This is a genomic window from Microbulbifer sp. MLAF003 (assembly GCF_030012965.1).
Taxonomy (GTDB): domain Bacteria; phylum Pseudomonadota; class Gammaproteobacteria; order Pseudomonadales; family Cellvibrionaceae; genus Microbulbifer; species Microbulbifer variabilis.
In genome coordinates this window covers 4023769-4200000 of the sequence record NZ_CP120232.1, presented here as the reverse complement: position 1 = coordinate 4200000, position 176232 = coordinate 4023769, and the positions used below count along the sequence as shown (strand labels likewise).

The following is a 176232-nucleotide window of genomic DNA, read 5'->3' as shown; positions in this document are numbered from 1 at the left end:
GGGGAAACCCACTCCTTTTAGGAGTATCCATAACTGAATTCATAGGTTATGGAGGCGAACCCGGGGAACTGAAACATCTAAGTACCCGGAGGAAAAGAAATCAACCGAGATTCCCTTAGTAGCGGCGAGCGAACGGGGATTAGCCCTTAAGCTCTTTATGTTTTAGTGGAAGGTTCTGGAAAGTACCGCGATACAGGGTGATAGCCCCGTACACGAAAAGGCATTTAGAGTGAAATCGAGTAGGTCGGGACACGTGTTATCTTGACTGAATATGGGGGGACCATCCTCCAAGGCTAAATACTCCCAGCTGACCGATAGTGAACCAGTACCGTGAGGGAAAGGCGAAAAGAACCCCGGAGAGGGGAGTGAAATAGAACCTGAAACCGTATACGTACAAGCAGTAGGAGCCCTTCGGGGTGACTGCGTACCTTTTGTATAATGGGTCAGCGACTTATTGTCTGTAGCAAGGTTAACCGCTTAGGGGAGCCGTAGAGAAATCGAGTCTTAATAGGGCGTTTAGTTGCAGGCAATAGACCCGAAACCCGGCGATCTATCCATGGGCAGGTTGAAGGTTGAGTAACATCAACTGGAGGACCGAACCCACTAATGTTGAAAAATTAGGGGATGACCTGTGGATCGGAGTGAAAGGCTAATCAAGCCGGGAGATAGCTGGTTCTCCTCGAAAGCTATTTAGGTAGCGCCTCGCGTCTCACCCTCGGGGGTAGAGCACTGTTTGGGCTAGGGGGTCATCCCGACTTACCAACCCCATGCAAACTCCGAATACCGAGGAGTGCAATCGCGGGAGACACACGGCGGGTGCTAACGTCCGTCGTGGAAAGGGAAACAACCCAGACCGCCAGCTAAGGTCCCAAATACCAATTAAGTGGGAAACGATGTGGGAAGGCCCAGACAGCTAGGAGGTTGGCTTAGAAGCAGCCATCCTTTAAAGAAAGCGTAATAGCTCACTAGTCGAGTCGGCCTGCGCGGAAGATATACCGGGGCTAAATTGGTAACCGAAGCTGCGGATGCCTTCGGGCATGGTAGAGGAGCGTTGTGTAAGCCGTTGAAGGTGGATCGGGAGGTCTGCTGGAGGTATCACAAGTGCGAATGCTGACATGAGTAACGATAAGGGAGGTGAAAAACCTCCCCGCCGGAAGACCAAGGGTTCCTGTCCAACGCTAATCGGGACAGGGTTAGTCGGCCCCTAAGGCGAGGGCGAAAGCCGTAGTCGATGGAAAACAGGTTAATATTCCTGTACTCGCTATTGCTGCGATGGAGTGACGGAGAAGGCTAGGCCAGCATGGCGATTGGTTGTCCATGTTTAAGGTTGTAGGCTGGGGACTTAGGCAAATCCGGGTCCCTAAGGCTGAGAACTGATGACGAGTCTCTTTTAGAGACGAAGTGGTTGATGCCCTGCTTCCAGGAAAAACTTCTAAGCTTCAGGCAATAGTGAACCGTACTCTAAACCGACACAGGTGGTCAGGTAGAGAATACCAAGGCGCTTGAGAGAACTCTGGTGAAGGAACTAGGCAAAATGGTACCGTAACTTCGGGAGAAGGTACGCCGGTTTTGGTGATGGGACTTGCTCCCTAAGCTGAGGCCGGTCGAAGTGACCAGGTGGCTGCGACTGTTTATTAAAAACATAGCACTCTGCAAACACGTAAGTGGACGTATAGGGTGTGACGCCTGCCCGGTGCCGGAAGGTTAATTGATGGGGTTAGCTTCGGCGAAGCTCTTGATCGAAGCCCCGGTAAACGGCGGCCGTAACTATAACGGTCCTAAGGTAGCGAAATTCCTTGTCGGGTAAGTTCCGACCTGCACGAATGGCGTAACGATGGCCACGCTGTCTCCACCAGAGACTCAGTGAAATTGAAATCGCTGTTAAGATGCAGTGTACCCGCGGCTAGACGGAAAGACCCCGTGAACCTTTACTACAGCTTTGCACTGAACTTTGAGCCTATTTGTGTAGGATAGGTGGGAGGCTTTGAAGCAGCGACGCTAGTTGTTGTGGAGCCGTCCTTGAAATACCACCCTGGTATGTTTGAGGTTCTAACTCTGGTCCGTTATCCGGATCGAGGACAGTGTATGGTGGGTAGTTTGACTGGGGCGGTCTCCTCCCAAAGAGTAACGGAGGAGTACGAAGGTGCACTCAGCATGGTCGGAAATCATGCAATGAGCATAATGGTATAAGTGCGCTTGACTGCGAGACAGACATGTCGAGCAGGTACGAAAGTAGGTCATAGTGATCCGGCGATTCTGTATGGAAGGGTCGTCGCTCAACGGATAAAAGGTACTCCGGGGATAACAGGCTGATACCGCCCAAGAGTTCACATCGACGGCGGTGTTTGGCACCTCGATGTCGGCTCATCACATCCTGGGGCTGAAGCCGGTCCCAAGGGTATGGCTGTTCGCCATTTAAAGTGGTACGCGAGCTGGGTTTAGAACGTCGTGAGACAGTTCGGTCCCTATCTGCCGTGGGCGTTGGAGATTTGAGAAGAGTTGCTCCTAGTACGAGAGGACCGGAGTGAACGAACCTCTGGTGTTCCGGTTGTCACGCCAGTGGCATTGCCGGGTAGCTATGTTCGGACGGGATAACCGCTGAAAGCATCTAAGCGGGAAGCCTCCTTCAAGATAAGATCTCCCTGGGAACTTGATTCCCCTAAAGGGCCGTGGAAGACTACCACGTTGATAGGCTGGGTGTGGAAGCGTTGTGAGGCGTTGAGCTAACCAGTACTAATTGCCCGTGCGGCTTGACCATACAACAGAGATGGTTACTAACGACTAGCTAAGCTAGCGGATTGTGAGTTAGAGACATACGATCGCTTGCGGTGTATTACTACAGATTGTTTTACCGACTTATTTGGGGTTATCGCCGGTCAACAACATGACCGAGGCAAACAGCGATAACGCGGCAGGCCAAGCACATTGCTTATAAGACCAGCGCCAACCCAAGCCAGTTTGCCTGACGACAATAGAGTTGTGGAACCACCTGATCCCTTGCCGAACTCAGAAGTGAAACGCAACATCGCCGATGGTAGTGTGGGGCTTCCCCATGTGAGAGTAGGTCATCGTCAGGCTTCTAATCCGAAAGGGCCACCCAATGGGTGGCCCTTTTTTTATGTGTGAAAAAAATATCCGTGAAGAGCCGTAAAGAAGAAAAGCAAAAACTTGGAAGTTAAAAATAAAAAAAGGCAAAGATGAAACGAAGAAAAATTAAAAAAGAAAAGCTAAAAATAAAAACTAAGAAAATAATGTGACAAAGAAACCCTGAAAAGTAATGAATAACCCAGTCAGGTTTTTGCCCTCAAAATCCAGTTGAAAAATTTAATCAGGAAAAACCCCGGTAAAAAGTCGAACACGTTTACGCGACTGTAAATAAAGAGTTCTCCTCGCGACTTTCTCTCCTGGAAAAAATTGAGCGCCCAGCTATTTTTTACTGCAATCTTCCCTGGAAGGGCATTCCCAAATAATTTACCGCAGTACTACTAGTAGTCTTCCCGGAAAAAATCTTCCCAATAAAGAAATTATCTCCGCTGTAAAAAAGGGCCTGACAGGGATAAAAGTGACACAAAAATACCAATGAAAAAGCCGGTGATTTTTTGTGCGCTCGCGCAATGTCACACAACTGTAAGGCTGGCAGCGGATATACCACAGTTATACACAAGTCTATCCAGCCATTCTGTTAATAACGGCCGACCTGTGGAAATCACCCTAGAATCAGTGGTGTTTTTTTACCCATTAAAAGGCCCCCTATGGAAACAGAGGCCTGAAAGTGGATATCCCGGAGTTATGCACAGGTCTATCCATGGATTCTGTTAGTAACCGTCTCTTCATCCGCTTGTCATCAGTTATAAACAACTACCTGTTTAGACAGAGATGTCAGTTTTATTAAAGGTGGCACGGAAGTCTTTGTGATCGAAAGTTTGGGTTGGGTGGAATAAGAGGGAAATAAAAAAACCCCTCTGAGTGGGGGCTTTTAAAAATAACTGGAGTATTTATAGATTACTCAGATTTAGTGGGAATACGCCCGAGGTCACCTTCCATTTCGGTGGCAAGGAAAGACATCACCACCCAGGCAGCGACATTTTGGCGCAGGTTCTCAGGGTCGATCTTGTCCAGGGTATCGTTGGGAGTGTGGTGGTAGTCGAAGTAATCAGTACCATCCTGGTAAAGGCCAAAGGCTGGCACACCCTGGGCGACGAAAACACTGCTATCGGGGCCGCCATAGGATTCGTTATTACCACGCTCAATACCTAGCGGCGCCAATAATTGCATCATCTGGTCGGCGATATCGAATTTACTCTCCGGTAGCCTAGTATCAAAGCGCCAGATTTTTCCTGCGCCAAAGTCAGATTCTGAAATGGCGATAATGTTGTCGAGTTCATGGCGGTGGGCATCGACATATTGCTTAGCACCGACCAAGCCAATTTCTTCTGCACCGAACAGGACTACACGCAGGGTGCGACGTGGACGCTCGGGTAACTCACCAATCAGGCGTGCAGTCTCCAAAACAATGGCGACACCAGCACCATCGTCAAGGGCACCTGTGGCTTCGTCCCAGGAGTCCAGATGGGCCCCAATGATCATGACTTCTTCCGGCTTTTCGCGACCAGTAATTTCCCCAATCACATTAAAAGAGGGGCCATCGGCAAGGCGCTCATTATTCACATTGAGCTTAACTTCTACAGGTGCACCGCGTTTGAGCATGGCTTCAAGCAGGTTGGCATCGGGTGCTGAGAGCGCCAGGGCGGGGACCGGATTTTTAATACCGTCGATAGACATCATACCGGTGTGAGCGAAACGGTCTGAGTCTGTGCCGACGGAGCGCAGGAGCAGGGCAGCTGCACCTTTCTCTGAAGCTGCGCGCATACCGCGACTGCGCCCCTGAACTGCAGGGCCATAGCCTTCACCGGTGCGGGCTTTTTCCATGCGTTTGTTGATAAACGCTATTTTACCCTTAACCTGTTTTGGCGATGCTTTAATTAAAGCCTCTACATCGGCGAACTCGACAATCTCGGCGGTGAGACCGCCATCGGGTGTTGCAACACTGTAGCCCAGGGAGCTGACAACCAGGGGTTGCGGATAAGGAGAAACAACTTCTGCGTGGGCATGGCCACGAGCCCAGCGCGGTACGTCTATCTGTTCCGTATAGACCCGGTCAAAACCCAGGTCTTGCATCTTTTTCTGAGCCCAGGCCACTGCACGCCGGTCTCCCTCGGTACCTGCGCGGCGAGGCCCAACCTCCACTGTCAATGATTCCACGATGCTGTATGCATCTGAGGACTCCAGGGCGCGGTCGCGTAGTACCTCGGCAACTGAGAGGTCCTCCTGAGGCAGCGGTTTTGCCTGGGCGATACCAATCGCCATGGTTGCTATAAGACCCCCGGTAAGGGATAACAGTGGTTTAAACATATGTTTATCCTTGATTAACACTCGTTGGCTCAAGATTTTGACTGTTTGTCTGATGTATTAATAAGTAGTTTGCTGCGAATTTGGCGCAGCTGTTCCAGTCCCCTTTCGGTAAATAAATAGGGTGGGCTATCACTGGACTCGTACTCTTCTATTTCCAGGCACTTGAGACGCATTTTCTCCAGCTCTGGGTCATGGCGCATCGGAATCGCCACCAAAGCACGCCACTCACTCTCGCTGGCCTGACCGGTAATGGCGTCTTCCAGGCCTTTAATAAAACTGGCTCTATCCATGCGAAAACGCGGGGTACGCAAGTGCATAAAAGTCCAGATTACAATGACGAATGCACAGAAGGACAGCAGCAAGGTGAGAAACAGGGTCACTTTTCTACGGCTCCAATAGTAATTTTATCGCGATAGCCAGGGTGGCAAGAATAATCACAGGCTTAATTAGCCTGGCTCCATGTGTGATAACCAGGTTGGACCCAAGTCTTGCACCAATTATCTGGGCGGCAGCCATAGTAATACCCAGCATTAGAGAGAGGTGGCCACCTAGTATAAATATAACTAGTGAAGTGATATTTGTGGCCAAAACCAATGGTTTGGTCGACGCAGTAGCTTTACGCATGTTGTAGCCGAGTAGCGCCGCAAATGCTAAGGCATAAAAGGCTCCCATGCCGGGGCCAAAAAAACCTCCGTAAAAACCTATCCCGCCACCGACAAAAAGATGAAAGAGCCTCGAGTCCATTCTGGGTTTGGAGTCGATGTCTGAAATTCTCGGTGAAAAACTGAAGTAGAGAGCAATGGCGATAATCAGTAAAGGCAGTAATGTATCCAGTGTTTCAACGCCGAGCTTTGTGACAGCCCAGGTCCCCATGGATGAACCGATCATTGCTGTGACAAGGCCGGGCCACAGGGGTCTCAGTTGCAAGTGCCCCTTTTGAAAATAGTTAAAACTGGATGAGAGAGTGCCGAAAACCGCTTGGAATTTATTGGTGCCGAGGGCATCGAGCGGGGGAAGGCCAGCCCATAAAAGTGTGGGCAGGGTGATCAGGCCTCCACCACCGGAGATGGCGTTGATAAAGCCCGCGGTGAAGGCCACCGCGGTGAGTATCAGGAGTGTGGTTAAGGTTAAATCGCTACTAAGTTCTATCACGGGAGGATTCGTTACCCTCCAAGGTGCCAGTCTGCATTTTGCGGTGGAACCCCTGGTATTTACTGAAGCGGTGCTGGATCTCTCTCATATCCTCGTCCAGGTTTCCGGTGGGATGGTAGAGGGAGTCAAGGCAGAAGCGTTTACGTGAAAAATCCCAGGCAACCAATAAGATTGGTACATTGGCTGCGTAAGCAATTCGCAGGAAACCACTTTTCCACTTGGTAACTTTCTTACGAGTTCCTTCGGGAGTAATACCGACCCACATTTTCTCGTTATTGCGGTACTGCGTGGCTACCTGTTTTGCGATACCCCCTGCGGAGCCGCGATTGGTAGGGACACCGCCGAGCCACATAAAGAGATTTTTAAAGGGAAAGAAAAAAGCTTCCCGTTTCATCAGCCAGGAAATTTTTACCCTGTAGGCCATGATAAAAGGCATGGCTACGACAAAATCCCAGTTGGATGTGTGTGGGGCCAGGGCCACCATCACTTTCTTCTCAGGGGGAAGGTGCCCTCCAGGCGCCAGCCCATCAGCCTGATCAGCAGCCTGCCAATAGCAGCGGTGACGCTGTTGCCAAGGCGGGGTATCTCTGCCGGTAATTCTTTCTGCTGACTCATTATGGATCTCTCAGTCTACTGCTTAAACGCCCTGGAACTGGCAAATGGTCTCAGGAAAAGCCCGCATAAATTAATGCTCACGGGTAGCGTAGAAGCGAATATCCGGATAACGCTCCTCTGCCAACTGCAAATTCACTCGGGTTGGTGCCAGATAGGTTAGGTGGCCGCTACCGTCAATGGCGAGATTGGTACTTGCTTTGCGTTTGAAGTTCTCCAGTTCTTTGACGATTTCACTTTCCACCCAACGGGCTGTATTCACATTTACATTTTCGTAAATGGCTTCTACTTTGTATTCGTCCTTAAGGCGATAGGCAACCACTTCAAACTGCAATACACCAACGGCACCGACAATAATGTCGTTGTTATCCAGCGGGAAAAATACCTGGGTAGAGCCTTCTTCAGAAAGCTGTTGTAAACCTTTTTGTAACTGTTTCAGTTTCAACGGATCTTTGAGGCGAATCCGGCGGAACAACTCTGGAGCAAAATTGGGGATACCAGTAAATTTAAGAGCCTCACCTTCGGTAAATGTATCGCCAATCTGGATAGTACCGTGGTTGTGTAAGCCGATAATGTCACCGGCAATGGCCTCTTCTACATGGGTGCGGTCGCCGGCCATAAACGTCACGGCGTCGGCAATTTTTACATCCTTGCCAATGCGCACATGCTTCATTTTCATTCCGCGGGAGTAGGTACCGGAACAAACGCGCATAAAGGCGATACGATCCCGGTGTTTGGGGTCCATGTTGGCCTGGATCTTAAACACAAAACCGGAAAACTTTTCTTCGCTCGGTTCAACCTGGCGCTCTTGGGTAGCGCGGGACTGGGGACCCGGAGCCCACTCCACAAACCCATCGAGCATTTCACGAACGCCAAAGTTACCAAGGGCAGTACCAAAAAATACTGGGGTAAGTTCGCCCGCTAGGTAAGCTTCCAGATTGAACTCATGGGTGGCACCGCGCACCAGCTCGATCTCCTCGCGGATATCCTCTGCGTACTCCCCGAGCAATTCGTCAGCCTCTGCTGAATCAAGTCCCTTAATCTGGATATCATCCGGGATGGTGTGGCCTTGGCCTTGGGTAAATACGTGAATCGTATCGGTGTAGAGGTTGTAAACCCCTTTAAAGCTTTTGCCGGAACTGAGCGGCCAATTGATAGGAGCGGCCTGGATGTTGAGGACCTCCTCAATTTCATCCATCACTTCGATGGGGTCTCGAATGTCCCGATCGAGTTTGTTGATAAAAGATAGAATGGGAGTGGTACGCAGGCGGCACACATTCATTAGTTTTATTGTACGGTCTTCGACCCCCTTGGCCCCATCGATCACCATCAGTGCCGAGTCCACTGCGGTGAGTACCCGGTAAGTATCCTCGGAGAAGTCCTCGTGTCCAGGAGTATCGAGCAGGTTAACCGTGCGCTCTTTGTAGGGAAACTGCATGACCGATGAGGTGACAGAGATGCCCCTTTCTTGTTCCATGGTCATCCAGTCAGAGCGCGCATGGGGCCCCTTCTTACCTTTGACAGAGCCTGCCATCTGGATTGCGTTTCCGAACAAAAGTAACTTTTCGGTCACGGTTGTTTTACCGGCATCCGGGTGGGAAATGATGGCGAAAGTTCTACGTCTTTGAAATCGTTGAGAAAAATCTTGGTTCACTTAGATTTAACCTTATCTGTGTACGCCCTGTGTACACATATAGAAATATACTCCAAGGCCGAATCCGAAAGGACGCATTATATCAAATTGGCCTTTGGTTTTGCTCTTGGCTGGTGACCAATGAATACTATCCGGTCAGGCTGGTCGATGCTAATAGGGTGGCAGGGTAGGCTCTTGGCTGTATACATTTACTGTTGCTGGAGTTGACTCTTTCCAACGTTCCTGGGTTAGCTTCACTGATTAGTTTTCGCGGTCCATGTTTTGTATTGATGTGACAATATTGACATTTGATGACAGGCTGGGTTGAAATGACTATGGACTTGCTGAAAGTCTTCACACGTCATTTTCAAGGAGCACTGAAATGGAAGTTAAACGAAAATTTTTTCTAACAGCAGCATTACTTGTATCAGTAGCGCACTCTGTACCGGCACTGGCATCTACATTATCAACAAGCATAGAACTCAAAAATAACACTTCTTCTGATAATGTGCTCATTAATGGAACAAATTCAACCGGGATTATTTCTCCATTATTTCCAAGCCCAGCAGTTGCAAACAATTCGACTTTCCACACCTCTATCACTAATAGTGTGGCGGATGCTGGGGTATTAACCTATCAATCATGTAGGTTCAATTGGTCAGTTATCCAGATGAATGGCTACTATCAATTTTCAATAGGAGCAACCCCTTCATCTAAGTGCAGTTCAGATGTATTGGTTCAAAATGTGTTTACTGGGGAATACAAAATAAGATTCAACATCGACGCCTAAATAAGTAAGTAATCCTTAGCGAAGGCGATGAGGTGCCTGCCATCGCTAAGGATGGACTGGAAAACAACTGTGTATTTTTTAGGCGTAAAATTTGAACCTCCCACTGCTCATCACCTTTGATCGACTAATATCCATTTAAAATCTTTTTGCCTTCGATATCGAAAATCCTTTAGAGATACACAAAATGTAATACCCGCTCAATTTTAACGCAGAAGAAATAATTATTTTCTATTAATTGATTATGGGCAATGGAGATAGATTTATTGAGAAATGCAATAAAAGACGCCGTGTAATTGTGTGTGATAAATAATGAAGTTCGAAGCGTAACAACTTACCCCTTAGTGCCGACAAATAATCCCAAGTCAGATTTTTTACTTGAACTTAGTAGATAAATTTATTTGCGACGGTTATGTAAGGAGAATGATGATGTGTAATAGTTGTTATAGTTCTGGGGCAACTTATACTTTAATAAATAAAATTGAACTGTGGGCCAATAATGGTCTTACCTATACCGATTTGGAGTGTTTGGTTCGTTCATCTGCTGTGACTTATCCAAATACTTATGTTTTTGTTTTTAAAAATGCAATTATATTTAATGGTACCGCTCGAAAGGTATACGTGGACGTACATTATGTTGGCAACAAAATAATTCCGGGTTCGCCACGACAAGCATTTGGAGGGCTTTGGGTGAGCGGAGTTGGAAATCAAGCGATGAAACCAGAACAGCACGGTGGTGTGCTACTAAGACAATTAAAATTGGAGCTTCCCAGTCATGCGCCAAAAGGTGGAGTTAAAGCTGTATTTGGTGACCGACATGGCAATCAGCCATTACCAAATGGGATAATTCAATCGAATAAGTTAATATAAGGTGCTCTTTTCGGGTTGATATCCTTCCCGCCCGATAAAATACAAGCTTTTCTCTTCGGGTGGGGAAGTATTGGTCTTAAGCTGCTTCTGGATGTGAAACTTGAGACTCCCACTTTTCAATATCATCGATAGCCCAATGTTTGTGACTGTCAGATGCTTTGATGTGTGGCTATGGAAAAGGGTTTGTGTCTCGTTTTATCCATCTAAAAAATGTACGGCTTGAGCAGCGGTAGTGCTGGTATAAATCCTTGGTTGACCAATATCCTTTAATCATATTTTTTCTGTTTCTTAATATCTAGACATTTTGCTCTACACAAAGGCAAATCCCTGGCTGTTGTGTGTGAGTTCACCTGCTTGCTACACGGAGTCGTAAACGGGATTAACCGTTGCGTGTCCGAAGAAAATATCGTTGATAATATTGCGTATCATTAGGTGATGTGATCGCCGAAGTTACCATTATCGCCCATACATCACCGGTGATTCGTAGGTAGATTTTCGGCAGGTCAGAAAGTCCATTATTGGGTCGTAATTGCCAGGTGAGGGGAAACTATACAAAAGATCGAAAGACTCAATTTAAAGTCTGGCTAGGGAACCCTTTATCTGGGGGCTATAGGCCCTCAAAAGAAATGGAAGATACAGGAGGCTTATATATCTCCTGCCTATACCATTAGGTGGGGACTTGCCAAGGGTGATGACTTGAGTAGTTAGTGGAAGCTGTACCTTAGGAGTGGGATTTGCTGAGGGTGGCAACTTGAGTGGCTTGCAGAAATTTTACCCTTAGAAAATTAATATTTAAATCAGGTAGTGTTCCACTTCATATTCTTTGTGCCATCTCAGCCACTGTATTCTGCCAAGTGTCCGACAGTGCTCAGTATGTATACATTTTCACGGTTAACAACAAGTCGATTTGTGAACATGCCTATATACAGATTTTCTTGTGGCTGAGGTTGGTTTTGTATGCGCCGGTACTGTTTAGAGGGTGGGGTATACTGCGAATTAGGCAATATGTGAGCTTGATCAGCGAAGACCAAGCTCCAATGGGCTGAGTTGCTGTCAGGGCTGGCGCTTCTGGACATCTTTCGAATAAAGTTGGCCTTTCAGCCAAATCAATGTTGGGCGGATTGCACAGTGGGACCAGTCAAGGCTGGTGAACGGGTTTGCAGTTCTCTTAAGTTAAGGGGGATCTATGAGTCAGGACAGGTTGCAGGCGTTGCGTGGTGAGCTCAAGCGGCAGGGGGTGGAGGCCTTCCTGGTTCCCCGCGCTGATGAATATCAGAATGAGTATGTACCCGCCGCCGATGAACGACTGTCCTGGATAACTGGGTTTACCGGGTCCGCCGGCATGGCAGTAATCAGTCAGAGGGAAGCAGCGCTGTTTGTCGATGGGCGTTATACATTGCAGGGAGAGCAGCAGATAGGGGATCAACCCATTGAGTTGGAAAACCTTGATGGTCAGGCTATTGCTGCTTGGGTTTGCGATCAATTACGTGAAGGACAGTCGCTTGGCTTTGACCCACGTTTACATACCGAACCTGGACTGGCACTGCTGAAAAAGCGTCTCGCCGAGAGGGATATCTCCCTCCGGCCACTGGAACAAAATCCAATAGATGCGGTTTGGCGGGATCGGCCCCACCCTCCCTGTGGAGCCGCGCGTCCACATCCATTGGTATTTACCGGGGAGCACTCTAGAGAAAAGCGCCAGCGTATTGCTGGATTACTGGCGGAAAAACGTGTAGATGCCCTTTGGCTGCCCAACCCCGAAAGCTGCGCTTGGCTTTTTAATATCCGCGGTGATGATATTCCCCACCTCCCCGTTGCCCTGGCTAATGCGGTGTTGTACCAGGATGGCAGTGCCACACTGTACCTGGCCGAGCAGGCTATTGGTGAAGGGGTGCTGGAGCATCTGGATCACGAAGTGATACTGGTGTCAGAAAAAGGGCAGTTATTCGAAGACTTGCGCCGTCGCCATGCCAATAAGATCTGGGTAGATGCCTCAATAAGCAATTGCTGGACCCTGCAGCAGCTGCGCGAACTGGATTTACAGTTGCTACTTGAGCGCGATCCCGTGATTGAGGCGAAGGCTTGTAAAAATTCTGTGGAGCTGGCCGGCTCCAGGGCCGCCCATGAGCGCGATGGCGCGGCACTGTGTGAGTTTCTGTGCGAGTTACCCAGTGCGGTTCAAAATGGCCTTGACGAACTGTCGGCGGTGCAACTGCTGTATAGCAAGCGCGAGGAGCGCGAGGGTTTCCGCGGAAATAGTTTTGAAACTATCTCGGGCTACGGACCCAACGGTGCCATTGTGCACTACCGGGTGAGTGATCAATCCAGCTTGGCGATGAAAGCGGAAAGCATTTACCTGTGTGATTCCGGGGCTCAATACCCGGATGGCACTACCGATGTCACTCGCACAGTGGCCCTGGGGAAATTTCCGGCACCTGCAAAGGAGCACTTTACCAGAGTACTGAAGGGCCACATTGCAATAGCCACCCTGCGCTTCCCACTAGGCACCTGCGGAGAGCAGATAGATGCTATCGCAAGGCGCTCACTGTGGGAGGCGGGTCTGGATTATGCTCATGGTACAGGCCATGGGGTTGGCAGTTTCTTAAGTGTGCATGAAGGACCACAGAGAATTGGCAAGGTAGCCACTGGTGTGGCATTGCAGCTAGGCATGATTCTTTCCAATGAGCCCGGCTTTTACCTTACCGGCCAATATGGAATTCGAATAGAAAATCTGGTTTTCGTTAAAGAGAGTGCGGATTACATCGGTTTTCTGGAGTTTGAGGAGCTGACATTGGCGCCGATCGATCACCGTTTAATTGATGTGGAGCTGCTGACAAAAAAGGAGTTGGACTGGCTCAATCGCTATCACCAGCGCGTACGCGATACTATTACGCCGCTGGTCAATGAGAAGACTGCCGAGTGGCTGCAAAAGGCGACCGAAGCCCTGTAATTTTTTAGCTGGGGCTTGCCCCCAGCAGTTGTTATAAGCACCAAAATTTGCCTGTGAATAACAAGGCTATTATTGCATCTCGAATTTATATCCCGCCCCATACACCGATTGAATAAGCTCTGTGTCTGGTAGTACAGCGGTTATTTTCTTGCGTACTTTTTTGATATGGCTGTCGATAGTGCGGTCGCTGATTACCCGGTAATCTGAATAGATGCGATCCATGATTTGCTCTCGGGAAAAAATGCGGCCGGGTTCACTGTAGAGCAGCTCAAACAAGTGAAACTCCAGGGAGGTCAAACCAACATCGCGGCCGCCAATACGCAGCTGCCTGGTTTTGGGTTCCAGTTGTATCGTGCCCAGGTCTGGTTGCCCGGTGGCAGTGGTACGACGTAATACCGCCTTTACCCTTGCTACCAGCTCCCTGGGACTGTACGGCTTGCACACATAATCGTCCGCACCAATTTCCAGCCCTCGCAGGCGGTCTGCTTCCTCTATTCTGGCGGTCATCATAATAATCGGTACATTACTGGTGCGACGGATTTCCTCGCAGATTTCCAGTCCGCCTTTTCCGGGGAGCATCAGGTCCAGCAAAATTAAATCTGGCGATTGGGACTTCACATAGGGCACAACCTGATTGCCATCAGAAAGGATATCGGCTTGATATTCAGCTGCGCGTAAATAGTCCAGCAGCAGGTTGGCCAGCTCGGTTTCATCTTCAACTATAAGGATTTTTGCGGTCATTATTCCTACCATTTGATCCGCTGAATAAGGGGGAGAAAAATACTGATTTCCAGGCCTCCTAAGCGCGAAGAGGTGGCTGAGATACTGCCCTCATGGGCTTTGACAATATTTTGACAGATTGACAAACCCAGGCCAGCCCCACCGGTCTCGCGGCTACGTGAACTTTCAGTACGGTATAGGCGGTCGAAAAGGTGGGGTATATCCCCATTGGTGACTCCAGGGGCTGAATCCTCGAAAGTGAGGATAACGGTTTGTGCTTTGGCACGGGCTGAAACTCGTAATTGGCCGCCACTATCGGTATAGCGCAAACTGTTAGTGAGCAGGTTGCCGAATAGCTGCTGTAGGCGCGCCGCATCGGCATAGATGAGCCTGTCTGCACTTAGTTTATTGGTCAATTTCAAGGCTATATTTTTCTGCGCAAAGGCACTGCGAAAATCATCGACGATATCATTTAGTAATGGAGCTAGGGGAATATCGGTTTTGCAATAACTAAGAGCTCCCACGTCAGATAGGGAGAGTTCGTAGAGGTCGTTGATCAGGCGATTTAACTGGTGAATTTTATCATGGAGTATATCGAGGTTTTTTGGGGAAGCGGTGCGTACACCATCCTGTAACGCCTCAATTTGTCCCTTCAACACTGCCAGTGGAGTGCGCAATTCATGGGATATATCTGCCATCCAGCGATTGCGTGCGTGCTCATTGGCCTCAAGGGTTGCAGCCAGCCGGTTGAAATCCGCACTTAGCTGGCCCAGCTCATCGCTGCGTTCAATATCGATACGGGTTTTGTAATTGCCGGAGGTAAGGCGATGGGTAGCTTCAGCTAGGCGGCGGATGGGGCGAACCAGCTGCCAGGCCAGGGGCAGGGCGATACCAAGGGCCAGGATGAAGGTGACAATAGAGATCAGTGCAAAAGTACGTGACTGTTCCCGTATAAAGCCCTGCTCATAATTATTGGACAGGGATGCCGGTGGGTTGATAGTGAGAAACCCCACTGTCTTGCCTTCAACGGTCAAGGGTTGGTAGAGCAATTTCTCTGCTGGTGCGGGGCGTCCAATCACCAGGCGCTTTTCGCTATCGAGCAGGCTTAGGCGTGGGCCGAGACGGTCACCAGCGGGTGGAGGCATTCCTGGTCTGCCACCTTCTGGACCCATGCCCCTTGGAGGCCTGCCGGGGCCGCCAGGGGGCGGTGGTGGTAATTGTCCCAGTTGGCGAAAGATGGTTTGATGGTGTAGGTCCAGCCATTCATGGCCGTTGCCTTCCAGGGACTGCCAGCTCCCTTTATGTGCATAAAAGTCTTCCAGCGCTTGAACAAGGTCTTCAACATCGCGTAGTTCCTGTGCACGCATGTAGGCGAGAAAACCGTGGCTAAAACTCCACTGGAAAAATACAAACATACCACCGACGGTAATTGCGGTGGTCAGTAAAAATGCCAAGCTGAGTTTGTAGCGAATATTTAACGACATATCGTATCCGGTTCGTCCTTCAGGCTGTAAACGCGGCGAATCCTCCCGTTCCGTTGATCCTGGGTCATGCCTGTGCTGGTCGGTTGTAACACAAGCGTACACGTACAGTAATTATGCAGTAAATACGCAGATGATTTTCTTTCCCATGGCGGGTGAGTAGCTTTTGCTGTGCAGAACAAAAGCTCAATTATTTGCAAGGGTGGCTCCCAGTGTTGGAGCCTGATTTTTAACGGAAGCTCCGAGAGAAATTGGCGAAGTGGAAAACCGGTGTAAGACAAAGTTTTCCCGGTCGCACTGTATAAAGAGGGTTGCCAGTATCCGTTTACCTCCACGGCTCCAGGTGCTGTGATCGTGTGCATTTAGGGTTACAGTGATTTGGTTAAATCCGGGCCGTAATAGCTTTTCTGGCAGGTGCACATCGGCGGCATAGAGGCGCTGTACTTTTTTGCCATTAATATAAAGATGTGCGTGGCCCTCAAGAAATCTTTGTGGGGTATCACTGGCATCGCGAGGTGATTCGAGTTCGAAGCGGTCAAAGTCGATGTGTAAATTGAATCCGGACATCGTATCCCGGCTGATGTTCAGCTCAATTCTCGGTGTGGCAATATGCATTGGTATTTCCACAATGGGGTGCTGATCACCACCGTGTCCTGTATGCGGATTGGCTTGGGCTATCACTGTGAGGGTGCCGATCACTGCATATACCAGGAACCCGGCAATTAAATACTTGTGTAATTTCATAAGCTGCTCGCTTCCAAGTATGATTAAACTTTAACGACCGAAAGTAGTGGAGCATCGATTCACGATAGTTTGGTCGTCCAGTTTTCCGTAAAAGCGCGGCCCAAAAGTAAATGGGAATGCCGGTATCAGCTGGGCATCATCACTGAGCGTAACCGTTAGGTGGTAGTGATAGCCGCGCTCGCTATCGCTGTGCCCGTTGTACTGATCAAGGTAGGCTCCGCCCAGAGCGGTTAATTCGGAATCCCAGTAGTAATCTTCGTAAAAGAAACCAGAGGTTGTATCGAATTCATTACCCGATAGAGAGGTATAGCTGCCGCTGGTAGTGGGACCGGTATTATTGGTGGTTTGGGTCCCCTGGTTGATGTTGTATTCATCTACCAAGAGACAGCTCCGCTCTCCGGCATCGCCACAGCCGGTTTTCGAGTTGGGATCGTTATAGTTGCGCACCGCCCAACTACTCAGTGCCAGTTGGCCGTCGTCTTCCCAGGGGCCGTGAATGGCATAGCCATCGGCAGTGTAGCCGTAGATTGGTGAGTGGCTATTACCCACATCACCCACCAGGTCAGCGAGGCAGTTGCTGTAGAAGTGATGGTGGTAGTCGCCATTGGCGGAATGGCCTCCACAGACATCCACATCGTAGACCTCTGCGAAAGGTGCGAGAGTGTGCCAGGTGTTGTTAACCGACTGGCCATCACTCCATTGGTAAATTGACGTGCCGTTCACCCAGTAGCCCTGGACGCCGAGGCCGGTCTCGCAATCCTCGGTAGCAGCTTCTGGCGTTTTGGGAATATAGCCTTCATGGGAAACGTTTTCTGGGCAAACGGGCCCCGGTGGCCAAAAACCATATCCAGCTTCAGCGCCGCAAGAGGAATTACTGCGGTAACCAATATCCTGACCAAAACTGATAATATCCCCTGGCTGCACTGTAGGGCTGCCACTGAGGAAGTCTGTGCTGACTTTGGGGCGGCTGAGAAGCGCGTTGAGGATATTGTCAGTGATAAGAATTTCGTAGTCGGGGATGCCTGTAGCAGTTACCCGTGTATAGTCTCTGCCACTCACCGTTACTGACTCGACACTTTGTACGTTTACCAGAACCTGTTCATTACTGTTATTCTCATAGATGTAAGGAGCGCGCTCATCGGTGGTGTTGATGATCCAAACACCGGCATCCCCCGAGCTGCCATCATCGCTGCTGTTATCCCCAGAGTCACTATCGCCATCACTGCCATTGCTGCTCACATCACTGCTTGTTTCTGTTTCAGAGGAGGAGTTTCCACCACCTCCACAGCCATGCAGTACACCAGCGAGTAATGTGAGGGAGAGGGCATAGGACAGTAGCGAGTACCCGTCGTGATTTAAGAGTGCTTTTATTTTCATAATCCACCGAGGCATCAAAGGATAAGTACTTTGAAACTACCCGAGAAAAGTGGACAAAATATGGATGCTTGCTGTGCATTTTGATACTGGATGCAGTACAAGAATTATACTGAGAAGCGGTTTCTAAACTGGAAATTCCCCCGACAACCTAAACTGAAAAGCTGTCCTATGTCTTTGCCGCTAAGTAATTCAGTCATTTTTTAGAGAGAGCAAATTCCTCCTGTACCTATGATTATTTATCGCCGGGCATTGTGTACAGTGCGCCTGGGGTAATGGTGTTAATTTTTGCAAAGCCCAATATTTTTATGGACAGAGTTCCGGCACACAGCCTGTGCGCTGGAGTCCCGTCGAGTCACGGAGGGAATCAGGGGCGTGGAGGTGGTCTGGGTGGCAGCCCGCCGCCGACTTCATCGGAGCAGACATTTACCAGGGCTTGATCGTCCAGCTTGCCGAAGAAGCGTGGGCCAAGGGTATAGGGGAAGGCTGGAATTAACTGCGTGTTGTCACTCAGGGTCACGGTCAGGTGGTAATGGTAGCCACGCTCTCTATTACTGTGCCCATTCTATTGGTCCAGATAAGCGCCGCTTTGTGCGGTTAGATGCGGGTCCCAGTAGTAATCCCTATAAAAGAAGCCGGCAGAAGTTTTGAAGATATTGCCGGACAGAGCGGTAAAAGTATCGCTGGTACTGGGACCAGGCTTATTCAGCACTTCATAACCCCGTGCCAGGTCGTATTCGTCGACCAGCCGGCAGTTCCTCTATCCGGGAGAACCACACCCGCTGATTGAGTTGGATCGTCGTAATTTTCGGATAGCTCAGCTACTTTTGGTCAGCACACCATCTTCTTCCGAGGGCTCATAAACTGCATAGCCGTCGGCAGTAGAGCCGTAAATGGGTGGGTGGATGTTACCTATGTCGGCTACAAGCTCTGCAAGGCAGTCGCTATAGGAATGGTGGTGGTAATCGCCACGTGCGGCGTGCCCGCCGCAAATATCCACATCCTACATTTCTGCCACTGGCGCCAGAGTGTGCAAGGTTCCATCCAAAACCTGGCCGTCGCTCCACTGATCGATAGAGGCACCGTTAACCCAGTACCCTTGGACACCCAGGCCAGTTTCACTCGCCTCCCCAGACTCTTCCGGCACCAGCGGAAAATACCCTTCGTGGGAGATATTTTCCGGGCAGACCGGGTCTGATGGCCAGTAATCATAGCCAGCATTCACGCCACAGGAAGAGTTACTGCGATAGCCGATGTCCTGGCCAAATCTGATGAGATCGCCAACCTGTAGGAGTGGATTGCCGCTGACGAAACCGGTATCCACCCTGGGTCGACTTAGGAGCCATTCGTACAGGTCTTCAGTAATTTCGGTTTCATAGTCGGGGATACCGGGGGCCGTTACACTCGAATAATCTTTTCCACTCACCGTAACCGAATCGACACTCTGTACATTCACCAGAACCTGTTCATGACTGTTGGCTTCGTAAATATAGGGCGCGCGTTTATTGTCGATATTTATTATCCAGGGGGAATTATCCAAGTTTTCAGTGAAGTTACTTAAATTCTCACTCGAGTCAGAGCTTTCTGGGGTTGGGTTATCCCGATCGCATCCGCCTAACAAGCCAATGAATATGATTAACAGGATTTTCTCAGGCAGCAGGCGCTGCTTTGAGCGGGGGTATTCCATTGCTTCCATAGGTCACCGACCATGTTGGGAATTGGTCGATTTCTAAGTGATCCTTCACCGGAAATGCCGGATTTGAGGTGAGGCTTGCCGGTGGTGTCTGAAGCGATCGAGGAAAAGTGGAAGTAATGTGCATGAAGAGAAAAGTGGCGGTCGCTTCCTTGACTGGTACTGACGTTTGAGTGAGTGGAGTGCCTGAGGTGGGGAGTAAGCCCCGGTGTGCCCGGGGCTGCTGTTTAGCTGGCTGGCAGCTGCTCCGGGGTGGCTACTTCGGCCGTACGCTGTCGGGTATCGTGGCGTAGCCACCACCATGAAAGGATACCCAGGAGGATATTGGATGTGGCTGTCGCAACAAACAAACCGGTCATTCCCCATAGCTGATTTCCCAGCCAAGCCAGGGGCAGGTAGATACCGAGCACCCTCAAGAAGGAAATCATGGTAGCGGGCAGGGGGCGTCCAAGGCCGTTAAAGGCGGCATTGGCTGACATTACAAAGCCGTAACCGGCATAACTGATGGGCACCAGGGTGAGGTAGGCGACTGCCACGGCGATAACTTCTGGGGACTCACTAAACAGGCGCGCGATAGGTTCGCCAATAAAATACAAAAGTACTGCCAGGCTACTGCCCAGTATGAGGCAGAAACGTGCCAGTACGCTGACAGTTTCCCGCAGCCGATCGATTTTTCCAGCTCCAGCATTCTGTCCCATAAAAGGACCAACTACCGCTGAAAGCGCATAGAAGATAATCAGAGCCATCGGCTCAATACGCATCGCTACCCCCAGACCGGCAACGGCATCATCACCATGCACAGCAACCAGTGCTACAACGACACCGCCAGACATGGGGATGATCACATTGGTCAGTATCGCCGGCAGTCCTACGGCCAGTATCTTGCGCCAGGATTCAATTAGGGTGCCCAGGTGCCATTGGGGTGGGGCCATCAAGTGTTCGCGGCGAATCAGGAAATAAAGAGCTGCAAAGAAACTCAGTGCGCGCACGATGACCGTCGCGATTGCCGCACCCTGTAATTCCAGGCGGGGGAAGCCAAACAGCCCAAAGATCAGGATGGGATCGAGAATAAGGTTAAACAGGGCCACACCCACCATAATACGCCCGGTCAAGGCGCTGTTGCCGATGGCGCGTAGGGCGGACATGGCGATCGTGGGGACAATCACGAAGATAGTGCCGAGGTACCAGGGCACCATATAGTCGGCAATGAGTGGCAGTAGCTCAGGGCTCGCACCAAGCAGTGAGAATAGTGGTCGGATCGTGAGCAGGCCGGCAACTGAGATTACCAGGGAGATCAGTAACGCCAAAATCGAAGTATCGGTAACCAGTCTGCGTACATCCTGTACTTCTCCGGCACCAAAGGCACGGGCGACTGCCGATGAGGTGCCGGCGCCCAGGCCGATAGCAAAGCTGTTGATTACCATCACTACGGGAAAGGTAAAACTCATGGCCGCCAGTGGCGCACTGCCCAATTGGGAGACAAAGAAAGTGTCCACAATATTGAAGGACATTACGGCGAGAATGCCCCATACCATAGGAAGGGCCAGCCTCTGCAGGTGAGCGGGTACCGAGCCTTCGAGGAGTGATGGGCTGCTGTTCGATAGCGTCATTCAATAACTCTTTTTACGCGGTCGGATCAGTGGGAACCTCGGTGATGCTGCCGCAAAAACTGATGGGTGGTGACGCTGTTTGGCAGGGCGCCCCCTTGAAAGTCGCCCTCTAGGCGCAGTGAGAAAACGGTCCTTTCTGTTGTCAGTGGGTATTTTACGACCCGCTATCGTCCAGGGCGAGGCTCATGAGTACAGCATTCTCTCTGCTACCGTTTTCTGCGGGATAGTAATTCTTACGCAAGCCGTCTTCAGAAAAACCTAGTTTGCGGTAGAGCGAGAGTGCGGCGAGATTTGAACTGCGCACCTCAAGCAGTAGCCGCCGGATGTCATCGGGTAGCTCTGTGATTAACCCCTTGAGCAATCTCTCGGCGATGCCGTGCCGGCGCCAATTAGGAGCGACGGCTACATCGAGGATTTCCACCTCGTCGAATAGATGGCTGATGACACAGCAGGCGATCATTTCCCCTTCATTCTCAAGTAGCCAGCCTTGGTGTCCAGACTCAAGACTTTGTCGGTATTGGGTTTCATTCCACGGGTGGCTGTGAGCACTGCGTGCAAGCGCAGCGAGAGCTGCACAATCAGTTACTCCTGCCAGGCGTTTTCGTAACCCAACAGCTGCCGGCAAACTCATTTTGCCTCTGTCTCTGCCGGGTAAGTTACACGCAGTAATTGCCAGAGGTCGCGTTTGCGCTCGGGTTCCTGTAACAATAGGGACAGGCTTGGCATGCCGATGACACGGACCCCTTGCCAATTATTGACAGTTTCATCGAGTGGAATGGGAGTACAAAACTTCTGTGCTTCATCGCCCATCAGCCAAATAGACTTTACCGGGTGGCGGGCACAGGAAGCTTCTAGCCAGCTGGAAAAAGTATCTCGAGCTTCAGAGGCATCGGCTATCGGGCCAAAGCGGTTTTGTGCCAGAGGCCAGTGCAAGCGCTCCTGCTGACGCGATAACTGATGCCAGTTCATCGCTTGTACAATATTGCCAAACAGGGCATCCAGCGGTAGGGCGGCTCCGGGTTCATGGCTGTCCACAGCGAGAAGCTCTTCCCCGAGTCGCCAGCAATTGAGGACAAATGGCCGAACCTCCTGTCGGGGCGGCGCAACCTGCGTAATGACCGCAGGTTGCACTTGGGGTACGCCACCGGTAAGCGTTGCAATATCCGGCGGGCTAACAGCTGTGTCAGCCTGCTCTGGGGTAGAGACAATGTGCGCTACCGATTGAGGCAGAGGGTTGGCAGCGGGCTCTGCCTGTCGCAGTGGGGGTGGGGCAGCCTCTACAGCCGGTGGCAGCAGGGCTTGGCGAGGCTCCGGTGCGAGCGGCAATACGAAGCGCGGCGCATAGCTGGCGACACCAAGTACTGACAAATATTCCGCTCGCTGCAGTTCGTTCACTTACACGCCCTGTTTTTTACTCTCACTACTGGCGAGCAAGTTTAACGCATCCATATAGGCTTGTGCGGAGGCAATTAGAATATCGGTATCTGCCCCTACCCCGTTAACCAAACGGCCATCTTTTTCCAGGCGTACAGTCACTGATCCCTGGGAATCGGTTCCCTGGGTAACAGCATTCACGGAATAGAGTTTCAGGTCTGCACCGCTATCGACGATATGCTCAATGGCTTTAAACGTGGCATCTACGGGGCCGTCACCCTTAGCTTCTGTCTCGTGAGCTTTGCCATCAATTGACAGGCTGATAAAAGCCTGGGGGGCGCTGCCAATTTTGCTGCGTACATCCAGGTCGTTGAGCTGAAAGCGCTCCACAGGAGCTTCACTTTCAGCAACCAGGGAGTGTAGGTCTTCGTCGAAAATTTCGTGTTTCTTGTCAGCCAGTTCTTTAAAGCGCAGGAATACCTGATGGAATTCTTCGCTGTCTGAGAAATTGATGCCCAGTTCTTCGTAGCGGGCGCGCACGGCAGCACGACCGGAGTGTTTGCCTAAAACTAGGCGGTTCTGGCCCCAGCCCACATCCTCAGCACGCATGATTTCATAGGTTTCACGATGCTTGAGTACACCGTCCTGGTGAATGCCGGATTCGTGCGCGAAGGCATTGGCGCCGACGATAGCTTTGTTTGGCTGCACCGGGAAGCCGGTTACTGAGGAAACCATGCGTGAAGTGGGTACAATATGGCTGGTATCGATACCGGTTTCTACTGGGTAGAGATCCTGGCGGGTCTGCACAGCCATAACAATTTCTTCCAGGGAAGCATTGCCTGCGCGCTCTCCCAGACCGTTGATAGTGCACTCTACTTGACGTACCCCATTCATCACGGCGGATAGGGAGTTGGCTACTGCCAGGCCCAAGTCGTTGTGGCAATGGGTGGAGAAGATGGCTTTATCGGAATTGGGGACACTCTCGATAACCCGGCGGAACATGGCACCGTATTCTTCTGGTTCGCCGTAGCCGACAGTATCGGGAATATTGATGGTGCCAGCCCCGGCAGTGATTACCGCTTCAATAATGCGGTACATAAAATCGGGCTCGGAACGGCTACCGTCCTCCAGGGAGAATTCCACATCATCGGTAAACTGGCGTGCGGTTTTAACTGCGTTTACCGCTTGCTGCAACACGTCTTCCGGATCCATCTGTAGCTTGTACTTCATATGGATCGGAGAGGTGGCGATAAATGTGTGGATGCGGGAGGCGTTGGCTTTCTTTAAGGCTTCACCGGCACGCAGAATATCGGCGTTAACCGCGCGGGCCAAGCTACAAATCCGGGATTTGGTCACTGCTTCAGCGACTGCCTGCACGGCTTCGAAGTCCCCGGGGCTAGCGATTGCAAAACCGGCTTCTATAACGTCCACCCGCATGCGCTCCAGCATACGGGCAATACGTACCTTTTCCTCTTTGGTCATAGAGGCGCCGGGGCTCTGCTCACCATCGCGCAGAGTCGTATCAAAAATGACTAACTTATCTTTCTTTGTGCTCATTTTCGCTTGTTCTCCTTATTTGTTCCGAGGCTAAACAAGCGGCTCTGCTGCTGTCTATGCGCCGTCCAAATAAAGTTGGGAATTCTGTTGGGGGTGGGGGAGAGAAATTATATGCCGCGTAGCGGCAGTCGTAGCGAGGAAGCTAGGGCGAGATGATGCTGGCTAAATGTACAGATGTCAGTCTTCATGTCTGGTGATATCCGCGTCGGACTGGATTTCACACATTATGTATATTTTTCAACCTTGCAGTCAATGTTTATCCTAAATTTGCACTTTATTCTTTTTTTTGTAGTTTTTTCATCCTATTTTATATCGGTTTTCAATGAATTTTATTTAATAAATACATGTCCCCTCAAACTGTGAGGCCAATGAGGGGGCATAAATGGAGCAGTAGAGTCTATTTAGTAGGTGAACTGGCAGTCTCACTTCCCAGCTTATTCAGGAATTGCCAAAGGTCTCCGTGCAATTGCTCCACTTCAGACCTAGTGATTGAAGACTGGTCAATGCGTTGTTGTACCCAGGCGCGGGCCCGGGGCTTAAGATCCAGAGCTACTTCGGTAGCCGACAGTAGGGTGACACGTTCATCCCAGGAGGCGCGGTATCTTTGGACCAGACCGCGCTGCTCCATGCGCTTTAATAGGGGGTGAGTGTGCCCGAATCGAGCATGAGGCGCTGGCCAAGAGCTCCAAGGCTCCGATCTTTGTGGCTTTGATCCCCCTCCGCGGCCCACTCCCACAGAACCATCAATACCAGGTACTGGGGGTAGGTGATATCCAGGTCCTTCAGCATGGGCTGATATGCCCGGGTCATAGCTCGGGAGGCGGCGTAAAGGGCAAAGCAGAGCTGGCGATTGAGAGCCAGCTCTATGGAATCATCATCACAGACCACAGTCACAGCATCCGCTCAATTTCCGCCTGGAGGGATTCGGGAGTGTCCTTGGGAGCGTAGCGCTTTACCTGTTCGCCGTCCTTACTAATCAGAAACTTGGTGAAATTCCACTTGATTCCTTCGGTGCCAAGCAGCCCCGGTGCACGCTTCTTCAATTCTACAAACAGTGGATGTGCAGAGGGGCCATTTACGTCCAGCTTGGCGTAAACAGGGAAACTGACTCCAAAATTCAGCTCACAAAACTCCTGAATCTCTTCATCACTGCCTGGTTCCTGCTTGCCGAATTGGTTGCAAGGAAAACCGAGAACAGTCAGGCCGCGATCCTTGTACTCTTTGTAGAGGTTTTCCAGCCCACTGTACTGTTTGGTAAAGCCGCATTTACTAGCGGTATTGACTATCAGGATCACCTTGCCCTTAAAGTCTTCGAGAGTTGCAGTCTCACCAGCGGCAGTCTTGACGGGAATCGAGTAGAGGTCAGTCATGATCATCTCCTGTAATTTATATTGTACGCAATGTAATTGTGTGCAATATAAATTACAAGCTTATCTCTGAAGCAGTTAGTGTTCATGCGGACTTTGTTGTGAGAATGGTTATCAATTATATTATGCGCCATATTCTCAACATTGTTTGCAGCAACAGAAAAGGACTCTCCATGCGCCTTTCCCAATACCTGGCCCGCCTGTTTGTGGCGTTGTTGGCGATTACGATAATCCCCACCCAGGCCCAGCAGGCAGGCCTTTCCGAGCAGCAGCTGCGCCAGCTTATGCAGATGGCGGAATATATAGGTGTGGATTACCCGGAGGCGGTGGCCGACGGTGAGATCATTAACACGGATGAATATGCTGAGATGGAGGAGTTTGCCCAGTTGTTGATCGACCGTGGGCAACAGCTCGCGGATTCCGCAGAGGCTGTGACAATCCGCGCCGAAGCCAGGGCTTTACAGGAGGCGATTCAGCGCAAAGCAGCTATTGCCGAGGTCCAGGTGCACACGGCTAAATTGCGACAGGGATTACTGTCTATTGCGCCAGCGCTTTCTCTGCCTACCACGCTGCTCGATCTTAATGAAAGTCGTGCCCTCTATCAGGCTCAGTGTATCGCTTGCCACGGTGTGGAAGGTAAAGGGGATGGCCCTCTGGCGGCCCAGCTGGAACCTGCACCGACCGATTTCCACGAGCGCGAGCGGGCTGAGAATCGCTCGCTGCTTGGGCTCTATGATGCCATTAGCAATGGTATCGACGGTACTGCCATGACAGCATTCAAGAACCTCAACGAACAGCAGCGCTGGTCACTGGCTTTTTTCGTGGGGAGCCTGGCTTTTACAGGAGAAAGCGCTGACGCTGCAGAACCGAAGCTGAGCTTGCAGGATCTAGTGATGTACAGCCCACAGGTACTGCGAAGCGACCGTCCGGATTTTTCCCCCAGTCAGTAGCGGCTCTGCGTGGAAATCCCAGCGCGCTGTTTAGCACTGCAATGGAAGAGGGGGACACCCCAATTGATGTCGCGCGTGTACAGTTGCAAAAATCCCTGCAAGCCTACCAGCAGGGCGACTTTGTCAGTGCCCGTACTCTGGCTATCAGCGCTTACTTGGATGGCTTTGAGATGGCTGAGAACTCGCTGGATTCACTGGATGTGCATCTGCGCCAGGCCACTGAGCGTGAACTGCTGGGTTTGCGTGCACAACTGAACGCAGACAGCGACCCACAACAGGTTGAAGATCAGGTTGAGGCGATTCTGCAGCAACTGGCTCAGGCGGAAGCACTGATGGAGGATAGCAATCTGTCCGGCGCCGCCTTGTTTATTGCCAGCTTGGTAATCCTACTGCGTGAAGGGCTGGAGGCCCTGCTGGTGGTAATTGCGCTGACAACAATTCTGGTGAAGACTGGACGCCGCGATGCCCTCAAATTTGTGCACTTGGGTTGGATTGGTGCATTTGCAGCTGGCTTTGCCACCTGGGTTGCGGCCCAAAGCGTTATCACCATCAGCGGTGCCAGCCGTGAGGTCATGGAAGGTGTCGCTGCGCTGTTGGCCGCAATGGTGCTCTTCTATGTAGGTTTCTGGATGCATAGTAAGACACAGGCGTCAGAGTGGCAGAAATATATTCAAGATAGTATCAATCGCAGCTTGAGTACTGGCGCCCTGTGGGGGATTGCCGGCCTAGCCTTCATTGCGGTTTATCGTGAAATTTTTGAAACTATTCTGTTCTATCAGTCGCTGTTGGCGCAGACTTCAGAAAGTCAGTACAACACACTCTGGGGAGGTATTGTCGCTGGTGTGGCCCTGCTCGCAGTAGTTGGCTTTGCCCTGATGCGTTACTCAGTGAGCCTGCCGATTGGCAAGTTCTTCTCTGCGACCACTTATGTACTGCTGGCCCTGTCATTCGTGCTCGCAGGAAAAGCGGTGGCGGCGCTACAGGAAGCGGCCTGGATTGCTATTTCACCCCTTCCAGTACAATTCAGTATTGACTGGTTGGGAATTTACTCCACTTGGCAGGGGCTAGGTCTGCAGGCCACTATTCTTGTGGCCGCGTTATGGCTGATGAGAAAAGGCGGTGCTACTGCTGAAGCTGCGGGCAAAGCGGCTTAGATGTCAACGAGATACCCGTTCTTGTGGACGGGTATCACCTCCCCTACTCCTCCTTCAAGTTTGCATTTGCTCTTGCAGAGTTTCCGCGTCAATTTTAAAAGCGGTCAAAGTCTTACCTGTCACGGCCAGAGTTCTGGGAAAGCTGGTTTTTTTCTTGTCTCTGGTTGTCGGGCCAGTGAGTTTGCAATATGGCTTTTGGGGAGCTAGGGGCATTACTGGCGCCGACGAACAATTGCTCAAGTACCCTTTGGAGATCATTGGTGAAAGGTTTTCGTATCTTCAGGAGTAATTGCTGCTCCAGCGGTGATATGAACTTTGGACAGAAGTTTCTGCCGCTTTTTACTCTTATTATTTCTGTGTGTATTGAGCCCCTGTAAAAAGATAGGAAAAAGGGGAGTAGTTATGCCGGACAGAACTCTGTTGATAGAGACCCGGTTATCTTGGGTATGATCTTTATTCGTTCCAGTACTGGGGAATAAGCAAACCAGATCACCATTACCTAGCGCATTTTGGATGTCTCCAGATACTTTCTCTTCACCTTCGGTTATGTCATGGATGATGGGATTGGTGCCGTAATTCTTGAATATAAAGTGCAATACCGGTGCTTCATAGATAGACCTGGGCAACACAAAACGAATAGGGCGTGAAAACGTGTCCATTAATAGTAGAGGGGCAAGTTTCCCGTCAGGAGAGCAAGCCAATAGAGCCGCGCCCTTTTTGGGTATTTGATTGAGGTTTCCGTGTGTTGTGCGGACCAAAAGGCGAGATGAAAACCAGATTATCAGGTGCACAATAAATTCGGGTAATTTGCAAAAGAGGAAGGTTATGACTGCAATATTTAAAAGAGCGATGAGAATAAACAGCTGTGGAATGGTGATTTTCAACACGTCCAAAAATACGATATTCAGCAGTGAGATAGCTACAATAAAGAAAGCGTTAAGTACGTTATTGAGAGATAAAACCTGAGCGCGAACCGTTTTTTCTGTTCGGTCCTGAATAATGGTATAGAGTGGAACGATAAAAATACCTCCAAAAATGCCCAGTAAAGCGGTGTATATCAGGATTGCATAGGCGCCATCGCTGCGGAGGTACTCTGCTACCGATGCCCCGGATAGTGTTTCAAACTGGGCGGCACTCCAACCCAACCCAAGACCGGCCAGTGTTATACCTAACGCACCGACAGGCACGATACCGAAGGTAATTCGTCCCCTGGAGAGACTCTCACACATCAGTGAGCCTACCGCGACCCCAATAGATAAACAGCATAAGATGAGGGTGATAACAGGTTCACGGGCGCCCAGTATATTTCTAGTGAAGCTGGGAATCTGGGCCAAATAGGCTGAGCTCACCAGCCAAAACCAGGAACAGGCAATAATTGCATAAAAAACAGATGGTGTTTTTATGGTTAGCCGTAAGATGCGCCAAGCCTGTGACAGGGGGTTCCAGCCGATATGTAGCTTGGGAGCCGATGATGGTGCTGTCGGGATCCAGCGACTAGTTAAGTAGCCAAATATTGCGACGATGACCATGATCCAGCCTATATCGAATAGGCCAGGCTGTCCCGGTTTGGTATAGCCAGCCAGTAGAGAGCCGGCAATGGTACCGATAAGTACCCCGGCAAAGGAGCCCATTTGTGCAAGCCCGTTACCGCCCATTAACTCCTGGCGCTGCAAGTGCTGGGGTAAAATGGCATATTGCACTGGGCTGAAGATCGCTGTGTGTGCTGCCAGCAGGAAGAGCACAAGAAAGTCCAGGGTACGGCTGTTGTAAATCAGGGCATAGGCCCCGAGTATCACAATAAAAATCTCAGCCAGCTTCAATATTCTGATGATTACGCTTTTGTCATACTTGTCGGCCAACTGCCCGGCGGTAATGGAAAATAAGAAGTAGGGCAATATATAGAAGCCGGTAGCCAGGTTGATCAGTGCGTTGGCCTGACCTTCTGATAGGCGGAATGCCAACATTACCAGGAGCGCATTTTTGAATATATTGTCATTGAATGCCGCGGTAGTCAGCGACAGAAATAATGGCAGGAATCGGCGTCTACATAGCAGTTTGAATTGATTGTGCTGAGCCATTGATGCTCGCTTCATAGAATTATTAGCGCTGGATATTGCCGAGAGGCTCTAAGTATCTAGGGCATCAGTAAACGCAGCCTCGCCGCCCAATAGTGTGGAAATATCAAGATGCTAGTTATAAGAATGCTAGCAGGTTGTGGCAGTCATATTTGCCTGGCTTGTTTCAAGCTAGAAATACTTTTTCCATAGATAAGAAAACTGTCGCTCAATACTCGCTTTATTTACACTGGCGCCATTAATAGGCTTATCAGCGAGGAGATAAAGCCGTCTAAATAGATGATGATGTTCATTATTGCCCTGTGTATCTTGAATTGAACCCGATTGCGTCTTTCCTGTTAAAAGTAGCGGAATGACTGGAAGTTCACTGTGCGCAAGGATTTTCCCTATCCGTCTATCCCAAGTACGTTCACCAACTTCTAGCTCAGGAAAAATACACAGTAGCTCGCCCTGACCGATGGCCCGCTCCAGTTCGGCACGAGTGGTCTTTGTGAAGTCCCCTGTGGGTAAGTCATACCAAATAGGAGAGGGGCCGCCATGTTTCAGTGTGAATCGCAGAAGTACCGATACTTCTTGGCAGTATAAAGCGGACTTGTCGAGGCACCGTGTCATAAATAATCAGTGGAGCCAGTTAATCAAATGGGCTGCAGAATTTTACTGCCAATAAAGAGGGCGGCCGCACCCAGTAGAACTATAGGAATCTCTATCAGTTTGATGATTCGCAGCATACGGCTTTTATCTACCCTATCTGCCAATTGTCCTGCGGTAACTAAAAATAGGAAGAACGGGAGTAAGTAAAAACCGGTGGCGAAGTTGATCAGGGCATTGGCTTCTGACTTTGCCAGCTGGAATGCCAGTATGACCAGTAGAGCATTCCGGAATAAATCATCGTTGAAAAAGGTGGTGACGAGAGATAAAAAGAGTGGCAGAAAGCGACGTTTGCCCAGCAGTTTAAATTGATTTTCTCTGGCCATCGCCGCTTATTCTGGGAATAGGATTGTGCAGAGTCGTATAAATAACTGACAGCCATACTCTAGGCACATTCTGTACAATAAGTGGAGCGTCAGAGCGGAGCTAGGTGGGGAAAGGTTAGCGTTTGGGAGACTGTGGCTCAGTATCGTAACAATGAACTGGGGCTGAGCATGCAGGTCAGCCCCGGGAATAAGGGCTTTTAGCGCTGTTCGCCGCGCAATTCTAAAACTTCATCGTGGAGTATTTCTGCCTTGGCCTCGGGGGGCTCAATTGGACTACCGGCAACTACGCTCACTTTGGACCAGAAGCGCCGAGGCCAGGTAGAAAAAGCGTGCCCATCCTTGTGGCTGAAAAAACTGCCCCACAAGCCCCTTAGCGCCATAGGAATTACCGGCACCGGGGTTCGCGCCAATATTTTTTCAATACCGGCTTTAAACGGTTGTATTTCTCCATCCTTTGTCAGTTGTCCCTCGGGGAAAATACATAGTAGATCGCCATTCTTCAGCCCCTGTTCAATTTCCTGGAAAGCTTTTTCGTAACCCTCTGGGTCCTTCGCCTTGGAGCAGATGGGAATGGCGCGCCCGGTTCGGAAAATAAAATGCAAGACCGGAATTTGGTAAATGGGCTTGTACATGATGAAGCGAATCGGGCGTCGCACGGCGCCGGCCAATAGTAAAGCATCGACATAACTGACATGGTTGCACACAATTAGTGCCGGACCATTTGCGGGTATCTGTTCCAGCCCTTCGTGCTTTACCCGGTACATCGTATGGGAAAGCATCCAGATCAGTAAGCGCATGGCAAACTCGGGCACCTTGGTAAATACGAAGGTGGCCACAGCCGCATTCATCAAGGCAATTACCAGAAAGAACTGTGGAATGGTGACTTCCAGGATATTCAGGAAGAACAGGCCGAGCAAGGCGGAGACCACCATAAACAGCGCGTTGAGGATATTGTTGACGGAGATAATTTGTGCGCGAATTTTTGCGGCTGAACGGTCTTGCATCATCGCGTAAAGAGGTACTATGTAGAGTCCCCCGCAGATACCGATCAGAACCAGACAGGTGAGGATTGGGTAAGCTCCGTCACTGCTGAGGAAAGCGCCCAGGCTTGCCTGCTGTAATTCGACAAAATTGCTGCCGAAAACAGATAGGGCAATACCGGTAACAGTAAGGCCGGCGGCCCCAAGGGGAACCAGGCCCAGTTCAATATTTCCATCCGACAAGCGCTCACATAGCAGTGAACCCAGGGCTATGCCAATGGTAAAGGTACATAACAGCAGGGTGACGAGGGATTCGTCACCGCCGAGAACATTTTTGGTAAAGCTGGGAATCTGTGTCAAGTAGGCTGCACCCATTAACCAGAACCAGGAAATACCAATAATTGCGTAGAAAATGGATGGGGTTTTGGAAGTCTGAACCAGGATGTTTTCTGTTTGGGTAAAAGGGTTTGGGTTGACGCGTAGGTTTGGCGCTGGTGCTGGAGCCAGTGGAATACTGCGACTAGTCAGGTATCCCAGGACTGCCGCCCCCATAATCACCAGGCTTAGGTAGAAGAGGCCGTTTTCTCCCTGGCCGGTTATCCCTGCCAGCAGGCCGCCGACGATGGTCCCGGTAAGGATGCCGACAAAGGTTCCCATCTCTACCAATGCATTGCCGCCAACCAGCTCAGAGCGCTTCAGGTGTTGCGGCAGGATGGCATATTTAACTGGACCGAAGAAAGCGGACTGTATACCAAGCAAGAAGAGTACGGCGAGACAGAATACATTATTTCCACTGTAAAGTGCGGTGACGCCAAGTGCCCCAATACAGATTTCCCCGAGCTTGATAAGCCTGATCAGACGGCTTTTATCGTACTTGTCGGCCAGTTGCCCGGCGGAGGCGGAAAAGAGAAAGAAAGGCAGGATGAACAGGCCCGCAGCCACATTAATCAGGGCATTGGCCTCGCTCTCTACCAAGCGGAAAGCAATCATCACGATCAGTGCATTTTTATAAACATTATCGTTAAAGGCACCGAGAAACTGGGTGAGGAAGAAAGGCAGAAAACGGCGGCTGCTTAGCAGCTGGAATTGGGTGCGATGGGCCATAAATAATCTCTTTCCAGTAAGCACCTTACCTATGTTACGCCATAGCGGCTACAAGTTGTCTAGGCTGTAGTGGCAATGAACTATGCGAAATTGGCGCGGGGCAGTGAATAGTGCAGAGAGGGGCGGGAGGAGAGATATCGCAGGGATAAGGATGACCGGCCGCTGGCGGCGGCCGGTCTTGAGAGGAAAGTCCGTTACCAGATTTTCACCCGCTCTTCCTCAGGCAGATACATGCCGTCACCCTCTTTTACATCGAACGCCTCGTAGAAAGCTTCAATGTTGGGCAATACGCCTTGGACCCGGTATTCGGCGGGAGAATGGGTATCTGTTTTCATACGACCGCTAAGCGCTTTATCGCGCATCTTACTGCGCCAAACCTGGGCCCAGCCCATAAATACACGCTGATCGCCAGTGAAGCCATCAATCACCGCAGCCTCTTTGCCATTGAGGGACATTTTGTAGGCTTTGTAAGCGATGCCCAGACCGGAAAGATCACCGATATTCTCACCCAGGGTCAGCTCGCCATTGATATGTTCGCCTTCCAGCGGTTCGAAAGCGTTGTATTGGGAGACCAGCTTGCTGGTGAGGCTTTCAAAGTTGCTTCGGTCTGAGTCTGTCCACCAGTTGTTCAGATAGCCCTTGCCGTCGAACTTGCTGCCTTTGTCGTCGAAGCCGTGACCAATTTCATGGCCGATCACTCCACCAATACCACCATAATTCACCGCGTCGTCCGCATTTACATTGAAGAAAGGTGGTTGCAGGATAGCGGCCGGGAAAACAATCTCGTTCATCGCCGGGTTGTAGTAGGCATTAACGGTCTGTGGGCTCATGCCCCATTCGCTGCGATCGATAGGTTTACCCAGCTTGTCACGCTCGAAGCTGGCTTCAAACAAGTTGGCGGCCAGCACGTTACCTACCAGGTTATTGGCATCCACCTGAAGGGCGGAGTAGTCGCGCCACTTATCGGGATAGCCGATTTTTGTGGTGAAGTTATCCAGCTTAAACAGCGCCTGCTTGCGGGTATCCTCCCCCATCCACTCCAGAGACTGGATGGATTCACGGTAGGCCGCTTTCAGGTTATCCACCAGAACGACCATGCGCTCCTTGGCCTCTGGCGGGAAGTGCTTTTCTACGTAGCGCTTGCCGACAAGCTCACCCACCGCGCCGTTGACGAACTGTACTCCGCGCTTCCAGCGGGGTTCCATTTGCTCTACACCGTGAATAGTGGTGCTATAAAAGTCAAAATGGGCCTGTGCCAGTTCACTGTGCATATAGGGCGCCATAGCGGATAGGACTTTGACCTTTAGATAGCGCTTCCAGGTGGCCATATCGGTATCGGTGATAATCTGGTTGGCCGCTTCCAGGTATTCGGGCTGGCCGACGATGAAGCTGTCAGCCTTACCCAGCTTGGCCTTGGCCAGATAGCTGTCCCAGTCTACCGCCGGCATCAGCTTCTTTAGCTCCGCAACAGATTTTTTGTTGTAGTACTTCTCGGGGTCTCGGTTATCCAGACGGCTGCGCTGGTGCTTAGCTAAGCTCTCTTCCAGTTTGAAGATCTTGTCAGAGAAAGCTTTGGCATTGTCGAGCCCAGCCAACTCCTGGATTTGTGCCAAGTACTCTTTATATGCTTTGCGCAGTTTCTTGCTCTTCTCGGTATCCTCGAAATAGTAATCTCGATCCGGCAGTCCCAGACCCGCCTGCCAGAGGAAAGTTATGTAATTTTCAACCTGCTTCAGGTCCTGATAGATAGTACCGCCGAAAGGAACGTTGTAGCCGGCGATATCTGCATAAGCGAAGAAGTCAGTTAGGTCTTTACGGGACTTGATAGCGTCTACCTTGGTGAGTTCACCGGAAACGGCAGACAAGCCCTTTTTCTCAATCAGCTTTTCATTCATAAAGCTGTTGTAGAGGTCACCAATTTGTTTAGCGCCATCGCTTTTGGCGCCCTTGCCCGCTTCCATAATGAGGGCTTTTACCTGCTCGGTGCTCTGGTCCCGCAGGATTGAGAAGCCACCCCAGCGGGATTTGTCAGCGGGGATTTCGGTGTTTTCCAGCCAGGTACCGTTTACATAGGCAAAGAAGTCATCTTGTGGACGTACGTTAGTGTCCATGGCGCTGAGATCAATGCCTGAGGAGAGCTGCTCCTGCTGGCTAGCGGCTTTATGATGGCCAGAATTGCCGTGATCGTGTGCCTGGGCTGTTATTGATAGTTGGGTGCCGGTAAGGATGCCCGCGATAGCGACTGGTAATAATAATTTTTTCATTTTTGCTCTATTGGCTAAATTTTCATCGGTCAAAACAGCCGCATATGGTAAGAGGTGACCTCAGGCCAGGACAAGGGGAACTGCGTTCAGAGGGAGATTGGTCGCGATAGACTGCGGAGGGAGCAAGTAAAAAGAATGGGATGAGGGCGGTAAAAGTATCAGTTTGAGCCAGTAATAAGGCCCCATAAGCTGGGACCTTATTGGGATGGGACTTAGTCTGGTAAGTTAAAGGTAATTGGCAGTGAGAAGCTAAAGCCATCGCTCCCGAGCTGTGCGGGCACAGAGGGGTAGGGGGCTGCCCGCTCAACAGCAGCACGGGCTTCGCGATTGAGAATACTGTAGCGAGAGTCCTGTACAGTCTGAATTTCCTGGATATCACCAGCAGAATCAATTACCACATGCAAGCGTACACTGCCTTCCTGGCCGCGTTCCTGGGCGCGTTTGGGGTAACGAATATGGCTGAAAGTATGGCGCAATAGGGTGGAATGGAATATCTGACGGGCGAGAATCATATCTGCGGTGAGAGGGGCTTCTTCTTCCTCCTCAAGCATTTCCGCAGTGTCGGCGGAGGACTCCATGGCGTCAGTGGCAGCCAGTTGGTTGGCCTCTGCGCTGTCTACACCTGCGAGTTGGCGCGGTTCACCTGCTGACTGCAGGAGTTGGTCTGTTGTCTCAGCTCCGGCCGCGCTCTCTACCAAGTCTATGACCTCAATAGTCTCGGCAGCCGCGGGTGTTAGGGTCATTGTTGGGGGGCGAGTTCGACTGCGGCCAGAGTCGGTTTGGGTAATACCTCCTCTTTTTCCGGCTCCTGGACAGCCGCTAGGGCTTCTTCCTGGCTGATTTGCTTCAGCTGCAATTCGGCGATGCGTTCACTGCTGGGCTCGAGTGCTTCAAAGGAAGTGAGTAGGCCACTGGGAATATTTCCCGCAGCGAGCAGACCATCGCGGAAATCTGTGGATGGCGGTACAGGACCAACCCAGGCACGCATCAGGGTATCAAAGAAATCGGGATCATTGATCTCGCCCAGAGTAATGCCGTTTAAGGCTACGGTGGTGATGCCGGTATCTGCGGCAAAATCAATGGTCAACTGGTCCCCGCGTAAAAAGCGCCCCTTAAACAGATTGGCAAATGTCACCATGGTTTCAGCCTGGCTGCTCAAGGTATCGCCGCGGTTGTTAATGGCGATGCCTTCCATCCACTGGTTGCGGAATCGGCGTGCGGGCAGGCTACTGGCTAGTACACGCACCTCGAGCCGTCGTGGCAATTCACTATTAAGTAGCCCGGCGGAGTCACCGCTGAGGTTTTCAGAATAGATGGCGGCGATGTAGAGCTCTTTGTTGAATTGCTTTTCGAGCGCGAGGCCGTTTAGGAGTGGTGCAGCTTTTGCAGATACAGCAAGTGTAAACACCAAAAGTGAGAAGACAATTTTTATCGATTTCATTGTTCTACGGTGTCTGATTACCCGGATTAAGAGGTTCCGGTAATTAAGAAGTTGGGGCCCCTCCCCAGTGCACACAAGTCAGATGAAAAAGTGCGCATTCAAAGTGTGAGCGAGCACACTGTACTCACCACTTCGTCTAACTCTACTGCAACTGCAATGGAGTTCAAGCCTAGAGCGGTTAGAATGTCCTCCTACAGGTGATTGGGCGATCACAGCGGGAAACGATTGTCACAAGTCAGGATGGGTGTTGCAGACTGTTATCGTTTAGAATCGCGCTTTATAAAGTCGCTTTGGCCACAGTTTCCAAAAAATGGAATAGTTTTCACTAATTTGTCGTACGCATGGAAATTAAACCTCTTATCGATTACCCGCGGGATGCCGTGGATCGGCTGCTCAATGTCATTCATCTCTTTCGTGATATTCGCGCAGCCAGTGAATGGCAGTACGATGTACTGTTGAAGCGATCCAGGCTGGTAAGCCTGGAGCCGGGAGAGCAACTGTTGCGCGCCGGTGATGTGGATCAATGGGTCTATTTCCTGTTGCGTGGTGAGTTGCAGGTACAGATGGAAAATACCGGTAATGGTTTGGGGGTGTCCCCGGAGCGTACCTTGGCAGTTATTCGGCCGGGAGAATTATTTGGCGATTTGTCGATGTTGCTGGCGGAGCCGCGCAGTGCCAATGTATTTGCCGCGCGTCATAGCCGTGAGACTCAGGTACTAGGCCTCGATTGTACTTTGTTTGGTGATCTGGAAGACCTCTCCCTATTGCAGTTACCGGCTAAGCTGATTTTTTATCGCAACATGGTGCATTCACTGCGTTGGAAACTAGAGGTTTACCGCTCCAAGTATCCGGGCCACCAGTTGGCGGATAGCCACCGCAGGCTGAAACTTTATACTGGTCCCAAGAATAGTCGCGAGGAACTCCTTGCCCTTGCGGAGCAGGCTCGTGCATTGGCGCAAATACTGCTCGATTGGAATGCGGAGTTTGGTTCTGGCGAGTTGGTCGATGATGAATCTGATATGCTCGGCTTCCTCGAATCCATGCTCTCATGAGTATCAAACCAATTTAATCTTTAAGAGGGTTGAGCTGCTGTCGTGGCCCTAGGTAGTTAGTCAGAATTTGGCAGTGGCCAGCCTTCCCTCCTCTTTAGGTTAAATTCCCGGTTAAAACCAACGCTGTGATTAGGCTCCCCATATACTCAGAGTCTCTCAGACCTCTGTGGATGTAATCGGCCCTGTCGTCACGTCAGTTGGTCTATTTCCAGCAAAATTCAATTTTGGAATATGGCCGTGCTGTGTAAAATTTGGCCTGCTTAAGCCCCTGCTCCATTGAAGCGGGGCCTGTTTACCTTTGTTCAACAGGTTTTTATAGCTATGAGTTTATTGGCATCCATCTGGTCTAACCGCAATTACCGCATGGCAATGTTCATCAGCCTGTTGGCATTTGCCTGGCTGTTCAGCGGCGAATTGCGTTCGGGTGATCCTGTTGAGGAAGAGGAGAAAGCGGCGGCAGGTATAAAGCCCGAGGCGACTATGCGCGTCCAGGCCCAGCGTATCGAGGCACAGTCCTATGCAACCCAGGCACTGGTAAATGGGCACACAGAAGCTAACCGCAGTGTACGCCTGCGTGCGGAACTGGATGGGATCATTACCAATCTGCCTGTGCCCGAGGGCAGTTCTGTGCAACGCGGAGAGGTGATCTGCGAAATTGAAGCGGAGGATCGTCTGGATAAATTGGTGCTAGCGGAGGCAGCCCAGCGCAAGGCTGAGTTGGATTATGCCGGTGCCTTGCGCTTGAAAAAGAAGGGGTTGCAATCGGATACCGCCATGGCTGCTCAGCAGGTGGCATTGGCCCAGGCGCAAGCGGACTACATCCAAGCCAAGGTTATGGTTGATAACTTAAAAATCCGTGCCCCTTTTGACGGGGTTGTTAACAGCCGGGCTGTAGAGTTGGGAGACTTTATTCGCCGCGGTGAAGAGTGTGCCACTCTGTTGGATCTGGACCCGCTCCTGATAGTCGGAGAAGTATCGGAAAACCAAGTAGGCCACCTAATTCCAGGGGGACCAGCCAGCGCGCAATTACAGCGTGGAATACCGGTGCAAGGTAAGGTCCGTTATATCAGCCAACAGGCCCAGGAGATTACCCGTGCCTACCGGGTCGAGGTTGCAGTTAATAATCCTGATAATGCTCTACGGGGTGGCTTGAGTGGTCGCCTGGCCCTGCCTACCGGTGAAATCCTGGCACATCATATCAATTCCTCGCTATTGACCCTGGATGATCGGGGTGAACTGGGGGTGCGTATCCTCGATGAAAATAATCAGGTTAACTTTATTAATGTCACCCTGGTGGGCGATGGGGATGGTGGTGTCTGGGTTAGTGGTCTACCGGACAAGGTCACATTAATTACTGTAGGCCAGGAATATGTCAGTACTGGGGATATTGTCCGTGTGGAAATGATTGCACCCGAGCGGACTTTTGAAAGTCTTTCCCAGCCTGCAAATACTAACTCCGAGCCTATTTTAATACCTGCCTCGGACCAGCGCCCAATAGTAGAAGGTGACCAGCAATGAAGTTGTTGGAAGGCGCGATTGAGAGAAATCGCAGTACGCTTTGCTTGATGCTGCTGATTGTCCTGGTGGGGCTGGTGGCACGCGGAGCAATGACGATCGAATCCAGCCCCGAAGTAAATCCACCCTTTGTTATGGTGCAGGTAACCCATGAGGGAATCTCGCCGGAGGATGGAGTTCGACTGTTAGTGCGCCCAATGGAGCAGGAAATCCGTGCAGTCGAGGGCGTTGTCGAAGTGATTGCCGTCGCGCGGGAATCGCTCGCCTATATAGTGGTGGAATTTGATTCCGCAATCGACGTCGATGATGCCGTGGACGATATCCGCAATGCTGTTGAGAGAGCAAGGGCCGAATTACCCAGGGATGCGGAGGAGCCGACAGTTGAAGAGGCTTCAGCACAGCCATTCCCCACAATAGTAGTTACTCTTTCTGGAGAAAAGGTCAGTGAGCGGGTTTTACTCGACAGTGCACAACGGCTAAAACGCAAAATTGAAAATCTCAGTGATGTGCTGAGTGCAGACCTGCATGGAAACCGTGAAGAAGTTGTTGAAGCAATTATCGACCCGGTGCGCCTGGAGCATTACCAGGTAACCAGTAACCAGCTGATTAATGCGGTACTGGGTAATAATCTGCTGATTCCCGCCGGCGAACTGGATACCAAGCGCGGTCGTTTTTCAGTAAAAGTTCCAGGTTTGATAGAAACTGCCCAGGATGTTTATGAGATCCCCTTAAAAAACTCCCCCGATGGGGTCATTACCCTGGGAGACGTTACCGATATCCGCCGTACCTTCAAAGATGCCGTTAGTTATACAAGCATTAATGGCCGCCCCGGTCTCGCAATTAATGTCGAGAAACGTAACGATGCCAGCTCCGTAAATGTGGCTGACAGTGTCAGGCAGGTTGTACAGGAAGAGCTGGATATGCTGCCCAGGGGGTGGAAGTGGAATTTGTCTTCGACCAGTCCAACTTTGCGCGGGATATGGTCAGTGAAATGCAGGGCAATATTCTCACAGCCATGCTGCTGGTGATGATTATTGTGGTCGCCGCACTTGGTTTCCGCTCGGGTATCCTCGTGGGTCTGGGCGTACCTTTTTCATTGCTATTTGGTTCCATTGTTACCTGGTATTTGGGTTACTCCTTCAACTTTATGGTGATGTTCGGCATGTTGCTGGCGCTCGGGATGTTGATTGATGGTTCCATTGTGATCACCGAGTTTGCCGATCGCAAAATGGCTGAGGGGTTGAGCGCACGCAATGCCTATATCGCCTCAGTCAGCCGCATGTTTTGGCCGGTGGTCGCCTCTACCGCGACAACGCTCGCCGCTTTTTTGCCGATTATGCTTTGGCCTGGAGTTGTCGGGGAGTTTATGCGTTATTTGCCGGTGACTGTATTTGCAGTTCTGGCGGGTTCGCTGTTGTACGCGCTCTTTTTTGCCCCGGTGCTGGGCTCCCTGTTTGGCAAGAGTAATCTGACTGCATCCACTCGAAATCACCTCAAGCAACTGGAAGAGGGAGAGCCGACCCTGCTGCCGGGCATTACCGGATATTACACACGCCTGCTGGCGTTTGTACTGCGTCGCCCCGCCGCAGCATTTGCAACCACGATAGTGATACTTGTGGCGATCTTTATGGCCTTTGGCCGTTACGGTGCTGGGGTGGAGTTTTTTACGGAAACTGAAGAGCAATATGGCAATGTAGAAATTCGGGCTCAGGGCAACTTGTCTATGGCGGAAAAGAAAGTACTTGTAGCCCAGGTAGAAAAGGCTGTGTTAGGCGTACCGGAAGTTCGCGTTGCTCACAGTACTATTGGCTCTGGAGGAATATCCGGTAATTCCGATAGGGCACCGGATCAAATAGCCAATATGCTGGTAGAGCTGTTACCGGCAGAAGAGCGGGCAAGGCGCAGCCGGGAAGTATTTGAAGATATTCGTGCACGCACTGCCAACTTTGCCGGAATTAAGGTGACGGCCAATGTTATGGAGGGAGGGCCGCCGGTTGGTAAGGATATTGTCTTGGAGTTACGAGGGCAGGATTATGAAAAACTCCTGGCGGAGACTTGGCGATTGCACCGGGCGATGGAGGATGAATTCACAGGCCTGCGGGATGTTGTGAATACAGCCCCACTTCCCGGTATTCAGTGGGAGGTGCAAGTGGACCGAGCCAAAGCTGCCCTGTATGGAGCGGATCTCACTGAAGTAGGGCGCGCAGTACAATTGGTGACAAATGGTGTGCGCGTGGCCGAATACCGTCCCGATGACACTGATGAAGAGGTGGATATTCGTATTCGCTACCCAAGGAGCGCCCGTGGAATTACCGCATTGGAGCAGCTGAAGGTAAATACGGCCCGAGGTACAGTGCCGATCAGTAGCTTTGTACACACAGAGGCCATGCCCAAGGTTGATAAAATAGAGAGGATTGATGGAATAACCCGTATGCAGATTAAGGCGGACGCCCAGGAGGGAGTATTACCGGATGATAAGGTAAAAGAAATCCGGGCCTGGCTGGAAAAAAATCCGGTGGATCCGAGTATTGAATTACTGTTTCGTGGTGCAGATGAAGAGCAGAGTGAGTCTTTCCAGTTTTTAGGCGTTGCTTTCCTACTTTCACTATTCCTCATGTTTATCTTATTGGTGACCCAGTTCAACAGCTTTTATCAGTCATTGCTGATTCTATCCTCGGTAATTATGTCTACCATTGGCGTCATGCTCGGCCTGCTGGTAACCCAAAGTACTTTTAGCGTCATTATGACTGGAGTTGGCATCGTTGCTCTGGCGGGAATTGTGGTCAACAACAATATCGTACTTATTGATACTTACAATTTTGTGCGTAAGAGTGAACCGGGACTCACACCAGCCCAGGCTGCGCTAAAGGCCTCTACCCAGAGGCTGCGCCCGGTGTTTCTTACTACGGCCACAACTATTCTTGGGTTATTACCACTGGCTTTGGGGGTGAGTGTGGATATGGTTGGCAGGAATGTGGTGGTTGATGGAGTGATAGCCTCCTTCTGGGTCAAACTTGCCAGTGCTATTGTGTATGGTCTTTCTTTTTCCACATTACTAACGCTTCTGGTCACTCCGGTGATGCTGGTGCTACCGGGACATCTACGTGGAAAGCGATTTGGGACCGGGTTGGGCAAAATTCGCTGGAGTTAGCTTTATATCGTCTTATGATCACTAATTGCGGGGGCCATGGCCCCCGTTTTCTTTGTAGGAAATAAAAATGCTAAAAACCTGGCCCGAAAGTATTGTGGAGCGCAGCCGCTATCTTGTCGGGACAAACTTGCGCTCCAGTATCGTGGACTTTATTTCGCAGCATCAGTTGCCAGCGGAGTTTCACTCAGAGGTACTTCAATATTATTTGCCGCTGGCATTGTGGTTGCAGGAGTGTCATGCACCAGGAAAAACGCTGGTAGTGGGTATTAGCGGTGGCCAGGGCACTGGTAAGTCCACACTGACAGACTTTATTCGTTGCGTTTTGTCAGAGTTTGGACTCGATTGTTGTGCACTCTCCCTGGATGATATTTACCTGACCCGCGCAGAGCGACGACAACTTGCACAGGATGTTCACCCCCTTTTGCAAACTAGGGGAGTACCGGGCACTCATGACGTTCAAATGGGGATTGATATCCTTGAGGCTCTGTGTCATGCCAGCAGTCAAACGACTATAGCTCTCCCCCGTTTTGACAAAACTGTTGATGAGAGGGCGCCTCATGATCGGTGGCCGATACACAATGGGAAGGTGGATATAGTTCTGTTTGAGGGCTGGTGCCTTGGAGCTCGGCCAATGGTTAGAGCAAATTACCCATTAAACCTTCTGGAAAAGACAGAGGATCAAGCTGGTATCTGGAGGAATTACGTCAACCAACAGCTCAAAGATCATTACCAACAGCTTTTCGATAAAGTAGAAGTTATGGTATTGCTAAAGGCGCCAGATATGAGTTCTATTCTTGAGTGGCGAAAACTGCAGGAGCAAAAGCTACGTGAGCGGACTGGTATGGGGATGCGAGAAGAAGAGTTGGAGCGATTTGTTCAGCATTATGAAAGAGTAACTCGAAACATCCTGATGGATATGCCTAACTGGGCGAACTGTGTTTTGCAATTAGGTAGGGACCATCGAATTAAGAAAGTCAGACTCAGGCCAGAATGAGAGAATTACGCGGCTTGGAATAGGAGGAGTGGCAAACGAAAAGCTGAACCCCGGGCCAGCCGGGGTTCGTACAGCGGGAGTTCAAGTTCCCGTTGCTAGGGCACTTACTTGGCCTTGGGCGGGCGGCCACGACCGCGCTTTACAGGAGCAGTTTTAGTTGCAGCTGGGGCTGCGGCGTCTGCTTTTTTGGGGCGCCCTGGCTTTTTCTTTGCTTCTTCGCTTTTAGCTGGGCGTCCAGGCTTCTTTTGTGCAGTTTCTGCCTTCGGTGGACGGCCGCGGCCGCGCTTCACTGGAGCAGCTTCAGTTGCAGCTGGGGCTGCAGTGTCTGCTTTTTGGGGCGCCCTGGCTTTTTCTTTGCCGCTTCACTTTTGGCGGGACGACCGGGCTTTTTCTTGGTTTCTTCAGTTTTCTTGGGGCGACCGGGCTTCTTCTTAGTCTCTTCAGCGGCTGCTGCTTTTGGCGGACGGCCAGGCTTTTTCTTGGCTTCTTCAGTTTTAGCCGGGCGTCCAGGCTTTTTCTTTACAGCAGTTGCCTTCTTTTTCTCTGCAGCGGCGGCCTTTTTGGCAGCAGCAGCAGCTTTTTTGGCTTCAGCAGCGGCTTTCTTCTTGTCAGCAGTAGCCAGCTTTTTGGCAATAGCAGTTTCTTCTTTAGCGACAACTTTAGCTACCTTAGCGGCAAGTTTGTTGGCAGCTTTGATCGCAGCCAGTTCTTCTTTGGCTTCAGCCGCGGCATTCTTGAGTTCAGTTGCTGCGGTTTTGGCAGCTGCTGCGGCATCGCGGGCTTTCTGCAGTTGCTTTTGCTGTGCAGGAGTCTTCTTCTTGGCGCGAACAGTGGCCAGTTTTTCCTGGGTGGTTTTAGCTTTTTCTGCAGCTTTCTTGGCGTTGATGGCCAATTTTTCTGCTTTAGTGGAAAGGTCTTTCTCTTGTTTGACTCGAGCGCTTTCCAGTTTTGCGGTCAAAGAGCGAAGCTCTGCTTCTAGTTGAGCGATATCGCTAGTAGCGACCTTAGGGGCTTTCTTTGTAGCCATTAAATTATCCCTGCAAAAGATTTGTTTTAGTAAATTGGAGGCATTCCTATCAATTATTCTCAGCCATCTTTGCGTTGCATTGCGTCACTAAAGACGTTTGTTTTCGGCAGAAAACAATTGATAGTGAGTCCCTCCAAGTAAGCGGCGCTAATTGCAGCTTATTTGTATACCTAAATGCAAGTGTTTTATAGGGTTTTTTGCAATTTAAGTTAAAAAAAATGGTTTTTTTTAACTTATTTCCATTTTGTGGACCTGTCAAAGAGGATTTCGAAGGGCGTTTTGTGTTTCTTGATAAGTTATGGACACGCTTTGTTTATCGTAGCGCACATTTATCAAATGTGTTTAAAACGTGAATAGTTGAGTAATTTCGTATGGATTAATGGTCCTACATTTTTTGTGGTCAACTCTCTTTGTTGGCAAGCTTCTCACTACGGTTAAGATGAGTTAAGTAAGCAATTTAACTTTCTTGTCTACTCAACATGCTAACAAAACCTAACTGATGGCTGTCCATGCCACTTTGTATCTCCGGAAATTTCGCTGTGCAAAGGCATCTATTATCGGGGTGTATAAGTGTGGAGAAGCAAATCATGTAGTTTGAGTGGTTCTTGAGTGTAACTAGTGCGGCGTAAATTAAGTATTTGTAGTGGAAGTGAGTGGCAGACGATATAGCCTTCTTATTTATACGGTTTTATGAGAGCAGTTCTTTGGGAGCAGATTATTAGATGATGCTTTTTGTAACCCATGGTTCTACGGCAACATGGCCGATCTCCGACACCAATGTATAGATTAGTTTTGATGCTCCAGGTTAAGGGGTGCCAACTGATTGAGGGGTTTACACAATGTTTGTGACAGGATTACCAAATAAAAAGCAGGTCAGTTCTTTCAGCCAAAGGTGGGGAAGTTCTAGAGGGGTAGATTAACTAGTTGTTTGTTGATTCATACACTCTGTATTGTCCCTACTTCAGACCGAATCAATTCATTTTGTTATATAGTGACACAAGAACGTATTTCTCTCATTTGTGAATTCCAGTTGATGTTTCGAAGCTTGAAGTAGTCTCACTAGGCAGCATTCGGCCCACGAATTATCACTTTTGTTCATTTTCTATTGAAAGTTGTAAGGGCTTAGTTTGTTAATAGTGTTCATGGGCAGATGTCAGGCTGGGTTGGCGGCAACACAGTTGTTGCGATTGATATTTGCAATTGGGTGGGAGGAGGTTGGACTTTAGTGGATTCTTTTATGGGGCTCCGGTGAAAGGAAAAGACCAGGCTGTTTCTTTCACCGAACAACTAGCTATCTTCATTAGTAATGATTAGATCATAGTGGCCCGTATGGCAGATAGCGGTTATCAGAGTGTTGGCGAATCCACAGCAGCTGTTCTCGTGATAGCGCGGCTTTACGTTGTCGAAGAACCTTTGCTAAAGGTATTACGGCTGACTCCGCTCCCGCATCCCAGCCGGCCAATTGCATTTCTGCGAGTGTGAAAAAACGTATCAGTTGCCATAGCTGATCGTTATTCCAATGCTGGCTTTGCTCCAGCCACTGTTGAGCTGGAAGTCGGATAAGTTGTGAGGCTTGTTGGTCCTCCTCATTTATGGTTTCTGCTAGAGGGCTATCTATCACTGTGGCCGCAATAAATCTCTGCAGTTGATCCCGGTTGAATTCCCAATGGCTTTCTTCTTGCTGGCCATTCACCTGTGGCTCCCAGGCACCGACACTCATACTCACTCCTTTATATAGATAGGATTTTTTTCCTATTATAACGGGCTGGAAATATTCCTGCGGGAGAGAATTTTCTTAATTGGATTGGCAAAGGGTTTTCAAGGGGAGGATGCCAGAGCTAAAAGCCAGAATTAAGATAATATAGAAGAAAATCACCCTGCCGAGGTTCCAATGGAATTTATCTCTAAAGCCCTGCCTGCTACTAAACGCGTCGCTCTAGTGGCACATGATAACCGCAAGGGAACAATGATCGACTGGTGTTTGCGCCACCGCGCGCTTCTGGAAAAGCACAACCTCCTGGCTACTGGAACTACCGGTGGCAAGATTGAGGAGGCCACGGGCCTGAGGGTGGAAAGGTTGCTAAGTGGCCCCCTTGGTGGGGATCAGCAATTGGGGGCCAGAATCAGTGAGGGAGAGGTCGACCTATTGGTTTTCTTTTGGGACCCTTTTGAGCCGATGCCACATGACCCGGATGTTAAAGCGCTATTGCGTATCGCGGCAGCCTGGAATATCCCTGTGGCTTGTAATTCGAGCAGTGCTGATATGATTGTGCAGTCGGCCTTGATGGATCAGGCTTTCAATCGTGAAGTACCGGATTATCAGAACTATTTAGAACAGCGCTAGTCGGATTTTTTCGCTCAAAAAATGATCTGCGGGGCTGGGATTATTTTGTAAGCTATTGATTTTTATGGACTATTTGTCTGAGTTATAGGTTGTGCTTGCAATGCTTGCCGATTCGCGGCAATCTTGCCCACCAGATTAGACCGGTTAATCCGGCACCTTTGGTATTTGATAATTGCACGGTGTTTTATGAGTAGACGACGCGGAAAGGCCGTAGAAGAAGAAAAGGCGGATATCGACCTGACGCCCATGCTGGACGTTGTGTTTATCATGCTGATCTTCTTTATTGTGACGGCGTCCTTTGTGAAAGAGAAAGCGTTGGACGTAAATGTGCCTGATCCGAATCAGACCAACCAGAACCCACCTGATGAAAGTAATCAGAATATTCTACTGGTTGTGAATGCCAATGATGAGATCACTCTGGCGGGTAGCAGAATTGATAGCCGTGCGGTTCGTGCCCGTATCGCCCAGCTGTACGCTGAGAATCCCCAGGCAATCGTGATTGTACGTGCGCACAACAAGTCCAGTGCCGATACTTATGTACAGATTGCTGATGCGGCTAAGGAAGTAAGCCCGGTTATCCAGGTGTCATTGGTACCCTTCGAGAAGTAAGCTCACTCAACTATTTAGTTGAGGGTTAGAGTTAAAAAGCCAGCATTGTGCTGGCTTTTTTTATGCCTGCGCAGTTTTACGGGCAGGAAGAGCTACTTGACTATTCACCGACTTATAGTCATAGCTACTTTCTTAGGTCCCGAGTTGTATCTAGAATTCTGAGCGGATAGCCCACAGATCAGGAAAAACGGCCTTGAACAGGGTAGTTTGCAAGTAGCCCACACCACTAGAGCCGCCGGTGCCAATCTTACTGCCAATGGTACGCTCCACCATCTTCACGTGCCGATACCGCCATTGTTGTAGTGAGGTATCAATATCCACCAAAGCCTCGCAAATCTCGCTAACCAGGGGATCATTGCGATAGATATCAATTAGAATTTGCTGTACCGCAGGGGATGGTTCGGCAACCAGGTTAAAATCACGCTCCAATAGACTATTGGGTATATGGTGGCCCTCCTTAGCCAGGAAATTTAGAAAAGCGTCCCACAGTGTTGGGGATTTCAGTCGCTTTTGCAGGCGAGCATAGTGTTCAGAACCCGGTAAATAGTTATCGAGCTTTCTTGGATCCTTGGCTCCATATAAGAATTCCAGCTCGCGGAATTGAAAAGATTGAAAACCACTGGCGGTTGAAAGACGATCACGGAAAGAGAGGAACTCCAGAGGGGTGAGGGTTTCGAGGATATCTACCTGCTGGATTAGGGTACGATAAATGGCATCCACTCTTTTCAGCGTATGCAGAGCGCGGTTGCGTTCGCCAGCATTGAAAAGGCTCACGAGGAAGTCCAGCTCGTGCAGCATTTGCTTAAACCACAATTCATAACTCTGATGAATCACAATAAATAAAAGCTCATCGTGCTCTGGGCCATCAGAAAGGGGCTTCTGGCATTGCAGAAGCTCGTCTACTTTAAGGTATGAGCTGTAGGTGAGTGGCATAGTGGGCAGCTTCCTGGTCGAGTTTTGATCAGCTACAGAATATTGCTCTCTTTAGCCAGTCAGGATCAAAACAAAAATTTCAGCAAAGTGATTAGTATGTTGCTCAATATTAGGCCCGGAGTTCTTTGAATGGAAAACCCCGTACAACAACTGCGTGTCGACGGTGCACGCCTATGGCGTAGCTTGATAGAGATGGCTGAAGTTGGGGCCACTCCTGCTGGTGGCTGCAATCGACAGGCGCTGACGGATGAAGATCGCAATGGGCGCGATTTGTTTGTGCGTTGGTGCCGTGAAGTTGGCTGCGAGATTCGTGTGGACCGAATGGGAAATATCTTTGCCAGGCGAGCGGGTTTAGATAATAGCTTGCCTGCGGTTATCACCGGGTCCCATCTGGATACCCAGCCTACTGGCGGAAAATTCGATGGTGTGTATGGAGTACTGGCGGGATTGGAGGTACTGCGTACTCTGGAGGAGAAGGGGATAAGGACCAAAGCGCCACTGGAAGTAGTCGTGTGGACTAATGAAGAGGGCGCACGTTTTTCCCCAGCGATGGTGGGTTCTGGTGTTTGGGCTGGGGAGTTCAGTCTCGAGTACGGCCATAGCCGTGTTGATAAGGCGGGATTCAGTATTGGTCAGGAGTTGGAGCGCATTGGATACCTGGGAACTGAGCCAGCCAAGCCCTTCCCGGTAAAAGCGGCTTTCGAAGCTCATATTGAGCAGGGGCCGATTCTTGAAAAGCAGGATCAGGTGATTGGTGTGGTTACCGGGGTACAGGGTATCCGCTGGTACGATGTCACTTTTTTCGGTACTCCCTGTCATGCCGGTCCTACGCCTATGGAGGACCGCCGTGATCCGGTGCAGGCTTTGGCATGGCTTTGTGAAAGGCTTTACGGCGAAGTAAAGGCTTACTCTGAAGATGCCAGAATGACCTGTGGCGATCTGCGCGCAGCTCCGGGCAGCCGCAATACAGTGCCGGAAAAGGTTGTACTGGCCCTGGACTTGCGTCACCCCAAGCCAGAGGGGTTAGAGCACCTGCATCGCAGCCTTTACCGAGTGGCAGAGCAGGTGCAGGAAGCCAGTGGTGTTGCCATTGATGTGCGGGAGGAATGGTATTCGCCGCCGGTAGCTTTCGATGAAGCGTGTATCGAGGCTGTTGACAGCGCTGTGCAAAGCCTGGGTTACAGCCATCGCAAGATGGTCTCCGGTGCTGGGCATGACTCTGTTTATGTCTCCAGGGTTGCCCCGGTCTCAATGATTTTTGTCCCCTGTGCAGGTGGCCTTTCCCATAATGAGGCTGAATCCGCTGAGCCTGGACATCTTGAGGCAGGTTGTAATGTCTTGTTGCAGGCAATGCTTTCCAGTACTGATTTGGCCTGAGGCTATAGAGAAATAAATTAAAGACTGAATGGGCTTTTGGGGAATATAGCCAGTGGCCCGGCAATAGTAATTTGGATGGATTAGATGAGTGAATTTACCCTGAAGTACCGCAATGAGGATGGCGGCACAGTTCCCCTTGCCAATTGGGGGATGGATTCCGAATACGGCGTATTGCGCGATGTACTTATCGGGCCTGTGGATAACTTCAGCTGGCGGACTGGTAATGCCAGTGCCCGTCGCGCCGAGCGCCTCGGAATGCAGTTTGATCACAAGGTAGCTGAAGCCCAGCACGCGGAGATGCTTGATGCTTATCGACATGCGGGAGTAAATACACACCTGATTCCAGCCGATCGTAGCTTGCCTTACCAGATTTATGGGCGTGACTCCTCAGTAATGACTCCTTGGGGCCCGATAGTGACGCAGATGTACAGTCCCTGGCGTCGTGGTGAATGGGTGCCCATCGTCAAAAAATATGCCCAACTGGAAATTCCCATTTACGATGTGATTACTGCAGGCTCTCTTGAAGGCGGTGATTTCATGGTGTTAGAACCCGGGGTAATACTTTGTGGATACTCTGGCGAGCGCACTAGCCCCCAAGGCTTCGAGCAAATGCAACGCTGGGTGGAAAAAGAGGGCTGGGAAGTGAAGGGTTACCAGTTTGACCCCTTCTTCCTGCATATTGATGTCATGGTGGCGATGCTGGCAGAGAAGTTGGCAGCTATTTGTGTTGATGCTGTAGAGCCTGAGTTGGTGCAGTGGTTTAAGAGCCGTAATATCGAGATTATCGATATCCCTTTCCCTCAAGTTTTGGAACTCGGGGTTAATGTGGTGGCTCTGGGCAACGACCGGGTGATGTTGCCTAAGGCTAACACTGGCCTGGCGGAGAAATGCCGCGCTCATGGGCTGGAAGTGATTGATCCAGACATCTCCATGATCACCCCGGGGGTGGCGGCGTTCACTGTATGTGTCAACCTCTACGAAGGGACCCTGCGGTAAAAGGCTAGCGGTGCAGCCCTCCCGGTGACTCTCAGCTGCCGGGTTTATCCCGTCAACGAAAGTGGTTGGTTATGAACTCGCCTAAGCGAGTGCAGCCGGTAATATGAATCGCCTGAATAGGTGCTCTCTGTTATTGATCCGCTCATTGAGTGGATAGCTGGAGTCGTTTTAATGCAAAACGGCTCTATGACAGGCCAATATAAAAGACTGTTTGGCAGTCTCAAATGATTCTATACCCGGAGAATAATATGCAAAGTGCATGTACGGAAATTCTGGCCCAGGTCAACGACCGTATACTGGAAATCACCATTAATCGCCCGGAACGCAAAAATGCTCTGACCATGGCCATGTATACTGCTATGGCTGAGCTGCTCAATAGTGCAGCGAATAACTCCGATATTCGAGTGGTCATCATAACTGGTGCAGAGGGCATTTTTACAAGTGGTAATGATTTAACAGACTTCCTCGGCGGTTCCGCTGAGGGTGAAGAGTCACCGGTATTCCAGTTCATGAGTGCGCTTTACAGCTTCCCCAAGCCTGTTGTAGCAGCGATAAATGGTCCGGCGGTAGGTATCGGCACCACTATGCTGTTGCACTGTGACCTGTCCTTTGCCGGTCATGATGCTATGTTCCAAATGCCTTTTGTAAACTTGGGGCTTTGTCCTGAGTACGGTTCCAGTTACTTGCTCCCCCGTATTGCTGGCCATGCCAAAGCTTCAGAACTTCTATTACTCGGCAAGAAGTTTTCTGCACAGGAGGCTGTGGATATTGGTATTTGTAATGCGGCGGTGGAACCTGAGCAGGCGATTGCTCGTGCTCGAGAGGCCGCTTTGGAACTTGCGGTAAAGGCACCGGCAGCTGTGCGCTTGACGAAACAATTATTACGTCAGGCGACACTGGAAAAAGGACTGGAGTTTATCCAGGATGAGGGGCGCCACTTCAAGGATCGACTAGCCTCGGAGGAATTCAAAGAAGCTGCGACTGCTTTTATGGAAAAACGTCCCGCAGACTTCTCAAAGTTCGACTAAAAGTAAAAGGCCGCTAAAAAGTGGCCTTTTTTTCGCTTGATTTACTTACTGTTGATGTTGCTTACGGTTGCCGCGGGATAGGTAATTGACTGCCTGATCGGGGTGATCTGTAAATAAACCATCCACGTGTAACTGGTAAGCGGCAAAATGTAAAAAGTGATTAAAACTTTCGAACTCTTCTGGGAGCTTTTCTGGGTCGGCGCGGAAAGTGTAAGGATGTACCTGTAAATGTCTGCGGTGAGCGCGGCGTACGACATTATTGGCACGTGGTTTTCCATCCTGAATTTCAATCAGCATGGGGTACCAGGGGCCGATGCCATCTGCGTAGTTGGCAATCTTACGCAAACCGCCCTGTTCCAACATCCAATCATAATCGTAATTTTGAATATTGCCGTTAACTTGAATTAATTTCTCTCCCCAGCTGGTTGCTGCAATAAGTTGAACCAGAGGGATGTCCATATCGAGAGCAGGCATTAATTCATATTTAATTCGTTGTAATTCTTCAGCATCAAAACACTGGAAGAAGATTTTTTGATCCCTGTTGATGTAACCGTATTGCTTAAGTTTCTCCAGTGCAATTGCGGCAATGTCCTTACCTTCCCAGTGATGAAAGTAGGGTTTTTTGATTTCCGGATAGATACCAATGTCATAGCCAAGTGAGCGGTTCAATCCCTGGATCAGTTCAATTTCCTCTTCAAATGTAGAGAGTTGGAAACTGGATTTCCACAGGGGGAAACGATGTGGATATTTCGCCTGAGGTCCATCTTCACCCATGATGAATGCTTCACTGACACGTAGTTTTTTCAGTTCTTCCAAAGTGAAGTCAATAGTGTAAAAGTGGCCGTCCTCACGGGCCCGATCGGGAAAAACATCAGCAACGTCGGTTGTGCTATCAAGATAAATATCGTGCATTACAATCAGGTGGTTATCTTTACTAAGAACCAGGTCCTGCTCGATATAATCAGGGCGCATACCGTAGGCCAGTGCTTTAGCCTCCAGGGTGTGTTCCGGTAAATAGGCAGATGCGCCACGATGGGCAATGACCAGAGTGCGCTTATTCTTGTCAAAAGAACTATCTGTTTCGGCACAGGTAAGACTTGCAGCAACGGAAGAAAGTATTATTAAAAAAGATAAAAATTTTTTGAACATTTGAAATGCATCCCATATGAAGATACGAGACTTTCTAGCAAATAAATATGACAGGGATGTATCAGTATACAGGATATAATCTGAGGTTGTGATCTGCCCAGTATTTTGCTTGGCTCCGCCAGTTAAGTCGTTGCATTCAGACAGATTCTTCATATCTGTCTGAATGCAAAATTTACTAAACATTTTACTGCTGGATTTTATACGGTTATCTCTTGAGGCCATAAGTATTCTGAAAATTTCTGACGCAGATCCTTTTTACTAATTTTTCCAGTAGCTGTGAGTGGTAATTCATCGATAATTATACAGTCATCGGGAATCCACCATTTGGCAAACTGCCCCTGGAAAGTACTGAGAATTTTATCGGGTTTTAGTTTGACACCTGTTTCGAGAACCACGAGCAATAGGGGACGCTCTGCCCATTTTTCATGAGTCACGCCGATAACTGCCGCCTCTGCTACACCCTCTAGTGTCATAGCGAAGTTTTCCAGCTCTATTGAGGAGATCCATTCACCACCAGATTTAATAACATCCTTAGTGCGGTCGGTAATTGTCAGGTATCCAAGAGAGTCGATAGTGGCAACATCGCCTGTGTCAAACCAACCGTCGGTGGTTAGAGCAGACTCTTCGGACTTAAAGTAGCGCTCACAAATCCAGGGACCGCGCACTTGTAAGGCGCCAAAGGCAGTCCCATTGTGAGGGAGGGGTTTTCTTGAGGGCCGACAATACGCATTTCTACTCCAAACCCTGCTCGTCCCTGCTTGAGTCGTAGTTTTTTGGCTTCTTTAGGTGCAATAGAGGGAGCGATTCGGGCGTTATAGGTACCGAGTGGGCTCATCTCGGTCATGCCCCAGGCATGGTGGGTATAGACACCATGCTGCTGTTCAAATTCTTCCATAATGCTCCAGGGACAGGCGGAGCCACCCACTACTACGCGGTTGAGGCTCGGAAGGGTCTCTTTGCTATTGCGTAGGTACTTCAGCAGTGCCAGCCAAACAGTTGGGACGCCGGCGGCAATCGTTACTGATTCCTGTCTTATCAGTTTACTAAGTGTCTCTCCACAACCCATACTGGGCCCAGGTAAAACGAGTTTGGCGCCGACTGCTGGTGCTGCGTAGGGAATAGACCAGGCATTGACATGGAACATGGGGACAACCGGGAGAATGGCTTCGTCGCGGCGAATAGCAAATGCATCTGGCATTAACACACCATAGGTGTGCAGTGCCATTGCGCGGTGGGAATAGAGTACGCCTTTTGGATTACCGGTGGTTCCAGATGTGTAGCAAAGAGCTGCCGCACTCTCCTCACGTAAATCTGGCCATTGGAAGCAGCTGGGCTGGTTGACTAGTAGGTCTTCATAGCAATAGTAATTGGCTAATTTACTATCGGGCATATGTGCCCTGTCTGTTAAGACAATTACACCCTCCACGGTGCTGAGCTTATCCTCCAATGATTCGATGAGTGGCACAAATAAAGGATCAATAAATAGCCAGCGATCTTCGGCGTGCTCAATAATATAGTGAATCTGCTCAGGGAAAAGCCGGGGGTTAATCGTGTGGCAGACCAAGCCGCTGCAGGATGTTGCGTAATAGAGTTCAAAGTGCCGGTGGTCATTCCAAGCGAGTGTGCCGATGCGGTCACCTCTATTTGCTCCGAGCATACATAATACTTGGGCGAGCTGCGCAGCACGAGCAAAAGCCTGCTTATAGCTGTAGCGGTGGAGGGGGTTATCCAGAGTAACCGAAATGACTTCACTATCCGGTGAATTACACAGGGCGCGGCGCATAACAGCGGTAAGTGTGAGCTGAGATTCCATCATCATGCCGTTCATAGTCGACTCCTATTATTATGTTTATTGTCATCTATCGGTAACTAGCCTGAATGGCCACACCGGACTTTAGGGGGTTCTTTCAAAATGATTCAGGTAAGCTTTGAAATCAGGGCCCAATGTTCAAGCTTATGAAAAAACAAATCACCCTTCATAAAGTAGGCAAATAAAAGCTTTACAGAAAAGAGATACTGTTGCCAAGAAATTAATGTGGATGAAGCAGTCACAATGCGTTACCGCACTATCTTAATCCATTCACCAGGTTGAGGTTCACCGCGAGGGTAGTAACCATTTAAAAGTCTTAATTGCTCTTCGGCATATTCACCAATTTCCATATGTTTAGCCAGAGAGGAAAAAGTAGTTTTTTCATTTGCTTTTACGTAGCGCAACCGGCGAATATCTTTCTCCACAATATCTGTTTTACGTAGGGGCCGGAAACTACGGATACTAGTTAGGAACATAGTGTCATATTTTTCCAGGGCCTCTTTATCCTGAGAGTCAGAGTTGGTTACCTTGCCCTCCAACATAAATTGCCGGCTTCCATAGTAGATAACTGCAACTCTGTCGGGATCGGGCGCCTCTTTCTCAAGGTTGGGAAATTTTCCTGTGTGACCTACAAGCTGATATTGTTGTAATTTTTCCCCTTGCTCCAGTTTTCGTAAGTCATATTCCTCACGCAAGGCCATATCTGCAGGTTGGTTACCATCGCGTTTCGCTACCTTGATAGTAATTGTGGCGGAGCTATCTGGGGCGGATCCTACAATTGAAGACCGCTGGTTTGCCACCGTCCAGCCATCTGGGAAGAGGAGAGAGAAGCCCAGGCGTTTATGATTAAATCGATTTTTATTGGATTGCCGGGAGTTATCCCCGTACACCAGACCATCAGTCTTCTCCCGATAATAGGCCACTTTGGTTTCTTTATTATCTTCAGGTAGGGTACCCGCTGCTTTTACTACTTCCTGCAGGCGAAGATCATTACGAGGATGAGTAGAAAAAACACCATGATAGGTTTGGGGTTTTTTACCCTCAATACGGGCACGTCTTCTGGCAAAGGTCTCCTGGTCTTTTAATAGCCCGATAACATTTATCATTGCCTGTGGATCATAGCCCGCATTAAACATATATTGCGCACCGAATCGGTCTGCTTCCAACTCCATTCCCGGCCATAACCCTTTACCGCTGCTGTACTGTATAAATTGGCTACATCGCCAACCACGCCGCTACCGGTTACTAGAACCGATAAAACCGATGCGACGCTGGCACCAGTGGCTGCAGTTTTTTGCCGAACAGCGTGTCGCGCAGTAATGTGCCCAATTTCATGGGCTAGTACGGCGGCCATTTCTGCCTCTGAATGTAAATAGGTGAGTAGGCCGCGATTGATATAGACATAACCGCCAGGAAGGGCGAAGGCATTGATGTCCTGGCTGTCGATGATGGTGAAATGGTACTTGAGGTCAGGCCGATCACTGGCAGCAGCCACTTTTTGCCCGACATGATTGACGTAGGCTGTGAGAATCGGATCCTGGTAAATAGGAGTACTTTCTATCAGCTTCTCATGCATCTCTTTGCCAATAGAGATTTCCTTGCCTTCAGACATTAACACCAAGTCTGGGCTTTTTGTGGCAGGGTTGAATGCACACCCTGCCCCCACTGCTACCAGCGCACTGGCGAGCCACCGATTAATGGTTTTCATTACCCCCTGCCTCCTTGTCTATTTATTGTCTAAGAGCTTGTACCACTAGCTGGAACCAGGAACTGTTGTAGCTGGGCCGCCATACCTTTACAGGCATTATTCTGTACCCTGGCAATCAAGGGGATTGGGATGACAATCGCAGGCATATAAGAGGTGCCTTTGGCATCAGCACTCAGTTTGCCTGATAATTCCCGATCGCGGAAATCCCAAACAGAGGCCTCATAGTCGGATTCCTTATCCCAGGTACCAAACCCGAAACAGCCGGCGCCGCCGGTACTGATGGTGCAGCTAATAGACCCAGCACTTGCCGTCGTTTCAGTGGATCCATCAATCCATACTATGTACTTAACCCCGTAGTTTTCCATGCGCTCACGCACGCCTTCATTTTCCATTAGACGGTCCAGAGAACGCACATGCATGGGAGCTGTGCGGGGTTCAAACCAGGGGTACATAATGTCGACAAATTCTTTCTCTGGAATGATGTTTACACCCATCTCCGGGTTGTGTAGCTCTCTGCCGACACAGGCAATAAGATCTGGTTCTGTCTCATAATCGCTGGAGTGACGGCGCCCGAGAATAACTACGGAGTCGCCTGCTCTTAGCTCTCCATCGCTACGCCGGTATTCGTCAATAACAACAGTGGTACAACCGGTCAGGAAAATCAGTGCGAAAATAATGAATGGCTTGAACACAACAAAAATCCTCTATTCAGCCTTGCTGGATTTCACTTTGAACTCCTGCAATGAAGCAGACCTTAATTTCCCAGAGAGAAATGCCTGTAACTCAGGTACTTTTTCGAAGCCGGTGTAGAGCGTTGCCCCTGCGTCACGCAGGGCAATGTTGATTGCCTGGGTTAGAGCCTGCTCCTGGGACTTCAGGAAGGCTGTAGGTGTTTTTCCGTAGGCAGTAATTACCCAGCTGGCTACCTGTTGCCCACGGGGATCATAAGCATTCATGTCATATTTGATCCACACTTCAAAAATATTAACTCTGGTTTCCCGTGGCATAGTGAATTGCAGCTCCCTGACTTCGGGAACTATTACCAACTCGACATTGTCAGGTACTTTTTGTGGGTACTCGGAAAGGAAACTGTATTGGTAAACATGGAACCGAGTACTGTCTCGAACAGGTTTTTTTGTGCCCGGCCAGTATTAATCTTCCATTCCTCACGATCTTCGCTATCTTCCTCGTAAATGTAATTTCTAAAATCGTCACTGAGGTAAATGCCTACAGAGAGGGGGAGCTGTTCACCCACAGGTGATGGATATTTCCCCTCCACCCGCACAGTATGAGAGCAGGCCGCAACCAGTAGTGAAAACAACACCACCGCGGTAAAGTGGAGTGGCAAAGCCGCCTTTATCCTGTACTTCATGAATTGCTCCTGGAATCAATCAGCTAGCGAAAATCGTTTAGTCCTACAAAAGTGCCACCATTGCGATAGGTGAGTTCACGCATAAGGGCTGCAAATCGCAGGCCAGTGGTTTGCAAATGGGGAGGGCGGGAAAACTGGATGGGAAATCCCACAGCATGAATGCGGATATTGCGCTTTCCTTCTCCATGCTTTGCGTTCACCCGATCGACCGCTAGCATCACATTACGGATAGATTTACCAGTAAATTCATCGCCCAAGACATAGATACTGATTTTCTTGTCGGGATCGTAAAAGCTACGAACTGCTTTTTGTATACCTTCCACCGGACTGGAATTGCTAAAGGGGTTCCAGGTTTTTAAACGATTAAGAATAGCCTGGCGACGCCCGGGTGTATCGGGAATCCACTTGTTGCGGTAATTGAAAAACATGTAATCGCCCATGTCATTCATCACCTGAATGCCCTTAACATTGGGATAGAGATCCAGAGTATTAACCATTTCTGCCATCATGCGGTCCCAGCCGTAATTGAACATACTTCCGGAGGTATCGATGATGAAGAGAATGTATTCGCTGTCTACAGGAATACCGCCAATAACATTGTTTTTACGTTGATAGTTTTCACCCAGTAAGCGACGCATTTCTTCAGTCAGTGTCTGTAATGCGACGGTAAGTTCCCCTTTTAATTTCCCCTCTTCACTTTGCCCTTCGGTTTTACTGGCATAGACGGCCTGCAGAGCTACTAACTCTCCACGAAGATTGGCAATTCGCTTGTGTTCAATATCAATTTGTTCTCGTTTAGCATTGAGGTCTCGATTGAGGACTGTGGTCTCCCCACGGATTTCTGCCAACTGCTGTTGCAGTTCCATTACCTGGGCTTCCAGGTCGACTTCTGCCTCCTCTAGAACTATGGGTTCGGCAGTTTTAGCGATCATCAAGAGCAAGACAATGGCTCCGAAACCACAGCAGATTACGTCGAGAAAGGAAATACTGAACTCTTCTTGGCGTCTTTTCTTTCGTGAAACTGTCATGGCCAGTCCCTCGATGGTGCGAGAAAAGAGCCTTGGGTTTCCATTGCCAACTTCCAAAACTCGCTGGCAGCAAATGGGTCGCCTTCCATAGGAGTCAGGATAATATTCACGGGGACATTTTTAGGAAGTACCTTGACGGCGCGCTTGAACAGGTTGCGCCTTTCTCTACCAGAAATTGTGGAGCCCCTGGGCGATTTAATTCCCTGGGTAGGTAGCCCATCTGTGATGAGAATAATGTTATCCGGTAGTGGAGTCATAGCATGAATGGCGTTGAACACCCTTTCCAGGCTGGTACCGTTTTCAGGTACTATTTCATTCAGTCCTTTAATTGCCTGGTCCAACTGGTCGCGATCATCCACATTGAGCCAGCGATCTTCCGTACCGGCAATGGCGGCGCGAAAAGAGGTATTAAAAGTATAGATCTGGTACTGGCTGTCTGGAGGCAGCTGTGCGGTTAACCAAGAGACTGTGTTGATAGCCCTACGCCACTTTTCAGTTTGTCGTTTCACTCGTGACGACATATTTCGAGCGCGTATGATTTTGATCAGTTCATCGCCGAGCATAGAAGCGGAAGAGTCCAGCAGGACCAGGATTCTGTTGCCTCCCAGGCGTAGCCCGGTCAGGTATTGGCGATCACCATCACCGGTATATTTGCGCACATTGTTGCCTAACTTCTTATTTTCCTCCTCGAGATTTTTCTTGGCCTGTTCCAGCTTTTTAAGCTTATCCTGAAGCCTTTTAATATCCTCTTGTTCGTCAATGCTGTCGATTTCAGCGATATTACCTTTTACCTCTTCAATTTGATCCAGTATACGGCGGGCGAGCCCTTGGGCCTCAGCCAACTCATCGCTGACGATATCTAAGGTATTACGTGCCTGGACCAAGTGCTCTTGACCGAATTCAACCTCTTCTTGGAGCAGGTTTACTTCGGCGCTCAAGTCTTCTGTTTCCACCTCTATTTCGTGGTCTGAGCCGTGTTTGATGATTAAAAAAATCAGTGCCACGGCGCCGAAGCCACAAGACATGATGTCTAGGAAGGATAAACTGAAGGTGGAAAAACGACGCTGCTTACGTCTCATGGCGTTCCACGCTAATTGCCGTTATCACATCCGGTTGATTGGCAATACTAATTTGGTCTCCTGCATTTAGATTGACCGGAGCAGACACCTCCTCGCCATTCAGCATTAGACGGGTTCCCGCATCCACACGTAGAGCCAGGCGACCTGCGTGATTAGTGACTGTTGCTGCAGGGTGTTTTGGGGGAGTGGGAGTTATTTGAAACTTATCTTCATGCCAAAAAACAAACAGTGGCTGATGCGCAGCTAGGGCACGATGGCCGAACAGGAGATGCGTTGCCGCTGCTTCAGATGGCGCTTCGAGGCGTATGGTAATTTCGCTCTCCGGTGTTGCGCTGATACTGTTTATCAAGCGCAGAGCCGAGTCTTGGCTTCGTAGTTCCTGCCAACGATTATTGATGGATTGCGCGATACTGTCTCTGGAGAGAAGGTACATGTGCTGTGCCAGCTGAACACCTCCGGGAATCTCCGCCCAGCGGTGAGATATAAAGCTGACACTGTTATTCTCTGAGAGGTTTTCAATCATCGCCCGTACGCGGGAGAGTATAGGCGCAGTGGCATCCTGTAGCTGACGCAGAGTGATTTTTGCGGTGCGATCATCCAGCTCTGCCAGAACTTCTCCCTGGCGCATGGCGCGACTTACCCACTGTGGCATCAGGTCGTATAGCTGCTGTTCAGACTCTGCGGAGTGGAGTGGGTCAAAGCGACACTGCATGACAAAAGCGTCGGTAAAAACCCGTGCCCAAGCCTCCTGGAAATGATACTGTCCAGCATCGGCTACTGTTTCAGCGGACTTGACGACAGCCTCTTGATCAACATTGATACGGGAGACCAGGGTTTGGTGTAGTTGTAGTTCTACATGCAATTGCAATCCGGAAGGAGCAATATGGCCAATATTTGCAGTGGCAGAGTCAATAAGGCCCACAACATTTATACTGCTTTCTTTGATAATACCCAGCAACAAGGCCAGCTGCTCTCGAGTGAAGTTTCCTGGCACTGCGAGTACAAGTTCCTCTGGAAGATCGCAATGCTCAGAAATTTCTTGTAAATGGCAGTAGGCCAAATCGGCATGATGACGACAGCTCTGGTTTTCAGATTTCAGTGATTCCAGGCTGAGCCTGCGCCAGAACTGATTATTGACTTGGGTTGGGTGGTTGCGTGCACGCATTTGTGCTGCAGTACCTATATGGATCTGTCGGGGTTCAATTACCGCTATACCAGGGCTTTCTAGAACTTCCGTAGTTCCAATAAAAACCCTTAGACCATAATCATTGATTTCAAGGACACCTTGTCCCATGGGGGCTTCCTCGCGGCCAATAACCGATATGTTGACAACCTGTGTCGGTTAACTAATTTTCAGGAATCGCAAAAGACGGTTGTCACAGTAGTTCTGCGTATCGAGTACCAGCCTCTCTTGCATCAATTGCAACTGGTGCGTAAAAAACATAATGACAATACTGATTACCAGAGCGATAAAAGTTGAATTGAAGGCGACACCGAGGCTCACGGTCACCCCGGCAATATCACCCTCCACAGCTTTGTGCGCTTGTGCTAGAGCTTCACCGATGCCACGCACCGTACCAATAAAACCAATAGAGGGGATTGCCCAGGTGATATAGCGAACCATTGCCAGCTCTGAGTCAAGGCGGTCTCCCTCGGTTTCACAAACCTCTTTTATAGAGTTGGAAACTGCAGCCACATTACGGGTTGAACCAAATCGCTGCAGGGCGGTGAGAATAGCTCTGGGTACCAGATAACTACGCTCCTCCTCAGGGAGTGCCTGAATCGGTCGAGACAGGTCGCGAGTATCTTCTGGTAAAATAGGCGTGCCTTCACTGACATTGAGAAGTGCTCTGTTGAGCAGCTTCCGTTCTCGCATACTTCGCTGGGCTTTCAAACCCATTATTGCCATGGCCCAGAGCATTAGTACAAAACAGGCCTCCTGCTCATAGTCTCGCATCACAATATAGATGGAGCGCTGTTGCACGTAGGTTTCTCCCGCCGCCTCACGAGCCAGTTGCTCCTCAATTAATGCATCAGCGTTTGGGCGGATAATGGCTACATAAATGGCATGTACCAGGATAACTGAGCCCAACAGCGCAAATATCTGGAAAATAAAATCTGATGATTTGAATTTCATGATGGTGCTCTTGGCAACTTTTCTCTATATATCTACTGGATAGGAAACGGATAGATCCTCAGAAATTTCTTCGGAAGCTTTGTAATCATCGGAACTGCTTTTACTACTTTTTGACTTCTTTTCATCCGATTTTTTTGCGCGACCTGAGTGAGGGTCTCCCCTTCTTTTTCCTGCTTTTCCTGTGCAAATAAAAAGGAAGGTAACAGGAGGATGAAAATAAAAATAAATTTAGGCATAGCTCTCTCCTAATTGACCCAGCGCGCCACTCTGAAGCCGATATCGTTTCTTGGGGCCTCTCCATAGTCGCGATAAGACAAACGCAACTCCGTCAGCCCTGAGTGACGCCAGCTGGAGCCACGAATAACATGGTAGTCACCATCCTGTGGGCCCACTGGATTTTCCTCCTGGCGGGATGAAAGACCTGTGCCAATGGTATAGAGATCGTGTATCCATTCAGATACATTGCCTCCAAGGTCATAAATTCCCAACGGGTTTGGGTTATAGCTGGCTACAGGTGCAGTCGCTGCATAGCGATCACTATAGGTGCGCAGTACAGTGGGAATTAGCTTGGCAGCATGACTGTCGGCATAATTACCTGAGTTATTACCAATGGGCAGGTCATTCCCCCAAGGATATTTGCGCATAACACCGCGGTCGTAACGGGCTAGCCATGCCCATTCAGCTTCAGTTGGTAAACGATATCCATTTGCGGCGGAATCAAAGCCGACAACCCGACCGCGTTCTGTCAGGTATACAGGAGTCAGCCCATCCCGTTGGCTGAGCCAATTGCAAAAGAGAACAGCATCGGCCCAACTGACATTGACTACGGGAAGGTTGTCGTTATCTAAGCTCACACCGTTTACATGGCTTGAGGTATGTGAGGGTTTAAATCTTCGGTATTCCCGGTTGGTGACCTCTGTGGTGCCTATATAAAAGGGGCGGTTTAGAGCGACCTGCCGCATAACTTCATTTGCGCGACGCCCTTGCTCGCGTCGGGATGAGCCCATAGTGAATACAGCGTTGGGGCGCATTAATTTCATGGTGCCGCCTGCGCCATGGCGAAGCTCTGGTGGAACTTGTTGCCAGCGAGCCTGCTCCTTGGTTAATAAAACTGCACGCACAGTTTGCTCCAGTCTGGCACTGGGAATCACGCGGGTATCAAATGTTTCATAGCCTCGCTTGCGCACTTCAATACGGTGAGTTCTTGCGGGTAGGTTGAAAGTCTGTCCGGTATTCCCCGCAAATTGCCCATCAATATAGACTTCTGCATCTGGTGGCACACTGGAGACACGAACCCTGCCATACACTGCATTCAGGTTAATATTCAAGTCGCGCTGCATACCTGCAGCGAGGTCGATGGTGTGTTCTACGGAGGCATAACCGTCCTTAAAAAAACGCAGGCGATGGATTTCCCCTGATGTGAGCTCGAGCTCCAGTGGGGTATGACCTCGAAACTCCCCATCCACGGTTACACTCGCGCCCTCAGGAGTGGTAACGACACGCAATAGCCCGTCAGCTGGCCCGAGGGTTACTGTGGCTAGTGCCTGGTCTACTCCAGCGGTAACAGCGACAGGGATATCAACCGTCTTATGCTCGGCAAGGGAGATAGAGATAACTCTATCTCCCTGGATTAACTCTGCGTTAAGTGGCGTAGTTCCAAGTACCTTGCCGCCCACGGTTACTGTAGCGCCTTGCGGATTGCTGTTGATTCGGATACTGGCCCAGGCTGGACGTAGTTTGGCTTCAAGGCGGTAGGTTTTATCGAGCCCCTCGATATTAACCTCGCGGGTAAAAGGCAGATAGCGGTCAGATAAAACTGTTATCCGCATGGACCCCGTAGAGACATTTTTCACCAGACCATTTTCATTTGGAACTTCACGACCATTCATCAGAACTTTTACAGGTACTGGGGGATCCGTTTCGATTTGTAGATGGCCCGGAAGTTTTTCAAGGGTAACCGAGTGGCGACTATGGCCTTCCCGGCTGACTTCTACTTCGCCACTTTTGGCTAGATAGCCCTCAGCTTTAATTGTGTAGCTGTAGTTTCCAGGTAATACGAGGTGGCCATTGCCGAGGGGAATTGCAAAGCCACTGATACTGATTTTTGCATGGACGGGCTGTGTATCGAAAATTAGGGAGCGGGCGATAACTAAATAATATAGCGCCAACGCGCTTAAGAGTAAGCAGGCCGCAACAATCAAGGCGCGCTTGGAGAAAAATAACCGAGCACGAGTGGATTTTGGCTGTACTGGAGTGAAACCAATTGGTTCGATGAGGGGGGATTCATCGATTGCGGGTTTTTCATCCTGGACAGGTACTGCCTCTTTCACTGTCATTTATGCTTCCCTATTGCCACATCGTTATGGAGTTATCGCAATGACTTCGGTGTCGCTGGATAGGCCTTGTTAGGGCCAGGTTGGCAAAACCGAAGCAGGGGTGCTGTGTGCAACAAAGCTTAGCTCGCCGATACCATGGCTATGTGGCATGGTGAGAGGTTTGTCGCGGAACTCTTCATATCCTGAATTTAAATCAGGCGCTCTAAATCAGGCACGGCCCCACTGCGAAAAGACCTGTTTTTTTGATTTTTCGAGGCAATAGAGGTTCTTGTAATTAGCTGTTATTAGCGCCGTTAATTTTTTCCGCACATTGTATGACAACTTCTGTGACAGGTTTCCCTGGCTTGACGATAAACTCCTGACGCACATCCCGATAGCCGTCTCGGGTACCGATGGCTGTATAACGGCCGGGCTTTAAGGCAATTTCTCGCTGATCAAAATAGCCCAGCCTTCCCACATGATAAATCGTGACACTGGTACTACGGTCGGACTTAAAACGTACGGGCATGGGGATTAGTGCTTTAGTGAGTGCATCTTCAAGATCTTCGATCTGTTGTGCCAAACGTGGTGTTTGGCTATTGAGTTTCCGTGCATCACTGAGTACTTTTCTGGCAAAATGATTACGCTTTCCTTCGCCTAAAGTCAGAGGATCTTTAAGGAGATCCTGCATTTGATCATCCAGTTGAGCCCTGGCCGTGGCGCGGGCTTTCCCTGTCACAGCAGCCACTAAACTAGCGTCTTTTTTTACTAAGGTAGTGTAACTCTGCAGGGCTTTGTGCCAGTTTTCCTGCTTTTCCTGGTCGCGCGCGTGAGTGAGAAGTTCTTCGATCTTGGCCTGCTCGGCCCCATTTTTTGCCTGCTTAAGGCCTATACCTGGGGCCTTGGCTTCAGGCTTCAACTTACTGGCTTGGTTGAAGTGTTTCTTTGCTGAGTCAAATTTTTTATCAGCAATAGCGGCATACCCTGCGGACATGGCATTTTTGTAGTCGCGTTCGGTGATTTCATGTTCTACTTTTGCCAATAATTTTTTTGCAGGCTTTGTTTGTGGATCAGAAGAAAGAGATTCCTTTAAAGATTTCTTGGCAAGATCTAAGTCTGAATCCAGATAGGCACTTTTCCCTTCTGTGAATTTCCACCAAGCCAGCGGAAGCTTATCGGTGCGCTCTAATCCTCTTAATCCCCTGGGGTGCTTCTCGGAAATTATAAGGGTAAGTTTGAAAGCTTCTGTTGCAGAATCCAGGTCCCCACTTTCTAGCGCTCTTTCGCCTTCAGCAAGATGTATTTCAATACGCTCGGGTATACCGTCACGTAATACTTCTAGTGCCTGCAATGATTCCTGATATTTCTCCAAAGCGGGCATAAATTGTCGTTTGCGGTAGAGGCTGTCGGCCTTGAGGGCCAGATCTTCTGCTGCATAGAATTCTTCATATGCCCATAGCTCTACTTTTCGCTCCTTTAATTCTTCCTTGAGGGCGAGAATATCCTGCAGAATTTTCTGGACTTCCCGGCGTTGTTGCATAATTTCGGCATCTGTATAAGGAGATGCTTGGGCAACATTTTCCGAGATGTTATTAGTTGGGGGGAGCTTATTTGCAGGCTACGTAACGGAGGTTTTTCCACCACCTGGGGAAGCCCCCAAAAGACGCCAATGAGACCGCTGAGCATGGCTGCACCAATTACTATGGGTCCATAAAACCTTTCTTTTTTAGGTTTTCCCTTATTGGTGTTGGTTGCCTTGGGAGAATGAGCCTCCTCACCGCCAAAGGTAAAATTGGCTGGCTCGATTGGTGCTATATCTTCCTTGGCATTATCGCGGTGCTGCATAGTATTTCCGCCTAGTTATTCGTGGTCCCAGTGAAGATGTTGGGTGAAAAGAGTGGAAAAGCGCTTTGATTTACCTCAGTTAGTAACACTTGTGATGCTAGATACTGTTACTGGATGAGCCCGTCTCTGCATCGTATATTTCCTTCAGAATTTCGCGCCATTGCCGATATTGGTTTTCTACTGAACCGGTAAGAGTCACAGTACGATCCTCAAGCTCTACGATTTGTGGCTCAACTTCGGCCTCCATTGAGTCACCCAGCTCCTGCAGTGCCTCTAAGTGCATCTTGGCATCAGCACGGCGATCAAAGGCGCTCTTTATCAGGTAACCACCTGCGCCGATACCGACCTGGCCCGCAGCTTGGGCGCTGCCACCTCCAGCTCCTGCGGCAGCAATTCCGCCGATAATGGCTGCGGCACCCATAATGGTGTGATTACGGGCCTTACGCTTTAATTCGCGCATCTCCCGAACCTCCTCGTAACTGCGCGCACGCCATTCCTGATAGGGCACCTCCATGGTTTTTGCGAATGTGCCGTAATACTCCTGTAGGGTATCGACAAACAGGTAGTCCCGCTCACGAATTTTGCGCACCCTTGCTAGCATCGGATCATTTTCTGCGGGTAGGGCACTTAGATAGTAGATACCACTTTCGCTTTGGTGCAGGTAGCGGTCGAAGGCTTCAGGGGAGAAGCTGCGGGCAAAGCGCATTTCGGAAATAGTGCGAAGCTCGACAATTTGCTGATTTGATAGTTTTTGCCGGTACTGCAGCATGTCGTTGGCAATACGGTTGTAGATGCCTTGGAAAGCATCCCCCTCCGTAGGGTGCTTGCGATCGTAGGCATAATGCGAGGCGTTTTCACTGTACTCTTTTGTAAACCAGAGCTGGCCTCGGGAGTCAGCGACAGTAATTTCAACTGTCAGGGATTCGCCGTCGGATTTGAGAATACGGCCAGAGACGGTTACATCTATATTGGTGCGTGCAGATGGGATAACTCGAACTGCTCCCCAGCCAAGGCTTGATTGCAATGAGTCGGCCAAGGTGACGGCCATAAAGCGAGACTCCGCCTGGCGCAATTCAGGAAATACCAGGGTATCTTCGTCTGCCTCAGTAGTTTCTAGGCCTGGGTCAAACTGAATTACACCTACGTCGAGTAATCGCTCTTCAGCAATATTTTTGTCCTCAATAGTAAGGGGCGTAAATGCGGTAGTTCGTACTTCCGTTGTGGTACAGCCTGTGAAAATTAATGCGACTACCGACCACAATAATATGGTAAATAAGCATGTCGGGGAGTGGCCGCTTTTGTAAGTGGACTTGTAAAATGACATACAGGCATCCTTAGTAACTACTTCGTCGCTTTTTTATACTTTCGGTATTCTTCCCATAATTTTTCCCGCAATTCGGGGTCGGTTTCCCGGGTGGCTGCTTCACGAATTTGCCTTGCTACAACATCGTCATCTGTACCACTGGGTATATCTGCGGGTACTACGGCCTGTGAGCTGCTGTGGTTGTAGTCCCCCTGTCGCCCTTTTGTAGGCAGCCCGGGTCCGGTAACCTGGCCACTGGAGTTATTTTGCTGCGGTCCTCCTCCAGCTGGTGCTCCACTGCCTGGTGGTGCGGGGATTTCAGCTTCGGCTGATTCAATGAGGTCTTCCAGGGATTCCCCTGGCGGCGCTTCATCCATGGCGTCCTCGTCACTTTCAGCGGAGGCCGAGCCAGGCCTATTACGCACGTAATCACGCTCGCGCAGGATCATGCCGTCGTAACTCACCATGGTGGATTCAAAGCGGCCCTCCAGTTCCGCAACCTGCTCCGCAGCCGATGTCGGGGCTTCGTTGGGTGCGCTTCCCGCCCTTGATGCACTATCGCCTGGTTGCCCGGCATTAGCGCTATTGGCACTACTACTGCTGGAAGATGCACTGCTGGAAGAACTGCTACTGGAGGCGCTGGAAGATGAAGCGGTTTGATCCTCCTCGGAAAAATCGATTTCGTTTGGAGGAGTGCCTTCCTCTCCAGAGGAGGGGTCTGGCGGATTACTTTGATCCCTTTGTGATTGCTTTGAATCACTATAAACCGGTGTGGAGCGATTGCGGGAATCAGATTCCGGCATAGAATCTCCAGCTGAACTCTGGCGGGAAGCCTGTTCCTCTCCCGGTGCCGTACTGCTGTTACTCTGGGAGTTTCTTTCCGCACCGGGCATGCTCATACTGGGCTGGCTAGAAGAGTTGCTACGTGGCTGGCCGCTGCTACTGCTGGCGGTCTGCGACTGGCTGGAGCTCTGTGAGCTGCTGCTGGACGAAGAACTGCTCTGAGACTGCGATTGTGACTGCGATTGCGACTGTGGCTGCGATTGAGACTGAGAACTGGCAGAGGGCATTGATGGCATTGCTGGCGGTTGCGATTGTGTCTGTTGGCTCTTACAGCCGACCATCGCTGAGGTCAATAAGGCAACGGAGAGCAGAGTATGCCAGCCAATACACTGGCAATGACCTTTTCGAAGCGCTTTCCGAATTGTCATCTGCTTTCTCCTAAAATATTTGATATGTGCCCGGGCAGGCGGGTCGGTGAACAGTCTACGTAATCTGCCAGTCCGATAAGTAAACGGTGTGGAATCTTAAAAATAGTTGTTATTTGATTATTTGCGCGTTTACCACACCGCTTTAAAAGTGCTTTGCAGCAAAAATCCTCAATCAAAGACGAATCGTTGCACTATGCCGCGGGTTTCTACTGCTTCGCCGTCCTCAAAGCGAGGGCGAAACTTGGCGCGCTTTAATATGTTGCGGACTTTGGAACGAATGCGCACCTTGTCCGATGGGTAGGCTCTCAACACCTTAATATTGCGTGCTTTTCCGAAAGCGGTAACGTCGTATGAAACAGTGATGTGGGAGTTGGCTAGGGCCTTACTGTCGGAGTCCAGTATTGGAAGTGCTGGCAGGGCGACAGGACGCCCAAAAATATCCTCTATTTCGTCATTGGAGGCGCCATTGTCCCATAGTGCCTGATAGGCTTCGCCATATGTCTGGCGAGCCGAATGCCACTTGTTAAACATCATGTACCAGTCACCTAGCTCTACTTTTGCTTTGGCTGAAGCTGCCGGTGGGGATAGGGGATTTCTTTGGTAAACGTCGACGATACGGGTTATGGCTTTTTTACCGGTGTTAAAACTCTTCGTCCGGTAGTGATCTACTTTGTGAAGTTGACTGGCATTGGATCCACCAGCGCCAAAGCTGGTATTGACGATAACTGGTGCCTGTGGTTCGCCCTTATAGGTTGCCAAGTAATAATTGGTTGCTTTGAGTCCGCGTAGAGCGTCTACCAAGCGCAAATCACTGGCACCAAAATTCTTTGTGATAATATCAACCGCTAAGGTATAAAGTTTTGTAGCATTGATCAGGTGCTCAACAAGAGTCTCACCTTTTTCTTCTATGTAAGACTGTAGATGCCAGCGGCTCAGGTTATTGATAACGGGTAACATCCGTGGATCTTTTTCACCGTAATTTTTTTCGTAAAGCCAGTAGAGGTACTGTTGATTGTCGTTAGCTTCCTCCCACTGATTCAGGGCAATCTGACTTTCGATCAGTCGCTCAATCATAGGGATCTGGTTGAGGGAGTAGAGTCCTTCATTGACCCTATTTACCAGCATGGCACGACGGAACTCACTGGCGGCTTCTTTATGTGCACCAGTTTTTTGCAAAGCTGTGGCTAACCCAAGTAATTGTTCATCAATTCCCGCGCCATAAGCACCGTGTTGTGCCTCAAGCTCTTCAATTCGTTCGCGGTAGCTTTCTACCGCCTCAGAAGGACGAAGTTGTCGTCGATTTTTTTGTAGGGGTTTGGAGGCGGCCTCAATAAATGCCTTGGGAGGGGCATTAGTATCCTGGCTCACAGTTACGCCATCTGCAGCGAAGGCGCTTTTACACAGCAGTGCTGTGGCTGTAAACATCAAGCCGATAGCAAGTGATTTGCTGGTATCTATCTGTGTCACGATTGAACCACTTCCATTCCGGTTTTCATTACCCACAACTGCGAAAAAAGCCATGGCCTCACGCAGGGTATGTGGGTCTCGTTTCCACCTGTGGACCCCAAAGGTCGTTGAGTGGAAGCTCTCTCCTGAAATGTGGTTCTGCTTCAACACGAGGGCCGGCGGTGAGTTCGCTCTTGGGGCCTCGGGGAAGACGCAGCCGGATGCTTATCTTTGCGCTCCTGGCTGCGTATTAAACAGTATAGCCAGCACAATCTGTCATCAGAGGGATTGTGACGGAGACTTCAACCAACCGGCTATCGATTTGCCGGCATGCCTGCGACCACCCTTTTGGTTTAGCAGGCCGGGAGAAATAGCAGAACTCAAGGTCGGTAAGCAGGTGCCAAAAGTTTATTGTGCTTGTTTGGGCGACAGTTGATATTGCCGGGGGGATGCCGTATCTGACACTGTGGGGCAAGTAATACGAACTGCTTAGTGGATTTTTATCCTAAATTTTTGCGTTTTTTTAGGGGCTATTAGCTGTACCTGATCAACCCTCGGGTGACATATTTGGATTGCAGCGCAACAGGCGCCATAATCAGCCAATTGGAATGAGAGGAGAGAGCTGGTGAGCATCTATATCGACCCTGACGTAGCCCCGAGCCTGCGTGGATATGAAATGCCTGAGAGGCTGGGTTTTGGGGCAGTAATGGCGCCAGTAATGTTTCGTGCTGTCTGTCAGGATGGTTGCTGGAGCAGTGGTGAGTTGGTCCCCTACGCACCACTATCTGTTGACCCGGCAGCTAAGGTATTGCATTACGCTCAGTCGTGCTTTGAGGGGATGAAAGCTTACCGTACGTCGCAGGGTATTGCCCTTTTCCGCCCTGAAAAAAATGCAGAGCGCATGTCTTATTCAGCCAAGCGCCTATGTATGCCTCCAGTGCCTGAGTCTCTGTTCATGGATGGTGTGCGCACTGTCGCTGCTTACTGCGCAAATTTAGTACCTGGTAACAGTGGAGAATCCCTCTACTTGCGTCCCTTTCTGATGGGTACCCAGGCAGACCTAACGGTATCTGCGAGCACCTCCTATGAGTTTTATGTGATCGCTAGCCCTTCAGAGGCTTACCACTCCGGTAATATGCGACTTTGGGTAGAGCGAGAAGACGCCAGAGCTGCAGTAGGGGGCACTGGGGATGCAAAGGTCGGTGGTAACTACGCAGGCTCCTTGCTTAGTATTGGTCGCTTAAAAGAGCGTGGCTTTGACCAGTCACTATGGCTTAACCCAGACGACCGCAGTAGTGTGGATGAGTTGTCTGGTATGAATTTCTTCGCGGTAATCGACGGCGAGCTTCACACTCCGGCGCTTAATGGCTCCATTCTAGAGGGGATTACCCGTTTTAGTCTGATTGAATTGGCTAGGGACCTCGGATACAAAGTAATTGAGGGTGCAATTCATATTGATGAATTACTAGGGCAGGTCGCCTCGGGCGTCTGCTCTGAAACATTTGCCTGTGGCACCGCTGCGATTATCAGCCCTATAAGCGTGATAGGTGATGAAAGTGGTACCTACAAACTTCCTCAGGCACCTGGTCCTGTGGCCCAGCACCTGCGTCAGGCGCTCCTTGATATTCAGGAAGGGCGAGAGGAGGATCGTTTTGGTTGGATGTGCGCTATTCAGGCGGTCAGTTTCTGAGGCTGGAATGTCCCTCCAGGTAGCTGGCTGAGTTAATTCGCCAGCTACCTCTGATATGGCTATATCCACTTATTTGTCTCTCTTTTATTTATACAGATAATTATCCTCCCGGGTTGTTTTGTATCATTTTCGGTGGGTTAAATGTTTCTCCTAGAAACGCTCATGTAAGCATTTCCGCCAATTCCTTCCTTATTGTTGACTTGAACGACTTAAGCTCCTAAAAGTAAGTCGATAGAAGAAGAAATGAACTGGAGCTTCGAGGATGGCCTTTTAGTGGTACACCTCATTTTGACCAGCAGTTTCAAGATCAAATTGAGCAAATAGGTCGCACTTAGAGTTCCTTACAGAGCGTGAGGAAAACGGAATGTTGATCCATATGTTCGGCCTTATGATACAGCCCCGCAGGCAGTGGGAACTGATCAGTAGCCTCCCTGAAAAGAAATTACGCAGTCAGTTGCCCTACGTGATTGTTTTGGCGTTGCTTCCAGCAGCGGCGTGGTATTTTGGCACCACTCAGGTGGGTTGGAGTATTGGTGGCGGTGAACCGGTCAGAATTACAGGTCAGAGTGCACTGGAGTTGGTTGCGGTTTTTTACTGCACTATGGTATTGACTGTTGTTGCGATTGGTTACTTCATTCATTGGATGGCCAAGACCTATGGAGCTGAAACACACCCATTGAAGGGCGTTGTTATCGCTGGATTTACTGCAACACCAATCTTTTTAGTCGGTGTCGCCGGTATATACCCTTTGCTATGGTTAGATATTCTTTTGGCTACCGTTGCAGTTGCCTATGCCGTTTATTTGTTATATTTGGGAATTCCCATTGTTATGGGTGTCTCGGAAGAGCGCGGGTTTCTTTTTGCCAGTGCCATTATTACTGTCTCTCTGGTAATGGCTGTGTTGATTATGGTGGGAACTGTACTTTTCTGGAGCTATGTCTCCGAGCCAGTTTTCCACTGATATCACAATTATTCTTCAAATAGCCAGTTTACTTGTTAATTCTAAGCTGGCTGCTTTTAGTAGACAAAGTAATTATATCTATGGATTCTTAATTATTTTCTACCAGTTAATCAGGAAGCCTTTATGTATGGAGGCTACTTATAATGTTGATGACTGCTTTGTGATTTACCTGAGAGGACAGCCTGTTGCGAAAGGTAAATGCGAAACTGATCCCTTTTCTGGATCAACTCAACGAGAGTATGGCTGCGCAAGCAGCTCAGGGGTTCAAGTTTAGTGTAATTAATTCTCGTGAGATGTCTGGAAAAATGATCAGGAGTTACATTTCTGATATTCCAGAAGTGGACTGCATATTTGATGAAGTAGTCTATTCCACTGGCTATAACGTGCCTGTCAGGGTATATAATCCTGCACCAGAGAAGAAGTTGCCTGTACTTTTATATTTTCATGGTGGTGGTCATGTTGTGGGAAGTGTAGAAAACTACGATCCGATATGCCGGAAGTTTTCCCTCGCGACGCAGCATATTTTGGTGGCACCAGAGTATCGGCTGGCTCCCGAAAATCCATATCCCGCTGCAGTGGTCGATTCGTGTGCTGTCGCTCGTGGGATATGGACGGTTTTGGATAAAAGAAAAGTCAATTATCAAAAAAGTTTATCTGTTGCTGGAGACTCAGCAGGTGGAGCCCTGTCTGCATCAGTTTCGCATCTCGCCCAATATGATCTAGGTATTACTATTTCCAAACAAGTTCTGGTCTATCCCTGTGTTGATTATACAGCTAGGTGTGCGTCATATAAGGAAAATGGTGTGGGCTATTATGTCGAACGCGATAAATGCATCTGGTTTTCTGAGCAGTACTTTAAGGATGGCCAATGTAGAAAGTCAGCATCTCCATTACATATGGATTTCTCCGGAGGATTGCCGGATACTCTAGTTATAACGGCAGGGTTTTGCCCCTTGCGAGATGAGGGGGTGCTTTATTATAAGTCTATAAAAAATACTGGGGTTCGTTCAGAAAATTTCCACTTTCCAGATATGATACATGGCTTCTTAAACATGGAGGACTTAGTAAGAGATGAATGTCAAGAAACTTATTTTCAGGCTGGTAAGTTTCTAAATGGTTAATTACTTGTATTGTTTTATTTTGGAGTGTAATGATATTTTAAAATGTAGCCGTTGCTTAGCTCCAGTTCCTCTTGCTTTTCTATGTTCCTCATAAGATCAATTTCTCCAATAGTGTTAAATATCTGTTTTGGCTCGGTATCAATACAATGAATGCCCATACTTGCTACTGTCAAATCTTTATTGATTACTGAATACTCGATAAACTGTAGGTATACTCGATCATTCTTCTTGAAAATCTCTATGCCTGGACCGCTTGATAGCATCACCTTGTACTTAATTGCACCCCATGGGCCGTTGCACCGTATCGCTTGATACTCTCTCATTATTGCCCTTATAGATATTACGGGAGTGCTTTCTGTGAGTCGATTTTCCAATATTTGTTTTGTTTGAAATGTTTCTCCATCAGGTGTCATGATCACTACTTTAAGTGACTGCTCGGCGAGAGTGCTCTCCGCCAATAAGCTGATGGAAATCAAGGCTGGCTTTAAGATTTTCATCGCTTTAGCTTTCCTGGGCCAATTTTAAAGTGTAAGTGACGGATAATTTGCTAATGCCGAGTCGGTATTGTTTTTCCGTTCATTAATAATAGTGTCTTGATGCAGAGGCACTGGTTGGATAGTATCGGTAAAGCTATGTAAGAGGGTTTTTTGCGCAACCTAATTGGTACATTCGTGCCTATTTTTATAGATTGCCACTAATTGCTACCGATAATAATTCAAATAAAGGACGTATCATGAAAACATCAATCTGTGTGGGAGTGGTTTTGGCACTAATGGCTTCCACAGCTTGCTCGCCTGGTGACAAAGACAAGCGGGTACAAAATGACGCTCCCGGCGTAAAAGCTAGCCATGATTTTCAGAAGCAACTACTCAGGCAGCTGATATCCGCAAAACCGGGGGATGTGGTGTTAATTCCCGAAGGAGAGTTTCAAATTAACCGCAGCTTATCCTTGAATGTGGATGGAGTCACGATACGCGGTGCGGGTATGGATAAATCTATTCTCTCGTTTAAAGGGCAGATTCAGGGGGCTGAGGGATTACTGGTGAATGCAAGTAATTTCACTATCGAAAATCTTGCCATTGAAGACACAATCGGTGATGCCTTAAAAGTAAATGAAGGCGAGAACATAGTGATTCGCAATATACGTGTTGAGTGGACAAATGGGCCAGCCACTGAGAATGGAGCTTACGGCATATATCCTGTTCAAACTAAAAATACCCTGGTGGAGAGTTCAGTTGCTATAGGGGCATCCGATGCGGGTATTTACGTAGGGCAGTCGAGAAATGTCATAGTGCGTAATAATCGTGCCGAATTCAATGTGGCTGGGATTGAAATTGAAAACACGATCGGCGCTGATGTATACGGAAATGTGGCAACTAACAATACGGGTGGAGTCTTGGTTTTTAATATGCCAAACCTTCCTCAGCCTGGGCATAGCACCCGTATTTTCAATAATAAAATTTTTAAAAACAATACATCAAATTTTGGTCATGAAGGTACGCCAGTAGCTGCAGTTCCTGCAGGGTCAGGTATTGTAATTAACTCCAATGATAATGTTGAGATATTTGAGAATGAGATAGCAGATAACGATACCGCTAATATAGTAGTGAGTAGCTACTTTACGGCGGGTTATTATAGCGACAAATCCACACAGGAAGATTTCGACCCATATCCTGAAGGAATTTATATCTATGATAACCAGTTTTCTGGTGGGGGCACTTCACCGGACCACCTGGAATTGAAAGCCTTGAAATTGGCTCGATTTGGACTGGGTGGAAGCATTCCCGATGTACTTTGGGACGGGGTTGTCAATCAAGAGAAAACAGTTGATGGAGCCCTGCCGGATCACTTGAAATTATGCATTGATAATGCAGAAGCTGGTATTCTCAATGTGGATTTCCTCAATGGCTATCAAAATATCTCTACAGATATTTCCGCACATAAATGCCAGCTTGAGAAATTACCCCAAATTGTCCTGGAGTTTGAGCAGCCCGTAGAGGATCAGAAGACAGATAATCATCTGGCAGTATTAGAGGGTAGAAATGAATAGTTGGATATCCTGGGCAAGTGCCTTTATCCTGCTTCCAGGAATGATGCTGTCCACTATAGCAGGCTGTGATAAATCTCGCCCTCAAGTGGTCGTGTTTGCTGAAAATGCGATTCCGGAACGACTGAGTGATTGGAACCTGGTAAATATTCTCGATGGTGTATTAACGCCAAATATCGGAGTGGTGCCCTATGATCTCAACACAGGACTATTTACTGATTATGCCCATAAGTTGCGTACAGTGTGGATGCCTGATGGTGTTTCGGCCCGATATGGCGATGAGCAGTTTGACTACCCTGTTGGCACAGTTTTAACCAAAACATTTTACTATCCAAGGGGCGAAAACGAGACAGTACTGCGCACTGATAATTTCGAGCATGACTATGCTGAAGGCCGTATGGGTGAGGCCCTGGATATGCAGCGGGTGCGTCTGATGGAAACCCGGTTGCTAGTGAGGCGTGAGAGTGGCTGGCAGGCGATTCCCTATATTTGGAATGAATCACAGACAGAAGCGGTATTTGAAATTGCTGGTGATGCCAGTCGACTTAAGCTAAAAACGGCAACGGGAGATATTACAGAATTTACCTATGTGGTGCCTGATGCTAATCAGTGTGCTGGATGCCATGCAGATAATTTCACCGGCAAGAAAATTTCACCTCTCGGCCCAAGGGCCAGACACCTCAATCGAGATTACCCCTACCTCAGTGGTACAGAAAATCAGCTGAAGCACTGGCAAAAGATTGGTTATCTTCGTGATGTTCCCAAGACTATTGAATTACCTAGCTTAGCCAAATTTATGGATAACAGTGTAACGCTGAATGAGCGAGCCAGGGCCTATCTTGATATCAATTGTGGTCATTGCCATAACCCTGCTGGCGCGGCCGATACTTCTGGTTTAATGCTAAATCATAGTGAGACAGACTTGCGTAAGTTGGGCTTGTGCAAGCCACCAGTGGCGGCGGGAACTGGCAGTGGCGAGCGCTTATTTGCCATAGTGCCGGGTGAACCGGATCACTCCATTTTGAATTTCAGAATTGAGTCTGTTGATCCCGGTGCGATGATGCCGGAACTGGGTCGCAGTTTGGTGCATGAGGAGGGGGTGGAGCTGCTGCGCCAGTGGGTTGCGGCTATGCCGGGTACTTGCACATAAACCCTTCTGAAAGACGGAGCTAGTTCAGAATAATGGGTACAGTGCCTGAGGGCACCGTACCTTATCCGAACCCCATTTTAACCGTATGCTGCGGCTTCAGTAACCGGAGTGGCGGCGGGAATCAGCCCGTGGACCATCATGGTTACCGTACGCTCGAGTAGTGGTGAGTCGAGGGCAATAGTGCCACTCAGTATTTCATACTCTAGCTTTAGAATTGTGCCATGGGCGATCTGAGCTGCAGCTTCGGGGTCTGTGAGGCCAAGCAGGTGGAAGAATTCCTGCATCAGGGATTCCCGTGCATGGTTTGACATGCGTACTGCTCGTGTCAGCTGCTCATTCCGCAGTGCTTCATTGCGAAATGCTAGTTCTATAAGGCGCCGGTCCTTGTCCTCAGCTTGGCTTCGGACATGGGTCAGCACAAAACGGGTTAGCTGTTGGACTAATAATTTGCGGCTACTGTTCGAGGCGCGTTCTTGTGCTGAAAGGTTACGGGCAGCGCTGAAGCTTTCTTCCTGAAGTTGGCGCGTACTCTCTAGTCCCTGTTCGACGAAATATGTAAATGAGTCGCTGATAAGGTCATTGAGGTCTTTAAAGTAGTAGGTAGTGGCAGCCAGGGGTACACTTGCTTCCCGGGCTACAGCGCGGTGACGAATACCGCGAATACCTTCCTTTACGATCAGTCGCAGGGTGGCCTCAAGGATTGCCTTGCGGCGCAGGCGGCTGTCGGCGCGCTGAGCGCGGCGGCCGTGGTAGACCAAATCAGACTTTCCATTGTCTACAGTCATAGCAGTATCCCTGTTCTTATTGCGTTGGCACCGATAGCACTCTCAAGCTGGTCGGTCGTGCCATTCTAGCCAAACGAATTCAAAAAGAGACAATAATGCTATTACATTCGATTACACCGGTATTGCACTGAAAAAGGGCTTTATTTCCAGTGTTTTAGCAAAGGTGTATATTTTTGGGCTTTTGGTGACAGATAGGTGTCTATTAATCTATCAAAGGAAAATAAATACGCCAAATATGAATATTTTATTTAGAAGAATAAATGAAATATGCCCTTTAAATAATCACTGGCAATCAAATGGTTTTCGCTAAACTAAGAGATTGCCGTCGATATTTTTTCTCCAAGTTTATTTCTAAGAAATTTTTCCGGTAACTCGAACACGTTTAGAGCCGGGAACAATTTTTACTTGTTGGCTGCGACGACGTTCAATACCTGAATCTATTGCATTTTTTGTTGCGATTAGTAGACCTGCAACCAGGAATGCTCCTGGGGGAGTACCGCCACAAGTACTCCAGGATAGTTACTACCCAGAACCGAGATGCCCCAGTCTTTTGCCATGGGGCCGAGTAATAAATCCATATCTGAAAAGAGAGTGCCCTGGCCCAATATTTCCCGTACGGCGCCAATTACGATTAATACTGCGGTAAAGCCAACTCCCATCATAAATCCATCTACCAGCGAGGGAAGGACCGGGTTTTTACTTGCGAAGGCATCTGCACGCCCGAGAATGGCGCAATTGGTAACAATCAAGGGAATAAAAATACCGAGCACCAAGTACAACTCATAAGTGAAGGCCTTCATGAGCAGCTCGACACAGGTAACGAAGGTGGCGATGATCATGACCGAAGCGGGCAGTCGAACAGTATCTGGCATTTGCTGACGCACGAGGGATACCGCCAGGTTTGAGCAGGTAAGAACTCCGGTTGTGGCTAGGCCCAATCCAATAGCGTTGACCACTGTGCCTGTCACTGCCAACAGGGGGCAAAGCCCCAGTAGCTGCACCAGTGCAGGGTTATTCTTCCAAAGCCCATTGTGGGTGATTTCTGCGTAACCGGGGGTTGCCATCAGTTTTGCTCCATCTCTGGTTGGGCCCCATCTGTTTTTTCTGCTTCGGGGTTCTCAACTTCCACCGCACGCTTTGATATTGGTGCACTAAAAATCTTTTGGTGATTCTGTGCAACAAACTCCAATACTTGACGCACCTCATTCACGACCGCGCGCGGGGTAATTGTGGCCCCGGTAAACTGATCGAACACTCCGCCATCTTTCTGTACTTTCCATTCATTGGCGGGTGGATTTTTTAATGACAAACCATCGAATTGCAGTATCCAGTCACTTTTCTTCAGCTCAACTTTGTCGCCGAGGCCGGGGGTTTCGCTATGACCTGTAACCCGCACCCCGGCAATAGTACCGTCGCGGTTTACTCCCACCAGCAATTGGATAGGGCCTGAATAACCGTCGGGTGCCACCGCTGGCACAATCACAGCGGAGATTTTTCCATCCTCCCCCCGCGCGAGGTTGATATCACCACCCTGGGGGAGGCCGAGCTGGTTCCAGAAGACCTTGGGAATTGGATAGGTATCAACCAGTAGGTCGTTACTGTGGCGATCCAGGGGAATGATTTCCAACAGTGCTTTTGCCGATGCTGCCCGTATGGCGCGCTCAATGGGTTCACGTGTAGTGATCTGGGTCACTGCCAGCGTTCCGGCAGTGACCAGGGCAAATAGGGTTAAGACAGCGGCGTTTGTCGCCATGGACTGTTTGAGCATCAGTGCTCCTCCAGATCGGTGGCGCGTCGTGGCCGCTTATGGCCATAAGTGCGGGGCAGGGAATAATTGTCGATAGTGGGCGCGGCAAAGTTCATCAAGAGCACTGCGAAAGCCACTGCATCCGGGTAGCTGCCCCATGCGCGGATAATATAGGTAAAGAGCCCCACCCCCGCCCCAAAAATCAGGCGCCCCTTATTACTCGTACAGCCGCTAACCGGATCGGTAATAATAAAGAAGGCTCCAAACATGGTGGCACCAGAAAATAGGTGCAATAGCGGTGAACCTTCAGACAGTGAACTGCCACTGTCATAAAAAAACAGGGATAAAAGAGTCAGGGTGGCGAGCATCGCGACCGGCGCATGCCAGGTGATAATGCCGCGGAAGAGCAGAAATAGTCCTCCGAACAGGAAACCAAAACTAATGGTTTCCCAGCCAGCCCCAGCAAAGGTGCCCTTGTTGAAAATGGGCTCCAATTCATACAGCTGTGACAAAAGAACTGATTCATTGAGGCGGACAATCTCCAAGGGTGTAGCGCGGGTGAAACCATCCACGTTGTAATTGCCGAAGACGAGGGCGAAGGCTTCCCCAACACTGGGGGCACCGCCGATTACATCTGCAGCGCCCACCCAGCGAGTCATGTCCACAGGGAAGCTGATGAGTAGCACCACATAGCCCACCATTGCAGGGTTGAACGGGTTGTAGCCCATACCGCCATAGAGGTGTTTAGCCAGTACTACAGCCACGGCACTGCCTACTACCGGCAGCCACCAAGCACAATAGGGAGGAAGGGCGATGCCAAGGAGCAATGCGGTGACAAAGGCACTATAGTCACGCAAGTAAAAGGCCACGGGGCGATTGCGTAATTTCATCACCGCCGCTTCGCACAGCATGGCGGTGATAATCGACAAGGCAATATTGATCAGAACGCCTATGCCAAAGTAGATCACCATCGCCAGTACACCCGGGGCGGTGGCGGCGGCCACCTGCAGCATCACTTTGGCTGTTTGATCTCCGGAGCGGGCATGGGGAGAGGTGGCACGGATCAGTGACATTATTGATCTCCACCCTGTGCCGATTGCTGTTCATGCATCTTGTTTTCCAATTTTTTCTGCAGCTTCTCCAAGGCGGTCTCAAAAGCCTCTAGATTAGCGTCATCTTCTTCCCGGGCCTTTTGCAGTCGTGCTTCGGCTTTGGATACCCTCTTGCGTAGAGCATCAATATCCGCAGTGAGCTTTTCCGCATCACTTAACTGGGCCCGCGCCTCTGCGGCGGAACGGGCTTTGTTGATAGCGCGTACAGCGGCATTGGTTTCTTCTTTACTGGGTTCTCGCGCGGGGTCGCGGTCGGCGCGTCGCTTGGCCAGGGTGAGCTTGTGTTCAGCTTCCTGTAGTTTCAATTCAGCGGCTTTGAGTTGAGCGGCAAGCTGGTCGCGCTGGCTGTCATTGGCGGTTTCCAGTTTGCCGCGTAGGCGCTCCACGCGGCTCTCTGCACTGGAGAACGTGCGCTGAGCACGGGCGAATAATTGCTGGGGGTCCTCTTGGCGGGACTGGACCCTAGCTAGCGCTGCGGCGACAACATCGGCCTCCTGTTTACTGGCTTTGGCTTGCTCAGACTCTGGGTTTTGCTCGCGCTGCTGGCGGGCCAGTTCGGCTGCCTTGCGTCGGGCTTCACGTTTTGCCTCTTTTTCCTTTTCCGCCTTTTCCAGGCGCAGTTTACGGAATTCGAAGCGGTCGCGAGCACGGTCGGATTTCTCCTTCTCCGCCTCGGTCTGGCGTATAGCCCCCTTTGCCGCGCGGTAATACTGGACCAGAGGAATCGTGCTGGGACAAACATAGGAGCAGGCCCCGCATTCAATGCAGTCAAACAAATTGTAAGCCTGTAGTTTTTCCCGTTCATCAGCGCGTGCATACCAGTAGAGTTGTTGTGGTAGCAGCGATGCAGGGCAGGCTTCTGCGCAGAAACCACAGCGGATACAAGCTTTGGCTATTGGAGCGGGTGGCAGCTCATCAATGGTAGGTACCAGCAGACAATTGGTGGTTTTTACAACTGGTGAGCTTTCATCATCAATGGTGTACCCCATCATGGGGCCACCGATAATCACCTTTTGCATCAATCCGCGGTGAATTCCGTGATGCTTAAGGATATGACGAATGGGGGTACCGATGGGTACTTCAATATTGCGTTGTCGCTCCAGGGCTTTGCCCACTACAGTGGTAACCCGGCTGATCAAAGGCTCTCCGAAGTGTACTGCGCGGAATATGGCTCTGGCAGTACCCACGTTCTGGCATACGATACCGACATTGGCCGGCAGTCCCTGGTTGGGGACCTCACGCCCTGTGAGAATCTGGATCAGTTGCTTTTCACCGCCGGAGGGGTATTTAGTAGGAAATACGACAATATCGAAACGAGTGCCTTTGGCGGCCTCGCGCATCGCTGCAATCGCTTGAGGTTTGTTATCCTCAATCCCGATGAGAACCCGTTCCGGTTCATCAAGGATGTAGGAAAGGATACCGACTCCGGCAATAATTTCTCCAGCGCGCTCCCGCATCAGCATATCGTCAGCGGTGATATAGGGTTCGCACTCGGTGCCATTGATAATCAAAGTATCAATCTCTGCACCGCCATGAGGGTCCAGTTTTACTGCAGTGGGGAAACCGGCACCTCCCATTCCCGCGATGCCGCAGTCACGAATTTTCTCCAGCAACTCCACTCGGCTGAGCTGGGTAAAGTCCTCACAGGTCTCAAGCTTGCACCAGCGCTCCTCACCATCGGTGCGAATAACAACGCAGTCTTCCACCTGCCCCGATGGGTGGGGGACGGCGCAGGGCTCTATAGCAACGACCTTGCCAGAGCTGGGAGCGTGCACTGGACAGCTGATCAAGCCATCCGCTTCAGCAATTTTTTGCCCCTTTAATACATCGTCACCAAGATTAACCAGTGGCAGGGCTGTAGCACCTGTGTGCTGTAGAAGGGGCACTATCAGATCTTCGGCTAAGGGAATACTGCCAATGGGCTCGCCGGTACTTTGATGCTTATTCTCCGGGGGGTGTACGCCACCGTGAAAATCATTGGGGCGCAGCTCCCGCGCTTTTTCGCTGGCAATTAACTGGGCCTCACGGGCAGCGCGACGCTCGGTAACCGCTTTCCGCTGTTGGGCTCTCTCTTGCTGTGCTTGGGTCTCGTTCTCGGGGCTCAAACTGCACCTCCCCCAGTTTCTGTCTGATTACCGCGACGGTCAGAGGCTATTAACTGGATGCCGTCCTCTGGTTTCCGGGGGTGCCAGTCTTGTAAAGGCATATCCACAGGCACCATATCAATACAATCCACTGGGCAGGGTTCCACACACAGGTCGCAGCCAGTGCATTCATCGGTGATGACGGTATGCATGTATTTAGCAGCCCCGGCGATAGCGTCCACCGGGCATGCCTGGATACATTTGGTACAGCCGATACATTCTGCCTCGCGAATAAAAGCGACTTTCTTTACTTCCTCTACCCCGTGCTCGGCGTCCAGTGGCATGGGTTCCATGTCCAGTAAGTTGGCCAGCTCATTGATGGTGGCCTGGCCTCCGGGTGGGCACTTGTTGATGGCATCGCCGTGCACGATGGCTTCCGCATAGGGTCTACAGCCGGGGTAACCGCACTGTCCACACTGGGTCTGTGGTAGTAGCGCATCAACCTGTTCCACCAGGGGGTCGCCTTCAACTTTAAAGCGTACAGCGGCAAATCCCAGCAGGGCACCAAACGTCAGCGCCATGCCGCCAAGTACCAGTAGGGGAGAGGAAATTTCTGAGATCCAGTCCAGCATCGTAAAACCCTATACCAGACCGCTAAAGCCCATAAATGCCAGGGACATCAGCCCGGCAGTTACCATACCGATAGCTGCACCGCGAAATGGCAGGGGTACATCTGCGGCAAAGAGACGCTCACGCATGGAGGAGAAAAGAATCAAAACCAGGGAGAAGCCTACAGCAGCTCCGAAGCCGTACAAGGTGGACTGCATAAATGTATGGGCCTTCATGGTGTTTTGCAGGGCCACTCCTAATACTGCGCAATTAGTGGTGATTAGAGGTAGGAAAACCCCTAGTACCTTGTACATTAATGGGCTGGTTTTCTCGATAAACATTCGCGCAAACTGCACTACTACTGCAATTACCAGAATAAAGGAGATAGTGCGCAAATACTCGATACCAAAAGGCTCAAGCAGGTAGGTATTTACCAAGTAGGAGCAAATTGACGCCAGGGTTAGTACAAAGGTTGTGGCACCGGCCATGCCCACGGCGGTCTCCAACTTGTTGGAGACACCCATAAAGGGGCACAGGCCCAGAAACTGTACCAACACATAGTTGTTGACCAGGATGGTACTGAGCAGGATAACTGCGAATTCGGTCATAACAGGTCCGGTTGAAGCCCTGGGGCGAAATGGCACGAGCGCTATGGCGGTGTATATGCCCCTGCCCCTGATAGTGGTGCGTTCTGTGAGCAAGGTGTCCGTCGAATGTCGCGCAGGGCCGGTATTATGGGTGAGTCGCAGAGGGCCTTCAACTCGGAACAGGCATCTTCTGGCAGGTGAGGGGCCCCAGCTTCGGGGTCAGTAATATGACCAAATAGCCGCTGCATGACTATAAGCTGTGCGAGGTTATTGAGATATGGGGTTGTCGTTAGTGTCCATATAAAAAATAGGGCTTATTTCAGCTGGTTTGCCGGTTGTGAGTGTAGTTTCGGGTGAATTAAGTGAACTCCTTTGAACTTTCTCGATAAATGCTGGCGCGCCCCTTTACAGTAAATTGACGTGGCCATATCTATGGCTGGACAAATCCTAATATCAGTTGGAGCCGTGAAATGTCGGATCAACCTTATACCCCACCAAAAGTCTGGACCTGGGATTCGGAGAGCGGTGGGCAGTTTGCCAAGATCAATCGCCCGGTGGCGGGTGCCACACATGAGAAGGCGTTGTCCCGGGGTAAGCACCCGATGCAGCTGTATTCACTGGGGACGCCGAATGGGGTCAAAGTGACGATCATGCTGGAGGAGTTGTTGGAGCTGGGTTTTGATGGAGCTGAATACGATGCCCATCTGGTTCGTATTACTGAGGGAGATCAGTTTGGCAGTGGTTTTGTGGAGGTGAACCCCAACTCGAAAATTCCTGCTCTTTTGGACCAGAGCACAAATCCGCCTATCAGGGTATTTGAAAGTGGCTCGATACTCCTTTACCTGGGAGAGAAGTTTGGCGCCTACCTACCGCATACCCCGGAGCAGCGCACGGAAACTCTCAACTGGCTTTTCTGGCAAATGGGCGCTGCCCCCTATCTCGGTGGTGGTTTTGGCCACTTCTATGCCTACGCCCCTGAGAAGTATGAATATCCGATCAATCGTTTTGCTATGGAAGTAAAGCGGCAAATGGATGTCTTGGATCAGCAGCTGGCAAAACACCAATATATAGCCGGGCGTGAATACACTATTGCAGATATCGCGATCTGGCCCTGGTATGGAGCATTGGTACGCAATGAGGCTTATGATGCTGCCGAATTTCTCGATACCCAAAGTTACAAACATCTGAATCGCTGGGTTGAGGAAATTGCCGCACGGCCTGCGGTGCAACGTGGACGCATGGTAAATCGAACCTGGGGAGATCCCAAAAAACAGCTTCACGAGCGCCATGATGCCGGTGATTTTGAGACAAAGACCCAGGACAAATTAACAGATGAAGAGAGCTAACAGGGAGTTGTTTATGAGAAAAAAGCTCGCCTTCCTCTTTAGAAAGTACGCAGTGAAAGCATCAGCTGAACTATTTGCGAGGTGCGTGGCAGCCGCCACAATTTCTCGGTAATAAAACCAGCAGCGAATGCCAGACCGAGCATTAGTGGTACAGGAATTGAACTCAGGAGTTGGCGGGCCTGCTGCTGCTGTTGATTGATTAAGTGCAATGCGCTACGACGCTGTTTTTCTGTATCGTGGCGGCATTGTTCAATCTGTTTATTTAAAGTTCTCAGCGACATCGCTTAAGGCCTCTTTCACCTGCCGCTTGGTTTCTTCAAACCCAAGCAGCGGGCGCAGTTTCTGTTGGTATATCAGCACGCCGATAAAAATAGCAATTTGTAATAAGAGAAAGACGAGAAAGCCAATATAGATAGACTGGGAAAAATAGTAGGCAAAAAGGCCTACGCCGCCGCAAATAGTGACAAGCAGGGCTGTTCCCAGGGGCACTAACATCAGTTGCAAAAATATAAGGCGTTTGCCAGCAGTCAGAGTGCGATCCAATTCCAATTGGAATAATCGCTGAATATTGCTGATCCAGGCAGTAAGCAACGTGAGAGTGGCTTCGGCACGGGCCAAAGTTGTTTCTAAACTGTCACCGTCGCTATTCCCAACGCCGTTGGCTGATCCATCTGTTTCGTCCCGGCCGCGATCGTGCGCAGCCGGGCCGGAATTAGAGTCGGGCTTTTTTCCATTTCCCATCTAGGGTATCCCTACCGGTAAAAAAGTGATCAGAGCTATTTAAAAAGCTTAGCGATTGCCCAACCGACTACAAAGGCACAACCCACCGCAAGAATTGGGCGTTCCCGCAATGAAGATTCCGCTTTTTCCATAACTTCCGCAGCGCGCTGTCTCTGGGTTTCCACGGAAGATTTAGCTCGCTGTCTCAAGCTTTCCGCAGCATCAGTTGCCGCCTCGCCTGCGAGATTATAGGCCTGTTGCAGCTTTTCCCTACTGGAGTTTGTGTGGGGAGATCTTGCAGTTGCCATCGGGTTGCTCCTTTTCAGGGGTTGATTGGCAAGGAATGATATAGTCGTCCCCTGTATTCCCCAGTCAAATTAGCGCTTTTATTAGGGGAATTGAAAATAAGCACAATTAATTATTGTATAAAAAGCTATATACACTCTCTTTTCTTGTCTCCTAACCAAAATCACTGAAATTCCTTCCTGGGTATAAGTACTTGTTAGGGTGAGAATCGTGCCCAATGGGTAGGATAGTGACCCCGAGCCTTAATTGTGATCATTTTTCTAAGGCTCTGTTGGGTGCGGGGAGAGCATATAGATAGAAGTGGGAAGTCACGGCTTAAGGGGTGCGTTGTCGAATTCCCGTCTCCAGGATTCAATATTATTAACCACGCCATTTAATAGGCGCTGGCGGCTTTCTCGGCTGATCCAGGCATTGTGAGGGGTAAGGATTAGGTTGGGAATGTCGTTATCCAGCAGAGGGTGGCTTGCGGGTGGGGGTTCTTCGCTGAGCACATCCAAGGCTGCCCCACCCAGCTTGCCGCTGCGCAATGCGTCGGCGAGAGCTTCCTCATCTACCAGGCCGCCGCGGGCTGTATTGATCAATAGAGCGCCGGGTTTCATTGCAGCGATAAATGTGCGATCGATAAGTTTCTCAGTTTGCTCTGTAAGTGGACAGTGCAGACTGAGCACATCTGACTCCGACTGCAACTGCGCCAGGGGCACCCGGTTTTTCTGTTCAGTTTGTCCGGAGGATTCAGCGATCAAAATCCGCATATCCAGAGCCTCGCCGAGGCGAGCAACCCTCTGACCTAACTCCCCATAGCCAATAATGCCGAGAGTTTTTCCCGATAGTTCAACTACTGGATGATCCAGCAGGCAAAAAATCTCTGACTGACTCCATTGTCCTGCCATTACATCCTGGTGATAGAGGTGCCAACGTGAGGCGAGGGCCAGCATTAAGGCCAGAGTATGTTGTGGCACTGAGGCTCCAGCGTAGCCTTGGACATTTCGCACTGGGATGTCGAATTCTTTTGCGGCCTCAAGGTCAACATTGTTGGTGCCGGTAGCGCATACACAGATCAGTTTGAGGTTTTTTGCTTGCGCTAAAACGGCGCGATTTAATACCACCTTGTTGGTGATTACCACCTCCGCATCGGCAATGTGCTCAGCAGTTTGCGTGTCGGAAGTGGTATCGTGGAAATCCCAGTGGTCTAGACTGTTTTGCAGGGCTGATATGTCCAACTCCTCCAGCTTCATTGTCAGTGCGTCAAGAAATACGCCGCGCATGGGGTCTCCTTAGTTTCTGTGTTGTTTTAGGCATGCTACGGCAGTTGATGCCGATTGCAATGGCTTCGCTGGAGGGGCGCGTGATCTGTCCTGTGTGGGTGGCTACGGTTTGTTTGTCGGGCCTTTCTGTTTCAGTTGAAGAGGGCTCTTAATGGGAATATCGGTAACCGCAGCAACACTGGTTTTAGTATCGGCATTTCTCCATGCGGGATGGAATTTACTGGGAAAATCCCGCACACCTTCCCCGGCTTTTTTTGTATCGCCACACTGAGCGTGGGCTTATTACTTCTTCCCCTTGGTGTTTGGGTCTTGTCTCAAGCACAGGTATTGCCGCGTGCGTTCTGGCTGCTTCTGATAGGCAGTGGCTTTTTTCAGATGATTTATATGGGAGGCCTGGCGTTAGCATACCAGCGCGCCAATATGGGGCTTGTTTATCCCATAGCACGAGCACTGCCTGTATTACTGGTGGCGCTGGCAACGGTGCTGCTCGGACAGACTCTGCCGTGGCTTGCCTGGCTGGGCATGTTACTGGTCACCATTGGCTGTCTGTTAGTGCCACTGGTGTATTTTCGTCAATGGCACTGGCGCGCTTACTGGCGAGCTGATTGTGCCTGGGCCCTGGTCGCCGCACTGGGGACTGTAGGGTATTCACTGGCAGATAAGGGAGCTTTACTCCACCTGGAGACAGCTCTCGACGGTGCCGTTCGGCCTATGGCGATGGCATACAGTTACCTGGGTATGCAGTTCTTTGCCAGCGGCTTGTGGTTGCTTTTCGGTTGTCTTGGTAGCAATGGGCGTGCCCAATTGGTGCGAAGCCTGGGTGATTTGAAGCTCGGGTTAGTAACGGGACTGATGATGGGAGCTACCTATGGCCTTGTTTTGCTGGCCATGGCGATGACGGAGAATGTGAGCTATGTAGTGGCCTTGCGCCAGCTCAGTATTCCGCTGGGAGTTGGTTTTGGTATCTGGCTATTAAAAGAGCCGGCATACAGGCCCCAACTGCTTGGTGTGGGGCTAGTATGCGCCGGCCTGATTGCGGTGTCACTGCGCTAGGCTAGGGACATCGCCAGATTCAATTACATGACTCGCATGCCGGGCTTGGCGCCCTCGTGAGGCTCTAGAATCCAAAGGTCTTTACCACCAGGCCCGGCGGCCAACACCATACCTTCGCTCACCCCGAAGCGCATTTTGCGCGGCGCCAGATTAGCTACCATGACCGTATGCTTGCCCTCCAGTTCTTCTGGCGAATAGGCGCTCTTGATGCCGGCAAACACCTGTCGTGTTTCGCCGCCCAAGTCTAGGGTCAGCCGCAGTAACTTACCGGCGCCCTCTACGTGTTCTGCTTTGGCAATCAGGGCGATACGCAGGTCTACCTTGGCGAAATCATCGAACTGGATTTGCTCGGCAATGGGGTCATCGGCCAGGGGGCCTGTGGCGGCCTTGGCCTCGGCCTGCAGTTGGGCCAGAGACTCCTTTGCCGCATCCATCACTGCATCCACTTGGGTTTTTTCTACACGCTGTAGCAGCGGCTTGAACTTGTTGATCTCATGGTCGACCAGAGGTGTAATCGCACTGTTCCATTCCAGCCCGCTGTTGAGGAATTCAGCCGCCTTTTGCGCGGTGTTGGGCAGTACTGGGGCGAGCCATGTGATCAGCGCGCGGAACATATTCACGCCTTGAGAACAAATTGCCAGTACTTCGGACTCAGCTCCTTCCTGCTTAGCCAGGGACCAGGGGGCTTTGTCGGCGATCCAGGCATTGGCAGCATCGGCCAGTGCCATAATGTCACGCATGGCGCGGGCATATTCGCGCTGCTCATAGTAATTGGCAACGCGTGGTGCGGCTTCTATAAACTGGTCCCACAATTTTTCATCGGCCAGTTCAGTGGCGAGCTTGCCACCGGCCTTACTGACAAACTTGGCGGTGCGTGAGGCGATATTGACTACCTTGCCTACCAAGTCGGAATTCACCTTGGCGATAAAATCATCCAGGTTGAGGTCCAGGTCATCCACTCCGGCGGTGAGTTTGGCGGCGAAGTAGTAGCGCAGGTATTCGGGATTCAGGTGATCCAGGTAGTTGCGGGCGTTGATAAAAGTGCCGCGGGACTTGGACATTTTCTTGCCGTTGACGGTTAGGAAGCCATGCACACATACCTTGTTGGGGGTGCGGAAATCTGCGGAGTCCAGCATGGCCGGCCAGAATAGGGCGTGGAAGTTGACGATATCCTTGCCGATAAAGTGATAAACCTCAGCATTGCTGTCTTTCTTCCAATAATCCAGCCAGTCGCTACCGTTCTTGTCGCAGTAATTTTTCAGGCTAGCCATATAGCCGATAGGAGCATCCAGCCATACATAGAAATATTTGCCCGGCGCGTCTGGGATCTCAAAACCGAAGTAAGGTGCGTCGCGGGAGATATCCCATTCCTGCAACCCCTCTTCGAGCCACTCGGCCAGCTTATTGGCGACTTCATCCTGCAGGGTACCGGAGCGAGTCCAGTCACGCAGAAATTCGGTGAAGGCGGGCAGTGTAAAAAAGAAGTGCTCGGACTCTTTTTCCACCGGTGTAGCGCCAGAGATGGCGGAAACCGGATCGATTAGCTCTGTGGGGCTGTAAGTAGCGCCACAAGCCTCACAGTTATCACCGTATTGATCGGGTGTGCTACAGCGTGGGCAGGTACCCTTGATATAGCGGTCTGCCAGGAATAGCTGTTTCTCTGGATCGAATGCCTGGGTGATGGTGCGAGAGGCGATATGGCCATTGTCGCTCAAACGCTGATAAATCATAGAGGACAACTCGCGGTTTTCCTCTGAATGGGTGGAGTGGTAATTATCCACGCCGATCAGGAAGTCGGCAAAATCCCGCTCATGTTCCGCCTGCATGTTGGCAATGTGCTGCTCCGGGGTCAGGCCCAATTGTTCGGCCTTGAGCATGATTGCGGTGCCGTGCGCATCATCTGCGCAAATGTATAGGCAATCGTTGCCGCGCGCACGCTGGAAGCGCGACCAGATGTCGGTCTGGATGTACTCGAGAACGTGGCCCAGGTGCAGGGAGCCATTGGCATAAGGGAGTGCGCTGGTGACTAGGATTTTGCGCGTATCGGGCATCGGTTTTTCCATCGCTTTGGTGTTGCGGCCGGGGGCTCCGCTGGAGCGGCCGGAGAACGTCAAAAGACCGCGGAATATAGCAGATTTGTGCTATGCCGGGGAGGTATGTGGGATGTCGTTGAAATGATCCATTCACTGGCGTTGGGCTGTTTCATCCTACACAATGCATCCCAGACAAGAAGCACCAAGAGGGAGATACCGTGAGCGATCATCACGACCATGAAGAGCTATCAATGGAAGTTCAGGCCGAACTCGAGCGCCTGGCTGAATGCCTTGGTCAGTTGCACGACTCGGCCAGTGGGTTGTTACTGGACGAGTTGGATGCGGACATTGAGGTAGGTTACGAGGGCGATACAGTGCTTGTAGGTATAACCCTTGGCTACCCTTGCGCGAGCCAGGTGGAATCCTGGCACAAAAGGGTCAAAGAGGCCTGTGAGCCCTTGTTGAAAAGTGGCCCCCTGGGTGGTAGCAGCCTGCAGTTTGAGCTCTTCAGTGATATCCCCGCGACTTCATCGCCAAGTGCCCCTGAGCCACTGCAAGGGGTAAAAAATATCGTTGCGGTAGCCTCTGGCAAGGGGGGTGGGGAAGTCCACCACAGCAGTAAACCTGGCGCTGGCGCTGGCGGCAGAGGGAGCCCGGGTAGGGTTACTCGACGCAGATATCTATGGCCCCAGCCTACCTACGATGCTCGGTACTGAGGGGCAACGTCCTCACGTAAAGGAGCAGAAATTCTTTGTGCCGGTGGATGCTCTGGGAATTGAGACCATGTCTCTGGGCTACCTGATGACTGAGGATACCCCAGCTGTATGGCGTGGCCCGATGGCCAGTGGTGCTCTTAATCAAATCCTTACCCAGACTCTATGGTGCGATGCAAAGGAAGAGCTAGATTACCTGATTGTGGATATGCCGCCCGGCACAGGTGATATTCAGCTGACTTTGGCACAAAAAACGACTCTAGCTGGGGCGATTATAGTGACTACCCCCCAAGACTTGGCGCTGAAAGATGCCATCAAGGGAGTAGAGATGTTCCGTAAGGTCTCTGTGCCTGTACTTGGTATCGTCGAAAATATGGCACTGCACACCTGCTCCAAATGTGGTCACAGCGAACCGATTTTTGGCGTTGGTGGCGGTGAACGCATTGCTGAGGAATACGATACACATTTACTTGGTGAGTTGCCGTTGGCACAAAAAATCCGTGCAGATGTCGATAGTGGCTGTCCGAGCGTTACCGCAGATCCAGATGGGGAGATTGCTGGGTTTTATCGGGAAATTGCTCGTAAAGCTGCTGCTCAAGTCTGGCTCAATGCCAGTAGCGAGGAGGACGTTCCAGAAATCGAAATTAGTTGAACCCATTCGCGATATTGATCACAAAGAATTAATTTTTTTATTATTGTGGTTTTTCGCGGTGGTAAAAATCCCTATATTGAGCCTCTCCGGTGTGCCTTCCATGGAATTTTCTGTTGTGTGAAAGGTGCCTAAATCAATGGCCGGGTATTATACCCGGCCATTACGTATCAACTGTCGGTTTGTGAGTTCTGGCCGAACAGTGCCTCAACCTTTTAATTAAAATATTTTTCGTAATTTACGGGTATCACTGTAGGTTGCCTTATTTAGAAGCTTAAAGGGAGGTTGTCCGTATTTGCAGTATTTTAGGGGGCATTTGCTCTGCACTGAGATTGATGATTGTGTTAAGGAGCATTTATACCTATTTAAGAAAAATTAAGTATTTATGCTGTATTTATGCTGGTGGTCGTCATAGCTATTAGTCAGTGATTCTGCCAAGGCTTCACAATTCAGGGAGGGCAAAAGGCCGATATAGATTGCGTGATAAGAAATTTCGACGATCCGGCAGAACAGCACAAATTTGTCGGGTTAAAGTGATAATTTCAGGAGTGTGCGAAAAGTCCCCAGCAGCTGCGTTAGCCATAGTTGCAGGTGAGGCTCATAAAAGGCATTGCAAAAGCTGTAGTCGATAAAAATAACAAAGACAAAAGCGCGGGTGCTTATATCAATGAATTTTCAAATCAGCTATCGACCGATAGGGGGTATTGCGCGGGTATTATTTTATGGGCCGGTTGGTTTTGCGGAGAAAATGGAAGCTGCAGCCCGGCTTGTGGAAAAATACCGCCACAGGGTGCCATTACGAGTACTTTTGGACCTGCGCTATGCGCGTTCGAAAGTCACTTTAGAGGAGCAGCGGAAATTTACTACTTACATCGCGGAGCATCCGGTATTGCGACGTGCTTATATAGCTGTGTTGCATCCACGCAGTCGTTGTACATCTCCGCTGGCGACACAGGGGACCTGCCTATGCAGACATAGCTCGCGGGAATTTGTCGCCGAAGCCGAGGCTGAGGCCTGGCTTACCCAAAATAAGGGAACTGTCAGGCCTGTCGCGTTCTAGTTATTTTAAGCCTGCTGCTGGATCTGTGTGCGCTGGGCTTCAGCCTGTCGTCGGCGCTCTTCTTTTTTCTGCAGACGTTTATTTGAGGTCAGGTCACGGGCATCCTGTCCCATATGTTTTTCGCCCCGTTGTTTGGCCAGTTGAATCTGCCTTTCACGCTCGCGGAAGCGGGCGCGATCGGCATCGCTGACCTTGTCGTGGCAGTGTGGGCAACTGACCCCCTGTTCAAACAGTGGGGACTTCTGGTCTTCCTGAGTGATTGGCATTCGGCAGGCGTTGCACTGGTCGTACTGCCCGCGTTCCAGGTCGTGGTTGACAGTAACACGCTCGTCGAAAACAAAGCACTCACCTTCCCATAGGGACTCCTCTTTGGGCACCTCTTCGAGGTACTTCAAGATCCCGCCGTGCAGGTGATACACCTCTTCAAAGCCCTGCTCTTTCATATAGGCTGTGGACTTCTCGCAGCGAATGCCCCCAGTGCAGAACATGGCGACCTTCTTGTGTTTGGTCGGGTCCAGGTTTTCTTTTACGTACCGGGGAAATTCGCGGAAAGTATCGGTTTTTGGGTTGATTGAATCCTTAAAAGTACCGACTTGGAATTCATAGTCATTGCGAGTGTCGACTAAAACGACTTCTGGGTCGCTGATCAGGGCATTCCAGTCCTTGGGTTTGACGTAGGTCCCCACCACGCGGAGAGGATCAATACCCTCCACACCCATAGTGACAATTTCCCTCTTCAGTTTGACCTTGCTGCGAAGGAAAGGCATCTCGCCGGTAAGGGATTCCTTGTATTCCAGTTCGGCTAGACGCTTGTCAGATCTTAGGTGGGCAAGGACAGTGTCTATGCCCGCGCGGGAACCGGCAATAGTGCCGTTAATGCCCTCGCTGGCCAGAAGTAGGGTGCCGCGTACACTGTGTTCCAGCATGACATCCAGTAGAGGGGCGCGCAGAGACTCGAAGTCCTCCAGGGTGACGAACTTATAGAGTGCACATACAACAAATTGATCCATGGTACTTCCTCATTTGCGGGCCGGAGCGTAAATCCGGAGCATAAAAAATCGCCGCGCATTTTATCGCAAAAAAAACAGCTTGTCGTACATTTAGCAAGCAGTTCATAGCTTGCCCCAACACAGATTTGTGGTTGACCGGGAGGCTGCAAATTGTCAAAGTTCTGGCCGAAATATAAGGGTCACAGCGAGGCGAACCCCATGGGCGAAGAATTTGCACCGAAAGAGTCGGAGTTAAGCCAGGTCTACCGCGAGGGCGAGGTTTCTGTCCAAATTGATATTTATGAGGATGGAGAGGGCGGCTGGCTACTTGAAATCGTCGATGAGAATAATAACTCCACGGTGTGGGAAGACTCATTCGAGACTGAGAAAGAGGCCCTGGATGAGGCGATGGATGCTCTGCGTGAGGAGGGCATTACGGCCTTTATAGGCCCGGTACAGGAGGTAGATGGTCATTGGTGAGTAGTTCTTTTCATACATCACGCGGGAGGCTGCGCCCCGTCTAAAGCCGGCAAACCCACCGGCTTTTGAGGTGCCACCGACTTTTACTGCTATGGTTAAGGTGAGAAGGGAATCGCGACTGTGTGACAGCACACCCAATCACCGCGCCGTCGCGAGGCAACTGTGTAGTCTTTGTCTCCGGCGGTGCTACCTAGCCAGCGGTTACCCTGCCGATGAAACTGCGCTGCGTATTGCCTCTTCTATCTTTGTGCATTCTGCCAGCTTCTGCTGAAACCTTAATTCTTTCCGATAAACAGCTGCTTAATACAGGCCTCAAGGAAGCTCGTCTGATTTCAGAACTACATGGTTACGCCATTGTAGCTGGGCGCTATTGCGTGGACTGTGATGAGAATTTGGCAATTTATATTCATCAGATCCCCCGACAGGAGGAGGGTGGTGGTGAATTGCTGGGCTCGATAGGTTCTGACCGCTATACCTACCCAGGTCGCTATATCGATTACATGACCAAAAAACTGGTAGAGAAAACCCGGATGTTTTATGGCTACTGTTATGAAGGGCAAGCTTCTTTACTGTGGCTTACGGAATACTTCACTGGTGACAAGTGGGTCAAAGCGGAGTATCTGATAGTGCTGGGTGATAATGGACTAGAACATCGCTATAACGAGAACCAGCAGCCGGGTATTTTTAATCTTGAAAATGAAGACTGTCGGGAGTTGAAGGGTATCTTTGCAGAAATGGAGCCTTAGGGATTTTTAAAAAGAATATAAGCCCTTAGGCTCATCTGTGCTTTTAATAGCAAGGTATCGCACAATAAAAAAACCCCGCTGGAGGGCGGGGCCAAAAGGGTCGTTGAAATCAGTTCTGCTTACTTAACAGGTTCGAAAACAATCTTCAGTTTTTTCTTGCCCCAAGCTCGGGCTTTGCGAATATCTTTTTCCATCCACACGTCAATACGGTTGGTAAATCGCTTGTTCATACGGTCACGCACAGTGTAAGTACCGGGCAGACCTTCAATTTGTACTTTGGCACCGTTCGTCAGGCCGTGCTTTTCCAAGTCACGGGATACGGCGATTATTTTGTCGCCTGGGCGCAGGCGGTTGTTCCAGGCGGCAACCCAAGGGTCGCTGTCAGTTTGTCCTGGTACAGAGTTATAGGCGGTTGCATCAACGATCATGGTTTTCTTGATTGCCGCGGACGCGTTGACACTTACACCAATTGCAAGAAGAGCGGCGATGAAAAAAGCTGTATTGCGCAGAGTCTGTTTCATGATGTCCCATTACCTCCAGGAATCAAATGGTCACAAGCCAAGAGGCGCTTGTGAAATTTCCAAGTGTTTTTGGAAATCGTTGATCAATATTTAATCAACGCTGGTTATATTACCGGCGATTTAGGAGGTATCAACTTTTTCTTATTTGATGACAGGATCACCAGCAGAACGGAGGCGGGCATAAAAACTTTGGAATTATTTGTTAAATAAATAGATAAAATAGAAATTTTAAAAGCATAATATGGAAATTTTTTACTCTAAAAAAGAATTAAAAAGGTCTTTCAGAGGGAAATAATTTCAATATCAAAAATATACCTGACAGCGATGTCATTCTAAATATTGCTGGGCGGTACGAGGATCGGCTTTCTAATTAGCAGCAAAAAAGTAAAAAATTTCTCTGTAACTATTTGTGACTAGACCTTCAAAACCTTCATATTGGAGAGATATAGGGTTATGAAATGGTGTGACTAATTATTCATATGGCCGGTTCGGGCTTAAAGAGCATTTTTGTCGAAGGCTAAAGAGTAGTTTCGGGGTTCTGACCAATAGGTTCCACCTGCTGACGCAATGTGGCGAGATAGTCAGCATCCTCTTTCAGATCAGGGAGTTTGTATTGAAGATCTAGTTGTACCGCTTTCTCCAGCCATGCGATAGCTTCTTCCAGATTTCCTTGCCACTCACATACCTGTCCGATATTGAAGTAAGTAATGGCCAGGTTATGCCACTCTTCCTGAGCCGATAGCCCGTTAATAGCACTCTTATAAAGAAGGTAAGCGGTGTTTAGTAGGTGGGCACGTTGGGTTATGGTTTCCTCGCTGGCTGCTTGGCGATGGTAGGTGTGTGCCATAGCTGAGCGTACCCTGGCAGCAGAGTGTGGCAATTCAGCACCGGAGTCCAGGTAATTCAATACAGATTTAAACTGGGCGCGAGCCAGAGGGTAGAGATCAGGGCGGGATTTTGCTCCCAGGGCATTTAACACAATGCCATAGCGATAACGCAGGGCCTGCTGCTGTGCTGGGTAAGGGGATAGTGCGGAGATAGCTTTTTCATAAAGGGGCAGAGCGGCACCGTATTCCCCTTTACGAGCCAGAGTTTCAGCTTCATTCACCCAGGTAACAGCGCCATGGGTGCTGCTGTGCGAGTCGAGCTTCTCGATTTGGGCTTGTTGTGTGATCGATATAGCGGGCACTAGTATCGCAAGGGTGAGAAGGGCGCAAAATAGGATCTGAAAACTGAAAAAATTTCTGTGCATAAGGATTTCCGCAATCTGGCCCGGTTGACGGTAACAAGGCCCACTTTCGTAGGCCCCTTACGTCAGTAAATCCCTAGTTCTTGAGTTGTGCCAGGAGTCCTTGCAGAGGGTGGCGCAGGCTGACACCTGCGAAGCGATTGGCTTGGCAGCGACAGGAATAACCGGTGGCTAGTTGGTTGCCCTTGCCGCCACTAAGTTTGGGTGCCCATGACTGCTGGAATATTACTTGCGAGGTATCCTTGTGTGTGGCCTCGTGGCCATAAGTGCCCGCCATTCCGCAGCAGCCGAGACTTTCGGTTTGCAGTTCCAGGCCGAGGGTGGCAAAAACCTCCTGCCAATCCTTCAAAGAAGCGGTGGCGTTGGTTTGTTCACTGCAGTGGGGCAAGAGCTGAAAACTGGCTGGGCGCACCCGCTCGCGTTGTTTGTATAGGTGTTCTTCTTGCTGTGCCAGCCACTCCTGTAAAAGATGGACTTTCGGTGCCTGTTCGCCCAGGAGTTTTTTGTACTCGGAGCGGTAGGTGAGAGTCATGGAGGGGTCTATCCCCACAAGAGGTATGCCACTGTCCGCCAGATTGTTGAGCATCTCGCTATTACCCTCGGCAACCCGTTGAAACTGGCGCAGGAATCCATGCACATGCAAGGGTTTGCCGTTGGCGCGGTAGGGAGCAAGTATCGGTACAAAGTCCAACTGTTTGAGCAGGCGCAAGATATCGGCCACCACTTCAGCATCAAAATAACTGGTGAAAGCATCTTGCACGATGATTACCGCCCGGCTGCGCTGGGACGGTCCCAGGGTTTCCAGGCAGGCTTTACTGGCAGTAGGCACGCCGAGTTCACGCACACTGGCTTGCAGAGTTTTCTGCGATAACTGAGGACTATCTACCATGCCGAAAATACGTTCCATTAAGAAGGAAACCGGCTTCAGTTTTAAGGGCCAATTGTAGAGCTGTGGCAGTTTTGCCATATGCGGCATCAGAAATTCCAGTCCGCCGACGGCGTAATCTTTTATCGGACGCAGGTATCGGCTGTAATAGAGTTCGAGAAACTTGCTGCGGAATTCCGGTACATCTACTTTGATTGGGCATTGGCCGACACAGGACTTACATGCGAGGCAGCCTTGCATGGCTTCATTCACTTCGTGGTTGAAGTCGTATTCGCCGCGGGTTTTAGCCAGGGTATTGATGAAGCGTTTGGGCAGGCCGACAAAAAAGGAGCGCTCGCGGTACTTGCGCGCGCTGGCTACAGCATCTACATCGTGCTTGCTTAACAGCCGCAGCCATTCGCGCATTAGAGAGGCGCGCCCCTTGGGAGAGTGGATTCGATTGCGGGTGGCCTTATAGGACGGGCACATCGCTTCATCGGGGTTCCAGTTAAAGCAGGCGCCGTTGCCATTACAGTGCACGCCTTCATCATAGCCCTCCCATACCTGGGCTGGGATCTGTCGGTCGAGTTCTCCGCGGGTGTTTACCGCATCAATTTTCAGCAGGCTGGAGTTGTCATCAGGCGTGGCAATTTTGCCGGGATTAAACTGGTTACGTGGATCGAAAGCGGATTTAATTTTTTGCAGCTCGGGATACAGTTCCCCAAAAAATTCTGGTGCATACTCGGAGCGAATGCCTTTGCCGTGTTCCCCCCAAAGTAGCCCCTTGTATTTTTGCGTAAGTGCCACGACCTGATCGGTGATTGGGCGAATTTGTGCGGCCTGCTGAGGATCTTTCATATCGATAGCTGGACGCACATGTAATACACCGGCATCCACATGACCGAACATGCCATAGTCGAGGTTGGCTTTATCCAATACTACGCGAAACTCAGCAATAAAATCTGCCAGGTTTTCGGGCGGTACGGCGGTGTCTTCCACGAATGGAATCGGGCGTTTTTCCCCTTGGGCATTACCCAATAGGCCTACCGCTCGTTTGCGCATGGCCCATATCCGGTTGACCTCCGTGTGACCGCGGGCGATGGAATAGCCGAAGCTTTTACCCGGTCGGCCTATGGTCTCATCAATGTGCCCAGTGAATGTTCTTAGTGCATGCTCCAGCTCTTCTTCTGTGTCTGCAGCGTATTCCACCAAGTTGACACCTTTGACTGGGCGACCCTCTGAGGGAAAAATTCGCTCACGCTGTGCCATACGATATCTTCCATGGCCAGCTGCAGGACTTTACTGTCTACCGTTTCGATAGACATGGGCCCCGCGCGCATCAAATCATTAGCATCGCGCAGTGCTTCCTGGAAGTGATCATACTTCAAGTTGACTAGCGCTACGCACTTGGGGATGGGTAGAAGGTTTAGTTTCGCTTCAGCGATAAAACCGAGGGTCCCCTCGGACCCGCAGAGTACACTATTGAGGTTAAAGCGCTCGTCTTCGCGGATATGGGCCAAGTCATAACCAGTAAGGCAGCGATTGAGCTTGGGGAACCTCTGTTCAATTAATTCGGCTTTTTCCCTGGCGATGTCATCACAGGTTTTGTGTACCTTTGCGGAGCGGCTGTCCTCTTGACATATTTTTTGTAGCTCTGTTTCCTCTATGGAAGAGGAGTGCCACAGCTCCCCCCATGAGTACTGTATGCAGCTCGAGCACGTGATCGCGGGTTTTACCGTAAACACAGGAGCCCTGGCCTGAGGCATCGGTATTGATCATGCCGCCGATGGTGGCGCGGTTACTGGTTGATAGCTCAGGTGCAAAAAACAGACCATGGGGTTTCAAGGCGGCATTTAACTGGTCTTTAACTACGCCAGCCTGCACTCGCACCCAGCATTCTTTTGCATTGATTTCCAGGATTTGATTCATATGACGGGAGATATCCACTACCAGTCCGTCAGTGAGTGACTGGCCATTAGTGCCAGTGCCGCCACCTCTAGGAGAGAGCACAATAGAGTGAAACTCTTTCTGATCTGCCAGCGAGGCCAGCAGCTGCAAATCGCGGCTATCACGGGGGTACACCACTGCCTGTGGCAGCACTTGATAGATGGAATTATCGGTGGCTAGGACCGTGCGGCTGGCGTAACTGGGGGTGGTATCGCCGCGGAAACCCGCATCTGTCAGTTCTTGCAAAAACTGCAAATAGAGCGCTTGAACCTCGTCGACTTCGCGCAATGCTGGAATCATGAGCTAATCCGTACTTTCGGGGGAGGTGAAGGCCGCATACAAGACCGGAGTGGAAGGCAGGTAACAACTTAAAGCCTGGCCGCTCGGTAGGAATGCGGCTCTGCATTGTAGCTGCGGTGTGGGTGGGCGCAAGCGGCATAGCGCTAAATCCAGGGTGCCGAAAAAGTTATACAAAGAGGAAGCTTGTATAACTAATTGCCGCAGGCTATAAAAAAGATACATGAAATTTTTCTGCGCACCATAACTATGCATATCCATCTACTGCCTAAGAAAATCCCTGTGGGAATTAGTCGCTGCGCGGTGGGGGACCCAGTGCGTTACAACGGCAGTCACAAGCACAGTAAAGTCTGCACTCAGCTGCTGAGCAATTGCTTCGAGCTCCATTCCTATTGTCCGGAAGTGGCAATTGGCATGGGAGTGCCTCGACCACCTATTCATCTCATTGTGAGTGACCGCCTGCGAGCGGTGGGAAGAGAGGATACCACCCTGGATGTGACAGAGTCACTGGAGCACTATGCGGATCAGGTAGTACCAGAAGTGGAAAATCTTCGCGGTTTTATTCTGATGCAGAAGTCTCCCAGTTGTGGCATTCGCACCACGCCCCATTACAAGGTGGATGGAACCGGGGTACTTGCCCATGACTCTGGATTGTTTGCCGCGCGTTTACGCCATCATTTTCCGCATTTGCCGATGGAAGAGGTGGGGCGTCTGAATGCCAGTGATATACGTGAAAATTTCCTCACCCGCGTTTTTGCCTACGATGCCTGGCATCGCTACGTGGCTTCCGACCCCCGCCCGGCTCGCGTGATCGAGTTTTATACCGCTTATAAGTACTTGCTGTTGGCCCATAGCCAGCCACAGACACGTGCACTTGGCCAGTTTGTTTCAAATTCCCGAGCGTTGGAAGCTGAGCGATTTGCCTATGAAGTGCGGGGAAAAATTATGGAAATTCTTACCAACCAAGCCAGCCGCAAGGATCGAACTAATGCCCTGATGCATAGCCAGGGCCACCTGAAAGGTTATTTGACCAAAGAAGAGCGGGCCGAGTTGGCACATCTTATTGATGAGTACCGCCAGGGGCGCAAACCTTTATCGGCAGTGCTTACTATGCTGCGCCATTATTTACCGCGGAGTCCCCATCATTTTATCCATAGCCAGGTCTTACTTGCTGCAGAGCCAGCCGAACTTGGTTTGTGTGAGTTTCGTTGATGGTTAGCATGAATGATACAGGTCTCACAGAAGTTGCCTATCTGCCTATTCGAGAAGTGGCACGTCGCACTGGTGTTCAGCCGGTAACATTGAGGGCCTGGGAGCGCCGTTACGGCCTCTTGACTCCGGTCCGTACCAGTAAAGGCCATCGTCTCTACAGTGACGAGGAGGTCGGGCGTATCGAAACTATTTTGATGTTCCTAGCGCGTGGCGTGTCTATAGGACAGGTTCGTGCACTATTGGAGCGTGGTGATGGAATAGTATTGCGCGCAGAGGAAAGTATAGAAACCGGGAGCAGTTGGCGTGAGTTACTTGATGAAACTTGTGAGCTGCTTCGAGAGGTTGCTGAGCCTCAGTTACGCCGGCGATTAGATCAGTGGATAACCGGTTTTTCACCGCAGTTATTATTGGAGTGCTGGTTAAAGCCCTTGAGAGAAAGATTGGATCGGTCGCCTTTACCTGACAGGACGTTGGTTCTTTCCCTTTTTTGGCAGTTGCTACATGAGCAGCTGATAGTGGCCAACGATATTGCCCGCAAAAACCTGTGCAAAGATAACAAACCAGATAAGTGTCGTATTTTTCTCCTGGGGCCTCCGGGTGAGGAGCAAAAGGTTTTTACCCTGATGTTTGGCAACGTGCTGCTTGCCAATGGTATTGATGCTTATGTCTTTAATGGTCAGGTAGGCATGGGCAACTTGGCAGCAATTATGCAAAAGCTTCAGGTGGATGGTGTACTTTGTTATAGCTACCGTGCGTTGCCCAAGCATTTTGTTACTAGGGATTTATCGACTCTGGCCTCAGAGCTTCGGGTGCCTCTATGGCTGGCGGGGGACTATGTTGAGATCCAAATTACTGAGTTGGATGGCATTATGAGACTGCCTTTTTGCTCAATTCTGCCAGGAGCTACCGCTAGTATTATTGCTCAACTACGGGAGCAGCTGAAATAATGAGCCAACAATTTACCCTGGGGCGCGGTTTGGTTTGGTTGCGCAGTGATCTGCGGTTACATGATAATTCTGCGCTCTACCATGCCAGCAAATGTTGTGAACAGTTGGCAGCGATTTTCATTGCATGCCCCGATAGTTGGAAAAGCCATTATGAAGGTGATGCATTAGTGGCTTTTCGTATGGGCTGCCTTTACGAACTACAGCTCCAGTTGCAAACCAAAAATATCCCCCTGTATTTTTTCGAGGTGCCCACATTTTCTGGAGTTCCCCAGGCACTGCAGAAAATTATCCGACGCCTTAAAATAGACGCGCTATTTGCCAATGCTGAATATCCGCTAAATGAACAGCGCAGGGATAATGCTGTGCGGGAAAAGCTACAGAGAAGTGGTATTCAGGTAAATTATTATAGTGATCGTACGCTCTTTTCTCCGGGGGCAGTGAGGACAGGTAGTGGAGATCCTTACAGGGTTTTTACTCCTTTTAAGCGCGCACTGATAGAACGATGTACAGATAGTGATGTTAAGCCTTTGCCCGCCCCTCGAAAAATACCCCTGACTGATGAGAGAGCACAATGGCCGAGGTCGGTGACCCTGGAGGGGGCGAAAAACTGAATCAAAAAGTACCTGGTAAGTTATTACATTTTTCAATTGAGGCCTTTAATTCGGGGGTTGTCAATGGCTGGAAGACTGGGGAAAAAGCTGCGCAAAAACGCCTGAAGGCATTTAGTGAAATAGTTAATAAATATCAGGCAGAACGGGATTTTCCTGCCTTGGATAGTACCTCGCGGCTATCGCCCTACTTAAATAGTGGGGCTATCTCAATCCGTCAGTGTGTAGGAATGGCCCTAAAACTCAATGACGGACACTGGTTAGGTGGACAAGATGGTATCGCCTGCTGGATTAGTGAGCTGATCTGGCGGGAGTTTTATACCCATTTATTGGTGGATTTCCCTCGGCTGAGTAAAGGAAAACCATTCAGAGAGGAAACTGATCAAATTCCCTGGTCATATGATAAAGATAGATTTGAGCGTTGGAGCCGAGGTGAAACTGGAGTGCCTATTGTCGACGCGGCTATGCGACAGCTGAACGAAACGGCATGGATGCACAACCGGTTACGTATGATAGTAGCTTCATTTTTAAGCAAAAATATGCTTATCGATTGGCGCTGGGGTGAACGGTATTTTATGCAACGCTTGATTGATGCTGACTTTGCATCTAATAATGGCGGTTGGCAGTGGACGGCATCCACCGGTACTGATGCTGCACCCTATTTCCGTGTATTCAACCCTTATAGTCAATCTCGGAAATTTGATCCCAAAGGTGAGTTTATCCGAAAATTTGTGCCGGAGTTAGCTTCTCTTGATGACAAGGGTATCCATGATCCACCACCTGTTGCAGGTTATCCGCAGGTTATTTGTGATGTGGGAGCTGGACGAAAACGGGCGATTGAGCTTTTTTCGAAATTGAAATAAAGGCCGCTAACGTGTTTTAGTAAGTATCATGTGCTCCAGTTAATAAGATACGTTCAAAATATTTCATCTTCATCATATGTAGAGATTGATAAGTCTCCATTCATATCAATATTTATGCGAAAAACTATTGGATTGCAACATACTTGGCAGTCTTCGGTGTATTGCTGTGGGGTTACAGAGGTGTCGATCAATACCGTAATTGATTCACCACAATATGGGCAATATATTCTCTCTTCAATTAAGGCATTAGGCATGGTCTGCTACCTCGCTAAGTTGGGGTAAAACTTTCATTTATCTTGCCATAAGAAAAGCTTTTTGAACTCGTTGTTCGATTCTATGATTAGAATATTCGACAATTTGTGTCATGATTACTTATGTGAATATAGCAGAAATTATTTCTTTGCTATAAGGCGGGCTCCCTATTGTAACTACCCTTCCCCCTTTTTGGAGAATTTTTTAATTTATGAAGTTGCCGATGTGAAAGGGGATGGCTTAATTAAAATAGGGGAGAGTCTGGTTTTAAACCTGAAAGCAGATTTTGCCATCTTTTAACAGGGCTTTTTTATGTCTAGCCAGCTTTATTGGCTTTAAAAAGAAAGAGAGCTACTTTTTAGATTGTCATTTTCTTCCGATGAATAATAAATTGATACTACAATATCTTGTTGCCCTCTAAGGCAGTAGCATATATGGTGTGGATTATTGCTTTAGGACTTCTGTATTACTTGACAGATATAAAGGTAGCTTTGAAATTTATGGGCAGCTTGGTTGATTTTGGGTTTGTAGGTCTTTTTATTTCCGCATTCTTGGCTGCAACTATCTTACCTTTAAGTTCAGAGGTTATTTTAAGTGCATTATTATTAAGTGGCCTATCACCAATTTCTTTAATTGCTGTAGCAACTGTTGGGAATGTGGCAGGCTCTCTGATTAATTATGCCTTGGGGTACTGGGCTGGCTTGGGGCTTGCGAAGAAATGGCTTAAGATGACCGAGAATGAATTTGATCAGGCAGAACAAAGATTTAAGAAGTACGGGGTACTTTCACTTTGCTTTTCCTGGGTTCCAATTATTGGCGATCCATTGACAGTTGTAGCTGGTATTTTACGGGTGCGCTTGTTGTGGTTTTTGATATTAGTAGGCCTGGGTAAGCTGCTTCGATATATAGTTCTTAGCTATATGGTGTTAAAAGTTGTATAGCTATAAGGCCTTGTTATGTTTTCCTCCTGTAATGTCCATTTTATGGTACTTTAAAGGGTAGCCGTGTTGCCTAATTGGAGTGGCGAGTACCGTAATGCCACTTCTCAAAGAGGTGAAATAGAGGCGAAAAGTAAGATATGTTTTTTGGACTAATTTATTAGAAGTCAAAATTTGTATATGCTCAGTCATTTTTACTTTATAAAACGAAATGCTCAATTGTCTTGCTGTTAAGCCAGTTTTTCAATTTTATTTCCAGTTTTTAATACCTCCGATATAGACCTCGTCGACATGGTAGTATAAGAATGTGCGGTCTCCGCGTTCAAACTTGTGTATTAACCTATCGATAAAGCTTCTATCAGGTTGTGTGGAGAAGAGAGAGTAAACAAATTGACCTGTTGGGGAATGTAAGCGTGCCTGCCCATTTCTCAACTTATGTCTCCAGTTTTGGCTTGGTAGCTTCAAGAATGTATTGATATCCATTAGCTTTAATCTGTGTTCGGGCGGATTAACCCAATTATAATTTTTCTTGTGGCGAGTGATTTTAAACTGTCTATTTACTTTTGATATAGTTTTCATCTGTTCAGCTAATCCCTCATTCAGCCTGGAGGGGGAGTAGGGTGTTATAGTATCTTTGATAGCGTGGCTAACATCATGTTTGGTTGTGCGAAACGTCCTAGCTCTTGTTTGCTTATCTAGGTATTTAACGTTTCACCGGTGATTTTGAACGGATATCAGTCTGATATGTACTTTTTAGAATTGATTATTTCTTGTTTTACATTTTCATTTTTCTTATCACTAAAATGTACTTGACCGATTTTCATCGGCCCACTTATAAATATTGGCATTGGCTGTAAACGAAATTAGGATAAAAAAGAGAAAGGTAATGGAAAATAAAGGGGAGGTCACTGCGGATATTCTCTAGATAACAGATACTTGGTGCTTTTGTATATATTAATGATTGCTATTTTGACCGCATCAATATCGCTTCTGCCATAGCTGCCTCTGCCAATAATCGATTGGAGTTTAACGTTGGAATGGGTGAATTACTATCGTTAATTATCAATGGTATTTCCGTGCAGCCAAGGACTACAGCATCGCATCCCGCTTCCCCGAACTGCCTTATGATATCCTGAAAATATTGAATGGTGTCTGGTTTAAAAATCCCGTTGACCAGTTCATACATAATTAAGTGGCCGACTTTTTCAATTGTTCTTTGTGGTGGGCGCTGCCAGCTTATATTTGCCGCCTCAATTTTTTCCGGATATACATCACTCTCCACAAGCCACTGGGTCCCAAGTATGCCTAGATTTGTGTAGCCCTTTGACAGTGCTGAATCAACTACACAGTCAACGATATGGAGCCAAGGCAGTGGAGACTTTGAGCTTATATAATTGAATGCTTGATGGATGGTATTGTCAGGGCAAATTAGTAGATCAGCCCCTTGAGCTTTGAGTTTCTTTGCGGAAGAGAGCATCAGGTCGCCGATACCCTCGAAATTATTTGACTCCAGGTACTGTACATAACTTGCCAGGGAGTGGGTGTGCATGGAAACCTCAGGATGGGCGTGTTTCCCAAGATACTTGGCGCTCTCATTGCAAATTGTCTTGTAGCAAAGCGCTGCTCCCTCAGCGGAGCATCCCACAATACCAATGTGCTTTATTTCGTTATTTAGCTTCACTGACTACTTCCTTTGATGTTTGAATAGCCCCCAAACACGCTCTCAATTGCTTATAGGGACAGGGTTTACTGACTCGGCAATAGGAATAGTTATCTTAAACGATGCATCCAGTGGAAAGAATTGTCAGGGATTAGTTTTTCCTTTGGTAATCTCACCAAGTAGAGTGGCTCTCTTTAAGTGTTTTTGGTAGTAAGCAAATGCTTTTGTACTAGAGAATGTGTTTTTGCTGGCCCTAAAAAAATAGGAGTATCAGATCTTCTTTCGCCGTTAATATTATCGGAAGTTCAGAGTTCTGATGTTTTATTGGAAGCTTTCCAATAAATGCTGTTCAAGTGTGTAGGCATATCAATAAGCAGCTGCCAATCGGCTGGCCCATATTTCCATCACCGCCACAATTATTCCTGAGAGCAAAGATGATGAAATCGGTATCTTCTGCTTGTGTCTCTTTAGATTGGGAAGCCCTCTGTAGACTTTTGTGAATTGCAGGAATGTTTCCTGTAGGATGTAACAGCTGGACATTTCCAAGTTAAGCGCACTAATTAAAGTGTCTTTTTGCTCTTTTGGTAAAGACGCGGAGAAGGCTAAACTTGCGATATGTAATAGCGATTTAGCCAGACATCTGTTCATTTGGTCCAAGCTCTTTTTTATTTGTCCCTGAATGTCCAGTTCAGAATGGCAACTGAAAATTATCGGCGATTGTAAACCTAAAAAGGTTATGACAGATCTTCCTAGTCTCGGTTGCAGAAATAGGCGCCAATAGAAAACAGGTTTGTGCACCTTGGTAACAGGTTGACTCTTACCGGGCCTAAAATGAATTTTGCCTATCTGATCAGGTTGCTGCTGAATTATCCAGACCAATTGGTCATATTCAGGTGCTTGATAGCATTATCTGATTACCTGCTTTAACTCCTCCCCTTTAACTCTCTCTCTGGTATCTCTTTGCCGACCAGAACCCACTCCCCGGTCGCAAATCGAGAGAGACGGATACTCACAGAATTTTCTGCGGTAATGCCCCTGCAAAATTCTGCCTAATGCGAAATCAGCCCTGATTTATAGCCATCAATTACCCTGACGGTTGTTACCGTATCGGGCATAAATGGCAGATAAATAGTGAAGAACGTGACAGATTTTACTCCCCGATTCAGCCTGCAAAGTCAGGCTCTGAACAGCGAGGATTCTAATGTATGGGCCGTCAGTGACCGGGCCCATGGCCTGGCTGACAAGGGGGAGGACGTCATATTTCTGTGTGTGGGTGATCCAAACTTCGACACCCCGGAGCCCATACTGGATTTTGCCCGTGCCAGGCTTGGCGTGGGACGTACCCATTACTCTCCCGCCGCGGGGGAGCCTATGTTGCGCCGCGCTATTGCCGATATCGAGAGTAAGGTATCTCAACACCCCTGCAACCCCGATGATGTCGTAGTGTTTCCAGGTGGAACCAACGCTATCTACGCAGTGCTTTCCTGCCTTCTGAATCCTGGTGAGGAGATAGTGATTCCCGAGCCGATGTATATTGGTTATGTGCCAATTTGCGACGGTCTCAGGCTCTCTGTTAAGCGGGTGGCTTGCCCTGCAGAGAAAGATTTTGCTTTCGATGTGGAAGCAATCAAGGCAGCTATTGGTGAAGAGACCCGGGTGGTAATGATCAATACCCCGGTAAACCCCACTGGCGCCATGGCAACCCCAGAGCAGTTACATGAACTGGCGGCATACTGTCGCCAGCGCAATGTCTGGTTGGTGTGCGATGAGATGTATTCCATGATTACGTTCGCTCGCCGTCATACTTCCCTACGCACGGCCGCTGAAGAGCTGGATAACATTGTGGTCATTGACGGCCTATCTAAATCCCATGCCATGAGTGGATGGCGCCTTGGCTGGGCAGTAGCTCGTGGTCCGTTGGTTGATCGGCTGGCGGAGTTTGCAGGTGCTACTATTTTCGGTTGCCCACAGTTTATCCAGGAAGCAGCGGCTTTCGCCCTGGAGTTCGATTCCTATTTCGTCAAACAGATGCGGGATGCTTACGAGCGCCGCCGCGACTTAATTGTCGAACGCATTGGCAAAATACCTGGCCTTAGCTGCTACAGCCCAGAGGCGGGAATGTTTGTTATGGTGAACGTGTCTGAAGTCGCTACCTCTGGGCAGGAGTTTGCCGAGGCCCTGCTGGATGCTGAGCGGGTATCCGTGCTACCTGGCGCACCTTTTGGTGAGAGTGCAGTGAACCATGTTCGCCTTACCCTTGCCGCGGATGAAGCTGAACTGTCCCGAGCGTTGGATCGTATCGAGCAGTTTGTCACCAGTGGAAATCGCCAGGCCGGCTGAGCCGATGAGCGAAAGAGGTCGCCTCAGACTAAAGTGTTGAGGCGGTGGCTTTTGCCGCTGTGGAGGCTGTAATGTTTCAGCCTTCAGCGAATACCGCTATCCTTGCCCCCTTTCAGATTCAAAAGAAATCAGTTCTGTGAAAATTGACCGGCATAATTTGCGTATTTTGCGGGCGCTGCAAACCAACGCCCGTATTAGCAACCTGAATTTGAGTGAACAGATTGGTCTGTCGGAGAGTGCCTGCCTGGCTCGGGTTAAGCGCCTGACCAGTGAGCGCTACATCCGCGAATTTCTTGCCGAGATTAACTTGGATAAGGTGCGCCATGCAGAGTTTTATGTAAACGTGGCCCTTAAGCGCCAGGATGCGCGTACCAGTGAAAATTTCCGGCGGATTATCAATGACATCCCTCAGATAGTATCCTGTGTGAAGATGTCTGGTGAGTTTGACTATATGTTGCGTTTCGTTTGCCCTGATGCGGCGGACTTCAATCGGGTCTCTGAGCAGCTGCTGGCCAACGAGGAAGCTGCGATCTCACGTATGACCTCGCATTTAGTCATTGAAAAAACCAAACCTTTCACTGGCTATCCCCTGGAGCTGCTGTTTCAGGACTGAGCCAAAACCGCAGGTGGTGGGGCTGAATAGCCCTACCACTGGAGCCAAGGGCTAGATTAGTAGCGATAGAGTTCTATCCAGACACCACCAGCAGGCGACTGCGCCGATCAAGTAGGCAATTGGTGTTGCTATCCAGACTGTTATATTGCCCCTTTCCCACTTCTTTTCAGGCACCTGCTGCCCTGGGATGTATCGTTGATGAAGCAGCCTGAGTATGTGACAAAACCCTATGAATAGAGTGGCAGTGATGGCGACAAACAGTATTTGTCCAGCTTCCACACCCAGGTTAAAACTGAGAAGTGCCAGGGGGATAGAGCTTTGCGGTAGCCCAATATCCGCCAGAGCACCGGCAAAGCCGAGGCCATGCAGCAAACCGAAGGCGAAGGCCACAAGCCATGGCAGGCGCGTTGTCAGGCTGCTGTAACCATGACCCTTGGCCAATATTTCTCGGGCTATAAAGACAATGCTGAGAGCGATGATTACTTCGACAGGGGCTTGTGGCAGGGATAAATGCCCCAGGGTGGTGGCGCCCAGGGTTATGCTGTGAGCTAGGGTGAAACCGGTGAGGGCAAGCAGTAGCTGCTGCCAGCCACTGCAGAGCAACATTAGGGCCAGGACAAACAAGAGGTGATCTATGCCGAGTAGAATGTGTTCCAGGCCGAGCTTGAAATAGGTGCTGGTAACTTGATCATGGGATTCCTTTTTGCCGACAGTAAAGCCAGTGCGCTCGGGCATCAGTCGTTGGAATATTTCATTCCCATCTAGCCAGGCAATCCGTACAAGTACGTCGGTGAGGGTGTGTTCCAGCCCATCAATGGAGATGGGCAGTTGTGAAAGCGCATTGGGGTGATATATCTGCCAGCGCTCTGTATAAAATCCGTTTTGGAAGCCACCACTGGCTGGGCCAAGTACAGTAGAACCCAGGCCCAGATGTACATCCAGAGACAGCCGTAATTCTCCGCGCGCGGGCACTCGCCACATAACATCAAATCGCCGTGAGTCTATCTGTTCAATTTGGAGATAGGCGGATCGTAACTCATGGGCGGTGGTAGGGAGTGAGAGAGCAGCTATACACAGCACTAATAAGTATATTTTTGCCCAGCTTTTATAGTGCATCTTTTTCGTCCTGCTATAGTGTGGCAATTTCAGAGGGATGGGGCGTCAATACGTACTGTGTAATTTTCTCGGTACTGCTGATATTGCTGTTCCAGTTGTGCTTTTCGCCTGTTTAATTGCCAATCACGCAGCACCTGAGTCCGCACTTCTGAAAACTTGGCTGCGCTGCTGGGTTCATAATCATCTACGAAAACCAGGTGCCAGCCATAAGCGGACTTCAGTGGTCCAAACCAGTTTCCTGCGATGATTTAGTAAGTTGGCTGGAAAAGCCGGGGCCAAATAGCTGATCAATACGCGTGCTGCTCTTATTGTTTATCTGATTGGGCAATAGGCTACTGTCTCCGGCAGAGGCGTCTTCCAGGCCCTGGTTAAGCCGGATGAGGACTTTTTTAATATCCTCCTGGCTATTACTGGTTTGAAAATAGAGTTGTCGGAAGCTGAAGTGGGCTTGGCGCTGGTAGTCTTTCCCATTTTGCTCCATGTATTGCTGCAGCGTGCTTTCCGCCGGCTCAAAGTTGTCGGCAATATCCCTGGCGGCAAGTTCTATCTTCATACGTAAACGTCGCCGGATCACGGTGTCATTGTGATCCAGACCGAGGTTCAGCGCCTCACGGTACAATATTTCTTCTCGCACATAAGTTTCCACAAGCTGCTGTACCTCAACAGGAGAGGGTGCCCGTTGCCAGCGACGGGAAAATACTGCGGAAAGGTGCTCAATACGGTCCTCAGTTATGACAATTTTGTTGCGGTCCACCGATTGTTCTTGTACAAGCGTATCAAGGATAAACAGTGCACCGCCGATGATTAACATATGAGTGAGCGGCTCTTTGATTAGTGCTCTCATACTCGGGACCTGTTTGAAGTAACTGGTGGGAATGAAGTGGCGACCGGTAAGTATGGAAGGCGGTAAGTGTTTTGCCAGAAAGAAAAAGCTTTCCCTGCCGGCCAATTTACCAAGGAATGGTGACCTATTAGAAAGAGTGGCGGCTTGGGCCTCATATATACTTGAGGAAGGCTTTCGGGAAGGCTTGCGGTTTTGCGAGCCTTCCTAGACGTTAGATCACCGCTGGTGGAGGGGAGTTGCAGTTGAAATATTTGGGTAGAGTCTATTTAACTCTCAACTTGTTGATTTTTGCGTCTATAGGTCTGGGAGCTCTGTTTAATCCAGAGGCTTTCGCTGCAGCAGTTGGCCTGTCATTCATTTCCCCTGCAGCTGTGCCAGAGTTTCTTGCTACTTATGGTGGCTTTATGCTGGCAATTGCCGTAATTCTCTTAATTGCTCTGGCAATGCGGCCACACCGCCGGGCAGCCTATGCGGCTTTGTCGATTTCTTATATTGGGTTCGCCATGGGTAGACTTTTTGGCATGCTGGCAACCGGCAGCTTTGACGAGCGCAACTTGTTGTTTTTGGCCCTGGAAATATTGATGGTGGTCTGGGGACTTTTCTGTTATCGAGAATCTCGCTGGTTGCCGTTGCAACATGGACACTAAATGAGAGTTTTCCAATTCAAGTTGTACCTCTAAAGCTTTCGCTTATTGATAAATGACTTATTCTTTTCCCATCCAATAATTTTCCTTGTATTAATTATTGCCAAAAAGCCTGGCGAGGGCTTTCAGCCCTGGCCTGCTGTGTCTTTTTTATCAATTGAAAAATTGTTGCGCAGTGGCCCTGTATGGCCTCTGATTGGTGGGTGAAATGTCACAGTTCCAAAGCTTGGTTGAAGCCTTGGTTATCCTGGTTGCTCTCTGTGCCTCGGCAATCTGGTTGCGTAAGCACCGGGTGATTCTCGAAGAGGAGCAGGGCGTTTTTGGGCGCCTAACGACGGATTTTGCACTGCCCGCAGTCATCCTACTCAGTTTGAGTAAGGTTCCTTTTTCCTCTCAGGCGTTAATACCGGCTGCAATTTTGTTCGTGGTTAGCATCGGTATTATGGTGCCCGCGTGGCTCATCGGAAAAATGATGGGATTAGGTCGCAAGACACTTGGCTCTATTGTATTGGTGGCTGGGTTTGGCGGCTCATCCACCTTAGGACTATCGTTGATCCGGCGGGTTTTTAACAATAATCCACTGGTAATGAGAGATAGTGTACTGATAGGGGAATATGGCGCCTTATTATCCGTGTTTACTTTTGGTGTTGCCGTAGCTATTTACTTCGGCAGGGATGAGGGAAAAAGGGAAAGTCTGTGGGAAGCCTGCAGGCCTTTTTTTACATCGCCAATTTTCATTGCCATGATCCTAGGAACTGTTATTTCTCTTATTAGCTTGCCTCAGGGAAATGTCTTTGTTCAACTATTTGAAGATATTTTGCGAGTTTCGGGTCGGTCCCTGATTGTACTGGTGGCATTCAGTATCGGTTTGGCATTGCGTCCAATTGCGGTGCGTGAACTGGCGGGTCTGATTACTGTTGCTGTGCTTTTGAAGTTAGCGGCAGAGCCTCTTCTTGCCTGGGTTCTGGCGCTGTCTTTTGAGCTGCCACACCTGGAGCGGGAGTTACTGGTTTTACAGTCTGCTATGCCCTCTGGTGCGATTGCTGCTGTCCTGGCTAAACGTTATGGATGTGATGGTGCGGTTGCCTCAGCTATGGTGGTGGCGACAGCCTTTATCAGCTTGGTATCACTGCCACTCACGCTGTATTTGGGAGGATGAGCATTCGGGATCCGGACCTGTGAATATCAGTTGAATGCCACAGGTCCGACCGAACGCCCTATGCGATAATTTTTTCTCCGTCCTCCCTATCTGGAGTTGGTGCCGTCCCATGGGCTTGAGGCAGCTTTTCACCATGGAGCTCCCCGTCTACCGCTTGGCGGAAAACTTTCTTGTAGTCTTTGAATTCAGTACCCATCAACCGGTCCCACCAAGTGAAGTAGAAGCCATAATTACCCTGGAATCGTTGATGGTGAAGGTCGTGGTGGGTGGTTGTAGTCATATTGTCCAGCGGACCATCCACCCAGCTGCGTGGGTGAAATTCGCGGCCGGTATGTAGCATGGAGTTACGGAAAATCATTACAAACAGGAAACTGAGCCAGATAGTTGGGTGTAGGGGTATTGTTAGTGCAATCAGGGGGAGAAGAGCCCATTAACAAAAATTTCCCCGATTGAAAAACTGTAAGCCGTCCAGGGTGTGGGAGTCCGCGACATATGGTGCAGACGGTGGAAGTGTTTAAACACCCTTGGGTGGTGCATGGCCCTGTGGGTCCAGTAAAAGTAGGCGTCATGTAAAAGGATAACTACAGGCAGGCTGATCAGGTTCCACCACATAGGGTAATCACTCCACTGCCAGTAAAGCTTGGCAATGCCCATATCCTGCAGCAGATTAATAGTGATACCGAAAAGAGTGAAAATACAAACGGTCAGCATTGAGTAGCTGACTTCTCGTCGAATGTCCCCCCAGTTGGCTCGGCGTTCTTGAATTCGGCGCCGGTTCATCCAAGCGCGAAATAGCCAGCCTGCACAGATACTCATTACTGAAGCCGCCAGCACATAGCGAAATAGGGTTAATTTAAAGTGAGTGGCTCCGTAGTGACTCACGTCCATTAGAAAATCCATACTCTCACCATCAATATTGTATTGGAAATGGAGTCGCTGTTTTCCCGGTAGGATTGGGGCAGCGCGTGCGGTGGAGTTTCCAGTCTGGGGACGTTTTTTAATAGAGGCTTGCGGAAAATGAAAAAATGCTGACGGATTCCGAACGGCTGCCCAATCAGGCGGGCAGCTTCTCGCGACGGTACTCGGTGGGAGTCAAATTATGGCGGCGCTTGAAGGCAGCATTAAAGGGGCTGAGTGAGCGGTAGCCGATATCCAGGGCGATAGTCAGTACCGGAAGGTGCGCCTGTTCAGGGTCTGCAAGGCGGGCGCTGGCTTCATCAATACGGAACTGATTTAGATACTCATTAAAATTCCGATAACCGAGATGGCGATTAATCAGAGTGCGCAGCAGGTGTTCGCGAGTATCCAGTTGCTCTGCCAGCTCCCGAATAGTAAGACCCGTGTGACGGTAGCCGCCGTTTTCCATATGCTCCTGCAGTTTTACCAGCTGTGCCTGCTGCTGTTCATCCAGACTTGGCACTGGTTCTGGTGGTGGTGCCTCTTCCTCTGGGGATTCTACTGGTGCTTGTGAAAGGGACTCCCCCAAGGCGCTGGGTGCTAGTGCCAGCAGCCATAAACAAGCTGCCAGCGATAAAAGGCTGGCTAACAGTGCGTGTAGGGTCGGTACACCATTCGGCACAGGTCGGTAAGCAAACAAAGACTCGGCACTGATCACAATAAACATATAAGCGCCAACTACAATTAACAGGATTGCGCGCAGGCGGCGGCGCTCTTCCACAAGGTCGGATTGGAATTGCCCTAACAGTGTCAACACTCCCAAGCCAATCAGGGCGAGGCGTAGGAATTGGGATAGATTAAAGAAAATTTCCTGTGCGTTGGCGCTCACTGAAATTGGTGCGTGATTTGCCATGACGCTGAAGATGATGGAGAGGGAAATCGGGAGCCAGCCCCAATGTGGGAAGGATTCCTCCTCTCGGCATAGCAAATGTGTAAAAAGCCAAAAGGCGGCAGGCACCAGAATCACAGGCATATGAACAAGCATGGCAACGGTGCCACTAAGCGCGGGCAGTGTCGGTAGTAGCAGGTAGCAAATTACGCCTAGCAGGACCAGAATCAGCCACCGACCTGCAGCGAGCTGGTAGTGGTTAATGGATACTTTGGCAGCCGCCAGCAACAGTAAAGCGCAGGCCCCGCCAGAGAAAATAAATAACCGGCGGTCATGGCTTACCTCCAGCGGTTAGCCCAGGCATCCAGGACTTTGCTGCTATAGCTGTGGCGGCCATAGCTGCCATTGTAATAAGCGAGGGCATTGGCCAAGTTACCCTTGGCTTTCTTAATATAGTGCTTGAGGATTGTGCAGCCATAGCGCAGATTGGTATCCATATCGATCAGGTTGTCATCCGGACGCCCGATTTCCTTTTTCCAGAATGGCATCACCTGCATCATACCCTGGGCACCTACTCGGGATACCGCATAGGGATTGAAGGCGCTCTCGATCTGGATTACGGCGAGGACAATCTCCGGTCGTAGTCCCGCACGCGTCGCTTCGCGGTGCACCGCTTTCAGCACATGCATCCGTCTTTTAGGGTCTTTGATATAGCGGGATAGAGGCTGGGATTTTGACATCAGCCACACCTCTGCATCGAAGCGATCGACAAAACTGTCTGCCTGGCTGATGGCTTCTCTCAGGGCGAGGCGCAACTCGGGATCGACTTCATTGGAGATGCTCTGGGATTGGGCGCCACACCAAGATAAGCATAACCATATTGTGGCGATAGCTTTTTTTATCATGGCTTGGATTTTACGAAATCCTGACAAAATGGGCAGTGCCTTTTTGCGGACCTGTAACGCAAATCTACTTTATCGCGGAGTATTGGCAGGATACCCGGCCCGCTAAGGAGCCGGGATGGCGGGTTGTGGATTAGTGGCTGATTTTATCCAGTAAGACTTCTTCCAGCTGGGAGACAGCAAACTCCTGGCTTTCAGCATCGCCGCGCCCTTTGTACTCCACCACACCTTTTTCCAGGCCGCGGTCGCCGATTACGATACGGTGTGGGATACCGATCAACTCGACATCTGCAAGCATGGCGCCAAGTCGTGCCTTTGGCTCATCCATCAGCAATACATCGATGCCATTGTTGCGCAGGGATTCGTACAGGTGGTCGCACTTCTCCCGCACCACTTCGCTTTTGTGCATATTGATAGGCACGATCGCCAGCTGGAACGGAGCGATTGCATCTGGCCACAGAATGCCGGAATCGTCGTGATTCTGTTCGATCGCTGCCGCTACGATACGGGAAACACCGATGCCGTAACAACCCATCGGCATTACCTGTTCCTTACCGTTTTCGTCGAGTACAGTGGCATTCATTGCGCGGCTGTATTTGTCACCCAGCTGGAAGATATGGCCTACTTCAATGCCGCGTTTGATTTCCAGGGTCCCCTGTCCATCAGGGCTGATATCGCCGGGAACCACATTGCGCAGATCGGCAATACGGCCGAGCTCTACATCGCGACCCCAGTTCACGCCGGTATAGTGGTAATCGTCGCGGTTAGCACCACAGATGAAATCTGCCAAGTGCGCTGCTGATCTATCCACAACCATCTCGATCTTCATGCCCACTGGGCCCAGAGAACCGATATTGCAGCCCAGCTCGTCAGCGATACGTTGCTCTGGTGCGAACTCAAGCGGGCTTGCGATACCGGCCAGCTTTTCCGCTTTTAGTTCATTTAACTCGTGGTCGCCGCGGAGGACCAGCGCGACCAGTGGTGCGGTTTCCCCTTCTTCGCATGCGCCCATCACAATGAGAGTTTTCACCGAGTGGGCAGGGTCGCTCTTCAGGAATTCGCTGACATCGACGATGGTTTTCTGCCCTGGGGTGTGCACTTCCTGCATATCCCCACTGGGTGCGGCACGCTCACCGGCAGGGGCTACAGCTTCAGCCAGCTCTACGTTGGCTGCGTAACGGGACTCTGTGGAGAAGGCGATATCATCTTCACCACTTTGTGCCAGAACGTGGAACTCGTGGGAACTGGAGCCTCCGATAGAGCCGGTATCCGCCAGCACTGGACGGTAGTCCAGGCCAATGCGGTCAAAAATACGACAATAGGCATTGTGCATTATGTCGTAGGTTTCCTGCAGGGAGTCCGCATCGATATGGAAGGAGTAGGCGTCTTTCATGGTGAACTCGCGTGCGCGCATTACACCAAAACGGGGGCGAATTTCGTCGCGGAATTTGGTTTGTACCTGGTAGAAACTCGCCGGTAGTTGTTTATAGCTGTTGATCTCGTTGCGGATCAAATCGGTGATCACTTCTTCGTGGGTTGGGCCCAGGCAGAAGTGATTATTGTGGCGGTCCTGGATTCGCAGCAGCTCAGGGCCATACTGCTGCCAGCGGCCGGATTCTTCCCAAAGCTCTGCCGGTTGTACCACGGGCATTAGTACTTCCAGTGCTCCGGCTCGGTCCATTTCCTCGCGTACAATACGCTCCACCTTACGCAGCACGCGCAATCCTGTGGGTAACCAGGTGTACAGGCCGGATGACAGGCGACGGATCATACCCGCGCGCAACATTAGTTGATGGCTAATTACCACCGCGTCGTTTGGGGTTTCTTTTTGGGTTGCAATGAGATAACGGGATGCGCGCATAGGAATCTGTTGGGCTCAATTATCAGTAAGCTGGCTATTTTACGCTATTCATCGCGCAATAAATATTGCCGCTTGGTTCTGGTCTGGTTATTAAGATTGGGGGGCAGTGAGCTCTAACTGGCTCATATCCTATGTAAGCCAAATTAAGTAGGAAAGGGCGTTTTCCGAGTACATCAGTAAAAAACCCCGCATGAGCGGGGTTTTTTACTGAGGAAGAGGGATGTCTTAGGACTCCGCCATTTCTTTCAGCTTCTTCAGCGGACGAACTTTCACCTGAATGCTGGCCGGCTTGGCCTTAAAGGTGGTCTCTTCACCAGTGAACGGGTTGATGCCCTTGCGAGCCTTCTTGGCCGGCTTCTTCACGGTGGTGATTTTCATCAGGCCAGGCAGAGCGAACTCGCCAATAGCGCGCTTCTTGATGTGACCTTCGATGATATCGCTCAGCTCATCCAGAACAGACTGAACCTGTTTGCGGGACAGCTCAGTGTTTTCCGCAATTTGGTTCAGGACCTGGGTTTTAGTGTACTTTTCCTTGATTGCCTTTACTTTTTTGGCCGGTGCGGCTTTCTTAGCTGGAGCCTTTTTGGCAGCAGCTGTTTTAGTAGCAGCTTTCCTGGTAACAGCCATGGCTTACTTCCTTCTTTTGTTGTTTGGTATGTATCCGGTAAAAGTGTGTTTGGTCTCCCGCTGCGCTGCATCCAAAAAACGGCGGTCTCAGCGGGTGATGGAGGGAAGTATATATAGTTTTTGTTCGGCCGCACGGGGAAATACTGGAAAAATAGTGCTTTTTCTATAGTTTTTAGCCTTTTTGTGACTCTGAAACCCCTCTCGACAGGCCAAAAGGTGGGGGCAGCTTCTTCCCTTTGGGGGGCTCATGTATACTCTGTCCCCCTTTTTACAGCACCAGGTACTGAGTAATGCCGATCTATGAATACCAGTGCAATGCCTGCGGCCATGAAATGGAGGCCCTGCAGCGCATGAGCGATGACCCGCTCAAAGACTGTCCAGCCTGTGAACAGGCAGAGCTGCGTAAGAAAGTTTCCGCGGCTGGATTCCGCCTGAAGGGCGGCGGTTGGTATGAGACTGACTTTAAAACTGGTAATAAGAAAAACCTTGCCGGTGGCGCAGCCAATAATGGTAATGCCAAGGGCGACAAGCCCGCTAAGCCGGCGGCAAAGACGGCCTAGATCCGCTGTGCGGGTTTGCCCGCGCGGTGTACTCTCTACTTAAACTTTTCACCTATCGATAACGGGAATTTTCATCCATGCGCAGCGACTACTGTGGCGTCCTTCGTTCCGCGGACATAGACCGTGTAGTAACCCTCTGTGGCTGGGTCGATCGCCGTCGAGATCACGGCGGTGTGATCTTCATCGACCTGCGCGATCGCGAGGGTATTGTTCAAGTAGTATTTGATCCGGATGCTGCCGAGCATTTCGAAATGGCCGACCGCGTGCGCAGTGAATATGTGCTTAAGGTCACTGGGCGTGTGCGTGCCCGCGCTCCAGAGGCATTGAATCCAAATATGGATACAGGTGAAGTCGAGGTATATGGCACCGAGCTGGAAATTCTCAATGCAGCGGAAACCGTACCTTTCCAGTTGGATGAGCATACTGAAGTAGGTGAAGACGTACGTCTTAAGTACCGTTACCTGGATCTGCGCCGCAATGAGATGCAGAGCAATTTGTATTTCCGCTCCAAGTTGACCACTGCTATCCGCAATTACCTGGATGAACACGGCTTCCTCGATATTGAAACTCCAATCCTGACCCGTGCCACCCCGGAAGGCGCGAGGGATTATCTGGTCCCAAGCCGGACCCACGAAGGTAAATTCTTCGCCCTGCCGCAGTCTCCACAGCTGTTTAAGCAGTTGTTGATGGTTTCCGGCTTTGACCGCTACTACCAGATAGCCAAGTGTTTCCGAGACGAGGACCTGCGTGCGGACCGCCAGCCGGAATTTACCCAGATCGATATCGAGACTTCCTTCCTCGACGAGGAAGAGATCATGGCGATCACCGAAGGTATGGTCCGCAAGCTGTTTAAGGAATTGAAGGGCATTGAATTGGGCGAGTTCCCCCGCATGACCCACTATCAGGCCATGTTGCGCTACGGTTCCGACAAGCCGGATCTGCGTATTCCGCTGGAAATGGTAGAAATTAAAGACCTGATGACCGAAGTGGATTTCAAGGTATTTTCCGGACCGGCTAATGATCCTAAGGGCCGTGTGGCTGCGATCAAAGTACCTGGTGGCTGCGATAAGCTGACCCGCAAGCAGATCGATGACTACGGTAAGTTTGTCGGCATCTATGGCGCTAAGGGGTTGGCCTATGTGAAAGTCAACGATCGCGCTGACCTTGAAAACGGTCTGCAGTCTCCAATTGTTAAATTCCTGCCCCTGGAAACACGCGCGGCAATCCTCGACCGTTTGCAGGCGCAAGATGGAGATATTATTTTCTTCGGAGCGGATACGGCTAAGGTGGTTTCTGAAGCCCTGGGTGCATTGCGCTGCAAGCTGGGTGAAGACCTGGGTCTCTATACCAGCGAGTGGGCTCCCTTATGGGTGGTGGCCTTCCCGATGTTTGAGGAAAATGATGACGGTAGCCTCACCGCATTGCACCACCCGTTTACTGCGCCCTCTTGCAGCCCGGAAGAGTTGGAGAAAAATCCGCTCGAAGCTTTGTCGCGCGCTTACGATATGGTGCTAAATGGCACTGAGCTGGGTGGTGGCTCTGTACGTATCCATGATCAAGAGATGCAGCAGGCGGTATTCCGCATTCTCGGCATTGATGAGGAAGAGCAGCGCGAGAAATTTGGCTTCCTGTTAGATGCGCTTAAATACGGTGCGCCCCCCACGGTGGCCTTGCCTTTGGTTTGGATCGTCTGGTTATGCTAATGACCGGCAGCGACTCTATCCGCGATGTGATCGCTTTCCCAAAAACCCAGAGTGCGGCCTGTGTGATGACAGATGCACCGGGAACGGTGGACGCCAAGCAGCTGCGTGAATTAAGCATCCGCCTGCGCCAGAAAGAAGAACAAATCAGCTGATTTTCCCCGGTGGGCTATGCGAAGCGAGCCCGCGAAATCGTGTAGATGGACAGCTCGCTTCGCTTACTGGTCCATCCCACGCACAGACTGAAGAGAGACGACAATGGCCGGACATAGTAAATGGGCCAATATCAAGCACCGCAAAGCGGCCCAAGATGCCAAGCGGGGCAAGGTTTTTACCAAGATTATTCGCGAATTGACGGTTGCAGCGAAAGCGGGGCCGAACCCAGATGATAACCCGACGTTAAGGGCTACCATTGATAAAGCTCTGGGCGCCAATATGAAGCGCGATACCATCGATAAGGCGATCGCCCGCGGGGCCGGAAATGCTGAGGGTGAAAACTACGAAGCGGTTGTATACGAAGGGTACGGTGTTGGTGGTGTAGCGGTGTTGGTAGAGTGCCTGACCGACAACCGCAACCGTACGGTGGCCGAAGTGCGCCACGCTTTTTCCAAGCGCGGTGGAAACCTGGGTACAGATGGCTCGGTAAGTTACCTGTTCACGCGTAAAGGTCAGATGTTCTACGAGACTGGGGTCGATGAGGATTCGCTGATGGAAGCGGCCCTGGAAGCGGGTGCTGAAGATATCGAGACCAATGACGATGGCAGCGTTGAAGTTACCACTGAATTCCAGGACTACCTGACAGTAAAAGACGCGCTGGTAGAAGCTGGTTTTACTCCGGATAGTGCCGAGATTGCGATGATCCCCTCCACCACAGTTCCCCTGGATAAAGATGGTGCGGAGAAGGTGCTGGCGCTGGTCGAGATGCTGGAGGATCTCGATGATGTGCAAAACGTTTACACCAATGCGGATATTCCTGCAGAGGTCATGGAAGAGTTGGGCTAACTCCCGCTCACTGCAGGGCAGGGAGCGTCCTGCCTTGCCCCATGTGATTTTCGATACGCTCCTCGCAAGCTCTCCCTTGACGCTTTCATCTCACCTTGGGACACTCCCACCACTATATAAACATACAGATACCTGGGGAGCTGCCTCTTGACCCGAATCTTGGGTATTGACCCCGGCTCGCGTAAAACGGGCTATGGAATTATCGATGTGGAGCGGGGTAAGGCTCGCTATGTGGCTAGTGGGGTTATTCGTATTCCCGAGGGACCTCTGCCGGAACGCCTCAAGCTGATTTTCGATGCGGTGTGCCAGATTGCACAGCAATACCAGCCTGCACAGATGGCAATTGAAAACGTATTTATGTCCAAGAGTGCAGGCTCCGCCCTAAAACTGGGGCAAGCCCGTGGTGCCGCTATTGTGGCTGGGACCAATAGCGGCCTCGAGGTTGCCGAGTATGAAGCGCGCAAGGTCAAACAGGCGGTGGTGGGCAATGGCGGTGCAGATAAATTGCAAGTTCAGCATATGGTAAAAACCCTGCTGTCGCTGCCAGCGGCGCCCCAGGAGGATGCCGCTGATGCGCTCGCGGTGGCGCTGTGTCATATGCATACAGAGCAGACATTGGCATTTACCGCTGGAGATGGGGGGCGCGCAGTCGCTTCCGTCGCGGGCGTCTCAGTATGTGAATGGCTCCTGCCGCTCTCCCTCTTTCGTTGGGGCAGGTATAACAAATTTGGAATAACACATGATTGGACGATTGAGCGGCTCTCTGGCCGCAGTGCAGCCGCCGCTGCTATTGGTGGATGTGCAGGGAGTTGGCTACGAAGTGCTCGCTCCCATGACCACTATCTTTGAGCTCCCGGCCCTGGGTCAGCAGGTACAGTTGCACACCCATTTGGCCGTTTCAGAGACTGCCCAGCAGTTGTATGGCTTTATCCGTGATGCCGATCGTAAGCTTTTTCGGACCCTGATAAAGGTAAGTGGTGTTGGCCCCAAAATGGCACTGGCAATTCTGTCTGGACTCGACGGTGCGGCGTTGGCGCGCTGTGTTGCAGAAGACAATGTTGCAGCTCTGGTAAAAGTGCCTGGTGTGGGTAAGAAGACTGCTGAGCGTTTGATAGTGGAGCTGCGGGATAAGTTGACCCCGGACTTTGGTGATGCCAACGATATCCCCTTGATAGCCGCGACTGCCAGCCCCAGGGCAGATCATGCCGGAGAGGCTGAATGTGCCCTGGCGGCATTGGGCTACAAGCCAACTGAAGCCAGTAAAATGGTTGCGCGCGCCAGCAAGGAGCAGCCTGATGCAGATAGTGCTACCTTGATTCGCTTGGCCCTGAAGGGCATGGCGCCCGCGTAAATTGAGTGCCCTGGAGTTGTTGCGATGATAGAAGCTGATCGCCTGGTAGCACCTGATCCGGTAGGCCCTGCGGGCCACGAAGAGCAGTATGACCGCGCTGTGCGCCCCAAGACTCTGTCGGACTATGTGGGTCAGCCGGTGGTGCGTGAGCAGATGGAGATCTTTATCCAGGCCGCCAAACTGCGCAAAGAGGCCCTGGATCACACCCTGGTGTTTGGCCCGCCCGGCCTGGGTAAAACCACCCTTGCGAATATTATTGCTGCGGAGATGGGAGTGGCTATCAAGACCACTTCCGGGCCCGTGCTGGAAAAGGCGGGCGACCTGGCCGCCTTGATGACCAATTTAGAGCCGGGTGATGTGTTGTTTATCGATGAGATTCACCGCCTGAGCCCACATGTGGAGGAAGTCCTGTATCCGGCGATGGAGGACTACCAGCTGGATATCATGATTGGTGAAGGGCCTGCGGCACGCTCAATCAAACTGGATTTGCCACCTTTCACCCTGGTGGGCGCCACAACCAGGGCAGGCTTGCTCACCTCCCCCTGCGCGATCGCTTCGGCATAGTTCAACGCCTTGAATTCTATAACGTGAAAGACCTCACCAGCATCGTGCGCCGCTCCGCGGGCCTTATGGGGGTGGATATGGATGAGGGGGAGCCCTGGAGGTGGCGCGGCGTGCCCGCGGCACCCCGCGGATTGCAAACCGCCTGCTCCGCCGCGTCCGAGATTATGCCGATGTTAAGGGCAATGGCTCTGTGGATTCGGCCACCGCGGATGCCGCGCTCAATATGCTCAATGTGGATGCCCGCGGCTTCGACCAGCTCGACCGACGCATGTTGCTAGCCATGATTGAGAAGTTTGATGGCGGCCCGGTTGGGGTAGACAGCCTAGCAGCTGCGGTGAGTGAGGAGCGCGATACCCTGGAGGACGTACTTGAGCCCTACCTGATTCAACAGGGCTATATCGCTCGCACACCTCGCGGACGGGTGGTTACAGGGCTCGCCTATGAACATTTCGGCATACCAGCGCCGGATAAAAAGCAGTGAGAGGAAACCGGGTGAAAGGAGACTTCAGTATTCCCATGCGTGTGTATATCGAAGATACAGACGCGGGCGGCATTGTGTATTACGTGAATTATTTGAAATATATGGAGCGCGCGCGCACAGAACTGTTGCGCTCCCTCGGTTATGATAAGCCGGCGATGCCGGCGCAGGGGCTTTTACTGGTGGCGCACTCCGCCGAGATCCAGTACCGCCGCTCCGCTCTACTCGATGATGCATTGCACGCTACTGCGGCGATTGGCAAACTGGGGCGAGCCGCGGTGACTTTCGAGCAAAAAATCTGGCGCGGCGATGAGCTAATTTGCGAAGGTGTGGTCAAAGTTGCCTGTGTCGCTGACGACAGCCGCAGGCCCTGTGCCCTGCCGGAACCTATTTATTCAGCATTAAAGGCAGTTATTTAAGAAGATGAACGCCGGTGAACAACTTTCTCTTTGGGGGCTAATCCAGAACGCCAGCCTGTTGGTACAGCTCGTGATGCTGTTGCTTTTATTGGCCTCTGTGGTGTCTTGGGTCATGATTATCCAGCGCGGGCTTTACCTATCCCAGGCCAAGCGCGGCCTCAGTAGCTTTGAGCGTCGCTTCTGGTCCGGTGCGGACCTCAACAAGCTGTTTCGCGAGGGAAGTGAGCGCGCCGAAAAAGGCAAAACTGATGGGGTCGAATCCCTGTTCCGCGCCGGCTTTACCGAGTTTACCCGCCTGCGACAGCAGGGCAGCAGTGGCCCTGAAGCGGTTATGGAGGGTACTGAGCGGGCGATGCGCGTGGCCATGTCACGTGAGCAGGAAAAGGTGGAAATGAATCTGCCGTTTCTGGCTACTGTTGGCTCTGTCAGTCCCTATATCGGCCTGTTTGGCACCGTTTGGGGGATTATGAATTCTTTCCGCGGTCTCGCCACGATGCACCAAGCCACCATTGCCACGGTTGCCCCAGGTATCAGTGAGGCACTGGTGGCCACGGCTATGGGCCTATTTGCGGCAATACCTGCAGTGATGGCATACAACCGCTACTCGGCCAAAGCGGAGTGGCTGTTATCCAGCTACGAAACTTTTGCCGAGGAGTTTTCCTCGATCCTGCACCGCAAAGTGCACTCTGGCTGAGTAGTGAGTAGGCGAACCCTATGAGTGTGTTTCGCAAAGGAACCAAGAAGAAGCTGGTATCCGAAATCAATGTGGTGCCCTACATCGATGTGATGCTGGTGCTTCTAATTGTCTTTATGGTCACGGCACCATTATTGATGCAAGGGGTCAAAGTCGACCTGCCCAACGCGCCCTCGGCGCCGATGGAGGATACCGACGAGGAGCCGTTGATCGTGTCTGTACGAGCCGACGGTACCTATTACCTGAACCTGGGATCAGAGGAAAAAGAAGCTAAGCCACTGTCTGAAATCAAGGAGACGGTTGGCAAGGTTTTGCGCCAAAAGCCAAAAACCCCGGTGTTGGTATGGGGCGATACCGATGCCAGGTACGGCCTGATCGTGAATGCCATGACTGAGCTGCAACAGGCGGGAGCGCCCAGTGTCGGTCTGGTGACAGAGCCACCGCAGGGGTAGTGTGTCGGTGAATAAAGGCTTTTATGCACTGGCGATTATAATCAGCCTCCTGTTGCACGGAGCGCTGATTGCTGCCATCACTTATGGCTGGGAAGCCAGCAGTATGCCCGAGCGCAAACCGATGCCAAAGTTTGTGCAGGCCAAGCTGGTGACGATTGAAGCGGCAATACCGAAGAAGAAACTGCCGAAAAAGGTCGATAAAATAAAACAGCGTGCTGAGCGCGAGGCGGAGCAAAAACGCAAGGCTGAGGTCGAACGTAAGCGCCGCGCAGCCTTGGAGCAGAAGAAAAAGCTCGAGGCGGAAAAGAAGCGCAAGGCGAAAGTCGAAGCTGATCGCAAGGCGCAGGCAGAAAAAGCCCGTCGCGAAAAAGAACAGCAAGAGAAGGCGCGCAAAGAGAAAGAGCTTCAGGAGAAGCTGGCCAAAGAGCGCCAGAGTTCCTTTGATGAGGCACTTCAGGATGAAGAGGACCTGCTGGATGCCCCCGAGGCGGAACAGGCTTTAACTTCGGTTAGTGATGCGATCAATCGACATATTGCAGGTGTATGGAGTCGTCCACCTAGCGCCCGTAACGGTATGCTAACCACGGTAAAAATAAACTTTGTCCCCACCGGTCGGGTGGTGGCAGCTAATATCATCGAGAGTAGCGGAAATGCGGCTTACGATCGCTCCGTACTCACCGCCATTAAAAAGGTGGAAGTTTTTCCTGAGGTTGCCGAGTTGGCCAGGGAGGAACCGGTGATATTTGAGCGGGAAGTCCGTACAACTATAGTTAACTTTAGACCCGAAGATCTGCGCCAATGATCAAGAGCTTATTGAAAACAATTGTTATTTTTGCAATCGCCTCGGTGAGCCTAGGGGTTCGAGCCCAGCTGGTGGTGGATATTACCAGTGGTATCGATGACCCCACGCCGATCGCCGTATCTCCATTCAGCTGGTCTGGTGGCGGGGTACTGGCAGAAGATGTTTCCGGGATTATTTCCGCAGACCTGCGCCGGAGCGGCCTATTCTCTCCGGTGCCCAAAGAGGACATGCTGTCTTTTCCTAAAACCCCGGAGGATGTGGTGTTTCGGGACTGGCGTATTCTCGGCACCGAGTACATAGTGACTGGCCGCATTGAGCCCCAGGCCACCGGTTACCTGCTCACTTTTGATCTGGTCAATGTGTTTGGGCAGCATAAGGTGTTTACCAAGCAGGTGCGCGGTGGCCAGACCCAGTTGCGGGATATCGCCCATCGCGCCGCCGATGAAATCTTTGAAGCCATAACCGGTATTCGTGGTGCCTTCTCAACCGAAATGGTATACGTGCAGGAAGAAACCCGCGGCGGTAAACCCAGCTATGTGCTGATGCGCTCAGATATCGATGGCGCCCGCGCCAAGCAGATTCGCCGCTTTAATGCGCCGGTGATGTCTCCCATGTGGTCGCCAAATGGACAGGAGCTGGCTTATGTTTCTTTCGAGACCGGCCGCCCGGCGATATTCCGCGAGAACCTGCGCACCGGTGCGCGCAAGCAACTGACTAACTTCAAGGGCATCAATAGCTCGCCGACGTGGTCCCCCGATGGAACCAAGTTGGCCATGGTGCTCTCCAAGGACGGCAACCCGGAGATCTACGTACTGGATCTGGTGAGCAACAAGTTCACCCGTATGACCAGACACTTCTCCATTGATACCGAGCCAAACTGGATGCCTGATGGTAAATCGTTGGTTTTCACATCCGATAGGGGAGGAAAACCACAAATTTACCAATTGACTCTTGCCACTGGTCAAGTCGACCGCTTAACCTTCGATGGCGACTACAATGCGCGGCCGCGTGTTTCTCCTGATGGGAAGACGTTGGTCATGGTACATCGCAACCGGGGAACCTTTACCATCGCCACGATGGATATTAATTCGGGCAGAATGCGTGTCCTCACGGAGACCACACTGGACGAATCCCCTAGCATTGCACCGAATGGGGCAATGTTGATGTACGCAACCAAGCGCGGAGACAAAGGTATTCTGGCTGCGGTATCGCTGGATGCTGGGGTGAAGTACAACCTGCCCTCACAAAGGGGTGATGTCCGGGAACCGGCATGGTCGCCATACTTTGATTGAGGCGGGGGCCCGACGCGTTGATGCGTAGGGTGTTTAAAAGACCAATTTTAAAAATCTTTCAGGATTTTCGATAACACAAAAAAGCGGAGTAGCTTATGTTGAAATCAGTTAAAACAGGTTTTGGACTGGCCTGTGTATTTGCAGTAATGGCCGGTTGTAGCAGCACTGACAGTGAGCAGAGCGGTCAGGAAGTTGTAAACCAAACCGACATTGAAGCTCCGGTTGAGACCAATGTTGTAGACGATGGCGAGGCTCTGGCTCCTCTGGAAAACGTAGTTTACTTCGACTTCGACCAATCCCTTCTGAAGCCGGAAACCCGTGAGTTACTGATCCGTCATGCCGACCGTATGCGCAGTGCTTCTGGCTCTGTGCGTCTGGAAGGCCACGCTGATGAGCTGGGTACCCGTGAGTACAACCTGGCTCTGGGTGAGCGCCGTGCTAATGCTGTACGCGACTTTTTGGTACTGCAAGGCGTAGATGCAGCTACTCTGGAAGTGATCAGCTACGGTGAAGAGCGCCCGGCTCAAATGGGCTCTAACGAAGCTGCCCGTGCGATGAACCGTCGCGTTGTTATTAACTAATCGTCAAAATGGATGCCAATGGCTTTTACGATTAGAAAACTGGCGATTACCGCAGCATTAATGGCTGCGGCATCGCCCGTATTCTCCCAGGCTCCGATTGTGGATCTGTCTGCCAGCAGTCAGGAGCAGTCGATTTCCCCGAGCGATAGTGACGCTGCGGAAATGCAGCTCGCCCGTGCCGGAAGTCCGGCTCCGAAAGCCAAGACTAACCCCCAGGCCGAAGCCTACTACCAGATGCAAGTGCTGCAGCAGGAAGTACGTGAACTGAGGGGGACGGTCGAGGAGCTGCGCCACGAGATCAAACGTCTCAAGCAGCAGCGCACCGAGGATTATATGGACCTGGATCGGCGTATTGCCCGCCTCAGCGGTACAGAGCCCTCGTCTCAGCCGCCAGCCAATGCCGACGATGGCGGGGCAACTTCCGCTCAGGGCGGTAGCGCAATGCCTGCCAAGCCTCAGGGCCCAAAAGACGGCAAGAGTGAGCGCGATCGCTATCAGGCCAGTTTTGGCCTCGCCCGCAATGGCGACTACGGTGGTGCCAGCGCTGAGTTCAAGAGTCTGCTGCAAGACTTTCCCAATGGGCAGTACGCTCCCAATGCCAACTACTGGCTGGGTGAGATAGCACTAGTGCAGGGAAACCTGGAAGAGGCTCGAGAATGGTTTGTGGCACTGCTTGATGGCTACCCCAACTCCAATAAAGTCTGGGACGGTCGTTACAAGCTGGGTACTGTTTACCACCAGCTTGGTGACCAGCAGAAAGCCCGCAACCTGCTTGAGCAGGTTGCTGCCAGCGACGCCAGGGCATCAAACCTGGCGAAGAAGTATCTCCAGGAGAACTTTTAGTAGCGGATAATTCGTTACTCTCAAAGTACCATCGCTGGTTTTTTGAGCAGAAAAAGCCTATGATCCCGCGCCCGGATGGCATGTGCCCTCTGGGCGTTTTTGTGTCGGGTGTATATGTCCAGTCTGTCTAAAGAATCACTGAGAATTAGTGAAATTTTCTACTCCCTTCAGGGGGAAGCACGAGAAAGTGGCCTGCCAACAGTGTTTGTTCGCTTAACTGGCTGCCCGCTGCGCTGTACCTATTGCGACTCCGAATACGCTTTTTATGGTGGAGAGCGTATGACTCTGGAGCAGATATTACAGCAGGTAAAGCGCCATCCTGCGCGACATGTCTGTGTGACTGGCGGTGAGCCCCTGGCGCAACCCAATTGCCTGCCCTTGCTGGAGTCCTTGTGTGATGAGGGTTACTCAGTAAGCCTGGAGACCAGCGGGGCCATGCCTGTGGACCAAGTAGACCCGCGTGTCTCCCGGGTTGTGGATCTGAAGACACCAGCTTCTGGGGAGCAGCACCGCAACCGCATGGAAAATATGCAAGTGCTCACCCGCGATGACCAGATTAAATTTGTGATCTGCGATCGCGGCGATTACGAGTGGGCCAGATTTACGCTGGATCAGTACAGCTTGCCAGAGCGAGTAGGAGAAGTGCTCTTCTCGCCGAGTTATGAGCAGCTGCAGGCGCGGCAGCTAGCTGAGTGGATACTGGCGGATGGCCTGCCGGTACGTATGCAGATGCAGCTACATAAGTTGCTCTGGGGAGATATTCCTGGGGTTTAATTCCATGCCCGGGTTTGCCGTCTGCTGCGTATAAATAAATGAGGAACTGATGACTGCAAAGAAAGCGGTAATTTTGCTATCTGGAGGCCTGGATTCAGCCACCGTACTCGCTATGGCGAATGCTGATGGCTATGAATGCTACGCATTAGGGTTCGATTATGGTCAGCGCCATGAGGCCGAACTGTTAGCCGCGGAAAGGGTTGCCAAGGCCCAGGGTGCCCGTGAGCACAAGGTAGTCAAGCTGGACCTGCGCGCTATTGGCGGCTCTGCTCTGACCGATGACTCTATTGAGGTACCGGAAGAGGAAACTGCTGGCATCCCTGTCACCTATGTACCTGCACGAAATACGGTTTTCCTTTCTATTGCCCTCGGTTGGGCTGAGGTTCTGGGGGCGCAGGATATTTTCGTTGGTGTTAATGCGGTGGACTATTCTGGGTATCCCGACTGCCGCCCAGAATACATTGATGCCTATGAAAAAATGGCAAACCTTGCTACCCGTGCTGGCGTTGAGGGGCGCAAGCTCTCAATTCGCGCGCCTCTGATGCAGATGAGTAAAGCGGATATTGTGCGTGAAGGGACGCGTCTTGGGGTGGACTACAGTTTGACGGTATCCTGTTACCAGGCGCGCCCGGATGGAGCCGCCTGTGGGCGTTGCGATAGTTGCCGTCTGCGCGCAGCGGGTTTTGCAGATGCAGGCCTTGAAGACCCTACAGTCTATGCACAGTGACCGGTACCTGGTGCCAAATTTCAAAGAAAATACCTAACTCCTTAAATTTGTTGGATTTTTTTCGAATTAGGTATTGTCTTTTCGGAATAGATCCGTAAGATACGCAGCTCCTCACATTGAGGCACGGAAAAGGGTCGTTAGCTCAGTTGGTAGAGCAGTTGGCTTTTAACCAATTGGTCGCTGGTTCGAATCCAGCACGACCCACCATTTTCCACCGGGTAAGCACACAATTACCCAGTATGCTTTTTATATCTCCGCGCGAGAATAAAAGCTTCCTGAGTTGGGACATACCAAGATAGCCCAACGTTAAAGGGTCGTTAGCTCAGTTGGTAGAGCAGTTGGCTTTTAACCAATTGGTCGCTGGTTCGAATCCAGCACGACCCACCATCTCCAAAACCTCTCAGAATTCAGCGATTATGAGAGCATCTGAATTGCTCTACAGTCTCCTTCTGTCATCCGATTCCCGAGAGATTATTGCATAACTACATTTCGTCAACATGATTCCCCTCTTTGGCATAGTTTCCAATATTCTTATGGTGAAACTTAAATTCAGTTATGCCAGTGCGAATGTTGAAGTTGAATAGGGAAGTGGGCACAAATTTTTTTCCTATACTTTCAGTGCTTCTTTCTCATGGAGATATCCCTCTCGTTCAATAAAAATTAGCTCAGTGGTTGATCGGCCCAGGATCAGCCGATTTGAGAATAGTTTCTAAGTATTTAGCTTTTCTGTATCTCAATTGATTCAGTGCTATGGGGCGTAAGTCTCTCGTAGTCAGTTATCCACAGTCCGATCTGTAATTCTTATCGCGCATTGACCTTAGTGAAAATCAGCGCTGTTTTATAGCTGTATTCTGCAAAGAGCGATTGCTTTGGCTTTTTGGGTGGTTAATAGTACCTGTTTAGGCCATGCAGAATTTAGTGATAAAACTTTAGTGGAATTTTATTGCCAGGAATTGTTTCCGGGTTCATGAGACTTACTGAAAAAATAAAAAAAACTATAGTCTGAGAATTATCATTGGGCCGGTTAAAGTTGTTGCGAACTGATCTGGAATTACCGGTAAAGTGCCGCTGGTAGACTGGAGCAAAGCCTAATGGCGACTGACATTCTGACTGAAAATCCAATGTAGAGTTGTGGTACGAATATTGGATCTATTATCCGGTCATTTCAGCCATATCTTTAGGGTAGGGGGTGAAATGAATGTTGCTGAGACCGAGCAGAATGCTATTAGCGGAGGTGCTGTAATGGTTAATCAACTAGGGGGTGACAATTTACAGTTTGCTTCCCAGACAAATGGCAGCCAAACCGCCCAGGTAACACAAAATGGCAGTGGAAATATGGGGAGCGTTTTCCAATAGATAAGCCAAAGAAGGCGCAGGATATTAAGTGGATATGATCTTGTGGAAGGGGTTGCTGTTCCATTTTACAGTGTGCAAAAAGAATTTCTGAGTGGGAGCTTTCGTCAAGAAATTAAAAGATAATTGAGCAGTTATTCCCGGCTAAGATATTTTCCCATGGCTAGGGCAGCGAGTTCGCCGAGGTAAAGTGCAGAGGTTAAGCCGGGGGATTCAATACCAAAAAAGGCTAGCAACTGCAGGTTAGATGCCTGGCCTTTTTGATAGATGTAAAAATCGCCTGCAGGGGCACCTTTGGGGACCAGTTTTGGGCGTATTCCTGCGTAGTCAGCGTGTAAAGAGCCACTTGGTAGGCCGGGCCAATACCGGCGGATGTTTCGATAGAATTTTTCCCCGCGCTTTGCGTCAATGCTGTAGTCAATCGCATTGACCCATTCTACATCAGGCCCAAATCGAGCATGGCCGGCTAAATCGAGAGTGAGATGTATACCCAGCCCACCTTGGTCAGGCAGGGGGTAAATCAAGTGTGAGAAAGGAGCCTTACCGGATAGGGTAAAGTAGCTCCCCTTGGCCATATATAGTGGTGGGATTGCTCTGAGAGTGGCTTCATCTATGCCGGAAAGCAACTTATTGGTGTGGAGTCCTGCGGCTACTACCAGCCGGGGTGTCTTGAGCTGGTAGCCATCCTCCATTGTCAGCAGATAGTCGTGCCCAGTGAACGACAGGTTTGTGACTCTGGTTGATAGGGCTAGTTGGCCACCTTGATCTTCCAGGGCTCCCTGAAGAGCGAGTAGCAGGGCGTGGCTATCAAAAATGCCTGTCGTTGGGGAATAAATTGCAGCGCAGCACTCCAAATCGGGTTCCAGCTTTCGGACATCCTTTGCAGTAAGAATTTGCAGCCCCCCTGCGTTGTTTGCATCGCCTTGTACTTTCAATGCATGTAGTTGAGGCAATTGGTCCTCGCTGGTGGCCACGATTAACTTACCGATGCGCTTGTGCGCTACGGCATATTGCCCGCAGAACCTGTAGAGCCTGGACTTGCCTTCGACGCACGCACGGGCTTTTAGGCTATTAGTCGGGTAGTAGATCCCTGCATGAATGACTTCGCTGCTGCGAGCGCTGATCTCCGTACCTATAGCATTGTGTTGCTCGAGTACTATAACCCGGCGACCAGAGCGGGCGAGTGCATTAGCACTGGCAAGACCCAGGGCTCCGGCCCCGATCACTATGCAATCAGCTGTATCCATAAATTCCTTTGGGGACGGTCAAAACCAGGAGGAATGCGCAGATACAAACTCCAGGCAGTCGGCGCTGTCCAATGGCGTAGTAACTATAGATGAGGTTGTGAAAGCACTGTGTTGGCGCTGCAATGCGCTATAATGCGCCCTTTTCGCGAGTAGTGGTAGTTAGCCATGACCCAAAAGTCCGTTGCCGCAGAAACGGTAGAATCCCGCTCACTGGTGCAGGCACACCTGGCGGAGCCGGTTGTGACTCAATACAGTGATGAGGAATTGCAAGGCTGGCGTGAACGTATCAAGCGCCTGTTAGAAGAGCAGAATGCCGTACTGGTGGCTCACTATTATACGGATCCACTGATCCAGGCTCTGGCTGAAGAGACGGGCGGCTGTGTATCTGACTCCTTGGAAATGGCCCGCTTTGGCGCTAGGCATAGCGCTGATACTCTCGTGGTGGCGGGGGTGAAATTTATGGGGGAGACGGCCAAGATCCTGACCCCGAACAAGCGTGTCCTGATGCCTACTCTGGAGGCCACCTGTTCCCTGGACCTGGGCTGTCCACCCGATGAATTTTCAGAATTCTGTGACCAGCATCCCGATCGCACAGTAGTGGTATATGCCAACACGTCCGCTGCGGTAAAGGCACGCGCGGATTGGGTGGTAACCTCCAGCATCGCTCTGGATGTAGTAGATCACCTAGATGCCAACGGTGAGAAAATCCTCTGGGCACCGGATAAGCATCTTGGTGGCTACGTTCAGCGCGAGACCGGCGCAGACGTCTTACTGTGGGATGGCTCCTGTATTGTGCATGAGGAGTTCAAGGCCAAGGGAGTGGAAGACCTGAAAGCCCTGTATCCAGATGCGGTGGTATTGGTACACCCGGAATCTCCCGCGTCGGTGGTTGCTTTGGCGGATGTCGTAGGCTCCACTTCGCAGATTATCAACGCGGCCAAAACCCGCCCGGAAAAGCGCTTTATCGTAGCCACCGATCAGGGCATCTTCTACAAAATGCAGCAGGAGTGTCCAGATAAGGAACTGATGGTTGCGCCTACTGCCGGTGCCGGTGCCACTTGTCGCAGCTGTGCCAACTGCCCTTGGATGGCGATGAACTCCCTGGAAAATCTCTGTGGGGTTTTGGAGCGCGGCGATAATGAAATTTTTGTAGATGCGGAGCTGGGCCGCAAGGCAATGATTCCCCTGCAGCGAATGTTGGATTTTCGCAAGGCCTGACGGGTTAATTTAGCCGTATAGCGATAAAAAGCGGCTGTTGGCCGCTTTTTATTTTGGGTTAAAGCTCTTTGGCTTTTTCCTGCATTTTGATCACATCCTTGAGGCGCTGCTCGAGAATGGCATTGGTCTGGTATTCGTTTTTAGTCATGCGAATACCGTGACGCAGGTGCTGAAGGGCTTTATCGAAGACGCCATTGAGAATGTAGTACTCGGCGCGGGCCTCATGCACTCCGACGATGTCCCCAGCGAGTCCATGGGTCTCCGCCAGCAGATACCATACGGAGGGGTCTTTCTTGCGTATGCGGCTATATTTGGCCAACAGGCGCTCCGCAGCCAGGTAATTGCCGGCTTTAAAGTGGGCATTGGCGAGGCCCATGATTAGGGCGTGATCACCAGGGTTGCGGTCAAGTGCATGCTGCAGACGCTGGGTGGCACTGGAATAATCTTCCCGCACCAGGTCGATGTCGGCTCGCGCCAGTACAAAGGCGGCCTTTGAAGGTTCTTTATCAAGCAGCGGCTGAAGGGTATCCAGGGCTGTATCTGGTTTACCCGCGGCAAGCTGCGCCAAGGCCAGGCCATAGCGTGCGGCGTCTTCATTGTCATTGATGCCGTTTAGCTCGGCATTGAAGCGTTTTACAGCTTGTTGGGGGGTTGGCTCTCCGGCCAGGCGAATACGGGCGCGCATCAGATGATAGTCCCGGCTATCACTCGGAGGTACTTTTGTCATGCGCTGGGAGCGGAGCTTGGCATCAGCGATACGTTTTTCTGTCACTGGGTGGGTGAGCAGGAATTCTGGTGGGCGGCGGTAGTAGCGGGTTGCCTTGAGCATTTGTTCGAACATTTCACCGGCGGCTTCCGGATCGCGCCCGGATTTGGCCAGGGTTTCGATGCCCACCCGGTCTGCTTCCTGCTCATTCTTGCGGCTGAAGCGTAGCTGGTTATCCAAAGCTGCAGCTTGGGTGGCAGTCATGGCAGCGAGACCAGCTTCGCCACCGGCAGTGGCGGCGAGTACCAGGGCGCCGAGCATGCCAGCCAGAGTGGGGATGGTACTGTTGCGCTGGGCTTCCAGTGATCGCGCGTAGTGCCGCTGACTGAGGTGCCCGAGTTCGTGGGCGATCACCGAGGCGAACTGGTCTTCATTTTCGGCAAATAGAAAGAGACCGGTATGGATACCCATAATCCCACCGGGAACAGCAAATGCGTTCATGGTTTCATTGCTCACCACGACCACATCGATATTCTTGTCTTCCAGTGGGCTGTATTCCGCCAGCCCCTTTACGGTTTGCTCAACATATTGTTGGAGCAGGGCATCAGAGGAGGTTTTCACTTGGCTGCGGAACATACGCAGCCACATTTGCCCCAGCTCTTTTTCCCGTTGGCGCGAAACTACCCCGCTAGTGCTGTCGCCCAGCTCCGGTAGACGTATTTCCTCGCTGTCTGCGGTGGTGGCGATCGGGGTGGCGCCGAGTAGCAGGCCTATACCCAGCGCCCTAAGGCCGGTGCGGAATCGCTGCGTTAGAGGCGCTTTGTTACAACGGCGAGGCAGGGTCTTGTGGGAATCAGTCATCTCAATTACTGCTCGGTCTGTCCGTGAAGGATCTATAGTCCAACTCTATACGCAACCCTATTGAACTGTCGAGGTTTGGACTCAGTGGAGCACAAATGGTTCAGCTTTGCGCCACGTAGAGGGTTAAAAAGGGTAAAGCTTTGTGGGTGTCTGGCGCAGATTACGCGCTATAATCCGCGGCAATTCAAAGCGTGTGACTGAATAGCCAATGGCAAAAATCCCCACTGAGACAGTGCGAGAACAACCGCTTCCAGATTGGGACGCGGCGGAGAGGGTGGATGCGCGGAATTTGCCGTGCCCCCAGCCCCTGTTGGCCATGCGTCGCGCCCTGCGCGAGTATGAGGTGGGAACTCTTTTGTGTGTGATAGCAACAGATGAAGCTTCCTGGCGCGATTTTCACAGCTTTGCCGCCTTGAGCGGTAGGTCGCTACTGCGCGCAGAGCGGCGTGATAATACCTTTCTATATTGGCTGTACGCTGGCAAATGATGAACCAATCCCGAGAATCCATGTTATCGATTGTTAAAGGCTGGGTGAATCGCTACTTCAGCCAGGAAGAAGTGGTGCTGCTGGTGCTGCTTCTTACTGTAGCTCTGGTGGTGCTGGCCACACTCGGGGTGGTATTAGCGCCTGTACTTACGGCTTTGGTAATAGCCTTTTTAATGCAGGGCATGGTGCAAAAGCTTAAATCCTGGCGGGTGCCCCACTGGATGGCAGTAACACTGGCTTGCCTGGTGCTGGTGGGCGCCATCGTTGCCTTACTGTTTGTAGTGCTACCAATTATCTGGCGCCAGCTAGTGCGGCTGGGTGCGGAGTTGCCGAATATGGTTCAGCGTGGGCAGGAACTTTTACTGCTGTTGCCTGAGCGATACCCACGCCTGATTTCAGCGGCGCAGATCGATGAGATTTTTAACTTACTGGGCAGTGAGTTGGGTGGCATAGGTCAGACCCTGCTAGCCTTCTCCCTGACCAACCTGCCAATTTTTGCCGGATTGTTGATTTATGTGGTGGTGGTGCCGATCCTGGTGTTTTTCTTCCTCAAGGATTCCGATCAATTGATCCGCTGGTGCACCTCCTTCTTGCCAAAGGAGCGTCCGATGATGCATCAGATCTGGCATGAGATGAACGACCAGGTGGCAAACTATGTGCGCGGTAAGGTGGTAGAGATTGGCATAGTAGCAGCGGTCAGCTATGCCGCTTTTCTACTGTTAGGGGTGAATTACGCCTTACTGCTCGCGGTAGCAGTAGGGTTCAGCGTGTTGATTCCCTATATCGGCGCTGCGGTAGTGACGATTCCAGTGGCGGCCATAGGCTTGTTTCAGTGGGGGTGGAGCAATGAGTTTTTCTACTTGATGATCACCTACGGCATTATCCAGCTGCTCGATGGTAATGTGTTGGTACCGTTGCTTTTTTCTGAAGCTGTCAACCTTCACCCAGTGGCAATTATTCTGGCAGTTTTGTTTTTTGGTGGCATCTGGGGGTTCTGGGGTGTCTTCTTTGCTATCCCTCTGGCGACTTTGCTTAAGGCCATTATGAGTGCCTGGCCTACCAGTGAGCACCAGGCTGAGTGGGAGGCGAGGCGAATATCGGATTAATTATCTGATTTGGGTATTTAATCGATATCTTTTCTTTGTCTGTAGGTCGCGGCATTTGCTAGAATGCCGCGCTTTCTTTATTTGGTCCCTTCAAATAGGTGAGAGCCCATGAGCCTGGCTGACAAAGTCCTAGCGGTCAATAATGACCTGCCTATCCGCACTGACAAGCCCATCCACAGTGGCAAAGTTCGCTCCGTTTACTGGCTGACCGAGGCCGACAGCCGTCGCCTGATCGAGGAGAAAGGTTATCCGGTAGCGCCGGACGCGCCTCTCGCAGTGATGGTAATTTCTGATCGTATCTCTGCATTCGACTGCATCTGGACCGGTGAAGGCGGTATGCGTGGCGTGCCTGGCAAGGGCGCGGCATTGAACGCTATTTCCAACCACTGGTTCAAGTTGTTTAAAGAACAAGGCCTGGCCGATAGCCACATTCTGGATATTCCGCACCCGCTGGTGTGGATCGTACAGAAGGCACGCCCGGTTATGATCGAAGCGATCGCCCGCCAGTACATCACTGGCTCCATGTGGCGTTCCTATCAGAAGGGTGAGCGCGAGTTCTGCGGGATTGAAATCCCCGATGGTCTGCAAAAAGACCAGAAGCTGCCAGAGCTGCTAATTACTCCCTCCACGAAAGGTATTCTCAAGGGCATCCCCGGTGTGCCGGAAGCAGATGATGTAAATATCACCCGCAAGAATATTGAGGACAATGTCGAGGCATTTAACTTCCGTGATTCGGGAGACATTGACCTGTATGAAAAGCTGCTGAAAGAGGGCTTCGATGTAATTTCTACGGAGCTTGAAAAGCTTGATCAAATCTTCGTCGACACCAAGTTTGAGTTCGGTTACGTGGCCGATGCCAACGGTGAAGAAAAACTGATCTACATGGATGAGGTGGGCACCCCGGATTCCTCTCGTATCTGGGACGGTGAACAATACCGCGCTGGCAAGGTTGTGGAAAACTCCAAAGAGGGTTTCCGTCAGGCCCTGTTAAACCACTTCCCGGATTCCGATATCCTTCTGAACAAAGACCGTATGGGTGAGCGTCTGGCTCTGGCCCGTGATAACGAGTTGCCCGAGTCTATGCTGATGGATCTCTCCGCCACCTACGTGGGTATTGCCGAGAAAATTACCGGCAAGGAACTGGAGATTTCAGAGAACCCCAAAGAAGAGCTGCTTGAAGTTCTGCGCAAGGATTACGGCCTGGTCGATTAATCCAGTTCTAGTCGAAAAAACCGGCGCTGGCGCCGGTTTTTTTGTTCCTGCAGTTCCGGCTTGGCTCTTAGGGCTTTGCAATTTTCTACCCGCCATAATTCGTCATTTTTGCTCCTTACTTTCGCCCGATTCGTTGCCGTGTTTCGCCTGCTTCCCTGTTTTTAATAACCCCAGTTAATTAAAAAGTGGAGGGAATTTTGTGAACAGGGTGATGTTGTTCGGGCAACGCTTTCACAAAGATGATCTGATGCTGCCGACAGAGGAATACTATCGCCGCCGTCAGCGCAGCGGTGGTCTGGGCCGCTGGATATTGTTTATTGTGGTGGTATTGGCGGTAGTAATCGCGGCTATTGGTGCAGAGGTGAACGCGCAAGAACTGCCCGGTGAGGTGGACACTGATGCTGCCTTCTTGGAAACGGTTACCCTGGATGAGGTAAAGGCTGGTGACTTGTTATTTACCGGTGCTGAGATGGGCCGCTATATTCCCGCAGTACACCTAGCGAGCCAAGTCAAAATAGTTATTCGCGGACTGGTTGCAGATGTACAGCTACAGCAAAAATTTCAAAATACCAGCGATAATTGGCAGGAAGCCATTTATGCATTACCACTGCCAGAACAGGCGGCCGTTGCCAGGTTACAAATCCAGTTAGGCGAGCGCTTGATTGTCGGAAAAGTGCGTGAACGCAAGCAGGCGGCGAAGATTTATAAGGCTGCCCGTGCGGCGGGCAAGCGCGCAGCCTTACTGGAGCAACAACGGCCTAATTTGTTCACCAATAAGGTTGCCAATATTGCACCGGGAGAGGTAGTGCAGGTAAATATCCGCTACATCCAACCGGTGACTTACGATGGGGGTACGTTTTCCCTACGTATGCCTACTACGCTAACACCCCGTTATATCCCAGGTGAGTCTGTCCCTGTGCATGCGCTTGGTGGAGATGAGTTGAATCTGGTAACACAACATAATGGCTGGGCCCTACCGACAAATCAGGTACCGGATGCCCCGGCCATTACCCCACTAATGCAGCCGGCTGAGGAGCTTCACGCTATTGGCAGCCATAAGATGGCTATTGAAGTGGAGTTGCATAGCGGTCTGCCACTGGCACAAGTCAGCAGCCCCTATCACAAAATTGATGTTGAGGATCAAGAGGGCGGGCGCTACGACGTCCATCTGCGAGAAGGAGCGGTGAGTATGGATCGGGATTTTGTCCTGCGCTGGCAGCCGCATGCCTCGGCCCTGCCTCGCGCCGCCCTGTTCAGTGAGAGGATCGATGCTACTAGTGAGAAAGCTGGAACCTACTTACAGGTGATGTTACTGCCGCCCGATGACGGTATTCGCAGCCAGCGCCTGCAGCGGGAAGTGGTTTTTGTAATTGATACCTCTGGCTCCATGTCCGGCAATTCCATTCGTCAGGCTAAGGAAAGCCTGACACTGGCACTTGCTCGCCTGAGTGCGAATGATCGTTTTAATGTGATCGCATTTAACAGCGCTAGCCGTGCCCTTTTTCCACGCCCTGTAGTGGCAAGTGCGGAAAATATCCGTCGCGCACGGCAGGAAATAGAAATCTTGAATGCAGAAGGTGGCACAGAGATGGCACCGGCTCTGCGCCTGGCTTTGGAGCAGCAGTTACCGGGCGATATCAACCTGGTGCACCAGGTGGTTTTCATTACTGACGGGGCGGTAGGGAATGAACAAGCGCTGTTTGAGGTAATTCACCAGCACTTAAATAACACCCGTCTTTTCACTGTGGGGATTGGCTCGGCACCCAACAATCATTTTATGCGCAAGGCTGCGCAGTTTGGGCGAGGTGCCTTCGTCACCATCGGAGATATTACTGAAGTGCGTGAGCGTATGCACGCCCTGTTCACCAAGCTTGAAAACCCCGTGGCCACTGACCTGCAGCTCAGCTGGCCTGAGGGGTTAGTAGCGGATGCTTACCCCAAGAGAATTCCGGATCTTTATCGTGGTGAACCCTTACAACTGGTGGCCAGGGTAGAGGGCGGTAATTTTCAGGGGGAAATCAAGCTACGTGGGCGTATGGCAGACAAACAGTTTGTGCGTAAGCTGGATTTAAAAGTCGATGAATCTGGACATGGTGGCAGTCTTGGAAGCCTGTGGGCGCGCAGCAAAATTGAATCCTTGCGTGACCAGCAGATGCAGATCGGTGAGAGCAGTGATACTGGCCAAGTATTGCGTGAACAAATTTTGCAGCTAGCCCTGGCGCACCAGCTGGCTAGCCCTTATACCAGTTTTGTTGCTGTAGAGGAGAAAGTGGTTCGCAATGAAAAGGATAAACTCGCCCGCGGCCCGGTTACCAATGTGGTGCCTCGAGGGCAGGTGCTGCAGCGCCAGGCTTACCCCAGTACAGCGACTGGAGTCTATACCCAACTGCTTGCTGCCCTGGGATTATTCAGCTTTGCAGCATTGTTAAGTCGCGGGCGTAAGCTTCGCAGCAACATGGTGCATCAATTGCGCCACCTGTTGCGCAAGGTAATGCCGGATGTGCGCTGTACCCAAAATAGCTTTGAAGCCCGGCCTGGGGGAGTTCATCCGTGATCCGCCCCCTGCTTTTCCTGGTGTGCTTCGTGGCGGGGTTATGGCAGCTGGGTTCCGCTGCCTGGTTGCTGGCAAAGGCACAGTTGGCTCAGCTACTGATTGTCAGTGCCTGGGAGGAGCAGTTGCAGGGTGGGGCTCCGCAAAAGCCCTGGCCCTGGGCGGATACTTGGCCTGTGGCCAAATTGAAGCTGGAAGGACAGTCGCCATTAATTGTTCTCGCCGGAGGTAGTGGGCAGGCGCTGGCTTTTGGCCCCGGCTTGTTGTCGGGTTCAGGGAGCCCAGGGGAAAACCGCACTACAGTGATTGCGGCTCATCGGGATACTCACTTTGCAGGATTGGACCGTGTCAGGCGAGGTACCTCCATTTATCTGCAAGATAAATACGGACGCTGGCATACTTACCGGGTTTCGGAGATGCGGATTGTGGATAGCGAGAGCGAACGCCTGCCGGTCTTTGCCGAGCGCGGGTTAATGCTGGTGACCTGTTACCCCTTCAATGCCCTGGCGGCGGGTGGTCCCCTGCGCTACTTGGTCTACGCTGAATATCAATCCGGCGGGGAGCTGGTTCAATTGTGACTGGCACCATTATTTAGGACTCGATTTTGTAGTTCGTTTTCTGGAATTTTCCATTAAATATTCCAGTAAAATAGTGATTAGACGAATAATCGTTTTGCCTTTTTGTTTTATTTGTTACTAACTGTCCTATCTGGAATTTTTTTGTAGTAATACTACAATCCCCTCCGCTAACAACCGGGATTAGGGTTTTGCCCGCCACACTGTGCGGGCCCCGGAACAGATAATCACAGTCAAACTAGGCCCCGCGGCAACAGATAGCGCCGCTTTTCCTCTCCGCCAGAATCGAGTGAAGAATCACATACTTTGCATTTGCGCCAACAAAGTTGGTGAATTGGCGGAACCAAGAAAAAAGGAAGCTTTTTTTGCCCGCGCTGTAGTTTGCCCGCGTACCGATTTTTGAGAAATAGACCGACTCGACGTCGCCTAATTCGCCGAGGAGCACTTGATGCACGAAGATACCGATAACCTCGAAACGCAGGAATGGCTGGATGCGCTGCAGGCGGTTATCCGCTACAGCGGCAAAGAACGCGCAGCCTTCCTTCTGAAGCAGTTGTCCGATCGCGCTACTGATGTAGGCGTACAGCTGCCCGCGGCTATCACCACACCCTACCGCAATACCATTCCGCCCAATGCGGAAAAACGCATGCCCGGCGATCTGTTTATGGAGCGCCGTATACGCTCTCTGATCCGCTGGAATGCCCTGGCGATGGTAGTGCGCGCTAACCAGAACAACGACCATCTCGGCGGCCATATCTCCAGCTTCTCTTCTGCGGCTACTCTCTACGATGTGGGCTTTAACTATTTCTTTCGCGGTAATGAGGGCGAAGAGCGCGGTGACCTGATTTTCTTCCAGGGCCACAGTGCGCCGGGCATTTATGCACGTTCCTACCTCGAGGGGCGCTTCGATGAAGAGCAGCTGGACAACTTCCGTCGCGAAGTAAATGGCAATGGCCTCTCCTCTTACCCGCACCCTTGGCTGATGCCGGAGTACTGGCAGTTCCCCACGGTTTCCATGGGATTGGGGCCGATCCAGGCGATTTACCAGGCACACATTATGCGCTACCTGTCTGCCCGCGGCCTGTCCCCGCGCGGCGATCGCAAGGTGTGGGCTTTCCTCGGTGACGGCGAGTGTGACGAGCCGGAAACCCTGGGCGCAATTTCCCTGGCGGGTCGAGAGCAACTGGAAAACCTGGTGTTTGTGGTCAACTGTAACCTGCAGCGCCTGGACGGCCCAGTTCGTGGCAACGGCAAGATCGTGCAGGAGCTGGAAGGCGTATTCCGCGGTGCCGGCTGGAACGTTGTCAAAGTACTCTGGGGCCGCCTGTGGGATCCGCTGCTGGAGAAAGATGATAAAGGCCTGTTGCAGAAAGTCATGGACGAAGTGGTCGATGGCGAGATGCAGAACTTCAAGGCCAACGGTGGTGCCTATACCCGTGAACACTTCTTCGGCAAATACCCGGAGCTGTTGGAGCTGGTTAAGGATATGTCCGATGATGAGATTATGAAGCTCAATCGCGGCGGCCACGATCCTTACAAAGTTTACGCAGCCTACGCGGCGGCTATGGCCCACAAAGGGCAGCCCACTGTAATCCTGGCGCAAACGGTTAAAGGCTACGGCCTGGGCTCCGCCGGTGAAGCGGCGATGGATACTCACTCCGTGAAGAAGCTGGACCTGGATTCCCTCAAGCGTTTCCGCGACCGTTTTGCCATTCCGCTCACCGACAAAGAGTTGGAAGAAGTGCCTTACTACCGTCCATCTCCGGACAGCCCGGAAATGAAATATATGGCGGAGCGTCGCAAGGCCCTGGGTGGTCCGGTTCCCCGTCGCCCGGTTGAGTGCCCGAAATTGGAAATTCCCGGTCTCGACGCATTTAGCGCACTGACTAAAGGCTCCGGTGAGCGTGAAATCTCCACCACCATGGCATTCGTTCGCGCCATTGCCGCACTAGTAAAAGACAAGAATATCGGCAAGAACATCGCGCCGATCGTTCCCGATGAAGCCCGTACCTTTGGTATGGAAGGCCTGTTCCGCCAGCTGGGTATCTATTCCTCCCAGGGGCAGCGCTACACCCCGGTGGATCACGGCCAGATCATGTATTACAAGGAAGACAAGAAAGGCCAGGTGCTGGAAGAGGGCATCAACGAAGCTGGCGCTATGTCCGCCTGGATGGCGTTGGCCACTGCCTACAGCAACCACGGCGTGCCGATGGTGCCTTTCTATATTTACTATTCAATGTTTGGCTTCCAGCGCGTGGGCGACCTGGCCTGGGCCGCTGGAGATATGCAGGCACGCGGTTTTCTGATCGGCGCCACTGCCGGCCGCACCACCCTGAACGGTGAGGGTCTGCAGCACCAGGACGGTCACAGCCACGTGCTGTCCTCCACTATCCCCAACTGCCGCAGCTATGACCCAGCCTACGGTTACGAGCTGGCAGTGGTTATGCAGCGCGGCTTGAAAGAGATGTACGAGGAGCAGAAGAACCTCTTCTACTACATCACCATCGAGAACGAAAACTACCTGCAGCCGGAAATGCCCCAGGGTGTGGAAGAAGGCATTATTCGCGGTATCTACAAGCTGCAGTCCAACGTCAAGAAAGGCGCCAAGGGCAAAGCGGCGAAAAAGCATGTGCAGCTGATTGGTGGCGGTACTATTTTGCGCGAAGTACTGGCAGCGGCGGATATCCTCGCCGACCAGTTCGGTGTGACTTCTGACGTGTGGAGCCTCACCTCCGCCGTTGAAGCTGCCCGTGAAGGTCAGGATGCGGCGCGCTGGAATATGCTGCACCCGGAAGCTGAGCCGCGCAAAGCCTGGATCACTGAGCAGTTCGAAGGCAACACGTCTCCCGTTATCGCCTCCACCGACTACATCCGTTCCTATGTGGAGCCACTGCGCGAATTTATCGACGGTGAACTGACCACCCTGGGTACCGATGGTTTCGGCCGCAGTGACAGCCGCGAGCAGCTGCGCCGCTTCTTCGAAGTGGATCGCAACTACGTGGTAATCGCCGCACTGAACGGCTTGGCCAAGCAGGGCGTTATTGATGCGAAAGAGGTTGCGGAAGCGATCGTGAAGCTCAATATCGACGCCGAAAAAGTTAACCCACGCATCAGCTAAGAGAAGGCAGAACTCCTATGGCAAAACAAGTCATTAAAGTGCCTGATCTCGGTGGTGCCGATCAGGTGGATGTGATTGAAATTACTGTTGCTGTCGGCGATACCGTCGCGCAAGAGGATTCACTGATTGTGGTGGAGGGCGATAAAGCCTCCATGGATGTCCCAGCCCCAGTGGCTGGCAAAATCCTCAGCATCAGCGTGAAAGAGGGCGATAAGGTCTCTGAAGGCGATGTGATTGGGGAGATCGAAACCGATGTAGCGGAAGCGCCGGCAGAGGAGCCCGCTGCGGCACCTGCCAAGGAAGAAACTGCACCGGCGGCCGAGCCCGCAGCTGAAGCCCCTGCGGCAGCAGTGAGCGGTGAGCCGAAAGAGGAAACGATCCAGGTCCCGGACCTGGGTGGTGCCGATGCAGTTGATGTGATCGAGATCAGTGTACAGCCCGGCGATGCGGTCGAAGAGGGCGACTCCCTGATTGTGGTGGAAGGCGATAAAGCCTCTATGGATGTGCCTTCCCCCAGCGCCGGTACTGTGGTCTCTATCGCCGTTAAGGAAGGTGATAAGGTTTCCACTGGCGATACCCTTGGTGTGTTGAAAGTAGTTGCCAAAGGCGCCGCCGAGCCCGCGGCTACAGCTGCAGCCCCTGCAGCGACAGCGCCTGCCGAGAGCGCGCCACAGCAGGCATCTGCGTCTGTTGAGCCCCCGGCAGTGCCGCAAAAAGATCATCAGCTGGAACGAGATTTTACCGCCGCAGCCCAGGTTTACGCCGGTCCTGCCGTGCGCAAACTGGCGCGGGAGTTGGGCGTTACCTTGAACAAGGTGAAGCCCACGGGTCCCCGCAACCGGGTCTCCAAGGATGATCTGCACAACTATATCCGCGAACAGGTGAAGAAGGCTGAGAGCGGTGCCGTTGGCGTAGGCGGTGGAATCGGTATTGCCAAGATGCCGGATATCGACTTCAGCCAGTTTGGCCCGGTGAACGTGGAGCCGATGAGCAAGATCCACAAGATCACCGCTGCCAACATGTCGCGTAACTGGCTTAATGTGCCCCACGTCACCCAGTTTGATGATGCGGATATCACTGAGCTGGAAACCTTCCGCAAGTCCATGAAGGCCGAGGCGGAGAAGCGCGGAGTGAAGCTCACCCCAGTGCCTTTCCTGCTGAAAGCGGTAGCCGCAGCCCTGCGCGCAGAGCCCAGCTTTAATGTATCCCTGCACAATGATGGCGAGCACATTGTGCGCAAGGACTATGTACATGTGGGGATGGCAGTGGATACGCCAAAAGGCTTAATGGTGCCGGTTATCCGCGATGTGGATAAAAAAGGCTTGTACGAGCTGGCGGCCGAGGCCACTGAGATGGCCCTGAAAGCCCGTGATGGCAAGCTGAAACCCAACGAGATGCAGGGTGCTTGCTTCACTATCTCCAGCCTGGGGGCTATCGGCGGCACCGGATTTACCCCGATCGTCAATTCTCCGGAAGTGGGTATCCTCGGAGTATCCAAGCTGGCGATGAAGCCGGTCTGGAACGGTAAGGACTTTGAGCCCCGGCAGATGTTGCCCTTGGCGCTCTCCTACGATCACCGCGCGGTAAATGGCGGAGATGCCGGACGCTTTATGACTTATTTGGTCAGCGTGCTGGCAGACGTGCGTCGACTGTTGCTGTAAAGGTTCCAGAGTCATTACCCTAAAAAAGCGGCCTTTGGCCGCTTTTTTATTTTTCGAGCTGCCTTATGTAGCTATTGCTTTTAGGTATGCTCGCCTATGCAGTGGGGTGGAAGGAAAATGACGTTTAAATTCACTTAAAGATGAATTATGCGAATAAATGACTTGGCGCCAACTGGCTGGAAATTCCCTGGCAACTAGACTCAGAGAAAGACAACTATCAACGCAACACTGAAAATGTGGAGTGTCGGATCATGAGACCTTCAGGGAAATTCGCCTTTCCTGTCGTATCGGCACTGGTGATGCAGGGTTGCTTGTTTTTGCCGGCTGAGGAAGTGGAGGGTGAAGATCCATTCTTCTTTGAGACTGGCACAGCCAGGCAAGGCGAGAGTTTTGTTGATGCCGGCGCCCATCACTCCCGACTTCGGCCACCTATAACGGTCGGTTTTCAGTGTGAGGAGAGTTGCGAGGATAGAGTGTACGATTCCTCTAGTTGGTTTTTCCCGATACTGAGGGTGTATTAGCCTCTGTGGGAATCCGCATGGAGATCGCTACAGCATAACCCGGTCTTTTACCGAAGTACGCGAAGTCAATTTCGCGTGGTACCGATACGGAGAAGTGCCCATGCAAAAATCCCCGATAGTAATTTCATTGTTTACAACGAGCTTGTTATTGGCAGCTTGTGGAACACCAGATACACGCAATCAAGTGGTTTACCCTTACAGTCCACCTACACCGCGCCATCTGGATTACCGTGCTTATCCTGCCCCTTCGTCACACGTGCCCGCAGCGCCCCCATCACGTAAATCCAGTTATTCCAGTTGTCCCGGAGATTCTGAAGAGCTAGCGCCCGGTTCTATTTGTCCACCCAGTGCTCGTTGTATAGATATTTCTGGCGGAAGGCGATGTATCTCTTATGAAGAGTAAAATTATACTGCCTTTGATATTTGCGCAGTTGCTCGGCGGCTGCGCCGACGGCTTTTGGCAGGATTTGTGTGGCGACCCGGTTTATTACACTTATAAGCGCAGCCCAGTACCACCCGATGAAATTACGGCTTTCCCGCGTTTTTGTCTTGTGGGCGACCCCTACATGGGTGAACTTGAAAACTGCATTGCCGCCGGTGTGCACTGTTACCAACTAGATACTGGCGACTGGTGTGCGGGACCTTATTCGCCATTTGTATTGAGCTACAGTTTTTACTAGCACCGGATGCGTGCAGCTTTATTTGATTCAGGTTTGGGTGGTTTAAGAATACTTAAATATTAAGTTTACTCAGGCTATAGTAATTAGATTTTAAGCAAGGACTTTAAACTGTCTTTGATGGTCGTGCCGATATAGTGCTTTAATCCATTGAATGTATTCTTGATGTTAACCTCATGGTAATAATCATATCCTAGTTCTTTTAATAGTACGTGAATATTCTTTGTAACACCTATGGCGAACCAGCTGCAGGGAAAGGAAATAATGCAGGGCATCTCTTTATTTTTAAGCTGGATTTGCCCCTGGTCAATGCAATTTACCTGATTGAGAAGGTTAAAGCTTCCGTCTGAGAGGTCAAAGTTATAAAAGAGCTTGGACTTGCCGTCTATTCCAATGTGTTCAGGCGAATGGTGTGTGTAGTATTCCCTTATCATTTTTTGGTCATCGCTATAGTCGGGATACATCTCCTTAATGACTGAAAATAGATGACTTAATGTTTTTACTTTTCCTATAAATATACCCGTTGAAAATATGGTGTTTCCTGCAAAGTACTTTCGCTCGAAGAAACCCTGTGTTCCACTATGTTGGTGGTCATTTGAGAATACTATATCTCGGTCAAAAGAATAAAATTTACTCTCGAGTTGATGAATGGCCGGTAAGATTATTGAATCGAAACCATCAAAATAACAGAGGATATCTTCTTCCGGTAGAGTCTTGCAGAAAGGGAGAAGCAGATCGATTTTTGTGGAAAAATTTTCCCATGGTTGTTCTTGACCGAGTATGGTGAGTGAAACCCCATTGCGTTTGGCGGATTCCTGTAGAACAGGGAACATTCTTTCAGAGTGAGTGGCAATAGTGACGAGGTGTAACATTTCAGGAACAAGACTACCTGGGTTCCATGGCCTTAATCGTTGACTGGTGAATTCCAGCTGCTGAAGCAAGTCTAGTCCAAGGTTTGTGAACCGTTTGGAGGGACTGGTTTCCTCGCGTAGTGTGACTCAACGCCTTGCCTATGAGGGCAAGAATTACTTTTGAGTAAATGGGGAAAGGGTTCCAGGCCGGTGCCCGCTATTGAAAAGACGAGCGTAAAAAGAAAAAGCCCCAGGCACAAATATGTGCCTGGGGGTAAGGGGCTTTAGCCGTTAGCAGGTTGTTCTAACGGCAAGGGGGTATCCTGGACTTGTTGTGCGCTTACATTCTTTGACGTGGATATTTTACCGCCGGCAATTTTGCGTAGGGCAACATAAAACACGGGTGTCAGGAACAGGCCAAACAGTGTGACACCAATCATGCCTGTGAATACGGTAATACCCATGGCGTTGCGCACTTCGGCACCGGCACCGCTGGCCAGTACCAGGGGAACCACACCGGCAATAAAGGCGACGGAAGTCATAATGATCGGACGAAGACGTAGGCGGCAGGCTTCCAAGGCAGCTTCTACCGGGCCCTTACCGTCCATTTCCAGTTCGCGGGCAAACTCCACAATCAGAATGGCGTTTTTACAGGCAAGTCCCATTAAAACAACCAGCCCGACTTGAACGAAAACATTGTTGTCGCCGCCAGTAGCCCAGACACCAAATAGTGCAGCCAGCAGGCACATGGGCACGATCAGGATCACCGCCAGCGGCATAACCCAGCTCTCATAGAGTGCGGCCAGTACCAGGAATACCAGCAGTACTGCGAGTGGGAAAACCACCATAGCGGCATTGCCCTGGTTGACCTGCTGGAAGCTGAGGTCGGTCCACTGGATTTGCATGCCCGGTGGCAGGGCTTGGCTGGCAACCTGCTCAACCGCTGCCAGTGCCTCGGAAGAGGACAACATGCTGGGATCGGACTGCCCCATCAGGTCGGCTGCCGGATAGCCGTTGTAGCGGATCACCGGGTCTGGTCCGTAACTCTGGCGCAGGGTCACCATGGTGCTGATGGGCACCATCTCCCCATTCATATTGCGAGTGTAGAGATTATCGAGATCCTGCACTTCATCGCGGAAAGGCGCATCTGCCTGGGCAACCACCTGGTAGGTGCGACCGAACAAGTTGAAGTCGTTGATATACATGGAGCCGAAATACAGCTGTAGGGTGCCGAATAGATCGTCCATACGCACGCCCTGGGCTTTGGCCTGTAGGCGGTCTACCTCGGCGTCCATCTGCGGCACATTGGCCTGGTAGGAGCTGAAGGGGTAGCTGAGGCCGCTGGCTTGGCTCAGGGCCCCAGCCAGCATATTGGTAGCATTTTGCAGCTCACCGTAGCCGGCACCGCGACGGTCCTGGACATAGAGGGAGTAGCCGGACCCAGCACCCAGCCCGAAGATGGGCGGCGGCATAAAGGTCATGGCAAAGCCTTCTTTGATCTGTGAGATTTTGCCATTTAGCTCCGCAGCGATTTCCTGGGCACTGCGCTCACGTTCATCGAAATCGTCGAATAGGATAAATACCGTGCCCACGTTGGGGGTGTTGGTACTTTGCAGGGCATTGAAGCCGACAAAGGCCGCGGCGTTGGCAACCCCCTCAGTTTCCAAAGCCAATTCACTCACGCGGCGAGCAACTTCCTCGGTGCGGTCCAGGGAGGCACCTTCCGGCAGGCGAATACTACCCACCAGGTAAGTCTTATCCTGAACCGGAATAAAGCCGCCGGGCACCTGTTGGAACAGGGCGAAGGTACCGCCGAGCAATATCAGGTAGGCCCCAAATACGATACCGCGACGCTTGAGGCTATGGCCCACCACCCGCTGATAGCGCTCGGAGTTGCGCTGGAAGAAGCGGTTGAACGGGCGGAATAACCAGCCGAACAGGCGCTCGATAATGCGCGCGGGTATATCCGGCTTGGCACCGTGGGGCTTCAGCAGGGTTGCCGCCAGAGCCGGGGACAGAGTCAGGGAGTTGATCGCGGAGATAATGGTGGCGATGGCAATGGTGGTGGCGAACTGGCGGTAGAACTGACCGGTGATGCCGTCCAGGAAGGCCATGGGCACAAATACCGCACAGAGCACCAAACTGATGGCGACAATCGGACCGCTCACCTCGCGCATGGCTTGGTGGGCAGCGGCTAAAGGTGTCAGTCCCTCCTCGATATTGCGCTCGACGTTTTCCACCACCACGATGGCGTCATCCACCACAATACCGATGGCCAGTACCATGGCGAACAGGGTCAGGGTGTTGATCGAGAAGCCCAGCATCAACAGCACCGCAAAGGTGCCGACAATAGATACCGGCACGGCCAAGAGTGGAATCAGGGAGGCGCGCCAGGTCTGCAGGAACAGGATAACCACCAGCACTACCAGCAGCACCGCCTCCAGAAGGGTCTTGATCACAGAGCTGATGGAAGTGCTGACGAATACGGTTGGGTCGTAGGCAACTTTCCACTCCAGGCCTTCGGGGAACTGTTCTCCCAGTTCTGCCATCTTCTCGCGCACTGCAGCGGAGACTTCCAGGGAATTGGAGCCTGGAGACTGGAAAATCGGAATGGCAACCGCCTGGCGGCCGTTTAATAAGGCGCGTAGAGAGTCTTGAGATGAAGCCAGTTCAACCCGCGCCACGTCACGCAATCGGGTAATTTCACCATCGCTGCCGGTCTTCAGTACCACATTGCCAAACTCTTCCTCGCTTTGCAGGCGGCCCTTGGCGTTGATAGAGATCAGGAAATCAGAACCATTGGGCATCGGCGAGGCGCCGATCTGTCCGGCGGACACCTGTACATTTTGTTCACGCACTGAGCTGACGATATCCGCTGCAGTCACGCCCAGGGCCGCCGCTTTCTGCGGGTCCACCCACAGGCGCATGGCATAGTCTCCGGAGCCAAATACGGCGGCCAGGCCCACACCGGGAATGCGCGACAGCTCATCACGGATATGCAGTACGGCGTAGTTGCGAATATAGGTCGCATCGAGGCTGTCGTCTGGAGAGATCAGATGCACCGCCATCATCAGGTTGGGCGACTGCTTCTGCGTGGTTACCCCCTGGCGGCGTACATCTTCCGGTAGACGGGGTAGTGCCTGGGATACCCGGTTTTGTACCTGAACCTGGGCCTGGTCTGGATCGGTGCCCAGTTTAAAAGTGACATTTAAAGTGAGGGTGCCGTCACTGCCTGCTACCGACTTCATGTAGATCATGTTTTCCACACCATTGATGGCTTCCTCCAATGGTGTGGCAACAGTTTCGGAAATCGTTTTGGGGTTGGCTCCAGGATAGCGAGCGCTAACTTGCACGCTGGGGGGTACAACTTCCGGATATTCACTAACCGGTAGCGATGGGATACTGATCAGACCCACCACAAAAATAATGATCGACAGCACTGATGCAAAAATAGGTCGGTCGACAAAGAAACGGGAAAAATTCATACACTGCTACCCCGTGAGCGGCAATATAAACGCTCGAATTCCATTGATATAACTCTTCCAGAGTGGATGCTGGCCATAGTAGGGCTGCCTTCTACCCGTTGTCTTAGTGGCCCGCTGCCTGGGCGCCACCACCCCGCACTTGCTGGGCAACCATTTCAGGCACCACGGGCATACCGGGGAAGAAAATTTTCTGCAGGCCGTTGACCACAATTCGTTCGCCAACTTGCAGGCCACTGCGAATTACCGTGCGCTCACCCTGGCGTGGCCCTACTTGAATTGGGCGACGTTCTGTCAGGTTCTCTTGAGTGACCACATAGACGTAGCGGCGGTCCTGATCGGTAAGTACGGCCTTGCTATCGATTAGTACTGCTTGATCCATTTCTTCAATGGGCATCTCCACACGGGCGAACTGTCCGGGCTTAAAAGTACCTTCGGTATTGGAAACCACTGCCCGGAACTGGATGGTGCCTGTGTGGCTATTGAGGCGATTATCGATAAAGTCCAGCTTGCCCTTATGGGGGTAGCCGTTTTCACCGGAGAGGCCGATATGTACTGGAGGCGCAGAATCGGCCTTGAGCAGGCGGCGGCTCTCGGCGAAAGTCTGTTCATCGCTTTCGAAGTAGACGTACATGGGGTCTACAGAGACCAGAGTGGTCAGCAAGGTGGCATCGGCATTAGCGAGATTACCTTTAGTGACTAGGGCGCGACTTACCTGACCACTAATTGGAGCCTTGACCTGAGTGTACTGGAGGTCGAGTCGGGCGTTTTCCACTGCTGCTTCTGCGGCGCTTAGGGCTGCGCGTTCCGCGTCCCTTGAGGCGATGCGACGGTCGTATTCCTCGCGGGAGATCGCTTTGCTGTCCAGTAGCTGCTGGGCGCGGCCGGCCTGTTTTTCACTGAAGGACAGCTGGCTGCGCACTCGCTGTAAATCGGCCTCAGCAGCACGAAGACGGGCTTTATAGGGGCGTTGGTCGATGGTGAACAGGACATCGCCACGTTTTACTAGGGCACCTTCGGCAAAGGAAACCTGGTCGATATAGCCACTCACGCGGGGACGTAATTCCACGGTTTCGGGCGCTACAACTCGCCCGGTAAAACTGCGCCACAGGGTGGTAGGCTCAGAGCCGACTCTTGCAACTTCAACCGCAGGTGGCGGCGGCTGTTGTCCCGCAGGCTCGCCGGTGCCACAACCGGACAGAACCAGTGCGGACAGACCGAGTAAAGTGACTGTTAATTTCTTGACCATAACGCGTGTACTCCCTTTGCTACGGAAGAGGGAGGTGCTGAATGGCTCCTCTCCTACTAGGGCTGCAACTTTAATGATGAGCAAGATGATGAGGGTATCCGGTAACTATGGATTGATTGCCTATTCCTGCTTAAGGGGGAAAGTGATGTAGAAATGAGTGCCGCATGGGGGAGTAATTGGAACTGGATATATAACTAGTTGTTTGTCAAATTGAGTGAGATTTTACCGTGATTTGATAGGTATGATTCGTCTGCGGTTATCTATTACTGCACGGTAATTGCCCATTCCTGCAAAAGAGTCGGGAGATTGCCTAAAACTCCGTATACTGTGAGCCACCTAGATTGATGTAGCCCGCTGGGATGCGGTCGAAAGGGGAACGTATGAGAACCGATGGCAGTGTGAATCAACAGTCTCCAACTTCTTTGCTTGAACCTACTCGCAAGAAGTTGGCCGGGACACTCCAGCGACTGGCACCCGAGCAGGGGCTAATAGAAACCTACTTGGATGGTTTGGCCCTAATCCGTTGTAACGAGCCGGTAGCTTGTGCCTCCTCTGTATATGCGCCATCTCTCAATTTTATTATTCAGGGAAGTAAAACTCTGGAGTTGGGAGACAGGGAAATTTCCTATATGCCTCTCAGCTATGTGGCGACTTCAGTACACCTTCCCATTCTTGGGCGAGTAGAGCGTGCTTCGGAGGACACCCCTTTCCTCGGTGTGAAGTTAACGATAGATCCCAAAGAAGTAGCTGACCTGGTATTGGAGTTGGGAGATAAGGCCCCGGGAGTGGAGGCGGGGTATGACTGCCCTGAAGTGAGTTGTGGCCTTTGTGTGACGCAGATGGATCAGGGAATGCTGGATGCATTGAGCCGGCTGGTACACCTGTTGGAAACTCCTGTGGATGCTCAGATATTGGCCCCCCTGGCGCGACGGGAGATTATCTATCGCGCCTTAATGGGTGAAATCGGTGCCCGTATGCGCAAGTTTGCTATGGCAGACAGTCAGGCAAATCGGGTATCCAGAGTCATTGAAGTATTGAAGGACCGCTACTCGGAGCCGCTACGCATTAGTGACTTGGCAGAGCAGGCGAATATGAGCGAGTCATCGCTGTATCACAGCTTCAAGCAAATCACCCGCATGTCGCCCCTGCAGTTTCAAAAGAAATTGCGCTTACATGAAGCCCGCCGCTTGATGCTCACTGAGGGCCTGGAGGCAGCTTCCGCCAGCTATAGGGTGGGATATGAAAGTCCTTCACATTTTAGCCGTGAGTACAGCCGCATGTTTGGCCTCCCCCACGTGCGGATGTGAGTAAGCTGCGTGGTGAGCAAAGGGTGCCAGCCTAGTCCGAGGTGGCATCACCCTGTTTGAGGACAAACAGGCTGCACCACCCCTCAGGACTGATTTCTCCTTCGACCACGATGCAGGCATTAGGCGGCTGGAAAAGCTGGCAGTCAACGCACTTCTTGCCATTATTTGGTGTGTCCTGATAATTCACGGCTTCTTTTTTTGCCTTGATCTGTGCGTTAGTGCGATCTGTGACAATAACTGCCGCCGGTAATATCGCTAGTGAGCAGCTGGAGATTTTGAGGAATTTTCTACGGGAGATAGTCTGTTTCCGGTCCATGCTAGAAAAGTGTCCAAATTAATTGGTTAGGGCTTCAAAAATTCAGAGTAGCTGGACGAGAGGTTTTTGCTGGGATTAACACTTTTTACAGAAGAAAAGAGAAGTAAGAATCAATCTTATTGTCATTTGAGGGTTCAATACACCTGTCTGTTCCCTGGTCAGCTGAAATCAGGCTTCGCACTAAATTAGCCGCTGGAGGAGCACTATTTATTCTGCCGTGATTTTGTTGGATAGGGTTGCTTTAGGTAGTTGTATAAAAGAAATTTTTGTTAAAGTTTTTTGCTCCCATAAATAGGGAGCTGCCTTGTTTAGCCAAAGCTGCTATAGGTCTGAATGACACTTAATTTATTGTATAACTTGCTATTTGAGCAGATAACCATTTGATGGTTTGCTTTTTGGGCAAGTTCCTCGTTAGTGAGATTCTTTAGCCCAGGGCAGCCATAAGGTAATTTGTAATCCTCCCTCAGGGCGGTTTAGCAGTTGAATGTGTCCTCCGTGGGCATCGACAATTTCTCTGCACAGCGCTAAGCCAAGGCCCACACCCTGTTCTTTGGTAGAAAAAAATGGAAGTAGTGCCTGTTGTAGAACTTTTTCACTCATGCCGCAGCCGCGATCCGCAATTACGAGTTTTTGTCCTAGGCCATCAGTGCTGATGGTAATTTTAATATCTTCATTACTGGAACCGGCCTCGTGGGAGTTTTTGATCAGGTTCAGTAGGGCTTGCTCGATTTGTACTGGGTCAAAATACCCCTGGCGCTCTGGTAAATCCCCCGACAAGGTGAATTCCTGCAAGGGGGCAATACGCTCGATAAGTGTCTGCCAATCCACAGTTTCGCAACTGGGGGCGGGCAGCTTCGCGAAACTGGCATAGCCCTGGGTAAATTCCGTCAGGTGTTTGCAGCGGTCGGCGATGATATCAAAAACTTTTTCCAGCGCCGCAGCTTTATCCGGCTTGGCGATAAGCATTTTGCCTGAGTGCGCCAGTGAGGATATGGGGGCCAAAGAATTATTGAGCTCATGGCTGATTAGGCGAATGACTTTTTTCCAAACTTCTACTTCAGCGCGGGTTAACTCTCGTGTCATCTCACGCAAAACAATCAAGCGGTGCTTTTGCGCATTGAGTACAAATGTACTATTACCGATGTGCATGGAGTGAGTTCCATTTGTATCGGTGTAGTTAAAAAGCCCGTTTTCCCAATTATTAATAGCATTTGCGATCTCCCCTGGGCTATTGGGGAGTAGTTTCTGTAAAAGCAGGCCCTGGATGGGCCTGCCGGCATTAAGTAGTTTTTTGGCACTGCTGTTGGAATAAATGATGTGATCGCTTTGATCGACAAGTAACAGCGCTTGCGGTGAGCTTTGGATCACAGTATCGAGGAGCAATTCGCGCTGATAAATATGCGCGCGCTCACGTCGCAGGTGCTCACCGATTTCGTTGTATAAATTTGTAATCTGGCGGAGCTCTATATCCCTGGGAGGGACCAGAGAGATCGAAAAATCACCATCGCGAAAATTAAGTAGCCCCCCTGTAAGGATTTAAGGGTGGTCGTCAGGGGAGTGAGAACCTGACGCATCAGCCCCAGGATAATAATAATCCCGAGGAACAGCCCCGTAGCCCACGATAAGCGTGGATCCAGGCCTATATAAATACAAAGCCATGGGATAGCTGTACCTATAATCAATGCCAGAGTGGCTGTGGCAACGATGCGCCCCTCCAGGGAAAAATATTTGGACATCAATAGGAAATACCATGTTTTTCCAGGCGACGATACAGCGCTTGACGGCTCATACCCAGCTCTCTTGCGGCCTGGGCAATAATACCATTGCAGCTGGCTAGGGTTTGCTGTAGTAGCTCCCTACTAGGCTCAAAACTCACATCAACTTTTTCAGTTACAGGCTGTTCGGGCAAGGCCAGCACCGCCTCATCAATGGTGTCCTCCTGGCACAGGACTGATGCACGCTGCATCACATTCTGTAATTCGCGTACATTGCCTGGCCACTGGTAGCGGGTCATTGCGGTCAGTGCCTGTGGGGAAAGTTTTTTGGGGTTACTGTTTTCACCTAAAAAGCTTATTGCCAGAGGTGCTATATCCTCGGGGCGTTCACAAAGAGGCGGTAGACGCAACTCGATCACATTCAGGCGGTAGTATAAGTCCTGGCGGAAGTTGCCCTCAGTGATGGACTTGGGCAGGTCACTGTTGGTAGCGCTGATTACCCGTACTTTAACCTTCCGCGTTTGATTGCTGCCAAGACGCTGGAATTCGCCGGTTTGCAGCACGCGTAGCAGTTTTACTTGGCCACTGGCAGAGAGTTCGCCGATCTCGTCGAGAAACAGGGTGCCTCCATCGGCCGCCTCAAAACGACCTTCACGGGCCTTATTTCCTGCTCCGGTGTAGGCTCCGGGCTCCGCGCCAAAGAGCTCCGCTTCCATCAGCTCCTCCGGCAGTGCTCCGACATTCACTTTGATAAAGGGGCCATCACGGAGTAGTGAGTTAGCTTGAACAATATCGGCTATTTTTTCTTTACCCGCCCCGTTGGGGCCTGTGATCAGCACAGGTACATCGGACTTGGCTACCTGGGTGGCCATTTCCAAAAGCTTTTGCATATTATCGCTACGGTAAATAATATTTCGTAGGTCAAACTTTTCTCGCAGTTCGCTGCGGGCATTCATTGCCTGTTGTTGTGACGCACGCTGGCGCTTTTGTAGCTCGCCCAGCTCTAGTAAGTTGACAATCGTGGAGATCAGCTTGTTATCGTCCCAGGGTTTGCCCAGGTAATCGGCCGCTCCAGCGCGGACCAGCTCCACCGCCATTTCCAATTGCGTCCAGGCGGTCAAGAGGATAATGGGCAGATCCGGATTGATTTCTCGAATAGCAAAAAACAGTTCGCGCCCCTCTTCACCAGAGGTGGTATCCGCAGTGAAGTTCATATCCTGGATCACCAGGCTGATATCCCGGTTCTCTCGTAATAATTGCAGACCTGCCTGGGGAGTAATGGCACAGAGGGGCTGCAAGTCATGTAATGACAACAGTATTTCCAGGGCCGAGACGATACCGCTGTTATCGTCAATAATGAGTATTTTATCCATAGGACCAAGAGCCAGCTTGTAAGCTGGCCATTATGCAATGAGTGAGTGGTTAGGGGGAACTGCTGCCGCTGGTGTTTAAATCCAGGCCGTAGGTTTGAACGTTAGTGTCAGAGGCTAGTGACCATTGCTGGCAGGTTGGTGATCAAAACTCAATACTCTGGCGAGCTTCCACTGCCCATCCTCTTTTTTCCAGAGGTGGGTGAACTGTCCACTCTCGCGTAATACTTCGCTGTTATCAGCATTTATGCCATAAAATTTATGTGTACCGCTTTGAATGGCCCCGTAGTTGTTCATTGGGAAAACTTTAACACTATCGTTAATGAGTTCGCGGCGCGCTTTAATGTCACTGCCGGATTTTTGACGTTCACACATACTGCTAATACCATTGAGAAACTCTTGTGCTGAGCTTGCAGTTTTCCCCCACTTATCATGGTACATTTCAAAATCATCGGTGACGAGTTGACCCAGTTTTTTAATGTCGCAGCTGTTGAAAACAGCATCAAAAAGTTGTGAGTCCACAACGGTGATTTCCTTTTCTAATTCCTCTGTAGCTTGAGGGCCGGCAACGACGGGATGTTGCTCGGCAATTGCTGTGGGTATGAAAATTGATATGGCAGTAAAACCTAGAGCCATCAAATAATTTCGCATAATAAATTCTCCCTTTTTATTTACTATCTTACTTTTCACCACACTGGCGGTCAGCTAAAAAGCCCGACCACCAGTTTCAATTTGATTTTATACACTGCGCGTGGCGGTAGCCGGGGAGATATTGGCTGCACGCAGAGCTGGCGCTAGTGCAGCAGCGAGACTAACAACCAATACCAATAGAGCACAGATAAGGAGAGGTAGTAGGGTTAATACCGGCTGAGAGTAATCGCGTACCATATACTGATTAACGATTAGGGCTGCGGCACTGCCCAGGGCGATACCGGTAACGGCAATCAGACTGTTTTCAATCAGGAAATAGCGGCTGATATTGCTGCGGCTAGCCCCTAGTGCACGTCTAACACCTATTTGTTTGGCGCGTTGGTTAATCCAGAAAATTGTCAGCCCGACGATCCCCAGCGCTACGATAAAGCTGAGTGTGGCCGCAACAATAGATAACACTTTGACCATTAAGTTATCGCCTGCATAACTGCGAGCGACATACTCTGAGAGCACTCTGGTTTTAATGACTCTTTGAGGGTCCCTTTCAGACAGTTTATCTACCAAGGTTTTTAACACATCATCGCGCTTGCCTGGTTCGGCGCGTACTAAATAATTGACGTCCTGAGTATTTCTGACAATGGGGAAAAAGGCCACATTACCTGCTTTTGACCAGTCCACCCAGGCGCCCAGATGCCGTTCGATAACACCAATAATTTCTATTGGATGGGAAGTGTTGCCATCATAGAGGGGTTTTCCAATAGGATCTTGGTCTGGGTAAATTTTATCGGCGAACTGCTGGGTAATAACTGCGACATTGATATCCCGAATTTCACTTGGATCAAAATATTGCATTTCAGCATTGGTAAAATTTCGCCCCGCCACTAATTTTAAACCTAGGGTATTGATAAAGTTTGGGTCGGTGTTGTATCTGTTAGAGACCTCGCCGCCGACCTCCTGATTAGGTTGAGTGTAAAAAGTGCCCGCGGAGCCAGACCGCGATAAGGGGACTTGGTTGGTAATGGTTGCATCTTTGACGAAAGGCAGTTTTCGCAGTAACTCCAAATCAGAAGATACGGCTCCAATCATGTCGTAGTTATTGGGAATTGCCATTACGTTGATGGCAATGATCTCCTCTACGGCAATACCGGTGGGCCTTTCTATCTTTGCAATACGATCTTTTACGATCACAACCGTGTTGCTGATGATTGCCAGTGTCAATGCAAGTTGAAGAGCGATCAGCAGGGCAGGCACTTTGTTACGCCAGAGGGCGGATAACATGGGTTTTAATTCAAGCATGACTCGTCCTTACTGGGTTTTCAGGTAAATGGAAGGGTTAGTGCGACTGATACGCCAAGCTGGGTAAAGCCCTGCCAGCAGGCTTGCGATTAGCGCGAGACCGATGGCTGCGATCACCATCACCCAATCCATCCTCGCGACCGTATCCAGTTGTCCCATAGCTAAATAACGGATTCCACTGATCCCCATAAAAGCAAGTAAAATACCGGCTATCCCACCGAGAATACCGATGGTTGAACTTTCAATGAGGTGCTGCGTGAAAATGGCATTGCGGCTGGCTCCAAGTGCCCGACGCACACCCGCTTCAGGCGCTTTGCGGAGAAACTTGGCGAGTAATAGAGCTACTGCGTTGATAACACAAACTAACAGAAAAGCCAGGGATACCCAGCCCAATACGCGATTGTCATCGCTGAGGACTTCGTTGAGAACCAGCCATTCGGAAGGTTTACTCAGGGCAAATTTCAATGGTCGCTCGAAGCGCCCTTGGTCCTTCTGCCCTTGAATATATGCGGTTAGAAAGTTTTCGTACTCGGTTTTTTGTTCTTTATTAGTGAGTTCCACCCAGTACTGAATCCAGACGCTCTCACTTTGTAGGAAACCCTCATAACCTTCGCCCTCTCCACTATCCCAACCATTGGTATTCCCCCAGCTGTAAATTTCCAGCTTGCGGTGAAGACCAAAAGGCACGAAAAGGGATTCAACTTTCGTAAAGGAACCATTATTGACATCGTAAACTTTGGGTGAGGGTTCCCAGGTATCAATAACGCCAATGACGGTAAAAGGTTGGCTATTTAATATGACGGTTTCACCAACGCTGTCTTCTCCAGAGAATAACTTTTCATTGGTGGCCTTGGAGAGTATCACCACTTGCATGGGTGAGCTGTCGGCAGTCTTCTCCCAGGTGCCTCCATATATAAAAGGGATATCGAATAAGTTAAAGAAATCACGGGTGGTTACGCGGATGTCAGCGGTATAAGGCCGGATTGCTGACTCTTCCAGTTCCACGGTAAAACCATAGCGGTGCATGGCCACCTGATGGGTGGGGATATCAGAGCGCAGTAGGGCTTGGGCATCTCTATAAGTCAACTGCCAGGGAATTTCATTGGTGGTATTTGCGGCTTCATTAACATCCCAGCTATCGAGTTGAACGGCAAAAAGAACATCGTCTTTATGCTCTAGCGCGTTCTGCGACATCATGTAGTTGAGGGTGAGTACTGTCATGGAGGCACCCACACCCACCGCGATAGCAGCGACCATCAACGCACTTAATGTCGGTGTACGACGCAGGCTTCGCAGTGCCAGGGAAATATAGTATCCAATCATTACTGCAGACTCCTTAAGCGGTAGCGGCTTCGGGTTGCTCTGTGACCGGACGCAGGTCGCACACTTGCCCATCCACGATCTGGATATTGCGGTGCGCACGACGGGCCAGCTCCGGATCATGGGTAACCATTACGATGGTAGTTCCCCACTCATTGATAAATTCCAGCAGCTCCATTACTTGGCGTGCCATTAGGGAGTCGAGGTTTCCAGTGGGCTCATCTGCGAGCAAGAAACGTGGCTCCCCTGCCAGGGCCCGGGCAATAGCAATACGTTGTTGCTGTCCGCCGGAAAGCTGTGCAGGCAAGTGTTTTGCGCGGGCGGACAAGCCCACTTGCTCCAGTACTTTCTCAATACGCTTGCGGCGTTCTTTAGCGCTGAATCCACGGTAGCGAAGAGGGACATCAATATTGTCGAACAAGCTTAGATCCGGGATCAGGTTAAACCCTTGGAAAATAAACCCGATCTTTTCATTACGCAGGCGGGAGCGCTGGCGATCGTTCAGGTTACTTACATCCTCGCCATCCAGCAGGTACTGGCCGCCGGTTGGGGTTTCCAATAACCCTGCGATATTCAGAAAGGTCGTTTTTCCGGAGCCACTGGGGCCGGTGACAGAGACAAATTCCCCCTCCTTGACTTCTAGGCTGAAGTCACGCAGGGCGTGGGTTTCAATAGTGTCTGTGCGGAAACTCTTGCGGACGTTATGCATCTTAAGCATGGCGATGTTCCTTGTTTGTCACTGAATTTTTAAATCGTTGATAAATCGCGGAAACTGAGTGGGTGTAGCTTGCGCGTGTTGAATGTCTCGCTCGGTTTATTCTTTCAGGGCAACTAGCTGTGCCCTCTCCAATTCTTCGGAGGCGGAGATAATGATTTGATCTCCCTCTTGCAGGCCGGAAATGATTTCCACTTGTTTCAGTCCCAGCGCGCCAATTTGAATGGCAACGCGCTCTGCCTGTTGTTGATCGTTGAGGCGGAATGCAAAGCGGCCGCCGCTCTGATCCAGGAAACCACCACGTTTCACCAGCAGCACATCATTGCGATTCTCCAGTAGTACGCGGGCGGTGAGGCGCAGGTTTTGGCGCAAGTTTTGGGGTTGTCCCTCGCTAAAGCGCACTCGGGCGATGACTTGGTTGTCGATGACTTCGGGGGATATCGCAGTGATTTCACCGGGTAGTTCACGCCCCCTAGGTTGACGGCCACGGCCATATTCAAGCCGAGGTCGTCGGCGTAGTTCTCTGGCACTGCCGCCTCAAGCTCAAAACTGGTGAGGTCAACTACGGTGATCAAGGGGGCGTTAGCGGCAACGGCGCTGCGCTGGGATACGGCGAGACTGCCGATGGTGCCGCTGACAGGGGAGAGGATTTCTAATTCCCGCACGCGGCGCTCGAGTTCCTCTACCTGCAACTTCTGCTGGGACACTTGTAAATGAAGGGTTTGGGTATCAAAGCTCAGGGACTCTTTTTCCAGCTCGGCGTTTTGTACAGCCTGCTCATACTCCAGTTGTGCTCGGGCCATATCGTCCTTGCTCTTTTCAAAGTCGAGCAGGGAAATAATCTGCTTCTCCTTGGAAAGCTCAGCCCGTTTTAACTCCCGTTTGGCGGCGGTGAGGTTTACCCGGGCGAGATCGGCCTTTTGCTGGTTTTCCAACTGCTGGCGCTTGGCCTGTATTTTCTGCCGTTGCAATTCTACGGACAGTTTATTGAGTTGAGCTTCCTCCTGGGCGAGTTGGTTGGATAGCTCAGGGCTGTCAACCGAGGCGAGGACTTGCCCAGCTTTCACAGTATCTCCGGCTTTTACCGCAAACTTAACGATGCCCTGCGCAGGGCTATAAAGTGTGGGGCTGTTGGCTGCGACCACTTTGCCCTGAACCACCAAGTCTCGAATCAGGTCACCGCGCTCAACCTGGGCAATATTGATACGGGATAAGGACAGGGTGTTATCTACTGAGCCGGTCCTATGCCAGGCATTAACACCCCAGATCAAAAATGCGATGGTGAGGCCAAGCAAGGCGGCAGCCTTATAGGCTTTGGGGTTTTTCCAAAGCGGTAGGGCTTCGATTTGTGTATCTTGCCTGGAAGTATCTCTAATCATTGTTGCTTTCCACTTCTCTGTGCGATTGCTTCTGCTTTGTAATTTGGATGCAGTGCATTTCTGTTTCGGATGCAAATCAAAAAAATCTGCTCTGTGAGCTACTACGCAAACCCTGTGCCAACTTTTTTGTGTCTGTAACTTATTGATATTTATTGATATTTTTCTTTTATGGGGATGTGCACAATCACAGGGGTGTCCGCTAAAAGTGTCCGCTGTCCGCCCTGTCCGGGAGATGGACCGGGCACTGTAAGCTGCATATTTGCGCCGGAAGAGGGGCGGATACCGAACTTTGCTTGCGGTTTCACGAGAGTGGTTGTCATGCGGGGGGACGGCGGTTTGTGGTAGAGTGCGCGGCCTTTTTTTGATCAATTCAAATTTATTTGCGTTTATGTTCCTTCCATCGCTGCTCTCTTCGACCAAAGCCGACTGGTTCGGCAATATACGTCGCGACGTACTCGCCGGCCTGGTAGTGGCCCTGGCACTGATTCCCGAAGCCATTGCTTTCTCGATTATCGCGGGAGTTGATCCCCGAGTTGGCCTCTACGCCTCTTTCTGTATTGCTGTGGTCATTGCCTTTGTGGGCGGTCGGCCGGGGATGATTTCCGCCGCTACTGGCGCAATGGCCCTTCTGATGGTGACCCTGGTGAAGGAGCACGGACTGCAATATCTGCTCGCAGCCACATTGCTCACCGGGGTGTTGCAGATCATCGCTGGCTATCTGAAGCTGGGTAGTTTGATGAGCTTTGTCTCACGGGCGGTGGTCACGGGGTTTGTGAATGCCCTGGCGATCCTTATCTTCCTGGCGCAAATGCCCGAGTTGATTGGTGGTACCTGGGAGGTCTATGCCATGACAGCTGCGGGTCTGGGGGTCATTTACCTATTCCCCTATGTCCCGGTGATTGGTAAAGCTGTGCCTTCACCGCTGGTATGTATCCTGTTGCTGACGGCAGTGGCTGTCACCATGGGGATGGATATCCGTACCGTGGGGGATATGGGCGAGTTGCCGGATACTCTGCCTATTTTCCTCTGGCCCGAGGTTCCGCTGAATTTCGAAACCCTACAGATTATTTTCCCCTACTCCGCTGGTCTGGCAGTGGTAGGTCTGCTGGAATCCCTGATGACAGCAACGATTGTGGACGACTTGACCGATACTCCGAGTGATAAGAACCGCGAGTGTAAAGGTCAGGGGATCGCCAATATCGCGGCCGGCTCCCTGGGGGGATGGCCGGTTGCGCCATGATTGGCCAGTCTGTCATCAATGTGAAGTCCGGTGGCCGAGGTCGGCTCTCAACTCTGGTAGCTGGCGTTGGCCTGCTGACCCTGGTGGTGTTTCTCAGTGACTGGGTTGCGGTAATTCCTATGGCAGCACTAGTTGCGGTCATGATTATGGTTTCCATAGGTACTTTTGACTGGAGTTCTATCCGCAACCTGAAACGCTACCCGCTCTCCACAAATTTGGTGATGTTGGCTACTGTGGTTGTGGTAGTGTGGACCCATAACCTGGCCTATGGTGTATTTGTTGGTGTGTTACTGGCCTCGCTGTTCTTTGCCAATAAGGTTAGCCACTTTATGTACGTGAGCAGCTCTCTCGAAGAAGCTCAGAGCCGCCGAACCTACAAGGTCATTGGACAGGTCTTCTTCAACTCCGCCGATAAGTTCATGGCCTCTTTCGATTTTAAGGAAGTGGTGGATACTGTAGTGATCGATCTCAATCGCGCGCATTTCTGGGATATTTCCGGAGTAAATGCGCTGGACAAGGTGGTGCTCAAGTTCCGTCGTGAGGGTGCAGAAGTGGAGCTGGTAGGGTTGAACGAAGCTAGTGAAACCATCGTCGACCGGTTCGGCGTACACGATAAGCCCGAGGAAATTGAGCGGGTTCTTGGAGGACATTGATGGCCGTAAGCAGCAGCGAAAATAACAATAAAGAGACACATAATGGTGGGTCTTTACCAGTGGTACTTTCCTGTATTGATGGTTCCCAATACACCGGCGCCGTCTGTGATTACTCCGCTTGGCTGGCTGCCAAGCTGGACGCACCGCTAAAGCTGTTGCATAACATTGAGCGCAGTAGTGTACCTGCGGTCACCGATTTTACCGGCAGTATCGGCTTAGGCAGCCAGGAAGAGCTGCTGGAAGAACTGACGGCGCTTGAGCAACAGCGTGCGCAATTGCTGGTGAAGCAGGGCAAGCTCATGCTGCAGGCGGCACGAAATCGCGCTGAGGATGCCGGCGTTGGACAGGTCATTACCTGCCAGCGCCACGACACCCTGACAGAATCTGTGGTGGAGCTGGAAGACTGCATTCGTGTTCTGGTACTCGGTATTCGCGGTGAGGAGCACGGCGAGTCAGAGCAGGGGCTGGGCGCACAGTTGGAAACTGTAGTCCGCTCCCTGCACAAACCGATACTGGTGGTTAATCGGGAATTTCAGCAGCCGCAGAGGATTATGCTTGCCTATGACGGTAGTGAGGCGGCGTGCAAGGCCCTGGGCCTGATAGCTGGTAGCCCGCTGTTCCGCGACCTGTCCTGCCACCTGGTAAATGTAGGACCGGCGCAAGTGGCGGAAAAGCTATTAGCTGAGGCCAGTGCCGAATTGGACAAGGCCGGCCTCGCAGTAACGGCCAGTAATCTGGAGGGTAATACAGTTGAGGCCTTGATCACCTATCAGGAGGAGCACCAGATTGACCTCACTGTGATGGGGGCGTTCAGTCACAATCGTCTGCGTGATTTGTTGATGGGCAGTATCACAGCGAAGATGCTACTCAAGACCCGCCAGCCTCTGCTGCTATTGCGATAACTTTCCTAGAGCGCGAGTACTGCGTCCCGGGGGCTGACAAACCAACGCAAAGCCTCCGCATCCTCGGGAAGCGGTAGATCGTAGAATTTTGCATTGCGTGGTTTGCGGCAAAGCTCCCGCTCGGCAATGGCCAGGTACTCCTCTAGAGGAAGTAATGACACCTCCTGCTCGCTTTTACTGGAAGGGCAATTGCTGAAGTTCAATTGCGCCAGGCTGGCTGCGGACTCTGGTTTTTTGCCTTGATAGCGCCAGACTCCCTGATCCTGGTCGAAATAATAATACGGCAGTAGTCTCCAGCCGTGGCGCGCTACCAGAGCCACGGCTTCAAGCAGATATTCGAATACTGTCTCACTGATGAAGTAATTGAAATTCAGGCGTACCCAGCCCGGACGCATTAATTTTTGCCCTTTGAGTATCTGTCCCTCCAGCGCCCGGCTATAGGCCATATCGATATCCAGAAGGGTATGCCCATAGGGGCCTGCGCAGGAACAGCCACCGCGGGCCTGGATTCCGAAAAGGTCATTGAGTAGTGCCACCACAAAACCGTAGTGCAAATCCTTCCCGCGCCATTTGATGCGCAGCGAGATAATTGAAAGGCGCGGTATATCAAGGTTGCCGAGAACCTCGATGTTCTCTTCCTTTGACCAGCGCTCGAGAGCATGGCCGATCAGCCGCTTCTCCCTCTGGGTTATTTCATTGATACCCACAGTTTGCTGGAGTTTAAAGACCATGCCTGCGCGAATGGACTCGACTATCGCCGGGGTGCCGCCTTCCTCGCTGCGCTCCGGGTCTTCGAGGTAACGGTGATCCTCAGGAGTGACATAGAGCACCGTGCCACCGCCGGGTGCTGCAGGGACGGCGTTTTGCAGCAGCTTCTCTTTCACCACCAGAATTCCTGGAGTGCCGGGGCCACCGACAAATTTATGCGGAGAGATAAATACAGCGTCTTTTGAACTATCGCCCCGGGGGTCTTGCTCACCGCGCACATCAATTGCCATATAGGGGGCGGCCGCGGCGTAGTCCCAGAAAGACAGGGCACCGTACTGGTGAAGTAGGCGGGTGACAGCTTCTACTTCGGTCACGATGCCGGTGACATTAGAGGCGGCGGAAAAGCTGCCGATCCGCAGGGGGCGGTCAGCGTACGCACGCAGCTGATTTTCGAGCGTATCAAGATCCAATGTGCCGGTGCTATTCAACGGAATAGACACTAGTTCGGCAATGCTTTCCCGCCAGGGCAATTCATTGGAGTGGTGTTCATAGGGCCCAATAAATACGACAGGACGCTGGCTGGCAGAAATACTGTCACTGAAGCGATGCTGCAGGTTCAAGTCCACCGGAGGACGCAACTTTAGAATATCGATCAGCTTGTTAATGGCGGCAGTGGCACCGGAGCCACAGAATATGATTTTGTGCTCCTCGCTCCCGTTGACTGCACGCCGGATCTCTTTCCTCGCCTCCTCTCTGAATCCTGTGGTTTGAGCACCGGTGTAAGACGTTTCGCTATGGGTGTTGGCATAGTAAGGCAACACCTTTTGGCGAATAGAGTCTTCGATGAAAGATAGTGAGCGGCCGGATGCAGTGTAATCAGCGTACACCAGTGGTCGCTGTCCGAAGGGGGTGGCAATGGGCTGCATATCGCCAATAACTGAGTCACGGATGTATTTGATGAGAGCTGTCACGAGTTCCATTTCCTGTATTTTTCATGGAAATTACTCTAGTGCTTTAACACCGAAACAATGTCCCTGTTTGTCTTTTTTAATTGGTAAATTTCGAAACATTGTGCCGTTTTATTTTATTTTTCGGTACGTTAATGCTTTAAAAAGGTATGGTGGAAACACTAGTAATTATTATGAATGTTTTAAAGGAGGGGCTTTGATGGCGGCGCGGCTAAACAGGCAAGACAAACAAATTCTGGAGCTGTTACAGGGGGATGCGACGCTGTCTGTTGGGGAAATTGCTGAGCGAGTGGGTGTGTCAAAATCCGCTTGCTGGAGGCGCATTCACAAGATGGAAGAGGAAGGGATTATCGCTGATAGAGTGACCTTGCTAAACCAGCATAAGTTAAATTTGCCCCTGACTGTATATATCTCTATCCGTACCAACCAACACAATGACCAGTGGGCAGCCCAGTTTGCCGAATTGGTGCAGGGGGTTGCTGAGATTCTGGAGGTACACCGGATGAGTGGGGATCTGGATTACCTGATCAAGGCGGTGGTGACCGATATGCCTGGTTACGACCGCCTGTATAAAGAACTAATTAAGGCCGACCTGTTTGATGTCAGTTCCAGCTTCGTAATGGAGACCATGAAACAGACGACCCGTTTACCTCTCACATACGCTGTTGATAAGTAAGCTTCAGTGGCTGTGGCGCTTGCGTAACCATTGGCGGAGTTTTGCCTCGCCAAGAGCCCTGTCTCCATGTGGTACTTTGAGGCTATTGCGGATTTCCCGCCAGGCATTGGAGCTGAGCCAGAGATTCAAGGCCAGTACGACCAGCATCACCAGGATGGAGCCCAGCCCCGCCAGCAGCATGTCCTTTTGCGCGTCCCAGATATCGCCCTGGGAGCCGAGGAACGCGATTCCCAACTCCGGAGAAACTGTCCGTGCTGCCAACCATTCAATAATTTCGTAAATAGAAGAGAGGGCAAACGTCACATCTACTGGGAAGAAGTAGGCCCAGAATCCACGCAGACCAGCCAGGCGTATTAATATTTCCCGCACTGGGTAGGCGAGCAGCAACCCAAAACTAAAGTGCACCAGGCGATCGTACATATTGCGCTCGGCGCCAAGCCATTCCTGCAGAGTGTAACCAAAGGGCACTTCTGCATAGGTGTAGTGGGAGCCAAACACATGCAGGCACATAAACACGGTGATCAGCGTATAAGAGACGTTGGAGAGCGGGAGCATACGTATGCTGATCAAAATTACCGGCAGCGCCGCAAAGACCAGGTAATTTTCTAATAACCAGTCATCCGGATGCAGCGGCTGCCAGGCTGACCAGCCCCATGCGACTGAGAAAATAGCCAGTAATAACAGGCGGTACCAGTGTTTTCGAATAGCGGACATGACTGTAAAAACCCACTGCAAAAAAAGTATATCTGCGCCAGGATACACCATTGTCCGCCGTTGTGGATTGGGCCAAATGCCCCCTGGTATGAATAGCTAATGCAGGGCCGGCCGGTAGGGAAGGGCGGCAATAATCCTGGCTTCCTCATTCAGCAAATGGGCAAGACGACTCTCCACCGCCTCACGGGGGAAATACTCCAAGGCCAACTCAACAAACAGTTCATGGTGGCGGGCCTCACTTTCTGTAATGACCTTATAGAAAGTTTGTAATGATCCCGCTGGAAGGGCCTCAGCGACCAAACCAAAACGCTCACAGCCTCGCGCTTCAATAATTGCTGCGGTGAGCAGGCGGTCTATCAGGTACTCTTCCGGACCACGGCGAATCAGCTTGCGCAGGGCATGAATATAGGGATCTTTCTCATCTGGTGCCTGATAGATCCCCCGCTCATGCATAATCCTGATCACTTGGCGGAAATGGTTCATCTCCTCTAAAGCCAGATTCACCATGGCCTCGACCAGTAGAGGTTTATCGGGATAGTGAGAGAACATGGACACTGCCATACCAGAGGCTTTCTTTTCCGCTGCGGCATGATCCTGCAGGAAGCGGTTAAAGTCACTGAGAACGACTTGGGCCCAGTCTTTCGGGGTCTTGTAATACAGTTGGAACATGGTGGATGGCGGTGACGCAAAAACGCCATTATACCGCCATCGATAGGATTGACCTGCTGGCCCTGTTGAAAAAGGTTTTAGCTCGCCAGGCGGCGTTCGCGTACTTCCCGATCGCGCTGGGTAGCAATTCGCGCCTGCTCCAGGGACATGCCGGCTTTAGCATGGGGGGTTGGCCTGCCATTAGCACCCAAAGCTACGAAGACTATTTGCTCGACTTGCACAATCAACTCCTGGCTCTGCTTGTTGCGAACCTCACAGTGCACGGTGAGTGAACTCTGGCCAATGCCGATCACTTCAAACCCAAACTCTACTACGTCTCCGCAGCAGGCTGGGCTGACAAAATCGATCTCTGACATTAGCTTGGTTACCAGCATTGGTGTACCCATCTGACAGCCGGCAAAAATGGCAGCCTCTTCATCAATCCAGGCGAGTAACTGGCCGCCAAACAGGCGCTGGGCGGGGTTCAGGTCGCCGGGCTTTACACAGTGACGCGAATAGTATTTCACACTGACCTTCCTAACTAACTGTGGAATGAACAATTGGTGAGCTACTGGTGGCGAATTTGCCAGAAGTAATCCTCGGCAAATTTCGCAACAGAGATTAAATCGATACTCACATAGGGAGTTACTGCATACAGCGTGCCAAGGCAAAAAAAGTGTAGCCGAGGAAAAAGGTTGTAAAGACTGTCACGGAGTTTAAGGCAAGCACATATTTGGCGCGATTAGGCACCTGAGAGCACATAAATAGTGCGATAAGTCACAATAGATGGGTTTGGTGGCTGCTTTGGCCGCTGGGTGGGATATTCTGGACAATCTGCTCGCCAGCCTGGAAATGTCGCTATGGGACTCACCAGCCACAACCAGTAGAATGGCCGGGAATATGTCCCAAGTGTCTTTATTCTTGGGGCCGTCAGTGTTTTCCCGATGCGCTGTAAGCGTATCTGTGATCACATAACCACGATTCCCCAAGTGCAAAGGGAGAGACAGTAAGGATGATCATCCAGCCGAAAGTACGCGGATTTATTTGTACCAATGCCCACCCGCAGGGCTGTGCAGCCAATGTGCGTGAACAGATTGAGTACATCAAGTCTCAGCCAGCAATTGAGAATGGCCCCAAGCGGGTTCTGGTTGTAGGTGCCTCCACCGGTTACGGCCTCGCTTCGCGTATCACTGCCGCTTTTGGTTGTGGCGCCAAGACCCTGGGGGTGTTCTTTGAGAAGCCGCCCACAGAAAAGCGCACCGCTTCTGCCGGTTATTACAACTCGGCTGCGTTCGAGGACGAAGCGCATAAGGCGGGCCTGTACGCCAAGAGTATTAATGGGGATGCCTTCTCTGATGAGGTGAAGGCCCAGGCGATTGAGATGATTCAAGAGGATCTGGGGCAGGTAGACCTGGTGGTCTACAGCTTGGCATCTCCACGTCGTACCGACCCCAAGACTGGTGAACTTTACAGTTCTGTATTGAAGCCGATCGGTGAGTCTTACACCGCCAGGAACCTCAATACCGACAAGCTGGAAATCTCGGACATCACAGTTGACCCTGCCAGTGAGGAAGAGATTTCCAATACCGTGAAGGTTATGGGCGGTGAGGATTGGGAACTGTGGATGCAGGCTTTAGGCGATGCCGGCGTATTGTCAGATACCTGCAAGACAGTTGCTTACACCTATATCGGTGAAAAGTTAACTTGGCCTATTTACGGTCATGCGACTATTGGTAAGGCGAAGGAGGACCTGGATCGGGCGGCCAGAGCCATTACTGAAAGTGGTCAGGCGGCGGCAAATGTCGCGGTACTGAAAGCACTGGTCACTCAGTCGAGCTCTGCAATTCCAGTGATGCCACTATATATCTCCCTGGTCTACAAGGTGATGAAAGAAGAGGGCACCCACGAAGGCTGTATCGAGCAGTTGTACCGCTTGTATACCGAGGGTCTGTACACCGATAGCCCACGCCTCGATAGTGATAACCGCCTGCGTATGGATGACAAGGAGTTGCGCGAGGAGACCCAGGCTAAGATTGAAAAATTGTGGCCAGAGGTGACCAAAGAAAATCTTTTTGAGTTGACTGATTACAAAGGTTATCAGGCCGATTTTCTCAAGCTGTTTGGTTTTGGCGTAACCGGTGTTGATTACGACGCAGACACCAGCCCACAGGTAGAAGCTGAATTCAGCTGATCACGCTGAACCAGTCCCGACTGCAATTTTGCATTCTACAAGGAGCGGCATGGCCGCTCCTTGATCCAACCCCAACCAGGTCTTCTATCTACTCTCTCAAGCCCCAAAACGGCATAATTCCTGTTTCGCCTTTTTGTGGAGAGAGGACGCCATGAATTACCGCCAGCTTGGCACCAGCAATCTCAAAGTCAGCCAGATTTGTCTGGGCACAATGACTTTTGGTGAGCAAAATACAGCTGCTGATGCGGCTAAACAGCTGGATTATGTCTTTGATCAAGGGGTAAATTTTATCGATTGTGCCGAGATGTATCCGGTGCCGCCGCGCCCTGAGACTCAGGGGCTCACCGAGGAATATATCGGTAAATGGCTGTCGGCCCGTGGCGGTCGTGACAAGGTAATTATTGCCACAAAAGTGGCGGGGCGCGGTGAGGCTAATCCGGGGTTAGGCACCTGCGTTCTGGACCGCGCCTCAGCCGAGATCATGTACTGAAAGCTTGTGATGAGTCCCTAAAAAGGCTGGGCACCGATTACCTCGATCTCTATCAGGTCCATTGGCCGGAACGCCAAACCAACTTTTTTGGTTGTCTAGGGTACCAGCATGGAGGTGATGATGGCATTACTATTGCCGAGACACTCAATGCACTGGAGGAGTTGGTCAAGGCAGGCAAGGTGCGTTATATCGGTATTTCTAACGAGACGCCTTGGGGCATGCATGAATACCTAAGAGAGTCAGTTGTTTATGGTAAGCCGCGTATCGTTTCCATTCAGAATCCATACAATCTGCTCAACCGGAGCTTTGAAGTGGGCTGTGCGGAGATCTCCATCCGGGAGCAATGTGGCCTTCTGGCATATTCGCCACTTGCCTTTGGTGTCTTGTCCGGCAAGTACCTTGGCGGCGCAAGGCCTGCAGGGGCACGCCTGACTTTGTATGAGCGTTTTCAACGCTACACAAACGATCGCAGTGCAACAGCTACCGGTGCTTATGTGGAGTTGGCCCGCCAGTTTGGTCTAGACCCTGCGCAGATGGCTCTGGCATTCGTCAACCAGCAGCCGTTTGTGACTAGCAATATCATCGGCGCAACCACCATGGAGCAGTTGCGTAGCAATATTGCCAGCACTGAATTACTTTTGGATAACGAACAGCTAGCTGCGATTGAAGCTATTCATCAGTACAACCCAAATCCGGCTCCGTAATAGGTGGCTCTGCTATCTATAATGGGGAACACAAACCACTAAATCGGTACCAATACATCACGTGAGCACGAGAGAGGCAGCTCCCATGGAAACGACCGGGCATCACACGCTCAACGATCTCTTTGCCCAGCTGGGGATGTCGTCGGAAGATGCGGCGATTCATGAGTTTCTGATTACTCACTATTTGCATAGGCATGAGAAATTATCTTCCGCATCATTTTGGACTGAGGGGCAGAGGGAGTTTCTTCGGAGCGCCATAGAGGAAGATTCTGACTGGTGCGTCGCTGTTGATGAGCTGGATTCCCTCCTGCGCCATTAAGTTGTAACACTACTGCGGCTGCTGTCCATTCCAGCCTGTATCCCATGGGTTATACTACGCCGAATTCAACCGATTAAGCTGGTGACTATTCGCCGGCAGCGTAGCGATACCCGATGGAAAAACCCCGATTTCGAGTTGCCTTACTGCACCCCCGGCACTGGCTGACCTGGTTGCTCTTTGCTTTTTGGTTCCTGCTGGCCCAGCTGCCTTTTCGTTGGCAGTTGTCTATAGGGCGTGGTGTGGGCAAGGTGATGATGAGGCTAGCCCCAAGCCGGCGCACTATTGCCGAGCGCAACCTTGCCCTGTGTTTTCCTGAGTTCAGTAAGGCTGAACGCTCACAACTTCTTCGTCGAAATTTCGAGTCCAGCGGAATTGCCCTAATGGAAACCGGCATGGCCTGGTTTCGCTCTGCGCGCTGGCTGCGTAAGCGTGTCTCTATAGAGGGGTTGGAAGCCTTGCAGGATATCCAGGCTGAGGGGCAAGGTGTGCTGCTAATGGCTATGCACTTTACCACCCTGGAATTGGGGGCGGCTCTTATGGGGATGAGCATTACCCTTGATGGTATGTACCGGCCGCACAAAAACCCTGTATATGACTATATGCAGCGTAAAGGGCGTGAGCGCCATACTGGTGATGGTAGTGTCTACCAGCGTAAGGATGTTCGTGGGGTACTGCGCGCCCTGCAGCAGGGGCGTGCCGTCTGGTATGCTCCAGACCAGGATTATGGAATTAAGCAGGGCGTCTTTGCCCCGTTTTTTCCAATCCTGCGGCAACGGTGACAGGCACATCGCGATTTGCCCGGGTAGGACGCGCCAAGGTAGTACCCTATGTGCTGACCCGTTTGGAGGATTGCTCCGGTTACCGCCTGAAGGTGTACCCACCTATTGAGGAGATTCCCTCTGGAGACGAGCTGCAGGATGCCATCCTGGTCAACCAGTTCATTGAAGCTCGTATTCGAGAGGCACCAGAACAGTATATGTGGGTGCATCGACGTTTTAAGACCCGGCCGGAAGGCGCCAATAATGTGTACGAAGGAGTCCGCAAGAAGAAAAAGAAGCGCAGGAAAGTGGCGAGCTAGTCACACTGGCATAGACACTGCGCCCTAAGTAACATACAGGTTCGATTCTGGCGGTGCTATTCCAGGCCGAGCGCGAAAATTAAGGAGAGAGAATGTTTACCGGCAGTATGGTGGCCTTGGCTACCCCAATGTACGCAGACGGAAGCCTGGATTGGGACAGTCTGCGCAATTTGGTTGAGTGGCATATAGAACAAGGCACCCGCGCATTGGTTGCAGTAGGTACTACCGGCGAATCAGCCACTCTGGATGTGAATGAACACATTGAGGTCATCCGGCGCGTGGTAGATCAGGTTGCGGGGCGCGTTCCAGTGATTGCAGGAACGGGCGCCAACTCAACTACTGAAGCGATTGAACTGACAGAAAATGCCGCTCGTTGTGGCGCCGATGCCTGTTTATTGGTGACCCCCTATTACAATAAGCCTTCCCAGGAGGGCTTGTATCAACACCATCGCGCTATCGCCAAAGCGGTGGCCATTCCGCAGATCCTGTATAACGTGCCTGGGCGCACAGCTGTGGATATGTTGCCCGAGACTGTGCAACGTTTGGCTGCCATTGGCAATATTGTTGGAATCAAGGAAGCGACTGGAGACCTGGAGCGGGCTAAAGTTCTATTAGAAACTCTTCCCCAGGGTTTCGCCGTTTACTCCGGCGATGACTGCACTGCGATGGAGTTGATCCTGATGGGGGGGCAAGGTGATATCAGCGTCACCGCCAATGTCGCCCCAGCTGCTGTTGCGCAAATGTGTGAAGCTGCTCTGGCTGGAGATGCTGCGACTGCACGGGCAATTGATCAGCGTATCCAAATATTGCACAAAGTGCTGTTTTTGGAGTCCAACCCGATACCGGTGAAATGGGCTCTGCGGGAAATGGGGCGTATAGACGGGGGGATTCGCCTGCCGCTGACCAGCCTTTCCCCTGAGCATCATGCTACAGTGCGCGAAGCTTTGCGCAGTGCCGGCGTACTGTGAGTCCGCGAACAGAGAATTAACCAGGAAAGCTTTGATGAATAAATTGACCGTTGGAGCCGCGCTCTGTATTTCCAGTCTTACCCTGGCAGGTTGTGGTGTGTTCGGCAACGATGGCTATTTCCGCGATCGCAGCAATGATTACCAACAGGCCGACAGCTTGGCACCGCTGCAGATACCGGAAGGCATCAACGCCAAGCACCAGGAGGAGCTCTATGAGATCCCCCAGATTGCAGGAAATGAACTGGAGCAGAGTGACTTCGAGGTTCCGCGGCCTCAAGCATTATCTGTCAATGCTGGAACGGAACGGGTAAAGATACAAAAGCTGGGTAGCAACCGTTGGGTGCTGGTATCCCAACCACCGGCAGAGGTTTGGCCTCAGCTGCATTATTTCTTGCGCTCCTCGGGCTTACATGTGGAGATGTCTGATGCCAGCAGCGGCATTATGGAAACGGCCTGGATGACATTTAACGAGAGCCCGGAAACCAAAGATAAGTACCGCCTGCAGATTGAAACCGGTGTGCAGCCCGACACTACCGAGATCCACGTGCGTCACCTGTCGGTTGCCGCGGATGCTCCGGT

161 protein-coding genes, 2 tRNA genes, 2 rRNA genes and 10 pseudogenes (2 of these 175 cut by a window edge) are annotated in these 176232 nt (G+C 50.8%); 79 read left to right on the top strand and 96 right to left on the bottom strand.

The features are described from left to right. Nucleotides 1-2758 (top strand): 23S ribosomal RNA (locus tag P3339_RS20080) (it extends 120 nt beyond the left edge of the window). A gap of 203 nt (nucleotides 2759-2961) precedes the next feature. Further along, nucleotides 2962-3077 (top strand): 5S ribosomal RNA (rrf, locus tag P3339_RS20075). 925 nt (nucleotides 3078-4002) lie between these two features. On the opposite strand, the gene P3339_RS20070 is transcribed toward rrf, so the two are convergent. The 6 genes from P3339_RS20070 to P3339_RS20045 all read right to left on the bottom strand — a co-directional run bounded on the left by P3339_RS20070 (nucleotide 4003) and on the right by P3339_RS20045 (nucleotide 8830). After that, on the bottom strand, nucleotides 4003-5412 hold the full coding sequence (locus P3339_RS20070) for a M20/M25/M40 family metallo-hydrolase (RefSeq protein ID WP_282951705.1): 1410 nt from the start codon (nucleotides 5410-5412) through the stop codon (nucleotides 4003-4005). A 29-nt stretch (nucleotides 5413-5441) separates the two neighbouring features. Beyond that, the gene (locus tag P3339_RS20065) at nucleotides 5442-5792 is read right to left on the bottom strand and encodes a hypothetical protein (RefSeq protein WP_282951704.1); all 351 of its coding nucleotides are present in this window, start codon (nucleotides 5790-5792) and stop codon (nucleotides 5442-5444) included. Between the two features lie 4 nt (nucleotides 5793-5796). Continuing rightward, complete coding sequence (locus P3339_RS20060) at nucleotides 5797-6564, bottom strand: TSUP family transporter (protein WP_282951703.1); 768 nt, start codon at nucleotides 6562-6564, stop codon at nucleotides 5797-5799. Then, nucleotides 6551-7048, bottom strand: a complete 498-nt coding sequence (locus P3339_RS20055; RefSeq protein WP_282953627.1) for a 1-acyl-sn-glycerol-3-phosphate acyltransferase — start codon at nucleotides 7046-7048, stop codon at nucleotides 6551-6553. The genes P3339_RS20060 and P3339_RS20055 overlap by 14 nt, the downstream gene beginning before the upstream one ends. Continuing rightward, on the bottom strand, nucleotides 7048-7179 hold the full coding sequence (locus P3339_RS20050) for a hypothetical protein (protein ID WP_282951702.1): 132 nt from the start codon (nucleotides 7177-7179) through the stop codon (nucleotides 7048-7050). The genes P3339_RS20055 and P3339_RS20050 overlap by 1 nt, the downstream gene beginning before the upstream one ends. Before the next feature lie 70 nt (nucleotides 7180-7249). Continuing rightward, a complete protein-coding gene (locus P3339_RS20045; RefSeq protein WP_282951701.1) occupies nucleotides 7250-8830 on the bottom strand; it encodes a peptide chain release factor 3 in 1581 nt (526 codons plus the stop codon). 361 nt (nucleotides 8831-9191) lie between these two features. On the opposite strand from P3339_RS20045, the gene P3339_RS20040 reads away from it, so the two are divergent. The 4 genes from P3339_RS20040 (at nucleotide 9192) to P3339_RS20030 (ending at nucleotide 13416) form a co-directional block, all read left to right on the top strand. Beyond that, nucleotides 9192-9599 carry a hypothetical protein gene (locus tag P3339_RS20040; RefSeq protein ID WP_282951700.1) on the top strand — a complete coding sequence of 136 codons (408 nt, stop codon included), beginning with the start codon at nucleotides 9192-9194 and terminating at the stop codon, nucleotides 9597-9599. A gap of 375 nt (nucleotides 9600-9974) precedes the next feature. Continuing rightward, the gene (locus P3339_RS20035) at nucleotides 9975-10466 is read left to right on the top strand and encodes a hypothetical protein (protein ID WP_282951699.1); all 492 of its coding nucleotides are present in this window, start codon (nucleotides 9975-9977) and stop codon (nucleotides 10464-10466) included. A 600-nt stretch (nucleotides 10467-11066) separates the two neighbouring features. Continuing rightward, nucleotides 11067-11174 (top strand): hypothetical protein, encoded by a 108-nt coding sequence (locus tag P3339_RS23640; protein ID WP_353056941.1) that lies wholly within the window; start codon nucleotides 11067-11069, stop codon nucleotides 11172-11174. Between the two features lie 478 nt (nucleotides 11175-11652). Continuing rightward, a complete protein-coding gene (locus P3339_RS20030; RefSeq protein ID WP_282951698.1) occupies nucleotides 11653-13416 on the top strand; it encodes an aminopeptidase P family protein in 1764 nt (587 codons plus the stop codon). A 69-nt stretch (nucleotides 13417-13485) separates the two neighbouring features. Here the strand turns inward: P3339_RS20030 and P3339_RS20025 are convergent, their stop codons facing one another. From P3339_RS20025 to P3339_RS19955, 15 genes are all read right to left on the bottom strand, one after another. Further along, nucleotides 13486-14157 (bottom strand): response regulator, encoded by a 672-nt coding sequence (locus P3339_RS20025; protein WP_282951697.1) that lies wholly within the window; start codon nucleotides 14155-14157, stop codon nucleotides 13486-13488. Nucleotides 14158-14162: 5 nt separating this feature from the next. After that, entirely contained in the window at nucleotides 14163-15620 is a 1458-nt protein-coding gene (locus P3339_RS20020; RefSeq protein WP_282951696.1) for an ATP-binding protein, read from the bottom strand. A gap of 183 nt (nucleotides 15621-15803) precedes the next feature. Continuing rightward, nucleotides 15804-16361, bottom strand: coding sequence for a hypothetical protein (locus P3339_RS20015; protein ID WP_282951695.1), 558 nt, complete (start codon nucleotides 16359-16361; stop codon nucleotides 15804-15806). A gap of 30 nt (nucleotides 16362-16391) precedes the next feature. Then, nucleotides 16392-17738: a YHYH protein gene (locus tag P3339_RS20010; protein ID WP_282951694.1), complete on the bottom strand. Its 1347-nt coding sequence runs from the start codon at nucleotides 17736-17738 to the stop codon at nucleotides 16392-16394. A 364-nt stretch (nucleotides 17739-18102) separates the two neighbouring features. Then, nucleotides 18103-18255: a hypothetical protein gene (locus P3339_RS20005; RefSeq protein WP_282951693.1), complete on the bottom strand. Its 153-nt coding sequence runs from the start codon at nucleotides 18253-18255 to the stop codon at nucleotides 18103-18105. 45 nt (nucleotides 18256-18300) lie between these two features. Continuing rightward, nucleotides 18301-18447, bottom strand: a complete 147-nt coding sequence (locus P3339_RS20000) for a hypothetical protein (RefSeq protein WP_282951692.1) — start codon at nucleotides 18445-18447, stop codon at nucleotides 18301-18303. Nucleotides 18448-18552: 105 nt separating this feature from the next. Continuing rightward, on the bottom strand, nucleotides 18553-18735 hold the full coding sequence (locus P3339_RS19995) for a hypothetical protein (RefSeq protein WP_282951691.1): 183 nt from the start codon (nucleotides 18733-18735) through the stop codon (nucleotides 18553-18555). A 3-nt stretch (nucleotides 18736-18738) separates the two neighbouring features. Continuing rightward, on the bottom strand, nucleotides 18739-19422 hold the full coding sequence (locus P3339_RS19990; RefSeq protein ID WP_282951690.1) for a hypothetical protein: 684 nt from the start codon (nucleotides 19420-19422) through the stop codon (nucleotides 18739-18741). A 233-nt stretch (nucleotides 19423-19655) separates the two neighbouring features. After that, the gene (locus P3339_RS19985) at nucleotides 19656-21038 is read right to left on the bottom strand and encodes an MATE family efflux transporter (RefSeq protein WP_020411860.1); all 1383 of its coding nucleotides are present in this window, start codon (nucleotides 21036-21038) and stop codon (nucleotides 19656-19658) included. Nucleotides 21039-21192: 154 nt separating this feature from the next. Then, complete coding sequence (rimI, locus tag P3339_RS19980) at nucleotides 21193-21669, bottom strand: ribosomal protein S18-alanine N-acetyltransferase (RefSeq protein WP_020411861.1); 477 nt, start codon at nucleotides 21667-21669, stop codon at nucleotides 21193-21195. Continuing rightward, the gene (locus P3339_RS19975) at nucleotides 21666-22433 is read right to left on the bottom strand and encodes a hypothetical protein (protein ID WP_020411862.1); all 768 of its coding nucleotides are present in this window, start codon (nucleotides 22431-22433) and stop codon (nucleotides 21666-21668) included. Before P3339_RS19975 ends, rimI begins: the two co-directional genes overlap by 4 nt. Beyond that, a complete protein-coding gene (locus tag P3339_RS19970) occupies nucleotides 22434-23969 on the bottom strand; it encodes a 2-isopropylmalate synthase (RefSeq protein WP_282951689.1) in 1536 nt (511 codons plus the stop codon). It abuts the gene before it with no gap. 397 nt (nucleotides 23970-24366) lie between these two features. Then, nucleotides 24367-24597 (bottom strand): winged helix DNA-binding protein, encoded by a 231-nt coding sequence (locus P3339_RS19965; RefSeq protein ID WP_282951688.1) that lies wholly within the window; start codon nucleotides 24595-24597, stop codon nucleotides 24367-24369. 5 nt (nucleotides 24598-24602) lie between these two features. Continuing rightward, complete coding sequence (locus P3339_RS19960; protein WP_282951687.1) at nucleotides 24603-24863, bottom strand: MarR family winged helix-turn-helix transcriptional regulator; 261 nt, start codon at nucleotides 24861-24863, stop codon at nucleotides 24603-24605. Then, nucleotides 24860-25339: a glutathione peroxidase gene (locus P3339_RS19955; protein ID WP_020411865.1), complete on the bottom strand. Its 480-nt coding sequence runs from the start codon at nucleotides 25337-25339 to the stop codon at nucleotides 24860-24862. Before P3339_RS19955 ends, P3339_RS19960 begins: the two co-directional genes overlap by 4 nt. 170 nt (nucleotides 25340-25509) lie before the next feature. Between P3339_RS19955 and P3339_RS19950 the strand changes: the two genes are divergently transcribed. Next, complete coding sequence (locus P3339_RS19950; protein ID WP_282951686.1) at nucleotides 25510-26286, top strand: c-type cytochrome; 777 nt, start codon at nucleotides 25510-25512, stop codon at nucleotides 26284-26286. Between the two features lie 41 nt (nucleotides 26287-26327). Next, nucleotides 26328-27440: an FTR1 family iron permease gene (locus tag P3339_RS19945; protein ID WP_282951685.1), complete on the top strand. Its 1113-nt coding sequence runs from the start codon at nucleotides 26328-26330 to the stop codon at nucleotides 27438-27440. Nucleotides 27441-27694: 254 nt separating this feature from the next. Here P3339_RS19945 and P3339_RS19940 read toward each other — a convergent pair whose 3' ends face one another. From P3339_RS19940 to P3339_RS19915, 6 genes are all read right to left on the bottom strand, one after another. Beyond that, nucleotides 27695-29518, bottom strand: coding sequence for an MFS transporter (locus tag P3339_RS19940; protein WP_282951684.1), 1824 nt, complete (start codon nucleotides 29516-29518; stop codon nucleotides 27695-27697). Nucleotides 29519-30150: 632 nt separating this feature from the next. Beyond that, nucleotides 30151-30489 carry a hypothetical protein gene (locus tag P3339_RS19935; protein WP_020411870.1) on the bottom strand — a complete coding sequence of 113 codons (339 nt, stop codon included), beginning with the start codon at nucleotides 30487-30489 and terminating at the stop codon, nucleotides 30151-30153. Between the two features lie 197 nt (nucleotides 30490-30686). Next, nucleotides 30687-32573 carry an MFS transporter gene (locus P3339_RS19930; protein ID WP_020411871.1) on the bottom strand — a complete coding sequence of 629 codons (1887 nt, stop codon included), beginning with the start codon at nucleotides 32571-32573 and terminating at the stop codon, nucleotides 30687-30689. Nucleotides 32574-32767: 194 nt separating this feature from the next. Then, the gene (locus P3339_RS19925; protein ID WP_020411872.1) at nucleotides 32768-34837 is read right to left on the bottom strand and encodes a M13 family metallopeptidase; all 2070 of its coding nucleotides are present in this window, start codon (nucleotides 34835-34837) and stop codon (nucleotides 32768-32770) included. 212 nt (nucleotides 34838-35049) lie between these two features. Next, on the bottom strand, nucleotides 35050-35580 hold the full coding sequence (locus tag P3339_RS19920) for a TonB family protein (RefSeq protein ID WP_282951683.1): 531 nt from the start codon (nucleotides 35578-35580) through the stop codon (nucleotides 35050-35052). Then, the gene (locus tag P3339_RS19915) at nucleotides 35577-36278 is read right to left on the bottom strand and encodes a chalcone isomerase family protein (RefSeq protein WP_282951682.1); all 702 of its coding nucleotides are present in this window, start codon (nucleotides 36276-36278) and stop codon (nucleotides 35577-35579) included. Before P3339_RS19915 ends, P3339_RS19920 begins: the two co-directional genes overlap by 4 nt. Nucleotides 36279-36619: 341 nt before the next feature. Between P3339_RS19915 and P3339_RS19910 the strand changes: the two genes are divergently transcribed. The 4 genes and pseudogenes from P3339_RS19910 to P3339_RS19890 all read left to right on the top strand — a co-directional run bounded on the left by P3339_RS19910 (nucleotide 36620) and on the right by P3339_RS19890 (nucleotide 42990). Further along, entirely contained in the window at nucleotides 36620-37330 is a 711-nt protein-coding gene (locus tag P3339_RS19910; protein WP_020411874.1) for a cyclic nucleotide-binding domain-containing protein, read from the top strand. A 321-nt stretch (nucleotides 37331-37651) separates the two neighbouring features. Continuing rightward, a complete protein-coding gene (locus tag P3339_RS19905; protein WP_282951681.1) occupies nucleotides 37652-38848 on the top strand; it encodes an efflux RND transporter periplasmic adaptor subunit in 1197 nt (398 codons plus the stop codon). Beyond that, nucleotides 38845-41996 (top strand): annotated as a pseudogene (locus P3339_RS19895) (efflux RND transporter permease subunit). Before P3339_RS19905 ends, P3339_RS19895 begins: the two are co-directional and overlap by 4 nt. 67 nt (nucleotides 41997-42063) lie before the next feature. After that, nucleotides 42064-42990 carry a phosphoribulokinase gene (locus P3339_RS19890; protein WP_282951678.1) on the top strand — a complete coding sequence of 309 codons (927 nt, stop codon included), beginning with the start codon at nucleotides 42064-42066 and terminating at the stop codon, nucleotides 42988-42990. A 104-nt stretch (nucleotides 42991-43094) separates the two neighbouring features. On the opposite strand, the gene P3339_RS19885 is transcribed toward P3339_RS19890, so the two are convergent. From P3339_RS19885 to P3339_RS19875, 3 genes are all read right to left on the bottom strand, one after another. Beyond that, nucleotides 43095-43280, bottom strand: a complete 186-nt coding sequence (locus P3339_RS19885) for a hypothetical protein (protein ID WP_282951677.1) — start codon at nucleotides 43278-43280, stop codon at nucleotides 43095-43097. Further along, on the bottom strand, nucleotides 43277-44017 hold the full coding sequence (locus P3339_RS19880; RefSeq protein WP_282951676.1) for a hypothetical protein: 741 nt from the start codon (nucleotides 44015-44017) through the stop codon (nucleotides 43277-43279). The genes P3339_RS19885 and P3339_RS19880 overlap by 4 nt, the downstream gene beginning before the upstream one ends. A gap of 1315 nt (nucleotides 44018-45332) precedes the next feature. Next, nucleotides 45333-45737: a hypothetical protein gene (locus P3339_RS19875; RefSeq protein ID WP_020411879.1), complete on the bottom strand. Its 405-nt coding sequence runs from the start codon at nucleotides 45735-45737 to the stop codon at nucleotides 45333-45335. A 171-nt stretch (nucleotides 45738-45908) separates the two neighbouring features. On the opposite strand from P3339_RS19875, the gene P3339_RS19870 reads away from it, so the two are divergent. Both P3339_RS19870 and P3339_RS19865 read left to right on the top strand, forming a co-directional pair. Next, nucleotides 45909-46361 carry a methylglyoxal synthase gene (locus tag P3339_RS19870; protein WP_020411880.1) on the top strand — a complete coding sequence of 151 codons (453 nt, stop codon included), beginning with the start codon at nucleotides 45909-45911 and terminating at the stop codon, nucleotides 46359-46361. 186 nt (nucleotides 46362-46547) lie between these two features. Continuing rightward, the gene (locus P3339_RS19865; RefSeq protein ID WP_020411881.1) at nucleotides 46548-46970 is read left to right on the top strand and encodes an ExbD/TolR family protein; all 423 of its coding nucleotides are present in this window, start codon (nucleotides 46548-46550) and stop codon (nucleotides 46968-46970) included. A 150-nt stretch (nucleotides 46971-47120) separates the two neighbouring features. Here the strand turns inward: P3339_RS19865 and P3339_RS19860 are convergent, their stop codons facing one another. Beyond that, nucleotides 47121-47912, bottom strand: coding sequence for a tryptophan 2,3-dioxygenase (locus tag P3339_RS19860; protein ID WP_282953626.1), 792 nt, complete (start codon nucleotides 47910-47912; stop codon nucleotides 47121-47123). Between the two features lie 120 nt (nucleotides 47913-48032). On the opposite strand from P3339_RS19860, the gene P3339_RS19855 reads away from it, so the two are divergent. The 3 genes from P3339_RS19855 (at nucleotide 48033) to P3339_RS19845 (ending at nucleotide 51304) form a co-directional block, all read left to right on the top strand. After that, nucleotides 48033-49280, top strand: a complete 1248-nt coding sequence (locus tag P3339_RS19855; protein ID WP_282951675.1) for a Zn-dependent hydrolase — start codon at nucleotides 48033-48035, stop codon at nucleotides 49278-49280. Between the two features lie 84 nt (nucleotides 49281-49364). Continuing rightward, entirely contained in the window at nucleotides 49365-50276 is a 912-nt protein-coding gene (locus P3339_RS19850) for a dimethylarginine dimethylaminohydrolase family protein (RefSeq protein ID WP_282951674.1), read from the top strand. A gap of 248 nt (nucleotides 50277-50524) precedes the next feature. Then, on the top strand, nucleotides 50525-51304 hold the full coding sequence (locus P3339_RS19845) for an enoyl-CoA hydratase (protein ID WP_020411885.1): 780 nt from the start codon (nucleotides 50525-50527) through the stop codon (nucleotides 51302-51304). 45 nt (nucleotides 51305-51349) lie between these two features. Here P3339_RS19845 and glpQ read toward each other — a convergent pair whose 3' ends face one another. The 18 genes from glpQ to P3339_RS19760 all read right to left on the bottom strand — a co-directional run bounded on the left by glpQ (nucleotide 51350) and on the right by P3339_RS19760 (nucleotide 67853). Further along, entirely contained in the window at nucleotides 51350-52453 is a 1104-nt protein-coding gene (glpQ, locus tag P3339_RS19840) for a glycerophosphodiester phosphodiesterase (RefSeq protein WP_051089471.1), read from the bottom strand. 197 nt (nucleotides 52454-52650) lie between these two features. After that, a complete protein-coding gene (locus P3339_RS23635) occupies nucleotides 52651-53118 on the bottom strand; it encodes an AMP-binding enzyme (RefSeq protein WP_353056851.1) in 468 nt (155 codons plus the stop codon). Further along, nucleotides 53064-54281 (bottom strand): AMP-binding protein, encoded by a 1218-nt coding sequence (locus tag P3339_RS19835; RefSeq protein WP_353056850.1) that lies wholly within the window; start codon nucleotides 54279-54281, stop codon nucleotides 53064-53066. The genes P3339_RS23635 and P3339_RS19835 overlap by 55 nt, the downstream gene beginning before the upstream one ends. A gap of 230 nt (nucleotides 54282-54511) precedes the next feature. Beyond that, on the bottom strand, nucleotides 54512-55429 hold the full coding sequence (locus tag P3339_RS19830; protein ID WP_282951673.1) for a M48 family metalloprotease: 918 nt from the start codon (nucleotides 55427-55429) through the stop codon (nucleotides 54512-54514). Further along, nucleotides 55366-55971, bottom strand: a complete 606-nt coding sequence (locus tag P3339_RS19825; protein WP_282951672.1) for a M48 family metalloprotease — start codon at nucleotides 55969-55971, stop codon at nucleotides 55366-55368. Before P3339_RS19825 ends, P3339_RS19830 begins: the two co-directional genes overlap by 64 nt. 29 nt (nucleotides 55972-56000) lie before the next feature. After that, a complete protein-coding gene (locus tag P3339_RS19820) occupies nucleotides 56001-56663 on the bottom strand; it encodes a hypothetical protein (RefSeq protein ID WP_020411889.1) in 663 nt (220 codons plus the stop codon). Nucleotides 56664-56675: 12 nt separating this feature from the next. Next, nucleotides 56676-56978, bottom strand: a complete 303-nt coding sequence (locus P3339_RS19815; protein ID WP_282951671.1) for a hypothetical protein — start codon at nucleotides 56976-56978, stop codon at nucleotides 56676-56678. 32 nt (nucleotides 56979-57010) lie between these two features. After that, on the bottom strand, nucleotides 57011-57343 hold the full coding sequence (locus tag P3339_RS19810) for a hypothetical protein (RefSeq protein WP_282951670.1): 333 nt from the start codon (nucleotides 57341-57343) through the stop codon (nucleotides 57011-57013). Nucleotides 57344-57366: 23 nt separating this feature from the next. Next, nucleotides 57367-58371 carry a VWA domain-containing protein gene (locus P3339_RS19805; RefSeq protein WP_020411891.1) on the bottom strand — a complete coding sequence of 335 codons (1005 nt, stop codon included), beginning with the start codon at nucleotides 58369-58371 and terminating at the stop codon, nucleotides 57367-57369. Beyond that, nucleotides 58368-59450, bottom strand: coding sequence for a vWA domain-containing protein (locus tag P3339_RS19800; protein ID WP_020411892.1), 1083 nt, complete (start codon nucleotides 59448-59450; stop codon nucleotides 58368-58370). Before P3339_RS19800 ends, P3339_RS19805 begins: the two co-directional genes overlap by 4 nt. Then, entirely contained in the window at nucleotides 59440-60744 is a 1305-nt protein-coding gene (locus tag P3339_RS19795) for a hypothetical protein (RefSeq protein WP_282951669.1), read from the bottom strand. Before P3339_RS19795 ends, P3339_RS19800 begins: the two co-directional genes overlap by 11 nt. A gap of 48 nt (nucleotides 60745-60792) precedes the next feature. Then, nucleotides 60793-61587 carry a MotA/TolQ/ExbB proton channel family protein gene (locus P3339_RS19790; RefSeq protein WP_020411894.1) on the bottom strand — a complete coding sequence of 265 codons (795 nt, stop codon included), beginning with the start codon at nucleotides 61585-61587 and terminating at the stop codon, nucleotides 60793-60795. Nucleotides 61588-61619: 32 nt separating this feature from the next. Next, nucleotides 61620-61823 (bottom strand): hypothetical protein, encoded by a 204-nt coding sequence (locus P3339_RS19785; RefSeq protein ID WP_282951668.1) that lies wholly within the window; start codon nucleotides 61821-61823, stop codon nucleotides 61620-61622. 9 nt (nucleotides 61824-61832) lie between these two features. Continuing rightward, nucleotides 61833-63923: a PEGA domain-containing protein gene (locus P3339_RS19780; protein ID WP_282951667.1), complete on the bottom strand. Its 2091-nt coding sequence runs from the start codon at nucleotides 63921-63923 to the stop codon at nucleotides 61833-61835. 274 nt (nucleotides 63924-64197) lie between these two features. Then, entirely contained in the window at nucleotides 64198-65442 is a 1245-nt protein-coding gene (locus P3339_RS19775; protein WP_282951666.1) for a tetratricopeptide repeat protein, read from the bottom strand. Continuing rightward, entirely contained in the window at nucleotides 65379-65747 is a 369-nt protein-coding gene (locus P3339_RS19770) for a hypothetical protein (RefSeq protein WP_282951665.1), read from the bottom strand. Before P3339_RS19770 ends, P3339_RS19775 begins: the two co-directional genes overlap by 64 nt. A gap of 97 nt (nucleotides 65748-65844) precedes the next feature. Next, nucleotides 65845-67071: a hypothetical protein gene (locus P3339_RS19765; RefSeq protein WP_282951664.1), complete on the bottom strand. Its 1227-nt coding sequence runs from the start codon at nucleotides 67069-67071 to the stop codon at nucleotides 65845-65847. Nucleotides 67072-67088: 17 nt separating this feature from the next. Continuing rightward, complete coding sequence (locus P3339_RS19760) at nucleotides 67089-67853, bottom strand: hypothetical protein (protein ID WP_282951663.1); 765 nt, start codon at nucleotides 67851-67853, stop codon at nucleotides 67089-67091. Between P3339_RS19760 and P3339_RS19755 the strand changes: the two genes are divergently transcribed. Continuing rightward, nucleotides 67831-68055: a hypothetical protein gene (locus tag P3339_RS19755; RefSeq protein ID WP_157533339.1), complete on the top strand. Its 225-nt coding sequence runs from the start codon at nucleotides 67831-67833 to the stop codon at nucleotides 68053-68055. The genes P3339_RS19760 and P3339_RS19755 overlap by 23 nt on opposite strands. A gap of 10 nt (nucleotides 68056-68065) precedes the next feature. After that, nucleotides 68066-68275: a hypothetical protein gene (locus tag P3339_RS19750; protein WP_157533340.1), complete on the top strand. Its 210-nt coding sequence runs from the start codon at nucleotides 68066-68068 to the stop codon at nucleotides 68273-68275. Between the two features lie 154 nt (nucleotides 68276-68429). Here P3339_RS19750 and P3339_RS19745 read toward each other — a convergent pair whose 3' ends face one another. Then, on the bottom strand, nucleotides 68430-69878 hold the full coding sequence (locus P3339_RS19745) for an energy transducer TonB (RefSeq protein WP_282951662.1): 1449 nt from the start codon (nucleotides 69876-69878) through the stop codon (nucleotides 68430-68432). 454 nt (nucleotides 69879-70332) lie between these two features. On the opposite strand from P3339_RS19745, the gene P3339_RS19740 reads away from it, so the two are divergent. The 3 genes from P3339_RS19740 (at nucleotide 70333) to P3339_RS19730 (ending at nucleotide 73479) form a co-directional block, all read left to right on the top strand. Next, nucleotides 70333-71397, top strand: a complete 1065-nt coding sequence (locus P3339_RS19740; protein ID WP_020411903.1) for a branched-chain amino acid aminotransferase — start codon at nucleotides 70333-70335, stop codon at nucleotides 71395-71397. Between the two features lie 364 nt (nucleotides 71398-71761). Next, nucleotides 71762-72358, top strand: coding sequence for a Yip1 family protein (locus tag P3339_RS19735; protein WP_282951661.1), 597 nt, complete (start codon nucleotides 71762-71764; stop codon nucleotides 72356-72358). Between the two features lie 185 nt (nucleotides 72359-72543). Continuing rightward, complete coding sequence (locus P3339_RS19730; RefSeq protein ID WP_282951660.1) at nucleotides 72544-73479, top strand: alpha/beta hydrolase; 936 nt, start codon at nucleotides 72544-72546, stop codon at nucleotides 73477-73479. Between the two features lie 14 nt (nucleotides 73480-73493). Here the strand turns inward: P3339_RS19730 and P3339_RS19725 are convergent, their stop codons facing one another. Continuing rightward, a complete protein-coding gene (locus P3339_RS19725; RefSeq protein WP_282951659.1) occupies nucleotides 73494-73976 on the bottom strand; it encodes a hypothetical protein in 483 nt (160 codons plus the stop codon). Nucleotides 73977-74167: 191 nt separating this feature from the next. Here P3339_RS19725 and P3339_RS19720 point away from each other — a divergent pair, with 191 nt between their 5' ends. After that, nucleotides 74168-75529 carry a parallel beta-helix domain-containing protein gene (locus tag P3339_RS19720; protein ID WP_282951658.1) on the top strand — a complete coding sequence of 454 codons (1362 nt, stop codon included), beginning with the start codon at nucleotides 74168-74170 and terminating at the stop codon, nucleotides 75527-75529. After that, complete coding sequence (locus P3339_RS19715) at nucleotides 75522-76676, top strand: SO2930 family diheme c-type cytochrome (RefSeq protein ID WP_020411908.1); 1155 nt, start codon at nucleotides 75522-75524, stop codon at nucleotides 76674-76676. The genes P3339_RS19720 and P3339_RS19715 overlap by 8 nt, the downstream gene beginning before the upstream one ends. 77 nt (nucleotides 76677-76753) lie before the next feature. Here P3339_RS19715 and P3339_RS19710 read toward each other — a convergent pair whose 3' ends face one another. The 7 genes and pseudogenes from P3339_RS19710 to rsxA form a co-directional block, all read right to left on the bottom strand. After that, the gene (locus P3339_RS19710) at nucleotides 76754-77461 is read right to left on the bottom strand and encodes a TetR/AcrR family transcriptional regulator (protein WP_020411909.1); all 708 of its coding nucleotides are present in this window, start codon (nucleotides 77459-77461) and stop codon (nucleotides 76754-76756) included. Between the two features lie 351 nt (nucleotides 77462-77812). Beyond that, nucleotides 77813-78525 (bottom strand): annotated as a pseudogene (locus P3339_RS19705) (electron transport complex subunit E). Continuing rightward, nucleotides 78525-79229 (bottom strand): electron transport complex subunit RsxG, encoded by a 705-nt coding sequence (gene rsxG / locus P3339_RS19700; RefSeq protein ID WP_282951657.1) that lies wholly within the window; start codon nucleotides 79227-79229, stop codon nucleotides 78525-78527. The pseudogene P3339_RS19705 and the gene rsxG overlap by 1 nt, the downstream one beginning before the upstream one ends. Beyond that, nucleotides 79229-80281 carry an RnfABCDGE type electron transport complex subunit D gene (locus P3339_RS19695; protein WP_282951656.1) on the bottom strand — a complete coding sequence of 351 codons (1053 nt, stop codon included), beginning with the start codon at nucleotides 80279-80281 and terminating at the stop codon, nucleotides 79229-79231. Before P3339_RS19695 ends, rsxG begins: the two co-directional genes overlap by 1 nt. After that, entirely contained in the window at nucleotides 80281-82425 is a 2145-nt protein-coding gene (gene rsxC, locus P3339_RS19690) for an electron transport complex subunit RsxC (protein WP_020411913.1), read from the bottom strand. Before rsxC ends, P3339_RS19695 begins: the two co-directional genes overlap by 1 nt. Next, complete coding sequence (gene rsxB / locus P3339_RS19685; RefSeq protein ID WP_020411914.1) at nucleotides 82422-83036, bottom strand: electron transport complex subunit RsxB; 615 nt, start codon at nucleotides 83034-83036, stop codon at nucleotides 82422-82424. The genes rsxC and rsxB overlap by 4 nt, the downstream gene beginning before the upstream one ends. A 9-nt stretch (nucleotides 83037-83045) precedes the next feature. Beyond that, entirely contained in the window at nucleotides 83046-83621 is a 576-nt protein-coding gene (rsxA, locus tag P3339_RS19680; RefSeq protein WP_020411915.1) for an electron transport complex subunit RsxA, read from the bottom strand. A 449-nt stretch (nucleotides 83622-84070) separates the two neighbouring features. Here rsxA and yghU point away from each other — a divergent pair, with 449 nt between their 5' ends. Then, nucleotides 84071-84946, top strand: a complete 876-nt coding sequence (gene yghU, locus P3339_RS19675; RefSeq protein ID WP_282951655.1) for a glutathione-dependent disulfide-bond oxidoreductase — start codon at nucleotides 84071-84073, stop codon at nucleotides 84944-84946. Nucleotides 84947-84984: 38 nt separating this feature from the next. On the opposite strand, the gene P3339_RS19670 is transcribed toward yghU, so the two are convergent. The 4 genes from P3339_RS19670 to P3339_RS19655 form a co-directional block, all read right to left on the bottom strand. After that, a complete protein-coding gene (locus P3339_RS19670; protein ID WP_020411917.1) occupies nucleotides 84985-85227 on the bottom strand; it encodes a hypothetical protein in 243 nt (80 codons plus the stop codon). After that, nucleotides 85205-85687 (bottom strand): hypothetical protein, encoded by a 483-nt coding sequence (locus P3339_RS19665; RefSeq protein WP_282951654.1) that lies wholly within the window; start codon nucleotides 85685-85687, stop codon nucleotides 85205-85207. The genes P3339_RS19670 and P3339_RS19665 overlap by 23 nt, the downstream gene beginning before the upstream one ends. Nucleotides 85688-85722: 35 nt before the next feature. Then, nucleotides 85723-85974, bottom strand: a complete 252-nt coding sequence (locus P3339_RS19660; protein ID WP_020411919.1) for a hypothetical protein — start codon at nucleotides 85972-85974, stop codon at nucleotides 85723-85725. A 306-nt stretch (nucleotides 85975-86280) separates the two neighbouring features. Continuing rightward, nucleotides 86281-87237, bottom strand: a complete 957-nt coding sequence (locus tag P3339_RS19655) for a D-2-hydroxyacid dehydrogenase (RefSeq protein WP_282951653.1) — start codon at nucleotides 87235-87237, stop codon at nucleotides 86281-86283. A gap of 210 nt (nucleotides 87238-87447) precedes the next feature. On the opposite strand from P3339_RS19655, the gene P3339_RS19650 reads away from it, so the two are divergent. Beyond that, the gene (locus P3339_RS19650) at nucleotides 87448-88290 is read left to right on the top strand and encodes an EamA family transporter (RefSeq protein WP_282951652.1); all 843 of its coding nucleotides are present in this window, start codon (nucleotides 87448-87450) and stop codon (nucleotides 88288-88290) included. 23 nt (nucleotides 88291-88313) lie between these two features. Here the strand turns inward: P3339_RS19650 and metG are convergent, their stop codons facing one another. Continuing rightward, nucleotides 88314-90341, bottom strand: coding sequence for a methionine--tRNA ligase (metG, locus tag P3339_RS19645; protein ID WP_282951651.1), 2028 nt, complete (start codon nucleotides 90339-90341; stop codon nucleotides 88314-88316). 233 nt (nucleotides 90342-90574) lie between these two features. Here metG and apbC point away from each other — a divergent pair. Next, nucleotides 90575-91688, top strand: a pseudogene (gene apbC, locus P3339_RS19635) (iron-sulfur cluster carrier protein ApbC). A 664-nt stretch (nucleotides 91689-92352) separates the two neighbouring features. After that, nucleotides 92353-92745, top strand: coding sequence for a hypothetical protein (locus P3339_RS19630; protein ID WP_282951648.1), 393 nt, complete (start codon nucleotides 92353-92355; stop codon nucleotides 92743-92745). 5 nt (nucleotides 92746-92750) lie between these two features. On the opposite strand, the gene trhO is transcribed toward P3339_RS19630, so the two are convergent. Then, complete coding sequence (trhO, locus tag P3339_RS19625; RefSeq protein ID WP_020411925.1) at nucleotides 92751-93755, bottom strand: oxygen-dependent tRNA uridine(34) hydroxylase TrhO; 1005 nt, start codon at nucleotides 93753-93755, stop codon at nucleotides 92751-92753. Between the two features lie 198 nt (nucleotides 93756-93953). On the opposite strand from trhO, the gene P3339_RS19620 reads away from it, so the two are divergent. Next, a complete protein-coding gene (locus P3339_RS19620; protein ID WP_020411926.1) occupies nucleotides 93954-94214 on the top strand; it encodes a hypothetical protein in 261 nt (86 codons plus the stop codon). A 212-nt stretch (nucleotides 94215-94426) separates the two neighbouring features. Further along, the gene (locus P3339_RS19615; protein WP_020411927.1) at nucleotides 94427-94960 is read left to right on the top strand and encodes a hypothetical protein; all 534 of its coding nucleotides are present in this window, start codon (nucleotides 94427-94429) and stop codon (nucleotides 94958-94960) included. Between the two features lie 119 nt (nucleotides 94961-95079). On the opposite strand, the gene P3339_RS19610 is transcribed toward P3339_RS19615, so the two are convergent. From P3339_RS19610 to ydiJ, 3 genes and pseudogenes are all read right to left on the bottom strand, one after another. Continuing rightward, a complete protein-coding gene (locus tag P3339_RS19610; protein ID WP_020411928.1) occupies nucleotides 95080-95481 on the bottom strand; it encodes a 3D domain-containing protein in 402 nt (133 codons plus the stop codon). Between the two features lie 517 nt (nucleotides 95482-95998). After that, nucleotides 95999-96733 (bottom strand): tetratricopeptide repeat protein, encoded by a 735-nt coding sequence (locus P3339_RS19605; RefSeq protein ID WP_282951647.1) that lies wholly within the window; start codon nucleotides 96731-96733, stop codon nucleotides 95999-96001. A gap of 73 nt (nucleotides 96734-96806) precedes the next feature. Further along, nucleotides 96807-99842, bottom strand: a pseudogene (gene ydiJ / locus P3339_RS19600) (D-2-hydroxyglutarate dehydrogenase YdiJ). 279 nt (nucleotides 99843-100121) lie between these two features. Between ydiJ and P3339_RS19595 the strand changes: the two are divergent. From P3339_RS19595 to P3339_RS19580, 4 genes are read left to right on the top strand one after another with little or no spacing between them, the layout of a single operon-like run. Then, nucleotides 100122-101051 (top strand): YbgA family protein, encoded by a 930-nt coding sequence (locus tag P3339_RS19595; protein WP_282951646.1) that lies wholly within the window; start codon nucleotides 100122-100124, stop codon nucleotides 101049-101051. An 8-nt stretch (nucleotides 101052-101059) separates the two neighbouring features. Further along, nucleotides 101060-101998 (top strand): MerR family transcriptional regulator, encoded by a 939-nt coding sequence (locus P3339_RS19590; RefSeq protein ID WP_282951645.1) that lies wholly within the window; start codon nucleotides 101060-101062, stop codon nucleotides 101996-101998. Further along, entirely contained in the window at nucleotides 101998-102609 is a 612-nt protein-coding gene (locus tag P3339_RS19585; RefSeq protein WP_282951644.1) for a deoxyribodipyrimidine photo-lyase, read from the top strand. Before P3339_RS19590 ends, P3339_RS19585 begins: the two co-directional genes overlap by 1 nt. Then, nucleotides 102570-103469, top strand: a complete 900-nt coding sequence (locus tag P3339_RS19580; RefSeq protein ID WP_282951643.1) for a cryptochrome/photolyase family protein — start codon at nucleotides 102570-102572, stop codon at nucleotides 103467-103469. The genes P3339_RS19585 and P3339_RS19580 overlap by 40 nt, the downstream gene beginning before the upstream one ends. 53 nt (nucleotides 103470-103522) lie before the next feature. Here P3339_RS19580 and P3339_RS19575 read toward each other — a convergent pair whose 3' ends face one another. After that, on the bottom strand, nucleotides 103523-103723 hold the full coding sequence (locus P3339_RS19575; RefSeq protein ID WP_083922672.1) for a CPXCG motif-containing cysteine-rich protein: 201 nt from the start codon (nucleotides 103721-103723) through the stop codon (nucleotides 103523-103525). A gap of 432 nt (nucleotides 103724-104155) precedes the next feature. Here P3339_RS19575 and P3339_RS19570 point away from each other — a divergent pair, with 432 nt between their 5' ends. Next, nucleotides 104156-104662 carry a YqaA family protein gene (locus tag P3339_RS19570; RefSeq protein ID WP_282951642.1) on the top strand — a complete coding sequence of 169 codons (507 nt, stop codon included), beginning with the start codon at nucleotides 104156-104158 and terminating at the stop codon, nucleotides 104660-104662. 961 nt (nucleotides 104663-105623) lie between these two features. Here P3339_RS19570 and P3339_RS19565 read toward each other — a convergent pair. After that, a complete protein-coding gene (locus P3339_RS19565) occupies nucleotides 105624-106340 on the bottom strand; it encodes an aspartate/glutamate racemase family protein (protein WP_282951641.1) in 717 nt (238 codons plus the stop codon). Between the two features lie 1110 nt (nucleotides 106341-107450). Here P3339_RS19565 and P3339_RS19560 point away from each other — a divergent pair. Together P3339_RS19560 and P3339_RS19555 are read left to right on the top strand one after the other, a co-directional pair. Further along, the gene (locus tag P3339_RS19560) at nucleotides 107451-108659 is read left to right on the top strand and encodes a pyridoxal phosphate-dependent aminotransferase (protein WP_245556655.1); all 1209 of its coding nucleotides are present in this window, start codon (nucleotides 107451-107453) and stop codon (nucleotides 108657-108659) included. A 136-nt stretch (nucleotides 108660-108795) separates the two neighbouring features. After that, entirely contained in the window at nucleotides 108796-109272 is a 477-nt protein-coding gene (locus P3339_RS19555) for an Lrp/AsnC family transcriptional regulator (RefSeq protein ID WP_282951640.1), read from the top strand. 51 nt (nucleotides 109273-109323) lie between these two features. Here the strand turns inward: P3339_RS19555 and P3339_RS19550 are convergent, their stop codons facing one another. Beyond that, nucleotides 109324-110253 carry a HupE/UreJ family protein gene (locus P3339_RS19550; RefSeq protein ID WP_282951639.1) on the bottom strand — a complete coding sequence of 310 codons (930 nt, stop codon included), beginning with the start codon at nucleotides 110251-110253 and terminating at the stop codon, nucleotides 109324-109326. Nucleotides 110254-110605: 352 nt separating this feature from the next. After that, entirely contained in the window at nucleotides 110606-111232 is a 627-nt protein-coding gene (locus tag P3339_RS19545; RefSeq protein WP_282951638.1) for a hypothetical protein, read from the bottom strand. Between the two features lie 242 nt (nucleotides 111233-111474). On the opposite strand from P3339_RS19545, the gene P3339_RS19540 reads away from it, so the two are divergent. Together P3339_RS19540 and P3339_RS19535 are read left to right on the top strand one after the other, a co-directional pair. Beyond that, complete coding sequence (locus P3339_RS19540) at nucleotides 111475-111879, top strand: DUF4345 family protein (protein ID WP_169337095.1); 405 nt, start codon at nucleotides 111475-111477, stop codon at nucleotides 111877-111879. 205 nt (nucleotides 111880-112084) lie between these two features. Next, nucleotides 112085-113035, top strand: a complete 951-nt coding sequence (locus P3339_RS19535) for an AEC family transporter (protein ID WP_020411947.1) — start codon at nucleotides 112085-112087, stop codon at nucleotides 113033-113035. A gap of 58 nt (nucleotides 113036-113093) precedes the next feature. On the opposite strand, the gene P3339_RS19530 is transcribed toward P3339_RS19535, so the two are convergent. The 6 genes from P3339_RS19530 to P3339_RS19505 form a co-directional block, all read right to left on the bottom strand. Then, complete coding sequence (locus P3339_RS19530) at nucleotides 113094-113402, bottom strand: sterol desaturase family protein (protein WP_282953625.1); 309 nt, start codon at nucleotides 113400-113402, stop codon at nucleotides 113094-113096. 44 nt (nucleotides 113403-113446) lie between these two features. Continuing rightward, nucleotides 113447-113935, bottom strand: a complete 489-nt coding sequence (locus tag P3339_RS19525) for a sterol desaturase family protein (protein ID WP_282951637.1) — start codon at nucleotides 113933-113935, stop codon at nucleotides 113447-113449. Between the two features lie 154 nt (nucleotides 113936-114089). Then, the gene (locus tag P3339_RS19520; RefSeq protein WP_282951636.1) at nucleotides 114090-115109 is read right to left on the bottom strand and encodes a helix-turn-helix transcriptional regulator; all 1020 of its coding nucleotides are present in this window, start codon (nucleotides 115107-115109) and stop codon (nucleotides 114090-114092) included. Between the two features lie 50 nt (nucleotides 115110-115159). After that, entirely contained in the window at nucleotides 115160-115726 is a 567-nt protein-coding gene (locus P3339_RS19515; protein ID WP_282951635.1) for a lytic transglycosylase domain-containing protein, read from the bottom strand. Between the two features lie 130 nt (nucleotides 115727-115856). Continuing rightward, nucleotides 115857-117584 (bottom strand): proline--tRNA ligase, encoded by a 1728-nt coding sequence (locus P3339_RS19510; RefSeq protein ID WP_282951634.1) that lies wholly within the window; start codon nucleotides 117582-117584, stop codon nucleotides 115857-115859. Nucleotides 117585-117809: 225 nt separating this feature from the next. Further along, the gene (locus P3339_RS19505; protein WP_020411952.1) at nucleotides 117810-118211 is read right to left on the bottom strand and encodes an HU family DNA-binding protein; all 402 of its coding nucleotides are present in this window, start codon (nucleotides 118209-118211) and stop codon (nucleotides 117810-117812) included. A gap of 290 nt (nucleotides 118212-118501) precedes the next feature. On the opposite strand from P3339_RS19505, the gene P3339_RS19500 reads away from it, so the two are divergent. The 18 genes and pseudogenes from P3339_RS19500 (at nucleotide 118502) to P3339_RS19415 (ending at nucleotide 131806) form a co-directional block, all read left to right on the top strand. After that, nucleotides 118502-118771 (top strand): FmdB family zinc ribbon protein, encoded by a 270-nt coding sequence (locus P3339_RS19500; protein ID WP_020411953.1) that lies wholly within the window; start codon nucleotides 118502-118504, stop codon nucleotides 118769-118771. A gap of 77 nt (nucleotides 118772-118848) precedes the next feature. After that, nucleotides 118849-120626 (top strand): annotated as a pseudogene (gene aspS / locus P3339_RS19495) (aspartate--tRNA ligase). 103 nt (nucleotides 120627-120729) lie between these two features. Next, nucleotides 120730-121473 (top strand): YebC/PmpR family DNA-binding transcriptional regulator, encoded by a 744-nt coding sequence (locus tag P3339_RS19490; protein ID WP_282951633.1) that lies wholly within the window; start codon nucleotides 120730-120732, stop codon nucleotides 121471-121473. A gap of 147 nt (nucleotides 121474-121620) precedes the next feature. Continuing rightward, a pseudogene (gene ruvC, locus P3339_RS19485) lies at nucleotides 121621-122153 on the top strand (crossover junction endodeoxyribonuclease RuvC). A gap of 59 nt (nucleotides 122154-122212) precedes the next feature. Next, nucleotides 122213-122824, top strand: a complete 612-nt coding sequence (gene ruvA, locus P3339_RS19480) for a Holliday junction branch migration protein RuvA (RefSeq protein ID WP_282951632.1) — start codon at nucleotides 122213-122215, stop codon at nucleotides 122822-122824. 24 nt (nucleotides 122825-122848) lie between these two features. Further along, a pseudogene (gene ruvB / locus P3339_RS19475) lies at nucleotides 122849-123869 on the top strand (Holliday junction branch migration DNA helicase RuvB). A gap of 11 nt (nucleotides 123870-123880) precedes the next feature. Continuing rightward, entirely contained in the window at nucleotides 123881-124285 is a 405-nt protein-coding gene (locus P3339_RS19470) for a YbgC/FadM family acyl-CoA thioesterase (RefSeq protein WP_282951631.1), read from the top strand. A 4-nt stretch (nucleotides 124286-124289) separates the two neighbouring features. Beyond that, entirely contained in the window at nucleotides 124290-124979 is a 690-nt protein-coding gene (gene tolQ, locus P3339_RS19465; RefSeq protein ID WP_020411960.1) for a protein TolQ, read from the top strand. A 20-nt stretch (nucleotides 124980-124999) separates the two neighbouring features. After that, nucleotides 125000-125431, top strand: coding sequence for a protein TolR (gene tolR, locus P3339_RS19460; RefSeq protein WP_282951630.1), 432 nt, complete (start codon nucleotides 125000-125002; stop codon nucleotides 125429-125431). Nucleotides 125432-125438: 7 nt separating this feature from the next. After that, a complete protein-coding gene (gene tolA / locus P3339_RS19455) occupies nucleotides 125439-126233 on the top strand; it encodes a cell envelope integrity protein TolA (protein WP_282951629.1) in 795 nt (264 codons plus the stop codon). Further along, complete coding sequence (tolB, locus tag P3339_RS19450) at nucleotides 126230-127525, top strand: Tol-Pal system beta propeller repeat protein TolB (protein WP_282951628.1); 1296 nt, start codon at nucleotides 126230-126232, stop codon at nucleotides 127523-127525. The genes tolA and tolB overlap by 4 nt, the downstream gene beginning before the upstream one ends. 95 nt (nucleotides 127526-127620) lie before the next feature. Further along, complete coding sequence (locus P3339_RS19445; RefSeq protein WP_020411964.1) at nucleotides 127621-128106, top strand: OmpA family protein; 486 nt, start codon at nucleotides 127621-127623, stop codon at nucleotides 128104-128106. 18 nt (nucleotides 128107-128124) lie between these two features. Then, entirely contained in the window at nucleotides 128125-128949 is an 825-nt protein-coding gene (gene ybgF, locus P3339_RS19440; protein WP_282951627.1) for a tol-pal system protein YbgF, read from the top strand. 114 nt (nucleotides 128950-129063) lie between these two features. Next, nucleotides 129064-129723 (top strand): 7-carboxy-7-deazaguanine synthase QueE, encoded by a 660-nt coding sequence (queE, locus tag P3339_RS19435; protein WP_282951626.1) that lies wholly within the window; start codon nucleotides 129064-129066, stop codon nucleotides 129721-129723. Nucleotides 129724-129772: 49 nt separating this feature from the next. After that, entirely contained in the window at nucleotides 129773-130450 is a 678-nt protein-coding gene (gene queC, locus P3339_RS19430) for a 7-cyano-7-deazaguanine synthase QueC (protein WP_282951625.1), read from the top strand. 131 nt (nucleotides 130451-130581) lie between these two features. After that, nucleotides 130582-130657 (top strand) — tRNA-Lys (locus P3339_RS19425). A 104-nt stretch (nucleotides 130658-130761) separates the two neighbouring features. Then, nucleotides 130762-130837: transfer RNA gene (locus P3339_RS19420), tRNA-Lys, on the top strand. 807 nt (nucleotides 130838-131644) lie between these two features. Further along, nucleotides 131645-131806 carry a hypothetical protein gene (locus P3339_RS19415; RefSeq protein ID WP_020411969.1) on the top strand — a complete coding sequence of 54 codons (162 nt, stop codon included), beginning with the start codon at nucleotides 131645-131647 and terminating at the stop codon, nucleotides 131804-131806. A gap of 131 nt (nucleotides 131807-131937) precedes the next feature. Here the strand turns inward: P3339_RS19415 and P3339_RS19410 are convergent, their stop codons facing one another. Continuing rightward, nucleotides 131938-133050: an NAD(P)/FAD-dependent oxidoreductase gene (locus P3339_RS19410; protein WP_282951624.1), complete on the bottom strand. Its 1113-nt coding sequence runs from the start codon at nucleotides 133048-133050 to the stop codon at nucleotides 131938-131940. Between the two features lie 165 nt (nucleotides 133051-133215). On the opposite strand from P3339_RS19410, the gene nadA reads away from it, so the two are divergent. After that, nucleotides 133216-134268: a quinolinate synthase NadA gene (gene nadA / locus P3339_RS19405; protein WP_282951623.1), complete on the top strand. Its 1053-nt coding sequence runs from the start codon at nucleotides 133216-133218 to the stop codon at nucleotides 134266-134268. A 58-nt stretch (nucleotides 134269-134326) separates the two neighbouring features. Here nadA and P3339_RS19400 read toward each other — a convergent pair whose 3' ends face one another. Then, nucleotides 134327-135835, bottom strand: a complete 1509-nt coding sequence (locus P3339_RS19400; RefSeq protein ID WP_020411972.1) for a M48 family metalloprotease — start codon at nucleotides 135833-135835, stop codon at nucleotides 134327-134329. Nucleotides 135836-136043: 208 nt separating this feature from the next. Between P3339_RS19400 and P3339_RS19395 the strand changes: the two genes are divergently transcribed. The 10 genes from P3339_RS19395 to P3339_RS19350 all read left to right on the top strand — a co-directional run bounded on the left by P3339_RS19395 (nucleotide 136044) and on the right by P3339_RS19350 (nucleotide 147746). Continuing rightward, nucleotides 136044-136322 carry a sulfurtransferase TusA family protein gene (locus P3339_RS19395; protein ID WP_020411973.1) on the top strand — a complete coding sequence of 93 codons (279 nt, stop codon included), beginning with the start codon at nucleotides 136044-136046 and terminating at the stop codon, nucleotides 136320-136322. Nucleotides 136323-136342: 20 nt separating this feature from the next. Continuing rightward, nucleotides 136343-137428: an AI-2E family transporter gene (locus P3339_RS19390; RefSeq protein ID WP_040628242.1), complete on the top strand. Its 1086-nt coding sequence runs from the start codon at nucleotides 136343-136345 to the stop codon at nucleotides 137426-137428. A gap of 108 nt (nucleotides 137429-137536) precedes the next feature. Beyond that, nucleotides 137537-138640, top strand: coding sequence for a phosphoribosylaminoimidazolesuccinocarboxamide synthase (locus tag P3339_RS19385; RefSeq protein WP_282951622.1), 1104 nt, complete (start codon nucleotides 137537-137539; stop codon nucleotides 138638-138640). A 199-nt stretch (nucleotides 138641-138839) separates the two neighbouring features. Next, nucleotides 138840-141194 carry a marine proteobacterial sortase target protein gene (locus P3339_RS19380; protein WP_282951621.1) on the top strand — a complete coding sequence of 785 codons (2355 nt, stop codon included), beginning with the start codon at nucleotides 138840-138842 and terminating at the stop codon, nucleotides 141192-141194. After that, nucleotides 141191-141769: a class GN sortase gene (locus P3339_RS19375; RefSeq protein WP_282951620.1), complete on the top strand. Its 579-nt coding sequence runs from the start codon at nucleotides 141191-141193 to the stop codon at nucleotides 141767-141769. Before P3339_RS19380 ends, P3339_RS19375 begins: the two co-directional genes overlap by 4 nt. A 445-nt stretch (nucleotides 141770-142214) precedes the next feature. Next, nucleotides 142215-144884, top strand: a complete 2670-nt coding sequence (aceE, locus tag P3339_RS19370) for a pyruvate dehydrogenase (acetyl-transferring), homodimeric type (RefSeq protein WP_020411978.1) — start codon at nucleotides 142215-142217, stop codon at nucleotides 144882-144884. A 17-nt stretch (nucleotides 144885-144901) separates the two neighbouring features. Then, nucleotides 144902-146545 (top strand): dihydrolipoyllysine-residue acetyltransferase, encoded by a 1644-nt coding sequence (aceF, locus tag P3339_RS19365; protein WP_282951619.1) that lies wholly within the window; start codon nucleotides 144902-144904, stop codon nucleotides 146543-146545. A 251-nt stretch (nucleotides 146546-146796) separates the two neighbouring features. Then, nucleotides 146797-147066 (top strand): hypothetical protein, encoded by a 270-nt coding sequence (locus P3339_RS19360; protein ID WP_282951618.1) that lies wholly within the window; start codon nucleotides 146797-146799, stop codon nucleotides 147064-147066. Between the two features lie 100 nt (nucleotides 147067-147166). Then, the gene (locus P3339_RS19355) at nucleotides 147167-147469 is read left to right on the top strand and encodes a hypothetical protein (RefSeq protein ID WP_157533342.1); all 303 of its coding nucleotides are present in this window, start codon (nucleotides 147167-147169) and stop codon (nucleotides 147467-147469) included. Next, entirely contained in the window at nucleotides 147459-147746 is a 288-nt protein-coding gene (locus tag P3339_RS19350) for a hypothetical protein (RefSeq protein ID WP_020411981.1), read from the top strand. The genes P3339_RS19355 and P3339_RS19350 overlap by 11 nt, the downstream gene beginning before the upstream one ends. Nucleotides 147747-147829: 83 nt before the next feature. On the opposite strand, the gene P3339_RS19345 is transcribed toward P3339_RS19350, so the two are convergent. From P3339_RS19345 to P3339_RS19335, 3 genes are all read right to left on the bottom strand, one after another. Continuing rightward, complete coding sequence (locus P3339_RS19345) at nucleotides 147830-148684, bottom strand: glycosyltransferase domain-containing protein (RefSeq protein WP_282951617.1); 855 nt, start codon at nucleotides 148682-148684, stop codon at nucleotides 147830-147832. A 194-nt stretch (nucleotides 148685-148878) separates the two neighbouring features. Then, nucleotides 148879-152079, bottom strand: a complete 3201-nt coding sequence (locus tag P3339_RS19340) for an efflux RND transporter permease subunit (protein ID WP_282951616.1) — start codon at nucleotides 152077-152079, stop codon at nucleotides 148879-148881. A 103-nt stretch (nucleotides 152080-152182) separates the two neighbouring features. Beyond that, the gene (locus P3339_RS19335; protein WP_282951615.1) at nucleotides 152183-153325 is read right to left on the bottom strand and encodes an efflux RND transporter periplasmic adaptor subunit; all 1143 of its coding nucleotides are present in this window, start codon (nucleotides 153323-153325) and stop codon (nucleotides 152183-152185) included. Nucleotides 153326-153705: 380 nt separating this feature from the next. Here P3339_RS19335 and P3339_RS19330 point away from each other — a divergent pair, with 380 nt between their 5' ends. Continuing rightward, a complete protein-coding gene (locus P3339_RS19330; RefSeq protein ID WP_282951614.1) occupies nucleotides 153706-154632 on the top strand; it encodes an AraC family transcriptional regulator in 927 nt (308 codons plus the stop codon). Nucleotides 154633-154663: 31 nt separating this feature from the next. On the opposite strand, the gene P3339_RS19325 is transcribed toward P3339_RS19330, so the two are convergent. The 10 genes from P3339_RS19325 to P3339_RS19280 form a co-directional block, all read right to left on the bottom strand. Then, entirely contained in the window at nucleotides 154664-154948 is a 285-nt protein-coding gene (locus P3339_RS19325; protein WP_020411986.1) for a high-potential iron-sulfur protein, read from the bottom strand. A gap of 411 nt (nucleotides 154949-155359) precedes the next feature. After that, nucleotides 155360-156331: a sensor histidine kinase gene (locus tag P3339_RS19320; RefSeq protein ID WP_282951613.1), complete on the bottom strand. Its 972-nt coding sequence runs from the start codon at nucleotides 156329-156331 to the stop codon at nucleotides 155360-155362. 80 nt (nucleotides 156332-156411) lie between these two features. Continuing rightward, nucleotides 156412-156684 (bottom strand): hypothetical protein, encoded by a 273-nt coding sequence (locus tag P3339_RS19315; protein WP_282951612.1) that lies wholly within the window; start codon nucleotides 156682-156684, stop codon nucleotides 156412-156414. Continuing rightward, nucleotides 156684-158036: a sigma-54-dependent transcriptional regulator gene (locus P3339_RS19310; RefSeq protein WP_282951611.1), complete on the bottom strand. Its 1353-nt coding sequence runs from the start codon at nucleotides 158034-158036 to the stop codon at nucleotides 156684-156686. The genes P3339_RS19315 and P3339_RS19310 overlap by 1 nt, the downstream gene beginning before the upstream one ends. A gap of 114 nt (nucleotides 158037-158150) precedes the next feature. After that, nucleotides 158151-158684 carry a nuclear transport factor 2 family protein gene (locus P3339_RS19305; RefSeq protein ID WP_282951610.1) on the bottom strand — a complete coding sequence of 178 codons (534 nt, stop codon included), beginning with the start codon at nucleotides 158682-158684 and terminating at the stop codon, nucleotides 158151-158153. A gap of 87 nt (nucleotides 158685-158771) precedes the next feature. Next, nucleotides 158772-159980: an FtsX-like permease family protein gene (locus P3339_RS19300; protein WP_020411990.1), complete on the bottom strand. Its 1209-nt coding sequence runs from the start codon at nucleotides 159978-159980 to the stop codon at nucleotides 158772-158774. A gap of 9 nt (nucleotides 159981-159989) precedes the next feature. Then, nucleotides 159990-161303, bottom strand: coding sequence for an ABC transporter permease (locus P3339_RS19295; protein ID WP_282951609.1), 1314 nt, complete (start codon nucleotides 161301-161303; stop codon nucleotides 159990-159992). Nucleotides 161304-161316: 13 nt separating this feature from the next. Then, complete coding sequence (locus P3339_RS19290; protein ID WP_020411992.1) at nucleotides 161317-162018, bottom strand: ABC transporter ATP-binding protein; 702 nt, start codon at nucleotides 162016-162018, stop codon at nucleotides 161317-161319. 96 nt (nucleotides 162019-162114) lie between these two features. After that, entirely contained in the window at nucleotides 162115-162333 is a 219-nt protein-coding gene (locus P3339_RS19285) for a permuted SH3 domain-containing protein (protein ID WP_282951608.1), read from the bottom strand. Next, complete coding sequence (locus tag P3339_RS19280; RefSeq protein WP_282951607.1) at nucleotides 162321-163394, bottom strand: HlyD family secretion protein; 1074 nt, start codon at nucleotides 163392-163394, stop codon at nucleotides 162321-162323. Before P3339_RS19280 ends, P3339_RS19285 begins: the two co-directional genes overlap by 13 nt. Before the next feature lie 388 nt (nucleotides 163395-163782). On the opposite strand from P3339_RS19280, the pseudogene P3339_RS23630 reads away from it, so the two are divergent. From P3339_RS23630 to P3339_RS19270, 3 genes and pseudogenes are all read left to right on the top strand, one after another. Continuing rightward, nucleotides 163783-164801 (top strand): annotated as a pseudogene (locus tag P3339_RS23630) (SulP family inorganic anion transporter); the annotation flags it as partial. Then, entirely contained in the window at nucleotides 164775-165287 is a 513-nt protein-coding gene (locus P3339_RS23625; RefSeq protein ID WP_353056940.1) for an STAS domain-containing protein, read from the top strand. The pseudogene P3339_RS23630 and the gene P3339_RS23625, both read left to right, overlap by 27 nt. Beyond that, entirely contained in the window at nucleotides 165287-166189 is a 903-nt protein-coding gene (locus P3339_RS19270) for a universal stress protein (protein ID WP_020411995.1), read from the top strand. Before P3339_RS23625 ends, P3339_RS19270 begins: the two co-directional genes overlap by 1 nt. Before the next feature lie 5 nt (nucleotides 166190-166194). Here P3339_RS19270 and P3339_RS19265 read toward each other — a convergent pair whose 3' ends face one another. Continuing rightward, the gene (locus P3339_RS19265) at nucleotides 166195-167877 is read right to left on the bottom strand and encodes an aminotransferase class V-fold PLP-dependent enzyme (RefSeq protein ID WP_282951606.1); all 1683 of its coding nucleotides are present in this window, start codon (nucleotides 167875-167877) and stop codon (nucleotides 166195-166197) included. 187 nt (nucleotides 167878-168064) lie between these two features. On the opposite strand from P3339_RS19265, the gene P3339_RS19260 reads away from it, so the two are divergent. Next, a complete protein-coding gene (locus tag P3339_RS19260) occupies nucleotides 168065-168541 on the top strand; it encodes an Lrp/AsnC family transcriptional regulator (RefSeq protein WP_020411997.1) in 477 nt (158 codons plus the stop codon). 3 nt (nucleotides 168542-168544) lie between these two features. On the opposite strand, the gene P3339_RS19255 is transcribed toward P3339_RS19260, so the two are convergent. The 3 genes from P3339_RS19255 to P3339_RS19245 form a co-directional block, all read right to left on the bottom strand. Further along, a complete protein-coding gene (locus tag P3339_RS19255) occupies nucleotides 168545-169255 on the bottom strand; it encodes a DUF2238 domain-containing protein (protein ID WP_282951605.1) in 711 nt (236 codons plus the stop codon). A 96-nt stretch (nucleotides 169256-169351) separates the two neighbouring features. After that, nucleotides 169352-169924, bottom strand: coding sequence for a tRNA-(ms[2]io[6]A)-hydroxylase (locus tag P3339_RS19250; RefSeq protein ID WP_020411999.1), 573 nt, complete (start codon nucleotides 169922-169924; stop codon nucleotides 169352-169354). Between the two features lie 77 nt (nucleotides 169925-170001). Beyond that, nucleotides 170002-170430 (bottom strand): acyl-CoA thioesterase, encoded by a 429-nt coding sequence (locus P3339_RS19245; RefSeq protein WP_020412000.1) that lies wholly within the window; start codon nucleotides 170428-170430, stop codon nucleotides 170002-170004. A gap of 485 nt (nucleotides 170431-170915) precedes the next feature. Between P3339_RS19245 and fabV the strand changes: the two genes are divergently transcribed. From fabV to P3339_RS19210, 6 genes and pseudogenes are all read left to right on the top strand, one after another. After that, the gene (fabV, locus tag P3339_RS19240) at nucleotides 170916-172094 is read left to right on the top strand and encodes an enoyl-ACP reductase FabV (protein WP_282951604.1); all 1179 of its coding nucleotides are present in this window, start codon (nucleotides 170916-170918) and stop codon (nucleotides 172092-172094) included. Between the two features lie 151 nt (nucleotides 172095-172245). Further along, nucleotides 172246-173288, top strand: a pseudogene (locus P3339_RS19235) (NADP(H)-dependent aldo-keto reductase). Between the two features lie 85 nt (nucleotides 173289-173373). Next, nucleotides 173374-173607, top strand: a complete 234-nt coding sequence (locus P3339_RS19230) for a DUF2789 family protein (protein WP_020412003.1) — start codon at nucleotides 173374-173376, stop codon at nucleotides 173605-173607. 113 nt (nucleotides 173608-173720) lie between these two features. Continuing rightward, nucleotides 173721-174685 (top strand): annotated as a pseudogene (lpxL, locus tag P3339_RS19225) (LpxL/LpxP family Kdo(2)-lipid IV(A) lauroyl/palmitoleoyl acyltransferase). A 92-nt stretch (nucleotides 174686-174777) separates the two neighbouring features. After that, entirely contained in the window at nucleotides 174778-175653 is an 876-nt protein-coding gene (gene dapA / locus P3339_RS19215; protein ID WP_020412005.1) for a 4-hydroxy-tetrahydrodipicolinate synthase, read from the top strand. A 34-nt stretch (nucleotides 175654-175687) separates the two neighbouring features. After that, nucleotides 175688-176232, top strand: partial view of an NlpB/DapX family lipoprotein gene (locus P3339_RS19210; protein ID WP_282951601.1) — the 5' portion only. It continues 643 nt past the right edge of the window; 545 of the gene's 1188 nt are visible here — the first part of the coding sequence; it begins with the start codon at nucleotides 175688-175690; its stop codon lies beyond the right edge, outside the window.

Excerpts from the sequence above, each read along its gene's own strand:
- P3339_RS20070 (WP_282951705.1), bottom strand. The coding sequence starts at position 5,412 with ATGTTTAAACCACTGTTATCCCTTACCGGGGGTCTTATAGCAACCATG.
- P3339_RS20055 (WP_282953627.1), bottom strand. The coding sequence starts at position 7,048 with ATGGTGGCCCTGGCCCCACACACATCCAACTGGGATTTTGTCGTAGCC.
- P3339_RS20050 (WP_282951702.1), bottom strand. The coding sequence starts at position 7,179 with ATGAGTCAGCAGAAAGAATTACCGGCAGAGATACCCCGCCTTGGCAAC.
- P3339_RS20040 (WP_282951700.1), top strand. The coding sequence starts at position 9,192 with ATGGAAGTTAAACGAAAATTTTTTCTAACAGCAGCATTACTTGTATCA.
- P3339_RS20030 (WP_282951698.1), top strand. The coding sequence starts at position 11,653 with ATGAGTCAGGACAGGTTGCAGGCGTTGCGTGGTGAGCTCAAGCGGCAG.
- P3339_RS20025 (WP_282951697.1), bottom strand. The coding sequence starts at position 14,157 with ATGACCGCAAAAATCCTTATAGTTGAAGATGAAACCGAGCTGGCCAAC.
- P3339_RS20020 (WP_282951696.1), bottom strand. The coding sequence starts at position 15,620 with ATGTCGTTAAATATTCGCTACAAACTCAGCTTGGCATTTTTACTGACC.
- P3339_RS20015 (WP_282951695.1), bottom strand. The coding sequence starts at position 16,361 with ATGAAATTACACAAGTATTTAATTGCCGGGTTCCTGGTATATGCAGTG.
- P3339_RS20010 (WP_282951694.1), bottom strand. The coding sequence starts at position 17,738 with ATGAAAATAAAAGCACTCTTAAATCACGACGGGTACTCGCTACTGTCC.
- P3339_RS19990 (WP_282951690.1), bottom strand. The coding sequence starts at position 19,422 with ATGGAATACCCCCGCTCAAAGCAGCGCCTGCTGCCTGAGAAAATCCTG.
- P3339_RS19985 (WP_020411860.1), bottom strand. The coding sequence starts at position 21,038 with ATGACGCTATCGAACAGCAGCCCATCACTCCTCGAAGGCTCGGTACCC.
- rimI (WP_020411861.1), bottom strand. The coding sequence starts at position 21,669 with ATGAGTTTGCCGGCAGCTGTTGGGTTACGAAAACGCCTGGCAGGAGTA.
- P3339_RS19970 (WP_282951689.1), bottom strand. The coding sequence starts at position 23,969 with ATGAGCACAAAGAAAGATAAGTTAGTCATTTTTGATACGACTCTGCGC.
- P3339_RS19965 (WP_282951688.1), bottom strand. The coding sequence starts at position 24,597 with ATGGAGCAGCGCGGTCTGGTCCAAAGATACCGCGCCTCCTGGGATGAA.
- P3339_RS19955 (WP_020411865.1), bottom strand. The coding sequence starts at position 25,339 with ATGACTGACCTCTACTCGATTCCCGTCAAGACTGCCGCTGGTGAGACT.
- P3339_RS19950 (WP_282951686.1), top strand. The coding sequence starts at position 25,510 with ATGCGCCTTTCCCAATACCTGGCCCGCCTGTTTGTGGCGTTGTTGGCG.
- P3339_RS19945 (WP_282951685.1), top strand. The coding sequence starts at position 26,328 with ATGGAAGAGGGGGACACCCCAATTGATGTCGCGCGTGTACAGTTGCAA.
- P3339_RS19940 (WP_282951684.1), bottom strand. The coding sequence starts at position 29,518 with ATGGCTCAGCACAATCAATTCAAACTGCTATGTAGACGCCGATTCCTG.
- P3339_RS19935 (WP_020411870.1), bottom strand. The coding sequence starts at position 30,489 with ATGGCCAGAGAAAATCAATTTAAACTGCTGGGCAAACGTCGCTTTCTG.
- P3339_RS19930 (WP_020411871.1), bottom strand. The coding sequence starts at position 32,573 with ATGGCCCATCGCACCCAATTCCAGCTGCTAAGCAGCCGCCGTTTTCTG.
- P3339_RS19925 (WP_020411872.1), bottom strand. The coding sequence starts at position 34,837 with ATGAAAAAATTATTATTACCAGTCGCTATCGCGGGCATCCTTACCGGC.
- P3339_RS19920 (WP_282951683.1), bottom strand. The coding sequence starts at position 35,580 with ATGACCCTAACACCCGCGGCTGCCGAGACTATTGAGGTCATAGACTTG.
- P3339_RS19915 (WP_282951682.1), bottom strand. The coding sequence starts at position 36,278 with ATGAAATCGATAAAAATTGTCTTCTCACTTTTGGTGTTTACACTTGCT.
- P3339_RS19910 (WP_020411874.1), top strand. The coding sequence starts at position 36,620 with ATGGAAATTAAACCTCTTATCGATTACCCGCGGGATGCCGTGGATCGG.
- P3339_RS19905 (WP_282951681.1), top strand. The coding sequence starts at position 37,652 with ATGAGTTTATTGGCATCCATCTGGTCTAACCGCAATTACCGCATGGCA.
- P3339_RS19890 (WP_282951678.1), top strand. The coding sequence starts at position 42,064 with ATGCTAAAAACCTGGCCCGAAAGTATTGTGGAGCGCAGCCGCTATCTT.
- P3339_RS19880 (WP_282951676.1), bottom strand. The coding sequence starts at position 44,017 with ATGGCTACAAAGAAAGCCCCTAAGGTCGCTACTAGCGATATCGCTCAA.
- P3339_RS19875 (WP_020411879.1), bottom strand. The coding sequence starts at position 45,737 with ATGAGTGTCGGTGCCTGGGAGCCACAGGTGAATGGCCAGCAAGAAGAA.
- P3339_RS19870 (WP_020411880.1), top strand. The coding sequence starts at position 45,909 with ATGGAATTTATCTCTAAAGCCCTGCCTGCTACTAAACGCGTCGCTCTA.
- P3339_RS19865 (WP_020411881.1), top strand. The coding sequence starts at position 46,548 with ATGAGTAGACGACGCGGAAAGGCCGTAGAAGAAGAAAAGGCGGATATC.
- P3339_RS19855 (WP_282951675.1), top strand. The coding sequence starts at position 48,033 with ATGGAAAACCCCGTACAACAACTGCGTGTCGACGGTGCACGCCTATGG.
- P3339_RS19850 (WP_282951674.1), top strand. The coding sequence starts at position 49,365 with ATGAGTGAATTTACCCTGAAGTACCGCAATGAGGATGGCGGCACAGTT.
- P3339_RS19845 (WP_020411885.1), top strand. The coding sequence starts at position 50,525 with ATGCAAAGTGCATGTACGGAAATTCTGGCCCAGGTCAACGACCGTATA.
- glpQ (WP_051089471.1), bottom strand. The coding sequence starts at position 52,453 with ATGTTCAAAAAATTTTTATCTTTTTTAATAATACTTTCTTCCGTTGCT.
- P3339_RS19835 (WP_353056850.1), bottom strand. The coding sequence starts at position 54,281 with ATGAACGGCATGATGATGGAATCTCAGCTCACACTTACCGCTGTTATG.
- P3339_RS19825 (WP_282951672.1), bottom strand. The coding sequence starts at position 55,971 with ATGAAAACCATTAATCGGTGGCTCGCCAGTGCGCTGGTAGCAGTGGGG.
- P3339_RS19815 (WP_282951671.1), bottom strand. The coding sequence starts at position 56,978 with ATGCCACGGGAAACCAGAGTTAATATTTTTGAAGTGTGGATCAAATAT.
- P3339_RS19810 (WP_282951670.1), bottom strand. The coding sequence starts at position 57,343 with ATGAAGTACAGGATAAAGGCGGCTTTGCCACTCCACTTTACCGCGGTG.
- P3339_RS19805 (WP_020411891.1), bottom strand. The coding sequence starts at position 58,371 with ATGACAGTTTCACGAAAGAAAAGACGCCAAGAAGAGTTCAGTATTTCC.
- P3339_RS19800 (WP_020411892.1), bottom strand. The coding sequence starts at position 59,450 with ATGAGACGTAAGCAGCGTCGTTTTTCCACCTTCAGTTTATCCTTCCTA.
- P3339_RS19795 (WP_282951669.1), bottom strand. The coding sequence starts at position 60,744 with ATGGGACAAGGTGTCCTTGAAATCAATGATTATGGTCTAAGGGTTTTT.
- P3339_RS19790 (WP_020411894.1), bottom strand. The coding sequence starts at position 61,587 with ATGAAATTCAAATCATCAGATTTTATTTTCCAGATATTTGCGCTGTTG.
- P3339_RS19785 (WP_282951668.1), bottom strand. The coding sequence starts at position 61,823 with ATGCCTAAATTTATTTTTATTTTCATCCTCCTGTTACCTTCCTTTTTA.
- P3339_RS19780 (WP_282951667.1), bottom strand. The coding sequence starts at position 63,923 with ATGACAGTGAAAGAGGCAGTACCTGTCCAGGATGAAAAACCCGCAATC.
- P3339_RS19775 (WP_282951666.1), bottom strand. The coding sequence starts at position 65,442 with ATGCAACAACGCCGGGAAGTCCAGAAAATTCTGCAGGATATTCTCGCC.
- P3339_RS19770 (WP_282951665.1), bottom strand. The coding sequence starts at position 65,747 with ATGCAGCACCGCGATAATGCCAAGGAAGATATAGCACCAATCGAGCCA.
- P3339_RS19765 (WP_282951664.1), bottom strand. The coding sequence starts at position 67,071 with ATGTCATTTTACAAGTCCACTTACAAAAGCGGCCACTCCCCGACATGC.
- P3339_RS19760 (WP_282951663.1), bottom strand. The coding sequence starts at position 67,853 with ATGCCGGAATCTGATTCCCGCAATCGCTCCACACCGGTTTATAGTGAT.
- P3339_RS19735 (WP_282951661.1), top strand. The coding sequence starts at position 71,762 with ATGTTGATCCATATGTTCGGCCTTATGATACAGCCCCGCAGGCAGTGG.
- P3339_RS19725 (WP_282951659.1), bottom strand. The coding sequence starts at position 73,976 with ATGAAAATCTTAAAGCCAGCCTTGATTTCCATCAGCTTATTGGCGGAG.
- P3339_RS19715 (WP_020411908.1), top strand. The coding sequence starts at position 75,522 with ATGAATAGTTGGATATCCTGGGCAAGTGCCTTTATCCTGCTTCCAGGA.
- P3339_RS19710 (WP_020411909.1), bottom strand. The coding sequence starts at position 77,461 with ATGACTGTAGACAATGGAAAGTCTGATTTGGTCTACCACGGCCGCCGC.
- rsxG (WP_282951657.1), bottom strand. The coding sequence starts at position 79,229 with ATGCTCAAACAGTCCATGGCGACAAACGCCGCTGTCTTAACCCTATTT.
- P3339_RS19695 (WP_282951656.1), bottom strand. The coding sequence starts at position 80,281 with ATGTCACTGATCCGTGCCACCTCTCCCCATGCCCGCTCCGGAGATCAA.
- rsxB (WP_020411914.1), bottom strand. The coding sequence starts at position 83,036 with ATGCTGGACTGGATCTCAGAAATTTCCTCTCCCCTACTGGTACTTGGC.
- rsxA (WP_020411915.1), bottom strand. The coding sequence starts at position 83,621 with ATGACCGAATTCGCAGTTATCCTGCTCAGTACCATCCTGGTCAACAAC.
- yghU (WP_282951655.1), top strand. The coding sequence starts at position 84,071 with ATGTCGGATCAACCTTATACCCCACCAAAAGTCTGGACCTGGGATTCG.
- P3339_RS19670 (WP_020411917.1), bottom strand. The coding sequence starts at position 85,227 with ATGTCGCTGAGAACTTTAAATAAACAGATTGAACAATGCCGCCACGAT.
- P3339_RS19665 (WP_282951654.1), bottom strand. The coding sequence starts at position 85,687 with ATGGGAAATGGAAAAAAGCCCGACTCTAATTCCGGCCCGGCTGCGCAC.
- P3339_RS19660 (WP_020411919.1), bottom strand. The coding sequence starts at position 85,974 with ATGGCAACTGCAAGATCTCCCCACACAAACTCCAGTAGGGAAAAGCTG.
- P3339_RS19655 (WP_282951653.1), bottom strand. The coding sequence starts at position 87,237 with ATGCGCGGCGTATTTCTTGACGCACTGACAATGAAGCTGGAGGAGTTG.
- P3339_RS19650 (WP_282951652.1), top strand. The coding sequence starts at position 87,448 with ATGGAATTTACTGGGAAAATCCCGCACACCTTCCCCGGCTTTTTTTGT.
- metG (WP_282951651.1), bottom strand. The coding sequence starts at position 90,341 with ATGCCCGATACGCGCAAAATCCTAGTCACCAGCGCACTCCCTTATGCC.
- P3339_RS19630 (WP_282951648.1), top strand. The coding sequence starts at position 92,353 with ATGAATTTTCAAATCAGCTATCGACCGATAGGGGGTATTGCGCGGGTA.
- trhO (WP_020411925.1), bottom strand. The coding sequence starts at position 93,755 with ATGGATCAATTTGTTGTATGTGCACTCTATAAGTTCGTCACCCTGGAG.
- P3339_RS19620 (WP_020411926.1), top strand. The coding sequence starts at position 93,954 with ATGGGCGAAGAATTTGCACCGAAAGAGTCGGAGTTAAGCCAGGTCTAC.
- P3339_RS19615 (WP_020411927.1), top strand. The coding sequence starts at position 94,427 with ATGAAACTGCGCTGCGTATTGCCTCTTCTATCTTTGTGCATTCTGCCA.
- P3339_RS19610 (WP_020411928.1), bottom strand. The coding sequence starts at position 95,481 with ATGAAACAGACTCTGCGCAATACAGCTTTTTTCATCGCCGCTCTTCTT.
- P3339_RS19605 (WP_282951647.1), bottom strand. The coding sequence starts at position 96,733 with ATGCACAGAAATTTTTTCAGTTTTCAGATCCTATTTTGCGCCCTTCTC.
- P3339_RS19590 (WP_282951645.1), top strand. The coding sequence starts at position 101,060 with ATGAATGATACAGGTCTCACAGAAGTTGCCTATCTGCCTATTCGAGAA.
- P3339_RS19585 (WP_282951644.1), top strand. The coding sequence starts at position 101,998 with ATGAGCCAACAATTTACCCTGGGGCGCGGTTTGGTTTGGTTGCGCAGT.
- P3339_RS19580 (WP_282951643.1), top strand. The coding sequence starts at position 102,570 with ATGGCCGAGGTCGGTGACCCTGGAGGGGGCGAAAAACTGAATCAAAAA.
- P3339_RS19575 (WP_083922672.1), bottom strand. The coding sequence starts at position 103,723 with ATGCCTAATGCCTTAATTGAAGAGAGAATATATTGCCCATATTGTGGT.
- P3339_RS19570 (WP_282951642.1), top strand. The coding sequence starts at position 104,156 with ATGGTGTGGATTATTGCTTTAGGACTTCTGTATTACTTGACAGATATA.
- P3339_RS19550 (WP_282951639.1), bottom strand. The coding sequence starts at position 110,253 with ATGTGGCGAGTGCCCGCGCGCGGAGAATTACGGCTGTCTCTGGATGTA.
- P3339_RS19545 (WP_282951638.1), bottom strand. The coding sequence starts at position 111,232 with ATGAGAGCACTAATCAAAGAGCCGCTCACTCATATGTTAATCATCGGC.
- P3339_RS19535 (WP_020411947.1), top strand. The coding sequence starts at position 112,085 with ATGTCACAGTTCCAAAGCTTGGTTGAAGCCTTGGTTATCCTGGTTGCT.
- P3339_RS19525 (WP_282951637.1), bottom strand. The coding sequence starts at position 113,935 with ATGGATTTTCTAATGGACGTGAGTCACTACGGAGCCACTCACTTTAAA.
- P3339_RS19515 (WP_282951635.1), bottom strand. The coding sequence starts at position 115,726 with ATGATAAAAAAAGCTATCGCCACAATATGGTTATGCTTATCTTGGTGT.
- P3339_RS19510 (WP_282951634.1), bottom strand. The coding sequence starts at position 117,584 with ATGCGCGCATCCCGTTATCTCATTGCAACCCAAAAAGAAACCCCAAAC.
- P3339_RS19505 (WP_020411952.1), bottom strand. The coding sequence starts at position 118,211 with ATGGCTGTTACCAGGAAAGCTGCTACTAAAACAGCTGCTGCCAAAAAG.
- P3339_RS19500 (WP_020411953.1), top strand. The coding sequence starts at position 118,502 with ATGCCGATCTATGAATACCAGTGCAATGCCTGCGGCCATGAAATGGAG.
- P3339_RS19490 (WP_282951633.1), top strand. The coding sequence starts at position 120,730 with ATGGCCGGACATAGTAAATGGGCCAATATCAAGCACCGCAAAGCGGCC.
- ruvA (WP_282951632.1), top strand. The coding sequence starts at position 122,213 with ATGATTGGACGATTGAGCGGCTCTCTGGCCGCAGTGCAGCCGCCGCTG.
- tolQ (WP_020411960.1), top strand. The coding sequence starts at position 124,290 with ATGAACGCCGGTGAACAACTTTCTCTTTGGGGGCTAATCCAGAACGCC.
- tolR (WP_282951630.1), top strand. The coding sequence starts at position 125,000 with ATGAGTGTGTTTCGCAAAGGAACCAAGAAGAAGCTGGTATCCGAAATC.
- tolB (WP_282951628.1), top strand. The coding sequence starts at position 126,230 with ATGATCAAGAGCTTATTGAAAACAATTGTTATTTTTGCAATCGCCTCG.
- P3339_RS19445 (WP_020411964.1), top strand. The coding sequence starts at position 127,621 with ATGTTGAAATCAGTTAAAACAGGTTTTGGACTGGCCTGTGTATTTGCA.
- ybgF (WP_282951627.1), top strand. The coding sequence starts at position 128,125 with ATGGCTTTTACGATTAGAAAACTGGCGATTACCGCAGCATTAATGGCT.
- queE (WP_282951626.1), top strand. The coding sequence starts at position 129,064 with ATGTCCAGTCTGTCTAAAGAATCACTGAGAATTAGTGAAATTTTCTAC.
- queC (WP_282951625.1), top strand. The coding sequence starts at position 129,773 with ATGACTGCAAAGAAAGCGGTAATTTTGCTATCTGGAGGCCTGGATTCA.
- P3339_RS19415 (WP_020411969.1), top strand. The coding sequence starts at position 131,645 with ATGAATGTTGCTGAGACCGAGCAGAATGCTATTAGCGGAGGTGCTGTA.
- P3339_RS19410 (WP_282951624.1), bottom strand. The coding sequence starts at position 133,050 with ATGGATACAGCTGATTGCATAGTGATCGGGGCCGGAGCCCTGGGTCTT.
- nadA (WP_282951623.1), top strand. The coding sequence starts at position 133,216 with ATGACCCAAAAGTCCGTTGCCGCAGAAACGGTAGAATCCCGCTCACTG.
- P3339_RS19400 (WP_020411972.1), bottom strand. The coding sequence starts at position 135,835 with ATGACTGATTCCCACAAGACCCTGCCTCGCCGTTGTAACAAAGCGCCT.
- P3339_RS19395 (WP_020411973.1), top strand. The coding sequence starts at position 136,044 with ATGGCAAAAATCCCCACTGAGACAGTGCGAGAACAACCGCTTCCAGAT.
- P3339_RS19390 (WP_040628242.1), top strand. The coding sequence starts at position 136,343 with ATGTTATCGATTGTTAAAGGCTGGGTGAATCGCTACTTCAGCCAGGAA.
- P3339_RS19385 (WP_282951622.1), top strand. The coding sequence starts at position 137,537 with ATGAGCCTGGCTGACAAAGTCCTAGCGGTCAATAATGACCTGCCTATC.
- aceE (WP_020411978.1), top strand. The coding sequence starts at position 142,215 with ATGCACGAAGATACCGATAACCTCGAAACGCAGGAATGGCTGGATGCG.
- aceF (WP_282951619.1), top strand. The coding sequence starts at position 144,902 with ATGGCAAAACAAGTCATTAAAGTGCCTGATCTCGGTGGTGCCGATCAG.
- P3339_RS19360 (WP_282951618.1), top strand. The coding sequence starts at position 146,797 with ATGAGACCTTCAGGGAAATTCGCCTTTCCTGTCGTATCGGCACTGGTG.
- P3339_RS19355 (WP_157533342.1), top strand. The coding sequence starts at position 147,167 with ATGCAAAAATCCCCGATAGTAATTTCATTGTTTACAACGAGCTTGTTA.
- P3339_RS19350 (WP_020411981.1), top strand. The coding sequence starts at position 147,459 with ATGAAGAGTAAAATTATACTGCCTTTGATATTTGCGCAGTTGCTCGGC.
- P3339_RS19340 (WP_282951616.1), bottom strand. The coding sequence starts at position 152,079 with ATGAATTTTTCCCGTTTCTTTGTCGACCGACCTATTTTTGCATCAGTG.
- P3339_RS19335 (WP_282951615.1), bottom strand. The coding sequence starts at position 153,325 with ATGGTCAAGAAATTAACAGTCACTTTACTCGGTCTGTCCGCACTGGTT.
- P3339_RS19330 (WP_282951614.1), top strand. The coding sequence starts at position 153,706 with ATGAGAACCGATGGCAGTGTGAATCAACAGTCTCCAACTTCTTTGCTT.
- P3339_RS19325 (WP_020411986.1), bottom strand. The coding sequence starts at position 154,948 with ATGGACCGGAAACAGACTATCTCCCGTAGAAAATTCCTCAAAATCTCC.
- P3339_RS19315 (WP_282951612.1), bottom strand. The coding sequence starts at position 156,684 with ATGTCCAAATATTTTTCCCTGGAGGGGCGCATCGTTGCCACAGCCACT.
- P3339_RS19310 (WP_282951611.1), bottom strand. The coding sequence starts at position 158,036 with ATGGATAAAATACTCATTATTGACGATAACAGCGGTATCGTCTCGGCC.
- P3339_RS19305 (WP_282951610.1), bottom strand. The coding sequence starts at position 158,684 with ATGCGAAATTATTTGATGGCTCTAGGTTTTACTGCCATATCAATTTTC.
- P3339_RS19300 (WP_020411990.1), bottom strand. The coding sequence starts at position 159,980 with ATGCTTGAATTAAAACCCATGTTATCCGCCCTCTGGCGTAACAAAGTG.
- P3339_RS19295 (WP_282951609.1), bottom strand. The coding sequence starts at position 161,303 with ATGATTGGATACTATATTTCCCTGGCACTGCGAAGCCTGCGTCGTACA.
- P3339_RS19290 (WP_020411992.1), bottom strand. The coding sequence starts at position 162,018 with ATGCTTAAGATGCATAACGTCCGCAAGAGTTTCCGCACAGACACTATT.
- P3339_RS19280 (WP_282951607.1), bottom strand. The coding sequence starts at position 163,394 with ATGATTAGAGATACTTCCAGGCAAGATACACAAATCGAAGCCCTACCG.
- P3339_RS23625 (WP_353056940.1), top strand. The coding sequence starts at position 164,775 with ATGATTATGGTTTCCATAGGTACTTTTGACTGGAGTTCTATCCGCAAC.
- P3339_RS19270 (WP_020411995.1), top strand. The coding sequence starts at position 165,287 with ATGGCCGTAAGCAGCAGCGAAAATAACAATAAAGAGACACATAATGGT.
- P3339_RS19265 (WP_282951606.1), bottom strand. The coding sequence starts at position 167,877 with ATGGAACTCGTGACAGCTCTCATCAAATACATCCGTGACTCAGTTATT.
- P3339_RS19260 (WP_020411997.1), top strand. The coding sequence starts at position 168,065 with ATGGCGGCGCGGCTAAACAGGCAAGACAAACAAATTCTGGAGCTGTTA.
- P3339_RS19255 (WP_282951605.1), bottom strand. The coding sequence starts at position 169,255 with ATGTCCGCTATTCGAAAACACTGGTACCGCCTGTTATTACTGGCTATT.
- P3339_RS19250 (WP_020411999.1), bottom strand. The coding sequence starts at position 169,924 with ATGTTCCAACTGTATTACAAGACCCCGAAAGACTGGGCCCAAGTCGTT.
- fabV (WP_282951604.1), top strand. The coding sequence starts at position 170,916 with ATGATCATCCAGCCGAAAGTACGCGGATTTATTTGTACCAATGCCCAC.
- P3339_RS19230 (WP_020412003.1), top strand. The coding sequence starts at position 173,374 with ATGGAAACGACCGGGCATCACACGCTCAACGATCTCTTTGCCCAGCTG.
- dapA (WP_020412005.1), top strand. The coding sequence starts at position 174,778 with ATGTTTACCGGCAGTATGGTGGCCTTGGCTACCCCAATGTACGCAGAC.